230 protein-coding genes, 4 tRNA genes, 1 pseudogene and 1 riboswitch (2 of these 236 running past the window's edge) are annotated in these 224,999 nt (G+C 65.3%); of the genes and pseudogenes, 66 read left to right on the top strand and 169 right to left on the bottom strand.

Annotated elements, in window-relative coordinates:
- From B9Y86_RS09490 to galU, 6 genes are all read right to left on the bottom strand, one after another.
- Positions 1-1,092: the 5' portion of a MoxR family ATPase gene (locus B9Y86_RS09490; RefSeq protein WP_085485203.1), read on the bottom strand. It extends 294 nt beyond the left edge of the window; only the first 1,092 of its 1,386 coding nucleotides appear in the window; it begins with the start codon at positions 1,090-1,092; its stop codon lies beyond the left edge, outside the window.
- A 36-nt stretch (positions 1,093-1,128) separates the two neighbouring features.
- Positions 1,129-1,638 carry a hypothetical protein gene (locus tag B9Y86_RS09485; protein ID WP_085485201.1) on the bottom strand — a complete coding sequence of 170 codons (510 nt, stop codon included), beginning with the start codon at positions 1,636-1,638 and terminating at the stop codon, positions 1,129-1,131.
- Positions 1,639-1,726: 88 nt separating this feature from the next.
- Positions 1,727-1,802: transfer RNA gene (locus tag B9Y86_RS09480), tRNA-Ala, on the bottom strand.
- A 58-nt stretch (positions 1,803-1,860) separates the two neighbouring features.
- The gene (locus B9Y86_RS09475; RefSeq protein WP_085485199.1) at positions 1,861-2,751 is read right to left on the bottom strand and encodes a hypothetical protein; all 891 of its coding nucleotides are present in this window, start codon (positions 2,749-2,751) and stop codon (positions 1,861-1,863) included.
- Positions 2,752-2,834: 83 nt separating this feature from the next.
- Positions 2,835-3,488, bottom strand: coding sequence for a GNAT family N-acetyltransferase (locus B9Y86_RS09470; RefSeq protein WP_085485197.1), 654 nt, complete (start codon positions 3,486-3,488; stop codon positions 2,835-2,837).
- A gap of 50 nt (positions 3,489-3,538) precedes the next feature.
- A complete protein-coding gene (galU, locus tag B9Y86_RS09465) occupies positions 3,539-4,429 on the bottom strand; it encodes a UTP--glucose-1-phosphate uridylyltransferase GalU (RefSeq protein ID WP_085485195.1) in 891 nt (296 codons plus the stop codon).
- A gap of 85 nt (positions 4,430-4,514) precedes the next feature.
- Between galU and B9Y86_RS09460 the strand changes: the two genes are divergently transcribed.
- Together B9Y86_RS09460 and B9Y86_RS17870 are read left to right on the top strand one after the other, a co-directional pair.
- Positions 4,515-5,093 carry a 5-formyltetrahydrofolate cyclo-ligase gene (locus B9Y86_RS09460; RefSeq protein ID WP_085485193.1) on the top strand — a complete coding sequence of 193 codons (579 nt, stop codon included), beginning with the start codon at positions 4,515-4,517 and terminating at the stop codon, positions 5,091-5,093.
- A gap of 49 nt (positions 5,094-5,142) precedes the next feature.
- Positions 5,143-5,283 (top strand): annotated as a pseudogene (locus B9Y86_RS17870) (FmdB family zinc ribbon protein); the annotation flags it as partial.
- A gap of 14 nt (positions 5,284-5,297) precedes the next feature.
- Here B9Y86_RS17870 and B9Y86_RS17865 read toward each other — a convergent pair.
- Positions 5,298-5,522 carry a hypothetical protein gene (locus tag B9Y86_RS17865; RefSeq protein WP_342351719.1) on the bottom strand — a complete coding sequence of 75 codons (225 nt, stop codon included), beginning with the start codon at positions 5,520-5,522 and terminating at the stop codon, positions 5,298-5,300.
- Here B9Y86_RS17865 and mscL point away from each other — a divergent pair.
- Positions 5,521-5,952: a large conductance mechanosensitive channel protein MscL gene (gene mscL, locus B9Y86_RS09450; protein WP_085485189.1), complete on the top strand. Its 432-nt coding sequence runs from the start codon at positions 5,521-5,523 to the stop codon at positions 5,950-5,952. The genes B9Y86_RS17865 and mscL overlap by 2 nt on opposite strands.
- A 22-nt stretch (positions 5,953-5,974) precedes the next feature.
- On the opposite strand, the gene B9Y86_RS09445 is transcribed toward mscL, so the two are convergent.
- Both B9Y86_RS09445 and B9Y86_RS09440 read right to left on the bottom strand, forming a co-directional pair.
- Positions 5,975-6,214, bottom strand: coding sequence for a hypothetical protein (locus B9Y86_RS09445; protein WP_139824829.1), 240 nt, complete (start codon positions 6,212-6,214; stop codon positions 5,975-5,977).
- Positions 6,215-6,223: 9 nt separating this feature from the next.
- Positions 6,224-10,012 carry an AAA family ATPase gene (locus B9Y86_RS09440; RefSeq protein WP_244894692.1) on the bottom strand — a complete coding sequence of 1,263 codons (3,789 nt, stop codon included), beginning with the start codon at positions 10,010-10,012 and terminating at the stop codon, positions 6,224-6,226.
- A 130-nt stretch (positions 10,013-10,142) separates the two neighbouring features.
- On the opposite strand from B9Y86_RS09440, the gene B9Y86_RS09435 reads away from it, so the two are divergent.
- Positions 10,143-11,225 (top strand): LLM class flavin-dependent oxidoreductase, encoded by a 1,083-nt coding sequence (locus B9Y86_RS09435; RefSeq protein WP_217809187.1) that lies wholly within the window; start codon positions 10,143-10,145, stop codon positions 11,223-11,225.
- Positions 11,226-11,252: 27 nt separating this feature from the next.
- Here B9Y86_RS09435 and B9Y86_RS09430 read toward each other — a convergent pair whose 3' ends face one another.
- The 6 genes from B9Y86_RS09430 to B9Y86_RS09405 all read right to left on the bottom strand — a co-directional run bounded on the left by B9Y86_RS09430 (position 11,253) and on the right by B9Y86_RS09405 (position 15,484).
- A complete protein-coding gene (locus tag B9Y86_RS09430; protein ID WP_085485185.1) occupies positions 11,253-11,957 on the bottom strand; it encodes a glycosyltransferase family 2 protein in 705 nt (234 codons plus the stop codon).
- Entirely contained in the window at positions 11,954-13,327 is a 1,374-nt protein-coding gene (locus B9Y86_RS09425) for a bifunctional PIG-L family deacetylase/class I SAM-dependent methyltransferase (RefSeq protein ID WP_085485183.1), read from the bottom strand. Before B9Y86_RS09425 ends, B9Y86_RS09430 begins: the two co-directional genes overlap by 4 nt.
- On the bottom strand, positions 13,324-14,325 hold the full coding sequence (locus B9Y86_RS09420) for a hypothetical protein (protein WP_085485181.1): 1,002 nt from the start codon (positions 14,323-14,325) through the stop codon (positions 13,324-13,326). The genes B9Y86_RS09425 and B9Y86_RS09420 overlap by 4 nt, the downstream gene beginning before the upstream one ends.
- A gap of 111 nt (positions 14,326-14,436) precedes the next feature.
- Complete coding sequence (locus B9Y86_RS09415; RefSeq protein ID WP_085485179.1) at positions 14,437-14,610, bottom strand: CsbD family protein; 174 nt, start codon at positions 14,608-14,610, stop codon at positions 14,437-14,439.
- Positions 14,611-14,733: 123 nt separating this feature from the next.
- A complete protein-coding gene (locus B9Y86_RS09410) occupies positions 14,734-14,955 on the bottom strand; it encodes a hypothetical protein (RefSeq protein ID WP_085485177.1) in 222 nt (73 codons plus the stop codon).
- An 82-nt stretch (positions 14,956-15,037) separates the two neighbouring features.
- Entirely contained in the window at positions 15,038-15,484 is a 447-nt protein-coding gene (locus B9Y86_RS09405) for a pilus assembly protein CpaE (protein ID WP_085485175.1), read from the bottom strand.
- A gap of 73 nt (positions 15,485-15,557) precedes the next feature.
- Between B9Y86_RS09405 and B9Y86_RS09400 the strand changes: the two genes are divergently transcribed.
- The gene (locus B9Y86_RS09400; protein ID WP_085485390.1) at positions 15,558-16,343 is read left to right on the top strand and encodes a DUF817 domain-containing protein; all 786 of its coding nucleotides are present in this window, start codon (positions 15,558-15,560) and stop codon (positions 16,341-16,343) included.
- On the opposite strand, the gene B9Y86_RS09395 is transcribed toward B9Y86_RS09400, so the two are convergent.
- The 3 genes from B9Y86_RS09395 to B9Y86_RS09385 are packed head-to-tail and all read right to left on the bottom strand — an operon-like array spanning position 16,344 to position 18,684.
- Entirely contained in the window at positions 16,344-17,144 is an 801-nt protein-coding gene (locus tag B9Y86_RS09395) for an amino acid ABC transporter ATP-binding protein (RefSeq protein WP_085485173.1), read from the bottom strand. It abuts the gene before it with no gap.
- Positions 17,131-17,799 (bottom strand): amino acid ABC transporter permease, encoded by a 669-nt coding sequence (locus B9Y86_RS09390; protein ID WP_085485171.1) that lies wholly within the window; start codon positions 17,797-17,799, stop codon positions 17,131-17,133. The genes B9Y86_RS09395 and B9Y86_RS09390 overlap by 14 nt, the downstream gene beginning before the upstream one ends.
- 54 nt (positions 17,800-17,853) lie before the next feature.
- Complete coding sequence (locus B9Y86_RS09385; protein ID WP_085485388.1) at positions 17,854-18,684, bottom strand: amino acid ABC transporter substrate-binding protein; 831 nt, start codon at positions 18,682-18,684, stop codon at positions 17,854-17,856.
- Between the two features lie 214 nt (positions 18,685-18,898).
- Here B9Y86_RS09385 and cofG point away from each other — a divergent pair, with 214 nt between their 5' ends.
- Complete coding sequence (cofG, locus tag B9Y86_RS09380; protein ID WP_085485169.1) at positions 18,899-21,340, top strand: 7,8-didemethyl-8-hydroxy-5-deazariboflavin synthase CofG; 2,442 nt, start codon at positions 18,899-18,901, stop codon at positions 21,338-21,340.
- Positions 21,337-23,367, top strand: a complete 2,031-nt coding sequence (locus tag B9Y86_RS09375) for a flavin-containing monooxygenase (RefSeq protein ID WP_085485167.1) — start codon at positions 21,337-21,339, stop codon at positions 23,365-23,367. The genes cofG and B9Y86_RS09375 overlap by 4 nt, the downstream gene beginning before the upstream one ends.
- On the opposite strand, the gene B9Y86_RS09370 is transcribed toward B9Y86_RS09375, so the two are convergent.
- Positions 23,343-23,972: a DUF6630 family protein gene (locus tag B9Y86_RS09370; protein ID WP_085485165.1), complete on the bottom strand. Its 630-nt coding sequence runs from the start codon at positions 23,970-23,972 to the stop codon at positions 23,343-23,345. The two genes, B9Y86_RS09375 and B9Y86_RS09370, sit on opposite strands and share 25 nt — an antisense overlap.
- A gap of 222 nt (positions 23,973-24,194) precedes the next feature.
- Here B9Y86_RS09370 and B9Y86_RS09365 point away from each other — a divergent pair, with 222 nt between their 5' ends.
- A complete protein-coding gene (locus B9Y86_RS09365) occupies positions 24,195-25,418 on the top strand; it encodes an FAD-dependent oxidoreductase (protein WP_085485163.1) in 1,224 nt (407 codons plus the stop codon).
- A gap of 131 nt (positions 25,419-25,549) precedes the next feature.
- Here B9Y86_RS09365 and B9Y86_RS09360 read toward each other — a convergent pair whose 3' ends face one another.
- From B9Y86_RS09360 to B9Y86_RS09350, 3 genes are read right to left on the bottom strand one after another with little or no spacing between them, the layout of a single operon-like run.
- Positions 25,550-26,611 carry an acyltransferase family protein gene (locus tag B9Y86_RS09360; protein WP_085485161.1) on the bottom strand — a complete coding sequence of 354 codons (1,062 nt, stop codon included), beginning with the start codon at positions 26,609-26,611 and terminating at the stop codon, positions 25,550-25,552.
- A gap of 9 nt (positions 26,612-26,620) precedes the next feature.
- A complete protein-coding gene (locus tag B9Y86_RS09355) occupies positions 26,621-27,907 on the bottom strand; it encodes a glycosyltransferase (protein WP_085485159.1) in 1,287 nt (428 codons plus the stop codon).
- Positions 27,904-30,141: a glycoside hydrolase domain-containing protein gene (locus B9Y86_RS09350; RefSeq protein ID WP_085485157.1), complete on the bottom strand. Its 2,238-nt coding sequence runs from the start codon at positions 30,139-30,141 to the stop codon at positions 27,904-27,906. Before B9Y86_RS09350 ends, B9Y86_RS09355 begins: the two co-directional genes overlap by 4 nt.
- 211 nt (positions 30,142-30,352) lie before the next feature.
- Between B9Y86_RS09350 and B9Y86_RS09345 the strand changes: the two genes are divergently transcribed.
- Positions 30,353-31,714 carry a cell wall-binding repeat-containing protein gene (locus tag B9Y86_RS09345; RefSeq protein WP_085485155.1) on the top strand — a complete coding sequence of 454 codons (1,362 nt, stop codon included), beginning with the start codon at positions 30,353-30,355 and terminating at the stop codon, positions 31,712-31,714.
- 72 nt (positions 31,715-31,786) lie between these two features.
- On the opposite strand, the gene B9Y86_RS09340 is transcribed toward B9Y86_RS09345, so the two are convergent.
- The 6 genes from B9Y86_RS09340 to B9Y86_RS09315 form a co-directional block, all read right to left on the bottom strand.
- Complete coding sequence (locus B9Y86_RS09340) at positions 31,787-32,653, bottom strand: MurR/RpiR family transcriptional regulator (RefSeq protein ID WP_085485153.1); 867 nt, start codon at positions 32,651-32,653, stop codon at positions 31,787-31,789.
- A complete protein-coding gene (gene phnE / locus B9Y86_RS09335) occupies positions 32,637-33,446 on the bottom strand; it encodes a phosphonate ABC transporter, permease protein PhnE (RefSeq protein WP_085485151.1) in 810 nt (269 codons plus the stop codon). Before phnE (B9Y86_RS09335) ends, B9Y86_RS09340 begins: the two co-directional genes overlap by 17 nt.
- Positions 33,443-34,291: a phosphonate ABC transporter, permease protein PhnE gene (gene phnE, locus B9Y86_RS09330; RefSeq protein ID WP_085485149.1), complete on the bottom strand. Its 849-nt coding sequence runs from the start codon at positions 34,289-34,291 to the stop codon at positions 33,443-33,445. Before phnE (B9Y86_RS09330) ends, phnE (B9Y86_RS09335) begins: the two co-directional genes overlap by 4 nt.
- The gene (phnC, locus tag B9Y86_RS09325; RefSeq protein WP_085485386.1) at positions 34,288-35,043 is read right to left on the bottom strand and encodes a phosphonate ABC transporter ATP-binding protein; all 756 of its coding nucleotides are present in this window, start codon (positions 35,041-35,043) and stop codon (positions 34,288-34,290) included. The genes phnE (B9Y86_RS09330) and phnC overlap by 4 nt, the downstream gene beginning before the upstream one ends.
- Positions 35,044-35,107: 64 nt before the next feature.
- Positions 35,108-36,094: a phosphate/phosphite/phosphonate ABC transporter substrate-binding protein gene (gene phnD, locus B9Y86_RS09320; RefSeq protein ID WP_085485147.1), complete on the bottom strand. Its 987-nt coding sequence runs from the start codon at positions 36,092-36,094 to the stop codon at positions 35,108-35,110.
- A gap of 4 nt (positions 36,095-36,098) precedes the next feature.
- Complete coding sequence (locus tag B9Y86_RS09315; RefSeq protein ID WP_244894691.1) at positions 36,099-36,842, bottom strand: HAD family hydrolase; 744 nt, start codon at positions 36,840-36,842, stop codon at positions 36,099-36,101.
- A 123-nt stretch (positions 36,843-36,965) separates the two neighbouring features.
- Here B9Y86_RS09315 and B9Y86_RS09310 point away from each other — a divergent pair, with 123 nt between their 5' ends.
- The 5 genes from B9Y86_RS09310 to B9Y86_RS09290 all read left to right on the top strand — a co-directional run bounded on the left by B9Y86_RS09310 (position 36,966) and on the right by B9Y86_RS09290 (position 40,145).
- Positions 36,966-37,721 (top strand): hypothetical protein, encoded by a 756-nt coding sequence (locus B9Y86_RS09310; RefSeq protein WP_085485139.1) that lies wholly within the window; start codon positions 36,966-36,968, stop codon positions 37,719-37,721.
- Positions 37,722-37,777: 56 nt separating this feature from the next.
- Positions 37,778-38,128: a hypothetical protein gene (locus B9Y86_RS09305; RefSeq protein ID WP_085485137.1), complete on the top strand. Its 351-nt coding sequence runs from the start codon at positions 37,778-37,780 to the stop codon at positions 38,126-38,128.
- 124 nt (positions 38,129-38,252) lie between these two features.
- On the top strand, positions 38,253-38,693 hold the full coding sequence (locus tag B9Y86_RS09300) for an iron chaperone (RefSeq protein WP_085485135.1): 441 nt from the start codon (positions 38,253-38,255) through the stop codon (positions 38,691-38,693).
- Positions 38,694-38,864: 171 nt separating this feature from the next.
- Complete coding sequence (locus B9Y86_RS09295; RefSeq protein WP_085485133.1) at positions 38,865-39,644, top strand: dienelactone hydrolase family protein; 780 nt, start codon at positions 38,865-38,867, stop codon at positions 39,642-39,644.
- 183 nt (positions 39,645-39,827) lie between these two features.
- The gene (locus B9Y86_RS09290; RefSeq protein ID WP_139824828.1) at positions 39,828-40,145 is read left to right on the top strand and encodes a helix-turn-helix domain-containing protein; all 318 of its coding nucleotides are present in this window, start codon (positions 39,828-39,830) and stop codon (positions 40,143-40,145) included.
- Positions 40,146-40,221: 76 nt separating this feature from the next.
- Here the strand turns inward: B9Y86_RS09290 and B9Y86_RS09285 are convergent, their stop codons facing one another.
- The 6 genes from B9Y86_RS09285 to B9Y86_RS09260 all read right to left on the bottom strand — a co-directional run bounded on the left by B9Y86_RS09285 (position 40,222) and on the right by B9Y86_RS09260 (position 45,966).
- On the bottom strand, positions 40,222-40,686 hold the full coding sequence (locus B9Y86_RS09285) for a hypothetical protein (protein WP_139824827.1): 465 nt from the start codon (positions 40,684-40,686) through the stop codon (positions 40,222-40,224).
- Between the two features lie 385 nt (positions 40,687-41,071).
- Positions 41,072-41,143 (bottom strand) — tRNA-Arg (locus B9Y86_RS09280).
- Positions 41,144-41,299: 156 nt separating this feature from the next.
- Positions 41,300-41,797 carry an HNH endonuclease gene (locus B9Y86_RS09275; protein WP_085485127.1) on the bottom strand — a complete coding sequence of 166 codons (498 nt, stop codon included), beginning with the start codon at positions 41,795-41,797 and terminating at the stop codon, positions 41,300-41,302.
- Between the two features lie 348 nt (positions 41,798-42,145).
- Entirely contained in the window at positions 42,146-43,081 is a 936-nt protein-coding gene (locus B9Y86_RS09270; protein WP_176223314.1) for a C40 family peptidase, read from the bottom strand.
- Positions 43,082-43,317: 236 nt separating this feature from the next.
- Entirely contained in the window at positions 43,318-45,042 is a 1,725-nt protein-coding gene (locus B9Y86_RS09265; RefSeq protein WP_085485123.1) for a hypothetical protein, read from the bottom strand.
- 231 nt (positions 45,043-45,273) lie between these two features.
- On the bottom strand, positions 45,274-45,966 hold the full coding sequence (locus B9Y86_RS09260; protein ID WP_085485121.1) for an iron-dependent transcriptional repressor DtxR: 693 nt from the start codon (positions 45,964-45,966) through the stop codon (positions 45,274-45,276).
- A gap of 88 nt (positions 45,967-46,054) precedes the next feature.
- On the opposite strand from B9Y86_RS09260, the gene serC reads away from it, so the two are divergent.
- Complete coding sequence (gene serC, locus B9Y86_RS09255) at positions 46,055-47,167, top strand: phosphoserine transaminase (RefSeq protein WP_085485119.1); 1,113 nt, start codon at positions 46,055-46,057, stop codon at positions 47,165-47,167.
- Between the two features lie 203 nt (positions 47,168-47,370).
- Here serC and B9Y86_RS09250 read toward each other — a convergent pair whose 3' ends face one another.
- Together B9Y86_RS09250 and B9Y86_RS09245 are read right to left on the bottom strand one after the other, a co-directional pair.
- Positions 47,371-48,090, bottom strand: a complete 720-nt coding sequence (locus B9Y86_RS09250) for a DUF3027 domain-containing protein (RefSeq protein WP_085485117.1) — start codon at positions 48,088-48,090, stop codon at positions 47,371-47,373.
- 6 nt (positions 48,091-48,096) lie between these two features.
- Complete coding sequence (locus B9Y86_RS09245; protein WP_055777724.1) at positions 48,097-48,477, bottom strand: cold-shock protein; 381 nt, start codon at positions 48,475-48,477, stop codon at positions 48,097-48,099.
- 93 nt (positions 48,478-48,570) lie between these two features.
- Here B9Y86_RS09245 and B9Y86_RS09240 point away from each other — a divergent pair, with 93 nt between their 5' ends.
- Genes B9Y86_RS09240 through B9Y86_RS09230 form a run of 3 tightly spaced genes read left to right on the top strand, consistent with a single transcriptional unit; the run spans position 48,571 to position 52,333 of the window.
- Positions 48,571-48,840: a hypothetical protein gene (locus tag B9Y86_RS09240; protein WP_085485115.1), complete on the top strand. Its 270-nt coding sequence runs from the start codon at positions 48,571-48,573 to the stop codon at positions 48,838-48,840.
- A complete protein-coding gene (locus B9Y86_RS09235) occupies positions 48,837-50,621 on the top strand; it encodes a helicase-associated domain-containing protein (protein ID WP_085485113.1) in 1,785 nt (594 codons plus the stop codon). The genes B9Y86_RS09240 and B9Y86_RS09235 overlap by 4 nt, the downstream gene beginning before the upstream one ends.
- Before the next feature lie 59 nt (positions 50,622-50,680).
- The gene (locus B9Y86_RS09230; RefSeq protein WP_085485111.1) at positions 50,681-52,333 is read left to right on the top strand and encodes a DNA repair helicase XPB; all 1,653 of its coding nucleotides are present in this window, start codon (positions 50,681-50,683) and stop codon (positions 52,331-52,333) included.
- 10 nt (positions 52,334-52,343) lie between these two features.
- On the opposite strand, the gene B9Y86_RS09225 is transcribed toward B9Y86_RS09230, so the two are convergent.
- Complete coding sequence (locus B9Y86_RS09225) at positions 52,344-52,883, bottom strand: GNAT family N-acetyltransferase (protein ID WP_244894690.1); 540 nt, start codon at positions 52,881-52,883, stop codon at positions 52,344-52,346.
- Positions 52,884-53,003: 120 nt separating this feature from the next.
- Here B9Y86_RS09225 and B9Y86_RS09220 point away from each other — a divergent pair, with 120 nt between their 5' ends.
- The 3 genes from B9Y86_RS09220 (at position 53,004) to B9Y86_RS09210 (ending at position 55,858) form a co-directional block, all read left to right on the top strand.
- A complete protein-coding gene (locus B9Y86_RS09220) occupies positions 53,004-53,693 on the top strand; it encodes a response regulator transcription factor (protein ID WP_055777739.1) in 690 nt (229 codons plus the stop codon).
- 40 nt (positions 53,694-53,733) lie between these two features.
- Entirely contained in the window at positions 53,734-55,482 is a 1,749-nt protein-coding gene (locus tag B9Y86_RS09215) for a sensor histidine kinase (RefSeq protein ID WP_085485107.1), read from the top strand.
- 85 nt (positions 55,483-55,567) lie between these two features.
- Positions 55,568-55,858 (top strand): WXG100 family type VII secretion target, encoded by a 291-nt coding sequence (locus B9Y86_RS09210; RefSeq protein ID WP_085485105.1) that lies wholly within the window; start codon positions 55,568-55,570, stop codon positions 55,856-55,858.
- A gap of 108 nt (positions 55,859-55,966) precedes the next feature.
- On the opposite strand, the gene groL is transcribed toward B9Y86_RS09210, so the two are convergent.
- The 5 genes from groL to B9Y86_RS09185 form a co-directional block, all read right to left on the bottom strand.
- Positions 55,967-57,586 carry a chaperonin GroEL gene (gene groL / locus B9Y86_RS09205; RefSeq protein WP_085485103.1) on the bottom strand — a complete coding sequence of 540 codons (1,620 nt, stop codon included), beginning with the start codon at positions 57,584-57,586 and terminating at the stop codon, positions 55,967-55,969.
- A 184-nt stretch (positions 57,587-57,770) separates the two neighbouring features.
- Complete coding sequence (locus tag B9Y86_RS09200; RefSeq protein WP_085485101.1) at positions 57,771-57,974, bottom strand: cold-shock protein; 204 nt, start codon at positions 57,972-57,974, stop codon at positions 57,771-57,773.
- A gap of 186 nt (positions 57,975-58,160) precedes the next feature.
- Positions 58,161-58,793 (bottom strand): LytR C-terminal domain-containing protein, encoded by a 633-nt coding sequence (locus tag B9Y86_RS09195; RefSeq protein WP_085485099.1) that lies wholly within the window; start codon positions 58,791-58,793, stop codon positions 58,161-58,163.
- A gap of 16 nt (positions 58,794-58,809) precedes the next feature.
- Complete coding sequence (locus B9Y86_RS09190; RefSeq protein WP_085485097.1) at positions 58,810-59,112, bottom strand: DUF3263 domain-containing protein; 303 nt, start codon at positions 59,110-59,112, stop codon at positions 58,810-58,812.
- Between the two features lie 101 nt (positions 59,113-59,213).
- Complete coding sequence (locus tag B9Y86_RS09185) at positions 59,214-59,684, bottom strand: GNAT family N-acetyltransferase (protein WP_228515787.1); 471 nt, start codon at positions 59,682-59,684, stop codon at positions 59,214-59,216.
- 83 nt (positions 59,685-59,767) lie between these two features.
- Here B9Y86_RS09185 and msrB point away from each other — a divergent pair, with 83 nt between their 5' ends.
- The 3 genes from msrB (at position 59,768) to B9Y86_RS09170 (ending at position 62,083) form a co-directional block, all read left to right on the top strand.
- Positions 59,768-60,169, top strand: coding sequence for a peptide-methionine (R)-S-oxide reductase MsrB (gene msrB / locus B9Y86_RS09180; RefSeq protein ID WP_085485095.1), 402 nt, complete (start codon positions 59,768-59,770; stop codon positions 60,167-60,169).
- Positions 60,170-60,173: 4 nt separating this feature from the next.
- The gene (locus B9Y86_RS09175) at positions 60,174-60,722 is read left to right on the top strand and encodes a nitroreductase family protein (RefSeq protein WP_085485093.1); all 549 of its coding nucleotides are present in this window, start codon (positions 60,174-60,176) and stop codon (positions 60,720-60,722) included.
- A gap of 155 nt (positions 60,723-60,877) precedes the next feature.
- A complete protein-coding gene (locus tag B9Y86_RS09170) occupies positions 60,878-62,083 on the top strand; it encodes an MFS transporter (RefSeq protein ID WP_228515845.1) in 1,206 nt (401 codons plus the stop codon).
- 155 nt (positions 62,084-62,238) lie between these two features.
- Here B9Y86_RS09170 and B9Y86_RS09165 read toward each other — a convergent pair.
- Both B9Y86_RS09165 and B9Y86_RS09160 read right to left on the bottom strand, forming a co-directional pair.
- Positions 62,239-62,314 (bottom strand) — tRNA-Thr (locus B9Y86_RS09165).
- Between the two features lie 60 nt (positions 62,315-62,374).
- Positions 62,375-63,292: a DsbA family protein gene (locus B9Y86_RS09160; RefSeq protein WP_085485089.1), complete on the bottom strand. Its 918-nt coding sequence runs from the start codon at positions 63,290-63,292 to the stop codon at positions 62,375-62,377.
- Between the two features lie 232 nt (positions 63,293-63,524).
- On the opposite strand from B9Y86_RS09160, the gene B9Y86_RS09155 reads away from it, so the two are divergent.
- Entirely contained in the window at positions 63,525-64,628 is a 1,104-nt protein-coding gene (locus B9Y86_RS09155; protein WP_085485087.1) for an ABC transporter ATP-binding protein, read from the top strand.
- A gap of 164 nt (positions 64,629-64,792) precedes the next feature.
- Entirely contained in the window at positions 64,793-66,100 is a 1,308-nt protein-coding gene (locus B9Y86_RS09150; protein WP_085485085.1) for a DUF4032 domain-containing protein, read from the top strand.
- 129 nt (positions 66,101-66,229) lie between these two features.
- Here B9Y86_RS09150 and rlmB read toward each other — a convergent pair whose 3' ends face one another.
- The 4 genes from rlmB to B9Y86_RS09130 are packed head-to-tail and all read right to left on the bottom strand — an operon-like array spanning position 66,230 to position 70,418.
- Positions 66,230-67,261 (bottom strand): 23S rRNA (guanosine(2251)-2'-O)-methyltransferase RlmB, encoded by a 1,032-nt coding sequence (rlmB, locus tag B9Y86_RS09145; RefSeq protein ID WP_085485083.1) that lies wholly within the window; start codon positions 67,259-67,261, stop codon positions 66,230-66,232.
- Positions 67,254-68,672, bottom strand: coding sequence for a cysteine--tRNA ligase (gene cysS / locus B9Y86_RS09140; protein ID WP_085485081.1), 1,419 nt, complete (start codon positions 68,670-68,672; stop codon positions 67,254-67,256). Before cysS ends, rlmB begins: the two co-directional genes overlap by 8 nt.
- Before the next feature lie 30 nt (positions 68,673-68,702).
- Positions 68,703-69,932, bottom strand: coding sequence for a 2-C-methyl-D-erythritol 4-phosphate cytidylyltransferase (gene ispD, locus B9Y86_RS09135; RefSeq protein ID WP_085485079.1), 1,230 nt, complete (start codon positions 69,930-69,932; stop codon positions 68,703-68,705).
- Between the two features lie 3 nt (positions 69,933-69,935).
- On the bottom strand, positions 69,936-70,418 hold the full coding sequence (locus B9Y86_RS09130) for a CarD family transcriptional regulator (protein ID WP_044440174.1): 483 nt from the start codon (positions 70,416-70,418) through the stop codon (positions 69,936-69,938).
- 185 nt (positions 70,419-70,603) lie between these two features.
- On the opposite strand from B9Y86_RS09130, the gene B9Y86_RS17565 reads away from it, so the two are divergent.
- The gene (locus B9Y86_RS17565; protein WP_176223313.1) at positions 70,604-71,170 is read left to right on the top strand and encodes a hypothetical protein; all 567 of its coding nucleotides are present in this window, start codon (positions 70,604-70,606) and stop codon (positions 71,168-71,170) included.
- A 47-nt stretch (positions 71,171-71,217) separates the two neighbouring features.
- On the opposite strand, the gene B9Y86_RS09120 is transcribed toward B9Y86_RS17565, so the two are convergent.
- A complete protein-coding gene (locus B9Y86_RS09120; protein WP_085485075.1) occupies positions 71,218-71,898 on the bottom strand; it encodes a response regulator transcription factor in 681 nt (226 codons plus the stop codon).
- Positions 71,895-73,049, bottom strand: a complete 1,155-nt coding sequence (locus B9Y86_RS09115) for a sensor histidine kinase (RefSeq protein ID WP_085485073.1) — start codon at positions 73,047-73,049, stop codon at positions 71,895-71,897. Before B9Y86_RS09115 ends, B9Y86_RS09120 begins: the two co-directional genes overlap by 4 nt.
- Before the next feature lie 207 nt (positions 73,050-73,256).
- On the opposite strand from B9Y86_RS09115, the gene phoU reads away from it, so the two are divergent.
- Positions 73,257-73,910, top strand: coding sequence for a phosphate signaling complex protein PhoU (gene phoU, locus B9Y86_RS09110; RefSeq protein WP_085485071.1), 654 nt, complete (start codon positions 73,257-73,259; stop codon positions 73,908-73,910).
- 110 nt (positions 73,911-74,020) lie between these two features.
- Entirely contained in the window at positions 74,021-74,818 is a 798-nt protein-coding gene (locus B9Y86_RS09105) for a hypothetical protein (protein ID WP_085485069.1), read from the top strand.
- 16 nt (positions 74,819-74,834) lie between these two features.
- Here the strand turns inward: B9Y86_RS09105 and B9Y86_RS09100 are convergent, their stop codons facing one another.
- Positions 74,835-75,584, bottom strand: coding sequence for a phosphoglyceromutase (locus B9Y86_RS09100; RefSeq protein ID WP_085485067.1), 750 nt, complete (start codon positions 75,582-75,584; stop codon positions 74,835-74,837).
- Positions 75,585-75,635: 51 nt separating this feature from the next.
- On the opposite strand from B9Y86_RS09100, the gene B9Y86_RS09095 reads away from it, so the two are divergent.
- Entirely contained in the window at positions 75,636-76,445 is an 810-nt protein-coding gene (locus B9Y86_RS09095) for a class I SAM-dependent methyltransferase (RefSeq protein ID WP_085485065.1), read from the top strand.
- A gap of 9 nt (positions 76,446-76,454) precedes the next feature.
- On the opposite strand, the gene B9Y86_RS09090 is transcribed toward B9Y86_RS09095, so the two are convergent.
- The 4 genes from B9Y86_RS09090 to B9Y86_RS09075 all read right to left on the bottom strand — a co-directional run bounded on the left by B9Y86_RS09090 (position 76,455) and on the right by B9Y86_RS09075 (position 79,799).
- The gene (locus B9Y86_RS09090) at positions 76,455-77,597 is read right to left on the bottom strand and encodes an FUSC family protein (RefSeq protein WP_244894689.1); all 1,143 of its coding nucleotides are present in this window, start codon (positions 77,595-77,597) and stop codon (positions 76,455-76,457) included.
- 6 nt (positions 77,598-77,603) lie between these two features.
- Entirely contained in the window at positions 77,604-78,758 is a 1,155-nt protein-coding gene (ygfZ, locus tag B9Y86_RS09085; RefSeq protein ID WP_085485061.1) for a CAF17-like 4Fe-4S cluster assembly/insertion protein YgfZ, read from the bottom strand.
- A gap of 5 nt (positions 78,759-78,763) precedes the next feature.
- Positions 78,764-79,369 (bottom strand): heme-binding beta-barrel domain-containing protein, encoded by a 606-nt coding sequence (locus tag B9Y86_RS09080; protein ID WP_085485059.1) that lies wholly within the window; start codon positions 79,367-79,369, stop codon positions 78,764-78,766.
- A 163-nt stretch (positions 79,370-79,532) separates the two neighbouring features.
- Positions 79,533-79,799 carry a hypothetical protein gene (locus B9Y86_RS09075; RefSeq protein ID WP_176223312.1) on the bottom strand — a complete coding sequence of 89 codons (267 nt, stop codon included), beginning with the start codon at positions 79,797-79,799 and terminating at the stop codon, positions 79,533-79,535.
- A gap of 51 nt (positions 79,800-79,850) precedes the next feature.
- On the opposite strand from B9Y86_RS09075, the gene B9Y86_RS09070 reads away from it, so the two are divergent.
- The 8 genes from B9Y86_RS09070 (at position 79,851) to pstB (ending at position 89,007) form a co-directional block, all read left to right on the top strand.
- Entirely contained in the window at positions 79,851-80,543 is a 693-nt protein-coding gene (locus tag B9Y86_RS09070) for a response regulator transcription factor (protein ID WP_170927283.1), read from the top strand.
- Entirely contained in the window at positions 80,512-81,405 is an 894-nt protein-coding gene (gene mshD / locus B9Y86_RS09065; RefSeq protein ID WP_085485053.1) for a mycothiol synthase, read from the top strand. Before B9Y86_RS09070 ends, mshD begins: the two co-directional genes overlap by 32 nt.
- A gap of 12 nt (positions 81,406-81,417) precedes the next feature.
- Positions 81,418-83,598, top strand: a complete 2,181-nt coding sequence (locus B9Y86_RS09060) for an RNA degradosome polyphosphate kinase (RefSeq protein WP_085485051.1) — start codon at positions 81,418-81,420, stop codon at positions 83,596-83,598.
- A gap of 22 nt (positions 83,599-83,620) precedes the next feature.
- Positions 83,621-84,547: an NUDIX hydrolase gene (locus tag B9Y86_RS09055; RefSeq protein ID WP_085485049.1), complete on the top strand. Its 927-nt coding sequence runs from the start codon at positions 83,621-83,623 to the stop codon at positions 84,545-84,547.
- 206 nt (positions 84,548-84,753) lie between these two features.
- Positions 84,754-85,857, top strand: coding sequence for a phosphate ABC transporter substrate-binding protein PstS (locus B9Y86_RS09050; RefSeq protein ID WP_085485047.1), 1,104 nt, complete (start codon positions 84,754-84,756; stop codon positions 85,855-85,857).
- 48 nt (positions 85,858-85,905) lie between these two features.
- On the top strand, positions 85,906-87,078 hold the full coding sequence (gene pstC / locus B9Y86_RS09045; RefSeq protein ID WP_085485045.1) for a phosphate ABC transporter permease subunit PstC: 1,173 nt from the start codon (positions 85,906-85,908) through the stop codon (positions 87,076-87,078).
- A complete protein-coding gene (gene pstA, locus B9Y86_RS09040; RefSeq protein WP_085485043.1) occupies positions 87,075-88,175 on the top strand; it encodes a phosphate ABC transporter permease PstA in 1,101 nt (366 codons plus the stop codon). The genes pstC and pstA overlap by 4 nt, the downstream gene beginning before the upstream one ends.
- 52 nt (positions 88,176-88,227) lie before the next feature.
- Entirely contained in the window at positions 88,228-89,007 is a 780-nt protein-coding gene (pstB, locus tag B9Y86_RS09035) for a phosphate ABC transporter ATP-binding protein PstB (RefSeq protein WP_085485041.1), read from the top strand.
- A gap of 93 nt (positions 89,008-89,100) precedes the next feature.
- Here pstB and B9Y86_RS09030 read toward each other — a convergent pair whose 3' ends face one another.
- From B9Y86_RS09030 to B9Y86_RS08995, 8 genes are all read right to left on the bottom strand, one after another.
- A complete protein-coding gene (locus B9Y86_RS09030) occupies positions 89,101-89,931 on the bottom strand; it encodes an anti-sigma factor (RefSeq protein WP_085485039.1) in 831 nt (276 codons plus the stop codon).
- Positions 89,931-90,527 carry a sigma-70 family RNA polymerase sigma factor gene (locus B9Y86_RS09025; protein ID WP_085485037.1) on the bottom strand — a complete coding sequence of 199 codons (597 nt, stop codon included), beginning with the start codon at positions 90,525-90,527 and terminating at the stop codon, positions 89,931-89,933. Before B9Y86_RS09025 ends, B9Y86_RS09030 begins: the two co-directional genes overlap by 1 nt.
- A gap of 85 nt (positions 90,528-90,612) precedes the next feature.
- On the bottom strand, positions 90,613-91,434 hold the full coding sequence (locus tag B9Y86_RS09020; RefSeq protein ID WP_085485035.1) for a glycosyltransferase family 2 protein: 822 nt from the start codon (positions 91,432-91,434) through the stop codon (positions 90,613-90,615).
- Entirely contained in the window at positions 91,431-92,456 is a 1,026-nt protein-coding gene (locus B9Y86_RS09015; RefSeq protein WP_085485033.1) for a glycosyltransferase, read from the bottom strand. Before B9Y86_RS09015 ends, B9Y86_RS09020 begins: the two co-directional genes overlap by 4 nt.
- Positions 92,453-93,529, bottom strand: a complete 1,077-nt coding sequence (locus B9Y86_RS09010) for a glycosyltransferase (protein WP_085485031.1) — start codon at positions 93,527-93,529, stop codon at positions 92,453-92,455. Before B9Y86_RS09010 ends, B9Y86_RS09015 begins: the two co-directional genes overlap by 4 nt.
- Positions 93,526-94,746 carry a glycosyltransferase family protein gene (locus B9Y86_RS09005; RefSeq protein WP_085485029.1) on the bottom strand — a complete coding sequence of 407 codons (1,221 nt, stop codon included), beginning with the start codon at positions 94,744-94,746 and terminating at the stop codon, positions 93,526-93,528. The genes B9Y86_RS09010 and B9Y86_RS09005 overlap by 4 nt, the downstream gene beginning before the upstream one ends.
- Before the next feature lie 134 nt (positions 94,747-94,880).
- A complete protein-coding gene (locus tag B9Y86_RS09000; protein WP_085485027.1) occupies positions 94,881-95,285 on the bottom strand; it encodes a hypothetical protein in 405 nt (134 codons plus the stop codon).
- A 151-nt stretch (positions 95,286-95,436) separates the two neighbouring features.
- Positions 95,437-96,066, bottom strand: a complete 630-nt coding sequence (locus B9Y86_RS08995; protein ID WP_085485025.1) for a DNA-directed RNA polymerase subunit beta — start codon at positions 96,064-96,066, stop codon at positions 95,437-95,439.
- A 57-nt stretch (positions 96,067-96,123) separates the two neighbouring features.
- On the opposite strand from B9Y86_RS08995, the gene B9Y86_RS08990 reads away from it, so the two are divergent.
- From B9Y86_RS08990 to B9Y86_RS08975, 4 genes are all read left to right on the top strand, one after another.
- Positions 96,124-96,196 (top strand) — tRNA-Lys (locus B9Y86_RS08990).
- Between the two features lie 46 nt (positions 96,197-96,242).
- Entirely contained in the window at positions 96,243-97,130 is an 888-nt protein-coding gene (locus tag B9Y86_RS08985; RefSeq protein ID WP_085485023.1) for an NAD(P)H-binding protein, read from the top strand.
- 30 nt (positions 97,131-97,160) lie between these two features.
- Positions 97,161-97,880 carry a DUF4241 domain-containing protein gene (locus B9Y86_RS08980; RefSeq protein ID WP_176223311.1) on the top strand — a complete coding sequence of 240 codons (720 nt, stop codon included), beginning with the start codon at positions 97,161-97,163 and terminating at the stop codon, positions 97,878-97,880.
- Positions 97,877-99,043: a MarP family serine protease gene (locus B9Y86_RS08975; protein WP_085485019.1), complete on the top strand. Its 1,167-nt coding sequence runs from the start codon at positions 97,877-97,879 to the stop codon at positions 99,041-99,043. Before B9Y86_RS08980 ends, B9Y86_RS08975 begins: the two co-directional genes overlap by 4 nt.
- A gap of 17 nt (positions 99,044-99,060) precedes the next feature.
- Here the strand turns inward: B9Y86_RS08975 and B9Y86_RS08970 are convergent, their stop codons facing one another.
- Positions 99,061-99,390 carry a hypothetical protein gene (locus tag B9Y86_RS08970; RefSeq protein WP_139824824.1) on the bottom strand — a complete coding sequence of 110 codons (330 nt, stop codon included), beginning with the start codon at positions 99,388-99,390 and terminating at the stop codon, positions 99,061-99,063.
- A 117-nt stretch (positions 99,391-99,507) separates the two neighbouring features.
- Between B9Y86_RS08970 and B9Y86_RS08965 the strand changes: the two genes are divergently transcribed.
- Positions 99,508-100,296, top strand: a complete 789-nt coding sequence (locus B9Y86_RS08965; RefSeq protein ID WP_085485015.1) for an EI24 domain-containing protein — start codon at positions 99,508-99,510, stop codon at positions 100,294-100,296.
- On the opposite strand, the gene B9Y86_RS08960 is transcribed toward B9Y86_RS08965, so the two are convergent.
- From B9Y86_RS08960 to glyA, 6 genes are all read right to left on the bottom strand, one after another.
- The gene (locus B9Y86_RS08960) at positions 100,291-100,614 is read right to left on the bottom strand and encodes a DUF7882 family protein (protein WP_085485013.1); all 324 of its coding nucleotides are present in this window, start codon (positions 100,612-100,614) and stop codon (positions 100,291-100,293) included. The two genes, B9Y86_RS08965 and B9Y86_RS08960, sit on opposite strands and share 6 nt — an antisense overlap.
- Positions 100,615-100,756: 142 nt before the next feature.
- Positions 100,757-101,014: a hypothetical protein gene (locus tag B9Y86_RS08955; RefSeq protein WP_085485011.1), complete on the bottom strand. Its 258-nt coding sequence runs from the start codon at positions 101,012-101,014 to the stop codon at positions 100,757-100,759.
- 129 nt (positions 101,015-101,143) lie between these two features.
- Positions 101,144-102,061 (bottom strand): aldose 1-epimerase family protein, encoded by a 918-nt coding sequence (locus tag B9Y86_RS08950; RefSeq protein WP_085485009.1) that lies wholly within the window; start codon positions 102,059-102,061, stop codon positions 101,144-101,146.
- 64 nt (positions 102,062-102,125) lie between these two features.
- On the bottom strand, positions 102,126-102,263 hold the full coding sequence (locus B9Y86_RS17560) for a hypothetical protein (RefSeq protein ID WP_176223310.1): 138 nt from the start codon (positions 102,261-102,263) through the stop codon (positions 102,126-102,128).
- Between the two features lie 42 nt (positions 102,264-102,305).
- The gene (locus tag B9Y86_RS08945; protein ID WP_085485007.1) at positions 102,306-103,190 is read right to left on the bottom strand and encodes a bifunctional methylenetetrahydrofolate dehydrogenase/methenyltetrahydrofolate cyclohydrolase; all 885 of its coding nucleotides are present in this window, start codon (positions 103,188-103,190) and stop codon (positions 102,306-102,308) included.
- On the bottom strand, positions 103,187-104,470 hold the full coding sequence (gene glyA, locus B9Y86_RS08940) for a serine hydroxymethyltransferase (RefSeq protein WP_085485005.1): 1,284 nt from the start codon (positions 104,468-104,470) through the stop codon (positions 103,187-103,189). The genes B9Y86_RS08945 and glyA overlap by 4 nt, the downstream gene beginning before the upstream one ends.
- 68 nt (positions 104,471-104,538) lie before the next feature.
- Positions 104,539-104,620: riboswitch (ZMP/ZTP riboswitch) on the bottom strand.
- 141 nt (positions 104,621-104,761) lie between these two features.
- On the opposite strand from glyA, the gene B9Y86_RS08935 reads away from it, so the two are divergent.
- Complete coding sequence (locus tag B9Y86_RS08935) at positions 104,762-106,603, top strand: RNA polymerase sigma factor (RefSeq protein ID WP_085485003.1); 1,842 nt, start codon at positions 104,762-104,764, stop codon at positions 106,601-106,603.
- On the opposite strand, the gene B9Y86_RS08930 is transcribed toward B9Y86_RS08935, so the two are convergent.
- Positions 106,596-107,840 (bottom strand): MFS transporter, encoded by a 1,245-nt coding sequence (locus B9Y86_RS08930; RefSeq protein ID WP_244894688.1) that lies wholly within the window; start codon positions 107,838-107,840, stop codon positions 106,596-106,598. The genes B9Y86_RS08935 and B9Y86_RS08930 overlap by 8 nt on opposite strands.
- Positions 107,841-108,038: 198 nt before the next feature.
- Between B9Y86_RS08930 and purU the strand changes: the two genes are divergently transcribed.
- The 3 genes from purU to nagA are packed head-to-tail and all read left to right on the top strand — an operon-like array spanning position 108,039 to position 110,441.
- Positions 108,039-108,908: a formyltetrahydrofolate deformylase gene (purU, locus tag B9Y86_RS08925; protein WP_085485001.1), complete on the top strand. Its 870-nt coding sequence runs from the start codon at positions 108,039-108,041 to the stop codon at positions 108,906-108,908.
- 22 nt (positions 108,909-108,930) lie between these two features.
- Positions 108,931-109,293, top strand: coding sequence for a YrdB family protein (locus B9Y86_RS08920; protein ID WP_085484999.1), 363 nt, complete (start codon positions 108,931-108,933; stop codon positions 109,291-109,293).
- The gene (gene nagA / locus B9Y86_RS08915) at positions 109,293-110,441 is read left to right on the top strand and encodes an N-acetylglucosamine-6-phosphate deacetylase (RefSeq protein ID WP_085484997.1); all 1,149 of its coding nucleotides are present in this window, start codon (positions 109,293-109,295) and stop codon (positions 110,439-110,441) included. Before B9Y86_RS08920 ends, nagA begins: the two co-directional genes overlap by 1 nt.
- 80 nt (positions 110,442-110,521) lie before the next feature.
- Here the strand turns inward: nagA and B9Y86_RS08910 are convergent, their stop codons facing one another.
- The gene (locus B9Y86_RS08910; RefSeq protein WP_085484995.1) at positions 110,522-111,736 is read right to left on the bottom strand and encodes an NADP-dependent isocitrate dehydrogenase; all 1,215 of its coding nucleotides are present in this window, start codon (positions 111,734-111,736) and stop codon (positions 110,522-110,524) included.
- A 132-nt stretch (positions 111,737-111,868) separates the two neighbouring features.
- Here B9Y86_RS08910 and B9Y86_RS08905 point away from each other — a divergent pair, with 132 nt between their 5' ends.
- The 3 genes from B9Y86_RS08905 to B9Y86_RS08895 are packed head-to-tail and all read left to right on the top strand — an operon-like array spanning position 111,869 to position 113,102.
- Positions 111,869-112,321: a GNAT family N-acetyltransferase gene (locus tag B9Y86_RS08905; RefSeq protein WP_085484993.1), complete on the top strand. Its 453-nt coding sequence runs from the start codon at positions 111,869-111,871 to the stop codon at positions 112,319-112,321.
- Positions 112,322-112,329: 8 nt separating this feature from the next.
- Positions 112,330-112,668: an MGMT family protein gene (locus B9Y86_RS08900; protein ID WP_085484991.1), complete on the top strand. Its 339-nt coding sequence runs from the start codon at positions 112,330-112,332 to the stop codon at positions 112,666-112,668.
- 29 nt (positions 112,669-112,697) lie between these two features.
- Positions 112,698-113,102 (top strand): hypothetical protein, encoded by a 405-nt coding sequence (locus B9Y86_RS08895; protein ID WP_085484989.1) that lies wholly within the window; start codon positions 112,698-112,700, stop codon positions 113,100-113,102.
- Between the two features lie 7 nt (positions 113,103-113,109).
- Here the strand turns inward: B9Y86_RS08895 and B9Y86_RS08890 are convergent, their stop codons facing one another.
- The 9 genes from B9Y86_RS08890 to sucC all read right to left on the bottom strand — a co-directional run bounded on the left by B9Y86_RS08890 (position 113,110) and on the right by sucC (position 124,360).
- Positions 113,110-114,924 carry an ABC transporter ATP-binding protein gene (locus B9Y86_RS08890; RefSeq protein WP_085484987.1) on the bottom strand — a complete coding sequence of 605 codons (1,815 nt, stop codon included), beginning with the start codon at positions 114,922-114,924 and terminating at the stop codon, positions 113,110-113,112.
- Complete coding sequence (locus B9Y86_RS08885; RefSeq protein WP_139824844.1) at positions 114,921-116,645, bottom strand: ABC transporter ATP-binding protein; 1,725 nt, start codon at positions 116,643-116,645, stop codon at positions 114,921-114,923. The genes B9Y86_RS08890 and B9Y86_RS08885 overlap by 4 nt, the downstream gene beginning before the upstream one ends.
- A 168-nt stretch (positions 116,646-116,813) precedes the next feature.
- Complete coding sequence (gene ddaH / locus B9Y86_RS17860) at positions 116,814-118,022, bottom strand: dimethylargininase (protein ID WP_085484983.1); 1,209 nt, start codon at positions 118,020-118,022, stop codon at positions 116,814-116,816.
- Between the two features lie 44 nt (positions 118,023-118,066).
- Positions 118,067-119,674: a bifunctional phosphoribosylaminoimidazolecarboxamide formyltransferase/IMP cyclohydrolase gene (gene purH / locus B9Y86_RS08875; protein WP_085484981.1), complete on the bottom strand. Its 1,608-nt coding sequence runs from the start codon at positions 119,672-119,674 to the stop codon at positions 118,067-118,069.
- Positions 119,671-120,264: a phosphoribosylglycinamide formyltransferase gene (purN, locus tag B9Y86_RS08870; RefSeq protein WP_085485380.1), complete on the bottom strand. Its 594-nt coding sequence runs from the start codon at positions 120,262-120,264 to the stop codon at positions 119,671-119,673. The genes purH and purN overlap by 4 nt, the downstream gene beginning before the upstream one ends.
- A gap of 2 nt (positions 120,265-120,266) precedes the next feature.
- The gene (locus B9Y86_RS08865; protein ID WP_085484980.1) at positions 120,267-121,589 is read right to left on the bottom strand and encodes a cell division protein PerM; all 1,323 of its coding nucleotides are present in this window, start codon (positions 121,587-121,589) and stop codon (positions 120,267-120,269) included.
- A 52-nt stretch (positions 121,590-121,641) separates the two neighbouring features.
- Entirely contained in the window at positions 121,642-122,181 is a 540-nt protein-coding gene (locus B9Y86_RS08860) for a hypothetical protein (protein ID WP_139824823.1), read from the bottom strand.
- A gap of 93 nt (positions 122,182-122,274) precedes the next feature.
- A complete protein-coding gene (gene sucD, locus B9Y86_RS08855; RefSeq protein ID WP_085484976.1) occupies positions 122,275-123,162 on the bottom strand; it encodes a succinate--CoA ligase subunit alpha in 888 nt (295 codons plus the stop codon).
- Between the two features lie 34 nt (positions 123,163-123,196).
- Entirely contained in the window at positions 123,197-124,360 is a 1,164-nt protein-coding gene (gene sucC, locus B9Y86_RS08850; protein WP_085484974.1) for an ADP-forming succinate--CoA ligase subunit beta, read from the bottom strand.
- 257 nt (positions 124,361-124,617) lie between these two features.
- On the opposite strand from sucC, the gene B9Y86_RS08845 reads away from it, so the two are divergent.
- Together B9Y86_RS08845 and B9Y86_RS08840 are read left to right on the top strand one after the other, a co-directional pair.
- Positions 124,618-126,174 carry a hypothetical protein gene (locus B9Y86_RS08845; protein ID WP_139824822.1) on the top strand — a complete coding sequence of 519 codons (1,557 nt, stop codon included), beginning with the start codon at positions 124,618-124,620 and terminating at the stop codon, positions 126,172-126,174.
- Positions 126,175-126,233: 59 nt separating this feature from the next.
- The gene (locus B9Y86_RS08840) at positions 126,234-127,034 is read left to right on the top strand and encodes an oxygenase MpaB family protein (protein WP_085484970.1); all 801 of its coding nucleotides are present in this window, start codon (positions 126,234-126,236) and stop codon (positions 127,032-127,034) included.
- 40 nt (positions 127,035-127,074) lie between these two features.
- Here B9Y86_RS08840 and B9Y86_RS08835 read toward each other — a convergent pair whose 3' ends face one another.
- The gene (locus tag B9Y86_RS08835; RefSeq protein ID WP_085484968.1) at positions 127,075-129,489 is read right to left on the bottom strand and encodes an ATP-dependent helicase; all 2,415 of its coding nucleotides are present in this window, start codon (positions 129,487-129,489) and stop codon (positions 127,075-127,077) included.
- Positions 129,490-129,501: 12 nt separating this feature from the next.
- The gene (locus tag B9Y86_RS08830) at positions 129,502-130,560 is read right to left on the bottom strand and encodes a glycerophosphodiester phosphodiesterase family protein (protein ID WP_244894687.1); all 1,059 of its coding nucleotides are present in this window, start codon (positions 130,558-130,560) and stop codon (positions 129,502-129,504) included.
- Positions 130,561-130,687: 127 nt separating this feature from the next.
- On the opposite strand from B9Y86_RS08830, the gene B9Y86_RS08825 reads away from it, so the two are divergent.
- Positions 130,688-131,473: a Bax inhibitor-1/YccA family protein gene (locus tag B9Y86_RS08825; protein WP_085484963.1), complete on the top strand. Its 786-nt coding sequence runs from the start codon at positions 130,688-130,690 to the stop codon at positions 131,471-131,473.
- A gap of 14 nt (positions 131,474-131,487) precedes the next feature.
- Positions 131,488-132,594 carry a DUF418 domain-containing protein gene (locus tag B9Y86_RS08820; protein WP_176223309.1) on the top strand — a complete coding sequence of 369 codons (1,107 nt, stop codon included), beginning with the start codon at positions 131,488-131,490 and terminating at the stop codon, positions 132,592-132,594.
- A 9-nt stretch (positions 132,595-132,603) separates the two neighbouring features.
- Here the strand turns inward: B9Y86_RS08820 and guaA are convergent, their stop codons facing one another.
- The 8 genes from guaA to guaB all read right to left on the bottom strand — a co-directional run bounded on the left by guaA (position 132,604) and on the right by guaB (position 141,995).
- Positions 132,604-134,193: a glutamine-hydrolyzing GMP synthase gene (gene guaA / locus B9Y86_RS08815; protein WP_085484958.1), complete on the bottom strand. Its 1,590-nt coding sequence runs from the start codon at positions 134,191-134,193 to the stop codon at positions 132,604-132,606.
- A complete protein-coding gene (locus tag B9Y86_RS08810; RefSeq protein ID WP_085484956.1) occupies positions 134,189-134,641 on the bottom strand; it encodes a DUF3817 domain-containing protein in 453 nt (150 codons plus the stop codon). The genes guaA and B9Y86_RS08810 overlap by 5 nt, the downstream gene beginning before the upstream one ends.
- A gap of 4 nt (positions 134,642-134,645) precedes the next feature.
- Entirely contained in the window at positions 134,646-135,473 is an 828-nt protein-coding gene (locus tag B9Y86_RS08805) for an SURF1 family cytochrome oxidase biogenesis protein (protein ID WP_085484954.1), read from the bottom strand.
- The gene (locus tag B9Y86_RS08800) at positions 135,470-136,915 is read right to left on the bottom strand and encodes a cation:proton antiporter (protein ID WP_085484952.1); all 1,446 of its coding nucleotides are present in this window, start codon (positions 136,913-136,915) and stop codon (positions 135,470-135,472) included. Before B9Y86_RS08800 ends, B9Y86_RS08805 begins: the two co-directional genes overlap by 4 nt.
- A gap of 3 nt (positions 136,916-136,918) precedes the next feature.
- The gene (locus B9Y86_RS08795) at positions 136,919-137,452 is read right to left on the bottom strand and encodes a cation:proton antiporter regulatory subunit (protein ID WP_085484950.1); all 534 of its coding nucleotides are present in this window, start codon (positions 137,450-137,452) and stop codon (positions 136,919-136,921) included.
- Positions 137,453-137,551: 99 nt separating this feature from the next.
- Positions 137,552-139,282 (bottom strand): glycerol-3-phosphate dehydrogenase/oxidase, encoded by a 1,731-nt coding sequence (locus B9Y86_RS08790; RefSeq protein WP_176223308.1) that lies wholly within the window; start codon positions 139,280-139,282, stop codon positions 137,552-137,554.
- A gap of 57 nt (positions 139,283-139,339) precedes the next feature.
- On the bottom strand, positions 139,340-140,458 hold the full coding sequence (locus B9Y86_RS08785) for a GuaB3 family IMP dehydrogenase-related protein (protein WP_085484948.1): 1,119 nt from the start codon (positions 140,456-140,458) through the stop codon (positions 139,340-139,342).
- Between the two features lie 34 nt (positions 140,459-140,492).
- Positions 140,493-141,995, bottom strand: coding sequence for an IMP dehydrogenase (gene guaB / locus B9Y86_RS08780; RefSeq protein ID WP_085484946.1), 1,503 nt, complete (start codon positions 141,993-141,995; stop codon positions 140,493-140,495).
- Between the two features lie 255 nt (positions 141,996-142,250).
- On the opposite strand from guaB, the gene B9Y86_RS08775 reads away from it, so the two are divergent.
- From B9Y86_RS08775 to B9Y86_RS08755, 5 genes are read left to right on the top strand one after another with little or no spacing between them, the layout of a single operon-like run.
- Positions 142,251-143,627 (top strand): branched-chain amino acid ABC transporter permease, encoded by a 1,377-nt coding sequence (locus tag B9Y86_RS08775; RefSeq protein ID WP_085484944.1) that lies wholly within the window; start codon positions 142,251-142,253, stop codon positions 143,625-143,627.
- Positions 143,628-143,638: 11 nt separating this feature from the next.
- Positions 143,639-144,616, top strand: coding sequence for a branched-chain amino acid ABC transporter permease (locus B9Y86_RS08770; protein ID WP_085484942.1), 978 nt, complete (start codon positions 143,639-143,641; stop codon positions 144,614-144,616).
- Positions 144,609-145,610 carry an ABC transporter ATP-binding protein gene (locus tag B9Y86_RS08765; protein ID WP_085484940.1) on the top strand — a complete coding sequence of 334 codons (1,002 nt, stop codon included), beginning with the start codon at positions 144,609-144,611 and terminating at the stop codon, positions 145,608-145,610. The genes B9Y86_RS08770 and B9Y86_RS08765 overlap by 8 nt, the downstream gene beginning before the upstream one ends.
- A complete protein-coding gene (locus B9Y86_RS08760; RefSeq protein ID WP_085484938.1) occupies positions 145,607-146,377 on the top strand; it encodes an ABC transporter ATP-binding protein in 771 nt (256 codons plus the stop codon). The genes B9Y86_RS08765 and B9Y86_RS08760 overlap by 4 nt, the downstream gene beginning before the upstream one ends.
- A gap of 11 nt (positions 146,378-146,388) precedes the next feature.
- Complete coding sequence (locus tag B9Y86_RS08755; protein ID WP_085484936.1) at positions 146,389-147,270, top strand: hypothetical protein; 882 nt, start codon at positions 146,389-146,391, stop codon at positions 147,268-147,270.
- An 84-nt stretch (positions 147,271-147,354) separates the two neighbouring features.
- Here the strand turns inward: B9Y86_RS08755 and B9Y86_RS08750 are convergent, their stop codons facing one another.
- From B9Y86_RS08750 to groES, 3 genes are all read right to left on the bottom strand, one after another.
- On the bottom strand, positions 147,355-148,623 hold the full coding sequence (locus B9Y86_RS08750; RefSeq protein ID WP_085484934.1) for an ABC transporter substrate-binding protein: 1,269 nt from the start codon (positions 148,621-148,623) through the stop codon (positions 147,355-147,357).
- A 140-nt stretch (positions 148,624-148,763) separates the two neighbouring features.
- Positions 148,764-149,720 carry an EamA family transporter RarD gene (gene rarD, locus B9Y86_RS08745; protein ID WP_244894686.1) on the bottom strand — a complete coding sequence of 319 codons (957 nt, stop codon included), beginning with the start codon at positions 149,718-149,720 and terminating at the stop codon, positions 148,764-148,766.
- 99 nt (positions 149,721-149,819) lie between these two features.
- Positions 149,820-150,116 (bottom strand): co-chaperone GroES, encoded by a 297-nt coding sequence (groES, locus tag B9Y86_RS08740; protein ID WP_044440065.1) that lies wholly within the window; start codon positions 150,114-150,116, stop codon positions 149,820-149,822.
- 165 nt (positions 150,117-150,281) lie between these two features.
- Between groES and B9Y86_RS08735 the strand changes: the two genes are divergently transcribed.
- Positions 150,282-151,469 carry a THUMP-like domain-containing protein gene (locus B9Y86_RS08735; RefSeq protein ID WP_085484932.1) on the top strand — a complete coding sequence of 396 codons (1,188 nt, stop codon included), beginning with the start codon at positions 150,282-150,284 and terminating at the stop codon, positions 151,467-151,469.
- Positions 151,470-151,533: 64 nt separating this feature from the next.
- Here the strand turns inward: B9Y86_RS08735 and B9Y86_RS08730 are convergent, their stop codons facing one another.
- The 10 genes from B9Y86_RS08730 to glmS all read right to left on the bottom strand — a co-directional run bounded on the left by B9Y86_RS08730 (position 151,534) and on the right by glmS (position 159,358).
- Positions 151,534-152,064 carry a DUF4190 domain-containing protein gene (locus tag B9Y86_RS08730; protein WP_085484930.1) on the bottom strand — a complete coding sequence of 177 codons (531 nt, stop codon included), beginning with the start codon at positions 152,062-152,064 and terminating at the stop codon, positions 151,534-151,536.
- Positions 152,065-152,140: 76 nt separating this feature from the next.
- The gene (locus tag B9Y86_RS08725; RefSeq protein ID WP_085484928.1) at positions 152,141-152,470 is read right to left on the bottom strand and encodes a DUF4190 domain-containing protein; all 330 of its coding nucleotides are present in this window, start codon (positions 152,468-152,470) and stop codon (positions 152,141-152,143) included.
- Between the two features lie 9 nt (positions 152,471-152,479).
- Positions 152,480-153,571, bottom strand: coding sequence for a tRNA (adenosine(37)-N6)-threonylcarbamoyltransferase complex transferase subunit TsaD (tsaD, locus tag B9Y86_RS08720; protein ID WP_085484926.1), 1,092 nt, complete (start codon positions 153,569-153,571; stop codon positions 152,480-152,482).
- On the bottom strand, positions 153,568-154,089 hold the full coding sequence (rimI, locus tag B9Y86_RS08715; protein WP_085484924.1) for a ribosomal protein S18-alanine N-acetyltransferase: 522 nt from the start codon (positions 154,087-154,089) through the stop codon (positions 153,568-153,570). Before rimI ends, tsaD begins: the two co-directional genes overlap by 4 nt.
- Complete coding sequence (tsaB, locus tag B9Y86_RS08710; RefSeq protein ID WP_085484922.1) at positions 154,086-154,703, bottom strand: tRNA (adenosine(37)-N6)-threonylcarbamoyltransferase complex dimerization subunit type 1 TsaB; 618 nt, start codon at positions 154,701-154,703, stop codon at positions 154,086-154,088. Before tsaB ends, rimI begins: the two co-directional genes overlap by 4 nt.
- Before the next feature lie 44 nt (positions 154,704-154,747).
- A complete protein-coding gene (gene tsaE / locus B9Y86_RS08705; RefSeq protein WP_410371994.1) occupies positions 154,748-155,242 on the bottom strand; it encodes a tRNA (adenosine(37)-N6)-threonylcarbamoyltransferase complex ATPase subunit type 1 TsaE in 495 nt (164 codons plus the stop codon).
- Positions 155,239-156,015, bottom strand: coding sequence for an alanine racemase (locus B9Y86_RS08700; protein WP_085484920.1), 777 nt, complete (start codon positions 156,013-156,015; stop codon positions 155,239-155,241). Before B9Y86_RS08700 ends, tsaE begins: the two co-directional genes overlap by 4 nt.
- Complete coding sequence (gene alr, locus B9Y86_RS08695) at positions 156,012-157,124, bottom strand: alanine racemase (protein ID WP_085484918.1); 1,113 nt, start codon at positions 157,122-157,124, stop codon at positions 156,012-156,014. Before alr ends, B9Y86_RS08700 begins: the two co-directional genes overlap by 4 nt.
- Complete coding sequence (locus B9Y86_RS08690; protein WP_085484916.1) at positions 157,121-157,498, bottom strand: holo-ACP synthase; 378 nt, start codon at positions 157,496-157,498, stop codon at positions 157,121-157,123. Before B9Y86_RS08690 ends, alr begins: the two co-directional genes overlap by 4 nt.
- A 9-nt stretch (positions 157,499-157,507) precedes the next feature.
- Entirely contained in the window at positions 157,508-159,358 is a 1,851-nt protein-coding gene (glmS, locus tag B9Y86_RS08685; RefSeq protein ID WP_085484914.1) for a glutamine--fructose-6-phosphate transaminase (isomerizing), read from the bottom strand.
- A gap of 48 nt (positions 159,359-159,406) precedes the next feature.
- On the opposite strand from glmS, the gene coaA reads away from it, so the two are divergent.
- Positions 159,407-160,363: a type I pantothenate kinase gene (gene coaA, locus B9Y86_RS08680; protein ID WP_085484912.1), complete on the top strand. Its 957-nt coding sequence runs from the start codon at positions 159,407-159,409 to the stop codon at positions 160,361-160,363.
- Between the two features lie 14 nt (positions 160,364-160,377).
- Here coaA and B9Y86_RS08675 read toward each other — a convergent pair whose 3' ends face one another.
- From B9Y86_RS08675 to infA, 11 genes are all read right to left on the bottom strand, one after another.
- Positions 160,378-161,226, bottom strand: a complete 849-nt coding sequence (locus tag B9Y86_RS08675) for an SDR family oxidoreductase (RefSeq protein ID WP_085484910.1) — start codon at positions 161,224-161,226, stop codon at positions 160,378-160,380.
- A 39-nt stretch (positions 161,227-161,265) separates the two neighbouring features.
- Complete coding sequence (gene glmM, locus B9Y86_RS08670; protein WP_085484908.1) at positions 161,266-162,630, bottom strand: phosphoglucosamine mutase; 1,365 nt, start codon at positions 162,628-162,630, stop codon at positions 161,266-161,268.
- Between the two features lie 40 nt (positions 162,631-162,670).
- Complete coding sequence (gene rpsI / locus B9Y86_RS08665; RefSeq protein WP_044440056.1) at positions 162,671-163,171, bottom strand: 30S ribosomal protein S9; 501 nt, start codon at positions 163,169-163,171, stop codon at positions 162,671-162,673.
- Positions 163,172-163,221: 50 nt separating this feature from the next.
- Positions 163,222-163,668, bottom strand: coding sequence for a 50S ribosomal protein L13 (rplM, locus tag B9Y86_RS08660; RefSeq protein WP_044440054.1), 447 nt, complete (start codon positions 163,666-163,668; stop codon positions 163,222-163,224).
- Between the two features lie 206 nt (positions 163,669-163,874).
- Positions 163,875-164,741, bottom strand: coding sequence for a tRNA pseudouridine(38-40) synthase TruA (gene truA, locus B9Y86_RS08655; protein WP_228515784.1), 867 nt, complete (start codon positions 164,739-164,741; stop codon positions 163,875-163,877).
- Between the two features lie 72 nt (positions 164,742-164,813).
- Positions 164,814-165,362, bottom strand: a complete 549-nt coding sequence (gene rplQ, locus B9Y86_RS08650; protein WP_085484904.1) for a 50S ribosomal protein L17 — start codon at positions 165,360-165,362, stop codon at positions 164,814-164,816.
- A 57-nt stretch (positions 165,363-165,419) separates the two neighbouring features.
- Positions 165,420-166,409, bottom strand: coding sequence for a DNA-directed RNA polymerase subunit alpha (locus B9Y86_RS08645; RefSeq protein WP_044440049.1), 990 nt, complete (start codon positions 166,407-166,409; stop codon positions 165,420-165,422).
- 213 nt (positions 166,410-166,622) lie between these two features.
- Complete coding sequence (gene rpsK, locus B9Y86_RS08640) at positions 166,623-167,021, bottom strand: 30S ribosomal protein S11 (protein WP_044440047.1); 399 nt, start codon at positions 167,019-167,021, stop codon at positions 166,623-166,625.
- A gap of 51 nt (positions 167,022-167,072) precedes the next feature.
- On the bottom strand, positions 167,073-167,447 hold the full coding sequence (rpsM, locus tag B9Y86_RS08635; RefSeq protein WP_055778034.1) for a 30S ribosomal protein S13: 375 nt from the start codon (positions 167,445-167,447) through the stop codon (positions 167,073-167,075).
- Between the two features lie 145 nt (positions 167,448-167,592).
- Complete coding sequence (rpmJ, locus tag B9Y86_RS08630) at positions 167,593-167,709, bottom strand: 50S ribosomal protein L36 (protein WP_044440044.1); 117 nt, start codon at positions 167,707-167,709, stop codon at positions 167,593-167,595.
- 85 nt (positions 167,710-167,794) lie between these two features.
- On the bottom strand, positions 167,795-168,016 hold the full coding sequence (gene infA / locus B9Y86_RS08625; RefSeq protein WP_022883252.1) for a translation initiation factor IF-1: 222 nt from the start codon (positions 168,014-168,016) through the stop codon (positions 167,795-167,797).
- A 166-nt stretch (positions 168,017-168,182) separates the two neighbouring features.
- On the opposite strand from infA, the gene B9Y86_RS08620 reads away from it, so the two are divergent.
- A complete protein-coding gene (locus tag B9Y86_RS08620; RefSeq protein ID WP_085484902.1) occupies positions 168,183-168,746 on the top strand; it encodes a CDP-archaeol synthase in 564 nt (187 codons plus the stop codon).
- Between the two features lie 26 nt (positions 168,747-168,772).
- Here B9Y86_RS08620 and B9Y86_RS08615 read toward each other — a convergent pair whose 3' ends face one another.
- Genes B9Y86_RS08615 through B9Y86_RS08595 form a run of 5 tightly spaced genes read right to left on the bottom strand, consistent with a single transcriptional unit; the run spans position 168,773 to position 173,666 of the window.
- On the bottom strand, positions 168,773-169,384 hold the full coding sequence (locus tag B9Y86_RS08615; RefSeq protein ID WP_085484900.1) for a diacylglycerol/polyprenol kinase family protein: 612 nt from the start codon (positions 169,382-169,384) through the stop codon (positions 168,773-168,775).
- Positions 169,381-169,887, bottom strand: a complete 507-nt coding sequence (locus tag B9Y86_RS08610; RefSeq protein WP_139824821.1) for a hypothetical protein — start codon at positions 169,885-169,887, stop codon at positions 169,381-169,383. The genes B9Y86_RS08615 and B9Y86_RS08610 overlap by 4 nt, the downstream gene beginning before the upstream one ends.
- Positions 169,875-170,489: a CDP-alcohol phosphatidyltransferase family protein gene (locus B9Y86_RS08605; protein WP_085484896.1), complete on the bottom strand. Its 615-nt coding sequence runs from the start codon at positions 170,487-170,489 to the stop codon at positions 169,875-169,877. Before B9Y86_RS08605 ends, B9Y86_RS08610 begins: the two co-directional genes overlap by 13 nt.
- Positions 170,476-172,890, bottom strand: a complete 2,415-nt coding sequence (locus tag B9Y86_RS08600) for a PEP/pyruvate-binding domain-containing protein (protein WP_085484894.1) — start codon at positions 172,888-172,890, stop codon at positions 170,476-170,478. Before B9Y86_RS08600 ends, B9Y86_RS08605 begins: the two co-directional genes overlap by 14 nt.
- Positions 172,887-173,666, bottom strand: coding sequence for a UbiA family prenyltransferase (locus tag B9Y86_RS08595; RefSeq protein ID WP_085484892.1), 780 nt, complete (start codon positions 173,664-173,666; stop codon positions 172,887-172,889). The genes B9Y86_RS08600 and B9Y86_RS08595 overlap by 4 nt, the downstream gene beginning before the upstream one ends.
- 69 nt (positions 173,667-173,735) lie before the next feature.
- Between B9Y86_RS08595 and B9Y86_RS08590 the strand changes: the two genes are divergently transcribed.
- Entirely contained in the window at positions 173,736-174,224 is a 489-nt protein-coding gene (locus tag B9Y86_RS08590) for a hypothetical protein (RefSeq protein WP_085484890.1), read from the top strand.
- Positions 174,225-174,248: 24 nt separating this feature from the next.
- Positions 174,249-174,695: an SRPBCC family protein gene (locus B9Y86_RS08585; RefSeq protein ID WP_085484888.1), complete on the top strand. Its 447-nt coding sequence runs from the start codon at positions 174,249-174,251 to the stop codon at positions 174,693-174,695.
- 5 nt (positions 174,696-174,700) lie between these two features.
- Here B9Y86_RS08585 and B9Y86_RS08580 read toward each other — a convergent pair whose 3' ends face one another.
- The 6 genes from B9Y86_RS08580 to B9Y86_RS08555 form a co-directional block, all read right to left on the bottom strand.
- Positions 174,701-175,849 carry a mannitol-1-phosphate 5-dehydrogenase gene (locus tag B9Y86_RS08580; protein ID WP_085484886.1) on the bottom strand — a complete coding sequence of 383 codons (1,149 nt, stop codon included), beginning with the start codon at positions 175,847-175,849 and terminating at the stop codon, positions 174,701-174,703.
- On the bottom strand, positions 175,846-176,283 hold the full coding sequence (locus tag B9Y86_RS08575) for a PTS mannitol transporter subunit IIA (protein ID WP_085485373.1): 438 nt from the start codon (positions 176,281-176,283) through the stop codon (positions 175,846-175,848). The genes B9Y86_RS08580 and B9Y86_RS08575 overlap by 4 nt, the downstream gene beginning before the upstream one ends.
- Before the next feature lie 109 nt (positions 176,284-176,392).
- Complete coding sequence (locus B9Y86_RS08570) at positions 176,393-177,976, bottom strand: PTS mannitol transporter subunit IIBC (RefSeq protein WP_085484884.1); 1,584 nt, start codon at positions 177,974-177,976, stop codon at positions 176,393-176,395.
- A 68-nt stretch (positions 177,977-178,044) separates the two neighbouring features.
- Positions 178,045-179,697, bottom strand: coding sequence for a phosphoenolpyruvate--protein phosphotransferase (gene ptsP, locus B9Y86_RS08565; RefSeq protein WP_085485372.1), 1,653 nt, complete (start codon positions 179,695-179,697; stop codon positions 178,045-178,047).
- Positions 179,698-179,702: 5 nt separating this feature from the next.
- Entirely contained in the window at positions 179,703-179,969 is a 267-nt protein-coding gene (locus tag B9Y86_RS08560; protein ID WP_055855598.1) for an HPr family phosphocarrier protein, read from the bottom strand.
- 36 nt (positions 179,970-180,005) lie between these two features.
- Complete coding sequence (locus B9Y86_RS08555) at positions 180,006-180,329, bottom strand: PTS sugar transporter subunit IIB (protein WP_085484882.1); 324 nt, start codon at positions 180,327-180,329, stop codon at positions 180,006-180,008.
- A 159-nt stretch (positions 180,330-180,488) separates the two neighbouring features.
- On the opposite strand from B9Y86_RS08555, the gene B9Y86_RS08550 reads away from it, so the two are divergent.
- Positions 180,489-182,399 (top strand): BglG family transcription antiterminator, encoded by a 1,911-nt coding sequence (locus B9Y86_RS08550; RefSeq protein ID WP_085484880.1) that lies wholly within the window; start codon positions 180,489-180,491, stop codon positions 182,397-182,399.
- Between the two features lie 43 nt (positions 182,400-182,442).
- Here B9Y86_RS08550 and map read toward each other — a convergent pair whose 3' ends face one another.
- The 41 genes from map to B9Y86_RS08345 form a co-directional block, all read right to left on the bottom strand.
- Positions 182,443-183,273 (bottom strand): type I methionyl aminopeptidase, encoded by an 831-nt coding sequence (gene map / locus B9Y86_RS08545; protein ID WP_085484878.1) that lies wholly within the window; start codon positions 183,271-183,273, stop codon positions 182,443-182,445.
- A complete protein-coding gene (locus tag B9Y86_RS08540) occupies positions 183,270-183,866 on the bottom strand; it encodes an adenylate kinase (RefSeq protein WP_176223307.1) in 597 nt (198 codons plus the stop codon). Before B9Y86_RS08540 ends, map begins: the two co-directional genes overlap by 4 nt.
- Complete coding sequence (gene secY / locus B9Y86_RS08535; RefSeq protein WP_085484876.1) at positions 183,863-185,185, bottom strand: preprotein translocase subunit SecY; 1,323 nt, start codon at positions 185,183-185,185, stop codon at positions 183,863-183,865. The genes B9Y86_RS08540 and secY overlap by 4 nt, the downstream gene beginning before the upstream one ends.
- Before the next feature lie 129 nt (positions 185,186-185,314).
- On the bottom strand, positions 185,315-186,004 hold the full coding sequence (gene rplO, locus B9Y86_RS08530; protein WP_085484874.1) for a 50S ribosomal protein L15: 690 nt from the start codon (positions 186,002-186,004) through the stop codon (positions 185,315-185,317).
- Positions 186,004-186,189: a 50S ribosomal protein L30 gene (gene rpmD, locus B9Y86_RS08525; protein WP_044440029.1), complete on the bottom strand. Its 186-nt coding sequence runs from the start codon at positions 186,187-186,189 to the stop codon at positions 186,004-186,006. Before rpmD ends, rplO begins: the two co-directional genes overlap by 1 nt.
- Positions 186,189-186,860: a 30S ribosomal protein S5 gene (gene rpsE, locus B9Y86_RS08520; RefSeq protein ID WP_268750572.1), complete on the bottom strand. Its 672-nt coding sequence runs from the start codon at positions 186,858-186,860 to the stop codon at positions 186,189-186,191. Before rpsE ends, rpmD begins: the two co-directional genes overlap by 1 nt.
- A gap of 29 nt (positions 186,861-186,889) precedes the next feature.
- Positions 186,890-187,261, bottom strand: coding sequence for a 50S ribosomal protein L18 (gene rplR / locus B9Y86_RS08515; protein WP_055778086.1), 372 nt, complete (start codon positions 187,259-187,261; stop codon positions 186,890-186,892).
- A 2-nt stretch (positions 187,262-187,263) separates the two neighbouring features.
- Positions 187,264-187,800 carry a 50S ribosomal protein L6 gene (rplF, locus tag B9Y86_RS08510; RefSeq protein ID WP_085484872.1) on the bottom strand — a complete coding sequence of 179 codons (537 nt, stop codon included), beginning with the start codon at positions 187,798-187,800 and terminating at the stop codon, positions 187,264-187,266.
- Between the two features lie 6 nt (positions 187,801-187,806).
- The gene (gene rpsH / locus B9Y86_RS08505; protein WP_044440024.1) at positions 187,807-188,205 is read right to left on the bottom strand and encodes a 30S ribosomal protein S8; all 399 of its coding nucleotides are present in this window, start codon (positions 188,203-188,205) and stop codon (positions 187,807-187,809) included.
- 183 nt (positions 188,206-188,388) lie between these two features.
- Entirely contained in the window at positions 188,389-188,979 is a 591-nt protein-coding gene (gene rplE, locus B9Y86_RS08500) for a 50S ribosomal protein L5 (protein ID WP_085484870.1), read from the bottom strand.
- Positions 188,979-189,338 carry a 50S ribosomal protein L24 gene (gene rplX, locus B9Y86_RS08495; protein ID WP_044440022.1) on the bottom strand — a complete coding sequence of 120 codons (360 nt, stop codon included), beginning with the start codon at positions 189,336-189,338 and terminating at the stop codon, positions 188,979-188,981. Before rplX ends, rplE begins: the two co-directional genes overlap by 1 nt.
- Positions 189,339-189,341: 3 nt before the next feature.
- On the bottom strand, positions 189,342-189,710 hold the full coding sequence (rplN, locus tag B9Y86_RS08490; protein ID WP_044440021.1) for a 50S ribosomal protein L14: 369 nt from the start codon (positions 189,708-189,710) through the stop codon (positions 189,342-189,344).
- Positions 189,711-189,745: 35 nt separating this feature from the next.
- Positions 189,746-190,051 (bottom strand): 30S ribosomal protein S17, encoded by a 306-nt coding sequence (rpsQ, locus tag B9Y86_RS08485; RefSeq protein WP_085484868.1) that lies wholly within the window; start codon positions 190,049-190,051, stop codon positions 189,746-189,748.
- Positions 190,051-190,380, bottom strand: coding sequence for a 50S ribosomal protein L29 (gene rpmC, locus B9Y86_RS08480; RefSeq protein ID WP_044440019.1), 330 nt, complete (start codon positions 190,378-190,380; stop codon positions 190,051-190,053). The genes rpsQ and rpmC overlap by 1 nt, the downstream gene beginning before the upstream one ends.
- Positions 190,380-190,799 carry a 50S ribosomal protein L16 gene (rplP, locus tag B9Y86_RS08475; protein WP_044440018.1) on the bottom strand — a complete coding sequence of 140 codons (420 nt, stop codon included), beginning with the start codon at positions 190,797-190,799 and terminating at the stop codon, positions 190,380-190,382. The genes rpmC and rplP overlap by 1 nt, the downstream gene beginning before the upstream one ends.
- A gap of 2 nt (positions 190,800-190,801) precedes the next feature.
- Positions 190,802-191,611 (bottom strand): 30S ribosomal protein S3, encoded by an 810-nt coding sequence (rpsC, locus tag B9Y86_RS08470; RefSeq protein WP_044440017.1) that lies wholly within the window; start codon positions 191,609-191,611, stop codon positions 190,802-190,804.
- Complete coding sequence (rplV, locus tag B9Y86_RS08465) at positions 191,611-192,006, bottom strand: 50S ribosomal protein L22 (protein ID WP_044440016.1); 396 nt, start codon at positions 192,004-192,006, stop codon at positions 191,611-191,613. The genes rpsC and rplV overlap by 1 nt, the downstream gene beginning before the upstream one ends.
- Before the next feature lie 24 nt (positions 192,007-192,030).
- Positions 192,031-192,312, bottom strand: coding sequence for a 30S ribosomal protein S19 (rpsS, locus tag B9Y86_RS08460; RefSeq protein ID WP_044440015.1), 282 nt, complete (start codon positions 192,310-192,312; stop codon positions 192,031-192,033).
- A gap of 12 nt (positions 192,313-192,324) precedes the next feature.
- Positions 192,325-193,164: a 50S ribosomal protein L2 gene (gene rplB, locus B9Y86_RS08455; protein WP_044440013.1), complete on the bottom strand. Its 840-nt coding sequence runs from the start codon at positions 193,162-193,164 to the stop codon at positions 192,325-192,327.
- Positions 193,165-193,182: 18 nt separating this feature from the next.
- On the bottom strand, positions 193,183-193,488 hold the full coding sequence (gene rplW, locus B9Y86_RS08450; RefSeq protein WP_044440011.1) for a 50S ribosomal protein L23: 306 nt from the start codon (positions 193,486-193,488) through the stop codon (positions 193,183-193,185).
- 2 nt (positions 193,489-193,490) lie between these two features.
- Positions 193,491-194,153, bottom strand: a complete 663-nt coding sequence (gene rplD, locus B9Y86_RS08445; RefSeq protein ID WP_085484866.1) for a 50S ribosomal protein L4 — start codon at positions 194,151-194,153, stop codon at positions 193,491-193,493.
- 3 nt (positions 194,154-194,156) lie between these two features.
- On the bottom strand, positions 194,157-194,828 hold the full coding sequence (rplC, locus tag B9Y86_RS08440; RefSeq protein WP_044440007.1) for a 50S ribosomal protein L3: 672 nt from the start codon (positions 194,826-194,828) through the stop codon (positions 194,157-194,159).
- Positions 194,829-194,845: 17 nt separating this feature from the next.
- Entirely contained in the window at positions 194,846-195,154 is a 309-nt protein-coding gene (gene rpsJ, locus B9Y86_RS08435; RefSeq protein ID WP_018171443.1) for a 30S ribosomal protein S10, read from the bottom strand.
- A 408-nt stretch (positions 195,155-195,562) separates the two neighbouring features.
- The gene (locus B9Y86_RS08430; protein WP_085484864.1) at positions 195,563-196,534 is read right to left on the bottom strand and encodes a DNA topoisomerase IB; all 972 of its coding nucleotides are present in this window, start codon (positions 196,532-196,534) and stop codon (positions 195,563-195,565) included.
- A gap of 67 nt (positions 196,535-196,601) precedes the next feature.
- The gene (locus B9Y86_RS08425; RefSeq protein ID WP_176223306.1) at positions 196,602-196,811 is read right to left on the bottom strand and encodes an Rv0909 family putative TA system antitoxin; all 210 of its coding nucleotides are present in this window, start codon (positions 196,809-196,811) and stop codon (positions 196,602-196,604) included.
- 58 nt (positions 196,812-196,869) lie between these two features.
- Positions 196,870-197,637 (bottom strand): fructosamine kinase family protein, encoded by a 768-nt coding sequence (locus B9Y86_RS08420; RefSeq protein ID WP_085484862.1) that lies wholly within the window; start codon positions 197,635-197,637, stop codon positions 196,870-196,872.
- Positions 197,638-197,744: 107 nt separating this feature from the next.
- On the bottom strand, positions 197,745-198,938 hold the full coding sequence (gene tuf, locus B9Y86_RS08415; RefSeq protein ID WP_044440003.1) for an elongation factor Tu: 1,194 nt from the start codon (positions 198,936-198,938) through the stop codon (positions 197,745-197,747).
- A 133-nt stretch (positions 198,939-199,071) separates the two neighbouring features.
- On the bottom strand, positions 199,072-201,186 hold the full coding sequence (gene fusA, locus B9Y86_RS08410; RefSeq protein WP_055778113.1) for an elongation factor G: 2,115 nt from the start codon (positions 201,184-201,186) through the stop codon (positions 199,072-199,074).
- A gap of 102 nt (positions 201,187-201,288) precedes the next feature.
- Entirely contained in the window at positions 201,289-201,759 is a 471-nt protein-coding gene (rpsG, locus tag B9Y86_RS08405; RefSeq protein ID WP_044440000.1) for a 30S ribosomal protein S7, read from the bottom strand.
- On the bottom strand, positions 201,759-202,133 hold the full coding sequence (gene rpsL / locus B9Y86_RS08400) for a 30S ribosomal protein S12 (protein ID WP_044439998.1): 375 nt from the start codon (positions 202,131-202,133) through the stop codon (positions 201,759-201,761). The genes rpsG and rpsL overlap by 1 nt, the downstream gene beginning before the upstream one ends.
- Before the next feature lie 308 nt (positions 202,134-202,441).
- Complete coding sequence (locus B9Y86_RS08395) at positions 202,442-203,641, bottom strand: hypothetical protein (protein WP_085484860.1); 1,200 nt, start codon at positions 203,639-203,641, stop codon at positions 202,442-202,444.
- A gap of 80 nt (positions 203,642-203,721) precedes the next feature.
- The gene (locus tag B9Y86_RS08390) at positions 203,722-204,198 is read right to left on the bottom strand and encodes a DUF6121 family protein (protein WP_085484858.1); all 477 of its coding nucleotides are present in this window, start codon (positions 204,196-204,198) and stop codon (positions 203,722-203,724) included.
- 5 nt (positions 204,199-204,203) lie between these two features.
- Entirely contained in the window at positions 204,204-205,163 is a 960-nt protein-coding gene (locus B9Y86_RS08385) for a hypothetical protein (RefSeq protein WP_085484856.1), read from the bottom strand.
- A gap of 82 nt (positions 205,164-205,245) precedes the next feature.
- Positions 205,246-205,692 carry an FHA domain-containing protein gene (locus B9Y86_RS17555; protein ID WP_176223305.1) on the bottom strand — a complete coding sequence of 149 codons (447 nt, stop codon included), beginning with the start codon at positions 205,690-205,692 and terminating at the stop codon, positions 205,246-205,248.
- Positions 205,685-208,000 carry a transglutaminase TgpA family protein gene (locus tag B9Y86_RS08375; protein ID WP_085484852.1) on the bottom strand — a complete coding sequence of 772 codons (2,316 nt, stop codon included), beginning with the start codon at positions 207,998-208,000 and terminating at the stop codon, positions 205,685-205,687. Before B9Y86_RS08375 ends, B9Y86_RS17555 begins: the two co-directional genes overlap by 8 nt.
- The gene (locus B9Y86_RS08370; RefSeq protein ID WP_139824820.1) at positions 207,997-209,487 is read right to left on the bottom strand and encodes a DUF58 domain-containing protein; all 1,491 of its coding nucleotides are present in this window, start codon (positions 209,485-209,487) and stop codon (positions 207,997-207,999) included. Before B9Y86_RS08370 ends, B9Y86_RS08375 begins: the two co-directional genes overlap by 4 nt.
- Positions 209,484-210,458 (bottom strand): AAA family ATPase, encoded by a 975-nt coding sequence (locus B9Y86_RS08365; RefSeq protein WP_085484850.1) that lies wholly within the window; start codon positions 210,456-210,458, stop codon positions 209,484-209,486. Before B9Y86_RS08365 ends, B9Y86_RS08370 begins: the two co-directional genes overlap by 4 nt.
- Positions 210,459-210,491: 33 nt before the next feature.
- Positions 210,492-216,344, bottom strand: a complete 5,853-nt coding sequence (locus B9Y86_RS08360; RefSeq protein ID WP_085484848.1) for an Ig-like domain-containing protein — start codon at positions 216,342-216,344, stop codon at positions 210,492-210,494.
- Positions 216,341-217,768 (bottom strand): serine/threonine-protein kinase, encoded by a 1,428-nt coding sequence (locus B9Y86_RS08355; protein WP_085484846.1) that lies wholly within the window; start codon positions 217,766-217,768, stop codon positions 216,341-216,343. The genes B9Y86_RS08360 and B9Y86_RS08355 overlap by 4 nt, the downstream gene beginning before the upstream one ends.
- A 149-nt stretch (positions 217,769-217,917) precedes the next feature.
- Entirely contained in the window at positions 217,918-218,742 is an 825-nt protein-coding gene (locus B9Y86_RS08350) for a PP2C family protein-serine/threonine phosphatase (RefSeq protein WP_085485366.1), read from the bottom strand.
- Positions 218,739-219,758 carry an FHA domain-containing protein gene (locus B9Y86_RS08345; protein WP_244894699.1) on the bottom strand — a complete coding sequence of 340 codons (1,020 nt, stop codon included), beginning with the start codon at positions 219,756-219,758 and terminating at the stop codon, positions 218,739-218,741. The genes B9Y86_RS08350 and B9Y86_RS08345 overlap by 4 nt, the downstream gene beginning before the upstream one ends.
- Positions 219,759-219,877: 119 nt before the next feature.
- Between B9Y86_RS08345 and B9Y86_RS08340 the strand changes: the two genes are divergently transcribed.
- On the top strand, positions 219,878-220,642 hold the full coding sequence (locus tag B9Y86_RS08340; protein WP_176223303.1) for a spermidine synthase: 765 nt from the start codon (positions 219,878-219,880) through the stop codon (positions 220,640-220,642).
- 56 nt (positions 220,643-220,698) lie between these two features.
- On the opposite strand, the gene B9Y86_RS08335 is transcribed toward B9Y86_RS08340, so the two are convergent.
- Positions 220,699-224,577, bottom strand: coding sequence for a DNA-directed RNA polymerase subunit beta' (locus B9Y86_RS08335; RefSeq protein WP_085484840.1), 3,879 nt, complete (start codon positions 224,575-224,577; stop codon positions 220,699-220,701).
- Between the two features lie 48 nt (positions 224,578-224,625).
- Positions 224,626-224,999, bottom strand: the 3' portion of a protein-coding gene (gene rpoB / locus B9Y86_RS08330; protein ID WP_085484838.1) for a DNA-directed RNA polymerase subunit beta. It continues 3,115 nt past the right edge of the window; only the last 374 of its 3,489 coding nucleotides appear in the window; its start codon lies off the right edge, out of view; its stop codon occupies positions 224,626-224,628.

Here is a 224,999-nt window from a genome sequence, read left to right as displayed (position 1 = left end):
ACGCAGCAGGTGGTCGAGAATCTCGTCTTCTCGACCTTCCTCTCCCGACTCGAACTCGATCTTGCCGCCGAGCACGTCGACGGCCGTTTCGAGATCGACGGGCCGGGCCACGGCATCCGGTTCGCCCTGCCGGGTTGCGCGATGGATGGCCGCCGCTGCGATGGTCTCCGCTCCGGCGATCGCGAAGCGGGCGCTCACGCCGCTGCGCTGATCGACCGACGGCGATTCGCGCAGTGCGCGAGTGAAGCGGGCGAGGATCTCGACGAGGTAGTCGGGCACCTCGGCTACGAGATCCGACTCCTGGCGGATGATCGACACCTCGTCGGCCAGCTCGAGCGGATAGTGAGTGCGGATCTCGGCGCCGAAGCGGTCTTTCAAGGGCGTGATGATGCGGCCGCGGTTCGTGTAGTCCTCGGGGTTCGCGCTGGCGACGACGAGCACGTCGAGGGGCAGACGCAAAACGTAGCCGCGAATCTGGATGTCGCGCTCCTCCATGACATTGAGCATGGCCACCTGGATGCGCTCCGCGAGGTCGGGCAGCTCGTTGATGGCCACGATGCCGCGATGACTGCGTGGAATGAGACCGAAGTGGATCGTCTCCGGGTCTCCGAGGCTGCGACCCTCGGCCACCTTCATGGGATCGACGTCGCCGATGAGGTCGGCGACAGAGGTGTCGGGGGTGGCGAGCTTCTCCGCGTAGCGCTCCTCGCGCCTCCGCCACGACACGGGCAGGTCGTCGCCGAGCTCCTGGGCACGACGCACGCTCTGGCTGGTGATGGGGTCGAACGGATGCTCGCCCAGCTCCGACCCCTCGATCACCGGCGACCACTCGTCGAGCAGGCCCACAATAGTGCGCAGCAGCCTGGTCTTGCCCTGGCCGCGTTCGCCGAGCAGCACGATGTCGTGCCCCGCGATCAGCGCTCGCTCGAGCTGAGGGATGACCGTGGCCTCGAATCCGTGCAGGCCCGGCCACGGGTCGCGACCGTCGCGGAGAGCCGCCAGGAGATTGTCGCGGATCTCTGATCGAAGGGACTTCTGCTCGTGGCCCGAAGCCTTGAGCTGACCGACAGTGGCGATGAGTGGACGCGTCATTTTTCCACGCTACCTCCGCGTCGGGAGGACGTGCCCCTATCCGATGCCCTTCGTCGCATAGATGCTTCGATGGCTTGTGCTGTCGCCTTCGATCACCGCGACGAACTCACTCGGGCGCCGATACGAGAGCAGTATCTGATCGGGCAGACCATCGTGGAGTATCGACAGAGGCACGCCACGCTCGACGTGTTTGAGCTGCCTTATCTTTCGAGAGATAGCAACCTGTGTTCGAGCCGGAAGCGCAGCCGACCAAGACTGGACGACGTCGACCCAAGAGTCGAACTCATCGTCGGTCTGCGTCGGATGAGCGATCATCACGACCTGCACGTGACCGGGCGCATCGGCTGCTCCCTCGGAGAGAGCCGTGTAGATGTTGCCGATCATGAACTTGGAGATCACAGAGATTCCGGTGGGTTCCTGACGGGCGATATATCCGCGATGCGAGAAATCGTCGAGCACAGCATCTCGTGCGGCCAGCGTCAGCGGACGCGGTGCAATGACGTGTGTAAAGAAGTCGTCGCTAGTCGAGAAGAGTGAAGTAGCCATGCGGAAGGTCTCCCGGAGACGATGCGGTCGTTCCCCCTGATAGAGAAGAAGCCCCGGTCGTAAGACCGGGGCTTCTTCAGTGCTGTTCTGGTGGAGCATAGGAGATTCGAACTCCTGACCTCTTCGATGCGAACGAAGCGCGCTACCAACTGCGCCAATGCCCCGGAACTGCCTTGGAAGACTATCACGACCGCGGCAGCGACTCCGAACCGGACGAGACGCTCAGCCTGCCCTGCGGCGTGCGAGAACCTCGTCGAGGTCGAGGCGAGAACCGTCGATGGTGTCGACGATGCCCATGGATGCGAAACGGCTGGGTGGGCGGGGCGCCACAGGCTCGGCGGGGGCGAGCGGAAGCTCGATGGGCGCCACTGCGGGCCCGGCGGAAGCCGCGGCGCGCAGCGCGTTTTCGGCATCCGATGCGGCCCGACGGAGATCGGCCTCGATCTCGAGCGACACCTCACGAGCCACCGAGGGCAACGCGGTCGCGAGGCCCGGCGCAGCGACGCGTGCGGCGTAGAGGGGCTTGGGAAGCGGGATCGGTGTCCACTCGCTCGGAACGACGGGCTCGACGACCGGCACCGGCTCGGCCTCGAGGAACGATCCCCCGTGGTCGACGAGAGTCTGGTCGTGCACGGTGAGGCGAGGAGCGGGGAGGCGGAGACTGCGTCCCGCTTGAGCGAGCTTGCCCAGCATGACGACGCAGAGGGAGGCGACAGAGGCTCCAATGGCGACGACGACCCATGCACCGGCGAGGGTGATCTGGAACCCCGCGAGGAGGGCCACCGTCACCGAGAGCAGGAAGATCGCGCTGGTCACGGCCCGCGAACGCTTGATACGGGCAGCGATGAGCACGGCCACGGGCGTGGCGTCTTGCGACACCTGGCGCAGATAGCGCTGCTGCTCGGCCACACTGCGCGCCGTCGTGGATGCGCGGATCTCGTCGGGAACCTCGCTCGTCTCGGCGAGGATGCGCAGTGTCTGCTGCAGTCGCACCGCGTTGCGCTCGGTCGCGAGATATTCTCGGCGCCGAGACCAGGTCGGCATGAAGTAGATCAGCCACAGCCCAGCTGCGACGGCGATGATGAGGCCTCCGCCCAGCCAGTCCGTTGTCATGGCTCTACGGTATGAGAGCGACGGCCTGTTGACGGCGTCTGGCTGCGTGTGTCGCGAACACCCGCAAGCCAATTCGTCGTGGGTCAGCGAGGAATCGTCTCGATGGCCCGTTGCGCCGCCTCGCGATCGACGAGCGGAACGGAGCCTTCACCGGCGGGAACCTGGCCGTTCTTCCACCGACCCAGCACGCCGACGGGGAGTTCTTCGGCGACGAGAGCGAAGCAGAAGTGATCGCGCCAGTCGCCGTTGATGTGGATGAACCGTCGACGGAGGCCCTCGTAGCGGTAGCCCAGCTTCTCGACGACACGAAGGCTCGGTGAGTTCTCTGGCCGTATGCAGATCTCGATGCGGTGCAGACCGACCTGGAAGAACGAGTAGTCCGAGGCCAGGGCGACCGCTGTCGGGGTGATGTTCTTACCCGCGAACCGCTCAGAGACCCAGTAGCCGATGCTCGCCGATGACACGGAGCCGTAGCTGATCGACGACACGTTCAGCTGGCCCGCCAGTTCGCCGTTGTATTCGATCAGAAACGGCAATCCGTAGCCAGCTCGCGCGTTGCTCTGCAGAGACCGGATGCTCGCCCTCGTGTCGAACGACATCGGCCCGTGCGGGTTGGTCGCCTCCCACTTGCGCAGCCAGCCGCGGTTCTCCATCAGCTCACGTTCGAGCGCTCGCGCATCCCGCACCCTGATGGGGCGAATGACGATCGGTCCGTCGGACAGGGTGGGAACAAACATCGGCGGTGACAGTCATTCCTTCTGAAGTGGTCGTGAAGCTGAAGAGGCCGCTAGAGGCCCTTGGCGTACTCCTTGAGCCAGGGGCGCAGGTCGCCTCCCAGATCTTCGCGGTCGCTCGCAAGCTGGATGATGGCCTTGATGTAGTCGAGCTTGTCACCCGTATCGTAGCGGCGGCCGCGGAAGACCACGCCGTAGACGCCACCGGCGATCGAGGTGTCTGCTGCGAGTGTCTCGAGCGCATCGGTGAGCTGGATCTCGTTGTTCTTGCCCGGCGCGGTCGTCTCGAGCACGTCGAAGATCTCGGGCTGCAGCACGTAGCGACCGATGACGGCGTAGTTCGACGGCGCGTCTTCTGCTGAGGGCTTCTCGACCATTCCGGTGACCCGCACGACGTCGTCGTCGTCTGTGGTCTCGATCGACGCGACGCCGTACAGGTGAACCACAGAGGGGTCGACCTCGAGGAGCGCGACGACAGTGGCGGTGCGTTCTTCTGCGACCTCGATCATTCGAGAGAGGAGTTCGTCGCGAGCATCGATCAGATCGTCTCCGAGGAGAACGGCGAACGGCTGGTGGCCGACATGCATGCGTGCGCGCGACACAGCGTGACCCAGCCCCCGTGGATCGCCCTGGCGCACGTAGTGCATCTCGGCAAGCGCGGTGGCCTCGTTGACCATGCGCAGCTTGTTGCCGTCACCCTTCGACTCGAGGGTGGCCTCGAGTTCGGTGACGCGGTCGAAGTGGTTGGCGAGCGCGTGCTTGTTGCGGCCCGTGACCACCAGGATGTCGTCGAGCCCGGCCTTCACGGCCTCCTCGACGACGTACTGGATTGCCGGCTTGTCGACAACCGGAAGCATTTCTTTTGGAAGTGCCTTCGTGGCGGGCAGGAAGCGTGTTCCCAGTCCGGCTGCAGGAATGACGGCTTTTGTGATCTTTGTCCCCATAAAGCCAAGGCTATCCAATGCCGCAAGGTCGGTGCGCCGGATTGCGAAACACGGTCGATACATCCATGCAACTAAAATCTCTTAGATGGTCACCGACCCGAGCAACATCAAACGTGCACTTCGAGCCGAGCTTCGAGAGCGACGTCGAACTCGAACGTCCGTCGAGCGGGCATCCGCCACCGAGGGCTTCACCCGTAACCTGCAGAAGCTGGTCACAGATTCGGGTGCGAGCTTCATCTCGTGCTATCTGTCGGCCACTCACGAGCCGAACACCCGCGAGTTCCTCAATTGGGCCCAAGCGAACGGCATCCGCACACTCTTTCCCATCGCCAGGGAGGACGGGCTGCTCGATTGGACCCAGGGCGACGGCGAATCCGAGGCCGAGGGGCTGTTCGGCATGCCCGAACCCGTCGGCGAGATTCTCGGCCCCATGATCATCAACGATGTCGATCTCATCATCGTCCCGGCCGCAGCCGTCGACGCCTCCGGGGTCAGACTCGGCTGGGGTCGGGGATACTTTGACAAGACGTTGGGAAGCATGCAGAAGTGTCCTCCCGTCTACGCGCTGATCTTCGACGACGAGCTGCTCGAGAGCGTGCCTCGCGAGATCCACGATCAGCCCGTCGACGGCGTCGTCACCCCCACGCAGATCCACACGTTCTAACCCGCGCCGATCGGCACGCCGTTCCATCGTTTTCAAGGAGACTTCTTCCGTGCCCACCTATTCGTACCGCTGCACCGAGTGCACCAACGCCTTCGACATCCACCAGGCGTTCACCGATGACTCGCTCACTGTGTGCCCGGTGTGCACCGGAAAGCTTCGCAAGGTGTTCAGTGCGGTCGGTGTAACCTTCAATGGGTCGGGTTTCTACCGCAACGACTCGCGCGCGGGCGACAAATCGGGCAGCTCAAGCGGCTCGAGCAGCACGGGCAAGGCGAGTGGGTCGGGCGACTCGTCGTCATCATCCACGCCCTCGGCGCCGTCGACCTCGTCGAGCTCCGGTAATTCGAGCGGCTCGTCGAGCTCAAGTGGATCGTCGACACCGGCCGCATCCAGCAATTCAGCCAAGTAGAGAAACGAGGGATACACCATGCTCAAGGGATTCAAGGAGTTCGTTCTCCGCGGAAACGTCATCGATCTGGCTGTCGCCGTGGTGATCGGAGCAGCGTTCACCGCCGTCGTCAACTCGATTGTCGAGAACGTGTTCAATCCGATCATCGCGGCAGCATTCCATGCGGAAGATCTCGTGGGCGCGCTTCCGATTCCGATCGGAGACAGCGCGATCCAGCTCGGCACCGTGCTCGCCGCGGTCATCAAGTTCCTGATCGTCGCAGTGGTCGTCTACTTCGTGTTCGTGCTGCCGATCAACCACCTCAAGAAGGTGGCCTTCATCAAGAAGCAGCAGCCGACGCCCGACGACGCGGTCACCTCTCCCCCGAGCGAGGCGGAGCTGCTCACCGAGATCCGCGACCTGCTGGCCAAGCAGCAGGCGTCGTCGTCAGGCACTACCCCCGACGCCTGAGGCTTCTAGACTGGCGTCGCACTCACCAGTGCGGCGGCTTCTCGAGCTTCAGCCTGTCGTCGTTCTTGTCGCTGCCGCGCGGCGAAGGGTCGCCCCACGAGGCGTCCGTGTCTTCGTCGGCCTTCTCTACGGCCGAGCCGTCGGCTCGCTGGGGTTCCGGGTCTGAGCCGGCCACGGCATCCGTCGTAACCCGACGACGCCCGGTTCGGCGAACCGTGAGCTCGGGCAGCGCGGAATCGGCGTCGTTCGTCTCTTTCGGCACCACGGGAGCCTATCTCGAGAACGGAAGCGGAGCCGTCTCGTCGGTGCTGGGCGACATCGGCTGCCGGTCTACAGCTTTGAGCTCACGCACTCCGATGATCTGGGCGATGCGCGAGGCGACGGCCTCGGGATCACTGAACAGTTCGAAGCTGTGCACCCTCAGGTAGTGCCACCCCAGGCGCCGAAGCATGTCGGGACGCAGACGAAGAGACTCGCGCAGGCTCGTGGCGTGCACCACGGAGTCGGTCTCGATGGCGATGGCCCGTCCGTCGTGCGAAGCCACGAGCGTGAGCTTGCCGCGGTGCTCGAAAGCCACGTCGAGCCCGCGTGACCCGAGCCGTCGGGCCAGGTCGATCAGCAGTGCATCGCCGGGACTCGAGAACGTGTCAGGCGTAGGCCCGGATTCGACCTCGGTGAGAATCTGTCGCAGTGCCACGATGCCGTGGGCCATGCGCTCCTCGTCGATGTCATGCGGGTGGAAGCAGCTGACGATGTCCATGGAACGGCGAGCACGGGTCATGCCGACGGCGAGCAGGCGTTCTCCACCCGGGCGGCCCAGGGCTCCGAAGTTCGTGAGCACCCGGCCGTGCGTGGTCTTGCCGTAGCCGACCGAGAAGATCACACGGTCCCGACTCTGCGCGACCGACTGGTCGAGAGTGGCGACCATGAACGGCTCGGCCCGGTCTTTGAGAATGAAGTCGCTCAGATCGCTGCGCTTGGCGAAGGCAGAGAGAACCGCCTGCTGCACGCGCACCGCGTGACGCGGACTGGCTGTGATGACCATCAGCGATTCGCCGGCGTAGTTGATGGCGTGGTCGAGCACCAGCGCGACGACCCGATCGACCTCGTCGTCGACGCTCTCGACCGCTCCGGTTTCGGCATCGGGCATACCGCCGCGACCCTCGACATAGTGCAGAGCGAGGCTGCCATGACCCAGGAAGGTTCCCGCCCAGGGCAGAGAATCGATCTTTCCTCCGTAGAAGCGGTGGTTCACCAGCTCTGCCAGGTCTTCGCCGCCCGCCCGGTAGCTGCGTGTGAGAGGAAGCGTCGGAACGAGTTCAGCCAGACGGGCCAGCGCGGACTCCGCATGCAGCTCTTCGACGGACTGCTCGGCCTGAGCCCGGTTCGCCGACTCGGGCGTCGCCGCGATGGCGATGTCGAAGCGCGACGGGGTCTGCGTGACCGGGTCGCCGAATGCCACAACCTGGCGTCCGCGTCGGATGGCTCCGACGTTCTCTGCCAGGGTGGTCGCCCCGGCGTCGACCAGGATGACCGTGTCGAAGTGCAGTGAGTCGGAGATCTCTGCGATCTCGTAGGGAGACGCGAGCCAGACGGGAGCGAGAACGCGGCCCAGATGGGGAGCCGCTTCGTGCAACGCCTGTGCGTCGACGCCCTCGGTGCGCAGGGTCTTCTTGAGAGCCGCGGCCTCTTCCGGGTAGTCGACCAGCCCGACGCTCCATGTCTCGGCGAGCTGCCAGGCCAGGAGGGCGCCGCTCGCCGAGGCGTGTGCCTCGTCGACCAGCCTGAAGTCTGCCTCGAGTCGATCGAGCACCGAGGTGTTCGCGCCGAGCAGGGCCCTGTCGTTGGCGAGCATGAGCTCGAGGACCGACTGCCACCAGGCGAGCTCGAGCTCATCGGCCACAGCGCTCTCGGGCACATGCCGCTGCGAGAGATCGGTCAGCAGCGGGTCGAGCGAGTGCTCGCGAAGCGTGTCGAGAAGCGCCGTGCGCTCCTGCAGATTGGCGAGAACCTCGGAGTCTGCGGCGAGCCCTTCGACCATCGATACGAGCTCGTCGATGGGAAGGCTCGTGAGCTGCCTGGCCGTGCCCACGGTGCCCAGCGGCACGTCGAGCTGAGCCAAGTCTTCGGTGACCCGCTGGTAGGCGACCTGCACGTCGGCAATGCCGATGGGGATTTCCGGCGGGATCCCCGCAGCCGCGAAGCGGTACCAGAGGGTGCGCTGCTGCTGAATGTGCTTGAGAGACTCATTGAGGTCTCCGATGTGCACACCGGGTCGCACGTACTCGCGCGCCAGGCCGCGCAGGCGACGTCGGCTCGTCGACGAGAGCTGCGGCGAATCGCGACGGTTAGACGTCGCCGCGATCAACTCGGTCAGCGGGCGGTCGAACACGACCGGAAGGAACTTGTCGAGCGTCTCGCGCAGATCGAGCAGGAGACGCAGATAGACGCCGAGCTCCGTGAGCGTGGCGAAGGGCCGCATGCGGGTCTGGCCGATCAGTTCCCAGGCGCCGGAGAGCAGCGTGGGGAGATCGGACTTGTGCAGCTTCTTGGCGAGCTGGTGGGCGCTGTGAGCATCGTCGGACGATGCGAACGCGGCGCCGTACCAGGGCGAATCGTCGGGCCCGTAGCGGAATTCGCCCAGGGCTGCAGCTTTGCTCAGGGTCTTCGCTGCCTGAACGCGGCCAGAGGCCAGGCCTTCGAGAGCATGACGGTCGAGTCGGGCCTTCGTGGAGGGAGGCGTCTGGAGCAGTTCGAGGCGAGCGAGTTCGCGAAGCGCATCCAGAACCGAGACCTTGAGCACGGGGTCGACCCGGCCGAGCGAACTGCGGTAGTCGAGAAGCACGCCGCGAAGGCGCACCAGGGCCTCGTCGACATCGGCGACATGAGGCTGCCGTGCCTTCTCATTGCGACCGATCGACTGGATCAGATCACGGCGAAGCGTGCGCGGTGACACGGCGACGCCGGGCAGTCCGACATCGGTGAGGCGACGGGCGATGCCGCGCAGGCTGAGACGGCGAGGGCTCACGACGAGAACGCGCTTGTTCTGCGCGATGAGGGCACCGACGGCGTTGACGATGGTCTGGGTGCCGCCCGTTCCAGGCAGAGTCTTGACGACGAGCGAGTTACCCGCGCCGATCTGCGCGATGACGTTCTCTTGTTCGGGGTCGGCGTCGAGCAAGAGCGTGTCGGTCGACGGCGGGCGCTGGTCTTGCGGCGTCGCGTCGACCGGGTGGTAGCCGTCTTGCACACCGCGCCGGGCGGTGACGTTGCCCGCGAGCGCGTCGAGAACCGGATGCGCGAGGTCGACGGCGTCGTCGACCAGCGCGTGGCTCACGTCGGCGAACGTCGAGACGGCGAGCCGGGGGCTGACGCTGAACCACGCGAGCTGCGAGGTGAGGCCGCGCAGCTGGTCGATGACGGGCTGCGGCTTGAACACGCCGTTGTTGACCGCGAGCGCCACGAGGGCGTCGGCATCGAGTTCGATCTGGAACTGCTCGGACAGGGCGCGAACGAGCTCGGGGTTGACCGTGGGGCCGCCGCGCAGCTTGAGCTCGAAGTCTCGTCCGTAGCGGCGCACAGAAACAGGGCGCAGCAGCACGGGAGCGCTGAAGGATTCTTGCTCGAGTCGCCATTCGGCGAAGCCGATCCCGAGGTTGACGGCATCGATGCCGCGCACGCTCCGCAGTTCGACGCCCTTGTCGGTGATCGCGGCGGCCGCGAGACGGGCCGTGCGCAGGGCCAGTTCGTCGCGGATGAGGCTCGAGAGCAACGTGGCGTTGCCGGTGATGAACTGTGCGAGGCCTCCGGGGTGGGTGGCCGACAGGTCGATGCGGTTGCGGGGAGAGTCGTCGAAGTGGATGAGCGGAGATACTCCGCCTACCCTGCTGAGTTCGTCTCGCCAGCGTTCTCGATTGGGCTCGACCCGGCTTTCGCTGGAGAGGTTGGTGAGAGGTCGACCGGCCTTTTCAGGCGCGGTCTGGTGACCCCAGGCCGACGAGTTGTCGTCGGCCGCAGTCGGAATTCCGTCTGCATCTAGTTTCTTATCGGCGCGCCACACACGGTTACCTTAAGCGGGCCACGCCCGAAAACCTGGCATCTGCAAGGGGTTTCGCCGCATTTGCCCGGTTTCGTGCGACACATTCGAGACCACGGAATACCGGCGGACATCCGAAGCGTTGACTCAAACGATGCTGAAACTCTCCGTTCTCGACCTCCTGCCCGTGCGCACCGACCAGACGACGGCCGACTCCGTCGCTGCGGCCGTCTCTCTCGCGAAACGGGCTGACGAGCTCGGCTTCACCCGATACTGGGTGGCCGAACACCACAATATGGAGGCGGTCGCGGCGACCTCTCCGGCCGTGCTGATCGCCCATTTGGCGGGGAACACGAGCCGAATCCGGGTCGGATCGGGCGGAGTGATGCTGCCCAATCACGCGCCTCTCTCCGTGGCCGAGCAGTTCTCGTTGCTCGAAGCGATGCATCCTGGTCGCATCGACCTCGGCATCGGCCGGGCACCAGGATCAGACCCGGTGACCGCGTACATGCTGCGTGGTGCGCGCGCCGAAGAGTCGGGAGTGGATTCGTTCCCTGGTGACGTCGAGCTGGTCGCCGGACTTCTCGGCTCCGACGACACGCCGATCACCGACGCTTTCGACGCCAGCGCGCAACCCGGCGTCGTGATTCCGCTGCGCGGTCGCGACTACGCGTTGCGCTCAACCCCGCGCACGGAATCCTCCCCCATGCTCTGGCTGCTCGGTTCGAGCACCTACAGCGCACAGCTGGCGGCGCGCCTCGGAATCGCCTTCGTCTACGCCCACCATTTCGGGCAGACGGGCATCGACACCGCACTCGACCTCTACCGTCGCGAGTTCCAGCCATCTCCAGGGCTCGTCAAGCCGACGACGTTCCTCACGGTCAACGCAGTGTTGGCCGACACACACGAGGAGGCCGAGGCACTCGCTCTTCCGCAGCTCATCACGATGGCCAGGCTCCGCTCCGGCGGCGCGCTCGGCCCTCGCATGACGGTCGAGCAGGCCCAGGCCGTGACGTTGAACCCGATGGAGGAAGATCTCGTGGCCGAGCAGTCGGCACGATGGATCATCGGAACGCCCGAGACCGCGTGGCCGCGCCTCACCGCACTTGCCGCGAAGTACGGAGTCGACGAGGTGATGGTGTCGCCGATCGCCTCAGACCACGACGGCCAAGACGCCCGCGTCGGCTTGGGAGCGGAACACACCCTCGAGCTTCTCGCGGCGCAGCAGAGGCCGTAGCCCTTCGCGTGTGCGCGATCGCTGCGGCTAGCCCGCGACGGCGCGGAGGACGCCCGCATATCCGCCAGGCGCTCGACCCAGCACTCTCGACGAGGTGAGCACGGCGGCGCGTGCCGTGCTGGCCACGTCGACCCCGAGGCTCTCCAGCGACGCTACGAGCGCAGCGTCTTCTCCCGTCGATACGGGGGCGAACCCTCCCCCGGCCAGGTAGTGATCGGCCCGCACTCCGAGATTGGCGCCGTGAACATTGCGGTGGCTCTCGCGCAGCGGATGCCGCCGCAGGTAGTGCGCGAGCCGCTCGGCCTCGAGCCCCTCGTCATCAGGACGGACAGCACCGAGCAGGACGCCGTGCCCCGCTTCGGCCGCCTCCAATTGCACGCACAACCAGTCGGCGGAGACCGCCGAGTCCGCGTCGGTGTTCGCGATCCAGACGTTCTCCGGTGGTACGACACCGCCTGCCAGCGCACGTTCGATGCCGCGTGAACGCGCGACGCCCACCGCGCCCGCCGAGATCGCAATCGCGTCGACGCTCGGCCGACGAGCGACGATGGCGGCCGTGCCATCGATGCACCTGTCGAGCACGACGACGATGCGCACCTCGGGGCCATCCATCGGGCGCGCGCTGCGGAGCCGTGCCACCGCTGCGTCGAGGGCGTCGAGGCAGCGCGTGATCGTCTTCTCTTCGTCGCGGGCGGGAACAACGATGACGAGCTGTCCGATGAGGGTCGTCACACGAGCCCCTCAGCCGTCGCGACCGATACCGCGCCCGGCAGGCCGAAGACATCGAGAAGGAAGTCGTCATCGGCATAGCCCCCGATGCACTTGAGGCGGGCCGACCGATGGAACGCCCCGTGCACATCGTCGCCGCGCATGGGGTAGTCGCTGACGGGGTGCCGCCAGTGGCAGGCGACGACGATGCCTCCGTCGTTCAGGCTTGCGGCGGCTCGACTCACGAGTTCATCCAGGCGATCGGCAGCGAGGTAGTACCCCACCTCGGAGACGACGATCAGGTCGAAGGTCTCATCGGGCCATTCCTGCTGAAGGGCACGGCGTTCAAGGCGAACCTCTGAGCGGCCGGCCAGGCGTTCCCTGGCCAAATCCAGCGGCGCCTGGGCGATGTCTGTGGCAAGCACATCGTCGGCGCGATCGGCGAGTTCGGCCGTGAGCACGCCGATCGAGCAGCCGATCTCGAGAGCAGAACCGAAACGGCGTCGTGGGAGGGCGGCCAGCGTGAGAGCCCGCTTTCGTTCCTCGTACCACCGCGTCTCGAACCCCCAGGGATCAGCGCGGCCCTGATAGAAAGTATCGAAGTAGCTCTGTTCCAACGACTCGCCCGAGAGCGCCGCGGCCGACTCGTCGGCCACGACGAAGGTCTCGAAGTCGCGACGAAAATGCGCAGCGAACGATGACGAGACGATCGCTTCGTCTCCCGGCGCATCGGAGAGCGGTTCGGTCTGGCTGCGGTGGAGTGCGAGCGCAGCGGCCTTCGCCGCGGTGGCTTCGGCGCTCAGCGGCAGGGTGCGGAGTCTCTCCCACGGCCATTGTGGCGAGCTCGGCTCAGCCCAATGCCAACCCCAGATCGGGTACTCGACGAGTGTCGCGCCGGCGGCTTCGGCCGCCATTGCCGCCGCGTTGGCCGCGACGGTGTGATCCGGATGCCCGTCGCCGCGCCAGGGTGACGCGACCAGAACCCCAGAATGGTCGCCGATCGCGGCCCTGACAGCACTCGTCAGTGAATCACCATGCTGGCGGAGCTCCCCGTCGGGGAGACCGAGGAGCTGGATCGACGCCCCCGGCGCGAGCGCGTCGATCGCTCCGACGACCTCAGCGCGCCGAATCACGGTGAGGCGCTCCGGCGTGACGGTTGTCGACTCTGGATGCGACCGCTCTCCCGCGGTTGCGACGATCACGGCCACGGGGATGCGCGCCGCATGCGCCGCCGCAATGAGGCCTCCCGCTCCGAGCGTCTCATCGTCGGGATGGGCGGCGACGACGACGAGCAGCCCGACATCGTCGAGACTCAGCGACGGAACGCTCGCCCAGTTTTCTGAGGCGAGCCACGCCGAATTCGTGGTGCCCGCGTCTCGATGGTCGAAGGTCACCGCGCGGACTCCTCTGCGAGGATGCGTCGACCCAGTGACGCTTCATCACGCTCTGCGTGATGCTGGCGCACGTACAGTTCGAGATCGGCCACGCGCCGAGCGTGCTCCGCCTCGAGAGCGAGGGGCGCCGGTCCAAGCGAGTGTGCGACGCGGCGAAGCACATCGTCGACAACGGTCGCCACGACGATTCGCACGCGGGCGGCCAGCATGCGACCTTCGCTTGCGTCGGCTCTGCCGTCGTCGATGCGATGGCCAGCGTCGTTCAACGCGACCCGCGCGGCGAACAGCCCCGCATCGACCGCGCCGAGATGCATCAGCGCGATCTGATCCGGCTCACGGTTCGTCGACTTCGCGCCCGAAAGCAGTCGCTGTGCGAGACCTTCTGCCCCGCCCAGCCAGCAGGCCGCGACGCCGATTCCACCCCACGCGAATCCGGGCCTGTCGAGGTACCAGTCGTCGGCTCCCACGGGAGATGCGACGACCTCGTCGAAATCGACCGCTCCGCTCGGCACTCCCTGCAAGCCCAGTGCGATCCACTCGCCGCGGCGCACCTCCACACCCTCAGCTCGAAGATCCACCTCGAACAGTCGCCTATGACCCTCTGCAGTGTGGGCGGTCACCAGGGCATGATCGAGCAGCGCCGCCATGGAACACCACGGTTTCGTGCCCGATAGGCGCAAGCGCCCGTTCGACTCGAGAGCATCGAGTCGCACGCCCGGCCCCTCTGCTGCGAACACGCCCCAGGTACCTGCCCGCGGTTCGTGCCCGGCCTCGGCGAGGATCGCACGAGCATCCAGATGCGCCTCGACGACCCGGGCCGCCGTGAGATCAGCACGGCCCAGCGCACGCAACAGATCGAACAGGGCCGGGGTCGTGCCGGAGCCAGGTCTCGGCGCGACCTCGCCGATCGACAGGGCGAGCTCAACGGCCCGCTGAGGATCGCCCTCAACCGCTGCGGCCTCCGCTGCCCAGAACTCGAGAGACTCAGCGAGCGACACTCACTACTCCTTGCGTCATTGAAACTCCCCCATCCGCCACGAATGCCGGAGCACCCACGGTGCCCCGGCATTCCTGGTCATGCACGTCAGCCGACGGCTGCGCGACGACCGTCAGTGCTTGAAAGCGTCTTTGACGTTCTCTCCGGCCTTGCGGGCGTCGGCGCCCACCTGGTCGGCTTTGCCCTCGGCTTCGAGTCGCTCGTTGTCAGTGACCTTGCCCGTGGCTTCCTTCGCCTTGCCGACTACGTCGTCTGCGGCGTTCTTGACCTTGTCGTCGAATCCCATGGCATCCACCTTTCGTCGTGCCGGAATCCTTTTGAGTTCCGGCATGTAGGTGACGCTACGCCTCGAGAGACCAGGGCAAATGGGGGTTGTGAGGCCTCCGACGATCCGTTAAGGACAAGCTCGTCAGTTCGGAATCTCTTGCGGAGTGTCACCGATCAGTTCGTAGGAGACTGGCTCAGGAGTGACGGGAACGACGAGTCTCCAGACCCTTTCCTGCGACTCGCCCTCAGCATCGAAGACCTCGACGATCGTCTCGCGAGGCTTGCCGTCGACGAAGTGCTCGACCGTCTCCTTGCCTTCTGAGAGTCCGCCTGATTGAAGCAGTGCACGATACGTGTCAGCCATGGAATCCAACCCCTTTGTCGATTCCGGAGAGAGTTCCGGTTGACCTCAGTTTCTCGGATCGAACGGCCCCGCGTCCACCCCCTCAGAGCGCAGCGCTGGATGCCGACACCAGCGTCAGCACGGCCCGCCCGTAGGCTTCGGCCGGGTCGGCGGCCGTGTGGCTCGAAGGTGCGCCCCGAAAAACGATGTCGACACGATACTCGGGGGCTGCATCCTCAGAGGTCTCGAGGCGCACAAGAGAGCGGAACGCGCCTCGAAGCATCTCGCGGAGTTGATCTTCGCGCGGCAGCCACAGTGCCTCGTTCAGCTCGACAGAGTCGAGCGCCCACTCGGTCGTGCCGTTGAAGCCGAGAATCGTGCCCGTGGGGTAGTGCTGGGCCTCGATCGTCATGTCACTGACGGTGAAGACCTCGGCGTCGAGCGCTTCGGGGTCGAAGGCGGGCGTATCGATCGAGAAGCGATCCCCCGACGCCGGCTTCCAGACCAGCCCGGCATCGCGCAGTGATCGGGCGAGTTCGACGGTGATCATGCAGCCATTATGGCTGGGCATGCTGGACCGGGATCTCAGAGAGACCGACGCCCGTCCGCGCTATGCTCCGGCGATGACTACAACGACGGCGAGGGCAGGGTCTCGTCTGCTCGATCTGCTCGACTTCGGCTACAAGCAGGCCCTGTCGTGCCTCTTCGCCGTCTCGATCGTCGTCGGCCTCGCCATCACCCACTTCGTCGACTTCGGGCTCGCCCGCTACGACACGATGCTCGTCTGGTGCATCATCGTGCAGATCGTGTTGCTCGCGACGAAGATCGAGACGCGCGACGAACTGCTCGTCATCTGCATGTTCCATGTGCTCGGCCTCGCGCTCGAGGTCTTCAAAGTCGCCGTCGGCTCGTGGAGCTACCCCGATGCGGGGTTCCTTCGAATCGGCGACGTTCCCATCTACAGCGGGTTCATGTACGCGGCCATCGCCAGCTACATCTGCCAGGCGTGGCGTCGATTCGATCTCGACATCGACTCCGTGCCGATGGTTCCCACGATGATCACGGCCATCCTCTTCTACGTGAACTTCTTCACCAACCACTGGCTGCCCGACGCTCGTTGGCCGCTGCTGATCGTGGTCGCGGTGCTCATGCGCAAGACCTGGGTGCGCTTCAGGGTTCGCCAGACGGTCTACCGGATGCCGCTGCTCGTCTCGTTCCTGCTCATCGGCTTCTTCATCTGGTTCGTCGAGAACATCGCGACGATCCTCGGGGCGTGGAGTTACCCCGGCCAGGAGGCCGGGTGGACGCTGGTGCACGCGAGCAAGATCGGTTCGTGGATGGTGCTGGTGATCTTCAGCTTCATGCTCGTGCTCTGGTTCAAGCAGCGCAAGAAGTCGCTCGTCGACTGACTACCGGTCGAGCAGGCGGTGCAGGAACTGTTTCGTGCGCGCCTCGCGGGGGTTCTGCAGCACCTCGGTCGGCGGCCCTGACTCGACCACGACACCGCCGTCCATGAACACGATCGTGTCGGCGACGTGTGAGGCGAAGGCGAGCTCGTGCGTGACGAGCACCATCGTCCACCCCTCTGTCGCGAGCTCTCTGATCACGTCGAGAACGTCTCCGACGAGTTCGGGATCGAGTGCCGAGGTGGGCTCGTCGAAGAGCAGCAGCTGCGGCTTCAAAGCCAGGGCGCGCACGATGCCGACCCGCTGCTGCTGGCCTCCGGAGAGCTCGAACGGATACGCATCGGCCTTCGCGCCGAGACCGACGCGCTCGAGCAGCACACGCGCATCCGCTATCGCCTCGGCCTTCGGCCGTTTCTGCACCTGCACCGGGCCCTCGATGACGTTCTCGAGAACCGTGCGGTGCGGAAAGAGGTTGAACTGTTGGAAGACCATAGCGGAGCGGTCGCGCAGCGACGCGAGCTGTCTCTTCGAGGGGGCCTTCGAGAAGTCGACGACGTTACCGCCCGAGAATTCGACCGTGCCCGCCTCGGGCACTTCGAGGCCGTTCAACGATCGCAGCACGGTGGTCTTTCCAGAGCCCGACGGCCCGATCAAGGCTACGACGTCTCCGCGCGGCACCGTGAGATCGATCGACTTCAACACCTCGACGTCGCCGAAGCTCTTGCGGATGCCGCGAGCCGTGAGAAGGGGCGCGGCGATGACCGCGTCGGCCGGCTCCGGAGCCAGGGGGTCAGTGGGCGACATAGCGATCCAGCCTCTTCTCGAGCACGGACTGGGCGCTCGAGAGCACGAGGCAGATCACCCAGTAGACGACGGCGGCCTCGATGTACAGCGCCATGAACTCCTGGCTGAACGCCGCGATCTGCTGCGCCTGCCTGAACAACTCTGTCACCAGAATCAGCGACGCGAGCGATGTGTCTTTGACGAGGCTGATGAAGGTGTTCGACAGCGGAGGCACGGAGACCCGAGCCGCCTGCGGAAGGATGACGCGAACAAGCGTCTGCCCCCGCGACATGCCGATCGTGTAGCCGGCCTCCCACTGCCCCTTGGGTACCGAGAGAATGGCCGCCCTGATCACCTCGGCCGCGTAGCCGCCCACATTGAGCGAAAAGGCGATGATGGCGCTCGGCCACGGGTCGACGAGAATGCCGATCGATGGCAGCCCGTAGAAGATCACGAACAACTGCACCAGCAGCGGTGTGCCCCTGATGATCGAGATGTACGCGCGCGCGACGCCCGACACGATCCAGATGCGCGAGAGCCGCATCAGCGCGATTCCGAGCGCGATGACCAGCCCCAGCACGAACGACATCAACGCCAGCGGGATGGTACCCGTGAGCGCCCCTCCCACGATGGGGAGGAGCGATCGCAGGAGCAGATCCCACAGCGATTCGGTCATTCGTCAATCTTTCCGTACGGGAGCGTCATCGCCCGACCCTCTTTCGCGACAGCCCTACTGGGTGACGTCGCTTCCGAAGTACTTGTCGGAGATCTTCGCCAGCGTTCCGTCGGCGCGAAGGTCATCGAGCGCCTTGTCGACGGCCTGCTGCAGCTCGGTGTTTCCCTTGGCGAAGACGAACGCGTTGAGCGAGGGGTCGTCTGTCTCGGCGGCGATCTTGAGGCCGGTGTCGCCCTTCTGCTTCTGGTAGTCGAGGAAGGTGAGGTTGTCGTTCACCGTGGCGTCGACGCGACCCTGCTCGAGCAGTGCAACGGCCTGCGCCCAGCCTTCGACGGCCTCGACGTTGGCGCCGTTCTTCTGGGCCAGCTCGTACCAGTTGCTGGTCAGCGACTGCGCCGTGGTCTTGCCGGCGAGGTCGGCGAACGACGTGATGTCGGTGTTGTCGTCTTTCACGACGATGACGCCGGGGCTCACCGTGTAGGGCTTCGAGAAGTCGTACTTTGCCGAACGCTCGTCATTGATCGAGACCTGGTTGGCGATCACGTCGAAGCGGCCGGCCTCGAGACCCGCGAAGATCGCGTCCCACTGGGTCTCCTCGAACTTCGGCTTCACTCCGAGCTTGTCGGCGACAGCCGTGATGATCTCGACGTCGTAGCCGGTGAGTTCGCCGGTTCCGTCTTCGTGATAGCTGAAAGGCTTGTAGGTGCCCTCGGTGCCGACCGTCAGAACTCCAGACTCCTTGATCGCGGCGAGCGAGTTGGCCTTCAGCTTGCCCTCGCTCGTCGAGCCGCCAGATGTCGACGACGGGCTCGCGCACGCACCCAGGGCAAGAGTTGCGGCTGCGGCGAGCGAGATGAGCGCGACGAAAGAGGAGGAGCGTTTCACGGGGTGGTCCTTTGCTGTGTGACTGAAGGTGTTCAGGGTAGCCAGCGCTCGAAGCAGCGAGAAAATTCCGTGACGCCGCATGACGGGCACCGTCGCGGACCGCCACTCTGGCCCGCGCGTATAGTTGAAGGCAATCAGCGCGCGGGCCTGGATTTGGGCCCACCGGCACTCCGTCGAGTGCTCGTTCCACCCTTCCCCCCGCAGAAAGACGCTGATGACAGACGCTTCGCCCACCCCCGCGATCTCAGAGATCCAGGATGCGCTGGGTCGTGTCGAGCGCGACCGTCACGTGTCGCAGTTCGACGCAGAATTGCTCTTCTCCGCCCGCGGCGACGAACTCGATCGGCTGCTCGCGGTGTCGAGCCGGCTGCGCGACGAGGGGCTCGACCGCGCTGACCGCTCGGGCATCATCACGTATTCGAAGAAGGTGTTCATTCCGGTCACGCACCTCTGTCAAGACCGCTGCCACTACTGCATCTTCGTCGAGACGCCCAACAAGCTGGCCACCAAGGGCAAGCCCATCTACATGTCGCCCGACGAGATTCTCGAGGTGGCGCGGGCGGGCGCGGCGCTCGGCTGCAAGGAGGCGCTGTTCACCCTCGGCGACCGGCCCGAGAACCGCTGGCCGGTTGCGCGCGAATGGTTGGATGCCCACGGCTATGCGTCGACCATCGACTACATCAGGGCCATGGCCATTCTCGTGCTCGAGGAGACAGGGCTGCTCCCCCACCTCAACCCGGGCGTGATGTCGTGGAGCGAGCTACAGGCGCTCCGACCGGTCGCGCCATCGATGGGCATGATGCTCGAGACCACCGCCACCCGGCTGTGGTCGGAGAAGGGCGGCGTGCACTACGGCTCGCCCGATAAGGATCCGGCGCTGCGACTGCGCGTGCTCGACGACGCGGGTCGATCGAAGGTTCCGTTCACCACGGGCGTGCTGCTGGGCATCGGCGAGAACAACGCGGAGCGCGCCGAGGCGCTCTTCGAGATCCGGGCCTCGCACGAGCGCCACGGGCACATCCAGGAGACGATCGTTCAGAACTTCCGCGCCAAGCCTCGAACGGCCATGCAGAACGAGGTCGATCTCGCGCTGCAGGAATACGTCGCCGCCGTGGCCGTGGCCAGGGTCGTCATGGGCCCGGATGCGACGATCCAAGCGCCGCCGAACCTCACCGACGCGCACGAACTCGGTCTGCTGCTGCGCGCCGGCATCGACGACTGGGGCGGGGTGAGCCCGCTCACCGCCGATCACGTCAACCCGGAGCGCCCCTGGCCAGAGCTCGACACCCTCGCGGCGCTGACGAAAGACGCCGGATTCGAGCTGCGCGAACGGCTGACCGCGCATCCGCAATTCGTGCGCGAGCCCGACGAATGGATCGACGCGCGCATCCGGCCGCACGTCGACGCCCTGGCTGCGCCGTCGGGCCTCGCCCGGGAGGACGCCCCGGTCGTCGGTCGTCCCCGTTCGCGTGCCGCGCACTCGAGCCCCCGTTCCCTGAACGTGTCGAAGGGCAACGAAGCACTCCTCTCAGCCGAGAAGAACCCGAGCGGCCTCAGCGACGCGCACTATGTCGATCTTCTCCAGGCATCCGGTACCGAACTCGACGCGCTCACCGCTCTGGCCGACGACATTCGCTTCGACGCCGTGGGCGACGACGTGACCTTCGTGATCAACCGCAACATCGACTCGTCGCTGTATGGCATCGATCCCGAGAACGGCGGCATCACGCTCGAGACGATCGGCGCACTCGCCGATGAGGCCGCGGCCCTCGGAGCGACCGAGCTCTGCATTCAAGGCGCCGTTCCCGCGCACATGCCTTCTACTGCATATCTCGACATCGTGCGCGCGATCAGGGCCAAGCAGCCTGGCCTGCACCTCCATGCCTACCGCCCCACCGAGATCACCGACGGAGCGAGTCGCCTCGGCCTGCCGCTTCATGACTACCTCGAGGCCCTGCGCGAGGCCGGAGTCGACAGCGTGCCCGGAACGGGCGCGCGCATCCTCGACGACGACGTTCGCCGCGTTCTCAGCGAGGGCACCGATCCTGCAGCCGCCGAGTGGATCGCGTCGATGACAGCGGCTCACCGAGCAGGACTCCGCTCGACCTCGACCATGATCTACGGTCATGTCGAGACCCCGCTTCAGCAGCTCGCGCATCTGCGCACGCTCGCACGCATTCACGACGAGACGGGCGGATTCACCGAGTTCATTCCGATGCCCTATGTGCGGCTGGATGCTCCGGCGAACGTCGCCCGCGTCGCCGGCCCGGATGCGCGACAGACGCGCGCGGTGCACGCGGTCGCGCGGCTACTGCTGCACGGGCGCATCGACCACGTGCAGGCTGCGTGGACGAAGCTCGGACTCGCCGAGAGTCAGTCGGTGCTGCGCGGCGGAGCCGACGACCTGGGCGGGCTGCTGCTCGACGGAACGACCAAGCCCGAGGCCGGCGCTGAAGCGCACCGCTCGCTCACCATCGCCGACCTCGAGCGCACTGCGAGCGAGATCGGGCGCGGCGTGCGGCAGCGCACGACGAGCTACGACTCTCCGACGCCCGAGCAGCTGGCGTTCGCCCGCCGATCAGACGCGCCACCGGCCACTCGACTGCAGCTTCCGATCTCCGAGCGTCGCAGCTCGCTCCAGACGTCGCGCTCATGACGCAGCCCTCGGGGCGTGCGACGGTCGTTCTTCTGCGCGGTTCGGGCGACGACGACTTCGCGTTCCTCGGCCCGACGCTGGCACGTAATCGCCGCGTGGTGATCGTCGACCTGAGCGTGACCTCGAAGCGGAGTTCCGACGAATGGACCCGGGAACTCGCCGAGGCGGGCGACGACTGCTGCGTCATCGCGGTCGGTGCGCACGCCGACGAGGCCGTGCGAGCGACGCTCGATACGCGCGGAGTCGTCAGCCGACTCGTGCTCATCGAGCCCGAGTTCGATGGCACTGCACCCGAGACAGGTGCTCTCCCCGTGCTCGTTCTCGCCTCGGGCGAGCCGGGGCTCGGCGATGTGCGCGGCACGCTGCGCGAGCGCCCGGCGCGCATCCTGAGCACGATCGAAGACTTCCTCGATGACGCAAAACCTCCCTCTCGCCGGTCGAGTAGGCCGCCCGCGGCCGTATCGAGACCACCCGTGGGTGATGTCGACCTGCAGGCTCGTCCCTTGCGCGACCACTCAACCAGCGCAGTAGAGGTCGACACGGTGATCGTGGGTGCGGGATTCGCGGGGTTGGGAGCCGGCATCCGTCTTGCACGGCGTGGCGACAAGTCATTCGTGATCCTCGAGCGCGCGGGCGACGTGGGCGGCACCTGGCGTGACAACACCTACCCCGGCGTCGCCTGCGACATCCCCTCACATCTGTACTCGTTCTCGTTTCTGCCGAAGCCCGACTGGTCGAACTTCTTCGCGAGCGGCCGCGAGATTCACGACTACCTGCGCGACGCCGTGCGCTCGGAGGGCCTCGAAGGGCATCTGCGGCTGCGCTCGGAGGTGCTCGAGATGCGCTGGCTCGCAGACGAGCTGCGCTGGCGGGTGACGACGAGCTCGGGCGAATACCTTTGCCGCACGCTGATCGTCGCCGCGGGCCGGCTCTCGGACGCCCGCATGCCGGATGTGCCGGGGCTCGACTCCTTCGCGGGGCCGGTCATGCACTCGTCGACGTGGGACGACTCCGTCGAGCTCCGCGGACGACGCGTCGGAGTCGTCGGCACGGGAGCGTCCGCCGCACAGCTGATCCCCCGGCTGGCGGATGTCGCCGCGAGCGTCGTCGTGTTCCAGCGCAGCGCGCCCTATGTCGTTCCGCGCCCCGATCGCGAGTACACCCTCGACGAGCAGCGTCGCTTCGCCGATGATCCATCTGCGCACGAGGCACTGCGCGACGAGCTCTTCTGGGGTGCAGAGACGGCCTTCGCCGAGCGGATGCGTGTGCCCGGCTTCATCGATCGGCTGCGCGATCGCGCGCTCGGCCACCTCGAAGCCCAGCTCGACGACCCTTCGCTGCGAGCCGCGGCCACGCCCGACTACGAGATCGGCTGCAAGCGGGTGATCATCTCGAACGACTACTACCCCGCGCTCGCCTCCCCCTCTGTCACACTCGAACCGTCGGCGCTGCGCTCGATCTCCGACAGGGTGGCGACGTCGGCGGGCTGCGCGTCATTCGAGCTTGACGTGCTCGTGTTCGCCACCGGATTCGAGTCGACCCGCCCGCCGTTCGCCGCGCGCACCTACGGGGCCGACGGCATCCGTCTCTCTGATGCGTGGGCCGACGGCATGCGGGCACACGCATCGACGACCGTGCACGGTTTTCCGAACATGTTCGTGCTCGATGGGCCCAATGCGAGCCTCGGCCACAACAGCGCGGTGGTGATGATCGAGGCGCAGATCGACTACGTGCTCGCCGCGCTCGATCATCGCGACGCAGTCAGCGTCGATGCGATCGACGTGTCACTCGAGGCGCAGGATGCCTACACGCACGAGATCGACGCCAAGGCCGCGTCGACCGTGTGGCTGACCGGCGGATGCGACAGCTGGTACGTCGACGAGCGCAGCAGACGACTCACCCTGCTGTGGCCCGACTTCGCCTACGCCTTTCAGCGACGGCTGTCGCGCTTCGACGCAGAGAACTATGCGGTCATCGAAGCGCCGCGAATGGCCCCCGCGCTTCAGAGCTCGATACCGTCGCCGTAGTCGCGCCCGCCGGAGTGCCGCGCATGATCGAGCGTCATGGCATCGACGCGGTGCCCGAGCTCTGCCGCGAGCGCCACGACCCTGTCTCGGTTGGCGCTCGCGACGAGAACGATCGTGTACGAGTCGGAGTCGATGTCGAAGACGAGAAGCTCGAGGCCTGCCGGGGCGAGCAGCGCGTTCGCGCGCAGCATGCCGAACGTGAGGTGCGCATCCGCGTCGTCGACAGACTGCAGATCGACGCCGCTCGACAACACGGCGCTCATGCGACTGAGCGCCCACGCGAGTTCGGCGGCGTTGTCCTTCCAATCGAGCTCGTGCGCCAGCTCGTTCTCGATCAGCCAGTCGACGAGAGCGAACCACGGATCGACGGCGTCGTCTTCGATGCCCCTGTTCTCCGCCTCGGCGGAATGAGCCTCGAAGTATTCGGACGGCGAGGAGTAGGCCTGCAGCACGACCTCGGCGAGCCCGACATCCGGCGACAGCAGTGAGGCGAGCTCGCGCCAGCGGGCGGCTCCATCGTCATCGGATGCGTGTGGCTCGGCCTGCGCGGGCCGTTGCGGATCCGGTGACGGCGCCGGCGCGCGGCGGAACGGATTCCAAGCCATGTCCGGCCCCCTTCCGTCGCTCTGAACGCATCTGAACCTCAGCCTGACAGCAGGAGATGCGACGCGCATCCCCCTTGTGCACGATGGAGGCCGCCGAGCACGTAGAGAAGGCCTCTCGTTGCGCAGACAGCGACGCTGTTGCTCCCAAAATCTTGCTATACGATCGTCTGATAAATGGGAAGAGGTTCGCGGTATGGGTGATTGCTCGACTCGGCAGGTCACATGCGCACGCTGATCGTGGGCGGTGGTATCGCGGGCCTCGCCGCTGCCGTTTCGCTGCACCAAGCAGGCCAGAAAACACGCGTGCTCGAGCGATACGACCGCACGGCCGACGATGTGGGCGCGTGGTTGCAAATCGCCAGTAATGGCATGATGGCGCTCGAGGCTGTCGGGCTCGGGGAAGCCACGGGCGAGATAGGCAGCCCGACGACCCGTCTCACGACGTTCGCGCCAGACGGCAGAATCACGGCGGATACGCCACTCGGCCAGCGCCCAGGAGAGGGACCTGCGGGGCGATCGGTTCGCCGATCCGACCTCTACCGCGTGCTCCGCGAGGAGGTCGAACGCCTCGGCATCGAGGTGATCCGCGGTGCACGTGTCGTGAGCACCGAGCAGATCGGAACGCTGGTTCGGGTGCATACCCGCTCGGCCGAAACCTACTCCGCCGACCTGGTCATTGGCGCAGACGGCATCGACTCCGCGGTGCGCGCGTCGCTCATAGGCGAGAAGACTCACGCGAAGAGAACCACGCCCGACTTGGTCGGCGTCGGCGGCGTCGCTGAGGCAGGCTCGCTGCCGCCGAACTTCGAGACACCCGCGGGCTCTCTGCAGTTCCGTTTCGGCCGAGACTGCTTCGTCGGATCTGTGGGGATGGATGACGGGCGGACATGGTGGTTCGTCAACCCCAGACTGACTGCGTTACCCGGTGGCGCGGCCTCAGTACCCGGAATGTCATCGGCCGCGTGGCCGGAAGCTCTCGCCGCTCTTGCCGCTCGAGACGCCCTGCCGATCCAGCATCTGGTTGAAGGCACGCCCGCGCTCGACGTATGGGCCGCTGCGGGTCGGAGCAATTCCGTGCTGTGGGGCAGAGACTCAGTGGCTCTGATTGGTGATGCGGCCCACGCCATTCCGCCCACGTCAGGGCAAGGTGCCTCTCTTGCACTCGAAGATGCCGTGATCCTCGGTGACATCGTTCGCGAGGGCGGTTCGCCTCGCGACATCGTTCCTGAGCTTGCCCGCCGCAGAACGAAGCGCGTCACGAAAATCGGAGCTCAGGGTGTTGCGCTCGACCGAGCCAAGCTGCTCGGGCCCATCGGCTCACTCGTGCGAGATCGCATCATCTTCCCCCTGACGGACCGTCGCTCGTCCGCAACAGGAACGACGCCGATGCCGTGGATGTACGACTTCGCGATCGACTCCACCCGGCATCGCGGCTCTCACCACTAGATCTTCGCTGCCGTCGACGCATCGGCGTCCCAGCGCACTCATTCGGTGCAAGCTCAGGCTGCGCTCGTCGAATAGCAACGAGGTGGCTCTGCAGCTGCACCGAATCGAAGGCAATCCGCCGCGCCGACGAGTCAGTGTGCGTCGGCGGGCTCCTTTTCGCCGACAATTCTGTTTCGCCACGCCTCAGGCAGCCCGAACAGCACCCGTGTACGTCCGCGCATGAGCAGCCGATGGATTCCGAGAGCAGCCAACACGATGAGTGCAGTTCCGAAGACGGGAGCGAGGTACCGCACCGGAGCGAACCCCAGCGACCACTCGACGGGAGGCAGCAGGAAGAGCACCCAGATCAGGGGAAGCTGCAGCACGAAGATCGGCAGAGTGCGCCGACCGACAGCGGCCGCCGCCCTCTCGAACGGCGGCCAACGCACGAGCAGAGCGATGACCACGATCGACAGCACGACCGCGGCACTGTCGCGCAGCAAGCGAAGCCCGGTCTCGAGCAGGGTGCCCTCTGAGCTCTGCTGCCAGGCCAGTTCGCACACGACGAAAGAGACGATGCCGAGCACGGGTGCCCACGGGCTGCGAACGCGCGCGAGCGCCTGCAGCGCAGAGGCCGCATAAACGCCGACGGCGAAGAACACCGCGTAGTAGACGACGTGCAGCCAGAGCGCCTCGTCGCGAGTGACCGGCACGGCGCCGGATGCGACGGACAGCACCGCGAGCACGCCCAGTATCGCGACGGGCGGCACCCGGTTCAGGCTGCTGAGAACCACGACGTAGGCCGCGAGAGCGAAGATGAACCACAGCATCGAGTCGGGAACGAACAGCTGCTCGAGGTAGTGCAAGGGAGTCATCACACGAAACGGGATGCCCGGATCGATCACCCCGATCGAGAGCACCGCGTACACCGTGAGCCAGGCCACGTAGAGCCAATACAGCGATACGGCCCGAAGCACGGTTCGTCGATCGCTCCACCCCGCGCGAACCCGACGCGACGCCACAAGACCCGAGACCACGAAGAGCAGCGGCAGTCTGAACGCACCGAAGAACTCTGTGAGCTGCGTCCAGACCTCGACCCCGTTGCTCGGCGGCGACAGCGGCTCGTACACGAAGATGCGCACGTGCAGCAGAACGACCAACAGCACGCAGAGGCCGCGCGCGGCATCCACCCACGCGAGCCGAGTCGCGGTCACTGCCCGCGCCTACCGAACGGAGACCGCCCGGCGCACCACCGGCTCGAACATGCGGTCGAACACGACCCTGCGATCGAACTGCAGCGCGTACTCCCGGGCTCGCACGGCCCACTCGTTTCGCTCGTCGGCCGTGGTCTCGACGATGGCGCGCACGAGAGCCCGGGCGATCGCATCCGGGTCTTCGACGGGAACGACGATCGCGTGATCGCCGATCGCCTCGCCGATGCCGCCCGTCAGCGTGGTGATGATGGGGCCACCGCCGGCCAGCATCTTCTCGGCCAGGGCGATGCCGAAGGTCTCGACGAATTCGGGGCGCGGCTTGCTGGGCAGAACGAACGCGGCGCATCCCTTCATGAGATACGGCTTCTCTGCGTCTCCCACATCATCGAGAAAGCGGATGCGCGATGAGACACCGGATGCCGCGGCGGCCGCGCGGAATGCGTCGGCCTGCGGGCCTCGGCCCGCGATCACGAGCGTCTTGTCGCCGTGCACGCCGCTGCGCTCGAAGCCCTCGATGAGCTCCTCGACGCCCTTGGCGTGGGTCAGGCGTGACAGGAAGAGCACGTAGCCGTCGCGTTCGAGCCCCCGTGCGCGCAGCACATCGTCGAGCACCCCGTCGTCGAGATCGACATACGCGTCGGCATCGATCGCAGGGTACGAGACGGTGATCTTCGCGCGGCACTGCTCGGCGAAACGCGTTCCGTGCTGCGCATCGACGCGCTCGGCCTCGCTGATGATGAGCTGGCGTGTGTAGTCGGAAACGGCGACGCAGTAGTCCTGGCTGAGGTAGCTGGTGAGGATGTGGGCGGCGGCGCCGAGGCGGCCTTCCTCCACGGCGGTGCGCACGACGTTGGTGACGTCGGAGCCGACAGCCTCCGCGATGGTGGTGACGTTCACGGGCAGGCCGGTTCCGTGAGCGGCCCGAACGGCGTCGGACGCGGCGATGGTGTGGGGGCTCAGGTAGAGCGACAGGCACACGGTGGGAACGCCGTCGGTGAAGAGCTCGACCAGACGCCCCGTGATGCCGGCGAGGTGTCGGCCGTCGGGAACCTTGTAATCGCCGACCGGGGCCGGGCGCTCCACGAAGATGCCGTCGCTGTAGGGCAGAACGGAGTCGAGCGGCTTGAGCGGCAGGCCGGCGCGCTCGAGAACGTCGATGGGCCACGTCACGATGCGCACCTCGTCGAAGCCGCGCTCGAGGGCGGTCTCGGCGAGATTACGCGCCTCGACGGAGTGCCCGCAGATCACCGGATCTGCTCGCACGATGATCACGAGACGGTTGTCGATGGTGGTCATGGCTTGGCTCCCGGGTGTGTTGGGGTGAAGGGATCGCGAACCGGACCGGAACGCGATGGGGGAAGATTCGTGGTGGCCCAGGCGCTGGGCTCGGTGCCGAGTTCGACGAGCAGTTCGCCGCCGCGGTGCAGCTCCGATCCGCTGATCCAGCTGCGCTCGAGCGGCGCACCGTTCAGCTGCATCGACTGCACATACTGCACAGGGCCGCCGTGAACGGGTTCGACGAAGTTCGTGGTGCGCACCCTGAAGCTCTCGTCGCCGATGGCGATGGTCGCCGACGAGAACAGAGGAGCGTTCACGAGGAAGATGTTCTGGCCGGCCACGGGAAACAGCCCGAGCGAGGCCCACACGTTCCACGAGCTGAGTCCGCCCGAGTCATCGTTGCCGGGCAGTCCCCCGCGGCCCGTTCCGAACTGCTGCAGCAGCACGTTGTGCACGACCTCGGCGGTGCGATCGGGGCGTCCGGCGTAGTGATACGCCCAGGGCGCCTCCATGTCGGGCTCGTTGTTGAGACCCTCGAAGCGGCCGAGCGCGTAGCCCGCCTTCATCTCGGCGACTGCCGGCCTGTTGCCGGGTTGGGTCACCGAGGGCGCTCCGAAGCCGAAGAACTCGTCGAGCTGCGCCACGAACGCTTCGGCGCCGCCGCTGAGCTCGATGCGCGAGGCCATGTCGTGCAGCAAGCGGAACGAGTAGTTGTACCGGGTGCCCTCGTAGTAGGTGGAGTCCTTCAGTAGCCCGCTCGCCGGATCGAACGCGTTGACCCAGCGCTCGGCAAGACCCTCGAACTGCTCCGCGAGCGCCGTGTCGCCCACCCTGCGCGCGACCTTGGCCGTGGCCCAGTAGCCGAAAGCGAGGTCGAGGGTATGGCTGATCGGATGCGTCTCGCCGTGCAGCAGGAATTCCTCGCCGTAGGTGCGGCGCAGGTCGTCCGACATGTGCACGAGTGCCCACTCCCAGTCGATGCCGGGCAGCCCGAGCTGGCAGAGGTCGGCGAGAAAGGTGTGGGCGAGGGCGCTGCCCTGGCGCGAGAAGCGGTCGCTGCCCCTGGCCATGCGGTAGCCGATCGGAAAGTTGCCCTCTTCTTCGCAGATCGTGAGCAACGCGTTGGCGAGCTCGACGGCCCGCTCGGGCTGAAGCGCGGTGAGCAACGGCAGCTGGGTGCGATAGATGTCCCACATCGTGCTGATGTCGAAGGCGAAGGGTCCGTCGCTCGGCCAGAACGGGCTCTCCGATGGTGCAAGACACGGCTTGATCATCGAGTGGTAGACAGCTGTCGAGAACACGGTCTGCCGTTCGGTCGACGTTGTCTTCACGCTCACCGACTTGAGCTGCTTTCGCCAGTGGCGCTTCGTCTTCTCACGTCGATGATCGAAGCGAGCCGGCCCTTCGCCGCAGTCGTCTCGCAGATTGCGGCGGGCCTGCTCGACGCCGCGCAACGAGAATCCGATGCGCAGCTCGATGGTCTCCCCCGCCCGGCTCGGCCCCGCCCACATGAGGCCGAACGGGCGCAGGGTCGTTGGTCTGATGTGGTCGAAGTCGAGTCGCTTGCCGCCGGGCATAAGACGGCGGTCGTAGAACAGCATCTGCCGCCACTGCGGGGTGTCGCACTCGATGTAGACGGCGATCGGGGTTCCCTCGACCACGATCTCGCCCTGTGCGACTCCAGGCTCGAGCGTCTCGAGCTGAGCCCTCAGCGGAATCGTCGCGCCATACGGAATCGACAGCCCTCCGAGCGAGAAGTCGATCACCACGCGCGCCCGAGGATCTTCGGGGAACGTGTACCGATGCACCGCGCTCTTCGGTCCCACCGTCAACTCTGCTCGCACGCCGGAGTCGAGCGTGGCGGCGTAGAAGCCGGGCTCTGCGGTCTCGTCTGTGAGATCCCAATGCCGGCCCAACGCATCCAGTGGCTCGACCATGGGCGTGACGCGAAAGTAGTTGTAGTACTTGCGAATCGCGCCGGTGCCCGACTGCTGAAAATGCGTGAAACCGGATGCCGTGGCTCGGTCGTGCAGGGTCGAGGGCACGCCCTCGAGACTCAGGTCGTAGCGACCGTAGCCGGTCGGGTATGCGCCGGAATAGGCGCAGGCCGAGACCATGCCGAGCGGGTAGGTGGCTCCCGGATGCGTGTTGCCGATCTGGGGTTTCGGCCACCACCAGGTGGCGGCGAGGCCGGTCTGCGCGGTCAGATCGGTCGGCTCAGACCCGATGAAGGGGTCGACGTGGCCGATCATGCGAGCGTCCGTCGTCGATTCATGATGTGACGCTAAGAGCCGGCGGCATCCGGTCGGTGAACGAGCTGATTCCTGTAGATGAACGCAGGGCTAACGGTGATGCGCGTGGCCTTATTTGGCGGAGATGAATATCTCTGCCCTGGAATGACCTTTGCCTGTCTAGACCGGCAGACCTCTATGCTCTGGAATACCAACTCGAACAGGGGAAATAATGCGAGTTTTGATTTCGGGGCGCCGCGCTGGCAGCATCATCGCCGCCGCAGTGTCGGTTGTCGTCTCCGTTTCGCTGTGCCTGGTGGTCTTCGCCGGCGCTGGCCCGGTGAGTGCAACGACGGTAGTTGCCGATGCGCCGGCTACAGCAACCGTCAGCGGCGTTCTGCGGTCACCGGAATTCCCCAATCGACCCGCGCTTGGGCAGCACTACGTCCGCGTTTACAGTTACCCGTACGGCGGGGCGGTGGACCGCTCTGCCGAACCTGATGCGCAAGGGCACTTCACCATCTCGGGAATTCCCGCAGGCAAGTACACGATTCAAATCGGATCCAACACCGAATCTTGGCTCGTCGGCGAATCGGGCGGGATTCTTTCAGGAGACAACGGAGTCAACCTGGAGGCCGGTCAGAATTTCGTGGTCGACACGACCGTGCCTTTCGAACGAAATCCTTTGGCGCCGTCTACCGTTCGCATCGCGGGCGAGGACCGCTACGACACAGCCGTCCAGGTATCTCGCAGCGCGTTCGACACAGGCGTGCCTGCGGTCTATCTGGTCAGTGGAACGAATTTCGCAGATGCTCTGAGTGCCGCACCTGCTGCTGCCTTCGAGGGCGGGCCGCTCCTCCTCACCGCTCGCGAAAGTCTTCCCCAGACCGTCAAGGACGAACTGATCCGGCTCGCGCCAGAAAAAGTGGTGATAGTTGGAGGTCTTGCCGCCATAAGCAAGACAGTCGAGACGGAGACGCAGTCGTTGGGACTGAGCGTGCAGCGCATCTCCGGAGCCGATCGCTTTGCGACATCGCTGGCGGTAGCAGAATATCTCCCGCGCACATCCTGCTCTGCTGCATTTATCGCAAGCGGTCTCAACTATCCCGACGCCCTATCCATCAGCCCGGTCGCTGCAAACTTCCGGGGCCCACTGATCCTTGTCGATGGATCGTCCTCGGCACTCACCGCCGAGACTAAAGCTGCCCTGCTGAGGATGAACTGCACCTCGATCATGATCGCGGGCGGGCCCGACGCTGTGTCTACAGGAATCGAAACCTCAGTCCGAACTTTGCCCTCATCAGTGACGAGGTTCGCAGGCGATTCGCGATACGGCACGTCAGAAGCCATAAACCGGTTCACGGGCGAGCATCCACACGCATATTTCGCATCAGGCGAGAACTATCCTGACGCGCTCGCGGCGGCAGTCGTGGTTGGCCTTGGCGACGGATCGCTCTATCTCACGAGGCAATCCTGCGTCCCTGTCCCGCTGCACGACCTGGTCGTTTCACGAACCCCAGCCATCGTGACACTCGTCGGTGGACCGTCTGTGCTGCACGAATCTATCGCTAACTCGTCTTCGTCTCCGTGCTAAAGGACGTTCGCCGCGAAGACGAAGCTTTCCAACGGCGATGCACGACGGTGAGCGAAAGACGCCTTTGGGGAGTCAGTCGCTGAGGTTGTCGCTCAGAATCGAGAGCACGGTCGAGCGCGACTGTCGCGCCACGTCGCCCAGTCGGGCTGCGACCACCTCGACGAGTGACTCGAGCAGCACAACGTGCGGGATGCGTGAGGTGTGCTCGAGTTCGTGTCTGAACGATCCGCTGGCCGGCGCGACCACGAGGGCGGCGTCGGCGAGTGTCACGAGCGGTGATCGCGCGAACGACGTGACCACCACCAAGCGCGCACCCGCGGCCCGCACGGCGCGCGCCGAACGAAGACTGGACTCGTTCGCGCCACTGCCGCTGATCACGATGCAGGTGTCGGCCGGGCTCAGCTGACGCGCCGCGATCTGCTGGCCGATGGGGTCTGCGACGAACTCGGTGGGGCGCCCCACGGCGGTGAGCCGCATGGCCAGATCGAGCGCGAGCGGCGACGACAGCCCGTTCGCGATGGCGAGAAGACGCGCTGCTCCCACGATGAGCTCGAGCGATTTCTCGACCGACTCGTCGGTGAGCACGCTGGCGATCTGCGGAAGCGAGGCGGCGAGCGCGTCGATGTCGGCCCGGATGCTGCCGAGGGCTCCCGAGCCGTAGTCGCGATCGCGCTCGCGGCCCTCGCCCTGGGCGAGCTCACGGGTGAGCGCAACGCGCAGCTGCGGATAACCGCGGTAGCCGAGGCTCTGGCAGGTGCGGATGACCGTCGACCTCGCGACGCCCGCGCGGTCGGCCAGGTCTTGCGCCGTCGTTTCGACGATGCCTTCGAGATCAGCGAGGATCAGTTCGACCACGCGGCGCTCGCTGGGCAGCAGCGAGTTGATCACCGTGGCGATGCGCGTCGTGGGGGTGACGTCGTCGCTACCGCTCCAGGTCATGTACGGGTGCTCCCTCGGTTATCCGTCGGCGGATGGCCCCCGAGATCGCGTCGAGGGCGATCGTCACGATCACGACGACGATCAGCAGCATTCCGACCACGCCCCACTGCCGATACTGAGTGTAGGAGGTGAGCATGTCTCCGATGCCACCCACACCGATCAGACCGAGCACCGCCGAGGCGCGCACGTTGATCTCGAAGCGGTAGAGCCAGAACGACAGGAACTCGGGGCTCGCCGACGGCCAGACACCCCAGCGCAGCACCTGCGACGTCGACCCACCTGCTGCACGCACGGCCTCGATCGGGCCGCGGGGCACCCCGTCGATCGATTCGAAGCCCCACTTGCCGAGCGTTCCAATGCCGCCGACCGCGAGCGCGAGCGCGCCGGTCAGAGGCGTGAGACCGGTGACAGACAGGATGATGATGGCGATGATGATCTCGGGCACCGCCCTGATCACGGCGAAGACTCCGCGCAGCGCGGCCTGCACGGGCGGCGGGCCGAATCCTTTAGCGGCAAGGAAGCTCAGCGGCGTGGCGACGATGATGCCGAACACGGTGCCGACCCAGGCCATCTCGACCGAGCGCCAGGTCTGATAGAGCGCTTCGCCGAGCTTCGACCAGTCGGGCGCCGAGAACATGAGCCAGAGGTAGCGCACGATCTCGGCGGGCAGATTGCCGAGCCTGGCCCAGTTGATGTCGACAGACCAGAAGGCGATGACCACGACAACGACAACGATGGATGCGACGACCCGGCCGCGCGTGCGGGATGGGCGGGGTGGGGCGACGGCACTCATACGAGCCTCTTCCGGATGGCGCTCGAGACGAGCTCGAGCAGGATGACGACGACGAGGACCTCGAGGATGATGACCGACAGCTGGTCGTAGCGGAAGTAGGTGCGCACCGCGTCGATGAGCAGGCCGATGCCACCTGCGCCCACGAGACCGAGAACGGTGCCGGATCGCACGTTGAGCTCGAGCACGTAGAGCACCTGGTTCACGAAGCTGGGCCACACATCGGGCAGGGCGACCGCGCGGTTGATCTGAGCCTGCGTGCCGCCGGCCGCACGAGCCGCTTCGAGCGGGCCGGCGTCGTTCGACTCGATGGCCTCGGAGACGAGCTTCACGATGATGCCGACGTTGAACAGCACGAGCGCCAGGATTCCGGGCAGCGCGCCGACGCCCACCATGGCGACGAGGATCGCGGCGTAGAGCAGCTCGGGCACGGCACGCACGATGTTGAGAATCACACGCACGATTCCGCGACCGACCCAGTGCGGGTTGGTCAGGCGTGCGGCCCAGAGACTGAGCGGAAGCGCGATGAGGGTGCTCACTGCCGTGGCGATGACCGCCATCTCGAGCGTCTCGAGCATGGGCGGGATGGTGCGGGGAAAGAACGACCAGTCCGGCTGCAGAAGCTGAACGATCTTGGCGGCGCCGTTCTGCCAGTTGCGCGCGATGGCGTCGAGCGAGAACGCGATCCCGAGCTGCGGGCTCAGCGTGACGGCCGTGATCACGGCGATCACGCCGAACGCGAGCCACGGTTTCCAGCGACCGGCGGGCCGCGGCGGCGGGGTGGCGGCCGCTGATGCCGCCGCTTTCGCCGTCGCGGCCGGGGCGGGCACGGATGCGGGGGCGGTCATCGGTCGAGCACGTCCTCGGCCCGAATCGAGCGGCCGTAGATCTCTTCGAACACGGCGTCGCTCGCGTCGTCGACAGAGCCGTCGTAGACGACCTCGCCGGCGCGCAGGCCGATGAGCCGGGTGCCATACTCGCGCGCCAGGTCGACGAGGTGCAGATTCGTGAGTACGGTGATGCCGAGCTCTGTGTTGATGCGACGCAGGTCACGCATCACGGCGTGCGCGGTGGGCGGATCGAGGCTCGCCACGGGCTCGTCGGCGAGCACGAGATGCGGCTCCTGCGACAGGGCGCGCGCGATCGCGACCCGCTGCTGCTGGCCGCCCGAGAGCGACGAGGCGCGATCCCATGCCTTGGCCAGAATGCCGACCCGCTCGAGCGCGTCGAACGCGATCTGCCTGTCGGCGGTGGTGTGCAGCCCGAGCAGCGTGCGCCAGGTCGGCGTGTGCGCGAGACGGCCGACGAGCACGTTGTTCAGAACGCTCGTGCGGCCGGCCAGGTTGAACCCCTGAAAGATCATGCCGACCTCACCGCGCAGGCGACGAAGCTCACGGCCCTTCGCCTCTCCGAGGCGGTGCCCGCCCACGGTCAGCTGACCCGAGGTGATAGGTACGAGACCGTTGATCGTGCGGATGAGGCTGGACTTGCCGGAGCCGGACAGACCGACGACCGAGACCATCTCGCCCGGCTCGATGTCCATCGAGATGCTCTTGAGTGCGACGACGCCGTTAGGGTAGCGCACGCTGACATCGCGCATGCGGATGGCCCACGGCGCGGAGGCCGAGGCGACTGCCCCGACCTCCGCAGTGTGCTGAGTCACGCTACTTCAGTCCGAGCTTGTCGGCCGCGCGAGCGACGACGTCGAGCGAGCCCGGGTCGGCCGGGGCCAGCTTGGTGATCGAGTAGATCGCGGTGAGTTCCTTCGAGCCCTCGGGGGTGTTCGAGTAGTCCTCGAGCGCCTTGGTGATCTTGTCCTGCAGCGCGGGCGACAGATCCTTGGTGAGGGCAACGCCGTCGTTCGGAATCTCGTCGGAGAGGGCGAAGACCACGACCTTCTGGCCAACGTCGGGCTTGTCGCTCTTCACGATGTCGCGGGCATCCCAGAAGCTGAAGCCCACCTCGGCGTCGCCGTTGTAGACGGCGAGAACGCTGGCGTCGTTGGCGGTCACCGGCAGTGCACTGATGTCGTTGTCGGTGTCGATGCCGGCCTCCTGCAAGGCGAGCACAGGGTAGATGTAACCGGCGGGCGATCCGGGGCCCAGCATGGCCACCTTGACACCGTCTTTGATCTTCGAGATCGAGTCGAGACCGGCCGGTCCCTTCAGCGCGTCGGCGCCATTGCAGAAGAGCTTGCCGTCGCGCTCGACAGGCTTGTCGTCGCAGTACTTGTCGGGGTTGTTCGTCATGAACTGGGCCGGGTAGGTGATGTTGCCGTTGCGCTCGGTCTGCAGCACGACGGATGCGCCGTACATGTCGCTCGCCTGCCACAGCTGCAGCGACGGCAGGAAGCCGATCTGCGCCTGGCCCGCGCCCATGGCCTCGACGGCGGCCTGGTAGTCCTTCGACACGACACCGGTCACGGGAATGCCCAGGGCCTTGGTGAGCATGTCGGTGAGCGGCTTGGCGGTGTCGACGAGCGCGCCCTGATCTTGCGAGGGAACGAGGGCCAGCGTGAGCGAGGTGGGGTCGGCCTGGGCCGCGTCGGTCGAGCCGTCGGTCGAGCCGGAGGCCGAGCATCCGGTGAGGGCGACCGTGGCGAGGGCGACGGTGGCCGCCCCAGCGAAGGTGAGGCGCTTGCGAGAGATCATGGAATTACCTTTCGGAGGGTGTAGTGAGAGGTGCGGGTGAGAAGGGAGAAGAGGAGGCACGGAGCCATTCGGTGATGGCCGGGTAGAGGTCGTGCAGGTGGTGCGCTGTGAACGTGGGCGTCACATCCTGCGTCTCGTCGGGCGTCTCGTCTGAGGTCGAGCCGACGAGAGCTGTCAGCGCACCGCGAGCGTGCGCGGGGGCGAGATCGTTGACCCAGACGTCGCCGATGCTCAGAACCTGGCCGCGGGGCAGCCACTCGTCGAGCACAGCGGTCATGCCGTTCGGCTTGCCGACTGAGGTGTAGGTGGCATCGAACAGGCCCGCGAGTCCGAGCATCTCAAGCGCCGCGTCGATGCGGATGTCGGGTGCGTTGGTGGCGACAACGACGTTGGCGTACTGGCGCGCCTCGCTCAGAAAACCGACGAGGCCGTCGGGCGCCACGACGGGGGCGAGCGTCGAGCCGAGGTGCTCGCGGCTGGCCAGATAGGCCTCGCCGAGGGTCTCGGGCCGGATGCCGTGGTCGGCCGACATAAGCCGCACCAGGTCGTATCCGTCGATGGCGCTCGTGCCGGGCGCTTGGCCGGAGGGGTGCTCGTCGAGCGTCGCAATGACTGCTTCGACGAAGGCGTCGGCCTCGTCGGCAGGCAGCTGCTGCGCCGCGGCACGGGCATACGCGACGACCGGCCCAACCCCGAGGGAGAGCGTCCCATCGAAATCGAACAGCAGGGTCTTGTCGCGGTACGGCACGCTTTTCCTTTCACTCGTGGACACAGCGTCCATGATAGGTAGAGCGTATAGACGCAATGACCACGCTGGGTGAACAGCGTGTAAACGATTTTTCGAGCGGCCGTCGCCACCTACGATTACGACGTGACGATCGACGACTTGCTGGGTGCTGCCGCTCGCATCGACGCGGGTGAATCACCGCGGTCGGTGCTCGAGGGCTCGCTTCTCGCCGCCCAGATCGCACAGGATGCCTCCGCCGACCGCTTCTCCCTGTGGGGGCTCTCGACCGTCGTCGACGAGAACACGGGCACGCCGGTCATCTCGCCCGCGCTCTTCGCCGAGCTGCACCGACTGGCCGGCCTCGACGCGACCTGGCCTGTCGGCAATGCCGGGCTCATCCATGTCTATGGCTATCTGCTGTCGACCGTGTCGACGCCCTACGGCTTGAAGCGCGACCGATGGGTGAACGGCGATGTGGCGCGCGCGCTCGGCCTCGAGCCTTCTATCTTTACTCCGTGGTTCGGGCCCGCCTCCGACGGCACTCCCCTGCACAGGCTGACGGCTGCGCTGTCGCCCATCTTCGACGCTCCCGAGCAGACACCCGGCGTCGAGTTCGTGACGCACGAGAGTTCGGATCGCGTCACCGCCACGACGGTTCTGGTGCGGCATCCGGGTAGCGGACATTCGGCGCTCCTCTACGCCGTCAACGGCAAGCTGCTCACCGCGTTCCCCTTCGAGATCTCGGCGTCGAGCATCGCGTCTCTGCAGGCGGAGCCACCGCGCCTGCGCTACAACGCCGTGGTCGACGCGCCGAGGCAGCCGCTCGACACGCGCCGCGTCCTCGCGCTCCCCTCTCTCGATCAGATTCGGCAGGCCCCTGCGACTGCTGACGGCATCTGACAGACTCAAGCGCGGGGGCATCCCCCGTATCCCGTCTATCCCAGGAGCAGAGCCTCATGTCTGACGAACGCACCGCTGCTGCGCCCCGAGCCAAGTCTCGCTGGGCAGTCTTCGGCTTCTGGTTGTGGGCAGCCGCGATCGCGTTGGTTGTTGCGGCCACGATTCTCGGCATAGCCCTCAATGACACCCTCCCTACAGACATGGGAATCCGAGCGTCGGTGACGTTTCCCGTCGTTGCCAGCCTGATCGCGATTCCGCTCAGCACGGTGGGGCTGGCTTTCGCCATCACGGCCCTGGCGAAGCGCGAACCACGCAAGGGCCTGGCCATCACGACAATCGTGCTGTGGGCGGTAACGCCGATCGTGGCACTCGCCGTGGCGCGCGGCCTCGCGACCCTCGTCTCTTAGGCTCTCGCCAAGAACCGCGCCTCTCGGCCAGAATCAGAGAAGCGGGCTGCATCGCCGATTCCCTATCCCGACAACGAGGCTGCGCACGCCGCGACTCTGACGACTACGACTGAAGGAGCACAGCATGGCCGCAACGGACACCGCCGGAGGACTCTCCAAAGAAGAACGTGACGCGGTCAAGGATCGCGCGAAAGAGTTGCGCGACGAGGCCAAGGCCGGCAAGAACCGTGAGGCGGGCGAGAAGGCCGTGGCGAAGGCGATCGCCGAGATGCCCGAATCGGATGCCGCTATCGCGGGCCGCATCCACGAACTGGTCGCGGAACACGCGCCGCAGCTGATGCCGAAGACCTGGTACAGCCAGCCCGCCTACGCGAACAAGGAGGGCAAGGTCATCCTGTTCGTGCAGAGCGCGGCGAAGTTCAAGACACGGTACTGCACCCTGGGCTTCAGCGAAGATGCAGCGCTCGACGACGGGGAGATGTGGCCGACGTCGTTTGCGGTGACCGAGATCACGCCTGCGGTAGAGAAGCGGATCGCGGAGCTCATCCTGCGCGCGGCTGGCTAGCGCGGGAGGGGGTCGAGGTCGATGGTGTCCCCCGGGCTCAGTGAGCCGTTTAGCTCGGCGATGGTCGGCCCTCTGTAGTTGTCGCGTACGACGGGTGACCATGCTGAACTGGAGAGAGACAGTTTCAACGGCACGCTTAACACGACTATTCAGAGAGAAGATTCCAGCCTCATGACGACAATCGGTACGTCCCTAGTTTTCAGCCCGCAACACGAAGCCCTGATCAATAGCGTTCCTCTCCGGGAGGGCAGTTCCATCCGGTCGGAGCGCATCTCATACGACCACGACGGCTCCGCTCTCGAGGGGTACCTCGCCTGGGACGCTTCTGACGCAGAAGTGCGGCCCGGCGTGCTCGTCATCCACGACTGGTACGGGGAGGGCGAGTATGTGCACGCCCGAGTCCATATGCTTGCCCGACTCGGCTATGTGGCGTTCGCAGCCGACATCTACGGAGCCGGCGTGCGCCCTCAGGGCGACGAGGCACCCGCCGTGGCCGGCGCGTTCTACGGGGACCAGCAGCTGCTTCGCGCCCGGGTCCAAGCTGGTTTCGATCGCCTGCGCTCGGATTCCCGAGTCGACCCCGACCGCATCGCGGTGATCGGCTACTGCTTCGGCGGCTCGGCCACCCTCGAGTTCGCGCGCACGGGCGCACCCATCGCCGGCGCGGTCTCCTTCCACGGCGGACTCATCACCCACGAGCCTGCTGATGTGGCCGACCTCCGCGCACCCCTGCTCGTGCTCACCGGAGCCGACGACCCGGTCGTGCCCGACGAGGCCGTCATCGCATTCGAGAATGAGCTGCGCACAGCGCCCGAACTGGACTGGCAGGTCGTGAGCTACAGCGGAGCCCCGCACGCATTCACCCAGCCGATGCTCCCGAGCTACAGGCCGAAAGCCGACGCCCGCAGCTGGAAGGCGATGGAGGCGTTCTTCGACGAGGTGCTCGCTTGAGCTGAACCGGTAAGCACTCGAGGCCGAACTGGTGCACCGAAGGGAGGCGCTCGCAAACCTTTCTACCCCGTTCGAGCCTTGATTCGATTAGTTGATTCAGGCGAGTATGGAAAACTCCTGTTCCAGTCAGTGCGAGCCGACCGAATAAGCACTCCGCCACAGAGGCGCCTTAGTGACACAAACGTGAGTCTCCTCGTATCGCAGTATCAACAAGGTGCGACTGTCTATGAACTATCGGCATCCTTCGGTATCAATCGAGAGACCGTAACGAAACATCTCAAGCAAGCCGGCGTGACACTGCGCAACGTGATCGGAGACCACGAAGTGACTCAAATACTGGAGCTGTTCGAAGCAGGAGTATCGGCGAACGCGATCGGTAAACGTGTCGGCAGAGACCCGAAGACTGTGCGCAGTCTCTTGAAGAAACTCGAGATACGAAATGGACCCGAGCTTGAGATCACGGGCCGATCCATAGGCGGCCTCTCGACGACGATTCACTAACTTGTCGACGCCGACGGACTGCCGGTCCGCGCCTTGTTGTCGAAGTCGCTAGGCCCAGGACTCCGACCGTGCGGCTCTACCTCGCCTCAGCCTCTGCTTCGAAAACACGCTTCTGCAACCACTCCGGAACGTTCTCCGGATCACGCGGAAACTTCTCAAGATCCTGCACATACAACACCGGATCGATCGGGTACTTCCACTCCGGCTCCTCGTCATAGTTGTACGCCACATCAACCTTGCCCTCGACAGTCACCACGAAAAGAACGCTGAACCACGTACCAGCACCCTCACGATACATAGCCTCACGCAACCGCTTCGCCGCATCGGTTGCAATCTTGATGTTCTTGACCGAATCGCGTGTCCCGTCTGCTCGCACAGTTCTGGCCGAGGCACTGTTGTAGCCGACGAGAGATCTCATCCTCAACTCAATACGCTCGAACCCCGGAGGTATTAGTGAAAAGAGTGCCTTTGCTGTCTCCTCGAAATAAACCCTCTCACCGAGAATCCCACCCAACTCATCATCCGACGTTGATAAACTCATCACTCTCCCACTCCGAATCATCAATCTGGTACTGAACCTCAATAAGATCGGGTACTTTTCCGCCCGGCGGGTAATGGGGATATATCTCCAAGGAGACATGTGCGGGAGGGACACCCTCGCGTCCACGAACTGCCTCGCGGAGCATTGTTTCAAGATTACCGAAACTCGTGCCCGAACCTCCTCCAAAGGGAGCATGATTCGGTGATCTACACCAAAGCCGTGAATCGCCACAATCGGACGACCAGTTCCAGAGACTCGAGCAATCACGAGAAGAGAGTATCGAACACCGCTCACGTTGCGTTCAGGCCGGGCATCGTTAGGGTGACGCGTTGTACGTTGACTGGTCTCAGCTCCCGCTACCGCGGATACTGACCGATCCGAAGGGTGCCCCTGGAGGGACTCGAACCCCCAACCTGTTCCTTAGGACGGAATTGCTCTTCCATTGAGCTACAGAGGCTGGCCTTTAGGAGTTTAGCTTAGAGGCGGAGGTCGGGTGGTCTCGATACGCGTCGGCCGCGGGCGGCCTTTGGCTACTCGACCAGCGCAAGAGCTGAAGCCGCGGCGGGGCTGCCCATGAACAGGGCACGGCGAAGCCGTTCAATCGCGAAGCGAGCTACGCCGCGCTCTCTATGTAGCCCTCCCAGGCCGGCTCCGCGCGCTCCGCTCCCCGCACCGTCCACCCCGACTGGTGCGGCATCTTCGGAGTGGCGCGCAGAGTCCAGCCCATCTCGGCCGGAGTGCGGTCGCTCTTGATGTTGTTGCAGCGCAGGCAGCAGGCCACGAGGTTCTCCCACGTGTCTTTGCCTCCCCGCGACTTGGGCATCACGTGGTCGATGGTGGTGGCCGATCCCCCGCAGTACAGGCAGCGCATGCCGTCGCGGCGCAGCACTCCGCGGCGCGACACGGGCATAAGTCTGGTCGAGGGAATGCGCACGTAGCGCGTGAGGATGATGACGCTCGGTCGGTCGAACAGTCCCGAGGTTGCCCAGACCGGATGCTCTTCATCGCTCTCGATGATCGTCGCCTTCTCGTTCATCACGAGAACGATGGCGCGCTTGAACGAGACCACTCCGAGTGGCTCGTATCCCGCGTTCAAAACAAGTGTTCGCATTGTTGCCCTTTCGAATTGCCCTGCACGGCTTGCAGGGACCCGATGTGTCACCCATCGTTTTTCTTCGCGATCAGAGGAGCAAATGGACACAAAAAAAGGGCACCGTCAAAATGACAGCACCCTAACCAAGCCGAACCCGGCTCAGACAACGTCCACTCGTGTGCCTCCTGACACTCAGCAGGCGGCAACCCGTGGTGCGGATGCTCCTGCCAGATATCACGAGGTCTCTCCTGAAGGCTCGAATAATTGCAGTAAGGCTAACCCACGAACGGCGTACCACAAATTCGTGGCACGCCGTTCGGGTGAGCTGTAACCGATTGTTCACAAACCGGCCAGCGACGATTCTGTCTAGACGATGCGCACGAAGTAGTAGCTGCCCCACAGCGCACGGTGCTCGACCATTCGGCCCCAGTCGGGCGAGTCGATCACTCCGCCGGCGCCGTCGTAGATGCCGATATGGTACATCGGCCACACCACGAGGTCACCGGGTTGAGCGTCTTCGGGCGAGACGCGAATGCCCATGGCCGCCTGGTTTCCGACGATGCGCGGCAGGTAGATGCCGAACTGGCCGAACACATACTGAGTCAGCCCATCGCATCCGAAACCGGCCTCGGGGGTGGCACCGGCGCTATAGGGAACGACACCGACGAACTGCTGGGCGTAGTCGACGACGGCCTGTCCGCTGTAGGAGCCAGAGGGCGGGTTCACCGCGAAGGTTCCGGCAGTGGGGGTGTTCGAAGCGGATGCCGTGCTCGCCTCTGTCGCGGCGACCGCGGCGGCCGCGGCATCGCGGGCGGCCTGCAGCTCGGCGCTCGTGGGAGCGGTGTAGGCATCGCGGCTCACAGCCAAGGCAGCAGTGGCATCGTCGACGGTGATGCTCTGCACGCCGCCGGCAAGATCGGTGGAGTTCTTCGCATCGAAAGCCGCATTGCCGTTGCCGAACGCGTATGCAGGAAGAGCCATCGTCGCGATGAGCCCCACGGCGAACGCCATGACGACGCCCCCGGCAACGTTGCGCTTGGTGGGCTTCTTGAAGCGACGCGGCGGCGCCGTCGGCGCGGCCTTGGCTACAGGGGCGGATGCGCGGGGCGCCGCGATCGCCGGCGAGACAGAGCGGGTCACCACAGCGATGGGTCGCGGAACAGCGGGAACGATATCGCTCTCGAGATCGCGCTCCGAGCCTGTCGTCGCCGCTGTGCTGTTGGCTCCGGCTGCTCTGTCGATCGAGTTGTTCGGGGCGAGCTGGCCGTTCGGGGCGTCCAGCGACTCACGAAATTCGGTCAAGTCTGTACCTCCGGCACCTCGCGCGGCGTCTAGGGTGCCGTCCCGTCCCACTGAGTTGTCTGCGGGTTGTGCGCTCCGAGAGACGGGGAAAGAGGTGTCTCGGCGCGGCCCAGACGCCATTATTCGGCGGTGTGGACCTGTCCGATGGTACGTGACCGTTACCTGTTTGTCACCTAAATGACAGCAATTTTAACGGATTGGTAACGGCGGGAATGAAAAAACCTCAGCGCGACGGGCTACTTGAAGTCCCTGTCGAGGTTCACGTTCAGCGCTCCTGTCGTGCTGCCGACGTCGATGTGCATGTGGGTGCAGGAGTCGGGGAACTCCTTGAAGTTCACCAGGTTGAGGGAGACTCCGGCAGACGCTCGGCACTCGCTCTGACCCAGGTTCGAGCCGGCAGGCATGATCGGGTCGAGAAGCTCGGCGAACTTGATCGTGTTCGGGTCTGCGCCAGGAAGCGAAGCACCGTTGATCAGATAGAAGTCCACGGCGTGACCACCGCCGTTGGTGTAGTGCGACGACCCTGTTCCGGCACCCTCGATCTGGTTGGTGCACTTGCGGTTGATATCGCTCACGGCCACGGTGTCGAAGGTGCGCACGGCGATCACCATCACCTGCAGAATGCGCAGGTCGATGCCGCAGTCGGGTTTGACGACACCATCGGCCAGTGCCTGGATCTCGGGAATGTGGTCGGGCACCGAACCCTTGAGCTTGCCCGCTGCGACGGCAGCCATCAGCTCCTGAGCCAGCTTCTGCGACTCCTTCGATACATAGCTGTTCGTCGTCGAATACAGCGAGCCGGGGGCACCCTCGGCGTAGAAATCATCGCGCACGGCGTTCAGCGCGGGGCCTTCACCGACAGAGAGGTTCTGGCTGTCCGTGACGTCGCCGGGTGTCTGCTTGGTTGCGAAGTCCGACGTGCTCGCGAACCCGAGCGAGGGAATCGAGATCGAGACGACGAAGAGCGCGGCGATCATCATGACGAAGCCCGCGAGAATGCGTCGCTTGATCGGCTGAAACCGCGCGTGCGAGACGAACGTGCCGCTCGACGACGACAGCAGCTCGGCAACGGGAAGGGAGCGCTTGATGCGCGGCGATGCGATCGGCACCGGGCGCACGGGGGTGTTGTCGCCCGACGTGGCGAGCGCCGAGATCGCTTCGGGAGCTGCATGCGTCGCGATGATGTCGATCTCGGTGCTCATCGTCGTCGGCTCAGCGGCGACGTGATGTTCAGCGAAGTCGACCTCGGCGCTCATGACAGTCTCGGCGGCGATGTGCTCGGCCGTCTCGATCTCGACCAGCGGATGCTGCGCCACCAGTTCGATCTCGAGCGGCACCGTCTCGAGACTGGCGACCGCGAGCATCCGCTCATCGATCGCAGGCTCGACGGATGGCTCCGCCACGAGCTCGTCTTCGACGACGGGCGTCTTCTCGGACTCGACGACGGGCGTCTTCTCGACCTCGATGGCAGGGGTGTTCTCGATGTCGACGGCGGGCGTCTCTATCCGTGCGCGGCGAGCCCGCCTCGACGTCGGTGCAACTGGAGCGGGCGCCGGATCTAGCTCTGGCTCTTCGACGAGGACAGCCTCAACCGCTGGATCGGGCTCGGGATCCGCCTCGACGACAGGTTCCGCTTCAACCGCAGGCTCGGGCTCCGGCGCGACCACAGGCTCCGCTGCAACCTCCGCGCGAGGGGCGCCCGCGGCATCCGGAGCAGTTGCCGCGACGTCGCGTCGCTCGCTGTATCGCTCCTCGTACTCGCGCTCGCGCCGCTCTCGGCGGCTCAGCCCGGCGGCGGCCTGCGCAGCGGCGGCCCGGTGCTGCGCCTCGGCCTCGGCTTCGGCCTGCTCGCGATCACGTAGCTGTCGACGGCTCAGTGCCGTGGCAGGCTGCGCCGACCGTGAATCGCGGCGTCGTCGAGTGTGCTCGACGTTCTTCTGCGATTCGGTGGGTTCGACCACGGGGCTGAGTATCCTTCGATGCCATTGATGGCAGACGTGTCCGACCGTCTGAGCGCAGAACGGGGCCGGTTAGCTCAGGAGACAGTCGGAGGGCGCATCCTGATCCGGTGCTCCGCCGCTCTGAAGAGCGGGGGAACTGTTCGAGGGTATGCGAATCTGACCCCTCTGTCACTCTGGCACGGTTAGCTGACAGTGCGCCACCAGCGCACGGCCAGGATCGGGGCCGGTGAATCATATGCCGACGAAGATGTGCCCCGCCACTTCGTTGGGAAGCTCGAGGCCCTCGGCGAAGCCCTCGACCTCGACCAGAATGTACGAGCCGACCTGCGAGAACGCGGCCGTGTTACCCGGAACGACGCCGAACTGCTTGAGCTGCAGCAACAGCTCCGGATCGACCTGCGCGGGCTCGCCCAGGCGTCGGATGACCTTGGTCTGCGGACCGACGGCTCCGTGAACGAGGGTGAGCAGATTCACGACTCCACGAGTGAAGGGCACCGCCGCGGCGTCACCGAACTCGTCGAGTCCGGGGATCGGGTTGCCGTACGGAGACTCCGTGGGGTGGTCGAGCATCTCGATGATGCGGCGCTCGACCTGCTCGCTCATGACATGCTCCCAGCGGCATGCCTCTTCGTGCACGTACTCCCAGTCGAGCCCGATGACGTCGCTGAGCAGACGCTCTGCGAGGCGGTGCTTGCGCATAACGTGCACGGCCTTGGTGCGGCCCGTGCCCGTGAGTTCGAGGTGGCGATCGCCCGACACGACGACCAGGCCGTCGCGCTCCATGCGACCGACCGTCTGGGAGACGGTGGGGCCGGAGTGTCCGAGGCGCTCAGAGATGCGTGCGCGCAGCGGAATGATGTTCTCCTCCTCCAGTTCGAGGATCGTGCGGAGGTACATCTCCGTTGTGTCAATGAGATCGGCCAACGATCACTCCTTAGGAAGTTGCGCACGTACGCCTCCACCATAACGTTTTGACGCGCTGGGTAAGGCTCGGCTCACTAGACTCAACATCATGCCTGAACTGACAATTCCCAGCGCCCTCTTGCCCGTCGACGGCCGTTTCGGCTGCGGCCCCTCGAAGGTCCGCCCTGAGCAGCTCGTCGATCTGACCACTCGCGGGGCCTCTCTATTGGGAACGTCACACCGTCAGGCACCGGTCAAGAACCTCGTGGGATCGGTTCGCGACGGGCTCTCGAACCTCTTCTCACTGCCCGAGGGCTACGAGGTCGTTCTCGGCAACGGTGGATCGACCGCCTTCTGGGACGCAGCAGCCTTCGGTCTCATCGAGAAGCGCAGTGAGCACCTCACCTTCGGCGAGTTCGGCTCCAAGTTCGCCGGCGCGGCCAAGGCCCCGTGGCTCGACGCTCCCCACGTGATCAACGCGGCCGGCGGCTCGCGCAGTGAGATCGAGGTCGTCGAAGGCGTGGATGTCTACGCCTGGCCTCACAACGAGACCAGCACCGGCGTCATGGCGCCGGTCAAGCGCGTGAACGGCGACGCGGACGCGCTCACCGTCGTCGATGCGACCAGCGCGGCCGGCGGCATCCAGTTCGACGCGGCCGAGACCGACGTCTACTACTTCGCACCCCAGAAGAATTTCGCATCGGACGGCGGCCTCTGGTTCGCCCTCTTCTCGCCCGCCGCCCTCGAGCGCGTCGAGCGCATCGCGGCGTCGGATCGATACATCCCCGAGTTCCTCAGCATCAAGAACGCGGTCGACAACTCGCGTCTCAACCAGACTCTCAACACTCCGGCGATCGCCACGCTCGTGATGCTCGACAACCAGATCGAGTGGATCAACGGCAACGGCGGCCTCGGATGGGCCTCGGCCCGCACTTCCGAGTCGTCGAGCGCGCTCTACGACTGGGCCGACTCCGTCGACTACGCGAGCCCCTTCGTCACCAACCCCGAGCACCGCTCGCAGGTCGTCGTCACGATCGACTTCGACGACGCGATCGACGCCGCTGCCATCGCCAAGGTGCTGCGCGCCAACGGCATCGTCGACACCGAGCCGTACCGCAAGCTGGGCCGCAACCAGCTGCGCGTGGCCACATTCGTAGCGATCGAGCCGTCCGACGTGCGCGCGCTCATCTCGTCGATCGAATACGTGGTCGAGAACCTCTAGCGCAGCGCGCCCAAGCGGCGGTCTCGATACGCTACGGCCGCGGGCGGCCTGCGCTACTCGACCAGCGCAGCCCGGAGCACAGAGAACGGGCGGAGAATCGCACATCCGACGCGAATAGCGCCTCGGATAGTCAGATCTCCGCCCGTTTCAGTTCTAGCTCGCCGAAATCGCCCTTCGACTCGCTCAGGGAGCGGTGCCGCTGATCAGCGCAGGTCTTCGGGAGCGTCTTCGTCGTAGTAGACGCTTGAGCGGGGCGCGGCGTCGTCGAGTTCGACGACCGTGAGGCCCTCTTCGTCGACATCGACCGTCTGCTCGGCCTTTGCCGGGGCGGGCGCTTCGTCGCCGCGAACCAGAACAGACGCGTCGAGCACAGCCGCCTCGGCGTGCTCGTGAACGGCGTCGTCGAGCACGTCGTCGTCGAGAATATGGTCGTCGAGGTCGAGCTCGTCGTCATCGAGATCGTCGTCGGAGTCGTCGTCGGAGTCGTCATCGACATCGTCTTCATCGTCGTCCACCGCGAGCGCAGCGGCGTGCTCTTGAGCGAGCTTGTAGTCCTTGAGGCGATCCGACCACGGCGTCCACTCGGGCGCTAGAACGGAGTTCTCACCCGGCAGCAGTTCGGTCTCGAGCACCGCGGGCTCACTGTCGGCGTCGATCCGCGAGAGCGTCGCTGTCCAGTGCCAATCGGGGTAACCGGGCATCAGCGAGGCGAAATGCAGGCTGAGCACGTGCTCGTCGTGGGCGGTGTGCCCGACGACCGCGCCGATGGTCGACGCGGGAGTGATCTCGAGAAGCGCCGCACGCGCCTGATCGACGGCCGCCAGAAGAACAGGGTCGGCCTCGAACACGCGCGTCGTCTCTACGGTCTCGCCCTCGACCTGGTCGTCAGACGACTCCTCGGGGGTCGGGTCGGAGTGCTGCACCGGTGTCTACGCGTCCAATTCGTCGGCGACCTTGCGCAGCAGCGCAGCGATCTTGCGGCTGTGCGCCGTGTCGGGGTAGCGGCCCCGCTTGAGGTTCGTTCCGATGCCGTCGAGCACCTTGACCAGGTCTTCGACGATGATCGCCATGTCGTCGGCCGGCTTGCGGCTGAGCTTCACGAGGCTGGGCGGCGCTTCGAGCACGCGCACCGAGAGCGCCTGCGCACCCCTCTTGCCGTCGGCGATGCCGAATTCGAGCTTGGTGCCCGCCTTGACCGTCGTACCTGCGGGCAGGGCTGACGCGTGCAGGAACACCTCTGAGCCGTCATCGGAGCTGATGAAGCCGAAGCCCTTCTCGTCGTCGTAGAACTTGACCTTGCCGGTAGGCATTCGCGGATCTCCTCGTGTGAATACTGACCGCCACGTGGCTGGCGGGCACACGATAGCCTAACCGGCCTGCGCGGAGACCGTATCCTTGGAGGTGTGACAGACAACGAGACACCGCCTATTCGCTCGAGCGAGCGCATCCTGGCCTTCATGATCGCCGGCATCATCGGGGCGTCGCTGCTCTGTTTCGCGTCGTTCCTCATCGCATCGTTGGCGGGAGTACGCGGCGAGGCGTTGTCGCAGGGCGTGTGGCCCATCGTGGTGATCTTCCCGTTGATCGGGCTCCCCATCGGATTGGTGCTCATTCTCGTGCTGCTGTTCATGAATCTTCGCCGCCGTGCCAAGGAGGCACCGAAGCCTCGATGAGCGACACTCTCGCTCTCGCCGGTCGACTCCAGCTCCTGGAAGACGACGCACTCGTCGCGCTCGTTTCCCAGCGCCTGAATGATGCCCGCGGCATCAAAGACTTCTTCGACCTCGCCGACCGGCTCCTCGACTCGGCCTCCATCGACACCGCACTCGCCACACTCCCCCGCCGCACTCTCGCGGCCCTCGCGCATCCGTCGTCTGCGGCCGTGCCGGCCGACCTCGAGCCGGCCGCTCGCCTCTTTCTGACCGATGGTCAGACGCCGGGCCGGGCCCTGGATGCTGTCACCCGCGTTCTCGAGTCGTGGCCGTCCCGCGGTCTTCCGTCGCCTGAGCAGCTTGCCGACGAGCCGGCTCCAGAAGACACCGACCTCGCACCTCAGCGCGACACAAGCGACCGGATGGCCGCCGAGCGCGCGTTCACCGCGACGGCGGGCATCGCTGAACTGCTGCACGAACTCCGAGCGACTCCCGTGAGAGAACTCGCTAAGGGAGGCGTCGCCGCGCCCGATGCGAAGAGGCTGCTCGCCTCTTTGGGCATCGAGCCCAATGACCTCGATGCCCTGCTGCGCATCGCTCGCCGAGCAGGCCTCGTGACCCTCGACGATCTTCTCTGGACGGCGACCGACGACGCCCTGCCCTGGCTGCTGAAGGGTTCTGCCGAGAGGTGGATCGCCCTCGCGACATCGTGGCTCGACGCTCTCGCCCACGACATCGGCGAGGTTCTGCGCTCCCGCAGTCGCCGCCCCTGGGGCGACGACGCCCAGCGCACCATCGCCTACCTCTATCCCGCCGGAGGAGAACCGCTCCGTCGACGTGTCGCGTTCGTGCTCGACAGTGCCGAATATCTCGGCATCACGGCAAACGGCTACCCCGGCGCCGCGGCTCGAGCACTCCTCGACAACACCACCGAGCCCCTCTCCGAGGTCGCAGCCGCGCTCCTGCCGGCCGAGGTGTCGAATGTCTATCTCCAGCACGACCTCACCGTCATCGCTCCGGGGCCGCTGACTCCGGATGTCGACGTGCGGCTGCGAACGCTGGCCGACATCGAGGGCCGCGGTCTCGCATCCACCTATCGCATCTCAGCCGCGAGCGTCACCCGCGCGCTGGCCGAGGGCGAGACGGCCGAGGGCATCCTCGCGTTCTTCCGCGCGGTGTCGCTCACCGGCGTTCCCCAGCCCGTCGAATACCTGGTCACCGAGGCCAGCTCGCGCTACGGCAGGTTGCGGGCGGGAGCGGCGAGCCCCGAAGACGAACTCCGCGGCATCGGAAGTTACGTGCGCAGCGACGACGACGCCCTGCTCAGCACCCTTGCGGTCGACCATGGCCTCGCCTCCCTCGGCCTCGAGCACGACGGCGGCGACAGACTCACGAGCCGGTTCCCTTTCGAGACGCTGTTCTGGATGATCTCCGACGCGAGGTATCCCATCGTGGCCGAACAAGCATCCGGAGCCACCTTCGCGCCGGTGCGCGCCCGCACGTGGCAGAAGGCACCTGCCCCCAAGCCGCGCCCCTTCGTCGATCTCGTCGCTCGGCTGCGCGAATCCGCGCATGCCGTCGATGACGCGCCCGAGGCGTGGATTGCTCGCCAGCTCGACGTCGCCATCAAGGCCAAGAGTCCCCTCGCGGTCAGCGTGGGCATGCCCGACGACAAGACCGTGGTCTTCCTCGTCACTCCCCTGTCTCTGGCGGCCGGCCGACTCCGGGCGATCGACGAAAAGGCCGGAGTGGAGCGCACGCTTCCGCTGCGCAACATCACCGCCGTAGCTCCCGCCCCGTAACACGCAAGCCCCATGCGTCAAGGGCACGTCGGGTCCTGCAGCCGGTAGACTCGTTCGTTATGCCGTCTGGCCCATTGATCGTCCAAAGCGACCGCACCGTCCTTCTCGAGGTCGCGCATCCCGACGCCGAGAGCGCCCGCCACGAGCTCGCGGTGTTCGCCGAGCTCGAGCGCGCTCCCGAGCACATCCACACCTACCGCATCACGCGGTTGGGGCTGTGGAACGCCAGAGCGGCGGGCCACGAGGCAGCCGAGATCCTCGGAACCCTCGAGCGCTACTCGAAGTTCCCTATTCCCCAGGCCGTCTCGATCGACATCGAAGAGACCGTTGCACGGTACGGGCGTCTCATCATCGAGCGCGACGACGAGGGCGGTCTCCTGCTGCGCGCCACCGATTCCGCGGTGCTCAGCCAGATCGCATCCGGCAAGAAGATCGCGCCACTGCTCGTCGAGCGACGCTCACCCGACACATACGCGGTTGCCCCGTGGGCACGCGGCCAGCTAAAGCAAGAACTGACCAAGCTCGGCTGGCCGGCCGACGATCGAGCCGGATACACGCCGGGCACTCCTCACGAGATCGCTCTCCACGAAGACGGCTGGGCGTTGCGCGACTATCAGAAGCTCGCCGTGAGCAACTTCTTCGAGCGGGGATCCGGCGTCGTCGTCCTTCCCTGCGGCGCGGGCAAGACCCTCGTCGGCGCCGGAGCGATGGCGACCGCGAAGACGAATACCCTCATTCTCGTGACCAACACGGTCTCGGCTCGCCAGTGGCGCAGTGAACTCCTGAAGCGCACGACGCTGACCGAAGACGAGATCGGCGAGTACTCGGGCCAGCTCAAAGAGGTCAAGCCCGTGACCATCGCGACCTATCAGATCCTCACGGCAAAGCGAAAGGGCGCCTACGCGCACCTCGAACTGCTCGACGCCCTCGACTGGGGACTCGTCGTCTACGACGAGGTGCACCTGTTGCCGGCGCCCGTGTTCAAGCTCACCGCAGAGCTGCAGGCCCGCCGCCGCCTCGGCCTGACAGCCACTCTGGTTCGCGAAGACGGGCGCGAGGGCGACGTGTTCAGCCTCATCGGCCCCAAGCGGTTCGACGCCCCGTGGAAGGAGATCGAGGCCCAGGGCTTCATCTCGCCCGCGGAGTGCTTCGAGGTGCGCATCGACCTGCCTCAGAACGAGAGGCTGGAGTACGCGGCCTCGGCCGACGACGAACGGTATCGACTCGCCGCGACGGCTCCCGCGAAACTGGATGTCGTCAAACGGCTCATCGAGAAACACTCCGGCGAGCGCATCCTGGTGATCGGGCAATACCTCGACCAGCTGCAGCAGCTCGAAACGGAGCTCGGTGTACCGTCGCTGACCGGCGCCACTCCGGTCGCCGAACGCGAGCGGCTCTACGAGGCGTTCCGCGACGGAACCGAGCCCATCCTCGTGGTGAGCAAGGTGGCCAACTTCTCGGTCGACCTGCCCGAGGCGAGCGTCGCCATTCAGGTGTCGGGATCATTCGGGTCGCGCCAGGAGGAGGCACAGCGCCTCGGTCGCCTGCTGCGACCGAAGGAGTCGGGGCTCTCCGCCAACTTCTACACACTGGTAGCCCGCGACACGGTCGATCAAGACTTCGCTCAGAACCGCCAGCGCTTTCTCGCCGAACAGGGCTACAGCTACACGATCCTCGACGCCGACGCGCTGAGTCCGCAGCCTGCCCTCTGACGCGAGAGCATCAGTACAGGATGCGCTGCGTGAGCAGGTGGTCCTGCCAGCGACCCGCGATCTGCAGGTAGTTCGGGGCGATTCCGATCGACTGGAAACCCGCCCGCTCGAGCACACGCCGCGATGCCGCGTTGTGGAGAAGGACGCTCGCCTCGAGGCGGTGCATCCCCAGATCGTCTCGACTGTGGGCGACAAGGGCATCGACGGCAGCGGTCGCAAGGCCTCGGCCCGTCTCCGACGCGTCGATCCAGTAGCCCACGCTGGCGCTCTGAAACGGGCCCCGCACGATGTTCGACAGATTCACCCGCCCGACGACACGATCACCTGACGCGAGCACGAGGGGCAGCCCTGTTCCGGCCTCGTATTGGGCGAGCTGGGTTGCCACGACGGTCGATTGATGCGCGGCGGTGAAGAACTCTTGTGCGCGCTCCGGCTCCCATGGAGCGAGGTGCCGCCGATTGCGGCTGTATGCCTGCGCCACCGCGTCGGCATCGTCGCTTCGGAGTAGCCGCAGAGTGATCTCATCGGTCAGGGCAGTGGAGAAAGGCACCGCACGATCGTAGTCCGCGGCTGCGCGCACCACCAACGCCATCAGGGCTCCCAGGAAAGTTGACTTTTGTTCCCCAACTACTCCCAGATAACGTTCAGAATACCCGCAGATACTAATCTCATGACTGGACCCCGAATCCTTATCGTCGATGACGAACCGAACATCCGCGACCTGCTTACCACGAGCCTGCGTTTTGCTGGCTTCGCCGTGCGCGCCGTCTCCAATGGCGCGCAGACCATCTCCGCCGTCCTCGAAGAGGAACCCGACCTCATCATCCTCGACGTGATGCTGCCCGACATGAACGGTTTCGGCGTCACGAAGCGGCTGCGAGCATCCGGCTACACCGCCCCGATCCTGTTCCTCACGGCGAAGGACGACACCGAAGACAAGATCACCGGCCTCACCGTCGGCGGCGACGACTACGTGACCAAGCCGTTCAGCCTCGATGAGATCGTCGCTCGCATCAAGGCGATTCTGCGTCGCACGATGCAGGCCGACGAAGACGCCATCATCCGCGCCGGCGAACTGACGATGGACCAGGACACCCACGAGGTCTATGTGGGAGACGAGGCCATCGAGCTGAGTCCCACCGAGTTCAAACTGCTGCGCTACCTGATGTTGAATCCGAACCGCGTCCTGTCGAAGGCTCAGATCCTCGACCACGTCTGGGAATACGACTTCAACGGCGACGCCGGCATCGTCGAGAGCTATATCTCGTACCTGCGCCGCAAGCTCGATGCGCATTCCGAGGAGTCGCTCATTCAGACCAAGCGCGGTTTCGGGTACATGCTGAAGGTATCGAAGGCATAGGGCGGTTTACCCAGCCGCCTGGCGTAATCTGATCTGCGACATGCAGCACATAATCCTCAGGCGCTGGAACGCGATCTCCTTGCGCAACAAGATCACCGGCGTGACGGTGCTGATGCTCACCTTCGGTCTCGTCGTGTCGGGCATCGGCACCATGGCCGTACTGCGCACCTATCTGATGAATCAGGTAGAGCAGCGGCTGGAGAACGCGTATGCGGAGCCCACCTCGGTGCTCGGTCCGGGTGCCACCCAGCGCGGCTTCGACCGCGACGACGTTCGCTCGGCCCCCAAGACCTACTTCGTCGCTCTGCTCGATGCCGACGGTCAGCCTCAGGTCACTAATTGGGGCGGCACCGGCATGCCTGCTCCCCAAGTCACGGGTATCGACATGGCGACTGCCACGGCCCTGGGCAGCGCCCGATTCACCGTGCACAGCACCAAGGGCTCTGCGGATTGGCTCGCCGTCTCCTTGGTTCTGCCGGTCGACGGCTATGGCACGAACAACACGCTCGTGATCGCCCAGTCGCTGGAAGACACAGAGAACACCACCACGACCTACCTCTCGATCTTCTTGGCGTTCGGCATCGGTGTGGTCGTGCTCGGTGCAATGCTCACTCGGCTCCTTGTCACCAGCACGTTCGCTCCCCTCAGGCAGGTCGAGCGCACAGCGGCCGCAATCGCCGACGGCGGCGACTTCAGCCAACGCATGGCGGTCGAGACTCCCAATACAGAAGTCGGGCGGCTCAACAGATCGCTCAACACCATGCTGAGCCGCATCGACAGGGCCTTCGACGACAGAGCTCGGACGATCGAGCAGATGCGCCGCTTCGTCGGCGATGCCAGCCACGAGTTGCGCACTCCCCTGGTGTCGGTGCGCGGCTATGCCGAGCTTTACCGCATGGGTGCCCTGCAGACTCCCGAGGACGTGGGCCAGGCGATGGACCGCATCGAGAAAGAGGCCATCCGCATGGGCTCGCTCGTCGAGGATCTTCTCGAGCTCGCGCGCCTCGACGAGACCAAGCCGCTGAAGTTCAGCCCTGTCAACCTCATTCCCATCGCCATGGACGCCGCCCTCGACGCGCGCGCCTCCAGTCCGGGACGCGTCATCCGCGTCTCCACCTCTCGTCCGTCCGACCCCGTGATCACGTTCAACCCGGCGGTCGCCGTGTCGCTCGAGAGCGAGGGCGAGGGCGAGGCCGGTGGCGCTTCATCGCCCGACCAAGCTTCTACGGGGTCGATCCCCTTCTCGTCGGCTTTCGCTCGGCTTCGCCGCCGCAGCGGACGACCGGGGCCCACCACTCCCACCACGCCAGACGGTGTTGTGCTGCCCGCGACGGTGACTCCGTCATTCGAGCTCGAGCACGCCGACGATGAAGACGCGGTTCAACCTCTCGTAATGGCCGAAGAGAACAAGATCCGCCAGGTGCTCGCCAACCTCATCGGCAACGCGCTGCGATTCACCTCGGACGACAGCCCGATCGAGTTGGCGGTCAGCGTCGACGAGCGCAATCGGCTGGCCACGGTCGACGTCATCGACCACGGAGAGGGCATCCCACCCCAGATCCGCGAGAAGATCTTCCAGCGTTTCTGGCGGGCCGACAGCTCACGTACTCGCGAAACAGGCGGCAGTGGCCTCGGCCTCGCGATCGTCTCGTCGATCGTTGCCGCTCACGGCGGCACCGTTCGTGCGCTCGAGACGGAGGGCGGTGGGGCGACCTTCCGCGTATCGCTTCCTCTCCTCATAGAACAGAACTCCGCGCACCCATCCACAGACTCCGGCTCGATCTCCTGACCTGAAGCCCCTCGCGTCTACCGTTGCTGCTGCCGATCGATCCATCGGCGTCAGTGCAGCAGAGACGAAAGAGCAGGCATTCATCATGAGTCAGTACCAGGTCGACAGCGAGGCGGTCAGCGCCAGCGCCTCATCCATCCGAAGCACGATCGAACGCATTCAGGCCGACGTCACCGCAATGCACGGTCAGTTGACCGCTCTCGAAGGCAGCTGGACCGGCCAGGCAGCGGTGGCGTTTCAGGCTGTCGTGCTCGATTGGCGAGGCACCCAGACTCGGGTCGAAGAAAGCCTCGCCTCGATCACGCAGGCGCTCTCCGCGGCGGCTCAGACCTACGCCGATGTCGAACTGCAGAACGTGCGCATGTTTTCGGCTTAGCGGGCAGAGCCTCGGTTCAGTCGCCGCATACGACGAAGCGGGCGACTCCCGAAGGAGTCGCCCGCTTGTGTTGTCTCTTCAGACCAGTGTCTGATCAGACGAGGGGACTTAGAAGTCCATGCCACCCGTGGGGTCGCCGGCCGGAGCCGCGACCTTCTCGGGCTTGTCTGCCACGACCACCGAGGTGGTGAGGAACAGACCGGCGATCGACGCGGCGTTGACCAGCGCGGAGCGCGTGACCTTCACCGGGTCGTTGATGCCGGCGGCCAGCATGTCGACGTACTCGCCGGTCGCGGCGTTGAGGCCGTGTCCGACGGGCAGGTTGCGAACCTTCTCAGCGACGACGCCAGGCTCGAGGCCTGCGTTCTGAGCGATCTGCTTCAGCGGAGCATCGATGGCAACGCGAACGATGTTTGCACCGGTCGCCTCATCACCCGTGAGCGAGAGCTTCTCGAACGCGGTCTTGCCGGCCTGGATGAGGGCGACGCCACCACCGGCGACGATGCCTTCTTCGACTGCTGCCTTGGCGTTGCGCACGGCGTCTTCGATGCGGTGCTTGCGCTCCTTGAGCTCGACCTCGGTCGCGGCTCCGGCCTTGATGACGGCGACGCCACCGGCGAGCTTCGCGAGACGCTCCTGGAGCTTCTCACGGTCGTAGTCGCTGTCGGTGTTGTCGATCTCGTTGCGGATCTGCTGAACGCGTCCGGCGATGGCGTCGGCGTCGCCGGCACCCTCGACGATCGTGGTCTCGTCTTTCGTGATGACGACCTTGCGGGCCTTACCCAGCAGGTCGAGGGTCACGTTCTCGAGCTTGAGGCCGACCTCTTCAGAGATGACCTGTCCACCGGTGAGGATCGCGATGTCCTGCAGCTGAGCCTTGCGGCGGTCACCGAAGCCAGGCGCCTTGACGGCAACCGACTTGAAGATGCCACGGATCTTGTTGACCACGAGCGTGGCCAGAGCCTCGCCGTCGACGTCTTCGGCGATGATGAGCAGCTGCTTGCCGCTCTGGATGACCTTGTCGACGATCGGCAGCAGGTCCTTGATGTTCGAGACCTTGCTGTTGACGATCAGGATGTAGGGGTCTTCGAAGACGGCTTCCTGGCGGTCGGGGTCGGTCACGAAGTACTGCGACAGGTAACCCTTGTCGAAGCGCATGCCCTCGGTGAGCTCCAGCTCGGTGCCGAACGTGTTCGACTCCTCGACCGTGACGACGCCCTCTTTGCCGACCTTGTCGATCGCCTCGGCGATCAGCGCGCCGATCTCGGGGTCTCCAGCAGAGATCGATGCGGTAGCGGCGATCTCTTCCTTCGTCTCGATCTCTTTCGCGTTGGCGACGAGCTCGGCGGTCACAGCGGCGACGGCCTTCTCGATGCCGCGCTTCAGCGTGATGGGGTCGGCGCCGGCCGCGACGTTGCGCAGGCCTTCGCGGACGAGCGCCTGGGCGAGCACGGTGGCCGTGGTCGTACCGTCGCCGGCGACGTCATCGGTCTTCTTGGCGACCTCTTTGACGAGCTCGGCACCGATCTTCTCGTACGGGTCGTCGAGCTCGATCTCTTTAGCGATCGAAACACCGTCGTTCGTGATGGTGGGAGCGCCCCACTTCTTCTCGAGGACGACGTTACGACCGCGCGGGCCAAGCGTGACCTTGACGGCGTCGGCCAGAATGTTCAGTCCACGCTCGAGGCCGCGACGGGCCTCTTCATCGAAAGCAATGATCTTTGCCATAAGTGTTTCTGTCCCTCCCGGAGACAATCAAAGAATTAGCACTCCATTGGAGAGAGTGCTAAGACAATATTGGCACTCAGGGCAGGCGAGTGCAAGCTGCAACGACGAACGCCGCCCGCTTTTGCGGACGGCGTTCAGAGTGTCGGGCGTCGCTTCTCGGCGACGCGTTGCGCAGCGACGAGGCTTAGGCGAGCCTGACGGCTTCGGCCTGGGGCCCCTTCGATCCGGTACCTACTTCGAAGATGACCTGCTGGCCCTCCTCGAGCACCTTGTAGCCACCCATCTCGATCGCCGAGTAGTGCACGAAGACGTCCTGTCCTCCCTCGTCGACGGTGATGAAACCGTAGCCCTTTTCAGCGTTGAACCACTTCACGGTTCCGTTCGCCATTGTTACTCCCCATTGCCGAATGTGTGTCGTCAGGGCACCCGCAGGAACACGGGCGACCAAGGCCGATACTAATCAGCGAAATGACCCGAATTCAGGCGTTGACGGCGAAACCGAATATCCGTTTCCGCATCTCAACATGACGGAAACATCGCGGAAATATGGAGCCCGGCGTCAGAGCTGCGGTGGCTACTTGACCGGCTCGTCCGTCGAGCCGTCTGCGGACGGCTCCAGGAAGTCTGCACCGAGCACGACCGTGAGCTGTGCTCCCTGGAACTGGTCGGACTGCTCGACCCGTATGGAGGTGATCGACAGCGTGACTCCGTTGGCTGAAGCATCGGCCGTAGCCTTGGCGAAAAGCGAGTCCGCCAGACCCAGGGCGGCAGCCTCGTGTGCCGGGTCGACGTAGTAGACCGTTGTCGTCTTGAAGTCGGTGGCACTCGCGTTTGCGGTCGATCCGATGCCCGCCCATCCGGCCTCGCGCATCGAGTCGCCGACGCTCGCGGCGAGCCCCACCGTCTCGGTGCCGTTGAGCACGGTCACCGTGACCGCAGGATCGAGGACCGGCGTGATCTCCGGGGTGGGCGTGGGGGTCGGAGTGGGCGTCGACGCCGTCGTGCCGCCGAGGATGTCGTCGAATTTGATGCTGTCGTTGATGACCGCGAGTGTGATCACACCGCCGGCCACGATGATGCCTGTCGCAAGAGCAGCCCAGGCGAACGCGATCCACCCTCTGCCTTTGAGCCGCGGCCCACGGTGCGCGCCGGTGCGGTGAAGGTCGGCAGGGATCGTGTCGAATCGATCTGATGGAGGCTTGGCCATGGTGTGGTCTCGGGTCCTAGTCGTCGAGGGACGTGAGGCGCACTGAACGTGCCGCCGTCCTGGCATCCCGCACACGAAGCAGTCTTTTGATGAGCATCGGATCGTGGGCGAGGGCGGAGGGCGAATCGATGAGAGCGCCCAGCAGTTGATAGTAGCGGGCCGCCGACAGACCGAACTCGTCGCGGATGGCCTGCTCCTTGGCGCCGGCATGCTTCCACCACGTGCGCTCGAACGTGAGCATCGCGATATCGCGAGCGCTCAGCTGCGACGCAGCGGCGTCGCTGGCATGCAGCTCATCGAGATTCTTCGCGGCTCCCACGCGACCTCCACATCGTGCCCGGGAGCCGTCCGGCCCCGGTCGTCACATCCTATGGTTTGCATCCTCTGTATCCGCCGAATGAGCAGGGCATGCCGCGATGCCTACCTGGCAGCACGGAACATGGTGCGGTGCGGGATACCGCCCTCGGTGAATTCCTCACCCACCGCGATGAAATCGAAAGCGGCGTAGAGGCCCTGAATGTAGCTCTGGGAATGCAACAGCATGGACTCCCCGCCGTGGATCTCGACAACCCGGGCGAGAAGGCGCTGAGCGAGCCCTCGCCCACGATAAGCGGCACCGACCACCACACGGCCGGGCAGGCGATACGCGTCGCCATACTCCGCCACCTCGTCGCGCAGCACACGAAGGTAGGCGGCGACGTCGCCGTTCTCACCGGGGATCCACAGATGTTCCGTTGTCGGCTCGCTGTCGCGGCGGTCGAGTTCGCTCTCATCGACTCTCTGTTCGACGAAGAACACATCAGTGCGCAACTTGATGATCTCGTAGAGCTCGGTCGTGGTCAGCTCGTTCCAGGTCTTCTGCACGATCGCGGGTATGGATTCGAGGGGCATGGGCCAGAAGTTTACTGTGATGATGGAAGAGCCTCACCGATCGCGACACCGTGATCAGAGAGCGAAGAAGGAGTGTCATTTCGATGGGTTACGACGTTCAGAAGAGCGATCAGGACTGGCGCGCGGAATTGTCGACCGACGAGTACGCCGTGCTGCGTCAGGCCGCTACAGAGCGCCCGTGGACAGGCGAACTGCTCGACGAGGGCCGTGAAGGGATCTACCGATGCAAGGGATGTAGTGCAGAGCTCTTCCGCAGCACGACGAAGTTCGACTCCCACTGTGGGTGGCCGAGCTTCTACGATCCGTCGTCGACCGATGCGGTCGAACTGATCACCGATTCCACGCTCGGCATGGTGCGCACCGAGGTGCGCTGCGCCGCCTGCGGTTCCCATCTTGGGCACGTCTTCGATGACGCTCCGCAGACGCCCACGGGAGACCGCTACTGCATGAACTCGATCTCGCTCGAGTTCGATCCCGCCGAGTAGCGCAGTGTCATCCGTCTTCGATGCTCTGCACGAGCGGCGCTCGAGCTCGAAGGTCACCGACGAGGCGCCCAGCCACGAAGAGATTCTCGAGCTGGTCGAAGCCGCCGGCCAGGTCGCAGACCATTCCGGGCTGGCCCCGTGGCGCGTTATCGAGATCCGAGGAGACTCCCGCGGCATAGTCGGCGAGAGCCTCGCCGCGGCTTCCGGACTGCACGGGCACGACGCAGAGAAAAGCATCCGCAAGTCGTTCAGGGCTCCCCTGCTGCTCGCCGTGGTCGTGTCTCCCCGGCCCAGCGTGAAGGTGCCGTACTGGGAGCAGGAGGCCGTGGCATCCGGCGTCGCCCATGCGCTCACCCTTTTGCTGCACGAGCGAGGCTATGGCGCGATGTGGCGCACGGGCATCCAGACGCGCAGCGATGCCGTGCGAATGGCGCACCGTCTCGAGCCCGGCGAACAGATGCTGGGCTGGATCTATACGGGCCGGCATCCCGATCGGCCCAGAGATCGGCGCCGCTCGCGGATCGATGTGCGGAGACACGTCTCGACCTTGTGATCCGATGGCGGTCGAATCGATTCGAACCCCGGCCCTCCAAGGGATAAGATCGAGTTCTCGTGACTGAATCCGACGCACCCACCCAGACCATCCGATCGACGGGCACCGCGAACAAGGGGCACGCCGCTGCGGTCGGCGCGTCGCGCGTCGGGCATCTGCAGTATTCGCCGCGGCGCCGATGGTTCGCCTTGCTCGCCCTCGCCCTCGGCGGCTTCGGCATCGGGGTCACCGAGTTCGTGTCGATGGGATTGCTGCCGAACATCGCGCAGGATCTCCTTCCGACGCTCTACGCCTCGAACTCCGCCGACGCAAACGCCACCGCCGGCCACCTGATCTCTGCCTACGCCCTCGGAGTCGTCGTCGGAGCGCCCACGATCGCGGCAGCCGCGGCTCGCTGGCCTCGCAAGCGTCTGCTCACTGTGCTGGTCGCCTGCTTCGTGATCGGCAACCTCGCCACCGCGGTTCTGCCATCGTTCGGCTGGGTCCTCGCCGCGCGCTTCGTTTCCGGCCTGCCGCACGGCGCATATTTCGGCATCGCTTCGCTGGTCGCCGCCACGCTCATGGGTCCGGGCAAACGAGCCCGCGGGGTAGCGTTCGTGCTTTCCGGTCTCACCATCGCGAATGTCATCGGCGTGCCGATCGGCACCTACCTCGGGCAGAACTTCGGCTGGCGCAGCGCGTTCTGGCTCGTGACGGTGATCTTCGCGGCGACGCTCGTGGCGATTATCGCCACCGTGCCGCTCCAGGCGGGCAATCCCGAGAGCACGATCCGCAACGAGCTCAGAGCGTTCTCTCGCCCGCAGATCTGGCTCACGCTGGCTATGGCGTCGATCGGCTTCGGCGGAATGTTCGCCGTGTACAGCTACATCGCTCCGGTCGTGACCGACGTCACGGGTCTCGGCTCCGAAGTCGTGCCGCTCGTTCTCGTGACGTTCGGCGTGGGCATGACCCTCGGAAACTTCATCGGAGGTTGGGCCGCCGACAAGTCCGTCTCCCGCGCGCTGCTTATTTTCATGCCGGGCATCGGCCTCGCGTGCCTGGCGTTCGGACTCACGGCATCGAGCGCCCCCGGGCTGTTCATCTCGATCTTCTTCATCGGCGCATTCACCTCGGCCGCTTCCCCGACGATTCAGGCAAGGCTCATGGATGTCGCGCACGACTCCCAGTCGATCGCTGCGGCCCTCAATCACTCGGCTTTGAACCTCGGCAACTCGCTCGGCGCGTTCGTGGGCGGCGTCGTCATCGCAGCGGGGTTCGGATACATCGCGCCCGCCTGGGTCGGTATCGGCCTGTCGATCATCGGCGTGAGCATCCTGCTCATCTCGCTCGGCATCGATCGTCGCGCCGGCCGTAGAGGCTGAACCGTCGCGGACTCCCCACGACCGAAACCGGTGCGAGATGTCGCACATGGCGGGCGCGATTCACGCGGAGGTCGCCATGTGCGTCACCTCGACGGGCCATTCGCGGCCGCAAAAATGCCCTCGCATCTCAGGAGATGCGAGGGCATTGCGGTGTGTGGGGCCGGCGACGGGACTTGAACCCGTAACCCCCGCTTTACAAGAGCGGTGCGCTACCAATTGCGCCACGCCGGCAGATGGAACACCTCATTCTAGCCATGTGCGGCGATCGAGCGAGGCGCTCCTGGTGACTCGCTACTGCGAGACGGTGGGCTCGGGCGTCGGGGCGGGCGTGGCCGTGGAGTAGGCCTCGCCGGCGACCTGCAGCACGAACGCGGAGAACGCGTCGGCGTCGGTCAGGGAACCCGAATACTGCTGGCCGTTCACCAAGACCGTCGGCGTTCCTTCGACCTTCTCGACCTTCGTGTTCGGCAGCGGACCCTTGAGCGCACGCGCGGTCGACGCGCTCACCCAGTCTTTGAACTCGGTGTCGTCGATGCACTTCTCGATCTGCGAGACCTTGTCGGCCTTGGCATCGGTGACATAGCCCTTGAGGGCAGCGTTATCGAGACCCTCGGTGTTCTCGGCCGGCTGGTTCTTGAACAGCAGCGCGCTGTACGCGAAGAAGCTGTCGGGCGAGTAGTTCGCGACACACGCCGCAGCATTGGCCGAACGCGTCGAGTACTTCGTTCCGAGCGATCCCCGGTCGAGGATCGCGAGCGGGTGCGTGGTGAGCGTCGCCGCACCCGAATCGATCCACTTGCCGATCTGCTCGGAGTTGGTGGACTCGAACTGACCGCAGAACGGGCAGAGGTAGTCGACGTAGACCTGAATATCGACGACGCCGTTCGAGTAGTCGGGCGTGGGAACCACGGGTTCGGCATCGGCCGGCTGGGCCGGCGCCGTCGTGGCGACGAATCCCTTGCTCACCGTGACGCCGTCGCTGGCCATGTTCATGGGGCCGGGACCGGCCGGCTTGATCGCGCTGACGATGATCAGCGTGACGGCGACGCCGATCGCGATGACCACGACTCCGAGGCCTCCGAAGAGGAAGATTCGGTTGCGGAGGTCTTTCTTGCGCTGCTGCTCGCGAAGAACCTTCGCCTTTTCGCGTGCGGCTTCGCGTCGTTCGTTCTTAGAGAGACGACCATCTCCGGCTGAGCCATAAGACATACGTGTAGAACTCCGGGTGAGAGAAGAGAAAATCGATCGGGCCGAAAGCGGCCGGAAACTCCAGAGTAGAGGGCCTAACTGGGAAATATCCAAACAGCCCAGCAGGGGTGCCTCATTCGGGGGCCTCGATCCGTGACATAATGAGCGATGGACCGCCACTGATGTCGGTTCAGTTCAATCCATCACAACGGATCGTCCGGCACGTACCTGCCGGTGAAGGAGATTAACACCCATGGCATCTGTCACTTTTGACAAAGCTACCCGCATCTACCCCGGTGCAACCCGCGCCTCGGTCGACAAGATCGACCTCGAGGTCGCCGACGGCGAGTTCCTCGTTCTGGTCGGCCCGTCCGGCTGTGGCAAGTCGACCACGCTGCGTATGCTCGCCGGCCTCGAAGAGGTCAACGAGGGTCGCATCCTCATCGGCGACCGCGACGTCACCGATGTTCCGCCGAAAGACCGCGACATCGCCATGGTCTTCCAGAACTACGCGCTCTACCCGCACATGACGGTTGCCGAGAACATGGGCTTCGCGCTCAAGATCGCGGGCGTCGGCAAAGAAGACCGCGCAACTCGCGTTCTCGAGGCCGCCAAGCTCCTCGACCTCGAGCCCTACCTCAGCCGCAAGCCGAAGGCGCTCTCCGGTGGCCAGCGTCAGCGCGTCGCCATGGGTCGCGCAATCGTGCGCCAGCCGCAGGTGTTCCTCATGGACGAGCCGCTGTCGAACCTCGACGCCAAGCTCCGCGTGCAGACGCGCACCCAGATCGCCTCCCTTCAGCGCCGCCTGGGCGTCACCACCGTCTACGTGACCCACGACCAGACCGAAGCCCTCACCATGGGTGACCGCATCGCGGTGCTGAAGGACGGCCTGCTGCAGCAGGTCGGCACCCCGCGTGACCTGTACGAGAAGCCGAACAACGTCTTCGTCGCCGGCTTCATCGGCAGCCCGGCAATGAACCTGTTCAACGCCGACATCGTCGACGGTGGAATCGCGTTCGGCTCGTCGGTCGTTCCTGTCGACCGCGAGACGCTGTCGCAGGCCACAGCCAAGAGCGTGACCGTGGGTGTGCGCCCCGAAGACATCATCGTCTCGACCACCCAGGGGCAGGGCCTCGCAGTCGAGGTCGACCTCGTCGAGGAGCTCGGCGCCGACGGCTACCTCTACGGTCACTCGGAGATCGATGGCAAGCGCACCGACATCGTGACGCGCGTCGATGGCCGCTCGCACCCGTCGCTGGGCGACACCGTGTACCTCACGGCCACGCCGAACCACGTGCACGTGTTCGACACCGAGTCGGGCGAACGCCTCGGCAACAAGGCAGTCGTCTCGAGCTAGTCTCCGACCGACGCTTCTCACGAACACCACAGTCGAGCTCGTCGCTTGATGCACCGGCCCAACGGCACGGTGCACGGGCGACGAGCTCGATCTTTTTGTCCTCGCAACATCCGCATCGCGCGTTTCAGACGGCGTTCGATCTCGCACACCCGCAAGGAGCAGCAATGAGGGGTTCCCTCACCATCACGTCGGCCATCACCGACCCCGCCCTGCTCGACCTGCCGTGGGATGTTCCCCTCGGCGAGTGGGACGACCAGTACATCGCAGCCCTCCCCAAGGGCCTGTCACGACACTTGGTGCGCTTCGCTCATCTCAGCGGTCACGTCATCGCGATCAAAGAGACGACCGACGACATGGCGGGCGGCGAGTACAAGATGCTCAGACTGCTCCAGAGCCTCGAGATCCCCTGCGTCGATCCCCTCGCGGTGATCACCGATCGCACGAACGACGATGGCGAGCCCTTGCCGAGCGTTCTGGTCACTCGACACCTCAAGTTCTCTCTGCCTTACCGTGCGCTCTTCTCACAACAGCTGCGACCCGACACCGCGACCCGCCTCGTCGACGCGCTCGCTTTGCTGCTGGTGCGCCTGCACGTCATCGGATTCTTCTGGGGCGACGTCTCCCTCTCGAACACGCTCTTCCGCCGCGATGCCGGCGCCTTCGCCGCCTACCTCGTCGATGCAGAGACAGGCAAGCTCTTCTCGGGCGGTCTCTCGAACGGTCAACGCGAGAACGACCTCGAAATCGCTCGCGTCAACATCGCGGGTGAGCTGATGGACCTCGAAGCGGGCGGACGCGTCGACGACGAACTCGACCCGATCAAGGTGAGCAACGGCATCCTCGCCGCCTATCGAACGCTCTGGACCGAGCTCACGGGCAAGGAGTCGTTCTCATCGAGCGAGCGCTGGCGAATCAACCAGCGAGTCGACCGCCTCAACGAGCTCGGCTTCGATATCGAAGAACTCGATATCAAGACCGACGACGAGGGCACGACCGTGCGCATTCAGCCGAAGGTCGTGGATGCGGGCCACCACCAGCGCAGACTGCTGCGGCTCACCGGCGTCGACGCTCAAGAGAATCAGGCGAGGCGCCTGCTCAACGACCTCGACGACTTCAGCGCCCGCTACAGCAAAGACGACTACGACGAAGAGATGATGGCCCACGACTGGGTCGCCAAGGTCTTCGAACCCGTCGTGCGCAGCGTGCCGCGCGATCTGAAGCGCAAGCTCGAGCCGGCCGAGCTGTTCCACCAGTTACTCGAACACCGCTGGTTCATGAGCGAACAGCAGGGGCGAGACATTCCTCTGGCCGAGGCTCTCAACGCCTACATCAACGATGTGCTGCGTCATCGACGTGACGAGGCGACGGTCATCGATCCGCCGACGGGCACGATCACTCTGCCCATCGACGTGCAGACCGGTTCGGTCGCCGTCGAGGCGGAGGACGACGAGGACTGGCGCCTCAAGGTCTAGCGCCATTCTGCGGTGATCGAGTAGCCGCGCAAGGTACGAGCAGGCGTATCGAGACCACCCCACGGTGGTCTCGATACGGCCGCAGGCGGCCTACTCGACCGGCGCAGGATGGCCGACCGGCGGGGAGAGCTACTTCTTGGCCGCCCGCAACCGGGAGATCTCGTAGAGCGTGACGCTCGCAGCGATTCCGGCGTTCAACGACTCGGTGGCTGCAGTGATGGGAATCGACACGATCGCGTCACAGGTCTCTGTGACGAGACGCGACAGTCCCTTGCCCTCGCTGCCCACGACGATCACGACCGGTCCATCAGCGAACGCGAGACCGGGCAGTGACACGTCTCCCCCGCCGTCGAGGCCGATCACGAAGACGCCCTTCTGCTTGAACGCCTTGAGCGTGGCCGTGAGGTTCGAGGCCATGGCGACAGGGGTGCGCGCCGCGGCGCCGGCGGATGTCTTCCAAGCGGATGCGGTGACGCCCACGGATCGACGCTGGGGCACGATGACACCCTGGCCGCCGAATGCCGAGGTCGAGCGGATGATCGCGCCGAGGTTGCGAGGATCGGTGATGCCGTCGAGCGCGACGAAGAGAGGCGTCTCACCGCTCGAGATGACCTGGTCGAGCAGATCGACCGGGTGGGCGTACTCGTACGCCGGAACCTTGAGCGCGAGCCCCTGGTGCACTGAATCGAAGCTCGTGAGCCTGTCGAGTTCGGGGCGCATGACCTCGAGAATCGGGATGCCGCGGTTCGTCGCGAGCGCCAGCGCCTCTTTCACCCGCTCGTCCATGTCGATTCGAGTCGCGAGATAGAGGGCCGTCGCTGGAATCTTGGCGCGGAGCGCCTCGACGACCGAGTTGCGCCCGGTCACGACCTCGAACTCTTCGTTCTTCGCGCTGCGACGCGGAGCCGGTTTGCGGTTCGGGTCTTGCGATGCGCCTCGGCTGCTGCCTCCACGGCCACCCTTGCCACCGGCCGCGATGAACCGCTCCTTGGCAGCCTTCGCCTTTCCGGCGGGGTGGTACGGGCGGTCCTCCGCCTTGGGCGTCGGCTTCTTGCCCTCGAGCGCCTGACGGCCCTGGCCGCCCGACCCCACGGCCTTTCCGCGGCTCGCCTTGCGCACCGCGCCGGCCCTTGTGGGCTTGTTCGCTCCTGATTTAGCCATCGAGACTCCAATGCGATCCCGAGGGACCGTCTTCAATAGTGATGCCGGCTGCGTTCAGTTCATCACGAACTCGGTCGGCCGTGACGAAGTCACGCCCTTCCCGGGCAGCCTGGCGGTCTTCGAGCAGTCGTTCGACGAGCGCAGCGAGCGCGACATCGGTCGCTCCGCTCGAGCTCGTCGACCACTCGCTGGATAGGGGGTTGATGCCGAGCACGCTCGTCATCGCGATGACGGCGCCCAGTGCGTGCGCCGCCTCGACGAGGTCTTCGTTGTCGAGGGCCGCGTTGCCCGCTCGAACCGTGTCATGGACGACCCCGAGCGCCTGGGGCACACCGAGGTCGTCGTCCATGGCCGCGATGAACTCGTCGGGCATGATCTGCACGGCGTCAGAGGCGAAACGCGTGTCTTCGAGACGACGCTCGGCACGCTCGAGGAACCCCTCGATGCGACCGAGCGCGGCCTCGGCTTCGGCCAGGGCTCCATCGTGGAACTCGAGAGTCGAGCGGTAGTGGGCTGCGCCGAGGTAGTAGCGCAGCACGAGCGGACGCGCTGAGGCGATGAGCTCTGCGGCAAAGATCGAGTTGCCGAGAGACTTGGACATCTTCTGTCCGGACACCGAAACGAGTCCGTTGTGCAGCCAATAGTTCGCGAACGGGTCACCCGCTGCCGTCGACTGAGCGAGTTCGTTCTCATGATGGGGAAACCGAAGATCGATTCCACCACCGTGGATGTCGAACTGAGCACCGAGGTATTTGGTCGACATGGCCGAGCACTCGATGTGCCAACCGGGACGTCCAGCGCCCCATGGGCTCTGCCACGACGCCGACTCCGGCTCATCGGGTTTACGCCCCTTCCAGAGAGCGAAGTCGCGCACATCGCGCTTGCCACGGGGGTCGGAATCGGCGGCCGGCGCCATGTCGTCGAGGCTCTGGTGAGTGAGCTCGCCGTACTGCGGCCACGCTCGGGCATCGAAGTACACGTCGCCCGATTCGTCGTCGGCCGGATAGGCGTAGCCCTTCTCGATGAGCCTGCCGATGATCGTGTGCATCTCGGGGATACTCGCGGTCGCGCGAGGCTCATAGGTGGGCGGCAGCACGCCGATGGCGTTGTAGGCAGCGGTGAACTCGAGTTCGACGCGGTAGGCCAGAGCCCACCACTGTTCGTCGCTGCCCGCAGCATTGACCAGCACTTTGTCGTCGATGTCGGTGACATTGCGAACGAAGGTGACGTGATGTCCTGAGTGGGCAAGCCAGCGACGGAGCTGGTCGTAGACCAATGCGCTGCGCAGATGTCCGATGTGCGGCGACGATTGCACCGTGGGTCCGCAGACGTAGATCCCCACCTGGTCAGGAACGAGGGGAACGAAGTCGGACAAGGTCCGACTTCTCGAGTCATAAAGTCGAAGCGCCACCCAGTTAGTTTAGGCGGCGCAGCACACGTGTTACGTGCCCGAGCCAGCAGTGGGGCGAGCAGCCGCCACGATCAGAGCGGTGGCGATGGCAGCGACGCCCTCTCCTCTGCCCGTGAAACCCATCGAATCGGTCGTCGTCGCCGACACAGAGACAGGGCAGCCGACCAGAGCCGAGAGGTGTTTCTCGGCCTCCTGCTTGCGCGGCGCGAACCGGGGGCGATTACCGACCAGCTGCACCGAGACGTTCGAGGGCGCGAATCCGGCACCCGCAAGAAGTCGCACCGTTTCGAGCACGAAGACATCGGCGTGGGCTCCCTCGAGGCGGGGGTCGTCGACACCGAAGATGCCGCCGATGTCTCCGAGGCCCGCGGCAGAGAGGAGCGCATCGCACAGTGCGTGAGCGACGGCATCGCCATCGCTATGACCGGCGAGTCCAGCCTCGTCGGGCCAGAAGAGGCCCGCGAGCCAGAGCGGCTGGGCGGGATCGAGGGCGTGCGCGTCGACGCCCACACCGGTTCGAATAGACAACGCGGATGCCGACGGCGGGCTAGAGTGCGACCCCTCGGCCAGCAATTGCTGGGCCCGGCGCAGATCCCACGGGGTCGTGATCTTGAACGCGAGCGGATCTCCGTCGACGATCGCGACCGTTCCGCCGGCGTGCTGGATCAACGCTGCGTCGTCGGTGAACTCGCGATCAGCCACCTCATACGCCGCGACGAGCTCGGCACGGGGAAAAGCCTGCGGGGTCTGCACGGCCGACAGCTGAGATCGGTCTACGGTCTCGAGCACCGTCGAGGATGCGTCGACCCGCTTGATCGTGTCGCTCACGGCCAGACCGGGGATCACTCCGCGTCCGGCGGAGTCGACCTCGGCGATGACCCGCTCGAAGAGCGGCCCTGGGGCAAGAGCCCGAGCCGCGTCATGCACGAGCACGGTCTCGATCGAGGGAAGGAGAGCGGCGAGACCCGAGGCGACCGACGCCTGGCGCGAGTCACCTCCGACAACCACGCTGCAGGCATCCGATGCCGAACCCGCGCTCTGCGTGACGATGTCGCGCGCGTGCTCGAGATGACTCAGCGGAGCGACCACCACGATCTGCACGGGGTCGGCGAGACCGAAAACGGGGTCGAGAGATCTCGAGAGGATGCTGCGCCCGTCGAGTTCGACGAATGCTTTGGGGAGCGGCTCGCCCAGGCGGGTGCCGCTGCCGGCGGCCACGACGATGATCGCGACGCGAGGCGCCGGAGTAGGAACAGTCACGACCTAGGAGGCCAGAACCTCGTCGAGAACCAGGGATGCCTTCTCTTCGTCGGTCTTCTCGGCCAGCGCCAGTTCGGAGATGAGGATCTGACGAGCCTTGGCCAGCATGCGCTTCTCTCCGGCCGACAGTCCGCGGTCTTGATCGCGGCGCCACAGGTCGCGCACGACCTCACTGACCTTGATGACATCGCCCGATGCGAGCTTTTCGAGATTGGCCTTGTAGCGGCGCGACCAGTTCGTCGGCTCTTCAGTGAAAGGAGCACGCAGCACATCGAACACGCGATCGACGCCTTCTCTGCCGATGACGTCGCGCACGCCCACCAGCTCGACATTCTCGGCGGGGACCTCGATGGTGAGATCGCCCTGGGCGACCCGGAGCTTGAGGTAGATCTTCTCTTCGCCCTTGATGATGCGGGTCTTGACCTCGGAAATCGTAGCCGCACCATGGTGGGGGTAGACGACAGTCTCGCCGACTTCGAAAATCATCGATGGAATCCCTTCAACGACCTCCAGAGTACCACGGCGCACCTTTTCACCCCCGCCGTCAGCGGCTCTCGCAGCCTCGCCCGCCGTATGGGACGACCGATTGCATGGCCCGCGATTCGGTAGGCTAGGGGAGTCCGCGTCCGGCCTCCAGAGGAGTCCGCGCCGAACCACTTCTGGAGGAACTTGTGAGAGCACGACTCGGGGCCGCACTGGCCATGGCCGCCCTTCTTGTGGTCGGCACGGCCGGCTGCGCATTCATCACCCCGCAGGCGACCACCAAAGAGGTCGAGACGGCGAACGGCGTCAACGGAAAAGTCGGGACCATCGACATCCGCAATGCGACGCTCATCAGCGACGACGGCGAAGACGCCAGCCTGCTCGTGACCTTCAGCAACAGCGCCAAAGAGAGCCGCGCCCTCACCTTGCAGTACGAGGCAGACGGCGCGAAGACGGAACTCACCGTTCCCGTGGCCGGAAACGGCAACACGAGCTTTGGCGCAGACGGCGAGACTCAGGTCGTGCTGCGCGGCATCACCGCCACGGCCGGTTCACTCTTCCCCGTCTACTTCCAGTACGGCGACGCCGAGGGCGAGCAGCTCCTTCTCCCCGTGCTGACAACCGACTTCAAGGAGTACACGGGCCTCGCCCCCACTCCCCTGCCCACCGTCACGCCGACGCCCGTTCCGTCTGCGACGCCCACGCCCACCGGCACCCCTGAGGCGCCCGCGCCCGACGCGACCCCGGCGCCGTAATCGACCGGTGACCGAGCGGCTCTGCCGTCTCGGTCACCCGGTCGAGGTCACGCTTCGAAGCGGTAGCCGAGCCCTCGCACCGTGACGAGCAGAGTGGGCTCCGACGGAACATCCTCGATCTTCGAGCGGATGCGCTTGATGTGCACGTCGAGGGTCTTGGTGTCGCCGAAGTAGTCCGAGCCCCAGACCCGGTCGATCAGCTGACCGCGTGTGAGAACCCGGCCCGCATTACGCAGCAGCAGCTCGAGGAGTTCGAACTCCTTGAGCGGCATGGCGGTGTCGACGCCATTGACCCGCACGGTGTGCCGCTCGATGTCCATCTGAACGGGACCGCTCTCGAGTACAGGCTCGGCGAGATCGCTCGGTTCCGTCTGCCGGCGCATGATCGCCCGGATGCGCGCCAGCAGCTCGCGGGTCGAGTACGGCTTGGTGACGTAGTCGTCGGCGCCCAGTTCGAGCCCGACCACGATGTCGATCTCGGAGTCCTTGGCCGTGAGCATGATGATGGGTACAGAGCTGCGCGTGCGGATCTCCCGACACACTTCGGTTCCCGGAATGCCGGGGATCATGAGGTCGAGCAACACGAGTTCGACGCCGCCACGGTCGAATTCGGCGATGGCGGAGGGCCCGTCGGCCGCCACAGTCACCGTGTAGCCTTCACGGCGCAGGAGGTAGGCGAGAGGCTCGCTGAGTGCGTCTTCGTCTTCGACGAGAAGAATGTGGGTCATCGTGAATCTCCTTGTGGTGCGTTGGCGACGGTCGACGCCTCGGGAAGCCTGATCGTGAATGTTGAACCTCGGCCGAGCTGCGACCACACCCTGACATCGCCGCCGTGATTCTCGACCACGTGCTTGACGATACTCAGTCCGAGGCCCGTGCCACCGGTATTGCGCGAACGCGCTTGATCTACGCGGAAGAACCGCTCGAACACCCGGTCGAGATCTTCGCTCGCGATGCCGAGGCCCTGATCGGTGACCGCGATCTCGACGACACCGTCTTCGACGCGCACCCCGATCCCGACGCGCGAGTTGTCGAGCGAGTATTGGATGGCGTTGCCCACGAGGTTGTGCAGGGCCATGATGAGCAGCGATTCATCACCGAACACCTCGACGTGTTTGGCGCCGCCTTTGACCAGCGTTGTGCCGCGCAATTCTGCCTGCACATGATTCTGATCCATCGCCGAAGCGATCAGATGGTCGACATCGAGCCGCTCAGCCGACAACAGAGTGTCGGCGGCCTGCAGCCGAGAGAGCTCGATGATCTCCTGGGTGATTCTGGTCAGTCTCGCCGCCTCGGTATGCAGCCGCTTCGCGAAACGGCGCACCTGCTCAGGATCGTCGGCAGCTGGATCGAGCGCCTCGGAGAGCAGAGCGATCGCCCCGATGGGCGTCTTCAGCTCGTGGCTGATGTTCGCGATGAAATCTCGACGCACTTCGTCGAGACGGAATGTCTCGGAGTGGTCTTCGGCGAGAAGGAGGATGTACCTCGACCCGAGCCGGGCCACGCGCACGAGAAAATGCATGCTCGCGTCGCCGAACGGACCTCGCGCCAGTTCGACCGGCTGCACGATGGGCTCGCCGGTGGAGCGCACTCTGTTCACCAACTCGATGAGCTCAGAATGCACCAGCACCTGCTGCGAGACGAGCCCGGTCGCCAGCGCGCCTGGCGACGCCTTGACGACGTTGTTCGACGGGTCGAGAACAACGCCGGCAGACTCCAGCGCGTCGATGACTTGACCGACGCCGTCTGGCACCGCAGGATTGACGACATCGACGGCCGAGTTTCCCCGACGTTCAGCTACGTGGAAGAGCGCCATGAATCCGCCCCCAACGACCAGGCCGAATGCCACGGAAAGCAGCACCAGCCAGCCTGAATCCATGAACCCCACACTAACGACTCGAGTCATGGGACAATTCACGAGCGACGAGTATCGGGGCCCATTTTCCCGATTGTTCAGGTCTTCGGCACCATCCGTTAACCTGTTCTCGCCAGAATGATCCGGGCGTCAGTCGACGCCTCTCCCCTCGATGCTGCACAAAAGTCGTTCAACCGAGCGTCGAGACGAATCCGTGAAAGGACCTTACGCATGCGCGAAGTATTCCAGCAGGAGCTGCGGGAGGTACAGGACCGCCTGGTCGAGATCTCGTCTCTCGTCACCGTCGCGATCACCAACGCCACGACAGCGTTCAACGAGTCGAACGTCTCGCTCGCCGAGTCCGTCATCGCCGAAGACCACAAGATCGATGCCCTGGCCGTGAGCCTCGACGAGCTGGCCATCAACATCCTTGCCCTGCAGCAGCCGGTCGCCCGCGACCTGCGCATCGTCGTGAGCGCCCTGCGCATCTCCGCCTCGCTCGAACGCATGGGTGACCTCGCCGAGCACATCGCCCAGCTCGCGCGCTACCGCTACCCCGACAAGGTCGTCAAGAAGAGCCTGCGCGGCACATTCACCGAGATGGGCCGTCTCGACGTCAACATGGCGAAGAACCTCACCGTGCTTCTGACGAACGAAGACCTCGCGCTCGTCGAGGTCATCCGCGAAGACGACGACTCGCTCGACGAGCTGCACGTGAGCGTGTTCGACGCCGTGCTCGGAGAGACCTGGAAGGGCGGCGCCGTCGACACGGTCGACGTGACTCTGGCCAGCCGGTACCACGAGCGATTCGGTGACCACGCCGTGGCCATCGCCAAGAAGGTGCAGTACCTCGCCACGGGTGACTGGGCCGGCGCAGCCGAGTAGCACCCGAACACTCCTCGAAAGGACCGACCGACTCGTAGCGGCCGGTCCTTTCGTCGTCTGGGCCCAGGCCGTCGGCACTCGCGGGTTGCTTCCGAGAACCGGAGTCCCCCATGCTGAGAGATATGAGCTACTCCGAGAACACGGTTCCCCCGCAGCAGTACGCCGCTCCCGTTCCCCGACCGAAGCTCGGGCAACCCCAGGCCGCCGGCACCGCGCACTCCAACCGCTGGCTGTTGTCGCTTGTGACCACGTCTCTCGGTGGCTACCTGCTGCTCTCCAGCCTGAGTGGCCAGGTCACGCAAGTGCTCTCGGGCGCCGAGTACATGCGCGACCTCGGATTCTCCTTCGGGCTGCTCCTCACTCTGGACCTTCTCTTCGCCCTGGCAGTTGTGCTGCTCGGTCTGTTCTTCGCCACCGCTTCACTCGCTAGACGGGGACTCGCGGCCGGAATCGTGACCGCGGCCGTGATCGTCGTCGCCCTATTCCAGGCGGTGCGATTCTCTATGGGCTTCGGTGGCGCGACGGCGTTCGTCGCATTCACCGTCGCCGACCCCTATGTGATGCTGCCTCTGGCCCTCGGCGCCGCGTGGCTTGTCGTGCGATATCGCCCTGCTCTGACCTTCGCCGCGCTCGTTCTGGTGATCATCCTCGCGCTCGTCCATTGGGCACTTCTCACCTTCGGCGCCGACTCGGCGACGAGCTCGCTCGTGATGCTGCTGCTCAGCGCGAGCGTGACCGCTGCCATCGGATGGGCCGGAGTCATCGCGTCACGGCTGTTCGGCCGCGATCGTGCAGCCTCTGCGCCTGCACCCTCAGCCGCCGGGCCGTACATCGGCCAGCCGCAACAGTCTCCCCCCGCGCACACACAGCAGAATGACCGGCCCGCAGAACGCGGACCGGTCATCTGAACAGCTCTGGGCGAGGTTACTTCTTGCCCTGATTGGCGACAGCGGCGGCGCCGGCGGCAGCGGCCTCGGGGTCGAGATACGCGGCCGGCTCGATGGGAACGAAGTTCTCGTCGAGCTTGTAGACCAGCGGGATTCCGGTGGGAACGTTCAGCTCGGCGATGTCGTCGTCTGAGATGCCGTCGAGGTGCTTGATCAACGCACGCAGCGAGTTGCCGTGCGCGGTGACCAGCACGACCTTGCCCGCAGCGAGGTCTTCGGTGATGTCGGAGTGCCAGTAGGGCAGCATGCGCTCGATGACGTCTTTCAGGCACTCGGTGCGGGGCACCTCGCCATCGATGTGTGCGTAGCGGGGGTCACCCACCTGCGAGTACTCGGCGTCATCGTCGATGGGGGGCGGCGGCACGTCGAACGAGCGGCGCCATGTCTGGAACTTCTCGGGACCGTACTCCTCGAGCGTCTGCGCCTTGTCTTTGCCCTGCAGTGCACCGTAGTGGCGCTCGTTGAGGCGCCAGCTGCGCTTGACGTCGATCCACTGCCGGTCGGCCTCCGCGAGCGCGAGGTTGGCGGTCTCGATGGCGCGGGACAGCACAGACGTGTACAGAATGTCGGGCAGGACGCCCGAAGACGCGAGCAGCTCGCCGGCACGCTTCGCTTCGGCGACTCCCTGCTCGCTGAGGTGAACATCGACCCAGCCTGTGAAGAGGTTCTTCTGGTTCCAGTCGCTGTTGCCGTGGCGCAGCAATATCAAGGTATAAGGCGTAGACATGCTCACAAGTCTAGGGGCGGCAGCCGTGCGCTTTCGTGGTGAACTGGATGCATGCCGATCGGTGAAATCACTCGGGGGACGACGAATACCAACCGTCTGCGCCGAGTCGACCGTTTCATCACGACATTGCCCGTGCTTCGTCGCACGATCGACCCTCTTGTCGTCGACCTGGGCTACGGGGCCAGCGGCGTGACCGCGTTCGAACTGCATCAGCGCCTCGCCCGGGTTCGCGCCGACGTCGAGGTCATCGGGTTCGAGATCTCGCCCGACAGGGTGCATCGGGCGACCGAGCAGCTCGCGGCGGTGCGATCGGGCTCCACCACATTCGCGTCAGACACTCGCGTCTCGTTTGCGCTCGGAGGGTTCGAGACGCCGCTTGACCGCGGCCGACGAGCATCCGTCATCCGCGCCTTCAACGTTCTGCGCCAATACGACGAATCCGAGGTCGGAGACGCGTGGACGCGCATGGTCGCAAGGCTGCAGCCTGACGGGGTTCTCGTCGAGGGCACATGCAACGAGATCGGTCGCGTCGCGAGCTGGGTGACGGTCACAGCGGCCGGACCGCAGACGTTCACGATCTCGCTGCGTCTCGCCGAGCTCGAGAAGCCGTCGATCGTCGCCGAGAGGCTGCCGAAGTCGCTCATCCATCACAACGTGCCCGGCGAGCCGATCCACACGCTGCTCAGCGATCTCGACAGGGCGTGGCAGCACAACGCCGGGGTCGGCGTGTACGGCGCGACCCAGCGATGGCTCGCCTCGGTCGAGGCCCTGGATGCCGGTGGCTGGTCGGTTCTCGGCGCGCGCTCGCGCAGGCGGCTCGGCGAGCTGACGGTTCCGTGGGCAGAGGTCCAACCCGTCTGACGTCGGACGTCAGATCGACATGTCGGGCATGGCCGCCCGCGCCTCGTCGGCGCTGAGCCCGGAGGCCATCAGAAGATCCATCACGAGCGGTCTCATGGCGAACACCACCGATGTCTCGGCCAGAGGCTGCCCGGGAAGCAGCTTCGCCGGATGCAGCCGCACGGCGATGAGGATGAGATTCTGTCGAACCAACGGCACGAGCTCGGGTTCGGCGAGACTCTGCGAGAGCAGGTTGACGCTGCTCACGACGCCCGACAGAAGCTCAGCGATCTCGGGCCGGGGCCGACCGTCCCTGTCGAGCACGGCGAGCCGACGCGTGACCACCCGCAAGTTGCGCATGGCGAGATCCATGTTCTGCTGCATCACGTGCTGCCGCTGCAGCTCGGTGAGGTGTTTGCGCAGAAACGGCGAGATGCGCGCGACAGCCATCGCCGAGTCGAGCGAGGTACGCCACGAGTCGACCAGGGGTTGAGTGCGGCGGGCCTGTTCGAGCACCCGGTCTGTCTCGGTTTCGCTGCCGACGCGCAGCACGGCAACGAGAGAGGCCACCACATCGATGTAGGCGGAGAGGAACCGCTTCGCGTCGCGCAGCGCCCCACGCCGAGGGTCGCGAGGAATCAGCGCGGTGCAGAGAAGCGCGATCGTTCCGCCGATCACGCCGTCGATCGTGCGAGTGAACGGGCCGCCGGCCTGCACGGGCAGAACGGCCACGAGCACCGATTGCACACCGGCGACGATCGCGAACGATGCGGCCGGAGACAGCAGCCGGGCCACGGTGAGCGTCACCCCGAGAGCGAGAGCGAGCTGCCACACGCCCTGACCGAAACCGAGCACGATCGCCTCGCTCAGAGCGATGCCCAGGGTGACGCCCAGAGCCGTCTCGACCACCCGAAGCGGACGGGCATCCCGCATGAAACCGAGGCTGGAGATCGTGACCGTGACCGCGGTCACGGGGGCGGGGTGACCGAGCAGGTAACGAGAGATCGAGAACGAGATGACGACCGCGATGACGATCTGCACGATCGCGGGCATGCTCGTCGTGAGCCTGTCGATCGATGCTCCCGGCGCGTACCCGGTGCCGGGCAGACCGGTCGATGCGACGGCTCGCCGTAATCCGCGTGCTGCCGCGCCCGGCTTCGGAAGGTCTGGCACGGCGCCTTAGCGCCGCATCACGCCGAGTCGAGGCATGCGCCTGATGCGACCGACGACGCTTCCGGCCTCCGGCGGCACGATGACCTCCTGGCCTGCTGCGACGACGATGCCGTCGCTGAGCACGCCGAGGTCGGGATCGACCGGTGTCGAGCGACGCACCACGGCGAGCGCTATCGGTCCGAGCTCGTAGTGGATGGCGCTCGAGGTCACTTGGCCGACCACATCGGGCTCGCCGACGGCGGCACCGGCTTGAGCAGGGAGCACCACGTCGTCACCGGGCTTGGGGAGGACGTTGTCTGTTCCGTCGAGATGAAGGAAGACCAGTCGACGCGGAGGGTGACCGAGATTGTGCACCTTCGCCACCGTCTCTTGACCTCGATAGCACCCCTTCGAGAGGTGCACGGCGGAGCGCATCCAGTCGAGCTCGTGAGGGATCGTCTTCTCGTCGCCCTCGGTGGCGCGACGCGGCCGCCACGCGGCGATCCGCAGAGCTTCGGCGGCCAGAACACCTGCAACGCCCACCTCGTCGTCGCGCACCCGATCGGCCAGTGCGGCCAGCGACTCACGGCTCACGAGGGTCTCGCGCCAGAGCCACTCCGCTCCGGGATGGTCGACCACCTGGGCGTACTGGTGCCCGCCCTCTGAGACAGAGGCCCACGGATCGCGCCAGATCAGCGCGACGCCGTTGGGGGCCGCGGCCGCGGCATCCAAGACGGCGTTCGAGACGCCGATCGAACCCACGGTCGCGAACTCGGCCGTTCGGTCGGAGATGACGACCCGCAGCGTGAAGCGCATTTTGAGTAGCCAGGCGAGCAACGCGGGCAGTTCGTCGGCGTCGACGAGCAGCCACGCAGTGTCGCCGTCGTCGACGACGCGCATGTCGAACTCGACTCGGCCGGAGACTCCGAGCAGCAGCGACTCCGTCGACTCGCCTGGAGCGAGGCTCGTGAGGCTCTGACTCGTGAGCGAATTCAGCCACGAGAGACGGTCGGCGCCGCTGACAGAGATGACCCCGCGATGCGAGAGGTCGACGATCGCCCCGGCGAGCAACGCACGCTGCTCGGCGACGGGATTGCCGTAGTGGGCGGGAACACCCTGGTCGGCTGCCGCCGAATCGACTGCGCCGGGAAGCGCGAGGAACGGGGAGCCTGCGGAAGTCATCGAGGTCAATCTGTTTTGGCGAGACGAGCGGATGCGTGAGTGCGGAGGTCTTGTCCGAGAGCTGCGATGTCCCACGCCCAGAGCAGGTGAGAGTCGACGAGCCCGTAGATGCGAGTGGCGGCCGCGTACTCCTTGGCGCCGTGAGAGCGCACCACCGCGTCGGTCGAGAGATCGATGCGTGCGCCGGCGACCTGGCCGATATAGAGCTCCATCACTCCCCCGGGGTGAACGAGCGCGACCTCGACGTCGAATCCGTTCGTGGCGTTGCGCAGAGTCTCGACCTCGTCGGCGGTCGTGAACGGCTTCTGCTCGGCGCCGGGCAGCATTCCGGGACCGGGATCGGCGTCGACCAGCGGCCTGCTGAGGCGCCAATAGCCGGTCTCGGTGGCGAGCGGCGTGGGCTCGTCATCACCCTCGCCGATCAGCCAGGCATACGAGTTGTAGTTGAGATGGGGAAGACCGTCTTGGCTGAAGCTCACGCGCTGGCCGAATTCCCGGGTGATCTTCTCGTCACCGACCGTGTAGTCGATAACTCCCGTGCCTTCCCAGACGCCGATGAGCCACGAGAGCGGAACGAGTTCGGCGTTGAGCCCGATGGGCAGCTCGATCACGGTCAGCGCTGGCCGCGGAAGAGCTTGAAGATGACCATGCCCGAGATCCAGGCGATGGCCAGGCTCGCGAGGCCGAGCAGTCCCACGAAGAAGAGTTCGAGCGCCACATAGGATTCCATGCTTCGATCCTAACCCGACTCCCCTATCGAGGGGCGCTCTCAGATCACGCGGAGAAAGAGATGGGCGCGAGCACGACTGTGGCCAGGATCAGAATGACGACAGCGCCGGTGACACTCGCCGTCACGCGATTCACATACCCCTCTTTGCGCCTGATGCCCAACTGGATGCCGAAGGTCAGCAGGGTGGTCACCCCCAGTACCACGGGAAGAAAGACGAGATAGTTCTCGGGTTCGGCGAGCACGGCGACTGAGACGGCGCCGAGCACGGCCACCAGCCAGACCGGCACTACGCTCTTCATCAGGAGGCTCACCCTCCCATTCTGCCCGATAGTATGGCGGCAGGCTTTCTTGGAGGACCATACGTGGCGCAGCTGTTGATACTGACCTCTGCGGTCGACCGCGAGGTTCTGCCCGCACTGTCTCTCCTGAGTCACCGCGCGCGGCAGATCCCTGCAGAACCCGCTCAGTTGGTGAACACCCCCAACTGCGACCTCATCTTCGTCGACGCACGCACCGATCTCGCATCGGCCCGGTCTCTCTGCAAGATCCTCACGACGACCGGTATCGGGGTCCCGATCCTCTTGATCATCACCGAGGGCGGACTCACCGCGGTCAGTGCCGACTGGGGCGCGGCCGACGTCGTGCTCGAGACGGCCGGCCCCGCAGAAGTCGACACACGCATCCGGCTGGCGATCGGCCGCCAGGTGCAAGACCAGTCGACGTCGAAGATTCAGGCCTCGGGCGTCGTCATCGACGAGGCGAGCTATTCCGCCAGAGTGCACGGACGGCCCCTCGACCTCACCTTCAAGGAGTTCGAACTTCTGAGGTTCTTCGCGATGCACCCCTCTCGGGTGTTCACTCGTGAGCAGCTCCTCTCCGAGGTATGGGGATACGACTATTTCGGCGGCACGCGCACGGTCGACGTGCATGTGAGGCGCCTCCGCGCAAAGCTCGGCGACCTCGAGTCACTCATCGGCACCGTGCGCAACGTGGGCTACCGATTCAACTTCTTCGAAGACGACAATGAGCGCATCGCTGCAACTCAGGGCAAGTAGCCCCGCCGAACTCGGGGCGGCCTTCACTCGGCTGATCTCGCGGTCGTTAATGGTCGACGGCCAACCGCCTTTCAACGACCAGGCTCTCGTCGACGCGGCATCCGGCGCTCGACGCCTGATCGTCGCCGAGCACGGCGATGTGATCGCGGGAGCGGTCCTCGTGGGCGAGGGCGAATTCGAATTCGTCGTCGACCCCGAGTTCCGCCGCAACGGTCTCGGCACGATTCTGCTCGACCGCATTCTTGACGGCGCCGAGCCCGGCATCGCCGGCTGGGCGCACGGCGATCACCCGGCCAGTCGCATCCTGGCCGAACGCACCGGGTTCGAGCCGATTCGCACGCTGTATCAGCTTCGGATGCCCGTGCCCGCGTTCTCTTCGACAGACTCAGGGAACGAGGGGGCCGGGTCGGGGAACGAGGGGATCGTTGTCGAGGCCTTCCGCCCCGGTATCGACGATGACGCATGGGTCGAACTCAATGCCCGTGTCTTCGCCGATCATCCTGAGCAGGGTTCCATCACCGTCGACGATCTGCACGCGCGCATGGCGGAGCCGTGGTTCGACGCCGGCGACTTTCTCATCGCTCGCCAGGCAGACAGGGTCGTGGCCTACAACTGGCTCAAGATCGAAGGCGCCGAGGAACCGGGCGAGATCTACGTTGTCGGAGTCGACAGCGACTATGCAGGGCGCGGCCTCGGGCGCATGCTCATGCAGCGCGCTTTCGACCGTCTGCGCGAGCGGGGCATCTCGACGGCGGCACTCTACGTCGATGCCGACAACGTCGGTGCGGTTCACCTGTACCGCTCGCTCGGATTCACCGACCATACGGTCGATGTTCAGTACCGGCGCCCAGTCGCCGAGTGACATGATGATTGCATGAGCGGCGACAACATCCTCCTTGACTCGAACTTCGGCTCCGACTTCGATGACGACGACGAGATCATCGAGATCCTCGACGACCCGTCTCTTCCCGAAGGCCGCTATCTCGACCGCGAACTGAGCTGGCTGGCGTTCAATACCCGCGTACTCGAACTCGCAGAAGACACCACGCTTCCGGTGCTCGAGCGCACCAACTTCTTGGCGATCTTCTCGTCGAACCTCGACGAGTTCTTCATGGTTCGGGTCGCCGGGCTGAAGCGTCGTATCGCCACCGGCCTCGCCGTTCCCACCAACATCGGCCGCAAGCCGGTCGATGTTCTCGGCGACATCTCGCGGGCCGCGCACGAGCTGCAGTTGCGGCACGCCCGTGCATACCAAGACCTGGTGAAGCCGGCGCTCGACGAGGCCGGCGTGCACATCGTCACGTGGGACAGCCTCGACGAAGACGACCGTGCCCGGCTCAGCGAGTACTTCTCGACGCAGATCTTTCCTGTGCTCATGCCGCTCGCCGTCGACCCGGCGCACCCCTTCCCCTACATCTCCGGCCTGTCGCTCAACCTCTCGATCCGTGTGCGCAACACCAAGATCGACAAAGAGGAGTTCGCCCGTCTCAAGGTGCCCCAGGTGATTCCGCGCTTCATTCGCGTCGACGAGACCGAAGACGAGACGAATGTGCGTCTCATCGCGCTCGAAGACCTCATCGCGAACCACCTGAGCCACCTCTTCCCGGGCATGGAGGTGCTCGATCACCACGTCTTTCGGGTGACCCGAAACGAAGATGTCGAGGTCGACGAAGACGAGACCGAGAACCTCATCCAGGCGCTCGAGAAAGAACTCCTGCGTCGACGCTTCGGCCCGCCGATCCGTCTCGAAGTCACGGAGGACATGGACGACCGAACGCTCGAGTTGATCGTTCGTGAACTCGACGTCACCGAGCAGGAGGTCTATCGACTTCCCGCGCCGCTCGATCTGTCCGGTCTGTTCGACCTCGCCAAGATCGATCGCCCCGAGCTGCACTACCCCAAGCGGGTTCCCACCACCTCGGTCGCCCTCCAGCCGTCGGAGCCCAATGCGAAGCCCGACATCTTCAAGGCGATCGCGCGCCAGGACGTGCTGCTGCACCACCCCTACGAGTCGTTCGCAACGAGTGTGCAGGCGTTCCTCGAACAGGCCGCGGCCGACCCGCACGTTCTTGCCATCAAGCAGACGCTCTACCGCACCTCGGGCGACAGCCCCATCGTCGAGGCTCTCATCGACGCAGCCGAGGCAGGCAAGCAGGTTCTGGCCCTCGTCGAGATCAAGGCGAGATTCGACGAGCAGGCGAACATCTCGTGGGCTCGCAAGCTCGAGAAGGCCGGCGTGCATGTCGTGTACGGCCTGGTCGGTCTGAAGACCCACTGCAAGCTGGCGCTGGTGATCCGCCGCGAGAAGGGCGTGCTGCGCCACTACAGCCACATCGGAACCGGTAACTACAACCCCAAGACCAGCCGCATCTACGAGGACTTCGGCCTGCTGACGGCCGACGACCAGGTAGGCAAAGATCTGACCCGGCTCTTCAACGAGCTCTCGGGGTACGCGATCGAGAAGAAGTTCAAGCGCCTGCTTGTCGCACCGCTGCACCTGCGCAAGGGACTGCTCAAGCGCATCGCGCAGGAGGCGAGCAACGTCGAGCAGGGACTGCCTGCCGGCATCCGGATCAAGGTCAACTCGATCGTCGACGAGGCCATCATCGACGCTCTGTACAGGGCAAGCCAGGCCGGCGTTCCCGTCGAGATCTGGGTGCGAGGAATCTGTGCGATCAAGCCGGGCGTTCCCGGGCTCAGCGAGAACATCACGGTGCGCTCGATCGTGGGCCGCTACCTCGAGCACTCGCGCATCTTCTCGTTCGTGAACGCGGGAGAGCCCGAGACCTGGATCGGCAGCGCCGACATGATGCACCGCAACCTCGACCGCCGCGTCGAGGCTCTGGTGCGGCTCACGAGCACCGATCATCTGCGAGAGATCAGCGAGCTGTTCGACCTCGCCATGGACGAGAACACCATGTCGTGGACGCTCGGCCCAGAGGGAGAATGGGTTCGGCGCAGCATCGACGCCGACGGCAACCCTCTCGTCGATCTTCAAGACGTGGTCATGAAGCAGATCACCAAGCGTCGCAAGCGAACGGGAATCAGCCGGTGAGCCGGGCGGGGGAACGGTCGCTGTGACCGTCTTCGCCGCAGGAGCGGTCTGCTGGCGCGTCGTCGACGGCAAGATCCTGGTGCTCCTCATTCATCGCACGCGCCATAAAGACGTCTCGCTCCCCAAGGGAAAGGTCGATCCCGGAGAAGTTCTGCCGCAGACCGCTGTTCGCGAGATAGCCGAAGAGACCGGGCTGAAGGTGCATCTGGGCCTGCCTCTCGGCGTCACCAACTACGTCATGCCGAACCATCGCGAGAAGGTCGTTCACTACTGGGCCGCCGAGGTCACCGAAGAAGCCGTCCTCGCGTCGACGTTCGTGCCGAACAGCGAGGTCGCCGCGCTCGAATGGATGCCGGTGAGTCGAGCGCTCTCCTCCATCAGCTACAAGCGCGACGCCGAGATCCTCAAACGCTTCCAGGCGTTCGTCGACGACGGTATCCTCAGCACGTTCGCCATCATCGCCCTGCGTCATGCCAAGGCCATCCCCGCCTTCGACTTCGACGGAAGGGATTCGGCACGGCCGCTCACCCAGCGGGGGCTGCATGAGGCGCGGTTCATCGTTCCCGGGATCAGCGCGTTCGGCCCCACAGTTCTGCGCTCGTCGACCGCGCTGAGGTGCCAGCAGACGATCGCCCCGACCGCCGAGGCTCTCGGCCTGCCCGTGAAGAAGACCGACTCGATCAGCCAGGACGCTTTCGAGAACGGCACCAGCGACATCCGGAGCATCGTCGGCAAGCGCGTGCGTCGCCGGGCCACGGCCATTCTGTGCAGCCACGGTCCCGTGCTGCCCGAGATCATGCGCGAGGTCGCGCTCGCCACCGGCACGACGAAACCCGCCTCCATTGCGCGGGCGGGCGATCTGCCCGTCGCCGGCTACACGGTGATCCATCTGTCGAAGGAACGTCCGGGTTCCGGGATCATCTCGGTGGAGACGCACGTCCCTCACTGAGGACTCCTCAGTGAGGACTCCTCGCTGTTCACCTCCCGTTTACCGAAATGCGCCAATCTGGCCACGATGCACGGCTACGTTTTCTGAGGGCCAGCACCGGCCCGCCAGTGTGCATTTCTGAAATCCAGCTTCATTCAACGATCTTCTGATCGGCAAGTGGTCTCAGACGTCACCCGGCACTACCCACTTTGAAGGGACCACACACAGTGAAGTTCAAGAATGTTGCCACGGCGGGGGCCATCCTGGTCGCGTCGGCTATCGCACTTTCTGGCTGCGCCAGCAGCACCCCCGAGGCCACGGCCTCAGCAACGCCGTCGGCCGCTGCCGTCGACTACAGCTCGCTCTCCGGCACCATCACCGCCGGCGGTTCCAGCGCCCAGGCTGCCTGGACCACCGCATTCACCGCCCAGGCCAAGGGCGTCACCATCAACTACGACAAGTCGCAGGGCTCCGGTGGCGGTGTCACCAACTGGACCGCTGGTAGCTACGACTTCGCCGGCAGCGACTCGCCCCTGACGAAGGACCAGCAGACCGCTGCGACCCTCTGTGGCCCCAACGGCGCGATCAACCTGCCGATCTACCTCGACGGCGTCGCCATCGTCTACAACCTCGCCGGAGTCGACAAGCTGAACCTCTCGGCCGAGACCCTCGCGAAGATCTTCTCGCTGGCGATCACCACCTGGAACGACCCGGCCATCGCGGCGGAGAACCCCGACGCCAAGCTGCCCGCGACGCCGATCACCACCGTCACGCGTTCCGACGGATCGGGAACCACCAAGACGTTCACCAACTTCCTGAGCCAGACGGCCAAGGATGTCTGGACCTACCCGGCCGACAGCGCATGGCCGATCGCAGGAACCAGCGCCCAGAAGGGCACCTCCGGCATCGTGCAGGCGGTTGGGGCCGGCGACGGCACCATCGGTTACGCCGACCACAGCGCGATCGGTGAGCTCAAGGCTGCTTCCGTCAGCGTGAAGGGCAAGGACTTCGTTGCGTTCAGCCCCGAAGCTGTCACCTCCGCGTTCGAGGCTGCCGCGTCGACCACCGACACCGGCATCAAGGGCGACCTCGCTCAGACGGTCGACTTCACCGCCATCTCCGGCACCGAGGCCTACCCGATTCCGCTGGTCTCCTACGGGATCCTCTGCACCACGTACAAAGACGCCAAGCAGAAGGAGCTGACGACCGCCTACCTCGGCTGGATCGGAAGCGACGTCGGCCAGAAGGTCGCGGCAAAGAACGCCGGCGCGGCCCAGATCCCGGAGAAGCTCCTCACCGAGATCACCGCCAGCCTGGCACTCGTCAAGTAACACCCGCCAGACCACACCGTTCTTCCGACCTTCTCGAGAAAGACCGCCATGAGCGACCGAACCTCAGTTGAATCTGTTTCCTCGACGCAGCCTCGGCAGAACACGAAGTCTGACAGCACCACCCCGCTTGGGGGCGGCACGCCTGCACCGGCAGCCTCCCCCAAGCGCGCCAGTCGGGTTCGGCCCGCGGATGCGATCTTCCGCGGGCTGAGCACCGGCAGCGCCATCTTCATCATGGTCATCCTCGCCGGTGTGGCCCTGTTCCTCATCGTGCAGGGCATGCCGGCCATCGTGGCCAACTGGCAGAGCAACCCCGAACTCAACGACGGCTTCACCTCGGCGTTCGACAGCTTCTGGGCCTACGTCGGACCGTTGCTCTTCGGAACCCTCTGGTCCGCCGCCATCGCCCTCGTTCTCGGCGCACCGATCGGCATCGGTATCGCCCTCTTCATCTCGCACTACGCACCTCGCCGCCTCGCGGGCCTTCTCGGCTACGTCGTCGACCTGCTCGCAGCGGTTCCCTCCGTCGTCTTCGGCCTCTGGGGCATCATCGTCATCCGCCCATTCCTGCTGCCGCTCTCGGACTGGCTCAACACCTACCTGGGGTGGATCCCGATCTTCGGCGGCCAGGTCACGACGACCGGCTCGACCATCCTCGCGGGAGCAGTGGTGCTCGCCGTCATGATCCTTCCCATCATCACCTCGATCTCTCGAGAGATCTTCCTGCAGACGCCTCGCCTGCACGAAGAGGCAGCCCTGGCTCTCGGCGCCACGCGCTGGGAGATGGTGCGGCTCGCCGTCTTCCCCTATGCCAAGTCGGGAATCGTCAGCGCGACGCTGCTGGGCCTCGGCCGGGCGCTCGGAGAGACGATGGCCATCGCCATGATCATCTCCCCCGCCGTCATCGTCTCGTTCCTCGTGGTCACAGAAGGCCAGAACTCGCAGACCATCGCGGCCAACATCGCACTGAACTTCCCCATCGCCTCGACACTGCAGCGCCAGGCCTTGATCGGCACCGGTCTCCTGTTGTTCGTCGTGTCGCTCGCGGTCAACATGATCGCCCGATCCATCGTCTCTCGCGGCTCGTCGAAAACGGGCGGCAAGAAGAAGGCCCGGCCGAAGCCACTCGTCGTGCCGACGGGTGACGCCACCTCGACCCTCACGCGCGACCTCGTCGCCGACAAGAACACTGCCGCCGGCCCTGAAGGAGCATCCGCATGACCGCGCTGAGTCCTCGCACCGTCGAAAAGGGGCCCGTTCCCAATTCGCTGACAACCGGGCAGCTGCCCCGCTTCGCCGAGCTCTACATCTTCGGCGCATCCGCCGTAGTCTCCGGCGTGCTGCTGATGCTGATCGGTTTCGACGTGATCGGCTGGCTCGTTCTGAGCGCGGTCGTCTACCTCGTGCTCCTCGGGATTCTCTCGAGCCTCGTCGAGAACCGACGCAAGGCCGTCGATAGGCTCGTTCGAGGCCTCGTCACCGTCGCCTTCCTGCTGGCCATCATTCCGCTCGTATCGACTCTGTTCACCGTGGTCTCCAAGGGCATCGGCGCGCTGTCGTTCCAATTCATCACTCAGACCGGCGGCTCGGCATTCAACCCCGACACGCTCGAGGTCACGAACACGCCGGGAGCCCTTCAGGCCATCGTCGGAACGCTGATCATCACCGGCATCGCCACGCTGATCTCCGTGCCCATCGGGCTGTTCACGTCGATCTATCTGGTCGAATACGGCCGCCCCGGCCAGTGGCTCTCGCGCACGGTGACCTTCCTCGTCGACGTCATGACCGGCATCCCCTCGATCGTCGCCGGTCTGTTCGCGTTCTCTCTCTTCACGATCATCCTCGGCCCGAAGGCGTTCAGCGGTTTCTCCGCCTCGGTGGCCCTCTCCGTGCTGATGATCCCCACGGTCGTCCGGGCCTGCGAGGAGATGCTGCGCCTCGTGCCGCACGACCTTCGCGAGGCGTCGTATGCGCTGGGCGTATCGAAGTTCGCGACCATCGTGCGCATCGTGCTCCCCACGGCCATCGCGGGCATCGTGACGGGCATCATGCTGGCCATCGCCCGCGTCATCGGAGAAACCGCCCCCATCTTCATGGCGGCGAGCTTCACCGACAACTTCAACTCGAACCCTTTCGAAGGGCCGATGCAGACGCTGCCTGTCATGGCATACACGGGCTTCGCCTTTCCCGGTACCGACATCACCGCGTCGAACAACTCCGCGTGGGGCGCCGCACTGCTGCTGGTGATCCTGGTCGTCATCCTCAACCTGATCGCACGCGTCATTGCGAAGGTGTTCGCCCCCAAGGGCTCCCGCTAGCCTTCCGCCCCGAGTTTCCCCCTTTCGCACCACAGAATCCGAAGGAATCGAATTGTCCAAGCGCATCGAGGTCAAAGACCTCAACGTCTACTACAGTGACTTTCTCGCCGTCGAGGGCGTATCGATCACCATCGAACCACGCACCGTCACCGCTTTCATCGGCCCCAGCGGATGCGGCAAGTCGACGTTCCTGCGCACCCTGAACCGCATGCACGAGGTCATCCCGGGCGCGCACGTGAAAGGCGAGGTCATCATCGACGGCAACGACCTCTACGCTCCCGGCGTCGACCCCGTCATGGTCCGTCGACAGGTCGGCATGGTCTTCCAGCGAGCGAACCCCTTCCCCACCATGTCGATCCGCGACAACGTGCTCGCGGGACTCAAGCTCAACAACAAGCGCATCTCGAAGTCCGAGGGCGACGACATGGTCGAGAAGGGCCTGCGCGGCGCCAACCTGTGGAACGAGGTGAAGGACCGACTCAACCTTCCCGGCGGCGGTCTCTCGGGTGGCCAGCAGCAGCGACTCTGCATCGCACGCGCGATCACCGTCTCCCCCGATGTTCTTCTGATGGACGAGCCGTGCTCGGCCCTCGACCCCATTTCGACCCTGGCGATCGAGGACCTCATCAAGGAACTGAAAGAGGAGTACACGATCGTCATCGTGACGCACAACATGCAGCAGGCCAGCCGCGTGTCAGACCGCACGGCGTTCTTCAACATCGCCGGCACCGGCAAGCCCGGCAAGCTCATCGAGTACGACGACACCACCACCATCTTCTCCAACCCCACTGTCAAGGACACCGAGGACTACGTCTCGGGTCGCTTCGGATAGCGAGATCCGGCAGCAGCGCATAACGAAGGCCCCCTCGGTACCGAGGGGGCCTTCGTTATTGCCGAGCCCTTCGACGGGCTCAGGGAACGGCGACTAGGCGCTGGCGATCGCCACGATGGGCGTTGTGGTCGGTGTCTTGGATCCACCGGCCGGCTCGACGGTGACACCGACGGTATCTCCGGCCGACATCGTTCCGTCGAGCAGGTGCCATGACGTCTTGTGGGCGCCGGTGGCATCGAAGGTTCCTGCGGGAGCCGCTCCGGCGTCGTTGATGTACCACGCCTCATAGACACTGCCGGCAGGCAAGGGGGCGAGACCGTCGACGACCACGGCCGAGCGACCGAGTTCACCAGACCAGACCAGGGTGGCGACGCCGCCGCCCTCGACCTCGCTACGAACCGACTGCACGTCGGAGGCGGCATAGATCTGAGCGAGGCCGGCTGCCTGCTGATCCACGACGACGGGAGTATCTCCCGTCAGCGCCGAACCGACGAAGCCTCCGCCGACGAACAGGCCGATCGCCGCGGCAGCCGAAACGAGAAGTGTGGCGGGCCTGGCGAACCAGCGGGTGCGGGCCTTCTGTTCGGCCGCACCGGCCTCGACCGGCCGCGGCGGGGCATCCTCGACACGGGCGGATGCCGACGGCTCGGCGTCGCGCACGTCGACGACCGGGGTGACGGTCTCGCGAGGCAACTGTGGAGTGGATGCGATCGCGGCCATCAAGTCGACTTTGAGCTTCGCCGAGGGATCGACCGGAGTGGACGCCAGACCGAGGAGCACCGCAGTGGCACTGAGGCCGTCTGCCTCCGCAGCGAGTTCAGGATCGGACTCGGCGGCGGCGATGAACCGCTCGAGTTCGTCAGGGCTCAGCGCTCCGAGAGCGAAAGCTCCGGTGTTCATGCGAGAGTCATCGTTCGTGGCCATCAGGCGACTCCCATTTCATCTCTGAGGCGGATCATGCCGTCTCGGAGTCGCGTCTTGACGGTACCGATCGGTATCGCCAAGATCTTCGCGACCTCGCTATGGCTGTATCCCCCGTAGTACGCCAGAGAGATGGCTTCGCGCTGCAATTCAGTCAGCTGAGTCATTGCTCTCTTCACCCTTTCATGTTCGATTCTGATCTCGACCGATTCGGCCACCTGATCGTATTCACGGTCTACGTCGCGGATACCGATCTTGATATCGCGGTCGTGGGAGGACTGCGACGCCCGGATGCGGTCGACAGCCCTGCGGTGAGCCATGGTGAGAACCCAGGAGAGGGCGGCGCCGCGTTGCGGGTCGAACCGTGTAGCCGTGCGCCAGATCTCGAGAAACACTTCTTGGGCGACTTCTTCAGACTGCGCGTGGTCGATCAGCAGTCTCTTGATGAGGCCGAGAACCCTCGGTGCTACCCGGTCATACAGTTCGGCGAATGATCTCTGATCGCCGTCGGCGACCCGCAGAAGCAGGCTCTCGACCGAGTCGAGTGCCTCCACAGGAGTACCGTCATGGTCGATATCAGAGGTCACGAGCTTAAGCATGACAGGTTTCCCACCTGAGGCATGTTGTTCGTGGTCCGTTCACACCAATGATTCGGCGCGGGTACGATGTCGGATTGGTCGTGCGTCAGAGCTTTTCGTAGACGCCGCGAATCGGACTGTGCGTGATGAGCCCTGCCTCTTCGAACGCGGTGAGCCACCCGATCATCGGCCATCTGCCCCACCGCTCGTGAAACAACACCGCGTTGCGCACGATGTCGTCGAGATGAGAGACGGGAGGCGACTCGACCGCGTGATGCTGGTGGTAGGCGCGTGCGGCACCGATCCAGGCGAGCTCGATGCCTTTCTCGGCCGCCGAGGCTGCGAAGTCCGTATCCTCGCCGCCGTACCCGACATAGGCCTCGTCGAAGCCACCGAGCCTTCTCCACGTAGCCGCAGTGACCGCGAACGACAGCGACCAGAAAAGGTCGTGGTCTCCCCCGCGGATCACCTCGCCGGGCTGCGGTGCCGGGCGAGCCGAATGCGGCGCGGCGAGCGTCGCAATGCTCTCGAGGTCGTAGCCTTCCGGCGGCGCGGGCGGCAGATAGGCCACGGGCCCGCACAGGATGTCGTCACGCAAGTCGGGCGATACCGCGGCGGTCTCGTAAGCCCCCACCAGCTCGGGCCCCGGAACGCAGTCGACGTCGAGGAAGACGAGCACGTCGGCGCCGCCAGTCAACGCGGCCTCTGCTCCGGCGTTCCTCGCGGCCGCGATAGGCAGACCGAGCGGATGTGCAGGAAGCTGGACGACGCGACCGCGGCTGTCGACGGGCTCAGGCACGAACTCGTCGTCGACCGCTACCACTATGTAGTCGTCGGGCCGCCGAATGCTGCGAGCAACAGCCTGCATTTGCAGCGCAAGGTGAGCATGCCGACCGTGCACGACGGTGACGACGGCCACGCGGGTCATGCGACCTCGCAGGTCGCGACATCCGACAACTCGCGCTGAATGACCGCCGCAGCCGCCTGGGCTCCATGACCGTCGTTCCATGTGCGCCAGAGATCACCGTCTAGCGCTGCTGCTTCCTCGAGCAGCGCCGACCATCCTGTCTCGGGAAAGCCCCACCGCACGATCGCGGGCCACCTGCTGCTACCGGCCAGCACCGAGGCGGTCGTGACCTGCTCGTCGTGCGGTCGCGACTCTGGAATCACGATGGCCGGCCGGCGGGCGGCGGCGACATCCGCGAGCGCGTTCTGGCCCGCGTGCGTGACCACGACATCGGCCGCACAGATCTCGGGCCAGGGATCCTCCACCCACCGACCGCCATGGCTCCCCAGCACGGTCCACAGCCAGTCGGGGGTGGAGGCACGCGCCGCCGCGATCATCGAGGCGTCGAGAGAGGTGCCGCCGGCTCCGCCGAGAAGAAGAACGCGACGCGGCGCTCCAGCGCCAGACTCGAGGCGGTCCTCTCCACCCCTCGAACCGAAACGCGAGATCGCACCCACACAACTCAGGTGACGTCGAGCGGGCGCACTGAGACCCGAGATCATGCCGTCCGCCTCCTGCGGCCACGCCGCGATGATCGCGGTCGAGATGTCGAAGCCGAGCCGATGCGCCTCATCAGCCCGGATTCCGGGCAGCGCAACCGAGACGACCGGCACGCCGAGAAGCCGGGCGAGGAGAGCGACCTCGACCGAGACATCCACGACGATCAGCCGCGGGCTCAACTCCGAGATCCATTGCGAAATCCGCGCCATCCTGGCTCGGAGCCCGGAATCGTGCAGGGGCACCCAGTGCAGCCGGCCCTCGGCGTCGACATCGCGCGGCTCGGCCGCCTCGTCATCGCGAGGCAGTTCGATCCACTCGCCGATCCACCCGAGCGGGCGGGGCTGCGACGAGAGTCCGACTACGGGCTGATCGAGTTCAGCAGCGATCGCGAGAGCTCTGTTCAGGTGGCCACGGCCCTGGTGGTGGATGTAGTAGCCGATCATGCGGCGATCTCAGACTCGATCATCACGTCGTAGAGAAGCTCGTAGTCGTCGACCATCCGTTCGAGCGAGCATGAGGTCACGGCCCGGTGTCGGGCCTCTTCACGGGACAGCTGAGCGGCCTCGATCATCGCCTTGCCGAGCCCGGCCACGTCGCCGGGGGCGGCAAGGCGACCTGAGCGCTCATCGACGATCTCGGGCACGCCACCTCGCGCGAAGGCGGCGACCGGCGTGCCGCTGGCCAGCGACTCGGCCGCGACGAGGCCGTACGGCTCGTCCCAATCCGGCGTGACCACCGAAACGCTCGCGCGACCGACCGCTCGCATCAGTTGCTCGTGCCGCAGATGCCCGATGTAGCGTGTCCGGTCGTCGAGCAAGGGGGCGATCTCCGCATCGAAATAGCTCTGATCGAGGATCGGGCCTGCCAGATCGATGCACACCCCCGCCTCGTGCGCCGCACGGATCGCCAGGTGCGGAGCCTTCTCTGGTACCACGCGCCCGAACCAGATCGCGGACCCGCCGCCCAGCCCGGGCATCCATCTGCTTGTATCGACCCCGTTGCAGATGACCGTACTGTCGACGACGTGACTCCACGCTCTCGCGGTGTGCCGACTCACCGACGCATAGGTGAGGCTGGGCGACGCGAGCATCGCTGCCGATTCGAGCCACGGCACCGGAGGGGTGTGCAGCGTGGTCACGAACGGAAGCCCGGTCGCCTCCGCCATGGCGACGGGCAGGTGATGGAGGCTGTTGTTGTGCACGATGTCGTAGCGGCCCGGGTTCCGGCTCAGGTCGAGCATCAGTTTCAGATACGCATGGTGTTCCCGCATCCACTGCTCAGGACGCGCTCCCACGTCAGCGCGAGCCGCGGGACTGCTGCTGAAAGGCTCGACGTCGATCTCGGTAACGCCGAGGCCAGGGTCCGAACCGGGCGCTGCGAAGAGGGTGACCTCGTGTCCCCGTCTCATCAGCTCGCTCGCCAGACTGTGCGTGTGCGCTTCGAGGCCGCCCGCGAACGGTTCCGCGATAGGAAAGCGGCTCGAGGCGATCAGACAGATGCGGAGGGCCGCCGTCATCGAAGTAGATCGCGATAGAGCGCGGCGTGCGCGTCTGATACCGACTCACGCTGGCGGCGACGCTCGTCGACCGTGATAGAGAAGGACGGTCGATCGTAATAGGCGCGAGCGACCGCGCATCCCAACGAGTCTGCGTCGAGGCCGTCGTCGTCGTGCAGGTAGAGCATCACCGGAGCCTGGTCGCGGTAGTAGCCGCAGGTAGGCGCGAGCACCGGTGTTCCGAGATCACGGCAGGCCTCGAGCCAGCCCGAGTGGGTGCCGAAGCGGTAGGGCAACACCGAGAGGTCGAGTGAGGCGAGGTACTCCCAGAGGTGCGCGTCATCGAAGTAGTCGTGGATGCGCAGATCGATGCGACCGGCGGACGCCTCCTCTCGGAGAAGGTCGGCGAGGCTTTCGTCGTAGCGAGGACCGGTCGGCTCGAGGAGATCGCGATGGCCGTCGATCTGAAGAACCGCACCGGGCAGCCCGTCGACCGCGTCGAGCAGCGCCTCGACGACCGGTATGGGGTTCATGTTCGCGCGAAGGCTCTTCAGGTGCAGACCGATGCGGTATTCGGCGTCGCCACTGTCGGGTCTCGCGTCGTGCCGCGTGTGCTGCACCCGACGCATCGTTTCGACGTCGACCACGTGCGGATGCGGCAGCACGATGGCGCGACGGGCCCAGCGACGCTTGATCTCATAGGCGGCCCCGCCTGTCAGCGTGATCACCGCGTCGGCTGCGGGAACGAGGACGTCGAGCTGAGCATCGTGTTCGGCCGGACTGTGGTGATGCGGGTTGCGCAGGTCGTGCACCGTGTAGACGAGGGGCTTGCCCTGTCGACGCAACTCGGTGACGAGCTCGCGCAGCTGCTCGGGGGTTCGCGCGTCGAATCCGAACTGCAGGTGGAAGATGTCGAAGTCGTCCGCGTGCGCGCGCACCCATTCCGCGTCGAGCATGGTCGGCGGCCACCAGCGTTGCTCGGCGGAGCGGCTCGGGTCGTCGGGATCGGGGTCGGCCAGCCGCACGACCCGTACGCCGCCGTCGATGGAGGCGGCCATCGGGCCGCCGGGCTGAGCAACATCGCCATCGATCGGCGAGATGTGACGCACGTAGACATGGGATGCCGGCACCGACGCCACCCGCACCAGCTGCGGTTCGAGAGCGGGACGGATGCCACTCACGACGGAATGCTCGGGGACCGAGCCGTCTCGGCCCGCATGCGAAAGAAGGCTCGTCATAGCCGCCTCCGTTCAGTGGGTTGATTGCGCCGCGTGACGTGATTCGTCGGGCGTCTGCACAGCATGTCACCCGAACGCGGGGGCCATTTTGACCCTTGCCAAACCGACGAAGCTGCCCTACGCACCCGGCGCGATCAGCGGCGTCGTCTGCCCGCAATCATGAGCGAGCCGACGACGGCGAAGATCTCTGCGCCCGCCGCAAGGATGCGCAGCTGCAGCCAGGGGCCGACCGGAATCGTCGGGAGTCCGAACGGGAGCTCGATGGGCATGACGGTGCTCGCCACCGTGAGGGCGAGTCCTGCTGCCGATGCTGCTGCGACGACGAGCGCGGACCACCGGCGGGGCCGCACGAGGATGAGCACGGCGAGGACGGCACTCGATACCGCCGCGACGCGAAAGAGCTGGCCCACGGTCGCGACGAAGCCACCTTCGAGCCGTGTCTGCACCAGATCGAATTGCGGAGCGAGCGAGAAATGAACGATCGCGATCACCGCGAGCGCGATTGCTGTCCAGATGACGGCGGCGACTCGGAATGCCATGAGGATGCGCCCGCCCGGTGACTCGGCCTCGAGGCCGACGATCAGAAGTAGTGCCAGGCCGCGGAACGCCTCTCGGCGGAAGGCCGTTCGTAACGGCGGAAATTGGAGCCCGGGGTTACCACGGCCCGGCGAGATACGACTTTACCCGACTTCAGTCGAGGCTGTCCGTTCTCCACAGTTTTGCGCAGATAGCGAACTCCGATGCCGTCTCGGCGAACCGGTTGGCGCGCACCGTGAATTCGGATGCCCGCTGGGCGGAATCCGATTCCGTGTCGTCCGCCTCGGCCGCCGCTCCGAGAGACATGATGCGGCAGAAAGCGGCCGCCCTCTCGAGGGCCACGGCGAAGTCGCCATCGAAGATGCCGCGCAGAATCTGGTCGGCGAGTTCGGTGATCTCCTTCGGGCCCGTCGGCGAGGTCGCGCCGGCGACCACCGGGTCGATGGTGACGCTGAGCTCGCTGCCCTTCTGGAACAGAAAACTCGACTGCTCTGGATCTTGGCGGATCAGTGCGCGAAGCAGGTAGATGCGCCAGAGGGCACCGGGAAGGCTGTGCGACGCCGCTCGCGACCACAATTCGGCGATGGCATCGATGCCGTGCAGGTCGGTGTATTCGATGAGCCGGTCGATGACTCCCGGGTCTGGATCGGCACGAACCCTGCCCAGCAGTGCGCTGGCCGTGTCGTGCGCGAGCCGTGAGATCTGTGCGGGATCCTCGCCGCCCTTGAACGCCTCGAACTCCGATCCGCCGAAGAGTGCGGGTTTGCGATGCTCGCTTGTCATGCATCCATCCTGCCTCGGTTAGATCACAGCGCAAAGACACGCTAGATTAGTCGCTGCGGGCCTCTAGCTCAGTTGGTAGAGCATCGGACTTTTAATCCGCGGGTCGCCGGTTCGAGCCCGGCGGGGCCCACCGTATTCGCGGCTTTTCCGCACTGCTTGTGCGAATGAGGAGTCATATGAAAATCGCGATCACCGGCGGCGCCGGGTTTCTCGGCCGCCACCTCGCTGAGCGGTTCGCACCCGAAGACGTCGTACTCGTCTCCCGCCGAACCGGCATCGATGTCACCGATGTCGACGCTCTGGCCGCCGCGTTCGCCGGATGCGACGCCGTGGCGCACTGCGCCGGCATCAATCGCGAGATCGGTGACCAGACGTACGACAAAGTGCACATCGAAGGCACCCGCGCCGTCATCGAGGCCGCCAAGCGGGCCGGCGTCTCTCGCATCGTGATGCTCAGCTTTCTTCGTGCCCGCCCTGACTGCGGTTCGGCCTACCACGAGTCGAAATGGGCTGCCGAAGAGATGATCCGCTCGTCGGGCCTCGAGTTCACCGTGCTGAAGGCCGGCATGATCTACGGTCATGGCGACCACCTCGTGGATCACCTGAGCCACTCCGTTCAGACTCTGCCTCTCTTCGCCACCGTCGGGCTGCGCGAGAAGAGCATCCGGCCGATTCCCGTGAGCGAGATGGTCGACGTGCTCGTCGCATCCGTCGAGGGCCGCCTGCCGAACGTGACCGTTGCGGTGACCGGACACGAGGAACTGCTGTTGAGCGAGGCCGTACGGCGGGTCGCACGTCTCGTCGGTCGTCGCGTCGCGATCGTCCCCGCACCGGTGTGGGCCATCCGGGTGGTCGCGCAGCTGACAGAGTGGACGATGAAGGTCCCCCTGATCGCGAAAGCACAGGCGACGATGCTGGCCGAGGGCGTGTCGGTTGCCGCTCCCCCAACGGCCGAGCTCCCGGTCGATCTTCAGCCCCGACTCGATTTCTCCGAAGAGCAGATCCGCGCCGCTCTGCCACCACGCGGAGGCTTCAGGTTCAGCGACCTGCTCATCGCGAAGTAGACGCACAACCCGTGCTGGCATCATTGTCTGGTGCAGCTCTCTGATTTCTTCGCCGGCGCCTCGGGCCCTGCCCCACTCGTCACCGGTTCGCGAGGCGCATTGAGAGTGCACGACCTCGGCATTCTGCGCATTCCGTCGGGGTCTCTCGGAGCCGCCGACCCCTTCGTCGCCCTCGACCTGCCCATCACCGTGCAGGTTCCGCCAGGCGCCTACCCCGTGACTGTCACTGTCGCAGATGTGTCGACCGAGCAAGACGGCTCGCACCTTCGTGAGGCCTATCTGTCGCTCATCCTCTCCGACACCCCAGTAGCCACCATCGAACCGGTCCCCGGCCCCGACGGTCCTCCCGAAGACGGCTCGTACTTCGGAGTCGCCGTCGACGCGGGAACGGTCGCGTTCTTCGACGCCGCCGCCGTCACATCATCGATGCCGGGCGATGGCGACAACTGGTACGACGAGGTCTTCGACACGGGCGAACCCGGCTCGTGGTTCGACATCATGGATTCCGAGATGCCGCTGCCTGCGGGCACCGCGAACATCGAGATGCCGCTCGCCCCGGCGGGCGAGAATGTGATCCTCGCCCACTCGGGCTGGGGCGACGGGTTCTACCCCGTCGTCCAAACGCGGGATGCCGAGGGTCGCCTCACCGGCGTGCACATCGATCTGCAGGTGGTCGGCTCTGTGCCCGACGCGGAGCCGACACCTCAGAAGAAGAGTTGGATCGCCCGAGCGAAGGGCTTCCTCCGATGATCGATGTCATCGTCGTGATCGTTCTCATCGCGGGTGCCGTGGCGGGATACCGCCTGGGACTCGTGAGGTCGCTGTTGGGCCTCGTCGGCGTCATCGCCGGAGGCGTGGGCGCGTACTTCGCCATCCCGGCGGTCGTCGCCTGGATTCCTGCGCCGGAGTGGCGGATCGCCGGCGTCATCGGCACGGCCTTCGTGCTGGTCACCGCGGGATACCTCGTCGGAGCCACCATCGGACGGGCACTAGGTCGAGGCGTCGCGAAAGCGAAACTCCGATTCGTCGACCGAGCACTCGGGTTCGTCGGCAGCGGCGTCGCGGCCGCTCTCGTCGTGGTGACCGTCGCATCCGGTGTCTCGACGCTCGGCGTCGCCCCGCTCACTCAGGCGATCGCGTCGTCATCGATTCTGCGCACCATCGACGGCATCGTTCCCCCTCAGGTCACGACGTTCCTGGCCCAGTTGCGCACGACCGCGGTCACAGAGGGCGCGCCGTGGGTCATCGACGCACTGGGCGCTCCGAGCGCTGCTCCGTCGATTCCGACGATCAGCACCGACAGCCCGGCGCTCACGGCGGCGGCCAGATCGGTCGTGCGCATCACGGGCACCGCATATGCGTGCGGCATTACCATGTCGGGAAGCGGTTTCGCGGTTGCACCAGACAGAGTGGTCACCAACGCACATGTGGTGGCGGGGATCTCGGAGCCCGTGGTCGAAGTCCCCGGCCAATCTCCGCGATCGGGCCGCATCGTCTACTTCGACCCAGCGGCGGATCTGGCCGTGATCGCGGTCGACGGTCTGCCCGCAGACGCACTTGGCTTGAGCGACACGCTGCAGCCCTCGAGCCCTGCGATCGTCGCCGGCTATCCGTTCGGCGGGCCCTTCTCGATCGCGGGGGCGGAGGTACTGGCCGCCGGCCCCCTCCAGTTGATCTCAGACGGCGCCGCCGGCACCACTCGGGATGCCTACACGCTCGCCGCAGACATCGAGCCCGGCAATTCGGGGGGCCCGCTCCTCACGGTCGACGGCAAGGTCGCGGGTGTGGTCTTCGCAAAGGCCAGCACGGTGAGCAATGTGGGCTACGCGCTCACGATGCAGGAACTCTCTCCTGTGGCCGCAGAGGCACCGGGTCTGACGGCACCCGTGAGCACCGGGGCGTGCTCGGCCTGAAACCGGCCCTCGACACCTCAGAACACGTCGTAGTCGAGATTCGCCTTGCCATTGCTGCTATCGATGCGCGCGGTGTTCTCATGCGAACGCGCCTGCTCACGCACCCGATCGGCGACTCCCTGAGTTTCGGGCTCGGCGTACGACACAGCCTCGTGCTGGCTCATGATCTGGCTCGTCGGCCCCAGCACGAGCGCCACCGGGGAAGGCGTTCCTCCAGCATCGAAGCCAGGAACGATCACTACCTGATTGCGACGATTGCGCGGAACGATTGCCACGAAGTGCACCAGTGCATCGGCCACCTCGTCGCTCGTGACGAACGTCCCACCCGCGTAGCTCATCCTTTTCATCTCTTCAGGGTCGCTCATGGTGACCTTTCGCGCCCGGGCATTGTGATGATCGCGTTACTGAGGTAGCAGGGCTCGCAGCTTTCGTTCTGCGCCCGCGGCCCCGTACGATGAAGACCCATGTCGCCCGCACCCGCTCGAAGCGTCGTCCGTCAGTTTTTCGACGGCGTCGCCTATCTCGGCCGTGGGCTCCGCATGTGGGGCAGCGACCCCCGGCTCATGCTCTTCGGCGCGCTTCCGGCCCTCATCGTGGCCACGGTCTACCTCGCCGTGCTCATCGTGCTCTTTCTCAATGCCCCGGCGTTGGCCGAATGGGCGACCCCGTTCGCCGATGAGTGGGACGAAGGCTGGCGGACTGCTGTGCGAGTGACCGCCGTCATCGCATTCCTCGCGCTGGGCGGGCTCCTCGTGGTCTACACCTACACCGCCATCACGCTCGCCGTCGGCGACCCGTTCTACGAGAAGATCTGGCGGAGCGTCGAGAACCGTCTCGGCGGCATCCCGAACGAGGTGGAGCTGGCCTTCTGGCCGTCTGTTCTCCGCGGGGTCCTCGACGCTCTACGCATCCTGATCGCCACCGCGCTCATAGGAATCTGTCTCTTCACTCTCGGGTTCATCCCTCTCATCGGCCAGACCGTGGTTCCCGTGCTGGGTGCGGCGATTGCCGGATGGTTCCTCACGGTGGAGCTGACGGGCAAAGCCTTCGATGCCCGCGGAAGAACGCTGCGCGAGAGGAGGCGGTCACTCGCCGCGATGAGACCGACGGCACTCGGCTTCGGAGTCGCGAGCTACCTCGTGTTCCTCATTCCATTCGGAGCGGTCTTCGTCATGCCCGCTGCGGTGGCCGGTGGGGCGTTGCTCTCGCGGCAAGCGCTCGCAGAAGAAGACCCGCCGGCCGTCGGGCTATGACGCCCCGGGCTCGGCGTGTTCGTCAGGCTCCGGAACCGGCCTGAGGCCACCAGTGCTGTTCGCAGCAAGCATCAGATCTTCGATCCAGACCCGGTTGAGCGCGGGCGACTTGTTTCCGTAGAACCGGAAGTGAAGCGGAATCGAGGGATGGATCCAGATGGTACTGCGACCGCTGCCCTCTTCCGATCCGTGCTCCCACGACAGCATGAACGCCTCATTGCGTCGCAGCTTCGTGGAGATGACGACTTTGAGGTGGGCGAGCAGCCGATCCTCGAACTCGACGTCGGTGTCTCCGGTGCCGTAGATCAGTCTGCCCATACTTAAAAACGTCCATTCCTGACAAAGGGCCCACGTGGATCCAATTCCACGTGAGCTCCCTTACAAAGCTAGTCGCCCATAAAGCCCGATTTACAGGGTTGCCAATTCAGAGCAACGTGTGCCATGCGATCTGCTGATCAATCTAGCGCGAGAGGACGAGAAGCGCTCCCTTCGCGTCATCGATCGAGCTGTAGAGACCGCAGAGGTTGCCGCAGGCATCCGTCAGTTTCGCGGGGTGACCCGGCAATCCTTGCGCCATTCCGGCGAAACGTCCGTCGCGTCGGGCGAGCCACACCCCATCGAATACGAGGTGCCAGCGAAGCTGCGTCGCAGAGCCTTCTGTCGTGACGGAGTCGGGTGTGGTCGGGGCCGACGGCATGCTGTCGAGAACGAGAGACATTAATCCACTCCTTTCAGAGCTGCTTGATGTCTTGAGGCTAGGCGCCAGCGCCACCCCCCAACAAGGGGTTTACTCCGCCTCCTCCGCCCGCTACGGCTCGCTCACCGGTCGCAGGAACGTCTGACGCGTCTACGACGCGGGGCGGTACCGCACGCCCCAGCTGAGCATCCATGATGCTCCGGGTTCGACCCAGTGAAGGCCCTCGCCCGTGTTGAACGCGTTGGCGGGGGCCGTCATCGGTTCTAGTGCGATGGCCATCCCGGTTCCCGTCTCGAAGGGGAACTCGCGAGGGTTGTACGCCTGGACATAGGCGAAGTTCGAGTCCGTCCAGAGTTCGACTCGTTGTCCGTCTGGCGCCACGAGCGTGTGAATGTTCTGCCCTCCCGTTTCGGTCAGAGAACCGAACGCATGGTTGAGGTCGACCTCCGACAGATGTCTCCCCGCCCGCAGATCGAGCCCGGCATCGTCGACCGGAACCTCAGCGGTCGGGATGAACGCGTCGTCGTACTCGAATACCGTGTCCGCCGCGATGGTGAGGGTCAGATCCTCGGCCGGAGTGGAACCGATGACGAAGTACGGATGCGCACCGACCGCTACCGGAGCGGGCGAATCCGACTCGTTCGTGATGGCGTGCGTCACAGTGAGTCCCGCTTCGCTAATCTCGTAGCTCACCGAGGTGTCGAGCAGAAACGGGTAGCCGTGCTGAGGAAAGACGCGGGCACGGAGGGTGAGGAATCCCTCGCCCTCTTCGGCAACCGAGTAGGCCGTGTTGCGGAGCAGCCCGTGAGTGGCATTGCCCGTCGAGGGCTCAGTGATGTCGAGTTGCTGCTTGACCCCGTCGAGTACCCAAGCGCCCTTGGCGATGCGATTCGGCCAGGGAACGAGAACGATGCCCTGGCCCATGGGCGGCAACGACTGCTCGGGGTACTCACGAACCACCTCGACGCCGTTCAGCACAAGGCCTCGCAGGCCCGCCGCCAGCTCAGTGATCGTTGCTCGGGAATCGCCGAACGCTACGGAAAATTGGGTGCCTGTCGCTGCTCTCACGGCACAAGCCTACGGTGTCGCCCGGCCCCGAGCATCCGGATGCCGGAGCCGGGCGAAACCTGAGTCATGCGGCGGGCGCAGGCCCGTCGGTCGGCTCCGGATCGGTCGGCAGCGAGTCCTCGATCTCTTCGAGAACGGTGTCCTCTTTCTCGTCGACCGTCTTCTTGCCCGGATCGCGAGGGATGGGATGTTGGTTCGTCATGCGTTCCTCCTTCATTGGTGGGGTCGTGCCCAATCGCCTCGACTACGGCGTCGCGGCGTCGACCACGTTCTGCACGAGCAGCGCCCGAGTCATGGGACCTACTCCACCCGGAACCGGTGACAGGAACCCGGCGACATCGGCCACGCCGGGATCGACGTCACCGCGCAGCCTGGCTTTGCCCGTCTCAGCATCGACGACTCGGCTGATGCCCACGTCGAGCACTGCGGCACCGGGCTTGATCCATTCGGCCTTGATCAGCCCGGGCACCCCGACCGCCGCGATGACGATGTCGGCCCGACGGACCTCGGCCTCGAGATCGCGCGTGCGCGAATGCGTGAGTGTGACCGTGGCGTCGATGCCCTTGCGTGTGAGCAGAAGCCCCAGCGGACGACCGACGGTGAGGCCGCGACCGACGATCACCACGTGCTGGCCGCTCAGCGGAACGTCGTACCGACGCAGCATCTCTACGATTCCGGCGGGCGTGCAGGGCAATGGCGCGGGGCGTCCGGTGCTCGACGCGGGATCGACTGTGAGCACGAGACGCCCGAGGTTCGTCGGATGGAGGCCATCGGCGTCTTTGGCCGGATCGATGAGTTCGAGCATCGCGTTCTCATCGATGCCGTTCGGCAGCGGAAGTTGCACGATATAGCCCGTGACGAGCGGATCGGCGTTCAGCGCAGCGATGGCGTCTCGCACATCGTGTTCGCTCGCAGTGGCCGGAAGATCCACTCGGATCGACTCGATGCCGACCTCGGCGCAGTCGCGGTGCTTGCCCGCGACGTACGAACGGGATGCGGGATCGTCGCCGACCAGAAGCGTTCCGAGGCCCGGGTGGATGCCCTGCTTCTTCAGCTCTGCGACGCGCTGCGCGAGCTCGGCCTTGATGGCCGAGGCTGTGGCGACGCCGTCGAGGACGACGGCCGTCACTGGACGAGTCCCGGGTAGAGGGGGAATGCCTCGGTCAGGGTGGAGACGCGGGAGCGCAGTGCAGCCGTGTCGGCGCCCGGCTTGAGCGACTCGGCGATGATGTCGGCGACCTCGGTGAACTCGACGTCTCCGAATCCACGAGTCGCGAGCGCGGGCGTGCCGATGCGCAGCCCGGACGTGACCATCGGGGGGCGAGGATCGAACGGCACGGAGTTGCGGTTGACCGTGATGCCCACCTCGTGCAGCACGTCTTCGGCCTGCTGCCCGTCGAGGGGCGAGTTGCGCAGATCGGCGAGAACGAGGTGCACCTCTGTTCCACCAGTGAGCACGTCGAGGCCACCGGCGCGCGAGTCTTCGGCGGTCAGGCGCTCGGCGACGATGCGCGCGCCGTCGATGGTGCGCTGCTGGCGGTCACGGAATTCGGGCTCGGCTGCCAACTTGAAAGCCGTCGCCTTGGCAGCGATGACGTGCATCAGCGGACCGCCCTGCTGGCCTGGGAAGACGTTCGAGTTGAGCTTCTTCGCCAGCTCGGTATCGCGGCTGATGATGAACCCGGAACGCGGACCACCGATGGTCTTGTGCACGGTGGACGAGACGACATCGGCGAAGGGTACCGGTGACGGGTGGAGGCCCGCTGCGACGAGACCGGCGAAGTGCGCCATGTCGACCCAGAGCTTGGCGCCGACCTCATCGGCGATGGCACGGAAAGCCGCGAAGTCGAGGTGGCGCGGGTACGCCGACCAGCCCGCGATGATGACCTGCGGGCGGTGCTCGAGGGCCTTGTCGCGCACCACGTTCATGTCGACGAGGAACGTCTCGGGGTCGACCCCGTAGGACACCGCGTTGTAGAGCTTGCCGGAGAAATTGAGCTTCATGCCGTGGGTGAGGTGTCCACCGTGGCTCAGCTCGAGTCCGAGGATGGTGTCTCCCGGAGTGGCGATGGCCGAGAGCACGGCAGCATTCGCTGTCGCCCCGGAGTGCGGCTGCACGTTGGCGTACTCGGCTCCGAAGAGGCTCTTCGCCCGGGCGATGGCCAATTCCTCGGCGATGTCGACGAATTCGCAGCCACCGTAGTAGCGGCGCCCCGGATACCCTTCCGCGTATTTGTTCGTGAGAACAGAGCCCTGCGACTGCAGCACGGCTCGCGGAACGAAGTTCTCGCTGGCGATCATCTCGAGCGTGTCGCGCTGGCGACCGAGTTCTTTCTCGAGAACGGCGTAGATCTCGGGATCGACTATCTCGAGGGGCTCGTTGAACGAGGAGGACGTGTGATCAGACAAGGCTGGCTCCTAAAAGTGACAGAAACGGAAATGATGCCGCCGCGCAAACGACGGGGTGATGCAGTATCCGGATCGACCCAGGCGCGCGGCCGAATTCGTGTCAGTCGCTTCCCGATGGTGACCATCTGAACGCCAGTTGCGACAGAAGGAAGCCTACAACAGGCATCCAGTAAGATTTCTGGTACAAGTGGCGTCATAGACGCCGCCCTCGCGTGTCGTTAAACGTGAGGGGGGAATGGGGACCCCTGGATTCCTGTCCCATTTCCCCTTGATAAAAGGAGTGTGCGCCTGATGGCCGCCCACCTCGATCCGCAGTTCCGATCGCTCCGCGACGCGTCGGACATGGAGCTGGTCGAATACACCCGCGAGGGTGACTCAGCCGCGTTCAGTGAGTTGTGGGCTCGCCACTCCCGCGCCGGCCGAGCGGTGGCACGAAGCCATCGCTTCGATGCAGACGATCTCCTCTCCGAGGCATTCGCTCGGGTATTCCAGGCCATTTCAGCGGGTGGTGGGCCGACCGCAGCTTTCCGCCCCTACCTCTTCACCACGATCCGCAACGTGTCGATGCAGTGGGCCCGAGCCAAGAGCGCCGACGCCAGCGAAGATCTCGACCTCATCGCCGATCCGTCGACAGAAGAAGACGCCTCTCTCGCCGCACTCGACAGGAGCCTCACGGTGACGGCGTTCCGTAGCCTGCCCACGCGTTGGCAGGAGGCGCTCTGGTACAGCGAGGTCGAACAGCTCACCTCTGCAGAGATCGCGCCCCTCCTCGGCATGAAGGCCAACGCGGTCTCGGCTCTGACCTACCGCGCACGCGAGGGCCTGCGACAGGCCTGGATCCAAGCCCACCTCAAGCGCACGACCGACCCCGAGTGCGCGGTAGCAATCGAGCGTCTCGGTTCGTTCACCCGCGGAACCTTGGGCCCACGAGAGTCGAAGCGCGTGCGTGATCACCTCACCGGCTGCACATCGTGCTCGATCGTCGCAGATGAGGCACGACAGGTCGGGTCACGCCTGGCTCTCGTTCTTCTCCCCCTGGCCGCCGGCGTCTCAGGAGCCGCGGGATTCTTGTCATGGCTCCAGGCCGGCAGCGGCACGGCGGGCGGAATGACGGCAGCCGCCGCCATGCCCAGAATCGTCGGCGGCGGCTCGCCGAGCACCGTGGCGCCGGCCCGCTCGTCCTCGTCGTCTTCTTCCTCTGGCGGCGGCGCGGGAATCGGCGCGGCGAGCATCGTCGGGCGCATCGTCGGAGCATTGGCGCTGGCCGCCGGGCTCGTCGCAGCGGTGACTCTCGGTCCCGGGCTCTGGAACCCACCCGCGGGCACGACCTCCGACTCGAGCGGCTCCTCAGCAGCCTCGAGCGACTCGTCGACAGACATCAGCAAGGTCGCAGCGCCGCCCGCCGCCGATCAGCACCCGAGCAGCACACCGGCACCGCCGACAGAGCCAGCTCCTTCGCCTGACGACTCTGCGCATCCGGCACGGCCGACGGAGCCGAGCCCGCCCGTTCAGCCGGATCCCGTCACCGCGTCCGATCCTGTCGTGGTGCAGGCGCCACCCACCCCGCCGGTCGAGCCGGAACCGGGGCCGGCGGTTCCCACGGTCACCGTCGTGCAGACGTCCGACCACCTCACATTTCCCCTCTTCAGCGGCACCGCCGACGCTCTGGCGTCCGTGCAGATTCTCGATGCCACCGGCACTGTCCTCGCGTCCACGACCGCAGACGGCACGGGAGCCTGGGCGATCTCCGATTTCGGCTCGGGCATGACGGGCGACCCCGCCGGTCGTCAGGTGGTCGTTCGGCAGTTGGTCGACGGCATCCCCTCCCAGTCGAGTGCCCCCGAGCGTCTCGTTGTCCTCGACCCGCCTGTTGTTCAGAACCCCATCGAAGGTTCGACGATCACGCTCGGCGACGACTATGACGTCACCGTGATCGGAGCACCGGGCGCGAGTTTCCAGCGCATCGTCAACGGCGAGATACGCCCCGACGTCCATACGCTCGACGCCGCCGGGATGTGGTCGGAGACCTACGGATCACTGGCCCCGGGGCCGATCGCGCTCGGGATGCGTTACGTCGACCCGGAATCAGGACGATACGGTCTGACCCGACTCGTCTCGTACACGATCAGCTGACGCGTGCAGCCCTGCGCCGAGACGTGACCTCCGCGGCCATGAGAAGGACTCCCGCCAACGCCAGAGTGATGAGATAGGCGACGGGCAGCGACGTCAAGCCGAACCCGTCGAGCAGCGCTGCACCCACGAGCGCTCCCCCACCAATGCCGATGTTGAACGACGTCGAGTAGAAGGCGCTGGCGGTGTCACGAATATCGACCGACGCGACGTGCAGCAACCGGGCCCCGAGAAGCGGCGGCAGAGTTCCGAAGACGAGACCCCACAGCACGAATGCAGGAATCGCGATGACGGGGTTGGCTGCACACACCGCCATGACGGTCACGGAGACGGCGGTCACCGCGACCCCGATGACGACGCCGAGAGTGGGCCGACGACCGAACACCGTGCCGGCGAGCAGAAGTCCTCCCGCACCCGCCAGCCCGAAGATCGCGAGCAGTAGGCCGACGTGGCTGGAATCGACACCGAGTTCGCCCGTGAGATAGGGAGCGATGAAGGTGTAGAACGAGTAGTGACCGATCATGATGACCGCGGCCAGCAGGCACAGCAGGGCCACTGCGGGAACCGTCGCATCCAGCTTTCGCCGGCCCGACGGATGCCGCTCGGGCAGCGCATCGGACTTGGCCGGGCGTTCCACACGGGGCAGCAGCCAGAGCATCAGCGCGGCGCCGATGATGCAGAGAACGGCGATCGCACCGAAGGCGCTGCGCCACCCGATCGCCTGGCCTAGAACGGTGCCGAGAGGCACACCGAGCACGAACGCGAGGGTGCCGCCGCCTGTGGTGATTGCGACGGCCCGCCCGAGGTGCTCCTTGGGAACCAGATATCCCGAGTACGCGCCCATGACGGCCCAGAAGAGTCCGTGAGCCATACCCCCGACGATGCGAGCACCGACGAGGATCTCGAAGGTCGGAGCGATGGCGGTGACCGCGCTCGAAAGAGAGACCACGATGAGAACGAGCACGATGAGGCGGTGCCGCGACACGCTGCGGGTCAGTCGTGACAGCGGGATGCTCGTGAGCACCACGGCGAATGCGAAGACCGAGACGAGAAGACCCACCTGCGACTCACCGACCCCGAGCTCGGTGCTCATCTCGGGCAGCAGGCCGGTGGGCAGCATCTCGGCGGTCACCGAGAGAAAAACGGCCGAGGCGAGAACGAGGAGTCCTCCCCACGGAAACGGACGCCCTGGTGCGCCCGAGGGAACGACGGCGATAGGAGAGGTGAACGGCTGAGTCACTGAGAAAGAACGAACCAAACTAACGAAAGAAGGCGAACAGAGGCGGCGTCACGCCGACCTGACGAGGGCGGCATCGGAAGGATCGGACGACGCCGCACGACGGGGAATCGACCTCAGGAACCGATGACGACGTCGTGCATGCCCGGGGCCGAACGATATCCGTCGGCCACCAGCTAGTGTATCGGGAGGCAGAATCGTATGGAAGAGGCGAGAGCGTTGACGAGTTCCCATTGGGTGTTGACCTTCGTCTGCGCCGACCTCCCCGGCATCGTGCACGCCGTGAGCGGCGCGGTCGTGGAGTCGGGCGGCAATATCACCGAGAGCCAGCAGTTCTCGAGCGCCGATACAGGCCGATTCTTCATGCGTCTGCAGGTCGAGTCCGACTCCGATCGATCCGTCTTCGAATCAGCACTCGCTCCCGTGATCGAGCGCTACGACATGCACTGGCAGCTCGATGTCGTCGGTCGCCCCCTGCGCACCCTCGTTCTCGGATCCACGGCTGCGCACTGTCTCAACGACCTGCTGTTCCGTCAGCGTGCGGGCCAGCTCGCCGTCGATATCCCCCTGGTCTTGAGCAACCACTCGGTTCTCGCCGAGCTGGCCGGGTTCTACGGCGTCGCGTTCGAGTCGATGCCGGTCACGGATGCCGCGGGCAAGGCCGCGTTCGAGCGTCGGGTTCTCGAGGTGGTCGAGCAGCACGACATCGAACTCGTTGTGCTCGCGCGGTACATGCAGATCCTCTCCCCCGAGCTCTGTGCCGCTCTCGCTGGCCGGGCCATCAACATCCACCACTCGTTCCTGCCCGGATTCAAGGGCGCGAATCCCTACAAACAGGCCCACGCGCGCGGCGTGAAGCTCATCGGCGCTACGGCGCACTTCGTGACGAGCGATCTCGACGAAGGCCCGATCATCGAACAGAATGTTGTGCGGGTCGACCACTCGCGCACGGCCTCCGAACTCGTCTCCATCGGTCAAGACGAAGAGAGCCGCACGCTGACTCAAGCCGTCAAGTGGTTCTCGGAGCACCGGGTGCTGCAAGACGGCGCCCGCACGATCATCTTCCGCTGACACGGTCGGTACGCTGGGAACCGTGAATCACGAGACAGAGACCGCCGTCGGCAGAATCGGCACCGCCGACGTGATTCGGTTCGTACTCGAACTGTTCGCGTTCGTGAGCCTCGGCATCTGGGGATTCCTCGCGTGGCCCGGGCCATGGCTCAACATCGTGCTCTGCATCGGCACCCCCCTGTTCGCGATCCTGCTGTGGGCGCTGTTCCGCTCACCCCGCGCCGTCGTGAAGCTCGACGCGTTCGGCAAAGCACTCATCGAGATCGTCATCATGGGATCGGCGGCGCTCTCCTGGCTCGCACTCGGGCAGCCGGTCGTCGCCGCGGTCTTCGGCGTCGCCGCGACCATCAGCGGCGTGATCTCGGGCCGCAAAGAACTCAGCTGATGCTGCTGCACGGCGCTCGAAAGCTCGATGCCGACGGAATCGTCGACGACTTCTGGATGCTGCTGGTCGGCGACACCATCGCCACGACGGGCACCGGAGACAGCTGGCAGGCCCTCGCACCGTCGGTTGCAGAGAACGCACGGGTCGACGCACGCGGCCGCTGGCTGACCCCTGGATTCATCGACCTCCACGCGCACGGCGGAGGAGGATCCTCGTTCGACGACGGCGCAGAGGCCATCAGCACGGCCCTCGCCGTGCACCGAGTTCATGGAACGACCCGGTCTGTACTCAGCCTCGTGACGAATCCCCTTGAGCTTCTTGCCGAGAGCCTCCGCGGTATCGCAGACTTGGCCTCACGCGACCCGCTCGTCCTCGGCGCTCATCTCGAGGGCCCCTTCCTCTCTCCGCTGCATCGCGGCGCTCACGAGCCCCACCACCTGATCGCGCCCGACCCGGCATCCGTCGAGACGCTGCTGCAGGCATCCGGCGGCGCCCTGAGGCAGGTCACGATCGCGCCCGAGCTGCCGGGCGCGCTCGACGCCATCGAGCGGTTCGTGGACTCAGGCGTCGTCGTTGCGGTCGGGCACACCGACGCGGGGCTCGACATCACCAAAGAGGCTTTCGATCGTGGCGCCACGGTTCTGACCCACGCGTTCAATGCCATGCGGGCCATCCACCACCGAGCTCCCGGTCCGGTGATAGCGGCGTTCGAAGACCCGCGAGTCGCCCTCGAGCTGATCCTCGACGGCGTGCACGTTCACCCCGAGGTCGTTCGGCTTGCCTTTCTGGCGGCGCCTCATCGCATCGTTCTGGTCACCGACGCCATGGCGGCGGCGGGAGCCCCCGACGGTGAGTACCGGCTCGGCTCGCTCGATGTCACCGTGTCGCAGGGTGAGGCGATGCTGAGCGGCACCGACACTCTGGCTGGATCGACCCTCACGCAGGACGTCGCCCTGGGCAATGCGATCGAGCTCGCCCAGATCGATCCCGTCCTGGCCGTTCGGGCCGTCACGGCGAGCCCCGCGCGCGCCCTGGGGCTCGACGAGCGGCTGGGCTATCTGCGCCCCGGCTACGCCGCCGACGCTGTACTGCTCGATGAGCGATGGAGATCCACAGCGGTGTTCGCGAACGGTCTCCGCCTGGTGTGACGGTGGCCGCCTGATTAACGGAATCGGCGCCGTGCCTCCCTCGCGGGAAGCACGGCGCCGATTCGTTCTGCAGACGTTCGCTAGGCCAGACGAGCCGCGAGGTTCTTGTCGAGCGTGTCGAGGAACTCCTCGGTCGTCTCCCACTTCTGCTCGGGACCGACGAGAAGCGCCAGGTCCTTCGTCATGTGGCCGGCCTCGACGCTCTTGATGACGACATCTTCGAGAGTCTCGGCGAATTCGGCGAGGGCCGGATTGCCGTCGAGCTTCGCACGGTGCGACAGACCCCGGGTCCAGGCGTAAATCGAGGCGATCGGGTTGGTCGACGTGGGCTTGCCCTGCTGGTGCATACGGTAGTGGCGCGTGACGGTGCCGTGCGCGGCCTCCGCCTCGACGACCGATCCGTCGGGCACGCTGAGCACGCTCGTCATCAGACCCAACGAGCCGAAGCCCTGGGCGACGGTGTCCGACTGCACGTCTCCGTCGTAGTTCTTGCACGCCCACACGTAACCGCCCTCCCACTTCATGGCCGAGGCGACCATGTCGTCGATGAGGCGGTGTTCGTAGGTGAGGCCTGCAGCCTCGAACTTCTCTTTGAACTCGGTCTCGAAGATCTCCTCGAAGATGTCCTTGAAGCGACCGTCGTATGCCTTGAGGATCGTGTTCTTCGTCGACAGGTAGACCGGGTAGTTGCGGCTGAGGCCGTAGTTGAGGCTCGAGCGGGCGAAGTCGCGAATCGAGGCGTCCTGATTGTACTGGACCTGTGCGATGCCGTCGTCGGGCGCGTCGTAGACCTCGAACTTCATCGGCTCCGAGCCGTCTTCCGGCGTGAACTCCACCGTGAGCTTGCCCTTGCCCTTGAACACGAAGTCCGTGGCGCGGTACTGGTCGCCGAACGCGTGACGACCGATGATGATCGGCTTGTTCCATCCGGGCACGAGACGCGGGATGTTCGAGATGATGATGGGCTCGCGGAAGATGACACCGCCGAGGATGTTGCGGATCGTGCCGTTCGGCGACTTCCACATCTTCTTGAGGCCGAACTCCTCCACGCGCGCCTCGTCGGGCGTGATCGTGGCGCACTTCACGCCGACCCCGTGCTTCTGGATGGCGTGGGCCGCGTCGATCGTGACCTGGTCGTCGGTCGCGTCGCGGTTCTCGATGCCAAGGTCGTAGTACTCGAGATCGATGTCGAGGTAGGGATGGATCAGAGTGTCCTTGATCGCCTGCCAGATGATTCGTGTCATCTCGTCTCCGTCGAGTTCGACGACGGTTCCTTCAACCTTGATCTTGGACAACGGCCACTCCTTCGCGTGTTTTCGGACTGCTCCACAGCTTAGCCGTTCACCGATATATCTCTACGTCGAGATATATATCTCTTCGTAGATATGAAGGTGGCGGGCGCGTTCGAGGCGGGCTAGCCTTGCCCCATGGGTGAACTGAGACTGGTTGAGTTGTCGGCGAGCAACATCGTGGCGGCGAATTCGCTCACGCTCAAGCCCGGTCAAGAGCAATACGTGGCACCCGTTTCGCATTCGATCGCCGAGGCCTACGTCAACCCGATCACCGCGTGGCCGCGCGTCGTGCTCGACGACGACGAGGTTGTGGGGTTCATTCAGGGCAACTTCGACCCCGAGAGCGACCACGAAGAGTTCAAGGGCTGCATCTGGAGCATCAACGTCGCAGCGGCAGCTCAGGGCAGAGGCGTGGGCCGCTTCGCTGTTCTCTCGCTAGCCGATGAGGCGCGCTCCCGGGGCTACGACCGCATCACGGTGATGTTCGAGCCCGGCGAAGACGGCCCCGAAGCCTTCTTCTACCGCCTCGGCTTCTCCAGCATCGGAGAGACGCAGTACGGCGAGACCATCGCCGCGCTTTCTCTCTAACCCCTGCCATGGCGCCGTCCGCCGGGGCAGGCCACGAGTTCGCTCTCGATGTACTCGACCTCGTCGATTCGATTCCTCCCGGCCATGTGCTCAGTTATGGCGACCTCGCCGCCATGCTCGGCTCTCGCGCATCACGAGCAGTCGGCACCGTTCTGCGCCAGTCCGGCTCGGGTCATCCGTGGTGGCGGGTGCTCCGGTCCGGAGGACATCCGCCGACGGGCCACGAAGCACGCGCCCGCGAGCATTACCTGGCCGAATCCACCCCGCTCGTGCGCACGGCGACAGGCTGTGGCTACCGTGTCGACTACGCTGTAGCACGGTGGATTCCGACGGAACCCCCGACCTAAGCCGTACGCCAACGAAAAAAGGAGCAGCAGTGAAGCGTCGTCTGCTTGTTGCCGCCCCCATCCTCGCCATGACCGCGCTCCTGTCAGGGTGCACGCTGGCGAATGCGATCAACCCGCCCATCGAGAGCGCAATCTACGCGACCCAGCCCGAGGCCGCGGGAGCGACCGACAGCGTCGCTCTGCCCGACTTCGTGCAGGCCGATGCCACCACGATCCGCATCAAGACCAACACGACCGACAACACCAAGATCCTCGGATACAGCATCCCGGCTCCCCTGGCCGCGCCGATCGGCACCGAGTGCACCAGCCCCAGCACGCCGGCCCTCGACGACACCTGGTGGGCAGAGTCCATTCCGACCGACGCCGCCATCACCTGCTCGGGAGCGTGGCACATCTACGTAGCCGGGCAGAACATCTACGCCTGGACTCCGTAGGCCTCGCTTACGCCAACGATTCACGCCAGGAGGCGTGAAGCGCCGCGAATCGACCCGTTCCTGCAATGAGGTCCGCCGGTGTTCCGTCTTCGACGATCCGGCCGTGTTCCATCACTAGAACGCGGTCTGCGATCGCCACGGTCGACAGCCTGTGCGCGATGATGATCGCCGTGCGGTCGGCCAACAGTGTCTGCAGCGCATTCTGCACGAGCCGCTCGCTCGGTATGTCGAGCGACGCCGTCGCCTCGTCGAGGATGAGGACCGCCGGGTCAGCGAGGAACGCCCGCGCGAACGAGATCAGCTGCCGCTGGCCCGCCGAGACACGCCCTCCCCGCTTGTTCACATCGGTTTCATAGCCATTCGGCAGCCCTTCGATGAATTCGTGGGCGCCGACCGCTCTCGCAGCGGCGGTGATCTCGTCGAATGACGCATCGGGCTTGCCGATGGCGATGTTGTCCGCGACGGTGCCGGAGAAGAGGTATGCCTCCTGCGTCACCATGACGATGGCCCGGCGCAGATCTTTCGGATGCAGCGATCGCAGATCGATGCCGTCGAGCGAGACCTCGCCCGTGCTCGGGTCGTAGAACCGCGACACCAGTTTCGCCAGCGTGGACTTGCCGGCGCCTGTCGACCCGACGAGGGCGACCGTCTGACCCGCCGGGATGTCGAGGTCGAACGTCGGCAGAATGACACGATCTCCGGCATAGGCGAACTCCACGTCGGAGAACCGCACATGCCCCTTCGAGGTCCACAGATCGATCGGTGCGGCCGGATCGGGCACGCTCGGCTGCTCCTCGAGAACACCGGAGATCTTCTCGAGGGCCGCCGCCGCCGACTGATAGGAGTTGTAGAACATCGCCATGTCCTCCATCGGATCGAAGAAGCGGCGAGTGTAGAGCACCACGGCGAGCAGCGCACCCACGGCAAGCTGGCCCTCGAACACACGCAGGCCTCCCACGAGCAGCACGACAGCGACGGTCACGTTGCCGATGAGTACGAGACCTGGGTTGTAGATGCCGAAAAGCCGGATCACGCGAGCATTGACCTGGCGATAGTCTTCGACCAGTTCACCGAAATCGCCCTCGTTGCGAGTCTCGGTGCGGAACGCCTTCACCGCTCGGATGCCCGTCATCGTCTCGACGAACTTGACAATGACATTGGCCGACGCCGTTCGCGTCTGCCTGAACACCCGCTGCGATCGAAGCTGGAACCAGCGAGTGAGGATCGCCAGAGGCACGAGCGACACCAGAAGCACCGCCGCGCTCAGCGGGTCGACCAGAAGCAGCGCTAGGCCGACGAAGACCATGTACAGCGCGCCCTGCACCAGGTTGTTGATTCCCGAGTCGAGCAGTTCACGGATCGAATCGAGGTCGCTCGTCTGGCGCGAGATGATGCGGCCCGAGGTGTAACTCTCATGGAACTCGAGACTGAGCCGCTGCGTCTGGAGAAAGACCCTGCGCCGCAGATCGAGCAACACAGCCTGGCTGATGCGAGCGGAGAGGACCGTGAACCAGGCGACCAGGGCGGCACCGATCACGCCGGTTGCGAGGTATGCGGCACCGGCGAGCGCCAGCGGCATCCAATCGTTCTTCATCAGGGAAGGCAGGCCCCTGTCGATACCGAACGCGATCAAAGCGGGGCCGGCGACCTGAGCGGCCGTCGACACGATGATCACGACGATGCCGACGACGAGACGTGCGCGCAGGGGTTCGAGCAGCGAGCCGAGGAGGCGGAGGCTGCGGCTGCGGATCTGACGGCTCTCGGCGCGCGAGAAGTCGTCGCGCTCCTCTCCGCTGGTGCCGGTGACGCTGGTCTGGCTCATGAGACGTTCTCCGTGTGTGCAGGCTGAGCCTGCGTCTGATTGTCGAGACTCGAGATCACGAAGCGGTAGTGCGCGTTGCTCGCGATGAGTTCACTGTGGGTGCCGACCGCTGTGATGCGCCCGTCTTGCATGAGCGCGACCCTGTCTGCGAGAGACACCGTCGAGGGGCGGTGAGCAACGATCAAGGCCGTCGTCGACGCGAGGACCCGACGAAGAGCCGCCTCGACCAACTGCTCGGTCGTCACGTCGAGAGCCGAGAGAGGGTCGTCGAGTACGAGCACCGATGGCCGAGCAGCGACCGCACGGGCGAGAGCGAGGCGCTGTCGCTGTCCTCCAGACAGACTCAGCCCCTCCTCGCCGACACGGGTGTCGAGCCCGTTCGGCAGGTCGAAGGCGAACTGGGCCTGTGCGATGTCGAGCGCCTCCTCGAGATCGGCCTCCGTCGCATCCGGTCTGCCCAGCAGCACATTCTCGCGAACCGTCGCCGAGAAGAGCGTCGCGTCTTCGAACGCCATCGCGATGTGGGCACGCAACTCGTCGAGCGCGAGATCGCGAACGTCGACGCCGTCGAGGGACACCGAGCCCCCGGTGACGTCGTAGAGACGCGTCGGCAGAGCAGTGAGCGTCGTCTTGCCCGACCCGGTCAGACCGACGAGGGCCATCGTCTCGCCCGGCTCGATCACGAGGTCGATTCCATCGAGCAGATCGGGAAAGCGGCTCGGCGAATCCTGGTAGCGGAAGTGCGCATCCGAGAAGACCAGTCGCCCCTGGGGCTTCTCGATCGTCTTCGGCGAGATCGGGTCGACGATCGTGTTGACCTCGTCCATCACTTCGAAGAAACGGTTGGTCGCGGTCTTCGCGTCGATCGTCATGGCGAGGAAGTACCCCATCGACTGAATCGGGAAGAGAAGCACCGTGCCCGTCGCGAAGAAAGCCACGAGTTCACCCACGCTCGATGAGCCGGACTGGGCCAGCCATACGCCGACGACGAGGGCCACTGCGAACGCGACGTCGGGAACGAGGAGAAGCCACAACCAGATGCCGGCAACAGCACGGGCTTTCTCGAGCTCTGTGCCCTGCAGTTCTTCGGCCTGCGTCTCGAACCGCTTGAGAGCGTGCGATCCGCGCCCGAACGCCTTGAGCACCCGGATGCCGTGCACACTCTCTTCGACGGCCGTCGCCAGGTCGCCCTGCTGATCCTGTCCGCGCCGAGCCGCACGCGAGTAGCGCTTCTCGAACGCGTACCCGTAGATCAGCACGGGAACCGACGCGACGACGAAGATCATCCCGAGGATCCAATTGAGCGAGACCAGAATCACGAACCCGATCACGAGCGTCAGCGAGTTCACAATGAGGATCACGAAGCCGAACGCCATCCACCGACGAATCAGGTTGAGGTCGCCGATCGCGCGCGACAGAAGCTGTCCGCTCGGCCACCGGTCGTGAAAAGCGACGGGAAGGCGCTGCAGCTGTCGGTAGAGGCTGTTTCGCATGTGCGCCTCGACATGGGTTCCCGGGGTCAGCACCAGCCAGCGGCGCAGCGCGATCAGTCCCGCCTCCGCGACGCCCAAAGCGAGCACGAGGCCCACAGAGAACCACACCAGCGAGACGTCGGTTCCCGTCAGAGGTCCGTCGATCAGCCACTGCAGCACCTGCGGAATCGCCAGCGCCACGAGGCTCGCCAGCAGGGACGCCACGATCGCCACATAGATGCGCGGCATCGCCGGCTTCGCATAGCGATACAGCCTGCCGAGGGAGGCCAGGGTGGACGGGGGCGGGGGCGTTGACACGAAGAGACCTCGAGAGAAGGGGGTGGGGATCCACCCGATTCCGGGCAGCCTTTTAGGCTACTCGCGAGTCATGCTTTCGCGCAACGTCCAGCGCGCACTTCAGCGCACGCGCACCGAGAGGCACGTCACACAGGCCTCGAGCTTCTCGAATTCCGAGATGTCGACGGCGATCACCCTGTATCCGAGACTCTCGATCAGCTGAGCAGACTCGGGCGCGGCCGACGACATCAGCACCGTGTCGTCGGCGAGTATCACGACGTGGGCCCCCGCCTCCTCGGGAACGGCGAGGAATCGGTCGAAGATCTTGGGGTCGTCGACCACCGGCGGATATCCGATGACCGTGCCGTCGGGCAGTGCCGTGACGGCGCTCTTGAGATGCAGCACCTTCGAGATCGGCACGGCGATCACGGTGTAACCCAGAGGGCTCAGAATGTGGCGGAGCTGCCGAATTCCCTCGGCGTTCGTGCGACCCCCGCGTCCGACGTAGACACGCTTCTCGATCTTCAGCACATCTCCCCCGTCGAGGGTTCCAGGCTGAACGATACGTGTGACGTCGAGGCCGAGCGAGCGAACGCTCTTCTCCACCTCGTCGATCTCTGCGACGCGGGTCGGTGCCGCAGGGCTCGCGAGTACGGCGAGGCGGCCGAACATCACGACGGAGTCCTCGATGAACACCGAATCGGCAAGCCCGTCGGCACGCTCGACCTCGACGGGCTTCCACCCGGCCCCGATCAGGGCGGCCACGTACGATTCCCACTGCTCATCGGCGAGTTCCGTGTCGACCTCGGTGCGTTCGAGATGCGTCACGATGCCCTCGGCGAGATTGTCGGATGGCCGTCGCACCAGAACCGTTCCCGACACTGCGCGCGGCGGCACCTCGAAATCACTGAGGGCCGAGTGCACCCGGCGACCGAGCGTGGCCGTTGCCACGGTGGCGGTCAACACGAAGATGAGATTGATGTTGCCGAGGGTACTGAGAACGTAGGCGATGACCGGGCCGTCGAGCGCGTTGCCCTGCAGCAGAGTCTGGATGCCCGTGCCCACGACGGCCGCGAGGACACCCGACACGAGACCGGCGATGACCGCCGTGTACCAGCGTGTCAGCCGGGTGACCATGGCGAACACGAAGACAAGCACGAGCAAGACAAGGGTGGACGGCACGAAGAAGTTGTTGATCTGCAGCAGCACGCCCGACTGCGGGTTGCTGCCGACGAAGAACGACAGCATCGTGGCGAGGTGGGTGATCGCTGCGACGAGCAGCGCCGCCACCGCGGATGCGATGACCGGTCTCGGTCGGAGGAGGGGCATGGGTGCGACCTTACTTCGGGTTACTGTACGCACGTCGAGGGTTTCTAGTGGAAGAAGTGGCGTTCCCCTGTGAAGTACATCGTGACGCCTGCCGCCTGCGCAGCCTCGATCACCTCGGCATCGCGAACCGACCCTCCCGGCTGAACGACCGCCGTGACGCCAGCGTCGATGAGAACCTGCAGACCGTCGGCGAACGGGAAGAAGGCGTCGGATGCCGCGACGGATCCAGCGGCACGGTCACCCGCGCGCGTCACGGCCAGATGGCAGGAGTCGACTCGGTTGACCTGCCCCATGCCGACACCGACGGATGCGCCGTCGGACGCGAGGAGGATGGCATTGGACTTCACCGAGCGGCACGCCTTCCAGGCGAACTCGAGGTCGGCAAGCGTGGCGTCGTCGACGTGCTTTCCCGCGACGCGCTGCCACTTCACCGAGCTGAAGCCGTCGAACCCGTCGGGCTTCTGCGCCAAGAAGCCCCCGCTGATCTGACGGATCTCCGTCTCATCTCGGCGGAACCCGGCGGGAAGCTTCAACAGTCGCAGGTTCTTCTTGATCTGCAGGATCTCGAGCGCTTCGGGCTCGAAGTCGGGGGCCACAAGAACCTCGGTGAAGATCTCGGCGACACCTTCGGCCATGGCGCGCGTCACCGTGCGATTGGCCGCGATCACGCCACCGAATGCGGAGACGGGGTCGCAGGCGTGAGCCCGGGCGTGAGCGCCCGCGATCGCGTCGTCGTCGGTCGGCTGTGCAACGGCGATGCCGCACGGGTTCGCATGCTTGATGATGGCGACGGCCGGTTCGGAGAAGTCGAAGGCCGCACGCACGGCAGCGTCGGCATCGACGTAGTTGTTGTACGACATCTCCTTGCCGTGCAGCTGGGTCGCCTGCGCGATGCCCGCGCCGTTCTCACGAACATAGAGCGCGGCAGGCTGGTGCGAGTTCTCGCCGTAGCGCAGGGTGGCCGACCGGGTGCCCTCGATCGTGACTGCGTCGCCGAGACCGGCCGTGTCGACAGCTTCGCCATCCGTCGTCGTGTCGGCGAACCACGCGGCCACTGCCGTGTCGTAAGCGGCTGTGTGAGCGAACGCCTCGGCTGCAAGGGCCCGACGACTCTCGAACGTGGTTCCAGCGGGCAGCGATTCGATGATGCCGGCATAACTCGACGGCGACACGGCGATCGCCACATTGGCGTGGTTCTTGGCCGACGCACGCACGAGCGCGGGTCCTCCGATGTCGATCTGCTCGATCACGGCGGAGCTCTCGGCTCCCGAGGCGACGGTCTCGCGGAACGGATACAGGTTCACCACGACGAGCTGGAACGCGCGGATGCCGAGCTCGTCGAGCTGAGCCTTGTGCGACTCGAGTCGGAGGTCGGCGAGGATTCCGGCGTGCACGGCGGGGTGCAGCGTCTTGACGCGCCCGTCGAGAGACTCCGGGAAGCCCGTGACCTGGCTCACCTCCGTGACGGGGAAGCCGGCGTCGGCGATCGTCTTCGCTGTCGAACCCGTCGACACGATCTCGACCCCGGAATCGGCAAGGGCCGCTGCGAGCTCGAGAAGCCCGGTCTTGTCGCTCACCGAGATCAGTGCGCGCTCGATGCGCACGACGTCGCGGTGGGTGTAGAGGTTCGGATCGTGGATTGGACCGCTCATGCTGTGGCTAGCTCCCTGAGGTTGACTCTGCTGTTCGCGATGTCGAGCACGGCCTGGGTAAGCAGACGGCGCTCGATCGTCTTGATTCGTTCGTGAAGTTCTGATTCGGTGTCGCCGGGCTCGATCGTCACGGCCTCCTGCACGATGACCGGACCGGTGTCGACGCCTTCGTCGACGATGTGCACGGTGACGCCGGTCTGTGAGACACCCGCCGCCAGAGCGTCTCTCACCGCGTGGGCGCCAGGAAAGGCGGGCAAGAGTGCCGGGTGCGTATTGATGAGAAATGGAGAGAGGGCAGAGACGACCCGAGGGGGAAGAATGCGCATGAAGCCGGCGCAGACCACCAGGTCGGGGTTCCACACCTCGATCTGTTCGAGAAGCTCGTCTCCCCACGCGGCGCGCGACTCGAACGACGTGGGTGGCACCGTGAACGTGGGCACTCCGAACTCTTCGGCGTGACTCAGACCGGCTGCGTCATTGTCGGCTCCGACCGCGACGATCCGCGCCGGAAATTCGGCGTCCGACTGCGCGTCGAGGAGGGCGCGGAGGTTGGATCCTCCGCCGGAGATGAGTACGACCAGCGACAGCACCGTCACAGTTTATTGGTATCCGCCTCGGCGCTCGTGCGGTCGCCGTCGCCCTCAGCAGCGCGCCCCGCCCCGACGCCTCCGGAAGACGACGAGAACAGGCGTCGGGTGAGCCCTACGGTGAGTCCGAGCACGGCGCTGGGAGCGAGTTCGAGCGCCGACCAGAGCCACACGGCGGCCGGATCCGGGCCGACGTCGACAAGCCGCCCAGGTCCTGCGGCTCCGCCGGACCAGATGGCGAGCAGGGCGAGCATGCTGGCGCCGACGATGCCGACCATGATGCCCGAGAGCACAAGAACCACCGGCGACGACGCAGTGCCCGCCGACGTCAACCGGGGCTTGAGAAGAACGCCCACTGCGAAGCCGACGACGACCGGAACCACGATCACCGCATAGCCGAGCGCCGGAGCCCCCTGCGGCAGCGCGCCGAGAATCGGCAGCGCAGGAATCAGACCCACCTGTGTTCCCAGGGGCGACACGACGCTGCCTGTGCCGAGGGCGAATCCGGGGCCGAGCAACCACGAGGCCGCCCAGATGACCATGTTCGGCACGATCGAGAGTTGACCGACGGTCAGAGCGATACCGCCCACGAGCTGCGACTGGAGGGATTCGTACAGCGAGATGATCTGCCCGTAATGCCCCAGAATCAGCACACAGACCAGAAGTCCGGCGACGCCCATGACACCGGCGACCGCCATTGCGCCTCCCCGAGCTCCGAGAGAGATGACGGTCGCGACGGGTGTCGGCACCCGATCCACGATCCCCCGAAGACTACGGGCGAGGATGTCGACGGCCTGGCCCGCGGGATCGGTGGCGGTCGAGAAGTCAGCGCGGGTGAAGAGGCTGGTCGCCATGCCTATCGCGTAGATGACCGCGGGGAAGACCAACGCCTGTACAACCGACGGCCGGGCACTGTCGGAGCCGGCCCCGCTGGCGACCAGCCATCCGATCGCCGCGACGGTCAGAACGCCCACGGCGGCGCCGAGCAGGCGATGATCCGAGTCGGCGAGGCGGCGCCCAGATCGCCAGCCGAGCAGCACCGTCAGCACGGCCACGCCCAGAGGAGCGAAGCCGATGTCGAAGGGCACGCCCGCACCCTGCAGAGCGAGTTGCAGTGCGAGCGTCGGATCGATGGTGACGAGCAGATCGACGCCGTTTCCGAGCAGCCAGAAGTTGGCCGCCACGCGCCAGAAAGCGCCGTAGTCGACCGCAAGCTCGAACTGGGTCAGCCAGAGGATCGTCAGCGGAATCAGGAGGATCCCGAGGCCGATTGCCCCGACGAGGAGCGCGTCGAGGAACGCGAGGAATGCGGTAAATGGTCGATTCATGCCGTGCCGAGCGTACCCCGTGTCGGCTGAGTCGACACCTCACCTCGCCGCTCTAGTGGAGGACCGTCTTGAACACGATGATGACCAGTCCGAACAGGCCCGTTCCCAGGCCGCCGAGCAGCCGCGCGGGCCACCGGCTACCCCTGTCTGCAAAGGCCAGCCAGCCCAGAACTCCCAGCAAGACCGTGCCGGCCAGAAGAGCGATGAAATAGGCGGCGTCTTCGTCGAGCAATCCTGTCGCGCCGAGGATGAGGAAGACCAGGGGGATGATCGACGCGTACAGAAGCCCTTTCGAATGATGCACCCCCTCGCGAAAGGCTTGGCCCATTCCGATGATCCGACCGTTGCGGAGGCCGTGATTCGCCACGGCGGTCGCGAATACGTGGGCCGCCCAGAACACGACCATGCTGACGACCGTCACGACGAACACGTCGAAATCGTCGTCGTCTTCATCGGCGACCGCGATCACGGCCGAACTGATGATCGTTCCGTAGATCAGCTCCGGCGTGACCAGAGCGTGCCGGATGCGCTGCCACCGGCTGGACTGCACGGCCGGCTCTTCGGCCGGGTTTGCCCCCAGAGAATCGGACATCGACACCCCTTCCTCCCTGCCCGCGCGGCGTGCACGAACGGCGGGCACCCTCATCATAAAGAAGAGGATGCCCGCCGCGGGTTGTGCGGGGAATCAGAGAGCCGCGTAGACCTCACGCAGCAGCGCAGCGGTTTCGCTCGGCGTCTTGCCGACACGCACGCCGGCGGCCTCGAGGGCCTCCTTCTTCGCCTGCGCCGTTCCCGCACTGCCAGAGACGATGGCGCCGGCGTGGCCCATGGTCTTGCCCTCGGGAGCGGTGAAACCGGCGACGTATCCCACGACAGGCTTCGTGACATGAGCCTTGATGAACTCCGCGGCGCGTTCCTCTGCGTCTCCACCGATCTCACCGATCATCACGATCGCCTTCGTCTCGGGGTCGGCCTCGAATGCCGCGAGCGCATCGATGTGCGTGGTGCCGATGATGGGGTCTCCGCCGATTCCGATAGCGGTCGAGAAACCGAGATCACGCAGCTCGAACATCATCTGGTAGGTCAGAGTTCCCGACTTGGAAACGAGACCGATCGGACCCTTGCCCGTGATGTTCGCCGGGGTGATGCCCACGAGTGACTCGCCGGGGGTAATGATGCCGGGGCAGTTCGGACCGATGATGCGCGTCTTGTTGCCCTTCTGCTTGGCGTACGCCCAGGCTTCGGCCGCGTCCTGCACGGGGATGCCCTCGGTGATGACGACCAGCAGCGGGATCTCTGCATCGATCGCCTCGATGATCGCGTCCTTCGCGAACGCCGGCGGAACGAAGGCGATCGAGACATCGGCGCCGGTCGTGGAGATGGCCTCGGCGACGGTTCCGAAGACCGGCAGTTCGAGGTCGCCGTGGGTGACGGTGGTTCCCGCCTTACGAGCGTTCACTCCGCCCACGATCTTGGTGCCCGCGGCGAGCATCAGGGCGGTGTGCTTGGTGCCCTCGCCGCCGGTGATTCCCTGCACGATGACCTTGGAATCCTTGTTGAGGAAAATCGACATTCTTTTTGTGGTCCTTACTTCTCGCGAGGAATCGTCAGAGGGAGGCGAGTTCGGCGGCCTTGTCGGCGCCCTCGTCCATGGTGGTCGCCAGAGTGACGAGCGGGTGGTTGGCCGCAGCGAGGATCGCACGGCCTTCGTCGACCTTGTTGCCGTCGAGACGAACGACGAGGGGCTTCGTGGCGGTGTCGCCGAGCACCTCGAGCGCGCCGATGATTCCGTTGGCCACTGCGTCGCACGCGGTGATTCCGCCGAAGACGTTGACGAAGACGCTCTTGACCTGGGCGTCGCCGAGGATGACGTCGAGGCCCGCGGCCATCACCGCTGCGGAGGCTCCGCCACCGATGTCGAGGAAGTTGGCCGGTTTCACACCGTTGTACTTCTCTCCCGCGTAGGAGACGACGTCGAGCGTCGACATCACGAGTCCGGCGCCGTTGCCGATGATTCCCACCTCGCCGTCGAGCTTGACGTAGTTGAGGTCGGCGGCCTTGGCCTTGGCCTCCAGCGGGTCTGCCGCGTCCTTGTCTTCCAATGCCTCGTGCTGAGGGTGCCGGAATCCGGCATTCTCATCGAGCGTCACCTTGCCGTCGAGCGCGATGATGTCGCCCTCTTCGGTGAGCACGAGAGGGTTCACCTCGACGAGCGTGGCGTCTTCACCGGTGTAGACATCCCACAGCTTCACGAAGACCGGAGCGACCTTGTCTACCAACTCGGCGGGGAACTTGGCCGCGACCGCGATCGACTTGGCCGTCTCGAGATCGATTCCCGCAATCGGGTCGACCTCGATGCGAGCCAGGGCTTCGGGGCGCTCGACCGCGAGCTGTTCGATCTCCATGCCGCCCTCGTAGCTGGTGAGCGAGAGGTACGACCGGTTGGCCCGGTCGAGTAGGACCGAGAAGTAGAACTCCTCGGCGATGCGAGCACCGCCCGCAACCATGACCCGCTTCACCACGTGGCCCTTGATGTCGAGTCCCAGAATCGACTGAGCCGCCTCGAACGCGGCCTGCGGGTCTTTAGCGACCTTGACGCCGCCAGCCTTGCCTCGGCCACCGACCTTGACCTGCGCCTTGACCACCGTCACGCCACCGAGCTTCTCCGCCGCGGCACGCACCTCTTCCGGGGTGTCCGCCACGATTCCCGGAAGAACCGGAACCCCATAGCTTTCAAACAGGTCTCGTGCCTGGTATTCGAACAGATCCACGCTCATCCAATCCGCTTAGGTCTCAGCCGGCACGGGGGTTTGTGCTCGGCTCCTGAGTACTCCTGCGAGCTGCGGCTAACAGATTTGGCTGCTCCGCCGCAGACTTTCGCCGTCTGCCACCTTACCGCCCGAAGAAGAGGGCCACCTGCGAGGCTCGGCCGACGCCTCGTCCTCCACAGCCCCGTGCTCGAGGGCGCACTCCACCGAGGCAGAGCACCGGCCCCACGGCTCCGACCCGAGCCGCGAGGGTGATCGGCATGACACAACCACGCCGGCGGTCCGCCGCCATACTCACCGCACTCACCACGGTCGCGACGACCCTCGGGCTACTCCTCTCGGGTGCCCCTCCCGCAACCGCCGCCGTGTCCACAGGGCACGGAGTCGGCTATCTCTCCGAGAACGGTTTCTCATGGATCGGCTCGTACCGGCTCGACGACGGCTCGCTCGTCTTCTGCCTCGAAGTGGGCAAGAAGGCCCCCACGGGGCACGACTATCAGTTCGTCGATGCGACAGCGCTCGGCCGCTTCGCCCCAGACGATCTCGCTCGCCTCGCCTACATCTCACGCACTGCCGCACCGTCAGCGGATCCCACCGAGGCTGCAGGCGGGCAGCTGGCGACCTGGAGAATCGCAGGCCTCGACGGCCGCAGCCCCGAGTCCTACGCCCAGCGGGCGGGCGCCTCCGGGCAGGCTGTCCTCGACAAAAGCAGCCAACTTCTCGCGGCGGCAGATGCGCCGTCGGGTGCGTCGAGGGCGGTCACGGGCTCCGTCTCGCTGACCGCCGCAGACGACGACGGCCGCATGACCGTCACGAGCGGTTTGACAGTCGACTTTCTGGCGACCGGGCCGACGGCGCTGGCGCCTGGCAGCCACTCGGGCACGATGAGCCTGTCCGGGGCCGTCTTCGACGATGGAAAGGCGGAACGCACTGTATCGAACGGGGAGACACTCTCCATCACGACGACGGGCACCGACCCGACATCGTCGATCGCGGCAACGGTGCGCTACAACGACCTCCCCTATGGTTCCGGGTTCACGGCCGGCCACGCCGGTGACGACGTCCAGCAGGTACTCGTCGCCCGCCCAGGCACCGCCTCGGGCAGCGCCACCATCACCTCCACCGTTCCGTCGACCAAGAAGTTCCAGCCCGTTGTGTCCACGAAGACCAGCGCGGCGACGGCGGGAGCGGGAGCGGCGATCAGCGATGAGCTCGTCGTCTCTGCACTCGTCGACGAGAGCCGCGACGATCTGTTGCCCGACTGGGGCGTCTACCACCCGTCGACTCCCCCTGCTGCCGGCGCCGTCCCCGCTGTCGACGAGAACGGCATGCTGCCCATCCCGGTCGTGGTCGAGAGTTCGCTCCTCGGGCCGTTCAGTGATCCGATCGAGCCTGCAGCTGAACCGCCGGCCGGCGCTCCGGTCGTTTGCACGGTCGAGGTGCGCATCGAGACCGGCCCCGGCACCTATCGGACACCAGACTGCGTCCTTCCCAGCAGCGGCTACTTCGTGTGGGTCGAGCGCATCAGCCCCTCCCGAACGCCGGTCGAACAGGGAGGAACTCGGATCCTGCCGTGGCAGTCGGCTTTCGGCACGGCCAGCGAGGTCACCTTCGTCGCTCCGCCGCCCACGCCGGAGACGCCTCCTGCACCCGCCGCGCCGGCAGCGGCACCCGTGCTCGCTGAGACCGGAAATGCCGGCACCGGCACCCTGCTCCTGACCGCAGGCGCCGCGCTCTCTCTGGGTACCCTCCTCGGTGTCGGGGTACTGTGGCGTCGTCGGCTGACGATGGGCGTCAGGCAGCCGACGACAGACTGAGCCGTCGGGGTTCCTCTCCGATCCCGCGCCGCATCCGATGCCCGAGAGGGAGGAACCCCGTGGCCCATACCCCGTCACGTGCACGGCTCGGCACGCTGGGCATCCGAGACATCGCCGCGGAATCGGTGCTCGTCGGCGCCGGAGGGCGCGCGATCCTGCTGCAGCTCGCGAATCCGGCAGTCGGGCGCGGGGTGGCCGAACACAGCGACTTCGCCACCCGTCCACTCGATCGGCTCGTGCGCACCCTCGACTATGTGTACACCGTCGTCTACGGCGACCCGCAGCACGTCGACGCTGTAGTTCGGTCGGTCTCTCGTGCGCACGGGCCGGTGCGCGGGGTAGCGGATGCCTCCGGCCCGTCGTACTCCGCCTTCGATCCGCACCTGCAGCTGTGGGTTGCAGCCACGCTCTACGACTCGGCGATAGACATGCACGAACGCGTCTACGGGCGCCTCGACGATGCATCTGCCGACCAGATCTACCAGGACTACGCGGTGCTCGGAACCGCACTCCAGGTTCCCCGAGAGATGTGGCCCGCAGACAGAGCTGCATTTCGTGCGTACTTCTCGAGCGAGCTCGAGACACTGGTCGCAGACGAGACGACGAGGCGGGTCGCCACGGCCCTCCTCCACCCTGTTGCGGGCCCGCTCTGGCTCAGAGTGGCCATGCCTGTCGCTCGACTGGTCACGTCGGGGCTTCTGCCCGAGTCGGTTCGGGTTGCGTTCCAGTTGCCGTGGTCACCGGGGCGACGGCGGCTGTTCAACGGCCTGGTGGCGATCACCCGCTTCGTGTATCCGCGACTGCCGCGTGCGCTGAGGCATCTGCCCCGCGACCGCACGCTGAGGGCTGTGTCGACGTAGACCGCGCGGCTGCGAGCAGACGCTAGATCTTCTCGAGACGCTAGATCTTCTCGATGGGGGCGATCTTGATCAGCAGCTTCTTGGCTCCGGCGCTCTCGAACAGCACATGTGCCACCCGTTTCGTGCCCTCGCCCGTGACCTGGTTCACCCGGCCCTCTCCGAAATCGCTGTGCCGGATGCGATCGCCCGGGGCCAGCTCGAGGTCGCCGTTGTCTCGTACCTTGTTGGTGATCGTGTTCGCCCACTCCGCCTTCGGACGCGGCGGCAGAGCGGGGAAGTCGCTCGTCGACTGAGATCCGGTCGATCCCCAGCCCTGACGAGACGAGCGGTTCGCATTCAGCGCGCGAGGCTGCGTGCCTCCGCGCGACGTGGCCATGCCGGGAGACTGCACCCACTCGATCAGCTCGGCCGGGATCTCCTGCAGATATCTGCTGGGCATCGCCACTGCCGTCTCGCCGTATTGGGCACGGGTCATGGCGAGCGAGAGGTAGAGACGCTTGCGTGCACGGGTGATGCCGACGTAGAACAGGCGGCGTTCCTCGGCGGGGCCACCCGGTTCGTTCGCCGACATGCGGTGCGGCAGCAGATCTTCTTCGATGCCGGTGAGGAACACCGCCTCGAATTCGAGACCTTTGGCGGTGTGCAGCGTCATCAACGACACCGTTCCACTGGAGTCGTCGAGGTCGTCGACTGCTGCGACCAACGACACCTCGGTGAGAAAGTCGATGAGGCCGCCGTCGGGGTTGTTCTTGCCGAACTCTTTCGTGACCGCGAGTAGTTCTTCGACGTTCTCGGCCCGCGCTTCGTCTTGTGGGTCGCGCTTTGCCCGCAGAGCTGTGAGGTAACCGCTCTTCTCGAGCAGAAGGGCGAGAACATCGAACACGGGCGCAGGGCCCTGTTCACGCTCCGGATCGATGAGTTCGGACGCCTCGTCGAGCAGACCGGCCAACTGCAGAATCGCCGATGTGACCTTTGGTCCGAGCCCGAGCGAAGGCGCCCGGCGCATCGCCTCGCGATAGCTGATCTCGTTCGCCTCGGCGAAGCTCGCGAGCTGGGTCTCGGTCGCAGGGCCGATTCCGCGCTTGGGGCTGTTCAGGATGCGCCTGAGCGCCAACGCATCCTGCGGATTGGCGACGGAGATCAGGTAGGCCATGACGTCTTTGATCTCGGCCCGCTCGTAGAACTTCGTGCCGCCGAGCACTCGATATGGAAGCGCCGATCTGATGAAGATCTCTTCGAGCGCACGGGTCTGCGCATTCGTTCGGTAGAAGACGGCGATGTCTTTATATGCCGTTCCCGCGTCGTGCAGCTTGGCGATCTCGTCTGCGACGAACTGCGCCTCGTCGTGGCCGGAATAGCCCGTGTAGCCGAGAATCCTGTCGCCGTCGCCGATCGCGGTCCACAACTTCTTGTCTTTGCGGTCGAAGTTGTTCGAGATCACGGCGTTAGCAGCCGAGAGGATGTTCTGGGTCGACCGGTAGTTCTGTTCGAGCAGCACGACCTTGGCGCCCGGATAGTCGCGTTCGAACTCGACGATGTTGCGAATATCGGCCCCGCGAAACGCATAGATCGACTGATCGGAGTCACCGACGACGGTGAGCGACGCGCCCTCGACGGGTGGCTGCCCGGGGTCGACAGACCCCGGCGACAGGGTGAGCTCGTGGATGAGCGAGTACTGCGCGTGGTTCGTGTCTTGGTACTCATCGACGAGGATGTGCCGGAAACGGCGGCGGTACTGCTCAGCCACGCGAGGGAAGGCGCGGAACAGGAAGACGGTCTGGCTGATCAGGTCGTCGAAGTCGAAAGCATTGGCCGCCTGCAGGCTGCGCGTGTATTGACGGAAGATCTCGACGAACAGCGCCTCTTGGGGGTCGGCGAAGTTCGCGGTGCGCGCGTAGCTCTCGACGTCTGCGAGTTCGTTCTTGAGCTTCGAGATCTTGGCCGAGACAGAGCCGACAGTGAAGCCGAAGGTGTCGGCCTGGAGCTCCTTGATGATGCGCTTGATCAGCACACGGCTGTCGGCCGAATCGTAGATGGTGAAGCTCTTGGTAAAGCCGAAGTTCTCGGCCTCTCTGCGCAGAATGCGCACGCACGCAGAGTGGAAGGTCGAGATCCACATGCCCTGAGATGCCTGGCCCAACAGTTGTTCGACGCGCTCGCGCATCTCGGCTGCGGCCTTGTTCGTGAAGGTGATCGCCAGGATCTGGCTCGGCCAGGCTTCGCGGCTCTCGATCAGACTCGCCACGCGGTGAGTGAGAACGCGGGTCTTACCCGACCCGGCGCCCGCGACGATCAGCAGCGCGGGCCCACGGTATTCGACCGCCTCGCGTTGCTCGGGATTGAGGCCATCGAGCAGGTCGCTCTGCCCAGCACTCTGCCCTTGCCCGTCGAGAATGACGGGCTTCAGGCCGGGGGCGCCGGAATCGGTCGAGGGGAGATCGAAGAGGCTTGTCATGTCGGCTCCAGTTTAAGCCGAACCTCCGACAGTTCCACGCGACGAGAACGACGTCACCACCGCATCCCTCGCGGCGATCGCGAGATCGGCATGGTCGGCGAACACCCCGTCGACGCCTGCAGCGAGAACCAGTGCGAAGTCTCTCTGCCAGTCGCCGAAAGACGATGGGTCGCTGCCTCGACGGAACGCACGATCGAGGAACCTGTTCTCTGGCCGAAGAGTCCAGCAGTAGATCTCGAGACCCGCGGCGTGCGCATCATCGACGAGCACCGACGAGACGGTCCCTGACTCCGCATTCGTCCGGGGACGAATCATCTGCCTGTCGACGCTGATGCCCTCGACGTCGCGCCGCAGCATCCGGAGCCCGTCAGGGGTGAGGAACGACGCGTAGCTGTCTGCGGCCGAGCCGAACCGGGCGACCAGGTCGGGTGGCGAGCCGGCCGCCTCGAGCAGAAAGACATTCTTCGACCGGATACCACGGCCCCTCAGCTGATCGAGCACCGTCTTCTCGAACGATTCGACGGTGAGACGGCCGTCACCGGAATTCCATCCTGCGTCCGTCAACTCGGCAGCTACCAACTCATCGAGCGAGAGCCCGATGGACTCGAAGTACGTGGCGTGCTTGATCTCCGCCACGAGCCCGATCGCACGGCCCGACTCGTCGCCGGCGCGATCGAGCAGGTGCAGCAGGTCAGACAGGCGCATGATCGGTGACTGCAGATCGAACGATGCGCTCGACTGTCTGATCTTCGGCAGACGCTCGCGACTGCGCAGCGTCTGCAACTCGGCCCAGCTGAAGTCCTCGGTGAACCAGCCCGTCTGCCGCGCCCCGTCGATGGTCTTCGTGGTGCGGCGTGCCGCGAATTCGGCGCGCGACGCAACGTCGGTGGTCCCTGAGATCTCGTTCTCGTGCCTCAGCACGAGAATTCCGTCTCTGGATGCGACGATGTCGGGTTCGACCGCATCGGCGCCGAGTGCGATGGCCAGCTCGTACGACGGGCTGGTGTGTTCGGGGCGGTACCCAGGGGCACCTCGATGTCCGATGACGAGGGGCAGACGGGGTGAAGTCACGCCACCACGGTAGCCGGGATCGACTCCGCCCTGCGCGAAAACCCTGCGAAATGGCCACATTCACGGGCAGGACTGCGCGTCGACCCGGTAGATTTGAACTCCGTCCACCTACGTACAAGAGGAACTCATGCCGTCGGCGAACCCCGCGTTCACACGCAACCCTGTCTTCAACGGAAAGGGCGCTGCTGATGCTGCGCCTACGATGTCGAGCACACAGCTGCAAGATCTCTACGAGCGCCCGTCTGCCACACCGGCCGACACCTCGCGCATGACCTACGACGACGCGATCGTCAAGACCGCGCTGCTGTTCGGCGTGCTGCTTGCCGGCGCCGTCGTCGGCTGGATCGTGCCCGGCCTGTTCATCGTCGGGGCCCTCGTCGGCCTCGTGCTCGGCCTCGTCAACTCCTTCAAGCGCGAGCCGTCGCCGGCGCTGATCATCGCTTACGCCGCGGCAGAAGGTCTCTTCGTCGGAGGAATCTCGGCGTTCTTCGAGACCAAGTACGAGGGCATCGTCGTGCAGGCCGTGCTCGCCACGCTCGCCGTCTTCGGTACCACGCTGGCGCTCTTCGCCAACGGTAAAATCCGCGCGTCCAAGCGGGCCACCAAGATCTTCCTGATCGCCATGATCGGCTACGCGGTCTTCTCGCTGCTCAACTTCGTGCTCATGATCGCCGGCGTATTCCCCGCCGACAACGTGTTCGGCCTCCGCTCCGGAATCTTCGGCATCATCATCGGCGTGCTCGCCGTGATCATGGCGGCCTACTCGCTGGTACTCGACTTCGACTTCGTTCAGCGGGGTGTCAAGACGGGAGCGCCGCGCAAGTACGGATGGTCGGCAGCCTTCGGTCTGACGGTCACGCTCGTGTGGCTCTACGTCGAGTTGCTTCGTCTCATCGCGATCTTCCGCAACTAGCTTCTCGGAGCAACGTGTCGGCAGACATCAACGGCGGGGCCGTCCTTCAGGGCGGCCCCGCCGTCGTCGTTCCTCGACCCGATGTCACGCGCATCCCGGGTCTCGACGCAGCGCGCGGGCTGGCCATTCTCGGCATGCTCGCCGCCCACACTCTGCCGGGCGACGGCAATTCGTTCTACGACGGCCGCAGCTCGATCCTGTTCGCCACCCTCGCGGGAATCTCTCTCGGGTTGATGACGGGAGGAGAGCATCCGCTCGCCCGTGCTGCGGCAGCATCACGGACCCGCGCCCGACTGTCGATCGTCATCCGGGCACTTCTTCTGATCGCGCTCGGCCTCGGCATCTGGCTACTCGAGACCAACATCGCGATCATCCTCGACTCCTACGGATTCATGTTCCTCGTCTGTGTGCCGCTGCTCTTCGTGAACCGCTGGGTGCTGGCTGCTGCGGCTCTCGTCTGCGCGCTCATCGGACCGGCCGTCGTCGAGGCGCTCGTCGCCGTCACCGCGTGGGACGGAGCACTGCCGATTTCCGCAGACAACCTCCTGGCCGTCCCCCTGTCCTGGCTCGACTCGTACTATCCCGCACCGGTGTGGCTGGCGTACGTGCTCGCGGGCCTCGCCGTCGCCAGGTTCGGGGTCACTCGCCCTCGAGTTCAGCTCACCATGATCATCGGAGGCTTCACCGCCGCCGCTCTCGGATACGGTTTGTCGAACACGTTCGGCGAACCCGTCGTGGCGCACACCGACACGACCATGGAGGCGATCTCCTCCGGAGCGCTCGCCCTCGCGGTGGTCGGGCTTCTCATCGCCGGTGTCGGGCGCGTGAGAAACACCGTCGCTCGCACGGTCTTTTCACCCCTGATCGCGGCCGGAGCGATGCCTCTCAGCATCTACACCGCGCAGGTACTCGCCATCGCAGTGGTCGGCGCGCTGCACCCGGAGGAACCCGACGACGCGTTCTCGTGGGCACTGTTCCTCGGCCTCACGATCGGTTCGCTCGTATTCGCCGTCCTGTGGCGACTGCGCTTCGCACAGGGTCCGCTCGAATGGGTCTTCGCGCGCATGTCGCTGCGGCGCCCGTGGAGAACTCCACGGGGCGCAGCGGCCCGGGTCAGCTGAGTCCGGGCGTTACTCCCACTCGATCGTTCCCGGCGGCTTGCTGGTCACGTCGAGCACGACGCGGTTCACGCCGTCGACCTCATTGGTGATGCGGTTCGAGATGCGGGCGAGAAGGTCGTAGGGCAGTCGAGTCCAATCGGCGGTCATCGCGTCTTCACTCGAGACGGGGCGCAGCACGATCGGGTGACCGTAGGTGCGGCCGTCACCCTGAACACCGACAGAACGCACGTCGGCCAGAAGCACGACCGGGCACTGCCAGATCTCGTCGTCGAGACCAGCCGCGGTCAATTCGGCACGCACGATGGCGTCGGCCTGACGAAGCAACTCGAGCCGCTCCCACGTGACCTCACCGACGATCCGGATGCCGAGGCCGGGACCAGGGAACGGCTGGCGTCCCACAATGGCCTCGGGAAGCCCGAGCTCACGCCCGATGGCACGCACCTCGTCTTTGAAGAGAGCCCGAAGCGGCTCGACGAGCTCGAACTGGAGATCTTCGGGAAGGCCTCCGACGTTGTGATGGCTCTTGATGTTGGCGGTACCGGTCCCGCCGCCGGACTCGACGACGTCGGGGTACAGAGTTCCCTGCACGAGGAATTTGACGGGCTCACCGTCGGTCGCAGCAGCCTCGAGCACGAGAGCCTCAGCGGCAGCCTCGAAGCTTCGAATGAACTCCCGGCCGATGATCTTGCGCTTCTGCTCGGGGTCAGTCACACCGGCGAGGGCGTCCATGAACTGATCGCGCGCGTCGATCGTGATGAGCCGGACGCCGGTCGATGCGACGTAGTCGATCTCGACCTGCTCGCGCTCGCCCTGGCGCAGAAGGCCGTGGTCGACGAAGACGCAGGTGAGTTGATCGCCGACCGCCTGATGAACGATCGCGCCCGCCACCGAGGAGTCGACTCCGCCCGAGAGAGCGCAGATGACCTTGCCGTCGCCGACCTGCTTCTTGATCAGAGCGACCTGATCGGTGATGACGTTGTTGCTTGTCCAGTCTGCGGGGATGCCTGCGGTGTCGTGCAGGAAGTTCTCGAGCACACGCTGGCCGAACTCCGAGTGCTTCACCTCAGGGTGCCATTGCACCCCGTACATGCGTCGTTCCTTCGAACCGAACGCCGCAACAGGAGTCGACGATGTGCTGGCGAGAACCTCGAAGCCCTCAGGCGCCTTCGACACCGAATCGCCGTGACTCATCCACACCGTCTGCGACTCAGGCTGGCCGCCGAGGAGCGATCCGCCCTCGCCGGTGACCGTCATGTCGGTCGACCCGTACTCGCGGAGTCCCGTGTTGGCCACCTCGCCACCGAGTGCGCGAGCCATGACCTGGAATCCGTAGCAGATGCCGAGCACAGGCACGCCGAGGTCGAAGATCGCGGGGTCGAGCTCGGGCGAGCCAGGCTCATAGACGCTCGACGGGCCTCCCGACAGCACGATTCCCACGGGTGACTTGGCGGCGACCTCCTCAGCGGTGATCGACGAAGGAACGACTTCGGAGTAGACGCTGGCCTCGCGCACCCGACGGGCGATGAGCTGGGCGTACTGCGCGCCGAAGTCGACGACGAGGACAGGCCGGGACTGGCTGTCGGGGCTGGGCGTGCTAATGGGTGACCTCCACGGGGGCGGATGCGGACAGCTCGGCCTCGCGGCCGGCCAGGTATGTCTTCACTTCGCGGGCGATTCTGACCTCGAGGAAGAAGGAGAGCAGCGGCACGATGCCGCCGAGAGCGATGAGCACGAATTTCCAGAAAGGCCACCGCATGCGGCTCCAGAGCTGGAAGTCGGCGAACAGGTACAGAACGTAGAACCAGCCGTGGGCGATGAGGATGCCCGTGGAGAGGTTGACCGCTGTGACGGTGCCCGCAGGCACGAGCGCAAGAAAGCCCTGAGGTCCGCCGAGCTCGAGCTCGACGCCGAATACCGGAACGTACTTGAGCACGACCTCGAGGCACAGAAGCAGCAGCATCACACCGGTGATGATGGACGAGACCCGGTAGAGCTTGACCGCGCTTCGGATGCGCGGAAAGTCGCGGGGTTTGGGTTCGAGGGCCATGTCTCTAGTGTATTCCGTGCTCGACGAGGCTCCGGTCGTCGAGGTCGCTCTCCGCTTCCTCGAGCTCTTCCAGCTCGCGCTCCCAGGCGTCGCGGGCGAGGCGATACCAGAGGAAGACGGCGAAGCCCGCGAAGATCACCCATTCAGCGGCGTAGAAGATGTTGAGCCAGTTGAGTTCGACAGAGCGATCGGGCTCGGGCGCGGCAATGACGTCCAGCCCGTCAGGCGCCGAGCTCGAGATGACGTAGCCACCGTAGACGTCCGTCGAATCGGTGAGGGCCGTCCAGACGTTGACCAGCGCGGCCGGGCTCATGGTCGTGAGGTCGTAGTCGCCGCCCTTGGCCTTTTCAGCGTCGTCGACGGTGGGCGCGTCAGGGTCGATATAGCGCCCCTCGACCGCGACGGGGCCGGATGCGCGGGGCTGGGCAGCCAGCCTGTCGCGCACGGCGATGGCCGCGTCGCGATCGGGAGCCCACCCGAGAGCCACAGCGAGAGCCGGGGCACCGGGTTCGTCGACCGCGAGGTGCGCAATGACCCAGTATCCCGAGCGCTCTCCGTTCAGCCTGTCTGCCAGGATCCCGTAGTCGGCGGGTTCGAAGATGCCCTGGGTCTGCACTTTCTGCGCAGCCTCGACGGCGAGAACCGGCTGCTGCGGAGAAGCGACCTCCGAGAGCGGCTTCACGGTCTCGGTGGGCCGGTCATCGACCTGACCACTCGAGACGGCGCGCTCGAGTTGCCATTGGCCGAGGCCGGCGAAGATCGCGGCGATGGCGAGGGCGAGGACGAGGGCGGCGATCCATCGCGGTCGCCGCATGACGCTGAACAGGGTCAATATTCGCTGTCTCTCTCGCGCGGAGCGCGATCGCGGGGTCCGAGGTCATCGGATTGCCGCATGGCCTGCTGAATGAGGGCATCCACATCGCCCGTCACCGGTTCCTGCGAAACAGCCTGACCGCGCGGCGTCGTATCGAGTGTGGGCTCCGAATCGTCGTCCGCCCTCGGCAGCGACACGTCTTGCCCTGCGGTGACGGCGGCGACGAGCGCGATCTCTTCGTCGAGCATCGGATCGCGACTCTTCTGCGCGCCCCTCGCCTTTGCCGCGGCGGATCTGGGGCGAAGAATGAACGACGAGATCTTCTCGGAGTTCGCTGCGAGGATCGGGCCCATGATCGCCATGATCAGAACGTAGAGACCGGCGAATGGCTGGATGCGTTCGTCGAGTCCCGCAGACAACGAGAGTGTCGCGAGGATGAGGGCGAATTCTCCCCTGTTCTGCAGAATCACGCTGGCGTTGATTCCGGCACGGGGACCGAGCTTGTTCAGCCACGCCACGAACTGGCCCGCTCCGGCGTTCAAGACCACCGTCATCAGCACAGCCCCGAGAACGGGCACGATCACCGGGGCAAACTTGGTGGGATCGAGGCCGAGCCCGAAGTTGAGGAAGAAGAAGGCGCCGAAAACGTCACGCAACGGTATAGCGATGTTCTCGATGCGATTGCGGTATCTGGTCGCGCCCAACACGAGACCGATCAGGAACGCGCCGATCGCATCCGTGACACCGAGGATCTCGCCGATGCCGCCGAACATGATCGCCAGGCCGAAGAACAGGATCGTGAAGAGCTCGTCGTCTTTGGTGCGGAACAGCCGCGACACGACCCGTCCGCCCCACCGGGCCACGGTGAACATCACGATGAGGAAAAGGAACGCGATGCCCAGCTTGCCCACGACAGGCCAGATCTCCGTCTCGCCCGACAGCACGACCGACACGATCGCGAGGTAGATGGCGATGAAGATGTCTTCGACGACGGTGACGCCGAGGATCATCGGCGTCTCGGGATTGGCCAGGCGCTTGAGTTCGATGAGCAGTTTCGTGACGATCGCGCTGGAACTCGTGGCCGTGATGCCCGCCACGATGAGGGCTTCGCGCGTTCCCCATCCGAGCATGAAGCCGAACGCAAACCCCGCGCCCATGTTGAGCGCGATGTAGGAGCCGCCCGAGATGATCAGCTTTCCCGCGTTAGAGAAGAACTCGTCTTGATCGAACTCGAGACCGAGGTTGAACAGCAGCAGGACGAGGCCGAACACGGCCATGAGTTCGATGTACTCCGTGTGAACGAACTCGAGGGGGAAGAGATGGAAGTTCGGGCTCGCCAGCAGTCCGACGGCCATGTAGATCGGAATCGCGGGAAGACCGATGCTCTTGCCGAGCCGGCCGAGCACGTAGGCGATGATGAACAGGGCGCCCAGAATGAGGAGATCGGGCCCGAAGTGCATCGCCTAACGCCCGGGAGAGCCGTCGGCGGCGCCGCTCTTGGAGCGCATCTCGCCCGTGCGGAAGAAGTTGAAGGCCTTCGCGACCTTCTCGGGTGACCCGGCGACAACGAGGGTGTCGCCGGGGAAGACCTTGAAGTCGGGGGCGGGGGCGGGGTTCGCCGACTCGCCGCGCACGACGGCGACGACCGTGAGGCCGACGATGTCGCGTTCTGCCGTATTGCCCAGAGGCTGCCCTGCGATGTGGTCTTCGTAGTCGACAGTGAACCAGTCGATGCTCAGACCGGGGATCTGGTCGAGCGCCGTGAGCGACTCGGTGATCTGCGTGCCGCCCAGGAGCTCGGCGAGAGTTCGCGCCTCGTCTTCGCTGAGACGCAGCGACACCTTGGCCGCGTCTGAGGTGTTGTCTTCGTCGGAGAACGTGATCAGATCGCTGTGACCCGAGCGGTGAGCGATGACTCCGACCTTGCCGCCGTCTGCCGTGATGAAGGTGTGCAGTACACCGACGCCGGGGAGCTTGACCCGTCGGACATCGACCATGACTGAACTCCTCGGGTAGCTGCATCGTGCGGGCGGACTACCTCATTCTACCCGCGCACGGAATGGCGCGACCGCTCCGTGCGCCGGTCGAAGGAGCTACTACACCTCTGCCGCGATGTCCGGAGCCTCGAGCCGGATGCGATCGGCTGATTCGTCGTCGGGCTGCTCCTGGCTCGCACGCTCCGCCGCCACCCGGCGGAGGTAGTTCGCGACCTCCCGCTCGATGCGAGCTTCGTCCCAGCCGAGCACTCCGGCCATGAGTCGGGCCGCGACCGGCGCCGCAGAGACTCCCCTGTCCCATGCCTCGATCGAGATGCGAGTTCGACGCGCGAGCACGTCTTCGAGATGCAGGGCGCCTTCGTGACTGGCAGCGTAGACGACCTCGGCCGCGAGGTAGTCGTCGGCGCCCGGAAGGGGTTCGGCGAGTTCAGGGTTCGACGAGATGAGATCGAGCAGTTCGTCGGTCAGCGTGCCGAAGCGGTTGAGCAGGTGCTCGATACGCACGGTGTGCACACCGAACTTGCGGGCGATCTTGCTGCGCTTGTTCCACGCGGCCTGGTAGCCCTCCGCACCGAGCAGCGCGATGTCCTCGGTGACGCTTCCGGCGATCTTGCCGTCGAGCGCAGAGACAGCGGCGTCGATCGCGTCTTTGGCCATCACACGGTAGGTGGTCCACTTGCCACCGGCGATCACGACGAGGCCCGGAACCGAGTGCGCGACGAGGTGTTCGCGCGACAGCTTCGACGTTTGGTCACTCTCTCCGGCAAGCAGCGGACGAAGGCCCGCGTAGACACCCTCGACGTCGTCGCGGGTGAGGGGCACGTTCAGCACCGTGTTGACGTGCTCGAGCACATAGTCGATGTCGGCCGCGGTCGCGGCGGGGTGAGCCTTGTCGAGGTGCCAGTCGGTGTCCGTAGTACCCACCAGCCAGTGCCGACCCCACGGGATGACGAAGAGCACGCTCTTCTCCGTGCGCAGAAGCAGTCCCATGGAGGACTGGAACCGGTCGCGCGGCACGACGAGGTGGATGCCCTTCGACGCCCGCACCTTGAATTGTCCGCGTTCTCCGACCATCGCCTGGGTGTCGTCGGTCCAGACCCCCGTGGCGTTGACGACCTGCTTCGCGCGAATGTCGAACTTCTCACCGGTCTGCAGGTCGTGGGCATGAACCCCGACGACCCGCTGCCCGACCTTGATGAATCCCTCGACGCGCACCCGGCTCGCCGCGTGGGCTCCGTAGAACGACGCGGTGCGCACGACGGAGGCGCCGTAGCGCGCATCGTCGACCTGCGCGTCGTAGTACGTGATGCCACCGATGAGTGCGTCGTGAGCCATACTCGGGATCGCGCGCTGAACCTGGCCGCGGGTGAGGTGGCGGTGGTGGGGAACGCCGGGCGGGCGGCCTCCGGTATAGGAGAAGAGGTCGTACAGCACCATGCCGGCGCCGATGTAGAAGCGGTCAATGAAACGGCGCTTGAGCGGAATGAGGAAGCGCACAGGCTTGACGAGGTGCGGGGCGATGCGCTGCAGCAGGAGGCCGCGCTCGATCAGGGCTTCGCGCACGAGGCGGAAGTTGAGCTGTTCGAGGTAGCGAACACCGCCGTGCACCAGCTTCGAAGAGCGCGAACTCGTTCCACTCGACCAGTCGCGGGCTTCGACGATTCCGACGCGGAGTCCGCGGGTCGCAGCATCGAGTGCGGCGCCTGCGCCGACGATGCCTCCGCCCACGACCAGAATGTCGAGTTCTTTGTTCTTCAGTGCCTCGATCGCGGCTTCACGTTCTTCGGGGCCCAGCTTCGTAGACCTGGACACACTGTTCGCTTCAGCCATTTTCAGGCCTCCTCGTCATAGAGAATCGGTGGCCTCAGTTTACCCGGAGGCTATCGATCAGTGGGCGAGATACGGCGCGACGACCACGTCGATGCGCTGGAATTCCTTGAGGTCGGAGTATCCCGTCGTCGCCATCGAGCGTCGAAGCGCACCCATGAGGTTGGCCGTTCCGTCGGCGACGGGCGACGGACCGTTGAGGATCTCCTCGAGCGGCGCGACCTGGCCGACGTGCACCCGGTTGCCGCGGGGAAGCTGAGTGTGATGAGCCTCGCTGCCCCAGTGGTAGCCGCCACCGGGCGCGTCTGTCGCGCGAGCCAGGGCGGTGCCCAGCATCACAGCGTCTGCGCCGACCGAGATGGCCTTCACGATGTCGCCCGAGGTGCCGAGGCCACCATCGGCGATGACGTGCACGTAGCGTCCGCCCGACTCGTCCATGTAGTCGCGGCGTGCACCGGCGACATCGGCGACAGCGGTGGCCATGGGGGCGTGGATGCCGAGGGTTGCTCGGGTGGTCGAGGCGGCTCCCCCGCCGAAACCGACGAGCACTCCGGCAGCGCCGGTGCGCATGAGGTGCAGAGCGGCCGTGTAGGTCGCGGCACCTCCGACGATGACAGGAACGTCGAGCTCGTAGATGAACTTCTTGAGGTTGAGCGGTTCGGTGCTCTTCGAGACGTGCTCCGCCGACACGGTCGTTCCACGGATCACGAAGAGGTCGACGCCCGCGGCGACGACCGTCTCGTAGAGCTCCTGCGTGCGTTGCGGCGACAGGGCGGCAGCGACGGTGACGCCCGCGGCCCGGATCTCGGCGAGGCGGGCCGTGACGAGTTCGGGTTTGATCGGCTCGGCGTAGATCTCGCGCATGCGCGCCGTGGACGTTGCCGCATCGAGCGAACGGATCTCTTCGAGGATCGGCTCGGGGTTCTCATAGCGTGTCCACACGCCCTCGAGGTCGAGCACCCCGAGGCCTCCGAGCTGCCCCATACGGATGGCCGTGGCCGGTGAGACCACGGAATCCATGGGCGCCGCCAGCACGGGCATCTCGAAGTGATAGGCGTCGATCGTCCAGTTGATCGAGACATCCTGCGGGTCGCGGGTGCGCCGCGAGGGCACCACCGCGATGTCGTCGAATGCGTAGACGCGACGGCCCCGCTTGTTGCGGCCGATTTCGATTTCCATACTCACCCGACAACCCTACCGGTCGAGCGAGAGGCTACCTGCGGTAGTTCGGCGCCTCGACGACCATCTGCACATCGTGGGGGTGCGACTCCTTGAGGCCCGCTGCCGTGATCCGCACGAAGCGCCCCTTCTCTTTGAGTTCGGCGATCGTGCGTGCACCCGTATAGAACATCGACTGGCGAAGACCTCCGGCGAGCTGGTAGGCGACGCTGGCCAGAGGACCCCGGTAGGGAACCTGGCCTTCGATGCCTTCGGCGATGAGCTTGTCGTCGCTCGGTACGTCTGACTGGAAGTACCGGTCTTTGGAGTACGACGTCTTCTCACCGCGCGTCTGCAGTGCGCCGAGCGAGCCCATGCCCCGGTAGTTCTTGTACTGCTTGCCATTGACGAACACGAGATCGCCCGGGCTCTCGTCGCAGCCGGCGAGAAGCGATCCGAGCATTACCGTGTCGGCACCGGCGACCAGGGCCTTGGCGATGTCGCCCGAGTACTGCAGGCCGCCGTCGGCGATCACCGGGATGCCGTGCGGCTTGGCCGCCAGCGATGCTTCGTAGACGGCCGTCACCTGCGGCACGCCCACACCCGCGACGACGCGCGTGGTGCAGATCGACCCCGGACCGACACCGACCTTGATCGCGTCGGCACCGGCATCCACGAGCGCCTGGGCGCCGGAGCGGGTCGCGACGTTGCCGCCGATGATGTCGACGGCCTCGAAGGCGCTGTCGCGCTTCAGACGACGGATGATGTCGAGCACTCCGGCACTGTCGCCATTGGCGGTGTCGACAACGATCACGTCGACGCCCGCTTCGAGCAGGCTCGTGGCTCGCTGCCACGCATCGCCGAAGAATCCGATGGCAGCGCCGACACGCAGGCGGCCCGCCGGGTCTTTGGTCGCGTTCGGGTACTTCTCGCTCTTGTCGAAGTCCTTGACCGTGATGAGACCGGTGAGTCGGCCCTGCTCGTCGACGATGGGCAGCTTCTCGATCTTGTGCTGAGCGAAGATCGCAATGGCGTCGTCGGGGTCGATGCCCTGGCGCCCCGTGATGAGAGGAGCCTTCGTCATCACGTCGCGAACCAGAGTGGTGGCCTTCTCGAACGGCGAGACGAAGCGCATATCGCGATTCGTGATGATTCCGACGAGAACGCCGGCCTGGTCGACGACAGGCAGACCCGAGACACGGAAGTGACCGCAGAGCGCATCGACCTCGGCGACGGTCGCGTCGGCTGTGGTGGTGACGGGATCGGTCACCATGCCTGATTCGCTGCGCTTGACGAGATCGACCTGGCTCGCCTGATCGGCGATCGACAGATTGCGATGCAGGATGCCGAGGCCGCCCTGCCTGGCCATGGCGACGGCCATGCGCGACTCGGTGACAGTGTCCATCGCCGCGCTGAGGAGAGGGGTCGAGACTTCGATGCGACGTGTCAGCCTCGATGAGGTGTCCGCCTCGCTCGGAATGACGTCGGTGTGGCCCGGCAGGAGCATCACGTCGTCATACGTCAATCCGATAAAACCAAAGGGATCCGCCTGGTCCAAATGACACCTCGCCTCGTAGGAAAAAATCTCTTGTCCAGAGTAACGGTTAGGCGCCCGCGTTATTCCGGTGTAAGAAAGTACCTGCGCGCCCCGAGGTTTCTTCTCCGTCGAAACATGGAGGCAACAAACGGGCGCTATGTTCTAGCAACGTCGCTCGACCATAGATACGGAGCCCGGATACGTCCGAGGCTTCCCACAGGAGGTGCACCCTTGCTCGCTGGCATAAGACCCGGGCAGTCGGCTCGATTGATCGCGATGCTCATCGCGTCTGTCGTTCTCTGTCTATCCGTCGTCCTCGGAGGATCCGCCCTCGGCGCATCAGCTGCTGAGACGACCGCTTCCACATCCACCGCAACCGAGCAATCGATCCTGGTCTGGGTGCGCACCGACGCAGACAAAGTCGGTGTGCCAAACGTTTCGATCAGCGTCGACGGCGATGGCGGCGCTGAAACGGGGGTCACCGGCGCAGACGGCAAGGCCGTCATCCCCGTAAGTGAACCCGGTACCTACACGGTCACCATCGACGAAGACGCCCTCCCGGCCGAGACCGGCTATCCACGCCCGTCGACGAACCCGGCAAAGGTCGAGGTGTTCGAGGGCAATACAGAGGTGCCCGCCATCTTCTTCCTGTCGCCCGACAACGCGAAGGGCGCGGTCGCCGCCCCCTCCGACGAGTCGACCTCCACGCCGACGCCCGGCGCGACCGGCGACGCTGGAGCGGGCACCACGACCGCTCCGGTCACGGTCGACACCTTCTGGCTGCGATTCTGGCCGCAGCTGGTCACCGGCCTGATCTTCGGTCTGCTGATCGCACTCGCGGCCATCGGTGCATCCCTTATCTATGGAACGACAGGACTCAACAACTTCGCCCACGGCGAGCTGGTGACCTTCGGCGCTCTGATGGCCTACCTGTTCTCCGGAGTCATGGGGCTGCCGGCCGTCATCGCGATCCCTGCGGCGATGATCCTCGGCGGGCTGTTCGGATGGGCGCAGGATGCCGGCATCTGGCGGCCTCTCCGCAAGCGCGGCCTCGGTCTGATCCCGATGATGATCGTCACCATCGGACTCTCGCTCGCGCTGCGCTACGTGTTCGTTCTTCTCTTCGGGCCCGACCGTCTCACCCTTCCCAACAGCACGAAGCCCTTCCTCGTGATCGGGTCGGTCAGCCTGAAGTTCACCGACGTGGCGGGCGCGGTCATAGCGATCGTCGTCATCCTGGGTGTTGCTCTGGTGCTCACGAAGACCAAGATCGGCAAGGCCATGCGCGCCGTGTCCGACAACCGTGCCCTGGCCTCGGCCTCGGGCATCAACGTCGAGCGGGTCATTCGAGTCGTGTGGGTCGGTTCGGGTGCGCTCGCAGCTCTGGCCGGCGTCTACGTGGGTTACTACCAGTCGCTCCGCTGGGACACCGGAGCGTCGATCCTGCTGCTGATCTTCGCGGCGATCACACTCGGTGGCCTCGGTTCGGCCTATGGCGCGCTCGTGGGAGCCGTGATCATCGGCCTCATCATGAACCTGTCGACGCTCTGGATCCCGGAGAACCTCAAGTTCGTCGCCCCGCTCGTGCTCATGATCATCATCCTGCTCGTTCGGCCCCAGGGCATCCTGGGCCGTAAAGAGCGCGTCGGCTAGGGAAGGTCCTTATGAACGGCAATTTCATCTGGCTCACAATCGGGCAGATATTCGACCCCACCGTGGCGGCATACGCCTTGGCCACGATCGGCCTCGTGATCCACTTCGGTTTCACCGGCCTCCTCAACTTCGGGCAGGCGGGCTTCATGGCCGTCGGCGGCTACGCGTTCGCGATCACATCGGTCATCTACGATTGGCCGCTGTGGGCGTCGTTCCTCGCCGCTATCCTGGCGGCCACCGTCTTCGCTCTCATCCTCGGTATACCCACGCTGAGACTCAGGGCTGACTATCTGAGTATCGTGACCATCGCTGCCGCGGAGATCATCCGGCTATCCGTGAAGACGCCGGAGTTCTCCGACGTCACGGGCGGTTCGGAGGGCATCAACGGCGCAGCCCGCGCGTTCAACGACGTGAATCCCCTTCCCGAGGGCCGATGGGGCCTGATGGGCACTCCCCTGGTCTACAACCAGGACCAGTGGTGGGTCCGCATCGTGGGCTGGGGCCTCGTCGCGCTCGCCTGTCTGCTCGTCTTCCTTCTGATGCGCAGTCCGTGGGGCCGGGTCATCATGGGTATCCGCGAAGACGAAGACGCCGTGCGCTCGCTCGGCAAGAACGTCTTCTCCTACAAGATCCAGGCGCTGATCCTCGGTGGCGTGCTCGGTGGTCTTGCCGGAGTCGTCTTCATCCTGCCGCGGTCTCTACAACCCGATAACTACGGCACCCAGCTGACGTTCTTCCTCTACACGATCATGCTGCTCGGTGGAGCAGCGACCGTCTTCGGGCCGGTCGTGGGATCGATACTCTTCTGGGTCACACTGTCGCTCACCGACGGGCTCCTCAGCCTCGGCATCGAAGCCGGAGTCCTCCCGCTCACGACGACCCAGACCGGTCCGATCCGATTCATCATCGTCGGCGTCGCTCTGATGCTCCTCGTGATATTCCGTCCGCAAGGAATCTTCGGCAAGAAGAAGGATCTGCACTTTGCCTGAAAAAACTCTCGTATCCGACATCACAGACGATGTGATCGTTCCGGGCGTCAAGAAGAAAGACCCCATCGTCGTCGCGCACGCAGTGAGCCGTCGCTTCGGCGGTCTCACGGCCGTCGACGTGGCCCACCTCGAGATCCCGCGTGGTTCGATCACCGCTCTCATCGGCCCGAACGGCGCCGGCAAGACGACGTTCTTCAACCTGCTCACCGGCTTCGACAAGCCGAACACGGGCAACTGGACGTTCAAAGGCAAGAGCCTCGCGGGTGTTCCGGCATTCAAGGTCTCCCGCATGGGCATGGTTCGCACGTTCCAGCTCACGAAGGCGCTGAGCGGAATGACCGTTCTCGAGAACATGCGTCTGGGCGCCACGAAGCAGGGCGGGGAGAACATCTTCATCTCTCTCTTCAAGCCGCTGTGGAAGGCCAAAGAAGATGAGATCACCGAGCGTGCGATGCAGCTGTTGGCCAAGTTCAAGCTCGACACCAAGAAAGACGACTACGCGTCGAGCCTGTCCGGCGGGCAGAAGAAGCTGCTCGAAATGGCCCGCGCTCTGATGTCGAGCCCCGAACTGGTGATGCTCGATGAGCCGATGGCCGGGGTCAACCCAGCACTCACCCAGTCGCTGTTGGGACACATCGTCAACCTGAAAGACGAGGGCATGACCGTGCTCTTCGTCGAGCACGACATGCACATGGTCAACACGATCGCCGACTGGGTGGTCGTGATGGCGGAGGGCAAGGTCGTAGCCGAAGGCCCCCCGTCTACCGTGATGTCCGATCCCGCCGTGATCGATGCCTACCTCGGCGCCCACCACGCGAGCGACCTCGGCACCATCGAGGGCCAGCTCGAGGTGGCGGAGGAGATGGAATCCGACCTGATCCGCTCCGAGGTGGAACAGGATGCGGAGGCGGCCGGCATAGCCGTGCCGACCCACGAGCCCGCGCACAGCACCGATGCCGCGTCGACCCCGGTCGACGGAGAGGAAAAAAAGTGAGCACCGAGACCGATCGCGTCCTCGTCACCAAGGAGCTCTTCGCCGGATACGTTCCAGGCGTGAACATCCTCAACGGCTCCAACGTCTATGTGAAGCGCGGGGAGCTCGTCGGCATCATCGGCCCCAACGGTGCCGGCAAGTCCACACTGCTCAAGGCGATCTTCGGCCTCGTGAACATCCGCAGCGGCTCCGTCGAACTGAACGGTGAGGACATCACCGGGCTGAAGGCAGACAAGCTGGTCTCCAAGGGCGTGGGCTTCGTGCCTCAGAACAACAACGTCTTTCCCTCGCTCACCATCGAAGAGAACCTCGAGATGGGCATGTATCAGAAGCCCAAACTCTTCAAGACACGTCTAGCGTTCGTCGAAGATCTGTTTCCCGAGCTGTCGAAGCGACTCAAGCAGCGCGCCGGGTCTCTCTCGGGAGGCGAGCGGCAGATGGTCGCCATGTCGAGGGCACTGATGATGGACCCGAGCATGCTCCTCCTCGATGAGCCGAGTGCAGGCCTCTCCCCCATGCGCCAGGACGAGACCTTCGTGAACGTGCAGCGCATCAACCGTGCCGGCGTCTCGATCATGATCGTCGAGCAGAATGCCCGTCGCGCGCTACAGATCTGTGATCGCGGCTACGTGCTCGATCAGGGCAAGGACGCGTACGAGGGCCCTGGCCGCGAACTGATGAATGACCCCAAGGTCATCGAGCTCTACCTCGGCACTCTCGCCACGACGAACGAGGTCACCACCTCGACGCCGACGGTGGGTGGCTGACGACCCGCACCATGAAGAGGCCCAGTACCCGAGGCCCACGCATCGCCCTCTCGGGCGTCGTGGCGGCCGGGGTGCTGGGCCTCTCCGCGTGCCAGGCAGCACCGCCGCTCGAGGCGCTCCCCGATGGTGTGACCGTCGGCATCCATCAGAATCGCGACGACTACGGCCCCCGGCGCCTCGAGATCTCCGTCACCAACGACGGCGAGGACGAGATCACGGTCACCCGCGCGACCCTGGAGAGCGCCGTCTTCGCGGCGGACACGTCGACGGAGCGCAGCTCGGAAATACCGACGGGCGTGACGCGCGACCTGAAGGTGACGCTCGAAGACACCGTGTGCGCCCCAGGAACAGCTGAAGACACTCGTGTGAGGCTCCAGTTTCGGATGCCGGATGGGCAGTCCGGAGAGGCCGTCGTGACGCCCGGCGACGCCTTCGGCGCCATCGCGCGCGTGCACGCGCAAGACTGCCTCGAGGAGACCACCCTCTCGATCGTCGACATCGTGCCGTCTGAAACGCTGCGCGTGGTGGATGTCGCCGGCACCCCGACCGCCCAGCTCGACGTCGCGATCACGCCTCGCGCATCATCGGGCGCGGCTGGAACAGTGACGGTGGAATCACTCGGGCGCACCGTGCTGATCAGGCCGCCCGCGACCGACTTCTGGCCGGTGGGCAAAACGTTCTCTGCTCAGAGTGATCCCGCCCTGGTCACGCTCGACATCGTGCCGAACAACTGCAACACGCACACGGTCGCTGAAGACAAGCGCGGAACGTTCTTTCCGGTACAGGTCTCGACGAGTCAGGGCGGCACCGGCACGTTCTACGTGGGCGTCAGCGACGCAGTGCGCGGCCAGATCTACGACTACATCGCTCATGACTTCTGTCGCTGGAGCTGACGACGACGCCTCTGAGGCGTCCTGAAGCATAAACGAAGGGGCCCGGTCCGAAGACCGAGCCCCTCGCTACTCCTCTTCGAGGAATTAGTCGAGCTTGCCGAAGACCTGCTCTTCGAACGACGTCTTGTTGCCGGTCGAGTACTTGTAGATCGAGACGTAGGCCTCGGTCGGGTCACCGTTCTTGTCGAAGGTGATCGGACCGGAGATGCCGTCGTAGTCGATGTCAGTGCCGTCCTTGATCAGCTTGGCGCAGTCCTTGAACGACTCGCACTTGGTGCCCTTTTCAGAGACCGCCTGCAGGTTGTCCTTGATGGTCGCGCCGTCGGTCGCGCCGCCCTGAAGGGAGGCCAGAGCCAGCAGCGTTGTCGCGTCGTAGGACTCGGCCGCGTAGCTGAACACGGTCAGCGGGTCGCTGCCCTGATCCTTGACGAGTGCCTGCAGCTTCTCCTGGAACTCGGCCTTGGCCTCGACACCGGGGTTGGTGAACTGCGCGCCGGCGATGTCGACGTTGGTGTCCTTGTCGGTGATCACGCCGTAGTTTCCGTCAGCTCCGTAGAGCTTCGAGAAGTCGAAGCCCTTGGCTGCGAGCTGCTCGGCGATGGTCTTGATCTCGTCGAACGAGATGACGACCAGCGCGTCGGGGTCGGTGGCGAGAACGCTCGTGAGCGCCGAGTTGAAGTCGGTGGAAGCCGGCTCGAAGGTCTCTTCTGCGCCGACCTTCGCTCCGCCGGCCTCGAGGGCCTCCTTGACGTTCTTCTCAAGACCGGTGCCGTAGGCGTCGTTCATGTAGAGGATCGAGACGTTGGTCTTGCCGTCCTTGACGATCTTGTTTCCGAGGATACGACCCTGGAGAACGTCGGACGGGGCGGTGCGCCAGTAGTATCCGTCGTCTTCGTACGACGTGAAGTCGGGCGAGGTGTTGGCGGGCGAGATCTGAACGACACCGGCCTGGGTGACCTGATCGATGAACGTCTTCGAGACGCCCGAGGAGGCCGCACCGATGACGGCGGAGACACCGTCGGCGATGAGCGAGGTGGCCGACTGCGTTGCGATGTCGGTCGTGGTGTCGCCCGAGTCCTTCTGCGTGACGTCGATCGAGATGCCGGCCTTGGCATCGTTGATGTCTTTCGCGGCAAGGTCGACGCCCGCGATCTCGGGCGGGCCGAGCACGGCGAGCGTACCGGTCTGCGGAAGAATCGTGCCGATCTTGAGGGACAGGTCACCGGAGTCGCTGCCGCCGCTGGTCGAGCCGCTCGAGCAGCCGACGAGAACGAGCGCGCTGATTCCCAGAATGGCCGCGCCACCGAGGGTGGTCTTCAGCGACCGGGAACCGGTCTTGGCGAATACGCCCATGATGCTCCTTGAATGTGATTGTTTTGTGGTGCACGGCGTAACGAAGTTGGCCGTCCTGTAAAGCTAACGGCCCAAAGTCGCACCGACAATACATTCCTGTTACGGGCGTGTAACGCGACCCAATCGTTACCTTTGCCCCGTCAGACCGGCTCAGCGACAGGCATCCGCCCCGATCGGCTCGTTCTGACCATGTCGATTGTGAGCGCGATCAGTGCGAGCCAGACGAGCCCGAATCCAACCCACCGCTCGAGCGGCATCGGCTCTCGCATGATGAAGACCCCGAAGAGGAATTGCAGGATCGGTGCGATGTATTGGATGAACCCCATATAGATGAGCGGAAGCCTCTTCGCCGCCGATGCGAAGAGCAGCAGCGGAACCGCGGTGATGACCCCCGCACCGACCATCAGAACGACGTGCACGGTGCCCGAGGAGCCGAAGGCGAGCCCCGCCGGGGTGGCAGAGACGATGACCGTTTGCACGGCGGCGACCGGGAGAAGCCACAACGTCTCGAGGGTGAGTCCCGACACCGGGTCGACCACGGGGCCGATGCGCTTCTTGACGAAGCCGTACAGTCCGAACGAGAAGGCCAGAATCAGGGCGATCCACGGAACGGATCCGAAGCCCACTGTCAGCACGCCGACGGCGACCACACTGATGCCGAGGGCGACCCACTGCACCACGCGCAGTCGTTCTCCGAGAATGACGACGCCGAGCAGGATCGTGACGATCGGATTGATGAAGTAGCCGAGTGCTGTCTCGACGACATTGCCACTCGTGGCGCCGATCACATAGGTCTGCCAGTTGACGTAGATCAGCAGGCCGGCGAGGCCCATCGTGAAGAGCAGACGAGGCTGCCGCACGATGGCGATGAAAGCCGGCCAGGCGCGGGTCGCTGTGATGATCACCACGCAGAAAGCGAGCGAGAAGAAGATGCGCACTGCCACGATCTCGAAGGGACCGGAAGGCAGAAGCAGGAGGAAGTAGGCGGGGAGGAAACCCCACATCGTATAGGCGCCTATGGCGTAGAGGATGCCCGAACGCGACGGCTGGTCACCGGAGGCGGGGGCTGAGACGGCAGGGACGACGGGGCGAGACACTGATGAATGCTACCTCCGGGCTGGACTACCCGAATGGCTCTGGCGACAAAAAAGACCCGGATGGCAGAGCCACCCGGGTCTTTGTCTGTTTGTCTAGGTTCAGCGAACCACGACGGCGAGCACGTCGCGAGCCGACAGCACGAGAAGGTCTTCTCCGCCGTACTTGACCTCGGTTCCGCCGTACTTGGAGTAGATGACCTTGTCGCCCACAGCGACGTCGATCGGAACGCGGTTGCCATTGTCGTCTACGCGACCGGGGCCCACGGCCACGACCTCGCCCTCCTGGGGCTTCTCTTTAGCAGTGTCAGGAATGACCAGGCCCGAGGCTGTGGTCTGCTCCGCCTCGACCTGGCGGATGACGATGCGATCCTCGAGCGGCTTGATGGAGACCGACACGGTTGACCTCTTCTTTCTTCACGTCTGATTAGCACACTCACACCGAGAGTGCTAAGTCGAGTTTAGGGGGTGAACTGGCACTCGGTCAATCCGAGTGCCAACCGTCGTGGCACCCGACTCGGCACCGACTGCCGTCTAGGCTGACTGGGTGAACAGGCGCAGCGAATGAACAAAGACGAGCTCGGCCTTGTGATGACCTCGGCAGCCCTTCGGCTGCTCGACTCACTGCCCGAATACAGCGATTCCACCGACATCGTGAAGACTGTCGCCGATCTGCGTCGCGACGGCAACCCAGCCGATCTCGTCTCGGCGGTGCTCACACAGTCGCGGCTCCGGGCGAAGGCCACGGCAAAATTCGGCGAGTTCGCTTCGCGCATGCTGTTCACCGAAGCGGGCCTCGAACAGGCCACACGTCTGCGAGTCGCCGCCCTGCACGCCGGGCGATACCAGGCCGCCGGCATCCGGAGCGTCGCGGATCTGGGCTGCGGCATCGGAGCCGACGCCCTCGCCTTCGCTGCTCTCGACCTCGAGGTGCAGGCCGTCGAACTCGACGAGGTGACGGCAGCGATCGCCTCATACAATCTGGCGCCCTTCACGAATGTCACCGTCAGCCTCCGAGACGCAGCCGAATACGACCTCGCCGGCGTCGAATCCGTCTACCTCGACCCGGCGCGGCGCACATCAGGGCACTCCGAGACGCGTCGTCTGACCGACCCGCGCGACTATTCTCCGCCGCTCGACTTCGCCTTCGGTGTGGCGCGCACACTGCCCACGGGCGTCAAGCTCGGGCCAGGCTTCGATCGCGAGCTCATCCCCGACGAGGCGGAGGCGCAGTGGATCTCGGTGGACGGCCAGCTGGTGGAGAACAGCCTGTGGTTCGGCGCCCTTGCCCGTGCGGGCATCACCCGCAGCGCCCTCGTGCTGCGCGGCGGGAACAGCGCCGAACTGGTCGCGGCGGGCGACAGCGTCGACGCCGACGTGGCCGAACTCGGAACGTATCTGTACGAGCCCGATGGATCGGTGATCCGCGCTCGGCTGATCGGCGACCTCGCCCGCTCTCTCGATGCTCACATGCTGAGCGAGCAGATCGCCTATCTCACCTCCGACAACCTCGTCTCATCGCCGTTCGTCGCAGCCTTCCGTGTTCTCGACACCCTGCCGACCGACGAGTCGAAGCTCAAGAAAGAATTGCGTCGACGCGGCATCGGTCGCCTCGAGATCAAGAAGCGCGGCGTCGACATCGACCCGGCCGCGCTTCGCCGACGGCTGTCGCTGTCGGGAGATGCGGAGGCCACTCTCGTAATGACCCGGGTGGCAGGCCGCCACACCGCGATCCTCGCCGAACGGGTGTAGACCCGACGTCTTAACGAACGAAACGCCCTCCGCCATGCGACGGAGGGCGTTTCGTTGAGAGGGCTTAGTAGCTGTTGTAGCTCGACGTAGCCGCCGCGGAAGCGAAGATGAGCACCCAGATGATCACCCAGACCAACGTGACGCCGATTCCGACGAAACCGGTGATGAGCGCGGTGAGCCAGAAGCCCTTGGCTGCCGGTTCGCGCTTCTTGCCGAGGAATCCGAGAACGACTGCACCGATAGAGAAGATCAGACCGAACCCGCCGCTGAACAGCGAGATGACCAGGCCGAGGATACCGGCGATCATGCCGATGAGGCTGAGCGTCTTCGGGGCCGAGGCGACCGGCGAGTACGGCTGTCCGTAGGGAGCCGCGTTCGGGGCCTGAGCGTAGGGGTTGGCCGGCGGAGCCTGCTGGTAGCTGGGCGCCCCGTACGACGGAGTCGACGGCTCAGCGGCGGGCGGCGTGTAGGCGGGCGGAGCCGACGGAGCGCTCGGCGCACCGTAGCTGGGTGCGGGCGGGGTGGACGGGGCCGTAGGAGGCAGCGGCGGGACCGACGGCGTGCCCTCGGTCGACGGGGTATTGGGATCAGTCATGGGATAAGACTACTGAAGCTCAGTCACCCACATCTACGGGACACCCCGATTGGCCCCGCTCATCGGGCCTATCGGCTTAGAACGTGGTCTGCGGCGTAGGGCCGGAATTGACGAACATCACGAGAGCGACCAGGGCACCGATTGTCGCGATCAAGCCCAGATACCCGAGAACGAGACCGACGACCGCAAGGATCATGCCAGACTGCCGACGTCGTTTCACCTGTGCGATGCCGATGTGGCCGAGAACGATCGCGACGGGCGAGATGAGCAAGACCCCGGTGATCAGAGAGAAGAGAGCCGGCATGTTGAGCGTGCGGCGTTCGCGAACAGGGGACGCGGCCTGCAAGCCAGCAGGAACCGCCGAAGGGTCGGGCGAATATGGCGCGTAGGCAGGCTGACTCGACATGGACCGAGCCTATCCGACCTGAATATCGGTGACCGGCAGAGTCGAGTCGGCCCCGAAGCCCAGCCCTGATGGCCCGTGGCCCGCCATGATGAGCTGCGCGCCGAGGGCGGCGATCATCGCACCGTTGTCGGTGCAGAGACTGAGCGGTGGGATGCGCAGGGCCACGCCTGCGGCCTCGGCCCGCACGGCGGCGACCTCGCGAACGCGAGCGTTCGCCACGACTCCACCACCGAGCAGAAGTCGAGGCACACCGTATTCTGCACAGGCCGCGAGCGCCTTCGTGATCAGGACATCGACGACCGCCTCGCGGAAGCTGGCAGCGACATCGGCAAGCGGCACCTCCTCGCCCGCATCCTGTTTCTTCTCGACCCAGCGGGCGACCGCGGTCTTGAGCCCGGAGAAGGAGAAATCGTAGCGGTGGGCATCGTGATCTTTAGGCAGACTCAGTCCGCGGGGGAATCGGATGGCTTTCGGGTTGCCGCCGACAGCCGCGCGATCGATCTCGGGCCCGCCGGGGTAGGGCAGCCCGAGCAGGCGTGCGACCTTGTCGAAGGCCTCCCCCGCCGCATCGTCGATCGTTTCACCGAGAAGCTCGACATCGGAGACCAGATCGCGCACCAGCAGAAGGGAGGTGTGTCCGCCCGAGACGAGCAGGGCGATCGTGGGGTACTGAATCCGGCCGCCATCCACCTCGCTCGATTCATCGGACTCCTGCTGGGGCGCCCTCAGCACGTCGGCGCCGACGTGTCCGACCAGGTGGTTCACCGCGTAGATCGGCTTCTCGATGGCGAGCGCGAGTGCCTTCGCGGCTCCAACGCCGACCATCAGTGCTCCCGCGAGACCGGGACCGCTCGTCACCGCGATGGCGTCGATCTCGTCGAGGGTGACCCCCGCATCGGCGAGCGCCGAGGTGATGGCAGGTGTCATGGCCTCGAGGTGCGCCCGCGCGGCGACCTCGGGCACGACTCCCCCGTAGCGGGCGTGCTCGTCCATGGATGACGCGATGGTATTGCTGAGCAGGGTGGCGCCCCGCACGATTCCCACGCCGGTCTCGTCGCACGACGTCTCGATGCCGAGAACGAGAGGATTGTCAGTGTTCACGATTCGATCTCCTCGGGGTCGCCGATGCCGGCCCAGCGCGTCTGGGAGTCGGAGACGGCGGCGCGCATCACGATGGCATCGACGTTGTCAGGCTGGTAGTACCCGGGGCGCACACCGAGTCGATCGAAGCCCAACGACGCGTACAACGCCTCGGCACTCGGGTTGTCGGCGCGCACTTCGAGAAAGATCTCGCGAGCGCCCCGCCGCCTGGCTTCGTTCATAAGACTCGTCATGAGCACGCGGCCCAGACCGTGCCGCCGGGCTTCGGGCGCCACGGCGATCGTCTGAATATCGCCTTCCTTGGCTCCCCGGGGCGCAAGCAGACCCGCGTAGCCCGCGATCGTCGCGCTGTTCGGCGAATCGTCGGCGCCAAGCGCGACGAGGTAGTAGCAGTGCGCGCTCGCCAGATCCGCGCGCATAGCATCCGACGTCCACGCGTCGGTCGTGAACACGCTCGTCTCGATCTGCATGATCGCGTCGAGATCGTCGATACCCGCTCGCCTCAGCTGCCAGCTCACTGCGTTACCCGTTTGATTCCGGATGGCATGGTCACGTCGGGAGAGCGCAGGTAGAGCGCCTCATCCGATGCGAGCGGGAGTCCGGCTGCGAGGAGCCCCGCGGCCGCCAGCGCGAGTTGGGCGGCGGGGATCTCCGCGGCATCCACTCTTCGGGCGTCGGAGTGCGGAAGGGCATCGGGCTTGGCGAGCCCAGGCCCATCGAGACGCACCGGCTCGGCAGCCGAGAGGTCGTACAGCGACCAGAAGACCTCTTTGCGGCGAGCATCGGTGACCACCATGACGGTGTCCGATGCGCCCGTGAGCGCCTCCTGGCGGGCGACGGCATCAGCGCTGACCATGGGGTGAAGCGGAAGGCCGGCCCCCAGGGCGAAGGTGCGCGCGGCGGCGATGCCGACCCTGAGGCCGGTGAACGGACCGGGGCCCATTCCCACGACCACACCGTCGAGAGCCGAGGGCCGTATACCCGCAAACGAGAGGGCCTCGGCGAGCAGCGTGCCGATGACCTCGGCGTGTCTCATGGTGTCGGGAGTCGACCGCTCGATGACGATGGCACGGGTCGACGGGTCGACGATGGCGACGGAGGTACCCGCGGAGGTGTCGATGGCCAGAAGCACGAGTTATAGGTTAGTCGCCCGCGAGCGCGTCGGGGCCCCTCCGCTCACTGCCAGCGTGGGCCGACGCCGTCGATGGTGACCCGGCGTGGTTCGATGGGTTCCTCGTCGTCGCGGCCCTCGGCATCCGAATCAATGGATGCGCCGCGCGGCCGATCGATGGTGATCGAGAGCCACGAGTCGGTGAGTTCCTCGACGAGGCCCGCGCCCCATTCGATAACGACGATGGAGCGGTCGAAGTCGATGTCGAGGTCATCGAGCTCGACAGCGCTCGAGAGCCGGTAGGCGTCGACATGCACGAGCGGAGGTTGGCCCGCATCCAACCGGGGGTGCGTTCGGGCGAGGACGAAGGTGGGGCTCGTCACCGCGCCGCGGACCCCGAGCGCCTCGCCGAGACCCCGCGTGAACGTCGTCTTGCCCGCGCCGAGCTCGCCGGTGAGCAGAATCACGTCGCCGGCCGAGAGCAGCCCGGCCATCTCATGGGCGAGGGACGCCATCTGCTCGGGATCCGCGATCACGAGTTCTCTGTGCAGAGCGCTCACCGCGCCACCTCCCGGTCGATATAGCGGCGGGGAACACGACGGCCTATACGCGCGAGGATCTCGCCGGCCGTCGAGCCGGAGCATTCCGCCCAATCCGCGGCGGTCGGCTCTCCTTCTAGGCCTGGCCCGAATGCGATGGCGCGATCGCCCGGAACCACGGGCGCATCTCCCACGTCGAGCACGACCTGGTCCATGGCGATGCGTCCAGCGATCGGATACTGGCGACCGTTGATCGCCATGCGTCCCGAGCCTGTCGCAGAGCGTGGGATTCCGTCTGCATAGCCGAGCGGAACGAGCGCGAGGGTGGTCTCTTTCCGGGTCCGATAGACGAATCCGTACGAGACTCCGTGCCCCTCCGGCACCCTCTTGACCGAGAGCACCGGGGCGGAGACGGTCATCACGGGAACGATGCCGGCGGGCGCGCCGTCGGTGAGCTCCATACCGAAACCGAACGCTGCGATGCCCGATCCCGCGGGCGGGATGGAGAACCTCGACGTGTGCCAGCAGCGCACATCGATTCCGATGCCGGCGTCGGCGATCATCCGGGCGTCCCCCTGATCGCGCACGCTCAGAATGTCGACCCCGGACTCCACCGCGGCGTGGGCGAGGCGAACGAGTCCGTGACCATACGCATCCGCGGTCATGTCGATCACGAGCGGACCGCCGACGGCTCGAGCCGCGAGGATCGACACGTTGGCGCGGAATACGCCGAGGTCGATCGCGGCGTCACGGCCGAGGCCGGTCGGGTCGATAGTGGAATCGAGCGGGCTCATGCGATGAACTCTCTGGCAACCCGGTCGCCCAGACGAGTGACGATTTCGTAGTTGATCGTGTCGGCTGCCCGCGCCCAGTCGTCGGCGGAGGCGACACCCTCGGCCGTATCACCGAACAGCGTCACGAGATCGCCGCGTTCCACCTCGGTTCCAGCCGAGACGGGCTCCACGACGAGGTGGTCGGATTCGATGCGCGTCACGAGAAATCGCCCGCCGCTGCCCGTCACGTGGATGCGGCCTGCGGCCTGCGGAGGAACACCGTCTCCGTAGCCGAGGGGCACGATGCCCGATCGGGCTACGAAATCCGCGTCGGACGACGGCGCGACGGCGACGATCGTGCTGCGCAGAGTCATCGCCGGGCGAAGATCGAGTTCGGCAGAGCCCACGTGGTCGAGAGGCGACAGTCCGTATGCGCCGATGCCGACACGCACGAGGTCGAGCCGCGTGGCGGGCAATCGCAGCGCGGCGGCGGTCGAGGCAAGATGCCGAAGCTGCGGCCGCAGACCACTCTGTCGAGCGGTCTCCACGCCGACATGCAGACGCTCGAGCTGACGCGCGTCTTCGTCGTCGTCAGCGTTGGAGAGATGACTGAAGATGCCCCTGACGATCACGTGACCGGAGAGCTCCCGTCGTCGCGCCTCGTCGAAGAGTGCGCCCCAGATCGACTCGTCTGCGCCGTTGCGTCCCAGACCGGTGTCGAGCTTGAGGTGCACCGACGCGGGGGCTCCCCCGACAGCGCGCTGGGCATGGGCAAGCGACGTGAGCTGACCGAGATCGCTCACACCGATGTCGATGCCGGCCTCGATCGCTGCGGCGAAGTCGTCGTGCGACTCGTGCAGCCACGCGAGCACGGGCTGCGTGATTCCCGCATCCCTCAACTCGAAAGCTTCAGCGAGATCGGCCACGCCCAGCCAGGTGGCTCCGCCGTCGAGTGCGGCACGCGCGATCGGGGCCGCGCCGTGCCCGTACGCGTTCGCCTTGACGACGGTCATGACCTGGGATCCCTCGGCGAGGGAGACGAATCGGGCCACGTTGTGACGAACTGCGGCGAGGTCGATCGTGGCGACCGAGTCGGGCGCCGAGGTCGTGCCGATATCGGGGGTCGTCATCGCGCGGCGCTGCCACTCTGTTCGGCACGCTCGGCGATCACGAAGGCGAATGCAGAGTCGCCATCGTGGCTGAGCGAGAGATGGATGGCCCCGACGCCGCGAGCCCGAGCCGTTTCGGCCACCTGCCCACCGAGCAGAAACGAGGGCTTGCCGTCGTCATCGGTCACCACTTCCATGTCGTGCCAGCGAAACCCGGACGAGTCGCCGAGCGCCTTGATCAGCGCCTCCTTCGCGGCGAATCGCGCTGCGAGAGAGCGCGGTGCACGACCGCGTTCGCCCTCAGCGAACAGTCGCTCGACGAGACCCGGGGTGCGATCGATCGAGCGCACAAATCGAGGCACGTCGACGAGGTCGACGCCGATGCCGACGATCACCGACGAAACCTACTCGACGGTGACGGACTTGGCCAGGTTGCGCGGCTGGTCGACGTCGAGTCCCTTGGCCGTCGCGAGTTCCATGGCGAAGATCTGCAGGGGGATGACGGCGAGCAGCGGCTCGAACAGCGGGCCCGCCAGCGGGATGCGGAAGACATCTGATGCGTACGGAAGCACAGCGACGTCGCCCTCTTCGGCGATCGCGAGCACCTTGGCGCCGCGAGCCTTGATCTCCTGGATGTTCGACACGACCTTGGCGTGCAGCGAGTTGGGGTGGCGCGGACTAGGCACGACGACGAACACGGGCTGACCCGGCTCGATCAGCGCGATCGGGCCATGCTTGAGCTCGCCAGCGGCGAAGCCCTCGGCGTGGATGTACGCCAGCTCCTTGAGCTTCAGAGCGCCCTCCAGCGCGACGGGGAACCCGACGTGGCGGCCGAGGAAGAGCACGGCACGGGAGTCGCTCATCCAGTTCGCAAGCTCGGTGATCTCGCCGTGCTGCTCGAGCACCCAACGGATCTTGTCGGGAATCGCCTGGAGCTCGACGATCGAGGTGGCGATGGTCTCGTCGTCGAGCGTCGCGCGAACACGAGCGAGGTGCAGACCGAAGAGGTAGAGCGCGGTGATCTGAGCGATGAAGGCCTTGGTCGACGCGACCGCGACCTCGGGGCCGGCGTGCGTGTAGATCACGGCGTCGGACTCGCGCGGAATGGTGGCGCCCTGCGTGTTGCAGATCGACAGAGTGCGAGCACCCTTGGCCTTCGCCTCCTGCACGGCCACCAGAGTGTCCATGGTCTCGCCGGACTGGCTGATCGAGATCACGAGCGTCGATGCGTTGACCACAGGGTCGCGGTAGCGGAACTCGTGCGAGAGCTCGACCTCGACCGGGATGCGTGCCCACTTCTCGATGGCGTACTTTCCGAGCATGGCCGAATAGGCCGCGGTGCCACATCCGAGGATCACGATGCGGTCGATCTCGGTGAGCAGCTCGTCGATTGCCTCGAGCTCGCCCAGAACCACGTGGTCGTTGTGGATGCGACCCAGAAGGGTGTTGGAGACGGCCTCGGGCTGCTCGCTGATCTCCTTCGCCATGAAGCTCGACCAGCCGCCCTTCTCGACGGCCGAGGCATCCCACGACACCTCGTACTCGTGAGCCTCGACACCGTTGCCGGCGAAGTCTGTGACCGAGACGGAGTCGGGAGTGATCGTGACGATCTGATCCTGTCCGATCTCCATCGCGCGGCGGGTGTGCTCGATGAACGCGGCCACGTCGGAGCCGAGGAAGTTCTCGCCGTCGCCCAGGCCGATGACGAGCGGGGAGTTGCGGCGAGCACCGACGACGACGCCGGGCTCGTCCTGGTGAAGCGCCAGCAGTGTGAAGGCTCCCTCGAGACGTGCCACGACGCGGCCGAGCGCGGCGGCCAGGCCACCCTCGCCCTCGAGGTACTCACGGCCCAGGAGCTTGGCGGCGACCTCGGTGTCGGTCTCGCTCTCGAAGGTGTATCCGTCGGCCAACAGTTCGTCGCGGAGACCGGCGAAGTTCTCGATGATGCCGTTGTGGATGAGCGCGATGCGACCATCGGCACTCAGGTGCGGGTGCGCGTTCACGTCGGTGGGCCCACCATGGGTTGCCCAGCGCGTGTGCCCGATGCCGGTGCGGCCGTCGGTGAGAGCGGATGCCTCGAGATCGGCGGCGAGGACAGCCAGCTTGCCGGCCCGCTTGCGGGTGACCAGCTCGCCCGATTCGGTGATGATCGCGACGCCCGCGGAGTCGTACCCTCGGTATTCGAGTCGACCCAACCCGCCCATCAGTACATCGAGACTGGAGTTGTTACCGACATAACCTACGATTCCACACATCCCTCGAGTTTACGGCCTGTATCGGGCGTGGGGCACAATAGGGGATCTATGGCTGACACCGGGCATTCCCCCCAATCCACGGGCCACCCGACTCCTTTCCGCGATATCGCCCGCAGAGAATGGGCCGATCTGGCGCCCTCGACTCCCCAACCGCTCTCCGAGACGGAGATCGTTCAGCTGCGCGGACTCGGGGAACCACTCGACATGACCGAGGTCGCCGAGGTATATCTGCCGCTGAGCCGACTGCTCAATCTGTACGCGGCCGGGGCCAAGAGACTGCACGCGTCGACCAGCGACTATCTGGGAGACAGACAGACCGCCACACCCTTCGTGATCGGTGTCGCCGGGTCGGTGGCCGTCGGCAAGTCGACGATCGCCCGCCTGCTGCGTGAGCTGTTGGCTCGCTGGTCGGACACCCCGCGGGTCGAGCTCGTCGCGACCGACGGCTTCCTCTATCCCAACGCCGAACTCACCCGGCGCGGCATCATGCACCGCAAGGGGTTTCCCGAGTCCTACGACAGGCGCGCCCTGCTGCGCTTCATCAGCGCGGTCAAGAGCGGCGTGCCCGAGGTCCGCGCTCCGTTCTATTCGCACCTCGCGTACGACATCGTTCCCGAGGCCCAGATCGTGGTGAGACAGCCCGATATCCTCATCGTCGAGGGACTCAACGTGCTTCAGCCCCCACAGCCCGGTCAGGGTCTCGCGGTGAGCGACCTGTTCGACTTCTCCATCTATGTGGATGCCCGCACCAGCGATATCGCCACGTGGTACGTCGATCGCTTCCTGGCTCTCAAGCGGGGGGCCTTCGCAAACCCGAACTCGTTCTTTCATCGCTATGCCGGTCTGAGCGACGACGACGCCCGCTCGACGGCCGCCGAGATCTGGCGCTCGATCAACGAGCCGAACCTCGTCGAGAACATTCAACCCACGAAATCGCGGGCCACACTGGTGCTGCGCAAGTCATCGACGCACGCCGTCGACAGGGTCCTGCTGCGCAAGATCTGAATCGACTCCGCGGCTCAGCTCAGCGAGAAGCCGCCGTCGCTCGTGAGAACCTGACCGACCATCCACCGGCCTTCTTCCGAGACCAGCCACGCGATCAGACGGGCGGGATCGCTCGGCAGCCCGAACCGACCCAAGGGCATGGAGTTCTTTACGCCCTCTTTGATCTCCGCCGATCTGTCGGTCGGCTCGTCGTCGAGGTATCCGGTGTTCACCGGCCCCGGATTCACAGTGTTCAACAGAATTCCGCGTGTCAGGAGCTCGGCGGCGACTGTCGGAGTGATGCCCGCGAGAGCGGCCTTGCTCGTGGCGTAGGCCACCTCCCCCGGCATGGGTCCCTCGTGCTGACCTGACGTCATCCAGATCACCCGTCCCGTCGCGAGCTCGTCGATCGGAGCGAACGAATCGGGGGCGAACTGTTCGGCGAAGTAGCGGGTCAGCAACAGTGTGGAGCGCGCGTTGACGGACCAATGTGTATCGAGAGTCTCGGCAGTCATCTCGAAGATGGAACCATCTCCGCCACTTCGCGCGTGATTGCAGATGAGGATGTCGAGGTGGCCGAACGCGTCGACCGCGGCGTCGATCAGGCGGCGAGGCGCTGTCGGCTCCGCGAGGTCGAGGCCCCAATCGCCGAAATCCGCGCCGGAAGTCAATGCCGACCGGATCGCTGCGCGCACGGAGTCGATGTCGTCTGCACCCCACGGCTGGTCTGCGTCGTGTGGAGAATAGTGCTGCACGAAGACGCTCGCCCCGAGTTCGGCGAGACGACGGCTTACACCGAGTCCGATTCCCCGATGACGCGAGACGCCGGTGACCAGAGCCGTGCGGCCGGCCAACGGCAGCGAAGAGGCAGCAGATGCGTTCATGCCGCCAAGGCTACGCCGAACGCGCGTTCAGCGGACGGCTCAGAGGCCGAGACGCTCGCGTACGACGTCTGCCAACGAGTGCGCGATTCGATCGGCCGTCGTCTGATCGGCAGCTTCGACCATCACCCGGACGAGCGGTTCCGTGCCCGATTTGCGAAGGAGGACACGACCTGTGTCGCCGAGCTCGGCTTCTGCCTCGCGCACAGCCTCCGCGAGCACCTCATCGGTGTGCACGGCGTGGTGATCGACGTTCTTGACGTTGACCATGATCTGCGGGAACACCGTCATTACCTCGGCCAACTCGGCCAGCGTCTTGCCGCGCCAGGCCATCTCGGCGACGAGGTGAAGGCCGGTGAGGATGCCGTCGCCGGTGGTGCCGAAGTCACTCATGATCACGTGTCCGGACTGCTCGCCGCCCAGCGAGTAGTTGTGAGCGTTCATCTCTTCGAGCACGTAGCGATCGCCCACGCTCGTCTGGATGACCTCGATGCCGTTCTGGCGCATCGCGACCAGAAGGCCCAGGTTGCTCATGACCGTGGCGACGAGAGTGCTGTCGCGCAGAGCGCCGCGCTCGTTCATGCCGATCGCGAGGATCGCCATGATCTGGTCGCCGTCGACGATGTTGCCGTCGCGATCGACGGCCAGGCAACGATCCGCATCGCCGTCGTGCGCGATGCCCACATCGGCCCCGTGCAGCAACACGGCTTCGGCCAGTTTGTCGAGGTGAGTGGAACCCACTCCATCGTTGATGTTGAGGCCGTCGGGGTCGTCACCGATCACGGTGACGCGCGCACCGGCATCCGTGAACACCTGCGGTGACACGCCGGCGGCCGCGCCGTTGGCGCAGTCGAGCACGACGTGCAGGCCGTCGAGACGGTGCGGGAGGCTCGCAAGGAGGTGGACGACGTAGCGATCTTCGGCATCCGCGAAGCGGCGGATACGGCCGACGTCTTTGCCCGTGGGCGCCTTTTTCGGGCCAGCCATGGCGGCTTCGATGCGATCTTCGACCTCATCGGGCAGCTTCGTGCCGCCGCGGGCGAAGATCTTGATGCCGTTGTCGGGAGCCGGGTTGTGCGAGGCCGAGATCATAAAACCGAAGTCGGCGTCGATGTCTGCGATCAGAAACGCGATCGCGGGTGTGGGAATCACTCCCGCATCGAGCACGTCGACGCCGGAACTGGCCAGACCGGCGGCTACCGCAGCCGTAATGAACTCTCCTGAGATGCGGGGGTCGCGGGCGACCACCGCAACAGGACGCCTCCCCGTCGCCGCGCGAGCGGCCGCACTGCGCCCCTGACCGAGAACCACCGCGGTGGCTTGGGCAAGAGAGAGTGCGAGGTCGGCTGTGAGGTCGGCGTTCGCGAGGCCGCGAACGCCGTCCGTGCCGAACAGACGGGGAGGCATTGTGTTGCTGTATTCGAAGGCAGTCGAGGAACGACTGCGATTAGCGCTTCGAGAACTGAGGAGCCTTGCGGGCCTTCTTGAGACCGGCCTTCTTGCGCTCCTTGACGCGAGCGTCGCGGCTGAGGAAGCCCGCCTTCTTCAGCGTCGCGCGGTTGTTCTCTTCGTCGATCTCGTTCAGCGCACGGGCGATGCCCAGGCGAAGAGCGCCGGCCTGGCCGGAAGGGCCACCGCCGGAGATCTTGGCGACGACGTCGTAGCTGCCCAGCAGATCGAGGACCTTGAACGGGTCGGTGATCAGCTGCTGGTGCAGCTTGTTCGGGAAGAAGTCGGCGAACTCACGGCTGTTGACCGTGATGGTGCCGGCTCCGGGAACGAGGCGCACGCGGGCGATGGCCTGCTTGCGACGGCCGACGGCCGCTCCTGAAACGGTGAGCGCGGGGCGCGGGGCTGCCTGTGCGGCTGCCTCGGCGGGCGTCTCGGTGGAATAGCTCTGCTGCTCCTCGGTGGGAGCAACGTCAATCTGGTCTGCGATCTTCGCCACGATGGTTACGAATCCTTAGCTTGTCTTAGAAGAAGTGTCTGGGCCGGTCGCTACTGGGCGACCTGGTCGAGGGTGTACGGCGTCGGCTGCTGGGCAGCGTGAGGGTGCTCGGAGCCGGTGTACACCTTGAGCTTCGTCAGCTGGGCGCGACCGATCGAGTTCTTCGGGAGCATTCCGCGAACAGCCTTCTCGATTGCGCGAGTCGGGTTCTTCTCGAGGAGCTCGGCGTACGTCACCGAAGACAGTCCGCCCGGGTAACCCGAGTGGCGGTATGCCAGCTTCTGCGCGAGCTTCTTACCCGTGAGGGCGACCTTCTCGGCGTTGATGATGATGACGAAGTCACCCATGTCCATGTGGGGGGTGAAGGTGGCCTTGTTCTTGCCGCGGAGGATGACCGCTGCGTGGCTGGCGAGGCGGCCGAGGACTACGTCTTCGGCGTCGATGATGACCCAGTTACGGGTGACCTCGCTGATCTTGGGGGAATAAGTGCGCGTCACAGTATTACTGCTTTCTTTGTCGAAATGAGGAGTCCGTGAAATCCCACTCCGGTGGCGTGTTCCTCGATCGACTCAGCCGACCACGGGCAAGAAGCCCGGGAACGCGGCCCGTGGAGGGCTCAAGTTCGGGCGCCACACGAAGCTGCGTGGACACCAAGAATCGAGACTAGCCTATTTGCGGCCGCACCGCGACTGTCGGGCGCACATCACGCGCGCTTGGCGCGGGTCTGCGCGGCACGGTCGGCGAGACCGGAGCCTTCCGGGTAGCCCACTTCACGCAGGATCAGGCCGCGTGCTGGCATGACCTTGAAGGCACTCGTTCGCTCGAGGGCGTCGCTCAACGAGACGAGTCCGACCGTGTCGAAGCGCCCCTCCCCCACAGCGACACAGGCCCCCACCAGTGCCCGCACCATACTGTGACAGAACGCATCGGCCTGCAGCCTCGACACGAGCACGCCCTCGTCATCGCGGTGCCAGGTGAACGATTGAAGAGACCGGATGGTCGTCGCCCCCTCTCGCGGCTTGCAGAACGACGCGAAGTCGCGCAGGCCGAGGAGGCTCTGAGCGGCGTCATGCATCAGAGAGACGTCGAGAGCGCCGGTGTACGCGGCGGTGAACGTGCGTTCAAGTGGATTCCGCTCGGTCGACGCATCGGCCAGACGATATTCGTAACGCCGCCACGTGGCCGCGAAGCGCGCATCGAAGTGCTCATCGGCCGGCGCGCTCGAGGTGACCACGACATCCGACGTCGAGCCGAGCACGCCGTTGATGCGGCGAGCCAGAGCCGCGGGCGCCACCCGCGCAGCCTGAGCCGGCGTCAGATCGAGGTGTGCGACCTGCCCTGTCGCGTGCACCCCGGCATCCGTTCGCCCTGCGACCACGAGCATCGGAGCGGGCCCATGTCGGTGATAGATGGTGTCGAGGGCCTCTTCGAGCACACCCTGAACGGTGCGCAGAGCGGGCTGCTTCGCCCAGCCGGAGAATGCCGTGCCGTCGTAGGCGATGCCCAGGCGTACACGAACGAGGTCTTCGGAACTCGGCATGAGCGTCATATCACTTCTCCGGTCGGTCATCGTCAACGAGCATAGAACGCGAGAACGCCCCGTCATCCGAGTGGATGGCGGGGCGTTCGCAGGTGGTGCTGACTACTTGGCGTCGTCGGCCTTTGCTGCTGCGTCGGCTTCGACCTCTGCAGCGGCGTCGGTCACGACCTCGTCTTCGACGGGCGCGCTCTCTTCGATCGTCTCGGTCTCCTCGACCGGGGCGTCTTCGACAGGTGCGGCGACGGGAGCATCGGCAGCCTTCTTCGACTTCGACTTCGACGGCGTCTTCACGACGGGCTCGAGAACGAGCTCGATCTGAACCATCGAGGCGTTGTCACCCTTGCGGAAGCCGAGCTTCGTGATGCGGGTGTAGCCGCCCTCACGCTCGGCGACGAGCGGAGCGATCTCGGTGAAGAGCTCGTGCACGACGCTCTTGTCACCGATGACACCGAGGACGCGACGACGAGCGTGCAGGTCTCCGCGCTTCGCGAACGTGATCAGACGCTCGGCGACCGGACGCAGGCGCTTGGCCTTCGTCTCGGTGGTCTTGATGCTCTTGTGGGTGAAGAGGGCAGCGGCCAGGTTGGCGAGCAGCAGGCGCTCGTGCGCCGGTCCGCCACCGAGGCGGGGTCCCTTGGTGGGCTTAGGCATGGTGTTTCTCCAGAATCAGTTCAGGTAAGTAGGTTCGAGTCGGCGATCGGGGCGCGACTAGATGTTCTCGTCGTCGTAGCCGCCGTAGAAGTGGGCTCCGTCGAAACCGGGAACCGTGTCCTTCAGCGACAGGCCAAGCTCAACGAGCTTGTCCTTGACCTCATCCACCGACTTCTGTCCGAAGTTGCGGATGTTCATGAGCTGGGTCTCGCTCAGGGCGACCAGTTCGCTCACCGTGTTGATTCCCTCGCGCTTGAGGCAGTTGTACGAACGCACGCTCAGGTCGAGGTCTTCGATCGGAACAGCGAGTTCGCTCGAGAGAACGGCGTCGACCGGCGCGGGGCCGATCTCGATGCCCTCTGCCGCGGTGTTCAGCTCGCGTGCCAGACCGAAGAGCTCGGTCAGCGTGCGGCCGGCCGAGGCGATGGCATCACGCGGGGTGATGGCGTTCTTCGTCTCGACGTCGACGACCAGGCGGTCGAAGTCGGTGCGCTCACCGGCACGAGTCGCCTCGACGCGGTAGGTCACCTTGAGAACGGGCGAGTAGATCGAGTCGACCGGGATCTGGCCGGCTTCGGAGAACTCGCTGCGGTTCTGCGTGGCAGAGACGTATCCGCGACCGCGCTCGATGATGAGCTCGAGCTCGAACTTGGCCTTCTCGTTGAGCGTCGCGATCACGAGCTCGGGGTTGTGGATCTCGACACCGGCCGGAGCCGAGATGTCTGCAGCCGTGACCTGGCCCGACGCGTGCTTGCGCAGGTAGGCGGTGATCGGCTCGTCGTGCTCGCTCGAGACGACCAGACCCTTGATGTTCAGGATGATCTCGGTGACGTCTTCTTTCACACCGGGGATCGTCGAGAACTCGTGCAGAACACCGTCGAGACGGATGCTCGTGACAGCGGCTCCGGGGATCGACGAGAGCAGGGTGCGACGGAGCGAGTTGCCGAGCGTGTAACCGAAACCGGGTTCCAGGGGCTCGATGACGAACCGTGAGCGGAACTCGGAGATGTTTTCTTCGGTGAGCGTGGGGCGCTGTGCAATAAGCACTATTGATTCCTTTCGGCCAGATGTCCGCTATATGACACCGTGCAGTGACAACCGGGTGGCGGGCCCGACTGGTTATTGAGTTGTGTGAAATCGTGAAGTTGCGCTGGTCGAGTAGCGAGGAACGAGCGTATCGAGACCCGTCACCGGTGTCTCGATACACTCGCTGGCGCTCGTTACTCGACCCGCCGTCGTGCGTCTAGCTCGCTGCGCGAGTTAGACGCGACGGCGCTTCGGCGGGCGGCAACCGTTGTGCGCCTGCGGGGTGACGTCGTTGATCGATCCGACCTCGAGGCCTGCGGCCTGGAGCGAGCGGATGGCGGTCTCGCGACCGGAACCCGGACCCTTGACGAAGACGTCGACCTTCTTGACGCCGTGCTCCTGAGCCTGGCGCGCGGCCGACTCGGCGGAGAGCTGTGCGGCGAAGGGGGTCGACTTACGCGATCCCTTGAAGCCGACGGTTCCCGACGAAGCCCAGCTCAGCACAGCACCCTGGGGGTCGGTGATGGTGACGATGGTGTTGTTGAACGTCGACTTGATGTGGGCCTGGCCCACGGCGATGTTCTTCTTCTCTTTACGACGCGGCTTACGAGCGGCCGATTTTGGTGCTGCCATTGTTTTCTCCTAAAACGTTTATGGCGATGCGTGAGGCTCTGGGGCCTCTCGCTATCGGGCCTTCTTCTTGCCGGCGACGGTGCGCTTCGGGCCCTTGCGGGTGCGAGCGTTGGTCTTGGTGCGCTGTCCGTGAACGGGCAGTCCACGACGGTGACGAACACCCTGGTAGCTGCCGATCTCGACCTTGCGACGGATGTCTGCTGCGACCTCACGACGAAGGTCACCTTCTACCTTGAAGTTGCCTTCGATGTAGTCGCGCAGCGCGATGAGCTGGTCATCGCTGAGATCCTTGACTCGGATGTCGCCCGAGATGTCGGTGTCGGCGAGAGTCTTGAGCGCACTGGTGCGACCGACTCCGTAGATGTAGGTGAGTGCGACTTCCACGCGCTTGTCGCGCGGAATGTCTACGCCTGCTAGACGTGCCATGGTGGTGGCTCCTGTTTGTGTGTGGAGGTCTGCAGCAGAACCGGTGCCGCGGCCTCCGACCGCGGGTGTCCCCGATCAGCCTCTCGGCCCATCGGATCTGGTTCTGCTGTTGTGTTGTGAGGGTGAAACGGGTGGAACTGGCTGCTTAGCCCTGGCGCTGCTTGTGGCGCGGGTTGCTCTTGCAGATGACCATCACGTTGCCGTTGCGACGAATGACACGGCAGTGCTCGCACATCGGCTTGACGCTGGGGTTGACCTTCATGGTGATTCCTTGCTTTCGCTGTCTTCGTACCCGGAGGATGCCCCGGGCCGTTACTTTCCAGCGATCAACATCGCTCGGATGAGCGTTACTTGTAGCGGTAGACGATCCGACCGCGGGTCAGGTCGTAGGGGCTCAGCTCTACGATCACCCGGTCCTCAGGGAGGATCCGGATGTAGTGCTGACGCATCTTGCCCGAAATGTGGGCGAGTACTTTGTGTCCGTTGGTCAGCTCAACACGAAACATCGCGTTGGGCAGAGCCTCGACCACTGCGCCTTCGATCTCGATGACACCGTCTTTTTTGGCCATTACTCACTATCACTAAAGTTGTTGATTGCTGGTCGTGCGTTTGGATGGGTGATTGCGCCGGATCTGACTCCGAACGCGGCACGCCGAAAAGGGCGTACAAACACCAAAGATCGAGCTTAGGTGATATGAGCCTTTCTGGCAAGTCGCTCCCGGTACGATTCAAGGGATGTCCGCCCTCGTCTTCGCCTCGCAGCTCGCCTCGTTGCTCGCCACCGTTCTCGTGCCCGGCATCGCCCTCATCGTCGTACTGAAGCAGGGCTGGATGCGCCGGCTCGCGATTCCGCTCGATGCCGGCTCGACCTGGGGTGATGGCCGCCCCGTCTTCGGCCGTACGAAGACCTGGCTGGGCGTCGTCATCTACGTCGGCGGGGCGTCGATCGTCGCCGGAATCCTAGGCCACCCCGATCTGCACCAGTGGGTCGCGCCGATTCTGCGCGGACCTCGCTCCGTGGCGGTCGGGTTCGCGATCGGCGCGGTCTATGTGCTCGGCGAACTCGTGAACAGCTTCGTCAAGAGGCGCGTCGGCATCGACTCGAGCACCGAGACGACCTCGCGCTGGCGTGCGCTGCAACGTCTCGCCGATCTGGCCGATGGAATCATCGCGGTGTCGGTGCTCCTGCTCGCGCTGGGCGCCGCTCCCGTGCTCGTCGCTGCCACCGCTGGAGTCGGTGTCGCGGTGCACGCGGGCACAGACGTCATGATGCACCGGCTGCGACTGAAGTCTCACTAGCCACGCATCGGTGCGACGCCCCGGCGTCAGAGAACGGCGAGGAGGCCCGCGGCGACGAACGGGATACTGACGTTGTCTGTGCCGAGCGGCGAGTAGCGTTCGGTCGCCGTGGCCAGCAGCGCGACGACAATCACGGGAACGAGGCCGAACCCGCAGAGCGCGAGCACGATGACGCTCACCCCGAAGAATGCGCCTGATCCCCACCACGTCTTGCGGGCGGAGCGCAGGTAGTCGCCCACCAATCCCGCTGCGACGTCGGCGAGACCCAGAATGAGCACAGCGGCGATGAAGACAGCGGCGTCGTTCTGCCCGATGAGGGCGGCGATGCCGATACCCAGCGGAAGGTAGACGTCGCCGAGCGAACGGCGGCGCACCTTGTGAATCGACGTGAAGACGTGGAAATGGCGTGAGAGCCACATGAGGCCCGCGAATGCGACTGCGCACACGATGAAGAGCCAGAACGGCAGAACCGCGTGCACGACGAGAGCGAAGAGGCAGGCGAGAACGTGTGCGACGCGGCGCGTGATCTCGGTGGGTACGTTCTTGACCCGCACGAGGCGCTCGAGCACCACGAAAGATCCCGCGAGGGCGACGGTGGCCGCGCCGAAGATCAGCGCGGAAGACAGCTCGGCCGTCACAGTCCTTGCCTCGTCCAGGTGAGATAGATAGGGGTGGCCTCGCTCGTGTGCCGTGCCACGGCTCGCAGCCGAACCGGGCTCAGACGTCTCATCAGAAAAGTTCCTCGCGACAGAGCGATCACACTGCCGAGACTCGCCCGTTCGAAACCGTACGACCGCTCGAGCCAATCGGCCAGGCCTGGCCTGAACGTCACCGCGACTGCCCGCCGCTCGATCTCGAGCAGCTGCGCGAGCATCCGGTCGAAGACCTCGCCCGTGCGGAACGAGCTCTCGACGAAGAGGTAACCGAGCTCGTGCGCTCCGCCCATTCCCGACTCGGAAAGGAACCAGCCGACCACGCGCCCGTCGTCTGTGGCGACAGCCAGACGGTCGGCGCGCAACGCGCGACGAAGCTGCCTGGCGCTCCGTTCCGACACCTCGGGGTGTGCGCGTGCGATGGATCGGATCTCCGCGGCGAGCCCCTCATGAAGCTCCGCCGCGAACACCGTGCCTACGTCAACCACAGAAGCGCGCCGGCGGCCAGCGGCACGACGAGGGCGGCCCACCACGCCTGGCGCCCGGTCTTGCGGATACGGATCAACGAGAGCTGCAAGAACGAGAGCACGATCAGGGCCGCTGCCGCCAGCCACGGAATCCAGCCGGTGTCGGGAAAGAGCTCTGTGAGAATCAGGAAGACGATGGCACAGAGCGACAGATGGCACACCACGATGCCCCGGTAGTACTTGATGGGCTCGTCGTCGGTGAACCCCTCGATGTTGAAGCGGATGAGTCGCAGGATTCCGGTTGCCACGATCACGAAGCCGAGAGCCCAGCCGGCCACGCCCGGAATGATGTGGAAGCCGACAAGCACCGCGGCGTAGAGCGAGTAGTTGATGACGTCGATGAAGCTGTCGAGCTGCCGCCCGAACTCGCTCGAGACGCCGAGGCGTCGCGCGACGAAGCCATCGAGCATGTCGAGCAGAAAAGCCCCCAGGGCGCACAGCACGCTCGCGCGCAGCGAGCCCGAGACGGCGAGACCGATCGCGATCCACGCGAGCAGGAGGCTGGCGAGAGAGACCGAGCCCGCCGGACCGATGGCTTTCAGCCAATAGCTAGAGCGCGGCATCGATGTCTCCCGTGGTTCCGTTGATCGTGATGACCTGACCCGTGCTCAGCGTATCGACGGCGCCCATCGCGGCCACGACGGCGGGCATAGCCAGCTCACGGGCGATGATCGCCACATGCGACAGGGCGTTGCCCCGTTCCGTCACGACGCCGGCGGCCTGCACGAAGAGCAGCGTCCAGCCGGGATCGATGTGGCTCGTGACCAGGATCTTGCCGCGCACGTCGATGGTCGGATCGAACGCGTGCACGACGATCGCCTCGGCGGTGAGCACTCCGGGAGACACACCCATGCCCGCTGCCATGCCCGAGGCGGATCGCTGTTCGTCGTCACGCAGCGCTGCGGGCGCGATGAGGCCCGAGCCCACCACTCGGCGGGCAAGCGAGCGCTGTTCGAACGTGCCGAATTCCGCCCGGCGTCGGGCGACCGTCGAGCGGGGGTCCGAACTCCAGGCGTGGCCGAACACCGCCTCGTCGAGTTCCTGTTCGGTGAGCCAGAACACGTCGTTCGCTGTCTCTAGCAACTCAGCATCGACGAGTCGCTGCCCGAGAGCCAGGTACGCGGCCCGCGCGAGTCCGTAGACCTGAGCCCTGTTGAACCGGAAGCGTTCCCTCCAGTCGATGGCTTGACGGGTATTGCGGCCGATGAACCGGGTGCCGAAACGGCCCGTGATCGATCGGGCCGACGCATCCACGGGCGGCCGCCCCTCGGGGTCGGTGCCGAGCGCCAGCGCGAGAAGCGATGCGTAGTCGTCGGCGAGGCGTGGGTTCTCGAGCTGCAGCTCGTCGGGCGCGCGCCCACCGAACCGCGCGAGATACTCGTCGACCAGCACACGCGTCGCCATCCAGTCGGGCGATGACAGGATGCCGTCGGCCGTCGCCGCCTCGCCGTGGCGCTCACGCAGTCGGTTGCCGAGAACTCCGAGAGCCGTCAGAGGCGCGATCGATGCCCGATCGCTGAGGCCGTGCAGATAGCCGAGGTAGTCGGCGTGCTGTTCGGCACTGAAACTGTAGGTCTTCAGCAGCCCGTGAAAGATCATGACGCGCAGGTCGTTGAAGACGGGCGTCGCCCACAGGGTGAGCAGCTCTGCCCGCATCGTCTCGAGAGTCGAGAGAATCGCGTCGGCGTGCAGCGTGTTCCAGTCGACCGCCTCGAATCTCTTCAACCGCTTCTGGAAGGTGCGGCTGAAGGTCTTCGACATCGAATTCGACCGGAGAAGCAGCACGCCGAGCCGGCCCACGAGCGGCGCCATCGTGAGCGCGCCTCGCAGCCCCAGCCGACGCCGAGGGGCATCGCCGGGTGTGCGCTGCGGCTGCAGCATGGCGGAGAAGAACGCCTGGTTGCTGCTCGGACCGGGAATCAGGCGCACCATCTCGTACCAGTTATCGATCTGGTAGTAGACGTGCCCGCCGAGGTAGCCGAGGGTATTGCGGAAGACCTGCTGTTTCGCATCCAGAACCTTCTGGTTCACACCGAGCTTGCGAAAGAAAGCGGGGTACACGCGCGAGTAGAGGCCGCGGATGAACGAGTAGGTGAGCGGCAGCGTGATGCCTGGGTAGTTCTCGGCGATGTTCGTGCAGTCCCACGCCAGCTCGTAGTCGAGAGCGACCGTGGTCTGCGGCCGCACCTGCAACAGGGCGAGCTGCGAGCCGCGCGCGGCCCACTCGATGTCGACCGGACGACGAAGACGCGCCTCGGAATCGACCGCGATGTCGAGAAGCCTCGCAGGCGCGGGCAGACCGCTCGGCCAGTCGGACACCTTCGACGCGCGCAGTTCGTGGGCGTTCTCACCCTCGACCGTGGTGTTGCGGGCCGACCGGCTCCACGCGAGCGTGAGCTCACCACGGCCGTTCTCGCTGAAGAGGACTCCGCTCGTGGTGCCGACGAACATCTGCTGCACGACGACCGATCCGCCGATCTCGAGCGATGACATTCGCCGCGCCCGAGCGTAGGCCGCCACCCGAGCCGAGAACAGGCTGGCGACCGATGCGCCTATCGCATCGCGAACGGGCCGCGACTCGGTCGGCACATCGAGCGAGGTCTCGTACTGCCCCGCGAACGAGTGCTCGACCCCGTCCTCCGCGAGCGCCGAGGTGCGCACGCTGACCGAGCCCCAGCCACCGCACGACGCGAGGGCGGCTTCGACGACGTCACCGGCGATCGAGAGGGATGCGACGAGTCGCGCCGATCGTTCGGCGTACGCGGCGTCGTCGACGGTTCCGGCGCAGTACTCGGCGACGAGGGTGTGCGCCGCGGCACGGAGGTCGTGCCAGTTCTCGACGAGGTCCTCGACGGGAAGCACGATGAACGAGGGGACGAGTCCGGGGTACAGACGATCGAGCTCGACCAGGCCGAAGGCTTTGCTGCCCATCGAGGAGTCAGACACCGTGGTCAGGGCGCTCACGAGAGCATCGCCGCCGCCTGGAGCGGGAGATGGATGGCGACGACCGCGGTGACCCAGCGGTCGGATGCCGGCCGCACGACTATGACGATCGCCGAGAGTGCGGCGATCGCGAGCGAGGCGAGGCCTGCACCCGCCGTCATCGCAAGCCCCCCGCTCAGAACCACCAGCATGACCATCGCCCCCAGCGTACGGCCCCTGCCCCAGACCGCCGAATACGTGTCGAGCACCACCGCGCCGGCGGTGTCGAAGCGCGGACTGAACTTGCGGGCCAGCTCGACCGAGACCAACAGCAGGGTGCACGCCAGGATGCCGGCCACGGTCCGCCAGCTCCAGCTCGCGCCCAGCACGAATGCAACCCAGGCAAAGAGCGGCAGGTAGATCGCCTCGTGCAGAAGAAACGACAGGGTGAAGTGTCGGTCGAGCCACGAGCCCGCGAAGAACTCGAATACTGTGAGGGCCGAATAGGCGAGAACCGGAAGGTAGAGCAGAAACCCGACGAGGCCGCCGAGCAGCAGCCCGCAGAGAAGCTCGACCGCGAAAGCCCCGATGCCGATGACGAGGAGGGTGCGAGGCGAGATCACGCCGCGCTGAACCGGGCGGTCGGGATAGACGGCGCTGTCGTGTGCGAAGTCCTTCCACTCGTCGGTGACCCGGTAGCGCAGCAGCAAGGCGAGGTACATCACGAAGAGCAGGATCGCGGCCGCCCACACGTCGGCCGCGGTCAAGCCAGCAGGGGCGAGGAGCCCGAGCGACGCCGCAGCGAAGGAGGCCGACATCAGAGAGACGAGTGCGAGGGGAAACCGCTCGCGTAGATAAATCCGCGCGCCCCTCATAGTGTTGTGCCGATGATCATCGTCTCCGTATGTGCGTTCGGCGCCGTTCTGGCGATCCTGGCGCACCTCGTGATTCTCCCCCTGGCAAAACGCCGACCCGTTCTTCTCCGCGGGGCAGAGGCCTATGCGCTCGTCGCCTTGGCCATTGTAGCCGTGGCGTTTATCAGCGTATGGATGCTGCCGGTCCTGCTCCTGCTTATCGCGCAGTTCGTCGTCGCGCGCGTCTGGCGCCCCTGGGTGGTGCTCGGCCTCGCGACCGAGCAGGTTCTGACTGCCGTGGTCAAAGCATCCACGATGGTGCGCGTGAAGCGCACGATCGTCGACGACCGCACGTTCGTGATGGGCGAGCGCTCGACCTTGATCGTACGCACGCTTGCGCCGCGCATCCAGACGGTCACCGTTCGCGTGAGCGCCTCGAACGACACCGGTCTCAAGAAGATCGCCCTGTTCCGCAACGTCTTACGCAAGACTGTTCAGAACTACTCCCTCGGTCGAAGCTGACCGGCAACGAAGGAAGGAACCGCAATGGCCAGCGCCAAAGCACTCATCGTCATCCGAAAGCCCATCTCCGAGGTGTTCGAGTACACCGCGAGCGCCGAGAACGGCCCGGCGTTCATTCCGAACCTCAACGAGAACACGAATATCACGCCTGAGAAGGCCGGGGTAGACCAGACGTTCGACTGGCGCTTCAACATGGCGGGTGCAGACCTTCGCGGCAAAGCCGAGGGCATCGCGTTCGAGGTCGACAAGAAGGTCACGCTGCGCCTCACCGGTGATGTGAACGCCACCTGGGACTACACGTTCGACGATCTCGGCGACGGCACGACGCGCATCACCACCGAGATCCTCTACGAGATCGAGCCGACCGTTCTGCAGAAGGTCGTGAACGCCGCTCTGCTCGACCGCATTAACCAGAACACGATCGAGCAGATGTTCGACAACCTCAAGCTGATTCTCGAGAGCGACGACTGAGCCGTCTAGCTCTTCTGCACCCGCTCTACGACTCGTACGACATGGGCGTAGAGCGGGTGCGACGCCTCGAGCCCGGTGAGGCGTGACGTCGCGTCGGAGGCCGACGACGTCGCGAGCAGTTCCTTCAGCTCCACGCTCTGCGCGTCCTCAGGCAGATCGAAGCGCAGGGCCGCGCCGATCGCTCCGAGAAGGGCGTCGGGCACTACTCCCCGTTCGGAGAGCTCCGCCGCCGGACCGATGAAGCGTTCGTGGCGCCCGAGCTTGCGGATCGGCTGCCGCCCCACCCGGGCGGGCGTATCCGGCAGGAAGGGGTTCGCGAACCGCGTGAGGTTCTTCTGAACGTACGCCTCTTGCGCCTCGGGATCGAAGTCGTACTTCGCGATCAGCAGCGTCTTGGTCTCGTCGAGAACGGCAGCGACCCGGGCGAAAACCTCGGGGCTCTGCATGGCGTCGGCCAGGGTTGCGGCCCCCTCCAGGAATCCGAAGTACGCCGTCGTCGCGTGACCCGTGTTCACGGTGAAGAGCTTGCGCTCGATGTACGGCGCCAGGTCATCCACGAAGTGGGCTTCGGCGATATCGGGAACATCGCCGCCGAACGGCCCCGATTCGATGGCCCACTCGAAGAAGTCCTCCACCGTCACATCGAGCCCGGCATCCGCGGCCTGGCCGGGAACGATGCGGTCGACGGCCGTGTTCGCGAACACGGCACGCGAATCGATGGATGCGAGGGCCGCGTCGTCGAGACCCGCCACGATCTCCTGCTTCAGCAGATCAGTGGCGTTGATGGCGTTCTCGCACGCCATGACGGCGAGCGGCTTCAACGCGTGATCGCGCTCGTTGATCGCACGGGCGATGAGCGGCGCGACGAAGCGCAGAATATTCGGGCCCACCGCCGTGGTGACGATGTCGGCCGATGCGATCTCGGCGACCACGTCTGCTTCATGGGTTGCCGAGTTCAGTGCGCGGTAGTTGTCGACCGTCCAGCTCTTCGACGCCGCGCCCACCTCGTGCACCTGATAGCTCGGTGTCTCGGCGAGAGCGTCGATGAGCTCGGCGTTCACATCGGCGAAGACCACCTCGTAGCCGGCGTTGTGCAGGATCAGCCCGACGAATCCCCGGCCGATGTTGCCTGCGCCGAAGTGAACCGCTTTCATTCGTTGACCTCGCCCAGCAAAGCGAAGAGCGCGGGGCCGTCAGGCGCATCCAGAAGCTTCTGGACCTCGTCGTCGTCTGAGAAGATGATGGCGATCTTCGAGAGGATGTCGAGGTGGCCGTTGTCTTTGCCGGCGATGCCGACGACGAAACGCACCTCGTTGCCCGCCCAGTCGATCGGTGTCGCGTAGCGCACGAACGACAGGCCGGAATCGAGGATCGTGTCTTTGCCCTCGTTCGTTCCGTGGGGAATGGCGAGGAAGTTGCCCATGTAGGTCGAGACGCTCTTCTCACGCTCGAGCATGTAGTCGACGTAGTCGTCGGTCACGGCGCCGGCGGCCACGAGAATGGATGCCGCTTCGCGGATCGCCTCCTCCTGCGTGGTCGCGGTGCCGGTGACGCTGATTGATTCGAGATCTAATACGTTGTCGCTCATGACGTCCTCTTCGTTCACTTCGTAAGGCTTCGTAGGGTGGTGCGCCCGGGCCGCCCGGCCGCCGGAGTCGTGCTCCGACAGCCGGGGGCGTCCTGGGAGAGGGAGCAGGCTATGCCTGCTCCTGCGGGTGTTGCGCTGCGACCTGATTCACGACCTCGTCGTACTTCGGGCTGTTCATGAAGTTGTCGACCGAGACGTGCTGGGCGTTCGGCGTCTTCTGCCGGGCCCTGTCGGTGAGGTCCTTGTGCGTGATCACCAGGTCGACATCGTCGTCCAGATTGGCGATCGCCACGTTCGTGACGTTCACGTCGGAGATGCCGGCCTTCTTCAGCTTGTTGCGCAGCACAGACGCACCCATGGCGCTCGATCCCATGCCGGCGTCGCAGGCGAACACGATGTTCTGCAGCCTCGTCTCGGTGAGCACCGTTGACTGGCCGTGGTCGACCACTTCGTCACCTCCGAGGAGCGCGCCGACCCTGCTTTCGCCGCCCTTGTTCGCGGCGTTCTGGGCCACTGCGGCGGCCAAGGCGTCGTCGCCGGCCGCCTCTGCGGCGAGGTCCTTCTTGCGGCTGGCCCGCAGCAGCACAGCTGAGATGAGGAACGAGACCGTGGCAGCCAGAATCACCGACAGGATGACACCGATATAGCTGTCCTTCGCCGTCACGGCGAGCACGGCGATGATGCTGCCGGGCGCTGCCGGACCGACAAGACCCGAATTGAAGAGGACGTTCGTCGCAACGCCGGTCATGCCGCCGCCGATCGCGGCGACGATGAGCTGCGGCTTCATCAGCACGTAAGGGAAGTAGATCTCGTGAATACCACCGAAGAACTGGATGATGATGGCGCCGGGAGCGCTGGCACGGGCTGCGCCCACTCCGAACACGGCGAATGCGAGCAGGATTCCGACGCCGGGACCGGGGTTGGCCTCGAGAAGGAACAGGATCGACTTGCCATTCGCAAGCGCCTCGGGCGTCGCGACCGGGGTGATCACGCCGTGGTTGATGGCGTTGTTCAGGAACAGGACCTTTGCAGGCTCGATGATGATGCTGGTGAGCGGCAGCAGACCGGCATTGAGCAGCGCATCGATTCCGGCACTCAGGATGTTGGTCAGCCCCTGGATAAGAGGGGCGACACCGAAGAACGCGCCGATGGCGAGGAGGCCGCCGACGATTCCGCCTGAGAAGTTGTTCACGAGCATCTCGAAGCCGGGGCGGATCTTGCCGTCCCAGATCTTGTCGATCTGCTTCATGATCCATGCAGCGAGCGGGCCGACGATCATGGCACCGAGGAACATCGGGATCGTGCTTCCGACGATGACGCCCATTGTCGCGATCGTCGCGATCACGCCGCCGCGCTGGCCATAGACCATGCGTCCACCGGTGTTCGCGATGAGCAGCGGCAGCAGATAGGTGATCATCGGACCGACAAGACCCGCGTACTGCTGGAAGTTCTTGCCGTCTTCACCGACCGCGATCGTCGTGGCCGCTCCCGGCCATCCGATTGCGGCGGCGTCACCGAAACCGCCGAGGATGCCGTTGGGCAACCAGCCGGCCGAGATGAACAGCGAGGTGATGAGGCCCCAGGCGATGAACGCGGGGAGGTTGGGCATGACCATTCCCGAGAGGAATGTGCCGAGCTGCTGAACGCGAACTCGGGCTCCTCCCGGCTTGGCGGGAGCTGACGTCGTCGTCATGAGTGTTTCTCCTTGTTTCTGTGTTGAGGGGTGCGTGTGATTGTTGGGTGTGTGGTGCGGGTGTTACGTCAGGAGGACGCGCTGGCGGACACCGCAGCGCGGGCCTCCATCGCGCTGTTCGCCTTGAGGGCGAGCTCGGCGAAGTGCTGCGCCTGCTCGATCGTGTAGAGGCGCAGTTCGGCGCGTACATCGGCGAGCGCTGCGGGCGACATCGAGAGGCTGGTGGCTCCGAGACCGACGAGGACGACCGCGAGCAGCGGGTCGGCTGCAGCCTCGCCGCAGATGCCGACGGGCTTGCCCAACGCCGCTCCGGCCTTGCCGACCTCGCCCACGAGGCGCAGCACAGCGGGATGCCACGGGTCCTGGAACGACGCGACGCTTCCGAGAAGGCGGTCGGCGGCCAGCGTGTACTGGGTCAGGTCGTTGGTACCGATCGACGCGAAGTCGGCGTCGACGAGGATGCGATCGGCCAGCAGAGCAGACGACGGAACCTCGATCATGACACCGGCGGTCTTCAGACCGATCTCGCGTGCGATGGACGTGAAGTACCGGGTCTCCTCAAGGGTCGACACCATGGGCGCCATGACCCAGACGTCGGCCGTGTTCTCGGCTTCGGCATTGCGGATGGCGGTGAGCTGGTCACGCAGGATCTGCTCGTTCGCCCGCAGAGCCCGCAGACCACGAAGGCCGAGGGCCGGGTTCTCCTCCGGAGCGTCGTTCAAGAAGCTCAGCGGCTTGTCTGCTCCCGCGTCCAATGCGCGAACCACGACCTTCTTGCCTGGGAATGCGGCGAAGAGCGAGGAGTACTGCGACTGCTGCTCCTCGACGGTCGGCGCCTGCGCCGAGTCGAGGAACAGGAACTCGGTGCGGAACAGGCCGACGCCCTCGGCACCCAGCTCGACGGCCTCTTCAGCTCCGCCCGCGGAACCGAGGTTTGCGAGCAGAGGGATCTCGGTGTCGTCGGCGAGACGCCCGGGCCCGGCCGGCGCGTTGGCCAGTGAGGCGCGCTCCTGAATGGCCATCTTGGCGGCGAACCGCTCGTCTTCGTTCGGGTCGACCGTGATCGTGCCGGTCGAGGCATCCACGATGACGGTGGTTCCGTTCGCGATCTCGAGAGCTCCGGCGACACCGACAGCGGCGACGATCGATTTCTCACGCGCGAGGATCGCCGTGTGCGATGTGGGTCCTCCATCGCTCGTGATCAGACCCAGCACCTTGTCGAGATTGAGAAGAGCGGTGTCGGCGGGAGCGAGGTCGCGCGCAACGAGGACGAACTGATGGTCGGGGTCGGGCACGCCGGGCGCTTCGACTCCCTGGAGCTGGGCGACGACGCGCTGAGACACATCGTCGAGGTCGGTCGCCCGCTCGCCCATATAACCGCTCATGCTCACGAGCAGGTCACGGAAACTCGCGAAGGCCTCGAACACCGCGCGTTCTGCGGTCTTACCCGTGCCGATGCGGGCTTTGACGTCATCGGAGAGCGTCGGGTCCTCAGCCATGAAGGCCTGGGCCTCGAGCACGTCCTTGGCCGATCCGCCTGCACGCTCACCTCTGGCCCGGATGCCTGCCGCGGTGGCGGCCAGCGCCACGGCGGCTCGCTCCTTCTCGGCGTCGACGCTCAGGGTCGACGGCGCATCCTGAGGCTCGGGCAGCGGTGCGGGCATCTGCAGCACCGTTCCCATCGCCATGCCGCGACCGATTCCTACTCCCTGAAAAGTCATGGCGCTCACGCGGCGTCGTGGTCGGTGGTGAGCAGGGCCGCGAGTTCGTCGAGAACCGCGTCGGCGTCGTCGCCCTCGACAGACAGCACAACGTCGTCGTTGTGGTCGATGCCGAGCGAGATCACACCGAGGATGCTGGCCGCGTTCACGGACTTGTCGCCCTTCGTCAGCTGCACGGGAACTCCCGCCTTGGCCGCGGCCTGTGTGAAGATCGACGCCGGACGCGCGTGCAGCCCGTGGGTCGACGCGATGGTGACAGTGCGTTCAGCCATGATTTCTCCTTGATGTTTCGTGGTTCGTTGGGTGGGTCACGATGAGCTGGCGGTGTCGGCGACACGATTCAGGACGAGATCCAGGGCGATCTCCTCGCCTCCCGAGCCGAAGATCGTGTCGGGCAGGAGGGCACTCACCGCGCCCGCCGCGTCGGCGAGGTGCGACAGTTCGTCGAACCGCGTCGCGAGGTGGGGGCCGACGAGCAAGACATCGATCGCGCCGATTCGCTCGGCGAGCCCCGCTGTGCTGGATGCCGAAACGCTCACGTCGATGTCGCGACGGCGGGCGGCGGCCCGGATGCGATGGGCCAGAAAAGTACTCGATGCACCAGCACCGCAGACAATCAGAACTCTGTGCATCTCTCGCCTCCTTGCGACCTACGTTCAATACTCTCGGAGAAGTCGCGGCTTCGCGCCGGGTTGCGCCGCAGAAAAGTTTCCGCTGGGGAGGAAGCCGACTGGTTGCAATTAGTCTGGAGGCGCCCGGGATGGTTGACTCAGGTCGGGAGCGACCAGCACATGAATGAGAAGTATGAACGGCTTTTGGACTATCTGTCCCAAGCCGATGGCTGGGTGACCGCCGCCGAGCTGGCCGACAAACTCGGCGTCACCAGCCGCAGCGTGCGCAGCTACGTGACGGCCGCCAAGAGCGCATCTCATCCCCACGAGACGATTCAGTCCGGTGTGCTCGGTTACCGCGTCGACCGCGACGCGCTGAGCGCGTTCCGCGCGGAGGGTCGGATTGTCGAACCCGAGACGCCTCGCGACCGCATCTACCAGCTCGTGCGTCTTCTCGGCAATGCGCCCGAGGGTCTCGATGCTCGCAGCCTTGCCACCCGCCTGTTCGTCAGCGATTCGACCCTCGAACAAGACCTGCGCAAGGTCAAGCTGCTCGTCGAAGCAGATGACCTGTCACTGGTGAGGCGCGACAACCTCGTCTCGATCGTGGGATCGGAGGCGAACCATCGTCGGCTGCTCAGTCGTATGTTCCGCGAGGAGAGCGCGCAGGGGTTCCTCGAGCTCGAGCGAGTGCAGCGTGAATTCGAATCCGAGAACCTCGGGAGCTTCAAGACCGAGTTGATCGACATGCTCGACGCACACGGCTACTTCGTGAACGAGTACGGTCTGAACAACGTGCTGCTGCACCTGATGATCGCTCTCGAAAGGCAGGATCGTGCGCAGTCCGAGGTGCCGCTCGTAGCCTCCGGCCCGCGGGTTGCAGAGATCGCAGCGGCACTGTCCGGTCTCGTCGTGAACCACTTCGCTGTGTCGCTCAGCGCCCCCGACCTCGACTACCTCGCCGTGCTGCTGACCACTCGGGTCGTGACGCCGGGTCACGACGAGTCGACGAAGCAGGTGGTCGAGAACTACGTCGACGCCGATGTGCTCGCCACCGTGCGCGACATCGTCGCGCTCGTGCATCAGGAGTACCTGATCGACCTCGCCGACGAGGAGTTCATGGTTCGACTGTCGCTGCACGTGCGCAACCTCGTGGCGCGTGCTCACGAGAATGCCTATTCGGTCAATCCTCTGACCCGATCGATGAAGACCTCGTACCCGATGACCTACGAACTCTCGGTGTTCATCGCGAGTCAGCTTCAGCGCCGCGCGGCAATTCACATCAACGACGACGAGATCGCGTTCATCGCACTGCACGTGGGCTCCTACCTCGAGCGCAAGGAGCGCCGGGGCGACAGGCTGCGCTGTGCGGTGGTGTGCCCGAACTACTACGACATGCACGAGATGTTGGCCGAGCGAATCACCAGGGCGCTGGGCGACGAACTCGACGTGGCGATCGTGATCACCCGAACCGACGTCGACTGGTCGGAACTCGACGCAGACCTCGTGCTCTCAACGATCGCCTCCCGTGCTCCGCGCGAGAACGAAGTCGTCATCCAGCCATTTCTGACCGACGGCGATATCGAGAACGTTCGCCGTGCAATCAGCCGCGTGCGTCGGCATGCCCGCCGCATGCAGATCAAGGACGACCTGCTGCTCTACTTCGACGAGGCGCTCTTCTTCAGGGAGCTGCACGTATCGAGCGAGGTGGAGATGATCGAGACTCTCGGCCAGCGGATGGTCGAGCATGGCGTGATCGACCGCTCATACGTCGACGGAGCAATCGAACGCGAGCTCATGTCGTCGACCGCGTTCACCGACAGCATCGCTGTTCCTCACGCGATGGCGATGACGGCCAGTCGCACCTCGATCGCGATCGTGATCAACGATTCGGCGATGGCGTGGGGAGAGAACCGTGTGAACGTCATCGCGTTCATCGCGTTCGCTGCCACCGGTCGCACATCGTTCCAGGAGGTCTTCGATCAGTTCGTCGAGGTGTTCTCCGACCGGGAGGATGTGCAGCGCATCATCAAGCGCGCGGTCGATTTTCCGAGCTTCATCGACGAGCTCGTGCACATCATGGACAAGTAGCCCGCAATCCGTTCCCTGCGCCGGTCGAATGGGCCCGCGGACGCTACCGGATGGGCGTCGGCGTGACGCCGAATGGAGCCAGGCCCGCTGCGCCGCCGTCGTGGGCCGTGGTGACCCAGATTCCGTCTGCGTGCACGGCGACGGAATGCTCCCAATGCGCCGCGACACTTCCGTCGTCGGTTGCGACGGTCCAGTCGTCTTCGCGCACGTACGTCTCGATCGATCCGAGCGTGACCATCGGCTCGATCGCGACCACCAGTCCCGGCTTCACATCGGGACCCTTGGCGCGCACCCGATAGTTGAAGACGGGCGGGGCCTCATGCATGCTGCGGCCGATGCCGTGGCCGATGTAATCGGTGACGATACCGAAGGTGCCCTGTGCCTCGATGTACTCTTCGATCGCCTCGCCGACCTCGTTCAGGTGGCGAGCCGTGCTGAGGCGGGCGATACCGGCCCACAGCGAACCCTCCGTCACGTCGGACAGCCGCTGACGTTCTGCCACGAGCTCGAGTCTCGTCTCGTCGGGAATGACCACGGTGAACGCGGAGTCTCCGTTCCAGCCCTCGACCTCTGCGCCGTTGTCAATCGAGACGATGTCACCTGGCTGCAGGATGCGTTCACCCGGGATGCCATGCACGACGTCGTCGTTGACCGAAGCGCAGATCGTGTGTCGGTAGCCCGGAACGAGTTTGAAGTTCGACACTCCCCCGGCCTCGACGATCACGCGCTCCGCGATCGAATCCAGCTCGAGCGTGCTCACTCCTGGCCGGATGGCGGCGCGCACCGCGTCGAGCGATGCCGCCGTCACCAGACCCGGGCGCACCATGAGCCGCAGCTCATCGGGCGTCTTGTAGATGTTCTTGCGAAAGCTCATCGAGAGGCGAGTGCCGTGACGATGCGTTCGGTGACCTCGTCGACCTCGCCGAGCGCGTCAACCGCGACAACGAGCCCGCGGCTCGCGTACACATCGATCAACGGCGCCGTCTGGTCGGCGTAGACCTCTTGTCGGTGTCGCAATACCTCTTCGGTGTCGTCGGCGCGACCCTCGACGAGCGCGCGCTTGCGCAGGCGCTCGACGACCTCGTCGACGTCGGCCACGAGCTGAACAACAGCATCGAGATGCGCGTGGGCCTTGGCGAGTATGCGATCGAGCTCGTCGACCTGCTCGGTCGTGCGAGGGTAGCCGTCGAGCAAGAACCCGCCCGCCACATCAGGTTGCAGAAGCCGGTCTCGAACCAGGTCGTTCGTCAGGGAGTCAGGCACATACGAGCCTGACTCGACGAGCGCCTGCACCTTCTTGCCCAGTTCGGTGCCCTCTTTGATGTTTGCGCGGAAGATGTCACCGGTCGAGATCGCGGGGATTCCGTAGATCTCGGCGAGCTTCGCCGCCTGCGTGCCTTTGCCGGCCCCGGGAGGACCGATGATCAGCAGCCGCACGGTTCCCGCAAGCGTGTCGACCGAGGTCATCGCAGCAGGCCTTCGTAATGACGCTGCTGCAGCTGCGAATCGATCTGCTTGACCGTCTCGAGGCCGACACCGACCACGATCAGGATCGAAGCACCACCGAAGGGGAAGTTCGACGTGGCCCCCACGATCGCGAGTGCCACCAAGGGAATCAGGGCGATCAGACCGAGGTAGATCGATCCGGGAAGGGTGACACGGGTCAGCACGTAGTCGAGGTACTCGGCAGTAGGACGACCGGCTCGGATGCCGGGGATGAAGCCGCCGTACTTCTTCATGTTGTCGGCCACCTCTTCGGGGTTGAAGGTGATGGCGACGTAGAAGTAGGTGAATCCGACGATGAGCAGGAAGTACAGAATCATGTAGAGCGGGTGATCGCCCTTGGTGAGATAGTTCGTGACCCAGGTGACCCAGGGCGCAGGCGACTGGCCGGCAGCCGGCTGGTTGAACTGGGCGATGAGCGCGGGCAGGTACAGGAGCGACGAGGCGAAGATGACCGGCACGACGCCCGCCATATTGACCTTGATCGGGATATAGGTGTTGTTGCCACCGTACGTTCGCCTGCCGACCATGCGTTTGGCGTATTGCACAGGGATGCGTCTCTGTGACTGTTCGACGAACACCACGGCCGCCATGATCAGGAGACCGACGGCTATGACGAGAAGGAATGTCTCGAAGCCCTTGGCCTGAGCGATGCTCCACAGCGAGTTGGGGAACTGAGCGGCGATCGACGTGAAGATGAGCAGCGACATTCCGTTGCCGATGCCGCGCTCGGTGATGAGCTCGCCCATCCACATGATCAATCCGGTTCCGGCGGTCATCGTGATCACCATGAGCATGATCGCGTACCACGCGTCGTCGGTTATGAGCTGAGTACATTCCGCCACCGTCGTGGTGCCGAAGAGCGCACCGGAGCGTGCCACGGTGATCAGCGTCGTAGACTGCAGCACCGCCAGCGCGATGGTCAGGTAGCGCGTGTACTGCGTGAGCTTGGACTGGCCCGCCTGGCCCTCTTTGTGGAGTGTCTCGAAGTGCGGGATGACCACGCGCAGCAGCTGGGTGATGATCGATGCCGTGATGTACGGCATGATGCCCAGCGCGAAGATGCTCAGCTGCAGGAGAGCGCCACCGGAGAAGAGGTTGACGAGCTCGTAGAGGCCCGACGTGTTTTGGTTCGCAGCGAGGCACGACTGCACGTTTCCGAAGTCCACGAATGGTGCGGGGATGAACGATCCCAGACGGAACAGTGCGACGATGCCGAGCGTGAACCCGATCTTCCGGCGGAGATCCGGGGTGCGGAAGATCCGCGCGACGGCTCTAAACAAAAAATGCCTCCTGCTAATTGGCGAAAGTGATGGCGCGAAAGCCCCCGGCAGACTCAGGGAGTCTATCGGGGGCTCTCGTCGAAACCGTAGCGTGCGAGCGATTTACCACTCACAGCACCGGAAGGTGCGTTACTTTACGGAGCCACCGGCGGCAACGATCTTCTGTTCAGCTGAACCGGAGACCTTGTCGACCGCAACGTTCAGCTTAACCGTAATGTCGCCCTGTCCGAGAACTTTGACCTTCTCGTTGTTGCGTACGGCACCCTTGGCGACGAGGTCACTGATCGTGACCTCTCCGCCCGACGGGTAGAGCTCGGCGAGCTTCTCGAGGTTGACGACCTGGTACTCGACGCGGAACGGGTTCTTGAACCCGCGCAGCTTCGGCGTACGCATGTGCAGAGGCATCTGCCCACCCTCGAACCCGACGCGGACCTGGTAACGAGCCTTCGTTCCCTTGGTTCCACGACCGGCGGTCTTACCCTTGGATCCCTCACCACGACCGACGCGCGTACGCGCCTTCTTGGCACCGGGTGCGGGGCGAAGGTGGTGGACCTTGAGAACCTGCTCACGGGGAGCGGCCTCTTCGGTCTTCGCGGCCTTCGGTGCGGCCTTCGCCGCAGCCTTGGGAGCAGCGGCAGCCGACTCGGCCTTGTCAACCTTGGGGGCTGCGGCCTTCTTCGGAGCAGCAGCCTTCTCCGCCTTGGGGGCGGCCTCGGTCTTCGCGGCCTTGGGGGCCTTCGCAGCGGTCTCTGCCTTGGGAGCAGCGGCCTTCTTCGGAGCAGCCTTGGCGGCCGTCTCCTTCTTAGCTTCTTCAGCCATTAGTCAATCTCCTCAACCTTCACCAGGTGAGCGACGGTGTTGACGTAGCCACGGTTCTGCGAGTTGTCCTCGCGGATAGTGACGTCGCCGATGCGCTTGAGTCCCAGGCTGCGAAGGGTATCGCGCTGGTACTGCTTCTCACTGACTTTGGACTTGATCTGGGTTACCTTGAGGCGCGCGGCCATCATGCACCTGCCTTCGCAGTTGCCGCGGCCTCGCGAAGCGCTGCCTCGGTGCGGAGCAGACGGGCCGGAGCCACGTCTTCGTAGGAAAGACCACGACGTGCGGCGACGGCGCGGGGCTCCTCGAGCATCTTCAGAGCCTCGACGGTTGCGTGCACGATGTTGATCGTGTTCGACGAACCGAGCGACTTCGAGAGGACGTCGTGGATACCGGCGCACTCGAGCACGGCGCGGACGGGGCCACCTGCGATAACACCCGTACCGGCAGCCGCGGGACGAAGAAGAACGACGCCTGCGGCGGCCTCTCCCTGAACCGGGTGCGGAATGGTGTTGCCGACGCGGGGGACGCGGAAGAAGTTCTTCTTGGCTTCTTCGACACCCTTCGAGATGGCGGTAGGAACTTCGCGAGCCTTGCCGTAGCCGACGCCCACGAGTCCGTTGCCGTCTCCGACGACGACCAGTGCGGTGAAGCTGAAGCGACGACCACCCTTGACGACCTTCGACACGCGGTTGATCGTGACGACGCGCTCGAGGAACTGGCTCTTGTCGGCGTCACGGCTTCCGCGATCTCCGCGGTTGGGGTTGCGCTCACGGCCTCCGCGACGAGCCTCGCGGGGCTCGGTCTGGTTTGCCTCCGTCGATGCGGCGGTCTCTACCGGGGCTTCAACAGCCACAGCGTTCTCCTTAGTAGTGTTTTCGGTGCTCACAGGTTCAGCCCACCTTCACGAGCGCCCTCGGCGATAGCCGCAACGCGTCCTGCGTAACGGTTCCCGCCGCGGTCGAAGACGACTGCTTCGATGCCGGCTGACTTCGCGCGCTCGGCGACGAGCTCGCCGACCTTGCGCGCCTTGGCTGTCTTGTCGCCATCGAACGAACGCATGTCGACCTCGAGGGTCGAAGCCGACGCCAGGGTGTGACCCAGGGCGTCATCGACGACCTGCACGAAGACGTGACGAGCCGAGCGAGACACGACGAGACGGGGGCGGAGGGCAGTGCCCTCGACCTTCTTGCGGAGACGGTCATGCCGGCGCGAACGCGCAGCAGACTTGCTCTTTCCTCTAGTTCCGAGACCCATGGTTACTTACCACTCTTTCCGGCCTTGCGGCGAACGACCTCGCCGGCGTAACGCACACCCTTGCCCTTGTAGGGCTCAGGCTTGCGCAACTTACGAATGTTTGCGGCAACCTCACCGACGGCCTGCTTGTCGATTCCGGTGACCGTGAGCTTGTTGACGCCCTCGACCGAGAAGCTGATGCCCGCGGGCGGCTCGACGGTGATGGGGTGCGAGTAGCCGAGCGCGAACTCGACGCCAGCGCCCTTGACTGCAACGCGGTAACCGGTTCCGACGACCTCGAGGCTCTTGGAATAGCCCTCGGTGACACCGATGATCTGGTTGGCGATCAGGGTACGGGTAAGACCGTGAAGCGAACGCGATTCGCGCTCGTCGTCGGGACGGGTGACCAGAACCTGGCCATCCTCGATCTTGACCTCGATGGGACTTGCAACGGTGAGCGCGAGCTCACCCTTCGGTCCCTTGACGGCGACGGCCTGGCCGTCGATCTTTACTTCGACCCCCGTAGGGATCTCAATGGGAAGTCGTCCAATACGTGACATCAGTGATCACCAAACGTAGGCGAGGACTTCCCCACCTACGCCCTTCTTGGAAGCCTGGCGGTCTGTGAGCAGACCGGAGGAAGTCGAGAGGATTGCAACGCCGAGGCCACCGAGAACCGTGGGGATCTCCGTCGACTTCGCGTAGACCCGAAGGCCCGGCTTCGACACGCGCTTGATGCCCGCAATGGAGCGTTCGCGGTTCGGTCCGAACTTGAGGGAGAGCGTCAGGGTCTTGCCGACCTCTGCGTCTTTGACGTCCCACGCCGAGATGTAACCTTCGGCCTTGAGGATGTCTGCGATGTGAGACTTGAGCTTCGAGTGCGGCATGGACACGGTGTCGTGATATGCCGAGTTCGCGTTGCGCAGTCTGGTCAGCATGTCTGCGACCGGATCTGTCATTGTCATTGTGTAGTGCCTTTCGCCTGGTTTCGACACCCTTTACGAGGGAGCCGACCTTTGGTGGTGAACTCCGCAAAACCTGCGGAGCTTTTCGCTGCATGCGTTACGCCTGGGCCGTGAGACACGGCCCAGGCGAAACGGCAAACAACAAAGCTTATCCCACGCGGCCGAAAACCGCGCTGGACGAGACTATGCGGGGGTGTTCTCCGCGTTACGGAACGGGAACCCGAGCGCCTTGAGCAGCGCGCGACCCTCGTCGTCGTTCTTGGCGGTCGTCACGACGGTGATGTCGAAACCACGAACGCGGTCGATCTTGTCCTGGTCGATCTCGTGGAACATCGACTGCTCGGTCAGACCGAACGTGTAGTTGCCACGCCCATCGAACTGCTTGTCGCTGAGACCACGGAAGTCGCGGATGCGGGGAAGCGCGAGCGACAGAAGACGGTCGAGGAACTCCCAGGCGCGGTCGCCACGAAGCGTGACGTGTGCACCGATGGGCTGACCCTCGCGCAGCTTGAACTGAGCGATCGACTTGCGGGCGAGCGTGACCTGCGGCTTCTGGCCGGTGATCGCGGTGAGGTCCTTGACGGCCCCATCGATGATCTTGCCGTCGCGGGCGGCCTCGCCGACACCGGTGTTGACCACGATCTTCACGAGTCCGGGCACCTGGTGCACGTTCGTGAAGCCGAACTCCTCCTGGAGCTTCTTCGAGATCTCGGAGCGGTACTTCTGCTTGAGACGGGGCTGGATTTTGCCAGACACCACTGCAGTATCGGTCATTACAGGTCCTTACCTGACTTCTTGGCGTAACGGATGCGGACCGTCTTGGTGACGCCGTCCTTCGTTACCTCTTCGGTGCGGAAACCGACGCGGGTCGGCTTCTTGGTCTCGGGATCGACGATCGCGACGTTCGACACGTGGATCGGGGCCTCGTGGGTCTCGATTCCGCCGGTCTTCGTACCGCGCTGGGTCTGTCCGACGCGAACGTGCTTCGTGATGAAGTTCACGCCCTCGACGACAACGCGGTTCTTCTCGACCAGTACCTCGAGAACACGACCCTGCTTGCCGCGGTCTCCGCCGCGGGCCTGGGTCGCGCCCGTGATGACCTGAACGAGGTCACCCTTCTTGATGTTTGCCATGACTTAGATAACCTCCGGCGCCAGCGAGATGATCTTCATGAACTTCTTGTCGCGAAGCTCGCGGCCGACGGGGCCGAAGATACGGGTACCACGGGGGTCACCGTCGGTCTTCAAGATCACTGCGGCGTTCTCGTCGAACTTGATGTACGAACCGTCGGGACGACGGGTCTGCTTCTTCACGCGAACGATGACGGCCTTGACCACATCGCCCTTCTTGACGTTTCCGCCGGGGATCGCGTCTTTGACGGTGGCGACGATGACGTCACCGAGACCGGCGTACCGGCGGCCTGAGCCACCGAGAACGCGGATCGTGAGGAGCTCCTTGGCGCCGGTGTTGTCGGCGACCTTGACTCTGGATTCCTGCTGCAGCATTTTCTACTCTTCCTTAGGCGAAGTAAGCGCGAGGCCTACTTGGCCTTCTCGAGGATCTCGACCAGGCGCCAGCGCTTGGTGGCGCTGAGGGGACGGGTCTCGCTGATGAGGACGAGGTCACCGATGCCGGCGGAGTTCGCCTCGTCGTGGACCTTGACCTTGGACGTGCGGCGGATGACCTTGCCGTACAGGGGGTGCTTCACGCGGTCTTCGACCTCGACGACGATGGTCTTCTCCATCTTGTCGCTCGTGACGTATCCACGACGTGACTTGCGGTAGCCGCGAGCGGCTGCCTTGGTCTCGTCGGCCGGCGTTGCAGCCGCATCTTTAACCGTTGCCATTACTTGGCCTCCTCAGCCTCAGCGGCCGGGGCGTCCGCCGAAGCGGTCGCATCCTTCTTGGCCTTGCTTTTCTTTTCTGCCTTGGGAGCCACTGCAACCGGAGCGGGCGTGGCACGAATGCCCAGCTCACGCTCACGGATGATCGTGTAGATGCGCGAGATGTCGCGCTTCACGGCGCGCAGGCGGCCGTGGCTCTCGAGCTGGCCGGTAGCCGACTGGAAACGAAGGTTGAACAGTTCTTCCTTCGCCTTCCGCAGCTCTTCGACCAGGCGGGCGTCTTCGAATGTGTCGAGCTCGACAGGGGCGAGCTCCTTGGAACCGATCGCCATTATGCGTCGCCCTCCTCGCGCTTGATGATGCGTGCCTTGAGCGGCAGCTTGTGGATGGCCCGAGTGAGGGCTTCGCGTGCGATCGTGTCGCTGACGCCGCTGAGCTCGAAGAGCACGCGACCCGGCTTGACGTTCGCAATCCACCACTCGGGTGAACCCTTACCGGAACCCATGCGGGTTTCGGCGGGCTTCTTGGTGAGCGGGCGGTCGGGGTAGATGTTGATCCACACCTTTCCGCCACGCTTGATGTGACGCGTCATGGCGATACGAGCGGACTCGATCTGGCGGTTTGTCACATATGCAGGGGTAAGGGCCTGGATGCCGTACTCGCCGAAGCTCACCGTGGTGCCGCCGGTGGCGTGGCCACTGCGTCCCGGGTGGTGCTGCTTACGGTGCTTGACTCTGCGTGGAATCAACATGGTTATGCCTCAACTCCTGCTGCAACGGGAGCCTCTGCCTTGGGGGCGGAGGCGCCAGCGCCTGAATTCGTGCCGGCAGCACCACGACGGGGACGGTCGCCATCGCGGCGGTCGTCACGACGGTCGGGGCGCGTCGACTTCTGGTTGGCCTGCTCGCGGGCAAGCTCCTTGTTGGTGATGTCACCCTTGTAGATCCAGACCTTCACGCCGATGCGGCCGAAGGTGGTCTTGGCCTCGTAGAAGCCGTAGTCGATGTTCGCGCGAAGGGTGTGCAGCGGCACGCGACCCTCACGGTAGAACTCCGAGCGGCTCATCTCGGCGCCGCCGAGACGGCCGGAGACCTGGATACGAACACCCTTGACCGATGCGGTGCGCTGAGCGCCCTGCATCCCCTTGCGCATGGCACGGCGGAACGCGACGCGAGCGGTGAGCTGCTCCGCGATTCCCTGGGCCACGAGCTGGGCTTCGGCTTCGGGGTTCTTGACCTCGAGGATGTTGAGCTGGATCTGCTTGCCCGTGAGCTTCTCGAGGTCGGTGCGGATGCGCTCGGCCTCGGCTCCACGACGACCGATCACGATGCCCGGACGGGCGGTGTGAATGTCGACGCGAACGCGGTCACGGGTGCGCTCGATCTCGATGCGGGCGACGCCGGCACGATCGAGCGAGGTGCTGAGCAGCCTGCGGATCTTGACGTCTTCTGCAACGAAGTCCGCGTAGCGCTGTCCCGGCTTCGTCGAGTCGGAGAACCAACGCGACACGTGGTCGGTGGTGATACCGAGACGGAAGCCGTACGGGTTTACTTTCTGTCCCATTACTTCTTACCTGCCTTCTTCGTGGACGTTGCCACTGCTGCCTCGTCGGGCGTGTTCAGCACAACCGTGATGTGGCTCGTGCGCTTCAGAATCTGGAACGCGCGGCCCTGTGCACGGGGCTGGAAACGCTTGAGGGTGGTTCCCTCATCGACGAACGCAGCCGAGACGAACAGGTCCTGCTCGTCGAGGTAGCTGTTCGACGCGTCGGCCTTGACCCGAGCGTTCGCCATGGCGGACGCGACGAGCTTGTAGACCGGGTCGGACGCACCCTGCGGGGCGAACTTCAGGATCGCCAGCGCTTCGACTGCCTGCTTGCCGCGGATCATGTTGACGACGCGACGAGCCTTCATGGGGGTGACGCGGATGTGTCGCACACGTGCGATTGACTCCACCATTTCTCTCCTCCTTTCGCCACCGCGTTAGCGGCGACGGCCCTTCTTGTCGTCCTTCACGTGACCACGGAAGGTGCGGGTGGGAGCAAACTCGCCGAGTTTGTGCCCAACCATGGTTTCGGTGACGAACACCGGGATGTGCTTACGACCGTCGTGGACGGCGATCGTGTGGCCGAGGAACGCGGGGATGATCATCGATCGGCGCGACCAGGTCTTGATGACGTTCTTGGAACCGGCTTCGTTCTGAGTGACAACCTTGCGATACAGGTGGTCGTCAACGAAGGGGCCCTTCTTGAGACTGCGTGGCATCTTCTACAACTCCTACTTACGCTTCTTGCCGACGGTACGGCGACGAACGATGAGCTTGTCGCTTTCCTTGTTGATGTGCCGGGTGCGGCCTTCCTTCTGGCCCCAAGGGCTCACAGGATGACGTCCACCGGAGGTCTTTCCCTCACCACCACCGTGCGGGTGGTCGACCGGGTTCATGGCGACACCACGCACGGTCGGGCGAACGCCCTTCCAGCGCATACGGCCGGCCTTTCCCCAGTTGATGTTCGACTGCTCGGCGTTGCCGACCTCGCCGATCGTTGCACGGCAGCGAGCGTCGACGTTGCGGATTTCACCGCTGGGAAGACGAAGCTGCGCATAGGGGCCGTCCTTCGCGACGAGACGAACCGAGGCTCCGGCGGAGCGGGCCATCTTGGCGCCGCCGCCCGGCTTCAGTTCGATCGCGTGGATGACGGTACCGGTGGGGATGTTCTTGAGCGGCAGGTTGTTGCCGGGCTTGATGTCGGCAGACGCTCCCGACTCGACGATGTCGCCCTGTGCCAGCTTGTTCGGAGCCAGGATGTAGCGCTTGGTTCCGTCGAGGTAGTGCAGCAGAGCGATGCGTGCGGTGCGGTTGGGGTCGTACTCGATGTGAGCGACCTTGGCGTTGACGCCGTCTTTGTCATTGCGACGGAAGTCGATGACACGGTACTGGCGCTTGTGGCCACCACCGATGTGACGCGTCGTGATGCGACCTGCGTTGTTACGTCCACCGGTCTTCGAGAGCGGACGCAGCAGCGACTTCTCGGGCGTCGACCGGGTGATCTCCGCGAAGTCGGCGACGGACGAACCGCGACGACCCGGGGTGGTGGGCTTGTACTTGCGAATAGCCATTTCTATATCCCTCTGGCCCTAGCCGACAGCGGTGAAGATGTCGATGGTGCCGGACTTGAGCGTGACGATGGCGCGCTTGGTGTCTTTGCGCTTGCCAATGCCGAACTTGGTGCGACGGGTCTTGCCGACACGGTTGAGCGTGTTGATCGACGCGACCTCGACCTTGAAGATCTTCTCGATAGCGAGCTTGATCTCGGTCTTGTTCGAGCGGGGGTCGACGATGAACGTGTACTTGCCCTCGTCGATCAGGCCGTAGCTCTTCTCGGAGACGACCGGCGACAGGATGATGTCGCGCGGGTCTTTGTTGAATGCAGCGTTGCTCATGTCTAGACCTCTTCCTGAGCAGTGTTCTTCGACTTGGCTGCGACGAACGCGTCGAACGAAGCCTTGGTGAAGATGATGTCGTCGGAGACGAGCACGTCGTATGCGTTCAGCTGGTCGGCCGGCAGCACGTGCACGGTCGGGATGTTGCGAACGCTCTTCAGGCTCAGCACGTCGTCACGCTCGAGCACGATGAGAACGTGCTTCGAGGTCGCGACCTGGCTGAGCAGCTCGAGAACACCCTTGGTCGAGGGCGTGTCGCCCTGAGCAAGCGACTCGACCACGTGAACGCGTCCACCGCGTGCGCGGTCGGAGAGCGAACCGAGCAGAGCTGCGGCGATCATCTTCTTGGGGGTGCGCTGGTCGTAGCTGCGCGGGGTCGGTCCGTGGACGATGCCACCACCGGTCATCTGAGGAGCGCGGATCGAGCCCTGACGAGCGCGACCGGTTCCCTTCTGCTTGAACGGCTTGCGACCGGCACCGGAAACCTCGCCACGACGCTTGGTCTTGTGGGTTCCCTGGCGGGCGGCGGCGAGCTGAGCGACCACGACCTGGTGGATCAGCGGGACATTGGTCTGGACGTCGAACAGCTCGGCGGGAAGGTCGACGGTGCCGGCCTTCTTGCCCTTGACGTCGACGACGTCAACCGTGGTAGTTGCGGTAGCCATGAACTAGGCCCCCTTCACTGCGGTACGAACGAAAACGAGACGGCCACGAGCTCCGGGAACGGCACCCTTGATGAGGATGACGTTCTTCTCGGCGTCGATGGAGTGCACGGCGAGGTTGAGCACGGTGACGCGCTCTCCACCCATGCGACCGGCCATGCGCATGCCCTTGAAGACACGCGACGGGGTCGAGGATGCGCCGATGGAACCGGGCTTGCGGTGGTTGCGGTGGGCACCGTGCGAGGCGTTGTCGCCTCGGAAGTTGTGACGCTTCATGACACCGGCGAAACCCTTGCCCTTGGAAGTGCCGACGACGTCGACCTTCTTGCCGGCTTCGAAGACCGCGTCGACGGTGAGCTCCTGGCCCACCGTGTAGTCGGCCGCGTCGGCGGTGCGGATCTCGGTGATGTGACGGCGAGGCGTGACACCGGCGGCGTCGAAGTGACCCGTGGCCGGCTTGTTCACCTTGCGGGGGTCGATCTGGCCGGCGGCGATCTGAACGGCCACGTAGCCGTCGCGCTCGACGGTGCGGATCTGCGTGACCACGTTCGGCGTGATCTCGACGACCGTGACGGGGATGAGACGGTTGTTCTCGTCCCAGACCTGGGTCATGCCGAGCTTCTTGCCGAGGAGACCCTTGCTGGTCTTGGTGGCGGCTGCTTGTGTAGGCGTAGACATAGTGTTCAGTCCCCCGCTTAGAGCTTGATCTCGATGTTGACGTCAGCCGGCAGGTCGAGACGCATGAGCGAGTCGACGGCCTTGGGCGTGGGATCGATGATGTCGATCAGACGCTTGTGCGTGCGCATTTCGAAGTGCTCGCGGCTGTCCTTGTACTTGTGGGGCGAACGGATCACTGCGATCACGTTCTTCTCGGTCGGCAGCGGTACCGGACCGACGACGGTCGCACCCGCGCGGGTCACCGTGTCGACGATCTTGCGCGCCGAGGAGTCGATGACCTCGTGGTCGTACGACTTAAGTCGAATGCGGATCTTCTGTCCCGCCATGTGTGACTCACTCTCTTGTCTTGCGTCTTACCGCCTGTAGGCAGCATTGGACGCGCTTGCTTGCCCGAGCCTTGCAGCCCGTGCTCGATACGCCCGCAGTCGGTCGCACCACTGTTCTTCTGTCAATGTCCTCGCGGACCCAACCCGTCTCGCCCCGCGCGCAGAGTAGATCTGCGATACAAAGAAAAAGGATTGAAGTGTGTTCTGCTACCCGCGGCCCAGCTCTCAACCTCGGATCACGAAGACCCAGTGGGCTAGCTGTGCACTGCCTGGCAGTGATTCCGCGCACGCAAGGCGGCACGAAAATGTTGAACTAGACGAGTTTGCCACACCCGAGGGGCATCGTGCAACCCGGGCGTGTCGCGTTGGGCGTGTCGCGCCGTTCCGCAGATCGAAGCTTCGGCACGGTCACTCGAAAAGGAGTGCCCGGAGTTCTGATTCAGCCGAACCCAATCGTGCGGGATCTATTGTCGTTCCCTCTACGTAGTGGTCGACGACCCGAGGATCGACGTAGCTCTTTTTGGCGATGGAAGGCGTGTTGCCGAGCACCTCCGCCGCATCTCGCATGGCCTGCGCGAGGGCCCGCGACCGTGCGGTCGCGCGCGGCTCCGGGCCGTGCTTCGCCAGACTCACGGCCGCTGCCACCGTTCCGTGCAGCGTGCGAAAGTCTTTCGCCGTGAACTGCCCACCCGTCTTGTCTCTCACATAGTCGTTGATCTCGTCGGCGGCGATCGGATGCCAGTTGCCGGCTCCCGCGCGCCAGGCCAGCAGGCGTGCCCGCGGCCCGCGATGTTTCAGGGCGCGCACGACCGCAGCGAGATCTGCGTCGGTGATGTCGCTCTCCCATGCCTGCCCGCTCTTGGCAGGGAACGCCAGATGCACGGTGTCGCCGCTGACGCGAGCGTGGGCACCGAGCAGCGTCGACAACCCGTGGCTGCCGTTCGATTCGGCGTACCGCTCGCTGCCGACCCTCAGCGAGCCGGTGTCGAGCATCCGAAAGGCCGCCGCCAACGCCCGCTCTTTCGTCGGCTCCGCACTACGAAGGTCGATGGTGACGCCGCGACGTGCTGTCGGAAGCGACTCGGCCAGAGCGAGAGCCCTGTCGAACTTGATGCGATCCTTCTGCTCCCGCCACGTCGGGTGGTAGATGTACTGTCGGCGCCCCGCCGCATCGATGCCCGTGGCCTGGATGTGGCCATTGGCATACGGCGCAATCCACACATCGGTCCAGGCAGGAGGAATGGCGAGCTTCTCTATGCGCTCTCTCAGCTCGGTGTCTGCCACGACCGTGCCGTCGTGGTTGCGGTACGAAAACCCCCGCCCAGCACGAACCCTGTGCAGGCCTGCGCCCGCCGAGTTGCTTCGCCTCAGCCTCACCATTCACCCATTGTGAGTCCCGCGGGGCCGGCCAGACGCATCCGGCCCCGGGGCTTGACAGGCGGCGCGACTACTCGGTTCCGACAGCCTTGTCTGCGGCCGTGCGAGCGCCTTCGACCTGCTCGTCGAATTTGTCGCCCGTGATCTTGTTGACCGCGCCGGCCACACCGTCGAGCAGCTTGTCGCTGAGGTCTTCGGCCTTCTCGCTCTTCAGGGCTTCCTGCACCTTGTTGTCGCCCAGGAACTCCTGCGCCTTCTTGGTGATGTCTTCGAGTCCCATGATTCTCCTTTGATCGGGCCCCGCATTCGAGGCGGTTGGCCCATTCTGCTCCCAGGCGTCAGAACAAGTCGAGGGCTTTTCGCGCAGCCTCGGCGAGGGCATGTCCATATGATGCTCCGTGGCCCGCGGCATGAACGGCGAGCGGATGCAGTTGGTGCAGTGCGATCCGTTCCCGCCATCCAGGTCGCAGAGCAAACTCGTCGTCGTAGGCGTCGACGATCACATCGAGATGGGGCGCGCCGAAGAGGGTCAGCATGGCGAGGTCGGTCTCCCGATGCCCACCGTGCGCCGCCGGATCGATGAACACCGCTTCGTCGCTCGTCCACATGACGTTTCCGTTCCACAGGTCGCCGTGGATGCGCCGCGCGGGTTCTCCGTCATCGGCCGCGCCCGACTCCAACAACTCGCAGACGGCGAACACGTGATCCGCAGCTCCCGCGTCGATGGAACCGACCGACAAGGCGATCTCGAGAAACGGCCGGACCCTCTGTTCGGAGTAGAACCGCCCCCACGAGCATTCCGGCCTGCACTGCATCGGGCGTGCTCCGATGAAGGTGGGGCCGTTCCACCCGTGCGGTGCCGAGCCGAAGGCCTGCGCGCCGGCCCTGTGGGTGACGGCCAGCGCCCGGCCGAACCGCGCGGCGGCATCCGGTGTCGGTCGCGCCGACTCGAGCTGCGCGATCTCGATACGGCCAGCAGAGACGGACTCGACCCGCGCCGTTCTCGCACCGCCCTGAGTCTCGGCCTCTGCCAGCCACGCGAGCCCGGCGGCCTCCGCCTCGAAGAAGCCATCTGGCGCGCGGGGGTTGGACTTGACGAAGGGCACGCTCCATTCTGTTCCCTTCGACAAGCTCAGGGAACGGGCGGACTTAAACGGCAGCAGGGCCGCACCCGAAGGTGCGGCCCTGCTGAGTACTACTGGTGAAGAATCGACTACTTGGTGATCTTCGTGACGGTACCGGCACCGACGGTGCGGCCACCCTCACGGATCGCGAAGCCGAGGCCCTCTTCCATGGCGATGGGCTGGATCAGCTCGACGCTGATGTCAGTCGTGTCGCCGGGCATGACCATCTCGGTGCCCTCGGGGAGGGTGATGACGCCGGTCACGTCGGTGGTGCGGAAGTAGAACTGCGGGCGGTAGTTCGTGTAGAACGGGTTGTGGCGGCCACCCTCATCCTTGGACAGGATGTAGGCGGTTCCATCGAAACCGGTGTGCGGCGTGACCGAACCCGGCTTGACGATGACCTGGCCGCGCTCGACGTCTTCGCGCTTGGTGCCGCGGAGCAGCAGACCACAGTTCTCGCCGGCCCATGCCTCGTCGAGCTGCTTGTGGAACATCTCGATACCCGTGACCGTGGTCTTGACGGTCGGGCGGATGCCGACGATCTCGACCTCGGAGTTGATCGCGAGGGTTCCGCGCTCGGCGCGACCCGTGACGACGGTTCCACGACCGGTGATCGTGAAGACGTCCTCGACGGGCATCAGGAAGGGCTTGTCCTTGTCGCGGACGGGCTCCGGGATGGAGTCGTCGACGGCCTGCATGAGCTCGAGGATCGCGTCGACCCACTTCTCGTCGCCCTCGAGAGCCTTGAGGCCCGAGACGCGAACGACGGGAGCGTTGTCGCCATCGAAGTCCTGGCTGGACAGCAGCTCGCGAACCTCGAGCTCGACGAGCTCCAGGATCTCCTCGTCGTCGACCATGTCGGACTTGTTGAGCGCGACCAGCAGGTAGGGAACGCCGACCTGCTTGGCGAGCAGAACGTGCTCGCGGGTCTGAGCCATCGGGCCGTCGGTAGCGGCAACCACGAGGATCGCGCCATCCATCTGAGCGGCACCGGTGATCATGTTCTTGATGTAGTCAGCGTGACCCGGGGCGTCGACGTGAGCGTAGTGACGCTTCTCGGTCTCGTACTCGACGTGCGAGATGTTGATCGTGATGCCGCGCTGGCGCTCTTCGGGAGCGGAGTCGATCGACGCGAAGTCGCGCTGAACGTTGGTCTTGGACGGGAACTTGTCGGCAAGGACCTTGGAGATCGCTGCAGTCAGCGTGGTCTTTCCGTGGTCGACGTGACCGATCGTTCCGATGTTTACGTGCGGCTTGGTCCGCTCGAACTTGGCCTTGGCCACTGGGTCCTCCTCAGGACTCTCTTGCTCCGCATCCGGACAAAAAACTACCGGGTGAAGAGCGGGGGTGTTTGTGTGTTGATGTTACGCGCTCCGGTGCTCGTAACAATATTGAGCACCGGAACACGATACAGGACTATTCGCCCTTGTTTTTGTTGATGATCTCTTCGGCAACAGCCTTGGGGACCTCGGCGTAGCTGTCGAAGGTCATCGAGTACACCGCGCGGCCCGAGGTCTTCGACCTCAGGTCACCGATATAACCGAACATCTCCGAAAGCGGTACATGGGCACGGATGACCTTGATACCGGTCGCGTCCTCCATGGACTGGATCTGGCCACGGCGCGAGTTGATATCGCCGATGACGTCACCCATGTATTCCTCAGGGGTGCGCACCTCGACTGCCATCAACGGCTCAAGGATGACCGGGTCCGCCTTGCGGGCGGCTTCCTTGAACGCCATGGAACCAGCGATCTTGAACGCCATCTCCGAGGAGTCGACGTCGTGGAACTGGCCGTCGAGCAGGGCTGCCCGAACACCCACCATGGGGTAGCCGGCGAGAACGCCGACCTGGAGGGCATCCTGGATTCCCGCGTCGACGGAGGGGATGTACTCGCGCGGAACGCGACCACCGGTGACCTTGTTCTCGAACTCGTAGATCTTCTCCGCGGTCACCTCCATCGGCTCGATCGAGATCTGAACCTTGGCGAACTGACCCGAACCACCGGTCTGCTTCTTGTGGGTGTAGTCGTGCTTCGGAACCACGCGACGGATCGTCTCGCGGTACGCGACCTGGGGCTTGCCCACGTTGGCCTCGACGTTGAACTCGCGGCGCATACGGTCGACCAGGATGTCGAGGTGAAGCTCGCCCATTCCCTTGATGACCGTCTGGCCCGTGTCCTGGTTCTGCTCGGTGCGGAAGGTCGGGTCCTCTTCAGCGAGCTTCTGGATGGCGACACCCAGCTTCTCCTGGTCGGCCTTCGTCTTCGGCTCGATCGCGACCTCGATGACCGGCTCCGGGAACGTCATCGACTCGAGAACGACCTGGTCGTTCGAGTCGCTGAGCGTGTCTCCCGTGGTCGTGCCCTTCAGGCCGATGACAGCGTAGATGTGACCTGCGGTCACGCTGTCTACGGGGATCTCCTTGTTGGCGTGCATCTGGAAGATCTTGCCGATGCGCTCTTTCTTGCTCTTGGTCGAGTTCGTGACCTGTCCACCGGAGTCGAGACGACCCGAGTAGACGCGGATGAACGTCAGACGACCGAAGAACGGGTGCACCGCGACCTTGAACGCGAGAGCGGCGAAAGGCTCCGAGGCGTCGGGGTGACGCTCTACCTTGACCTCCTCGTCGCGGGGGTCGGTTCCCACGGTGGCGGGAACGTCGAGCGGGCTGGGCAGGTAGTCGACGACTGCATCGAGCATCGGCTGAACACCGCGGTTCTTGAAGGCGGAGCCACAGAGAACCGGGTAGATCTCGCTGGCGACCGTCAGCTTGCGGATGCCAGCCTTGATCTCGGCGACCGTGAGCTCTTCGCCGGCAAAGAACTTCTCGAGCAGAGCGTCGTCGGTCTCGGCGACGGTCTCGAGGAGCAGCTGGCGGTACTCGTCCGCCTTCTCCTTGAGGTCGTCCGGGATCTCCTGAACCTCGTACTTGGCTCCCATGGTGACGTCACCCTTGGAGTCGGAAGGCCAGACGAGAGCACGCATCTCGACGAGGTCGACGACCCCGACGAATCCGTTCTCGGCACCGATGGGCAGCTGGATGACCAGCGGCTTCGCGCCGAGCTTGTTGATGATGGTGTCTACCGTGAAGTAGAAGTCGGCTCCGAGCTTGTCCATCTTGTTGATGAAGCAGATACGGGGAACTTCGTACTTGTCGGCCTGTCGCCACACGGTCTCCGACTGGGGCTCGACGCCCTCTTTGCCGTCGAAGACTGCCACGGCACCGTCGAGCACGCGGAGCGAACGCTCCACCTCGACGGTGAAGTCGACGTGACCCGGAGTGTCGATGATGTTGATCTGGTTCTTGTCCCAGAAACAGGTGACTGCAGCAGAGGTGATCGTGATGCCACGCTCCTGCTCCTGCTCCATCCAGTCGGTCGTCGATGCGCCGTCGTGGGTCTCACCGATCTTGTGGTTGACACCCGTGTAGAACAGGATGCGCTCGGTGGTGGTGGTCTTGCCGGCATCGATGTGAGCCATGATGCCGATGTTGCGGACCTTGTTCAGGTCGGTGAGCACGTCCTGTGCCACAGATTGCCTCCGGTTGTTTACTAAGGGGTTTGTCGAACGATGGCGGCACCGATCGAGGGGCCGGTTCGCGGGGCGAACCGGCCTCTCGACCAGCACACGCGATTACCAGCGGTAGTGAGCGAATGCCTTGTTCGACTCGGCCATCTTGTGGGTGTCTTCGCGGCGCTTGACCGCGGCACCGAGGCCGTTCGACGCGTCGAGGATCTCGTTGGTGAGACGCTCGGTCATCGTCTTCTCTCGACGGCTCTTCGCGTAGCTCGTGAGCCAGCGGAGTGCGAGAGTGTTGGCACGGTGAGGCTTGACCTCGACCGGAACCTGGTAGGTCGATCCACCGACGCGGCGCGACTTGACCTCGAGCGTGGGGCGAACGTTGTCGAGCGCCTTCTTGAGGGTGACGACGGCGTCGGCGCCGTTCTTTGCAGCGACCCCTTCGAGTGCGTCGTAGACGATGCGCTCGGCAAGGCCCTTCTTGCCATCAAGAAGGATCTTGTTGACGAGCTGGCTGACGATAGGCGCACCGTAGACGGGGTCTGCGACGACGGGGCGCTTGGGTGCTGGTCCCTTACGAGGCATTACTTCTTCTCCATCTTCGCGCCGTAACGGCTGCGAGCCTGCTTGCGGCCCTTGACGGCCTGGGTGTCCAGGGCGCCGCGGACGATCTTGTAACGCACACCGGGCAGGTCCTTCACACGACCGCCACGCACGAGCACCATGGAGTGCTCCTGCAGGTTGTGGCCTTCACCGGGAATGTACGCGGTGACCTCGGTGCCGTTGGACAGCTTGACGCGGGCGACCTTGCGCAGAGCCGAGTTGGGCTTCTTGGGCGTGGTCGTGTAGACGCGGGTGCAGACGCCGCGCTGCTGCGGGTTGGCCTTCAGGGCCGGCGTCTTGGTCTTGGTGACCTTCGGAGTTCGGCCCTTGCGGACCAACTGCTGAATGGTTGGCACTACTTCTCCTATTTTCTACTGCACGGTGACAGCTTGCTTTCGCGTAGCAATCGGTAGCGCCCGCGTGCGGGATTCAACCGATGTTCTTGTGGACCCGCCGCCTGCACACGCGAGCGTCTGCAGAGATTGTGATGGTGGGTATGCCGTGGGGGCCTGCCCCAGAGAGGGCCTGCCCTTGCCTTGCCCCAGACTGATCTGTCGCAAGAATCTCGTCTCGGACGAATCCGAGTTGAAAAGTGGGCGTGCAAGAATGCACACACCCGGCAATATTAGCCCGAAGCGGCGCTTCGGTCAAGCGAGGTCGACCGCTAGAACGGCAGCGCCGATGACGAGAACGTGATCGCTCCGTCGACGACGGAAACCGTGCCGGCTGGCCGGTAGTTCGGCAGACTCGTGCCCGATTGCCCGGACCGACCAGCACTGTCGACGGAGTCCGCCACGACGTCGAGTGTTCCTGCCGTCGCAGTCGAGACCGACCAGCCGTTGCCCGCCCAGTCGCCGATGGAGTAGGTGGGCCTCGCCGTGAGTGTCCAGCGGATATTCGAGTAGCTGACACCGTCTTGGGCTCGAGCCTGGAAGCCGCAGCCTGTGGGCGCGAGACTCTGCTGCGCCACGCATCCGTCGACGTACGCGTCGACCGCGGCGCGGGCGGCCGCGGTGCCGGCCTCGGTGAGCGTGGTGGCCACCGCCGCGGTTGCGATGCTTCCCGCAGCGGCGTCGGAGAGACCGACGACGTTCGCCGTTGCTGGCGCTGCGTCGAAGAGGTCGCTGTCGTCGACCACCGAGACCTCGTAGTCACCCGGAAAAGCGCGGAGGCCCGACTCGTCGGCGCCCTCGACGGTGTTGCCGTCGACCTGCACAGCGAGGCCATCCGGCCCCTGAACCTGCACATCCACCGCGCCGAGGGGCAGGGGCTGCAACTGCCAGACATCGAAGACGACGAACGTCTTGCCGGCCTTCTGCAGCTCGAACTCCTGCGTGTAACTCGTTCCCCCCTGGGTGATCTTGGCGGTGACGGTGGCCGTGTCGCCCGTCGTCTTCGCCTTGCCCACGCTGAAACCTGTGATGTGGTTGGAGGAAGCGTTGTAGGCGTCGTCGGTGAGCAGCCCTGATGGCTTCTCTCCCATGACCTCGAGTGCCGACTCTGCTCTGCCGTCGACCAGGTCTTGCAGGAATGTCTTCACCTGGGTGTCGGGCGCGACGCTCGACGAGATGGATGCGCCGGCGACGGCCAATCCGGCGCCACCCAGAATCACGACCGCCGCCGCGATGGATATGCCGATGATCAGACCCTTGCGCGATCTGCGAGCGCTCTGCTGAGGGCGGGGCTGCGGCTGGACGGGCTGGGGCTGCGGCTGGGCGAACTGGAACTGCGGCTGGACGGGATAGTTCTGCGCCTGTGGAACGGGCGGTGCCGACATAGGCGGAACGGGCACCGAAGGAATGGGAGGCACCGGCGGAACGGACGACGCACCCTGGGGCACGGGGGGAAGTGTGTTGTCTGACATCGAGGGCTCCTCGCTTCGAATCCCGGATGACCATCCAAGCAGAGATCGGCCGCCGCTACGCTACCGAACCGTCGACTCTGTCATTCGTCGTCCTTCTCCCACGGCCAGGACGCCCCGCCTTGTCCCGCTCCGATCAGCGACAGTCCGATGGCCGAGACGAAAGCCGCCCCGACCACCACGATCGTGAACGGAGTGGGAGCCTGGGCGGCGATGACCAGCAGGAGCGCCGTGAGCCGACCGGTCGCCACGAACTGAAGAAGGCCCAGAGTGGCGAGTTGCACGGCGACCGCCCCGAGAGCGAGGACGGCCGATGATCCGAGCACGGCCCCGAGGCCTCTACCGGTCACGGTCGACCAGCGCGGCGACGCCAAGGCGAACAGAACGGCCACGGCGCTGACCGCTACCGACACAGGAGCGACGATCGGACCCACGTCGGGATCGGCCACCACCTCCGTCTCGGCCAGAAGACTGACGAAGCCCCAGCCTGCGACGACGAGGGCGACGAACAGCGCGGTCGCGAAGACCGACCGGCCGTAGCGCAGGCCTCGGCTCGGCACGGCGGCTACCAGGCCGGTGAGCCCTGCGGCGCCGTAACCGGCGCCTCGGCCATCGTCTTGTCGTACTCCTCGCGCGCGGCCTGGTTGCGTTCTTTGACCTTGCGGCCACGGGACGAGACCCATGCGCCGGTCCAGACCGATACCTCGCGGGCCACGATCGCAGCGACGATCGGTAGCGGATCCATCAGAAGCGAGCGCAGGAATTCTCCGAGGGCGTCCTGGGTCATCGTCCAGCCCTGAACAGCGAGATATGCGCCGACGATGGAACCCGCGTAGACGACAGCGGCCACGACGAAGCCGCCGATGATGTACGCCCACCATCCCGCACGGTTGAGAATGAGTACGAGAAGGACGAACGCGATGGCGAAGAAGACGACAGGAACGATGAAGGCGAAGTTCACGAGGAATCGCGTGAGCGTCGATACGGCGTTCTCGACCGCGGGGTTGAACGCGAAGAACACCGAGGCCACCGCGGCGTACACCACGGCGAAAACGACTGTTCCCACGAGAGCGATGACGGTGCCGAAGAGACGATTGCCTCTGCGAACGGGCTGGGCGGGGCGCGCAACGTAGACCGGCGCCGGTGCCTGCGAGTAGATCTCTCCGCCGGGAATACCCGGGGCCACCGCAGGATCGGCGGGCGGAGCTGACGAGCCGGTCTGCTGTGCGAGAGGAGCACCCGTGGTGTGCGGGTTCATCGGAGGGACGGTGGTGCGAACGACGTAGGGATTGGGATCCTCCACCGCCTCATTCTGCGCGGGCCTCGTCCAGCCCTGCGACGCCCCTGAATTCTGATCAGGCTCGGCCGCGGCGCGCACGACCACGGGCTCGAGAGTGCCGGGCTCGACGCTCGAGGGCTCTGCCACGACGAACTCTCGGGTGGATTCGGTGTGCGACTCTCGCCGGCTGCTCTCAGGGCTGTCCGGGGAAAGCGGGTCGCGGTCGGGATCGTTGCTGGTGCTCATAAGGCCATCCTGCCTCCCGTGGTACCGGTTCGCCAGCAGGCGCGGCGCACGACATGCGCATGCGCACATGTCTGCTGAGGCATCAGCTCACGCTGAACGACTGGCGACCGAGGTGCACGACGGCGCCGACGCCGACCGGAACACGTTCTCCCGGTCTGAGGGCGACCGGAGGTCCGCCCTGCTGCACCACCACGGTGCCGTTGCCCGATGCGAGGTCCTCGATCCACAGACCGCGAGCATCGATCCCGAATCGGGCGTGCACCTTCGAGACCGAACGTCCCGGGTCGTCGACGCTCACGAGCTGGAGCGACTCGTCGTCTCCCCCTTCGCGCGGCGCCCGTCCGATGATTCCGCCGCCCGTTACCGTGACGACCTGTCCGGTGCTGAACTCGAGAACGAAAGAGAGCACCGGCTCCGCACTGTCCGGCGGCGGCGCGGACGGCTCGATATAGGGAATCCTCGAGGACCGCGCGTCCCAGAGTCCTGTCTCCGATGCACCGGGAAAAGGAGGGAGTCCGGGCTCAGCCACGACGCTCCCCCTTCTTGCCGGACACCCGTGCGTGCGCCGACAGCGATCGGAGTCGGGCGGCCGCGCGGATGCGTTGCCACCGAGTGTATTCCTTCGCCCACGCTGCCCTGAGTATCGCCAGGTCCGACCAGTACTGGTCGGCCTCACGAGTCTCGATCCGTTCCTCGGCGAAGACCGCCGTATCTGCTCGACGGGCGAATGTCTCCAGGTCGACGGCGCCGACGACCCGTGCGGCCTCGAGCCTGGTCGCCGTCGCGGGCACGTCGTAGCCGTAGTCGAGGCCGGCATCGACGATCTCCTGCCATCCGCCGGCGATCCGGGAAGCGGCATCCGATCGGCGTCGGCGCCTTCGCCGTCGTACCGCTTTTGCGCTCGCAATGACGATCACGGGCGCGCAGACGATCAACAGCACCAGGGCGACGATTCCGACCGAACGCGCGATGCTCAGCACCAGAGGCCAGAACGCATCGGGGTCGTTCGCCTTCGGCTCATCGACTTCGGGCCGGTTGGGCTCGACCGGCGTATCGTCCGCGGCAGGCGGCGGAGGGATGACCACCTGGGGTCTCGAGACCTGCTGCTTCGTGTCCGGCAGTTTCTCGGGGATCGGCCGGTCCTCGGGTGTCGGATCGATCGGGACCCATCCGTATCCGGCGAGATTCACCTCGACCCAGGCCGAGACATCCGAGCCTGTCACCACACCGGTACCCGCCGGCGGCGCGAAGCCCATGACGACCCTCGACGGAAAACCCAGCTCACCGGCCATGAGCGCGACCGCCGCGGCATACTGCTCGGCATCGCCCAGCATCAACGGTGAGGTCAGCAGCTCCGTGATGCGATCGGCGGCATGACCCGAGCGGCTGTAGGGTCGGCCGTCGTCGGTGCCGTGGCTGATATATCCGGATGCCTTGATCGCGTCGACGACGGCGGCCAGCTTCTCGCCGGGTGCGTCGAGCCCCTGTGTATCGGCGGCGACCGCGGTTGCGACGGCGTCGGGAACATTGCTCGGCTCCGGTACGGACGCGTCGCCTGGCTGAGCCGATCTCAGCTCGTCGTCGGAGGGCGCCGACGGCACGACCGCCTCGATCGTGTAGCTGTCACCTTCGCGAACTCCCCCCAACACGGCCGCCGTGTTGGACGTGCGGTTGTAGTAGAACGAGTCGGCCAGCTGCGACGCGCGCGATCCGTCGAAGGACACCCTCTCGACATCGCCGACCGTCGGGAGCCAGACCCCTCGATACCCCGCCACGACGATCGAGGCTGACACGGGTATGCCCGATTCGCCTGTCCGATCGATCGTCGACGGTACCCGGGCGAAGAAGCCCGATGCGCTGTCTTTCGCTTCGTCGCCCACGCTGTAGACCACGCCGTTGTACGTGTCGAGTGCGGCTATCCGGATGCGCGCGCCGTTTGGGAGACCCTCGACGTCGAAGAGCGGCGCATCCGGCGCATCGGCGCTCCAGTACGAGCGGAATCCGCTGAGCGGACTCGCGTAATCGCGGGGGTCGAACGGCCGCTCGACGGCCGCCCGCACGACATCGCGCGATCCCTGTGGCGCGAGCGCCCCGGCGGCCGATACTCCGGCGACCACCGCGATGGAGAGGACGAGGACGGCCGCCAGCACCGGGCGAAGCGAGCCGCGTCGTTCAGCGAGGGGCTCCGAAGCCCGAGATCCCGATTCGGTCTGGCCCGCGAGCAACGCGATGGAGCGTCGTCGAGTGCGCCTCGCCCGCCAGGTCATCCACGCGATGGCCACGACGAGAAATGCGATCGCCGGCAGAAACGGAGACCACGCCACCTCTGGTCCGAGCGCGAGGCCCGCGATGGCGACGGCTATCGGAATGAGCACCGCCGCGTCGCTCCGCCGCACTCTCAGCACGATCGACAGACCAAGCACCGTTCCGCCCAGGAGAAGCACGAGCGCGGGCGCCAGAAGCGACTGATAGCTCGACACCGGGAGATCGACGGTGACGAGCTGCTTCCACCCCAGGGCGGTTCCGGTCACGAGATCGCGCAGGCCGTCGAAGCTCGGCAGTACGCCGAATATCGCCCGTCCGGGAACGGCGAGTGCCACGCCGAAAATCAGGAATACGGCAATGGAGGCGCCGAAGACGACGTAACCCGGCCATCTCAGCAGAGCGCCCGTCCAGGCGACGACGACGCCAAGAACGAGTGCCGCTGCAGCCAGAACGATGAGCCGAGGTGTCTGATAGATGGGCCACAGCGTCGAGGCGGCGACAGCCATCAGCGCCACGAAAAAGATGGTGTCGGCCGCGGCGGAGCGCCGGTCGAAAGAGGCCGGCTTGATCACGATGCAGCCCTCGCGAGAGCCTTCTGCACGTCATCGAGGTATCCGATGGTGAGCACGCGCAACTCGCCGACCCGGCGAAGGCTGGGAACGATGCCGGGATTGCACACGACCGCGAGCACTTCCACTCCGGGGGGAAACGCTGCAGAAGCACTTCGCAGGTGCGCGGCTGTCGGCTCGGACCCGCAGACGATGATGGCCACGGAGGCCCCTGAGACCGATTCGGCACTGCCGCGCGCGAGGGTGACCAACGGCGACGCGAGCGGGCTGTGCTCGACACGCGCGAGGTCGTCGAGAAGTCTCGACCTGCTGAGAGCGCTGAGCCGCCTCGGAGTGTTCACTGCTCGGCGTGCGAACTCCGGTGTTTCGTCGCTGGCGAGAACAGAGACGTCGCGCGCATCGCGGATGGCGCGGATCCCGATCGAGCCGGCCACGCTCACGGCGAGCTCGAACTCTTCCTCGGAGTGGTAGTCGGCGCTGGCCAATGACAGCGCAATCACCAGATGGCTCCGCCGAGTCTCTTCGAATTGACGAACCATGAGCTGGCCGGTTCTGGCCGTGCTCTTCCAGTGGATATGCCGGCGATCGTCGCCCGGGGCGTATTCGCGCAGGGCATGGAACGAGACGTCGGAATCAGTGAGGTCGCGCGTGGGGTTTCCCTCGAGGTCGCGAATGAGACCGGTGCTGGTCGCGGGAATGGGCACGGTCACGGGATGCACGAACAGATCGAGGTGTGACGTCCATACGTATTCTCTGCGGAGGAGGCCGACCGGATCCGCTCTGACGGTTCGTACGGGGCCGATCCTGATCACTCCGCGACGCGACGTGGGCACGGAGAAGTCTCTGTTCGTCCCGCCGCCTCGGGCGATGCTTCCGAGATAGAACTCGGCCAGGCCTCGACCGACGGGCACCTCCGATTTCACGGGCGGCAGCCGGAAACGACTGGGATTGCGGACCGTCAGACTGGCGCGCGCAGACTCTCCGACCACGACCCGGTCTCGGTCGATCGAGAGGCCGATGTCGTAGGAGTTGCGGCCGAGGAGGAAGAAGACCCCGAGAACGAGAAGCGCGAAGCCCGTGAATGCGAGCACCACGAGCTCGATCCAGCCGAGCAGGTAGCCGAAGAGTGCGCCGAGCACGACCACCACAGCGATCGACAGTCCGAGACCCGTGACAGTGGCTGAGATCCATCGCCAGGCGCGCTCCGCCGATCGTCGAATCGTACGGGCCGCGCGGCGCATCCGCAGACGTGCGGTGAGCCGGACGTCATCGGCAGGGCTGCCTCCCGCACGGGTTCTGGTGTACGCGTGGGTGCCGGTCAGGCCGGTGAGCTCGCGCTGTGATTCGGTCGTTCCGGATGCCGACTGCCCGCGTGCGCGGAGCGCGGCTCGACGGCCGAACGCCGTTCTGCGGGCGCGCACGGCGCGCCGCGCTCGCTCAGGCGCACCGGGGCCGTCGGCCCCGGTCATACGCCGTGCTTCGTCACTCACCCCGCCTGCGCCCTGTCGGTGGGCGGCGGTGTCTCGAGCAGGATCTGTCCGATGACGCTGGCGGCCGTGACGCCGTCGAACTCCGCTTCAGGGTCGAGCACGAGGCGATGCGCAAGCACATTCTCTGCGAGCGTCTTCACATCGTCGGGCGTCACGAAGTGCCGGCCCTGAGCCGCAGCCCACGTCTTCGAGGTGCGCACCAGGGCCACGGCGCCGCGCACGCTCGCACCGAGACGTACCTCGACGGCGCTCCGCGTCGCATCCACGATGTCGGCGACATAGTCGAGCACGGCGTGCCCGACATGCACCGTGCGGGCGAGATCAGCCATCTCGACGATGTTCGCGCTCGTCACCACGGCCGGAATGGTGCTGTCGTGCGTGCGTGTCGCCGCGCCCTCGAGGATCGCAATGGTCGATGATCGATCGGGGTAGCCGAGCGACGCCTTCATCATGAAACGGTCGAGCTGAGCCTCGGGCAGCCGGTAGGTTCCTGCCTGCTCGATCGGGTTCTGCGTGGCGACCACCAGGAACGGTCGGCCCACCCCGTGTGTGGCGCCGTCGATCGTCACGCGTCCTTCCTCCATGACCTCGAGCAGCGCGGACTGGGTCTTGGGACTCGCTCGGTTGATCTCATCGGCCAGAACGATCGACGCGAAGATCGGCCCACGGTGGAACTCGAAGACGCCCTGCTTCTGGTCATAGATGCTCATGCCGGTGACGTCACCCGGCAGAAGGTCGGGGGTGAACTGGATGCGACTCGACGTTCCCTGCACGGTCTGCGCCATCGCTCGGGCTAGCGATGTCTTGCCCGTTCCCGGCGAATCTTCGAGAAGCAGATGTCCCTCGCTCAACAGCGTGGTGAAGGCCAGCTTCACGACGTGGGTTTTGCCGAAGACCACACGCTCGACGTTCGACACAAGTCTGCCGAATACATCGGCGAACCAGACGGCCTGTTCGCGGGTCATGGTCATGGTCGTACTCCTGATGTCGTCATCGCCGGGGCCTCAGCCGCACACCTTGCCGCTGCCGCGCTGGCGCAGTTCGTTCTGGTCTGTACCGCTCGTAAAGTCTCCCCCATTGCCGATCGTGCGAACGACCACCTCTTGGGAGTCTGCCAGGCCGCTCAGCGCCGGTGCCGTGGCGTCGTCCGACCAGGCTGACCAGAATCCGGGGATGCCGCCGAGCGACGATCTGAAGGAGTACTGGAAGGTCCAGGAGACGGAGCCGGGGCTCTCGAGCGTCGCAGACACTGCGCTTCCGGCCACGCACGACACGACGGTCGCATTCGCGTTCACAGGGGTCAGAGCGCTTGTGGGCGGCGCGGCCTCGCTACATCGGGTGGTCCCGTCGCTCGAAATGCACGACGTGAACGTCCATGGGCCCGGCCCCGTGAGAGGTGATCCGGCCGAGACCGCCCCGCCCCCCGACACCTGGATGGTGTACTCGGAATCGGCGGTATTCGGCAGTTTCACCGGCGTCGCCTGGTCGACAGCGACACCGTAGCGACCGGCGACCGGCTGCTGGTATTTCAGGGTCACCGTCGGCGGAGCCGGAGGAATCAGCACTCGAACGCTGCCGGTCTGCGCCGACGAGCAACCCCAACCGTTGTCGGCGTAGACCACGTACACGAAGCGCGAGCCGACATCGCCCGCGGCCGAGGGTACGACGACGCCCGGCGAGACGTTGGGCGAACCGGATGCCTGGCCACAGCTCGGCACGGATGCTGTCGCCGAGTAGCGCGCCACGGAGTAGCTCACGCCCGATCCACCGTTGGCGCCGAATGCCGACCAGTCGACCCGCACCGATCCGGCGTCGTCGACGATCGTTGCCGTGACCGCCGTCGCAGAAGGGCGACCAGCAGCAGTGACCGTGCCCGAGTTCGATCTGTTCCAGGGGATCTGACCCGGGTAGAGAGCGTCGGCGCCGTTCTCCGCCCACACCTCCGCCGTGTACTCGGTGCCGGGAACTCCCTTGTACCGAAGAGAGGTGGCCGACCTGTCGACGTCGATCGTCGAGCCCCCGATCTGCACCCGAACACGCTGCACCGCACTGCCCGGACTCGGGTCGGCGATGGGCTTCCACGACACGACGACGTAACCCTCGTTCGACTGCCCCTGGTCGGCGGCCTCGCGGGCGATCGTGACCTGCTGCGGTGGCGCGGGAATGTAGTCGCTGCGCATCGGAACGCTGCGGGCGCTCGGGGCCGATTGGCCGTACTGGTTGACGGCGATCGAGTAGAACGTGTAGTTCTTTCCCGCCTGCAGATCGGTGAGCAGGCAGGTCGCCGAAGCTCCGCAGTCTTTCGAGTATCCGCCGTTGTCGTCGCTGCGGATGATGAACGACGTGATCGGGGCTCCATTGGGGTACGGAAGGGGCGCTGCCGACACGCTGAGCTGCCCGTTGACGAACCCTGCTCCCGAGACCACCGGCGCCACCGGCTGATCTGGCACGTCGACGATCGTGATCGTGACCGTTCCCCAGGTGGCGCGCGTCGGGTCCTTCGTCGCGTCGTCGACCTGGTACTGCATCGTCACCTGTCCCGTGGCCTTGAGGTCGACCTGAGGCGACACCGCGACAGACAGCGTGCTCTTGTCAGCACTCGGGGTGACCTGCACACCGGCCGGGACGGCGCCCTGCACCGCCACGACCGTCAAGGGCTTGTCGGGGAACGGGTTGGTGGCCGAGTCATTCTCGAGCACGGGAATGCTCGCCGTCTCACCTCGTCGGATGGTGAGGCTGTCGGCCCCCGGGCTCACGAGCGGACGAGTCGAGGTGACCACCGAGACTCTGACGATCCCGGCTTTGCCCTCGTTCTTCGCGTCGCGCACGCCCACGGTGAGCTCGGACCCGCTGCCCACCTTGGCGTCCGCGGCAGCAGCGACCGTGAGTTGCGTGCCCGACAGCGACGCCGAGAACCCTGAGCCAGGCTGAGAGTTCAGCTCGTAGACGAGCTGATCCATGTCGGCCGGATACGGGTACTTCGTGAGGTCACGGAGCTCGATCACACGGTCGTCTCCCGGCTGCAGCCCTAGCTGCGCGCCAGAGAAGACCGGAGGCTGGTTGTCTCGAGGAGTGACGGTGATCGCGAGCACGATCACGGCCTTGTGCCCGTTGGGATCATCGGGCCCGGACCCGTCGGTCACCTCGAACGACAGCGATGCTGGGCCCCAATACCCGTCGCGACTCGTGAATCGCAGAGTACGCGGGTCGACCACGAGGTTCGTTCCATCGGCATTACTGGCCTTGACCGTGGCCTCATCGGTCAGACGAACCTGTCTGCCGCCTGCGGCGACCACGTAGTCGTTGATGTTGATCGACAGGGTGTCGCCGCTCAGCACCTGCAGGGGCTTGGCCGTTGTTCGCAGCTCGGGCAGAGCATCCTCGAGACCGGGCACCCAGATGAATGCGGAGGCACTCACGCTGGCGTCGTCGGCTCTTGAGACGACGAACGGAATGATCTGGCCCTTCTGCTGCACGGCGACGCGCACCCGGTTGTTCGGCATCACGGATGCCGTCGTGTCGTATCCCGGCACCAACGACAGGGTGAGCGAGCCGACGTCTCCTTCGGCGTAGAAGACCTTGCGCATCACGTCGACGGTGACGTTGTCACGGCCCTGGATGTCGGTCAGGTTCAGCACCGTGTCGTCGGCTTCGGGCCGCACGGGCGGCGCCTTGGCATCGACACGAACACGAAGCCAGGCGGAGGCCTGTTGCCCGCCGTCGTTCTGGATCGTGTACAGCACCGCATAGTCGCCCTCGTTTTCCGGCGCGTGGAACGTTATGCGGTCGGCCGATTTGGGCACGTCGACGGTGGCGACAGCGGACTCCGCGCCGACGACCTTGAGCGGGCTCGCGTTCGGGTCCGAGTCGTTCTCCAGCACACGCACGGTGATGGCGGTGCCCGGGGTCGTGACGACGACGTCGTCGACCGCGACAGGAAGGCTCGCAGTGTCGAAACTCGGGCTGATGCCTACCCGCACGGTACCCGTCGCGCGGGCCCCGAGGCTGTCGACCACCTCGTACGAGAAGGTGTCGGTTCCTTGTGACGCGGCACCCGCCGTGTAGGTCAATCCGTCACCGGCGACCGTCACGCTGCCCTGCGAGGGATTCGACGCGGCACCCACCAGTCTCACCGAATCGCCATCGGCATCCATGTCACCCAGGGGCACCGGAATCGTCACACTGTCACCCGCGAGAACGCGGCCCGACAGGGTCGGCGGCACCGGGGCCGTGTTGGTCGCGGCGTCTGCCTCTCTGACCGCGATCGTCACCTGCGCTGTATCGAACTGCACGTCGGCCGTCGTGTCCAGCCGGTAGATGGCCGTGTAGTCGCCCGGCTCGTCGGGTGCCAGATAGCGCAGGCGATTGCCGGAGACGAAGAGCAGACCGCCGCCAGACGGTACGTTCTGCACGAGGTCGGGATCGAGCACGAGCGGCTTGCGATTCGGATGCTCGTCGTTGGCCACCACGGGAATGTCGATGACCTGACCCACGCGCACCGAGACGCTGTCGGGCACCGCGACAGGCGCCTGCAGTCTCTTCGGCTCGGGCACTTGGTAGATCGTGACGGTGCCATCTGAGCTCGAGAAGCCGTTCGTCGCCGTGTAGGTGAAAGTGACGGGAGCGTCGAGAGGGTTGTTCAGGCGAACGCGCAGGATGCGATGTTCTATGACCTCGACGACCACACCGGATGAAGACGGCACGCCGGCCACGCCCGCAATGCTCAGAACGCCACCGGCGGGGTCGATATCGGAGGCGAGCACGTCGACGGTGTCCGTCTGCTGCTGGTAGAGGAACGCGACCGTCGGAACGGTGATCGGCTTGGTCGAGGCATCCGGTGCAGCAGCGATGTCGACACGGATGATGCCGGTAGCCGTTTGCTGCGCCGCGTCCGTCACCGAGTACGACAGATAGTGCACTCCGGCGTTCTGCGCCTGAAAGCGGAACGTTCCCTTGGAATAGTTCGGCGTGATCTTCGTCTCGGGATAATCGGCGACGTTGCTGAGGCGGATGGCTCCCGTTCCTCCGCGCACATGCTCCAGCGGCGAGATCTGCAGTTCCTGGCCTGTGTAGCCCTGCACGAGGAATCCATCGGTGAGGATCGGAACGGTGCCGGGATCGAGGACGGCGACCTTCACCTGACCGGTGCCCGAGAGGGTGAAGTCGGATACCTGCAGCCCGATATCCTTCTCGGCCGCCGCAGTGCCTCCGTCACGGAAGTCGAGTTCGCCACCGGGCGAGAAAGACACACGGTCGGGCTCACCCGCCTGCGCATCCTCCAGATACATCGGGTCGCCGTCGGGGTCATACCAGTCACCGAGCACGTGTGCGGTGAAAGCTCCCCCGGCGGCCACGGTCGCCCTCGTGGTCCTCGCCTGAACGGGGGCCGAGTTCTCGCCGGGCGTACGCACCGTGACGGTGACCGTGCTCGACGCCGTGCCGCCCCGTCCGTCCGAGATGGTGTAGTCGAACGAGAACGTTCCGGATGCCTGCGGCGTCAGGGTGACCTGGAGTTGTTGAGCCGTGCTGACGAGGTCGACTCGCCCGATCGAGGGATCGATCTCGGAGGTCGCCGTGATCGAGAGAACATCGCCGTTCGGGTCGTAATCATTGAGCAGCACGGGAAGGATGCTCGACACACCGGGTCTGGCCCCCAAATCGTCGGGGGTCGCCACGGGCGGCTGCTGATCCTTTACGAGCTCGGGCGGCGTATCGTCGTCGATCTCGTCGTCCTGCTGCGGATCATCGTCCTTGTCGATCAGCTGGTCCCAGTTGTCGATGAGCCTGTTCTCGTGCTGCACAGCCCACACCCGGCCAGCGCCGCGTTCGTTGAGAACGACGTATCGTCCGTTGCTGCGAAACGCCAGGTCGTCGTCGGCCGCGACACCGGCCAGCTGGCCGCGCACGGCATCCGACGACCCGCAGCGCTGCCACGTCGAGCCATCGGCCCACGCCGCATACGAACAACCGTCGTCGACCAGCGGCTGTGTCGGCTTGCCGGCGGCAGCATCCACCAATTGCTCGACGGCACCCGACGAGGTGTCGATTCCGAGCAACCCGCCCGTGTGGGCAAGCAGCAGTGCCCCGCCCTCAGTGCTCGACGCGGCGAGTCGAAGGTCGGCAGACGAGGTGACGCGGTCGGACAGGTCTATCTGTCTTCCGCCGACCACCATCTGCCGGCTGGTGGCATCGAGAACAGATGTGACACCCCCGGTGCGCGCGATCTGAAGCTCGTCGGTGTCTTGCACATCGAGACCTGTGACGGGCTCGGAGCTGGGCTCGGCACCCGACGAGAGATCCGCTGTCACGAGTCGTTGCGACTGACGATCGAAGCCCACCAGCGTGCCGGACTCGTCGACGGCCACGACGCTGCCCGCATCGAGGCTCAGCAGCGGCTGCGCCGACTCGTCGAACGAATCGAGATTGGCCTGGCGCACCGCCCACACCTCGCCCGTGGCTCCAGAATGGATGACGATCTGGCCGTCGGCCAGCATCACGTCGGGGTCTCCCGCCGGGAGCGGAATAGTCGAGGTGACCTGCGAAGACGCGGGATCGATGACCTGGAGCGTGTTGCTCGTGTGGTTGTGGGCGAGCACGGTGTCGCCCCGCTGCAGCACGTCGATGTCACTGCCTTCGCTCGTCACCACCGTGTTGAGCTCGAAGACATCGGTGTTCGCGCGCCCCACCACCTGACGCGCGCCGTTCGTCACCCAGACCGACGCGTCGTCGAGTTCGAGTTTCTGCTCGGTGTAGCCCGTCGACACGAGCGCGATCGCCAGTACGACAGCGGTGACCACGAGCACACTCGCCGTGGAGATCGCCTGGGAGGCGTGCGCACGGAGCCAGCGAAAGATCATCCGCCGTCTCCAGCCGAAGCGCACTTCTGGGCCGACGGTTCGCCGAGTCGGCCGTCTCGCAAGACGCGGACGGTGATGCAGTCGGGAACGAGAGGATCTGCCTGGACCGTAAATTCGTTGGCCGACTGAGTGGACGCCGAGCCGTCTGCAGAGCGAATCACGTAGAGGTCACCGTCTGCGAGCCCCGGATCGCGCCAGGAGAAGACGATGGAATCGGCTCCGGCGCTGGCGCGGATGTCACTGACGACTGGGATCGACGTGTTGAGAGCGCCCAAGACGAGCACGACCGCGGCGACGATCGCAGCCACGAGCACCACCGCACTGCCGACGACCGCGACGATCACTCCGGGCCTGCGCAATGGCTTCGCCCTGGCGGTTGTCGCCTGTCTGATGACGGTGACGCTGGAATCGGTCGAGTCACGCGACGTGTCGCCCTGGCGCCCGCGGTGCCGCGCGCGGGCTTCGCCGCGACCGCGCACCGAGATGCCGCCCTGCGCCGCTCTCGTGAGCGGTGCTGCTGCCGCCGCTCGCTGTGTCTGGCTGGGGAACGCCTCATCGGAGATGTCGGCCGATGTCTGCGGCAGCGAGAGGGTCGACTCGATCAGCTGCAGACCGCGAACGACCTCGAGCACGCTCGCGGGCCGGGCTGCGGGGTTCTTCGACATGCACGACGCGAGGAGCGTCTCGAGCTCGGCCGGAACATCCGGCCGGCCCGTGGGTGGCACACGATCGCGGCCGACGATGCGGCGCTGAAGGTCGTCGCGGGTGTTGGTCTTACCCGGATACTCGAAGGGACTGCGACCGGCGAGCATGGAATAGAGGGTGGCGGCCAGCGACCAGACCTCGCTGCGCACCGTTCCCCGTGTCTCGGACTGCAGCACCTCGGGCGCCGACCAGGGCACACTCATGCCCTCGGCCTCATCGCGATCGGCCTCTGCAACGGTGGCCGCGATGCCGAAGTCTGCGAGCACGGGGTGGTTGTACTTCGTGATGAGGATGTTCGACGGCTTGATGTCGCGATGCAGAAAGCCGAGCCTGTGGGCGCTCTCGAGCGCACTGCCGATCTTGACGCCAGCGGTCAGGACCTCGGCCAGGGGGATGCGTTCGGTCTTGTACCTCGTGCCGAAAGATGAAGGACAGTATTCCATCACGAGGTAGGGACGGCCGTCGGGAGCGATGCTCGCGGCGTGCACCGTGACGACCGATGGATGCGTCGCGAGTTGCGACATCAGGTTGGCTTCGGAGAGGAACATCGCGCGCACACTGTTGCTGGCCACGCCCGGTAGAAGGACTTTGACGGCGACGTCGGCTCGGGGCAGTGCCTGCTCATAGAGGAAGACGTCGGCGAAACCACCTTTGCCCAGCGCGCGCAGATGCGTGTAGCCCGCGAGAACCGGCGGCTGTGACGGCAGCCTGCGAGCCATGGGCGTTCCTCTTTCGAGACGGGTACGTGGGGCGGGGCGAGAACCTCTTGACTGTCCCCCGAAAGCCGTCCCTCCACTGTACATAGACCATCACCGGCATCGTGTACTCCGAACGCCTGACGGAGTGCCCCCAATCAGGGTGACACGACTCAGTCGAAGCGAGGAAGAGTCGCGTCGGCGTCGGCTGCTTCGTCGCTTCTGACGACCTCGACGACGACGGTGGTCACATTGTCACGCCCGCCCGCCGCGAGCGCGGCCTCCAGCAGCAGACCGGCTGCGTCGTCGGCGTCGATGGCCTCAGACAGGAGGAGACGGATGAGGTCGGCGTCGACTTCTTTCGTCAATCCGTCGGAGCAGATCAAGAGCCTGGAGCCCTCCGCGACGGGGATGAACCAGAGATCGGGAACAGGGTTCTTGCCGAAGCCCACAGCTCGCGTGATGATGTTCCGGTTCGGGTGCGACTCCGCCTCGACAGCGGTGATGCTGCCCGCGTCGACCATCGCCTGAACGGCAGAGTGGTCGACGGTCAGCTGGGTCAGAACACCGTCGAGGAGCGAATACACCCGGGAGTCGCCGATATTGAAGACGGCCCAATACGGTCGCTGCCCCTGAATGGTGAGAGCGATACCGGTGACGGTCGTGCCTGAGCCGGCTCGATCGTGGCTGCCGGCGATCTCTCCGATGTCGTCGCTCGCGTGACGGAGCGCCTGGGCGATCTCGTCGGTCGACGCGAAGTCACCCGAGATGTATTCGGCCAGTCGTGCGACGACCGCGGCGCTCGCCTCGTCGCCGGCCGCATGTCCTCCCATGCCGTCGGCCACCGCGAACACGGGTGCCGCGGCAAGGTAGCTGTCCTGGTTGCCCGAGCGTTTCAGCCCCGTGTTCGTCTGGGCCGCCCACGAGAGCGCGAGCTGGCCGCCGCCGTCGGGAAGCGCGACGGTGCTGGCGCCCACGGTCGAGGCGGCGGCGCTCACCACGACCCGCCCTGGGCCGGCAGCGCGCTCGGTCGCTCGACGATCTCGAGCACGACGTCGTCGCCAAGGTCGAGCAGCGTTCCGGTGGCGACCACGCGGCTCGCTCCGGGGCTGAGCAGCGACGGGGCTGCGCCCGGGGCGCGCACCCTGGTGCCGTTCGTCGACCCGAGGTCGCGCACCACGACGGCACGACCTTCCTGCTGAATCTCGACATGGGTCGAACTGACCTCGCGTCGCGGCGAGGGTACAGCCACGAGTTCGGGCACCACTCCAGATGTGATGCGCGGGCTCTTCGGGGCTCGGCCGACGTAGACGGCACGGTCGAGCGCGACCGTGCGCCCGTCGGGAAAAGCCACGGCGAAGGTGCCGGAGGCATCGGATGCGCGGGTCGGCTCGATTCGCGTTCGTCGGCTGGCGGTCGGGGAAGCCCCGGCATTCACGTGCGCGCTGGCGGGGATAGCCGGCAGTGCGGGTGGCAGAAGAGGCGCACTGACCGCGGCCGGCGTGGAGACCTGAGCGGACGGCGCTGGTCGAGACTCTGGACGGGAGCGACCCGGGCCGATGACCGTATCGGCGGAAGCATCCGGGTCATCGATCACGTCGGCCAGCGGCGCCGGCTGCCCCAGGATCGTCTGCTCGTCTACGTCGGCATGGCTGCCAGCTGCCCCCGCGATGGCCGGCTGACCGATGATCGTGTCGTCGACATCGTTGCCGGTACGGGTCAGCGGCTGCACAGACGCGTCATCTGCGGCGACGATCGAGCCCGCGTGCAGGACGGTGTCGTCGTCGATGTCGACCGCGTCGTCGAGCTCTATAGCGGTAACGCCCATAACGACCTGGCCGATGTGCGCAGAAACCGGCGCTCCCGCATTCTGCAGCCGGACCAGCACGGACACGTCGGCCCCCAGCAACAGCTGCACCGCCCCGTCGGCGGACCGACGAAGCTGGCTTGCTTTCGGGTCGATGACATCGGGGTAGATATGGAGCGTCACCGGCGCATCCCATTCGACGCGCATCACTCCAGCACCCACCTGAACTCCCGCCTGCCGTCGACGGTCGTCGTCGCCTGTCTCGGCCCAGTTTATTACGGTATAGCTCGCCCCCGTTCCCGGCGCCGACGGCTTATGCTCGTGCTGTGTCAGAGGCCGTTGAAAGAGTTCTCCCGTCGAAGACCGTCGCCAGGCTGACACCCGATCCATTCGTCGCCGGGGCGCTGACCCTTAGCCTCGACTCCGTGCCCCAATCGCACGTCTCTCTGCGCGATCCACGTCATCTGTTCTACGACTACATGAGGCGCATGGGAACGGCCATCGATCTGGCAGCCCGAGCGGCGGAGCCGATCACCGTGCTGCATCTGGGCGCCGGGGCGCTCACGCTCGCCCGCTATGTCGCCGAGACGAGACCTGGGTCTCGCCAACTCGCGGTGGAGGGCGAGAGAGGGCTCGTGCCCTTCGTGCTCGAGGAGGCTCCCTTGCCGCGATCCGCCGCGGTCGACCTGATCGAGAGCGATGCTCTCGATGCCCTCGAGACGCTCGCAGCTGTCGGTTCGCACTGGAGAGCGCGGGCCGACGTCGTGGTCTGCGACGTGTACTCGGGCCTCGAGACCCCTGCCCATCTCGTGACGCCGGCCTTCTTCACGGCCGTGCACAGCATTCTGGCGCCAGGCGGCACCGTGCTCGTGAACGTGGCAGACGACGCCGATCTCGCTCGCAGCGAGGCCCAGATCGCGGCAATGTCGGCGGTGTTCCCTCGTGTCGCGATGATCGGCCCCTCCGCTCTGCTCGACGGGCGAGAGGCGGGCAATATCGTGCTTCTCGCCGGATCCGACCCGGCCATCGTCGAGCGGATGCCGTCCCTCGCGGCCGCCGGACCGCATCCGGTCGCCTGGCGGGTCGCCTAACGCGAGTAGAGCCCCTCACCGCGAACGGTGAGGGGCTCTTTCAGTGCGAGAACTACTTAGTTGTAGGTTCCCGGGGTGTAGTCATCGCTCGAGAAGCTGTCGAAGTCGACGAACGACAGGTCGGCCTCTGAGAACGATGCGTCATCGGTGAAGATGCGGTTCGGGTAACGCTCCGCCTTCGCCTCATCGGTCGCCTCGACGGCGACGTCGCGGTAACGCGGCAGTCCCGTTCCGGCGGGGATGAGCTTTCCGATGATGACGTTCTCCTTCAGACCCATCAGCGGGTCGGACTTGCCCTCCATGGCGGCCTGCGTGAGAACACGCGTGGTCTCCTGGAACGACGCGGCCGACAGCCACGACTCGGTCGCGAGGGACGCCTTGGTGATACCCATGACCTCCTGACGAGCGGATGCCGTCTTCTTGCCCTGGGTGAGCGCCTCGCGGTTGAGCGTGTTGTAACGCGCCCGGTCGACGAGCTCGCCCGGCAGCAGGTCGGTGTCACCGTGCTCGACGACAGTCACCTTGCGGAGCATCTGACGAACGATGACCTCGATGTGCTTGTCGTGAATCGGAACACCCTGCGAGCGGTAGACGCCCTGGACGCCGCCCACGAGGTGCTTCTGCACTTCGCGGACACCCTTGACGCGCAGAACCTCCTTCGGGTCGACGGCACCGATGATGATCTGCTGTCCGAGCTCGACGTGCTGACCGTCTTCGATGAGAAGCGTCGAACGCTTCAGCACCGGGTAGGCGATCGGCTCGTCGCCGTTGTCGGGCGTGAGGATGACCTTGCGGCTGCGATCGGTGTCTTCGATGTGCACGCGGCCTGCGGCTTCGGCGATCGGGGACGCACCCTTGGGGGTACGAGCCTCGAACAGCTCCTGCACACGGGGCAGACCCTGCGTGATGTCATCTGCAGATGCCGATCCACCGGTGTGGAAGGTACGCATCGTCAGCTGGGTTCCGGGCTCACCGATCGACTGGGCCGCGATGATACCGACGGCCTCACCGATGTCGACGAGCAGACCCGTGGCGAGCGAGCGACCGTAGCAGGCAGCACACACACCGACGGCCGACTCACACGTGAGAACGGAGCGCACCTTGATGATGTTGACTCCGGCCGCAACCAGCTTGTCGATCAGAACGTCTCCGACGTCGTCTCCGGCCTCGGCCACGACAGTGCCCTTGGCGTCGACTGCATCGGCCGCGAGCGACCGGGCGAACACCGAGTTCTCGACGTTCGGGTCCTTGGTCCACTTGCCGTCGGCACCCTCGATCGCGATCGGGAGATCGAGACCCTTGGTGGTGCCACAGTCGTCTTCACGGATGATGACGTCTTGTGAGACGTCGACGAGACGACGCGTGAGGTAACCCGAGTCGGCCGTACGGAGGGCCGTGTCGGCCAGACCCTTACGGGCACCGTGCGTCGCGATGAAGTACTCGGCGACCGAGAGTCCTTCGCGGTAGCTCGAGATGATCGGGCGAGGGATGATCTCACCCTTCGGGTTGTTCACGAGGCCTCGCATACCGGCGATGTTGCGCACCTGCAGCCAGTTACCACGAGCACCGGAGGTCACCATGCGGTTGATGGTGTTGTCCTTCGGGAAGTTGTCGCGCATGGCCTGCGCGACCTCTTCGGTTGCCTTGGTCCAGATCTGGATGAGCTCCTGGCGACGCTCGAGGTCGGTCGTGAGACCCTTCTCGAACTGGCCCTGAACCTTGGCGGCCTGCTTCTCGTAGCCCTGAACGATCTCGCGCTTGTTCGGCGGAGTCAGGATGTCGGAGAGCGCAACGGTCACACCCGAACGGCTGGCCCAGTAGAAGCCGGCGTCCTTGATGCGGTCGAGCGATGCAGCGACCTCGACCTTGGGGTAGCGCTCGGCGAGGTCGTTGACGATCTCCGAGAGCTGGCCCTTGTCGGCCACGGCCTGGATGTACGGGTAGTCGGCCGGCAGCGCCTCGTTGAAGAGGGCGCGACCCAGCGTGGTCTCGACGATGACGGGACCGTCGACGTAGTCGGCCGGGCCCTCGTTCTCGCCGAAGTGCACGTCGTGCAGACGGATCTTCACGGGTGCGTTGAGGTCGAGCGACTTCTGGTCGTGCGCCAGGATCGCCTCGGCGACCGAGGAGAACGCACGGCCTTCGCCGGTTGCTCCCTCTTTCACCGTGGTGAGGTGGTGCAGACCGATGATCATGTCCTGTGTGGGCAGGGTCACCGGGCGGCCGTCGGACGGCTTCAGGATGTTGTTCGACGCGAGCATCAGGATGCGCGCCTCGGCCTGGGCCTCGACACTCAGCGGAAGGTGCACGGCCATCTGGTCGCCATCGAAGTCGGCGTTGAACGCGGCACACACCAGCGGGTGAAGCTGGATCGCCTTGCCCTCGACGAGCTGGGGCTCGAAAGCCTGGATGCCCAGTCGGTGCAGGGTGGGTGCGCGGTTCAGCAGCACGGGACGCTCGCGGATGATCTCCTCGAGCACGTCCCAGACCTGCGGACGGCTGCGCTCGACCATGCGCTTCGCGGCCTTGATGTTCTGAGCGTGGCTCAGATCGATCAGGCGCTTGATCACGAACGGCTTGAAGAGCTCCAGAGCCATCTGCTTGGGCAGACCACACTGGTGCAGCTTCAGCTGCGGACCGACGATGATGACCGAACGACCGGAGTAGTCGACGCGCTTTCCGAGCAGGTTCTGGCGGAAACGACCCTGCTTACCCTTGAGCATGTCGCTCAGGGACTTGAGGGCGCGGTTGCCGGTACCGGTGACGGGGCGTCCACGACGACCGTTGTCGAACAGGGCGTCGACGGCCTCCTGCAGCATGCGCTTCTCGTTGTTCACGATGATCTCGGGAGCACCGAGGTCGAGCAGACGGCGGAGACGGTTGTTGCGGTTGATGACGCGACGGTAGAGGTCGTTCAGGTCGCTTGTTGCGAAGCGGCCACCGTCGAGCTGCACCATCGGGCGCAGCTCCGGCGGGATCACCGGAACGACATCGAGCACCATGGCGGCCGGCGAGTTGCCGGTTGCGAGGAAGGAGGACACCACGCGCAGGCGCTTGATGGCACGGATCTTCTTCTGGCCCTTGCCCTCGGCGATCTGCAGGTGAAGGTTCTCACCCTCGGTCACCAGGTCGAAGGCCTCGAGGCGCTTCTTGATGGCCTCGGCACCCATGTAGGCGCTGAAGTACTGGCCATAGCGGTCCTGGAGCTCGTGGAAGACGGCGTCTTCGGGCTTGAGCTCGCCGACCTTGAGGCTGCGGAAGTCCTCCCACACGCGCTCGAGCTGACCGATCTGCTCGTCATACGCCTTGCGGGTCTGTCCCATCTCCTTCTCGGCGGAGTCCTTCGTGCGACGCTTCTGGTCGCTCTTGGCGCCTTCGGCCTCGAGGGCTGCCAGATCGGTCTCGAGCCGCTGGAGGCGGTTCGCGATCGTGGAGTCACGCTGGTCGGACAGGGTCTTGATCTCGAGGCGGAGCTCGTTCTCAAGGCCGGGCATGTCTTCGTGGCGAGCATCCTCGTCGACCGAGATGATCATGTAGGCGGCGAAGTAGATGACCTTCTCGAGGTCTTTCGGCGCCATGTCGAGCAGGTAGCCCAAGCGCGACGGAACGCCCTTGAAGTACCAGATGTGGGTGACGGGGGCGGCGAGCTCGATGTGGCCCATGCGCTCACGACGGACCGAGGACTTGGTGACCTCGACGCCGCAGCGCTCGCAGACGATTCCCTTGAATCGCACCCGCTTGTACTTGCCGCAGGAACACTCCCAGTCACGGCTCGGCCCGAAGATCTGCTCTCCGAAGAGACCGTCCTTCTCAGGCTTCAGCGTGCGGTAGTTGATCGTCTCCGGCTTCTTTACCTCACCGTGTGACCACTTGCGAATGTCGTCTGCCGTGGCAAGACCGATTCGCAGTTCGTCAAATGTTGTAACGTCCAGCAATGTTTTCTCTTCTCCTGAAGGTTGCGTCAGCTAAGTAACTAGGCCGGATCAAATGTCGTCGATGGACGACGACTCGAACCGGGTGGAGATGTTGATGCCGAGCTCTTCAGCTGCACGGAAGACCTCGTCATCCGTGTCGCGCAGGCTCACTGCTGTTCCGTCGGCCGAGAGGACCTCGACGTTCAGACACAGCGACTGCATCTCCTTGATGAGCACCTTGAAGCTCTCGGGAATACCGGGCTCCTGGATGTTCTCGCCCTTGACGATCGCCTCGTAGACCTTGACGCGGCCGAGGATGTCGTCGGACTTGATGGTCAGGAGTTCCTGGAGCGCGTACGCGGCTCCATAGGCCTCGAGAGCCCAGACCTCCATCTCACCGAAACGCTGTCCACCGAACTGTGCCTTACCACCCAGCGGCTGCT

Origin of the sequence: Agreia pratensis (assembly GCF_900177685.1) — a bacterium.
Classification (GTDB): Bacteria; Actinomycetota; Actinomycetes; order Actinomycetales; family Microbacteriaceae; genus Agreia; species Agreia pratensis.
The sequence above is the reverse complement of the archived record's forward strand: the minus strand, read 5'-3'. Positions and strand labels throughout refer to the sequence as shown.

Excerpts from the sequence above, each read along its gene's own strand:
- B9Y86_RS08755 (WP_085484936.1), top strand. The coding sequence starts at position 146,389 with ATGAAGAGGCCCAGTACCCGAGGCCCACGCATCGCCCTCTCGGGCGTC.
- B9Y86_RS09375 (WP_085485167.1), top strand. The coding sequence starts at position 21,337 with ATGACGCAGCCCTCGGGGCGTGCGACGGTCGTTCTTCTGCGCGGTTCG.
- galU (WP_085485195.1), bottom strand. The coding sequence starts at position 4,429 with ATGGGGACAAAGATCACAAAAGCCGTCATTCCTGCAGCCGGACTGGGA.
- B9Y86_RS09150 (WP_085485085.1), top strand. The coding sequence starts at position 64,793 with ATGAGGGGTTCCCTCACCATCACGTCGGCCATCACCGACCCCGCCCTG.
- B9Y86_RS08430 (WP_085484864.1), bottom strand. The coding sequence starts at position 196,534 with ATGGTGAGGCTGAGGCGAAGCAACTCGGCGGGCGCAGGCCTGCACAGG.
- rpmJ (WP_044440044.1), bottom strand. The coding sequence starts at position 167,709 with ATGAAGGTCAACCCCAGCGTCAAGCCGATGTGCGAGCACTGCCGTGTC.
- B9Y86_RS09115 (WP_085485073.1), bottom strand. The coding sequence starts at position 73,049 with ATGGATTCAGGCTGGCTGGTGCTGCTTTCCGTGGCATTCGGCCTGGTC.
- B9Y86_RS08800 (WP_085484952.1), bottom strand. The coding sequence starts at position 136,915 with ATGCACTTCGGGCCCGATCTCCTCATTCTGGGCGCCCTGTTCATCATC.
- B9Y86_RS08620 (WP_085484902.1), top strand. The coding sequence starts at position 168,183 with ATGTCCGCCCTCGTCTTCGCCTCGCAGCTCGCCTCGTTGCTCGCCACC.
- B9Y86_RS09010 (WP_085485031.1), bottom strand. The coding sequence starts at position 93,529 with ATGACGGCGGCCCTCCGCATCTGTCTGATCGCCTCGAGCCGCTTTCCT.
- B9Y86_RS09000 (WP_085485027.1), bottom strand. The coding sequence starts at position 95,285 with ATGGCATTCCGAGTCGCCGCCGTCATCTGGACAGCAATCGCGCTCGCG.
- B9Y86_RS08975 (WP_085485019.1), top strand. The coding sequence starts at position 97,877 with ATGATCGATGTCATCGTCGTGATCGTTCTCATCGCGGGTGCCGTGGCG.
- B9Y86_RS08970 (WP_139824824.1), bottom strand. The coding sequence starts at position 99,390 with ATGAAAAGGATGAGCTACGCGGGTGGGACGTTCGTCACGAGCGACGAG.
- B9Y86_RS08725 (WP_085484928.1), bottom strand. The coding sequence starts at position 152,470 with ATGTCGAGTCAGCCTGCCTACGCGCCATATTCGCCCGACCCTTCGGCG.
- B9Y86_RS09230 (WP_085485111.1), top strand. The coding sequence starts at position 50,681 with ATGCCGTCTGGCCCATTGATCGTCCAAAGCGACCGCACCGTCCTTCTC.
- B9Y86_RS08965 (WP_085485015.1), top strand. The coding sequence starts at position 99,508 with ATGTCGCCCGCACCCGCTCGAAGCGTCGTCCGTCAGTTTTTCGACGGC.
- B9Y86_RS08590 (WP_085484890.1), top strand. The coding sequence starts at position 173,736 with ATGATCATCGTCTCCGTATGTGCGTTCGGCGCCGTTCTGGCGATCCTG.
- serC (WP_085485119.1), top strand. The coding sequence starts at position 46,055 with ATGCCTGAACTGACAATTCCCAGCGCCCTCTTGCCCGTCGACGGCCGT.
- B9Y86_RS09350 (WP_085485157.1), bottom strand. The coding sequence starts at position 30,141 with ATGATCGGCCACGTCGACCCCTTCATCGGGTCTGAGCCGACCGATCTG.
- B9Y86_RS09395 (WP_085485173.1), bottom strand. The coding sequence starts at position 17,144 with ATGTCGCCCACTGACCCCCTGGCTCCGGAGCCGGCCGACGCGGTCATC.
- B9Y86_RS08365 (WP_085484850.1), bottom strand. The coding sequence starts at position 210,458 with ATGACCATGACCCGCGAACAGGCCGTCTGGTTCGCCGATGTATTCGGC.
- rplX (WP_044440022.1), bottom strand. The coding sequence starts at position 189,338 with ATGGCAAACATCAAGAAGGGTGACCTCGTTCAGGTCATCACGGGCGCG.
- rplC (WP_044440007.1), bottom strand. The coding sequence starts at position 194,828 with ATGTCTACGCCTACACAAGCAGCCGCCACCAAGACCAGCAAGGGTCTC.
- B9Y86_RS09120 (WP_085485075.1), bottom strand. The coding sequence starts at position 71,898 with ATGACCCACATTCTTCTCGTCGAAGACGAAGACGCACTCAGCGAGCCT.
- B9Y86_RS08860 (WP_139824823.1), bottom strand. The coding sequence starts at position 122,181 with ATGTCCGATTCTCTGGGGGCAAACCCGGCCGAAGAGCCGGCCGTGCAG.
- B9Y86_RS09210 (WP_085485105.1), top strand. The coding sequence starts at position 55,568 with ATGAGTCAGTACCAGGTCGACAGCGAGGCGGTCAGCGCCAGCGCCTCA.
- phnE (WP_085485149.1), bottom strand. The coding sequence starts at position 34,291 with ATGACCGCCCCCGCATCCGTGCCCGCCCCGGCCGCGACGGCGAAAGCG.
- B9Y86_RS08810 (WP_085484956.1), bottom strand. The coding sequence starts at position 134,641 with ATGGCCCTCGAACCCAAACCCCGCGACTTTCCGCGCATCCGAAGCGCG.
- rplW (WP_044440011.1), bottom strand. The coding sequence starts at position 193,488 with ATGAGCAACGCTGCATTCAACAAAGACCCGCGCGACATCATCCTGTCG.
- glmS (WP_085484914.1), bottom strand. The coding sequence starts at position 159,358 with ATGTGTGGAATCGTAGGTTATGTCGGTAACAACTCCAGTCTCGATGTA.
- B9Y86_RS08845 (WP_139824822.1), top strand. The coding sequence starts at position 124,618 with ATGACACAACCACGCCGGCGGTCCGCCGCCATACTCACCGCACTCACC.
- B9Y86_RS08825 (WP_085484963.1), top strand. The coding sequence starts at position 130,688 with ATGCCGTCGGCGAACCCCGCGTTCACACGCAACCCTGTCTTCAACGGA.
- B9Y86_RS09215 (WP_085485107.1), top strand. The coding sequence starts at position 53,734 with ATGCAGCACATAATCCTCAGGCGCTGGAACGCGATCTCCTTGCGCAAC.
- B9Y86_RS09485 (WP_085485201.1), bottom strand. The coding sequence starts at position 1,638 with ATGGCTACTTCACTCTTCTCGACTAGCGACGACTTCTTTACACACGTC.
- B9Y86_RS09345 (WP_085485155.1), top strand. The coding sequence starts at position 30,353 with ATGCGAGTTTTGATTTCGGGGCGCCGCGCTGGCAGCATCATCGCCGCC.
- purH (WP_085484981.1), bottom strand. The coding sequence starts at position 119,674 with ATGAGCGGTCCAATCCACGATCCGAACCTCTACACCCACCGCGACGTC.
- rlmB (WP_085485083.1), bottom strand. The coding sequence starts at position 67,261 with ATGGCTAAATCAGGAGCGAACAAGCCCACAAGGGCCGGCGCGGTGCGC.
- B9Y86_RS09390 (WP_085485171.1), bottom strand. The coding sequence starts at position 17,799 with ATGACCGAATCGCTGTGGGATCTGCTCCTGCGATCGCTCCTCCCCATC.
- B9Y86_RS09475 (WP_085485199.1), bottom strand. The coding sequence starts at position 2,751 with ATGACAACGGACTGGCTGGGCGGAGGCCTCATCATCGCCGTCGCAGCT.
- B9Y86_RS08750 (WP_085484934.1), bottom strand. The coding sequence starts at position 148,623 with ATGGGCGTATTCGCCAAGACCGGTTCCCGGTCGCTGAAGACCACCCTC.
- ygfZ (WP_085485061.1), bottom strand. The coding sequence starts at position 78,758 with ATGACTTCCGCAGGCTCCCCGTTCCTCGCGCTTCCCGGCGCAGTCGAT.
- B9Y86_RS09355 (WP_085485159.1), bottom strand. The coding sequence starts at position 27,907 with ATGACCACCATCGACAACCGTCTCGTGATCATCGTGCGAGCAGATCCG.
- B9Y86_RS09005 (WP_085485029.1), bottom strand. The coding sequence starts at position 94,746 with ATGACGAGCCTTCTTTCGCATGCGGGCCGAGACGGCTCGGTCCCCGAG.
- B9Y86_RS08425 (WP_176223306.1), bottom strand. The coding sequence starts at position 196,811 with ATGGGACTCGAAGACATCACCAAGAAGGCGCAGGAGTTCCTGGGCGAC.
- rplO (WP_085484874.1), bottom strand. The coding sequence starts at position 186,004 with ATGGCTGAAGAAGCTAAGAAGGAGACGGCCGCCAAGGCTGCTCCGAAG.
- infA (WP_022883252.1), bottom strand. The coding sequence starts at position 168,016 with ATGGCCAAAAAAGACGGTGTCATCGAGATCGAAGGCGCAGTGGTCGAG.
- rpsS (WP_044440015.1), bottom strand. The coding sequence starts at position 192,312 with ATGCCACGCAGTCTCAAGAAGGGCCCCTTCGTTGACGACCACCTGTAT.
- B9Y86_RS09030 (WP_085485039.1), bottom strand. The coding sequence starts at position 89,931 with ATGGCCACGAACGATGACTCTCGCATGAACACCGGAGCTTTCGCTCTC.
- B9Y86_RS08555 (WP_085484882.1), bottom strand. The coding sequence starts at position 180,329 with ATGCACAGAGTTCTGATTGTCTGCGGTGCTGGTGCATCGAGTACTTTT.
- rplE (WP_085484870.1), bottom strand. The coding sequence starts at position 188,979 with ATGACCGATACTGCAGTGGTGTCTGGCAAAATCCAGCCCCGTCTCAAG.
- B9Y86_RS09195 (WP_085485099.1), bottom strand. The coding sequence starts at position 58,793 with ATGGCCAAGCCTCCATCAGATCGATTCGACACGATCCCTGCCGACCTT.
- B9Y86_RS09185 (WP_228515787.1), bottom strand. The coding sequence starts at position 59,684 with ATGCCCCTCGAATCCATACCCGCGATCGTGCAGAAGACCTGGAACGAG.
- B9Y86_RS08570 (WP_085484884.1), bottom strand. The coding sequence starts at position 177,976 with ATGACGACGACGTCAGCTCCCGCCAAGCCGGGAGGAGCCCGAGTTCGC.
- B9Y86_RS08905 (WP_085484993.1), top strand. The coding sequence starts at position 111,869 with ATGGGTGAACTGAGACTGGTTGAGTTGTCGGCGAGCAACATCGTGGCG.
- rpsM (WP_055778034.1), bottom strand. The coding sequence starts at position 167,447 with ATGGCACGTCTAGCAGGCGTAGACATTCCGCGCGACAAGCGCGTGGAA.
- B9Y86_RS09275 (WP_085485127.1), bottom strand. The coding sequence starts at position 41,797 with ATGCGAACACTTGTTTTGAACGCGGGATACGAGCCACTCGGAGTGGTC.
- phnC (WP_085485386.1), bottom strand. The coding sequence starts at position 35,043 with ATGCGCGATGTCAGCGTGCGCTACCCTAACGGCGTCGTCGCACTCAAG.
- B9Y86_RS09285 (WP_139824827.1), bottom strand. The coding sequence starts at position 40,686 with ATGAGTTTATCAACGTCGGATGATGAGTTGGGTGGGATTCTCGGTGAG.
- B9Y86_RS09370 (WP_085485165.1), bottom strand. The coding sequence starts at position 23,972 with ATGGCTTGGAATCCGTTCCGCCGCGCGCCGGCGCCGTCACCGGATCCG.
- pstC (WP_085485045.1), top strand. The coding sequence starts at position 85,906 with ATGAGCGACCGAACCTCAGTTGAATCTGTTTCCTCGACGCAGCCTCGG.
- B9Y86_RS09470 (WP_085485197.1), bottom strand. The coding sequence starts at position 3,488 with ATGTTTGTTCCCACCCTGTCCGACGGACCGATCGTCATTCGCCCCATC.
- B9Y86_RS09095 (WP_085485065.1), top strand. The coding sequence starts at position 75,636 with ATGCCGATCGGTGAAATCACTCGGGGGACGACGAATACCAACCGTCTG.
- coaA (WP_085484912.1), top strand. The coding sequence starts at position 159,407 with ATGGCTGACACCGGGCATTCCCCCCAATCCACGGGCCACCCGACTCCT.
- B9Y86_RS08775 (WP_085484944.1), top strand. The coding sequence starts at position 142,251 with ATGCTCATCGCGTCTGTCGTTCTCTGTCTATCCGTCGTCCTCGGAGGA.
- B9Y86_RS09130 (WP_044440174.1), bottom strand. The coding sequence starts at position 70,418 with ATGATTTTCGAAGTCGGCGAGACTGTCGTCTACCCCCACCATGGTGCG.
- B9Y86_RS08795 (WP_085484950.1), bottom strand. The coding sequence starts at position 137,452 with ATGGTCGATGTCCGACGGGTCAAGCTCCCCGGCGTCGGTGTACTGCAC.
- rplP (WP_044440018.1), bottom strand. The coding sequence starts at position 190,799 with ATGTTGATTCCACGCAGAGTCAAGCACCGTAAGCAGCACCACCCGGGA.
- B9Y86_RS08575 (WP_085485373.1), bottom strand. The coding sequence starts at position 176,283 with ATGAGCGACAACGTATTAGATCTCGAATCAATCAGCGTCACCGGCACC.
- B9Y86_RS09200 (WP_085485101.1), bottom strand. The coding sequence starts at position 57,974 with ATGGCGAACGGAACCGTGAAGTGGTTCAACGCTGAAAAGGGCTACGGT.
- B9Y86_RS08785 (WP_085484948.1), bottom strand. The coding sequence starts at position 140,458 with ATGGAAATCGAAATCGGCCGCAACAAGCGGGGCCGTCGCGTCTACGCA.
- rpsG (WP_044440000.1), bottom strand. The coding sequence starts at position 201,759 with ATGCCTCGTAAGGGACCAGCACCCAAGCGCCCCGTCGTCGCAGACCCC.
- B9Y86_RS09415 (WP_085485179.1), bottom strand. The coding sequence starts at position 14,610 with ATGGGATTCGACGACAAGGTCAAGAACGCCGCAGACGACGTAGTCGGC.
- rplR (WP_055778086.1), bottom strand. The coding sequence starts at position 187,261 with ATGGGTCTCGGAACTAGAGGAAAGAGCAAGTCTGCTGCGCGTTCGCGC.
- phnE (WP_085485151.1), bottom strand. The coding sequence starts at position 33,446 with ATGAGTGCCGTCGCCCCACCCCGCCCATCCCGCACGCGCGGCCGGGTC.
- mscL (WP_085485189.1), top strand. The coding sequence starts at position 5,521 with ATGCTCAAGGGATTCAAGGAGTTCGTTCTCCGCGGAAACGTCATCGAT.
- B9Y86_RS08595 (WP_085484892.1), bottom strand. The coding sequence starts at position 173,666 with ATGTCGGCCTCCTTCGCTGCGGCGTCGCTCGGGCTCCTCGCCCCTGCT.
- sucD (WP_085484976.1), bottom strand. The coding sequence starts at position 123,162 with ATGTCGATTTTCCTCAACAAGGATTCCAAGGTCATCGTGCAGGGAATC.
- B9Y86_RS08730 (WP_085484930.1), bottom strand. The coding sequence starts at position 152,064 with ATGACTGATCCCAATACCCCGTCGACCGAGGGCACGCCGTCGGTCCCG.
- rplF (WP_085484872.1), bottom strand. The coding sequence starts at position 187,800 with ATGTCACGTATTGGACGACTTCCCATTGAGATCCCTACGGGGGTCGAA.
- B9Y86_RS08955 (WP_085485011.1), bottom strand. The coding sequence starts at position 101,014 with ATGTCTCTCGTTCTCGACAGCATGCCGTCGGCCCCGACCACACCCGAC.
- B9Y86_RS08865 (WP_085484980.1), bottom strand. The coding sequence starts at position 121,589 with ATGAATCGACCATTTACCGCATTCCTCGCGTTCCTCGACGCGCTCCTC.
- pstA (WP_085485043.1), top strand. The coding sequence starts at position 87,075 with ATGACCGCGCTGAGTCCTCGCACCGTCGAAAAGGGGCCCGTTCCCAAT.
- rpmC (WP_044440019.1), bottom strand. The coding sequence starts at position 190,380 with ATGGCGATCGGTTCCAAGGAGCTCGCCCCTGTCGAGCTCGACACATTC.
- B9Y86_RS08835 (WP_085484968.1), bottom strand. The coding sequence starts at position 129,489 with ATGACAAGCCTCTTCGATCTCCCCTCGACCGATTCCGGCGCCCCCGGC.
- B9Y86_RS08585 (WP_085484888.1), top strand. The coding sequence starts at position 174,249 with ATGGCCAGCGCCAAAGCACTCATCGTCATCCGAAAGCCCATCTCCGAG.
- mshD (WP_085485053.1), top strand. The coding sequence starts at position 80,512 with ATGAGCGCATCGCTGCAACTCAGGGCAAGTAGCCCCGCCGAACTCGGG.
- B9Y86_RS17865 (WP_342351719.1), bottom strand. The coding sequence starts at position 5,522 with ATGGTGTATCCCTCGTTTCTCTACTTGGCTGAATTGCTGGATGCGGCC.
- truA (WP_228515784.1), bottom strand. The coding sequence starts at position 164,741 with ATGACCGACCGGAGAAGTGATATGACGCTCATGCCGAGTTCCGAAGAC.
- B9Y86_RS09155 (WP_085485087.1), top strand. The coding sequence starts at position 63,525 with ATGGCATCTGTCACTTTTGACAAAGCTACCCGCATCTACCCCGGTGCA.
- rpsC (WP_044440017.1), bottom strand. The coding sequence starts at position 191,611 with ATGGGACAGAAAGTAAACCCGTACGGCTTCCGTCTCGGTATCACCACC.
- B9Y86_RS08675 (WP_085484910.1), bottom strand. The coding sequence starts at position 161,226 with ATGAACGCATCTGCTGCCTCTTCGCTGCCGTTGGCCGGCCGCACGGCT.
- B9Y86_RS08995 (WP_085485025.1), bottom strand. The coding sequence starts at position 96,066 with ATGACAAGCGAGCATCGCAAACCCGCACTCTTCGGCGGATCGGAGTTC.
- B9Y86_RS08345 (WP_244894699.1), bottom strand. The coding sequence starts at position 219,758 with ATGCGCGTCGAATGGGATGCGCCGGTGACGCTCCATATCTACCCCGAT.
- rpsK (WP_044440047.1), bottom strand. The coding sequence starts at position 167,021 with ATGGCAGCACCAAAATCGGCCGCTCGTAAGCCGCGTCGTAAAGAGAAG.
- rplV (WP_044440016.1), bottom strand. The coding sequence starts at position 192,006 with ATGGTGGAGTCAATCGCACGTGTGCGACACATCCGCGTCACCCCCATG.
- B9Y86_RS09100 (WP_085485067.1), bottom strand. The coding sequence starts at position 75,584 with ATGTCTACGCCTTATACCTTGATATTGCTGCGCCACGGCAACAGCGAC.
- B9Y86_RS08960 (WP_085485013.1), bottom strand. The coding sequence starts at position 100,614 with ATGGGCAGACTGATCTACGGCACCGGAGACACCGACGTCGAGTTCGAG.
- B9Y86_RS08355 (WP_085484846.1), bottom strand. The coding sequence starts at position 217,768 with ATGGCTCGCAGGCTGCCGTCACAGCCGCCGGTTCTCGCGGGCTACACG.
- rpsH (WP_044440024.1), bottom strand. The coding sequence starts at position 188,205 with ATGACAATGACAGATCCGGTCGCAGACATGCTGACCAGACTGCGCAAC.
- B9Y86_RS08935 (WP_085485003.1), top strand. The coding sequence starts at position 104,762 with ATGGCCGCCCACCTCGATCCGCAGTTCCGATCGCTCCGCGACGCGTCG.
- rplB (WP_044440013.1), bottom strand. The coding sequence starts at position 193,164 with ATGGCTATTCGCAAGTACAAGCCCACCACCCCGGGTCGTCGCGGTTCG.
- B9Y86_RS17560 (WP_176223310.1), bottom strand. The coding sequence starts at position 102,263 with ATGACGAACCAACATCCCATCCCTCGCGATCCGGGCAAGAAGACGGTC.
- B9Y86_RS09105 (WP_085485069.1), top strand. The coding sequence starts at position 74,021 with ATGCTGAGAGATATGAGCTACTCCGAGAACACGGTTCCCCCGCAGCAG.
- B9Y86_RS08580 (WP_085484886.1), bottom strand. The coding sequence starts at position 175,849 with ATGAAAGCGGTTCACTTCGGCGCAGGCAACATCGGCCGGGGATTCGTC.
- glmM (WP_085484908.1), bottom strand. The coding sequence starts at position 162,630 with ATGCCTCCCCGTCTGTTCGGCACGGACGGCGTTCGCGGCCTCGCGAAC.
- B9Y86_RS09220 (WP_055777739.1), top strand. The coding sequence starts at position 53,004 with ATGACTGGACCCCGAATCCTTATCGTCGATGACGAACCGAACATCCGC.
- nagA (WP_085484997.1), top strand. The coding sequence starts at position 109,293 with ATGCTGCTGCACGGCGCTCGAAAGCTCGATGCCGACGGAATCGTCGAC.
- B9Y86_RS08605 (WP_085484896.1), bottom strand. The coding sequence starts at position 170,489 with ATGCCGCGCTCTAGCTATTGGCTGAAAGCCATCGGTCCGGCGGGCTCG.
- B9Y86_RS08885 (WP_139824844.1), bottom strand. The coding sequence starts at position 116,645 with ATGCCGCGCATCTATGTGGCGATCGTGGCGTCCCTGCTGGCGAGCCTC.
- B9Y86_RS08770 (WP_085484942.1), top strand. The coding sequence starts at position 143,639 with ATGAACGGCAATTTCATCTGGCTCACAATCGGGCAGATATTCGACCCC.
- B9Y86_RS09020 (WP_085485035.1), bottom strand. The coding sequence starts at position 91,434 with ATGACCCGCGTGGCCGTCGTCACCGTCGTGCACGGTCGGCATGCTCAC.
- groL (WP_085485103.1), bottom strand. The coding sequence starts at position 57,586 with ATGGCAAAGATCATTGCTTTCGATGAAGAGGCCCGTCGCGGCCTCGAG.
- B9Y86_RS09235 (WP_085485113.1), top strand. The coding sequence starts at position 48,837 with ATGAGCGACACTCTCGCTCTCGCCGGTCGACTCCAGCTCCTGGAAGAC.
- B9Y86_RS09160 (WP_085485089.1), bottom strand. The coding sequence starts at position 63,292 with ATGTCTTATGGCTCAGCCGGAGATGGTCGTCTCTCTAAGAACGAACGA.
- rpmD (WP_044440029.1), bottom strand. The coding sequence starts at position 186,189 with ATGGCCGCGCGCCTCAAGGTAACCCAGATCAAGTCCAAAGTCAGTGAG.
- B9Y86_RS09025 (WP_085485037.1), bottom strand. The coding sequence starts at position 90,527 with ATGCTTAAGCTCGTGACCTCTGATATCGACCATGACGGTACTCCTGTG.
- B9Y86_RS09340 (WP_085485153.1), bottom strand. The coding sequence starts at position 32,653 with ATGACCTGGAGCGGTAGCGACGACGTCACCCCCACGACGCGCATCGCC.
- B9Y86_RS09400 (WP_085485390.1), top strand. The coding sequence starts at position 15,558 with ATGACTACAACGACGGCGAGGGCAGGGTCTCGTCTGCTCGATCTGCTC.
- B9Y86_RS09060 (WP_085485051.1), top strand. The coding sequence starts at position 81,418 with ATGAGCGGCGACAACATCCTCCTTGACTCGAACTTCGGCTCCGACTTC.
- B9Y86_RS08735 (WP_085484932.1), top strand. The coding sequence starts at position 150,282 with ATGAACAAAGACGAGCTCGGCCTTGTGATGACCTCGGCAGCCCTTCGG.
- B9Y86_RS09405 (WP_085485175.1), bottom strand. The coding sequence starts at position 15,484 with ATGATCACCGTCGAACTCGCCCGATCACTGCGCGATGCCGGGCTGGTC.
- phnD (WP_085485147.1), bottom strand. The coding sequence starts at position 36,094 with ATGATCTCTCGCAAGCGCCTCACCTTCGCTGGGGCGGCCACCGTCGCC.
- B9Y86_RS08395 (WP_085484860.1), bottom strand. The coding sequence starts at position 203,641 with ATGTCAGACAACACACTTCCCCCCGTGCCCCAGGGTGCGTCGTCCGTT.
- B9Y86_RS08700 (WP_085484920.1), bottom strand. The coding sequence starts at position 156,015 with ATGAGCCCGCTCGATTCCACTATCGACCCGACCGGCCTCGGCCGTGAC.
- rplD (WP_085484866.1), bottom strand. The coding sequence starts at position 194,153 with ATGGCTACCGCAACTACCACGGTTGACGTCGTCGACGTCAAGGGCAAG.
- ddaH (WP_085484983.1), bottom strand. The coding sequence starts at position 118,022 with ATGCCCCTCCTCCGACCGAGACCGGTCATCGCATCCGCGGTGGCGGCG.
- B9Y86_RS08550 (WP_085484880.1), top strand. The coding sequence starts at position 180,489 with ATGAATGAGAAGTATGAACGGCTTTTGGACTATCTGTCCCAAGCCGAT.
- B9Y86_RS09015 (WP_085485033.1), bottom strand. The coding sequence starts at position 92,456 with ATGATCGGCTACTACATCCACCACCAGGGCCGTGGCCACCTGAACAGA.
- B9Y86_RS08985 (WP_085485023.1), top strand. The coding sequence starts at position 96,243 with ATGAAAATCGCGATCACCGGCGGCGCCGGGTTTCTCGGCCGCCACCTC.
- purU (WP_085485001.1), top strand. The coding sequence starts at position 108,039 with ATGGAAGAGGCGAGAGCGTTGACGAGTTCCCATTGGGTGTTGACCTTC.
- B9Y86_RS09245 (WP_055777724.1), bottom strand. The coding sequence starts at position 48,477 with ATGCCTACCGGCAAGGTCAAGTTCTACGACGACGAGAAGGGCTTCGGC.
- B9Y86_RS08540 (WP_176223307.1), bottom strand. The coding sequence starts at position 183,866 with ATGACCTCGGTCGACACGCTTGCGGGAACCGTGCGGCTGCTGATCATC.
- B9Y86_RS09305 (WP_085485137.1), top strand. The coding sequence starts at position 37,778 with ATGTCTGACGAACGCACCGCTGCTGCGCCCCGAGCCAAGTCTCGCTGG.
- msrB (WP_085485095.1), top strand. The coding sequence starts at position 59,768 with ATGGGTTACGACGTTCAGAAGAGCGATCAGGACTGGCGCGCGGAATTG.
- B9Y86_RS09435 (WP_217809187.1), top strand. The coding sequence starts at position 10,143 with ATGCTGAAACTCTCCGTTCTCGACCTCCTGCCCGTGCGCACCGACCAG.
- map (WP_085484878.1), bottom strand. The coding sequence starts at position 183,273 with ATGAGCTTTCGCAAGAACATCTACAAGACGCCCGATGAGCTGCGGCTC.
- phoU (WP_085485071.1), top strand. The coding sequence starts at position 73,257 with ATGCGCGAAGTATTCCAGCAGGAGCTGCGGGAGGTACAGGACCGCCTG.
- B9Y86_RS09460 (WP_085485193.1), top strand. The coding sequence starts at position 4,515 with ATGGTCACCGACCCGAGCAACATCAAACGTGCACTTCGAGCCGAGCTT.
- B9Y86_RS08890 (WP_085484987.1), bottom strand. The coding sequence starts at position 114,924 with ATGAGCCAGACCAGCGTCACCGGCACCAGCGGAGAGGAGCGCGACGAC.
- B9Y86_RS08360 (WP_085484848.1), bottom strand. The coding sequence starts at position 216,344 with ATGATCTTTCGCTGGCTCCGTGCGCACGCCTCCCAGGCGATCTCCACG.
- rpsJ (WP_018171443.1), bottom strand. The coding sequence starts at position 195,154 with ATGGCGGGACAGAAGATCCGCATTCGACTTAAGTCGTACGACCACGAG.
- rpsQ (WP_085484868.1), bottom strand. The coding sequence starts at position 190,051 with ATGGCAACGGTTAAAGATGCGGCTGCAACGCCGGCCGACGAGACCAAG.
- rplQ (WP_085484904.1), bottom strand. The coding sequence starts at position 165,362 with ATGCCTAAGCCCACCAAGGGACCCCGCCTCGGTGGCGGACCGGCGCAC.
- B9Y86_RS08790 (WP_176223308.1), bottom strand. The coding sequence starts at position 139,282 with ATGGCTGAAGCGAACAGTGTGTCCAGGTCTACGAAGCTGGGCCCCGAA.
- alr (WP_085484918.1), bottom strand. The coding sequence starts at position 157,124 with ATGACGACCCCCGATATCGGCACGACCTCGGCGCCCGACTCGGTCGCC.
- B9Y86_RS09410 (WP_085485177.1), bottom strand. The coding sequence starts at position 14,955 with ATGGCTGACACGTATCGTGCACTGCTTCAATCAGGCGGACTCTCAGAA.
- B9Y86_RS09300 (WP_085485135.1), top strand. The coding sequence starts at position 38,253 with ATGGCCGCAACGGACACCGCCGGAGGACTCTCCAAAGAAGAACGTGAC.
- B9Y86_RS08560 (WP_055855598.1), bottom strand. The coding sequence starts at position 179,969 with ATGGCTGAACGCACTGTCACCATCGCGTCGACCCACGGGCTGCACGCG.
- B9Y86_RS08385 (WP_085484856.1), bottom strand. The coding sequence starts at position 205,163 with ATGAGCACCAGCAACGATCCCGACCGCGACCCGCTTTCCCCGGACAGC.
- cofG (WP_085485169.1), top strand. The coding sequence starts at position 18,899 with ATGACAGACGCTTCGCCCACCCCCGCGATCTCAGAGATCCAGGATGCG.
- B9Y86_RS08900 (WP_085484991.1), top strand. The coding sequence starts at position 112,330 with ATGGCGCCGTCCGCCGGGGCAGGCCACGAGTTCGCTCTCGATGTACTC.
- B9Y86_RS09365 (WP_085485163.1), top strand. The coding sequence starts at position 24,195 with ATGCGCACGCTGATCGTGGGCGGTGGTATCGCGGGCCTCGCCGCTGCC.
- B9Y86_RS09295 (WP_085485133.1), top strand. The coding sequence starts at position 38,865 with ATGACGACAATCGGTACGTCCCTAGTTTTCAGCCCGCAACACGAAGCC.
- rplN (WP_044440021.1), bottom strand. The coding sequence starts at position 189,710 with ATGCTGCAGCAGGAATCCAGAGTCAAGGTCGCCGACAACACCGGCGCC.
- ptsP (WP_085485372.1), bottom strand. The coding sequence starts at position 179,697 with ATGACTTTTCAGGGAGTAGGAATCGGTCGCGGCATGGCGATGGGAACG.